A 230,686-nucleotide genomic window follows, 5' to 3' on the forward strand; every position below is an offset into this window, starting at 1 on the left:
TGCAGCAAGGCTGCTTCCACCATTGAACCCGAACCAGCCAAACCAAAGTAAAAACGCACCAAGTAACGTAAGTGGAATATTGTTTGGTTCCATCTGAACTTTGCCAAAGTCCTTTCTTTTTCTTAGCACAAGCGATAGTGCCAGAGCTGACACACCTGCAGTGATATGGACAACTGTCCCTCCTGCAAAGTCTAAAGCACCCAAGTTTTTGAGCCATCCACCTTTTGCCCACACCCAGTGCGCAACTGGATTGTAAACAAATATTGACCACAGTAATGTAAAAAGTATATAACTGCTAAACTTTATTCTCTCAACATAAGCACCTACAATAAGTGCAGGAGTAATTACTGCAAACATCATCTGAAATGCCATAAACAAAAGGTGTGGGATTGTGGCTGCATAGTCCGGATTGGGTTTATATCCAACATTTTTTAACCCTGCCCACTCAAAGCTACCAATCAATCCAAACCTGTCAGGTCCAAAAGCCATGCTATAACCGATCAAAACCCATTCAATGCTGATAAGTCCCAGAGTCAGTGCTGACATAGTAATTGTGGAAAGAAGGTTTTTTCTTCTGACCATGCCACCATAAAAAAGACCTACTGCTGGTGTCATCAGCATAACTAAAGCAGTTGAAATTAAAACCCATACAATGTCTGCATAGTTCATCCAAAACACCCCCAAATTTTATTTTGAAAGTCTATATCCACCTAAAATGCAAAATGGGGACATACCTTTTTTGGTATGCCCCCATTGGCAATTACAATTTTATTATATTCTTTTGAGTATAAATTGTCAATAGGTGAAAGAGAAAAACTCCTAAATTGCAAAAATAAAAGCTCCTTGAAAAAAGGAGCTGCAAAAATTCTTTTATCTTTTCGAGAACTGGGGTGCTCTTCTTGCTTTCTTGAGACCGTATTTCTTTCTCTCCACCATACGCGGGTCTCTTGTAAGAAATCCAGCTTTTTTCAACGCCGGTCTTAAAGTTGGATCAGCAAGTACAAGTGCTCTTGCAATACCATGTCTTACCGCACCTGCTTGCCCAGAAAGACCGCCTCCTTGAACCTTTGCTATCACATCATACTTACCAAGAGTTTCGGTAAGTGTCAATGGCTGCTTTACAATAATTCTCAATGTCTCAAGAGGAAAATACTCTTCCATGTTCTTGTCATTCACAATAATCTTTCCACTCCCAGGTGAGAGCCAAACCTTAGCAACAGAAGTTTTTCTTCTACCAGTTGCATAGTATTTTACCTGTGCCACTTTCATATCCTCCCTTAACTAAAACTATATTTCCAGCACTTCAGGCTTCTGTGCTGCATGTGGATGATTTGGTCCTCTGTAAACTTTGAGCTTTCTCATGAACCTATCTCTCAGCCTATTTTTAGGAAGCATTCCGCGCACCGCAATCTCAATTGCCTTCTCCGGATGCTTTTCAAGAAGTCTTCGATATGGTATGAACTTGAGTCCACCTGGATACTTTGTATGATATCTGTATCCGTCCTTGTCAAGCTTTTTCCCCGTTAAAACAACCTTTTCAGCGTTTATAACAATCACATAGTCACCTGTGTCAACATTAGGTGTAAACTGGGGTTTGTGTTTTCCTCTCAAAATCACAGCAATTTTAGCTGCAAGTCTTCCAAGCGGCTTTCCTGTTGCATCTATCACATACCATTTCTTTGGAACTTCATTTGGCTTTGCAAGGTATGTCTTCATCGCTTTCTTCTTCACTCCTTTTGAAATTTTTGTGGTCACCATATTAAATCTATACAATCAACAAATACTCGGGGCCTCATTTTAAAACATTAAATATTCTAATACATTATATTGTCAATGTCAATTGCTTGGGCAAGGATTTTTACGCTAAAAACACAAAGCATCTGATAAAAATTTTGGTAAAATATAAATGTAAACTCTGCATTGATAAGAAAGGAGGAAATCTTATTTGAAATATTTAGTTGCACCGGATAAATATAAAGGATCGTTTGACGCTTTAGTCGCATCTGAGATAATAAAAGAAGCTATTGTTGAGGTTGACAAAGGTGCAGAAGTTTTTCAGCTACCGCTTGCTGACGGTGGAGAAGGAACCTTAACAGCTCTATCTAAAATTTTTGGTGCCAAAATAGAAGAGCTTGAGGTAAATGACCCTCTTTTTAGGAAGAACAAAAGCAGAATAGGATTTTTTGAAGGTAAAGCAATCATTGAAATGGCAGAATGTTCAGGTCTTCTCCTTTTAAAAGAGGAAGAAAGAAATCCTCTTTACACAACAACATATGGTGTTGGCGAGCTCATCAAATATGCAATTTCAAAGGGAGTTAAAGAAATCATCATTGGTATTGGCGGCTCTGCAACAAATGATGCAGGTACAGGAATGCTTTCTGCACTTGGAATGAAATTTTTGGACGAGAATGGAAATGAACTGAAACCAATCGGAGAAAACCTGATGAAAATAAAAAAGATAAATGATTCAGAATTTTTGAATGATGTTCGCAAAGTTAAATTCACAGTTTTGTGTGATGTTACAAATCCATTATACGGAGAAAACGGTGCAGCATATGTGTTTGCACCACAAAAAGGTGCAGATGAAAATGCTGTAAAGCTTCTTGATATGGGACTTAGAAATTTTGCAAATGTCGCTCAAGAGTATCTTGGAAAAGATTTATCACTATCAAGCGGAGCAGGTGCCGCAGGAGGTTTGGGATTTGCACTTTTGGCTTTTTTGAACGCTCAGTATGTATCAGGAATAGACTATATATTAAGCGCTTCGAGGGCTGAAGAACACGTCAAATGGGCAGATATTATAATCACTGGAGAAGGAAGATTTGACAGGCAAAGCTTGTCTGGAAAATCTACAATTGGAATTGCAAGACTCGGGGCAAAGTTTGGCAAAATGGTAATTGTTGTTTCAGGGTCAATTGATTGTCCTTTTGAAGAGTACACAAAAGAAGGTATAACCTCAATTTTCTCCATAGTAGATATGGCTTCATCACTTGACAGATGCCTAAAGGAAGCTCCACGGCTTTTGAAAGAAACTACAAAGAGCATTGTAAATTTGATTTTAAGAACAAAAAAGCTTTAAAAAGTAGATAAAATCATCAGGGCTATTCCTTCTTCCTTTCGGAATAGCCCTGAAAAAAGTTTTACTCTATGCAAAAACAATGTGGGTATCCTGTGCTATAGCACTTTTCTGGCAATTTGATAACCAAAGCATTTTCCAACTGTTCAAATTCAAGCTCATTTTCAAATCCTAAAAGTTTTATCTTTTTTACAAAAATACCACTTGATAGTCCCAAACTTTTGATGATTGCCTTGTGATCCCCTGGATACTTCATCTGGAAAGCGTAAATTTTGCCATCTTTTTGGGTAAACCTAAAATCTTCTTCTGTCCATTCCAATTTCTTTTCCTGAAAAGCTCCACCTTGCCCTTTTGTCGGACCTTCTCCATATTTTATCCATGGACGTGTAGCATAAATACCTTCACCATTTACTTTTATCCATTTTGCAATCTCATCAAGAATATAGAGACACTCATCATCCAGCGTGCCATCTGGTTTTTGTGGAATATTCAAAAGAAGATTTCCACCTTTGCTGACAATATCAACAAGCATTTCAATTACCTGCTGCGGGGTTTTATATACAGCCCTTACATCATAAAACCAGCCACCTAAACATGTATCGGTCTGCCATGGATGAGGTAGAATATCTTCGGCTGCTCCGCGTTCAATGTCCAAAACACCAATTTTATAGACTTCTGGATTTGTATCTTTTTGAGTGTATACTGATTGATTTATACCACCGTGATTTTTGGCACTGGTATTGTAAAGATGCGCAACTATACTCAGCCCAATTTCACCAAAAGGAACACCGCCGTCTGAATATAAAAAGTCTGGTTCATACTGGTCAATCAAATCTTTGATTCTTAAAAACCATTTCATATGCCACTGTGGATTTGGTGAGTACCAATTGACAATCTTCCCTTGCTGTTTTTCCAACTCGTACTCGTCCCTATTTGGATGATAAAAATCCTCATAGGCCGGATCATTTCCATCATATGGGATACCTTTATATGGTCCTTTTGTGTCATGTCCTTTACTTGGTGCAAACCATGAAAAGCTTGCTGCTAAATGTTCTGATACACCAAACGGAAGTCCTCTTTCTCTTGCAGCTTTGCACCACATTCCAACAATATCTTTCTTTGGGCCCATATTTACTGCATTCCACCTATGGTATCGAGAATTCCAGTTATCAAAGTTATCATGGTGAACAGCCTGAGCGACAAAATATTTTGCCCCTGCTTTGATATACAGGTCAATTAATTCCTCTGGGTTAAACTTTTCGGCCTTCCACATCTGAACAATGTCTTTGTAACCTACTTTTGAAGGGTGACCATACTTCCGCCAATGGTAGTAATACTGTGGCTCTCCTTCTCTATAAATATTGCGTGCATACCAGTCACCATACATAGGAACCGATTGAGGCCCCCAGTGCGCCCAAATACCAAACTTAGCATCTAAAAACCATTGAGGGCATTTGAATTGTCGTAAAGATTCCCATGTTGGTGAGAATGGACCTTGTTGGATGGTTTTTAAATACTCCTCCATGTATAAAAGACCTCCTTGTGTACAAATTATTTCTTATAAAGTGGCCCAAAATTCTTACAAGCCCTAAAATCAGCACCTTCTAAGTCTTCTGTTCCGAAGGCACTCCAAGCGCTTGGCCTGAAGATCCTCTCTTCTTCTACATTGTGCATGCACACTGGAATCCTTAACATAGATGCCAATGTGATAAACAAATCACCTACATGTCCATACATTATCTCACAGTGATTTGCTCCCCAGTTTTCCATCACAGAGTATACGCTCTTAAACAGTCCCTTGCCAGTTAGTTTTGGTACAAACCATGTGGTTGGCCATGTCGGTTCTGTCCTTCTGTCAAGTATTTCATGAACATTTGGAGGAAGTTCTACTGTCCAGCCTTCTGCAATCTGAAGAACAGGTCCCAACCCTTTAACAATATTTAATCTTGAGATTGTAACAGGCATACCACCTCTTGTCACAAACTTTGTGGAAAATCCTCCACCTCTAAAATAGTCCAGATTAGCATAGCAGAACCTTGTTGCTTCTAAACACTTTCTAACTTCCTCTTGAGTGATTTCCCAGAATGGCTTTATAGCAGGCTTGCCGTCAATCTCTTGCTGTCCTGTTCCATCAAGAGCTGCTGAACCTGAATTTATAAGATGAATAACCCCATTTTGAGCAAATCCTTCTGGTTTCCATCCAGTTACTCTATAAATAGCACCTTCGCTCCAATATGTTCGAACATCTGCAAAAATCTGAGCTGTATTTGTAAGCAGATGCCTAAATAACATACATACACCGTTTAAACTGTCATTTCAGTAGCAATTATGTAGGGCTGTCTTAATCCATTCCAGTCAAAAGAGGAGTTGAGAATCGTCTCCATGAAATCTCCATTTGGAAAATGATCTGTCCAATGCCGCTGTCCTTGAAATCCTGCTAAAATTGCATTATGTCCAAGTGCTTCTTCGGGATAACCTAATGCTTCAAGCTTTTTGTTACCAATCATTAAATCTCTTGTTATCATGGCCATCTTGAAAACAAATTCCCATACCTCATCCTTCTTTTTTCTGTCAACTCTTTTCTCTGGTGGATTGGGGTCTTCTCCTTCCTTACAATTATTCCTCACCCACTGTATTGCCTTTTCAAATTCTTCTTGGTCGTATATCTTTTCTTCTATCCGCCTTATTATCTCTGACATGTCAACATACTCAACTCTCATCCCAAGATAATCCTCAAAAAAGTCAGGGTCAACAATAGAACCTGCAATTCCCATCGATACGCTTCCAATTGAAAGATAGCACTTATTTTTCATTATAGAAACTGCTAAAGCACTTTTTACAAACTTTAAAATCTTTTCTTGAACATCTTGAGGAATCGAAAAATCATCTTTGTCTTGAACATCCTTGCCATAGATTTTAAAGACAGGAAGTCCTTTTTGGTTGTGAGCAGCCGACACTGCAGCAAGATATACAGCACCCAGTCTTTCTGTGCCATTAAATCCCCATACAGCTTTAGGAATATCCAGTGTCATATCCATTGTTTCAGAACCATAACACCAGCAAGGCGTGACTGTTATAGAAAGGCCAACTCCCTCTTTTTTGAAAAGTTCATCTGCCATTCTTGCCTCAACAACACCACCAATACACCGAGGAGGGAGTACACACTTTACCCTCTCGCCATTCGGCAAATAAACATTCTTTTCAATAAATTCTGCTACCGATTTTGCTAATCTCCATGTCTGCTCTTCTAAAGACTCTCTTACTCCACCATATCTTCCATCTATAGTTGGTCTTATACCCACCTTGGGGGTAATCTTCAACAAATCTTTTTTCACCTACAAAAACATTTAATCTTCCATTCGCCATTTTTAATTTTACTCCTTTTCTGCAATTCTGAAGATAAAAAAACTACTATATATAAGTGAGAAATAATATTATGAAACGTTTAGCTTTTATTTTACAAAAAAAATATATATCAACACTATTTTTGAACTTAGTATATACTATTTTTCACAATTTGTCAATATAGTGAATCGAATTTCTATCCTTGTAACAATATATATTTTAGTACTTGTTTAATAGCAATATTTTTTAGTAGTCTCAAAAATCTCATTTTCTTGACAAACGTGAACACCTTTTGATGATTATTTTACTAATTATACAGCGGACTCAATTTTTAACCTCTTGTGTAGGATACTGGAATACAAGCTAAAGAAAAAGAATAAAAGAAATAAATAGTGACAAGGATAAAGGAGGCAATAAACTTGATAATTTTTTGAAATAGATAAAAAATCAAAAATATTTGGCAAAGTAAAAACTTAAGTGAGGAACTGGAAAAATATCAAATGTTATGAAAATAAAAATATCAAAAACTTTCTACATATGAAGAAAAGATTAGAGTTTATTGGTATTAACAAATGATGTAGTGACAAAAATACACCCATCTATTGTCAGTTCCAGTCCTCACAAAATTCTTAATTTAAATTGACAAAGTCAAGGAAATTATATGACAATCACCGCTTTTATACATTTATCTTTATTTTCTCTTACAAATTCAAAAGCTTGTGCAGCCTCATCCAATTTAAACCTATGAGTTACTAGTTTTTTAACTTTTTCTAAATTGCATGACAAAACTTCAATAGCTTTGTTATAAGTATTTGCATATCTAAAAACACCATAAACGTTATACTCGTTATCTACAACAGAATTTATATTTACTGGAACCTCACTTTCTGCCAATAAACCAATAAGGACTATTCTACCGCCGCGTTTTGTTATTTCAAAGGCTGTTTTATTTGTCTCTTTAGAACCTGCAGTTTCAAAAGTTATATCTGGACCAGTATTTCCAGTTGCTTCAAGTATTAATTGCTTATAATTGTTCTCTTTTGCATTTATGACATGAGTTGCTCCTAATTCCTTTGCTGCCTCCAACCTCAAAGGTTGAACATCTACTGCTATTACTTGACTTGCTCCAAATGCTTTTACTGCTAAAATGGTCAACAAACCTACAGGACCTAATCCTAAAATCAATACTTTGTCCCCAACTTTTACGTTTCCCCGCATAGCACCATGAATACCTACTGACAGTGGTTCAACCAAAGTTGCTATGTCATAATCAACATCATTGGGAACCTTAAACAAATAATCCTCTCTTACAGCTACATATTCACACAGTGCTCCATCAACAGGCGGTGTAGCCAAAAACTTAACATCAGGACATAGATTATATCGCCCACTCTTACAATATTCACATTTCCCACAAGTTACCCCAGGTTCGATGACTATTTTATCTCCAACATTAAATTTTTTTACATTTTTCCCTACGCTGACAACTTCTCCGCTTGCCTCATGACCTAAAATCAATGGTTTTTCTACAACATATCTACCTATTTTCCCATGTTCATAATAATGAACATCAGAACCACAAATCCCTACACATTTGACAGCAACTAATACTTCGTCATCCGCAATCACAGGTCTATCCCTTATTTCCATTTTTAAAACTTTTGGTTTTTCTAATACAATAGCCTTCATCGTTCCCATAAAAGACACCTCCCTTCTATTATTTTTACTCTCGAGATCTTTTAAAAATTATTTACAAACAACCATAAGCAACAGACCTTACTCTTAAATGATAGTATTCCTCCATATTCGGTATCATTTGATGCATGTATACCAAGGAAAAACCTTCACTCGGGTCAATTGAAACATAAGTTCCCAAAGCACCAGTCCATCCAAATTCTCCAATTGAACTGTTGAAATTGCTCTCGTTAATACTCATCAGCGTCCTCACACCTAATCCATATCCGTATCCAGACAAGTAAATGTTATTCTTGTTAAAATCTAATAACTGAGTACTATTTAATTGATTGGTCCTCATTAAATCTATAGTTTTTCTCCCAATTATCCTCTTACCTTTATAAACTCCTCCATTAGCTAACATTTGCGAAAATTTGATATAATCTCTGACAGTTGAAAAGAGTCCCCCTCCTCCTGATTCATACACTGCATCTCGTTCATGATATTCATCTAATAACCCTTTTGTCCTTTCAAATGTTCCATCCTCTTTTTTTCTGTAACATGCAACCATTCTTTCTTCTATATCACCAAAATAGCGGTACGCAGTATCATTCATACCTAACGGTTCAAAAATCTCTTCTTTTAGAAATTCGCTCACCTTTTTCCCAGATATAACTTGGATAAGAGCTGCAACTATATCATGTCCATATCCATATAACCATCTAGTACCCGGTTCAAACTCCTGAGGTACTGACGCCATAGCTTTTGCCTCAGTAACTATGTCATATTTGCCATACTTCTTGGTCAACTCTTCTCTCACTTTTCTCATTTCAATAGCTGTAGGAGATTCTCTGAAAGGATACGGTAAACCTACTGTCATAGTAAAAGCATGTTTTACAAGTACTGGATTTTTGGCTTTTTCTATCTTTAAATCTCCATTATTATCCTTAACATACACATATGTTTCTTTGTATTCAGGAATATACTCATAAACTGGGTCACTTAACAAAAACTTACCCCTTTCGTAAAGTATTAAAGCAGCTGTACAAACTATGACTTTGGTCATTGATGCCAATCTAAAAACACTGCCTTCGTTCATAGGTATTTTTCTTTCCATATCTGCATAACCAAAATATCCTTCCCATAATATCTCTCCATCTTTTGCTACAGCACATGCACAACCCGGTAATCCACTTTCAACAAAACTGTTTAACAATCTTGACAAATCATCAAATTTCGCCATATTACTAACACCCCTTTGCATTTATATAAAATTTTTATGGTTTACAAATTACTCTATATTCAATTTTTTAAAAAGATGATTTACCATAAACTTCATTAGTTTAGTTGGTCTATTAGGATCTTTACAAGGTTTGTCACCAAATAACATTATAAATGGTTCCTCTTTAGTATAAGGTCGCCATTCTGGCATGGGAGTACCATCTGCATCTAATCCATTGGGATCTCCTTTTTTAGCAAAATTGGTCCAATAATTACACATCTGCCTTGCTAAATCATAATGTTTCCCAACAAATGGTCTCCAACACTTTGCCAATGTCTCAAAAACAAACCATAGTTCAGATGAATGAAACGCTCCTGCGTCATCACCTGGAATCTCTGGCTCAAAACAGTAACAATAAATTGTTGCATCCTTAGTTTTTGCATTATGTTCACACCACATTAAATTCCCAATCTCAAACATATTTATTTTTCCTTTTTCCTTTATCTGAGCAATATCATTCGTTCCTTCAGTACACAGTTTAATATATTCTTCGGCATCTTCACCAAATTTTTTATATGCATACTCTTTGAATTCTTCTATTGTGTCAACATTTGGTTTCTCTATAAACTCATTTGCAGTATGGCCCATTATCAAAGGTATCTTATGCCAATTCCCTTTCATTATGAGCTTTACAGGATCATCAACTATATACACTCCATCTTTTACAAATCCCCATCTATAACCAAATTCTTCAGATTTCTCAAAAATTACTCTTGCATCTAAATTTCTTGCTTCATCTAAGTTCTTAACCCCTAAAAACTTGAAAAATTCTTCTCCCATCTTCTCAGCTTCACTTAATGAAGGATATCCTTGGTTAAAACGCGGTGCAAAACCACCTCCACTTTGTATAATAGCTTTTTGGAATAACCCTTTGCTAATAGGTGATGTAACATGGGCAGTTACACAGCCTCCTCCCGCAGATTGCCCAAATATAGTAATATTGTTTGGATCACCTCCAAAAGCTGCAATATTTCGTCTTACCCATTCAATTCCTGCCAGTTGATCTAATAATCCAAAATTGGCTTTGGGGCCATCCTTGTTCTCTTCTGAAATCTCAGGATGCGCAAAAAAGCCAAACACATTTAATCGATAATTTACACTTACAAACACAATTCCTCTTCTAGCTATACGTTCACCATCAAATTCCATCTCTGAAGTATAACCAACTTGCAATCCTCCACCGAAAAACCAAATCATCACTGGTAATTTTTCCTCAGGATGTCTTGCTGGAGTCCATACATTTAAATATAAACAATCTTCACTCATGGGCACATTAGGATCAACATGCCATTCTTTCGTGTAAATATTATCAGGGTCTAATCCTGGGGTAGTTTGAATTGAAATGGGTGCAAAAGTATAAGCTTTGTAAACACCTTCCCAATTCTTGCATGGCTGAGGTGGCTTCCATCTCAAGTTGCCAACAGGAGGTGCTGCAAAAGGAATTCCTTTGAACACCGTTATCCTTGGGTCAGAAGCTGGAAGCCCTTCTACTATTCCATTTTCTGTAATTACCCGTCTTAACATATGAATACCTCCTATTAATGGTTATTATTTGTTTATCAGTTTATAAATGAATCTGAATCCTAATTTTTTAATAATGTCATCTATATTAAAAAGGTACTTATAGAAAATTTTTACATCAATTATAAACAAACATTTTTCTTGATTACTATTGTAACGTTACAGCAATAAAGCGTCAATTTTTATTTAAATTTTTGACTACTTACCTTAAGCCTTTGATAAAATTTATACGTCATAAAATAAAATATTTGACACGTTTGAAAATTATTATTATAATTTAGCTGTATCGATTTAGTTTAAATAATATCGCACACATTTTTTTATGATACTTCATATTTCGAAATTATATTTATAGTATTATAACAGTCAGTCGATGGAGGACACATCTTATGAGCAGCAAGAAAAAAGGTACAATAAAACTAATAGCCGAAAGAACAAATGTTTCACCAATAACAGTATCAATTGTCTTAAATGGTCGGGGAGATGAAATGCGAATTTCTAAAGAGACACAAGAAAAAATATTAGAAGAAGCAAAAAAATTAGGCTACCAACCTAATGTCTTTGCAAGAAGACTAAAAAAATCTAACCAAAGCTCATCTCCTCTGCTAATAGGAATTTTATGGCCAGCTACTTATTTATCTGATTTATTAGTGCGTTTTTTCAATGGTCTTCAGAACTGTATATTAAATAAAAAAATGAATATAGAAACAGTGTTCAAACCTTATTATCCATCAAATTTGGCACAATTAAAAGAACTTTTTGTTGAAAACCTATTCAATGGAGTAATAGTAGTCGGAACTACTGACAGTGACATTGAATTTTTGGAAAATCTAAATACCGTTATGCCAATTGTAATGTTTAACAGACAGAGCTCTAAATATAGCTGTATTTACGTTGACGAATATAGTTTGGGTGAAAAAGTGGCTAAACTGTTTGCTGCAAGAGGTCATAAAAGTGTTGGATTAATTGGACCTTCTTATCTTAACAGGAATTTTAGTATGAGAAGAGTAGGTTTCCTTGATACATGCACAAAACTCAATTTATCAATCTCAGACAACCACATAATAACTGATGATGAAGTCGACACAGAAGCAGGAAGAAATTGTATGAAAAAAATGCTAAGTAATGGCGATTTGCCAACAGCAATTTTCATTCTTTCCTCTACTATGGCATATGGAGTTTATTCTGTTTTGAAAGAAAATGGATATTCTATCCCAGACGATGTTGAAATTGTAGGATGCAGTGATCTTTTAACATGTGAACTATTAAATCCTAAATTAACAGTAATTGATTATTCAATTGAAAGAATGGTATACAAATCTTTAAATTTAATTACCGAAATGATAACAGGAATCTCCAGTGAACCTATCAGTCTTATTGAAGATTCATATTTTATCTTTCGAGAAAGTTGTGGGAATTTTCCAAAATTAGATTAATAGGTTTCATAAAAATATTTTACTCATTTGAAAATTAATAAAGTAATTAGCGAGGAGGTAAATAGTGATGGTTAAAAAATTTTTTAGGTCAATCCTTATCTTAACTGTATTCAGCTTATTAATATCTCACAATTTTATTTTAGCCACTGCAAATACAAAAACATCTCCAAAAGTTTTACTAGCTCAAAATAATATTTTAACCGCATATGTTATCTACTCATTTAACACTAATAAATGCCTTCAGCCTACAAGTTCAAAAGAAGGTGCACCTGTAATTCAAAGTGATTATATAGGTAATATTAATCAGAAATGGAGGTTTATTTCTGTTGAAAAAGGATGTTATAAAATACAAAACATTCTAAATGAAATGGTACTTGATGTCTATAAAAAGTCTAAAAACGATGATATAGAAATTTGCATCAGAAAATTTAACGGTTCAGATACGCAAAAGTGGGCAATTGAAGAAGTTAAAGAAAATTATTTCATTATAAAGAACAAGTACAGTGGATTAGTTTTAGAAATAAGTTCTTCAGATAATAAAAACACAAGTTTATGTATTCAAAAGAAACAGAGTAGCAGCAAAAATCAACTCTTTAAACTTCAACCAGTAGTAGACTATAATGCTAAGGTTAATTGGAATCCTCCTAATGAGTTTGATTCATATAAAACTTCCATCAAACATGGAACAATAAAAGAATTTACTTATTATTCAGGATACACAAAGACAACAAGGAAAGCCCTTGTATGGTTACCACCAAACTACACAAGTAATATGAAATTTAATACAATGTATGTGTTGCATGGAATAGGCGGTGACGAGAGAGAATGGTTAGAATCATCAAATCCAGAAAATATTCTTGACAACTTATATGCTTCAGGACAACTTATGAATATGATAGTAATATTTCCAAATTGCCGTGCCAGAGCTGATGACTCAAGACCAAAAACTTACGAAAGCGTATTTAGTGAAGATAATATAAATGCATTTTACAATTTTCATCACGATTTGATTAACTATTTGATCCCAGCCATTGAAAAAAACTTTTCGGTATATAAAGAAAGAGAGCATAGAGCAATTATTGGATTTTCAATGGGCGGTGGTCAAGCTCTTACTATTGGTTTAGACTACTTCAGCAACTACTTCGCATATGTAGGTGCAATAGCTCCTGCATATTCACCAAAATTGGTTAAAGATGTTAGCTATTATAATTCAAAGTTAAAGCTTTTATACATTACATGTGGAACAAACGACTTTTTGTACAGCCGAGTTGAAGCATTGCATCAAGAACTTTTATCAAAAGGTATAAATCATTTCTGGGTTTCAGTGGAAGGAGCAGCACATGACTCTTCAATCACTAAGTTTGGATTGTATAATTTTTCGCGTCTTGTGTTTAAATATTGAACTATATCCCATTAGGGTAAAAAATTAATTTATTAAGATACATGGGGGGCTGTCCAAAAGATAGTTGGATGGTTCTTTTGTTTACAACTTTTAACCTTTTTTAGTGCTATCTGCTTATTGTAGAAGAATCCTCGATTTATTTTCAGACAGCCCCAATATTCTTTTTTAAGTTTACCAAAGTTCTACCTGATTTTTTATAAAAACTGGTATCGTATTCAATGGAGCTTGGCAAATAATTTCTTTTCCACCTTCATATACTTTTCCTGTTTCCCATTCATACCATTTAGCTCCTTCAGGCAGATAAACAGTCCTTTCTCTCACACCTTCATATAATACAGGAGCTACTAATATATCAGGTCCGAACATAAATTCATCTTCTATTTCCCATGATCTTGTATCAAAGGGGAAATCATAAAATAATGGTCGCATAATCGGTGTCCCTTTTTCATGTGCAAGTAACATCTGCCTTTTTATATATGGCTTGAGCTTTTCACGAATATAAAGATACTTTTTAAAAATCTCATAAGCTTCTTCACCATAGCTCCATACTTCATTTGGTCCACCAGTACCCATTTTCCCCCACCTTTATTACTTGTTGGTGGAGTATAAGGTTTTCTGTCACCATGCAGTCTAAATACAGGACAAAATGCTCCAAATTGAAACCATCTGATTATCAATTCTCTAAAAGAAGGATCCTCTGGATTACCGCCATAGAAACCTCCTATGTCACTTGTCCACCAGGGTATTCCCGCCATTGCCATATTTAAGCCACATGCAACTTGATTTCTCAATGATTCAAAAGTAGATGCAATATCCCCCGACCACACAACTACTCCATAGCGCTGTGCTCCAGCCCAAGCACAACGAATTAAGTTAATTATGTTTTCTATACCTTCCTTTTTCAATCCATCATAAAAAGTTTTTGCATACAGTAGAGGATAAATATTTCCTATTTCTAAACATGTTCCCAAGTAATATCGATAATTATCAAATTCATATTTATGGAACTCTGGCTCGGCTTCATCAAGCCAGTACATTTTAATGCCTTTTGAAAAATAATTTTCTTTGACTTTTCCCCACATAAATTCACGTGCTTCGGGATTAGTCATATCAACAAAAAGAGTGTCATTTATAAACTGCATTGTCACACGTGGTCCCCGGTCGGTACTCATAAGTAATCCCTTCGAAAACATCTCTTCGTAATTTTCACTTTCTTTCTCAACAGTCGGCCATATAGATACCATTACTTCAATACCCATTTTTCTTAGCTCTTCTACCATTTTCTCTGGATTAGGCCAGTAATCTTCATCAAATTTCCAGTCTCCCTGATGTGGCCAATGGAAAAAATCAATCACAATTACATCAAGAGGAAGATTACGTCTTTTATATTCATACGCTACATCCATTAATTCTTGAGTATTTCTATACCTCAATTTACTTTGCCAAAATCCCATTGCATAGTCAGGCATCATTGGAGGTGTGCCTGTAACTTGCATATATTGTTCTAAAATTTCAGCTGGATTATTACCTGCTGTTATCCAATAATCCATAGTTTTAGTTACAAATGCTTCCCATTCAGTTATATTTTTACCAAATACAACCCTTCCAATTGCCGGATTGTTCCACAAAAAACCATATCCAATGTTTGAAACCAAAAAAGGAACGCTTGATTGGGTGTTTCTATGTGCAAGTTCTAAAGCACATCCCTTTAAATTCAAGTATGGCTGTTGATATTGCCCCATTCCATAAAGCTTTTCGTTAGGTTCTGATTCAAAGCGAACAGTTAATCTATAGCTACCTCCTGGAATTGGCTGAAACTCACGACCTCTTTTACGCAAGCCTGCTGCAAATCTTGATGTATATTCTTTTAATATAATCCTATTTTCATTGTTATAAAACGTAATATCACCAGTTTGTTCTATTACTGCATATATGTTACCATTTCTTATTGCTGCTCTATTTCCGTCAATCTCTATTCCCACGTTACTATTGTTATTCTTAGCTTTGGGTAATAAAGCCCAGTCATTTTCTGGCATATTCCCTTCTAAAGTCGCACGAACTCGCAAGCCATTTTTACCCCATGCCTCAATCCACAGAATTTCTCTGTCATATTTACTTATTAACTTATCTTCACCAACAGTAAAAAGTCTTGCCATTATTTTCACCTCACTAAACTATTTGATAACTTAGTTGTGTTTCAAATTTATATGGTTGTTTATACCCATATACTTTTAAAATTTTATCAAAATATCATATAATAAGAAAATTATCATAAAATATTATTTTTTCTTCTCCTTCACAGCCTCTGATTTCAATACAACTTTTTTTATACTTTAAAATAACACTTTCTTTAAATCCCAGAATAACTTTTGCTTTTTTAAAAATACCATTCTCCCAATAAATATCAACCGTGTGCCCACCACGTGCTTTTAAACCTTTTATATATCCGCTTTTCCAATCACTTGGAAGTGCAGGCAAAAGTTCAATGGTATCGTCATATGACTGCATAAGCATCTCTGCTATACCAGCAGTTGCACCAAAGTTTCCATCAATTTGAAATGGCGGATGGTTGTCAAGTAAATTAGGCAAAGTTGATCTTTTTAAAAGTTCTAAGATATTTTTATAGGCTTTATCCCCTTCTTTAAGTCTTGCCAAAATACATATAACCCAAGCCCTGCTCCAACCAGTATGTCCAGAACCATGTTCAAGTCTTCTTTGCAACGTTTTCTTTGCAGCTTCGAAAAGCTGCGGTGTTTTTTCAAAAGTTATCTGGTTTTCAGGATAAAGCCCAAATAAATGAGAAATATGCCTGTGCCCTGGTTCTGCTTCTTCATAATCTTCTATCCACTCCTGAATCTGCCCATATTTCCCAATCTTAATCGGTGGAAGTTTTTCAAGCGCATAATCTATTTTTTCAATAATCTCATCATTTAATTTTAAAATATCATTAGCTTTTTTAACTTTCTCAAAGAGTACACTAATTATTTGAATGTCTATTGTTGGCATATATGTTAGACTATAAACATTACCATTCAGTTTATAGCTATTCTCCGGTGAACAGGATGGACATGTTACAAGGTAGCCGTTTTTATCTTCAATGAGATAATCTAACAAAAATAGCGCTGCTTCCCTCATTAAATAGTAGTATTTTTTTAGAAAATCTAAATCTCCTGTATATTCATAATGTTCCCATATATGAAGACAAAGCCATGCAGCTCCCATTGGCCAATATGTTGCGGGAATGTATATATCCTGCGGTGCAGTATCTCCCCAAATATCTGTGTTATGATGTGCACAGAATCCTCGGCAATTGTACATCTTCTGAGCAGTAATTTTCCCATTTTCATACATTCTCTCAAGCAGTGTAAACAAGGGCAAATGGCATTCAGATAAATTACATATTTCAGCTGGCCAGTAATTCATCTGTAGATTAATATTTATGGTATATTTACTGCCCCAAGGTGGCTTCATTTCTTTGTTCCAAATTCCCTGCAAATTTGGTGGCAAACACCCCGGACGACTACTTGATATTAGCAAATATCTCCCAAATTGAAAAAGTAGTACTATTAATTCTTCATCTCTATATCCTTTTTTTAATAAGTTAATTCTCTCTGGAGTTGTCAATCCAATACGGTCGTTAGTATTTGCTGTATCGATATAAAACTCAACTCTGTCAAACAATGATTTATAATCTTCTGTATGTCTCTTATAAAGTTCTTCAAAATCATGTTTAGATACTTGTTCTAATGTTTTCAAACACCAGTTAAAATAATCTTTTTCTTTGTAGCTGGTTGTTGAGGTAATTAAAAGCATAACCTCAGTTGCATTTTTTATAAACAAATTGTCACCAATTGTATAGACATCCCCATCTTTTGATACAGCCTTTAGCATAGCAGAAAAAGAAACCCCTCTTCCACTTCCAGCTGTACACTCAAAAAATATTTTATCATTACCTATTTTACCACATCTGTCTATGTCTTCCTGAAATTCACGCCTAAACTTTGCTCTTAAAGTGACTCCACATTTTTCGCTGCAACTTATCTTAATTACAATTACTTTATCCGGAAATGATGAAAAGTAAAGCTTATCATACCTTGCTTTACCTACACTGAATTCAACCTTACAAATGGCATTAGAAATATCTAGATACCTGCAATAATTCTCAATTTTATCTTTCTCAATCCCTTCAAAGTATATATCAAGGTAACCTAGCGGTTCATAGTTTCCTTCGCTATGGGGTGTTCCAGAAAGAGCAAAAACAGAAAGTTCTTCAGCTCTTTTTATATTACCTTCTAAAATGCTCTTTCGTATCTCCTGTAAGTACCTCAGTGCATCAGGATTTTCTCTCCTCCGAGGACCACATGACCAAATACTTTCTTCATTTAACTGGATTGTTTCATATTCAACACCACCATAAATCATCGCTCCCAAACTTCCATTACCTATTGGAAGTGCTTCTTCCCAACAGTTTGCTGGGTGATTAAAAAGTATTTTTAGATTTTGTGAATACATACAAATACCTCCGTTGGATTTTTTGTACTTTGGTTTTAATCAATTAGAAAATATACAGTATATTTTTCATCATCTATATAACAAAGCGGTAAAAATAGTATATCTTCAATTTGAGCATAAGTTGTATATTGGATTGGTCCAAAACCTCTCTCATTAATTGGTACAATTACCTCTTCTATTTTCCTACCATTAATATAAATCTTTCTTCTTCTTTCACACAACCCTGCTAACACAACAGGACCTACCATGAAAGCTACTTGCTGGGGATCGTCTGGCATTGGACAGGTTTCAACCGTTTTGTAGAAGGTAATCTTAATTTTATCGCTATTCCATCTTCGCGTTAATTTAATATATGAAGAATCATCAACTCCATAATTTAAGTCTTCATTTACTGCTACTTCAATCTTCTTAGCCCACCACGGTTTTCTTATTGCAAGCTCAAATTCTATAGGATCCTTGCACTGAACCTCTATACATATTTCATCCTTTTCGGCTGTATAAGCAAAACTTTCCTGTCTTCTTCCATAGTATTGCTTTATTGTAATGCCATTTCCTTTGTCATCTTTCCAAGTTACAAAAGAAGGTATAAACTGACTTATTACTACCCCATTTGGGGTTTTGTAATAAATTATGTCATTGTAAATAGTATGTGCTTGCACTAACGTTCCATGACAACACCAGAAATCATTTGTCGGTGTTCCCCATCTCTTTTGGCTGCCTGGCATCAGCGGTAGAAAATATGTTACCATCCCATCTTTAAGTCTCTGCTGTGCAAATAATCCATTATAAATATTTCTCTCAATATAGTCGCTGTATTTCTTATCCCCTGTCCATCTAAATAAAAACTCAGCCAAGCGTATCATATTATAAACCACACAATGTTCTTGATTCGTCGGACCAAGGTAATTTCTTATTCTGTGTTTTGGTGTCCATACTTCCCCTAACGTCTGACCACCTGTACAAAAATATCCACGCTCTTCTACAGCTTCTCTCCAATAAGATTCAACTATCTTTCTAAACTTCTCTTCCCCTGTAACTTCCCATACTCTCGCTGCTCCATGTATTTCTGGGATTGTAGTATTTGCATGCCTACCTGTCAATACATCTTCACCATTTAACAGTCTGTCGAATAAGCGACCTCTATAGTACCTCTCCATTAATTCTTTATATTTACTATCTTTTGTTATGTTATATAACTCTGCCCATATCTCAAGCATACCACCAGTTTCATAATCTAAAATGTCATCCATCTTCTCCCGAGAAAATTGTCCACTCCATCTGTAAAACCAATTAGCCCACCTATCTGCTATCTCCAGCGCTTTTTGATTTGAGGTATATTTATACATATCTACAAGTCCCATGAAAGTCTTATGAACTGTATAGTGTGGTGCCCATACCCATTTTCCTCTTGCCATCCATTCAAAGTATTTCTCAGGAATAGAACCTACCCATTCTCCCCCATTTTCTTTTTGACACCTTTCAAGCTCGTCAACAATATAATCTGCTTTTCCTTTTATCTCTTCATCTCCAAAACTTGCGTATATTCTTGCCGCCGCTGATAACCAATGCCCTAAGAAATGTCCCCTTAATTGACATGTGGGTGACTCCCATCCACCATGAATATCCTGTGGTAGAAAACTCCAACTCATTATTCCAGACTCTAAATAGAAATTCTGAAGCAAGTTTTCGGTTTTCAAAGATGCAATATAGTTTCTGTCTAATTTAAACCTATTGTAGTATTCACTATCACTGTGAAGAGAAGCTCTTAAAGGTATTAAAGATTGTTTTTGTTCTTTCATTTATTTTCCCCCGTTCCATGTTTTATTTTTTGTTACTTTCCTTTAAATTGCCTTCTATAATTTTATTATCCTTCCAAGAATTGATTTAGAAAAACCTTTATATGTGTGATCAAAGGTAATTATCTCTGTTTTATTAAAATCTATTTCACCTGTATGTTGTACTACGTATGGGTATACTTCCAGCTTAGAGCCGGCAACACAATATACAAGCATTCTTTCCAGTGGATAATAAACATCTTTCAGCATAACTGGACCTTCAATAAGTTCTCCTGACCAAAAATCTACCCAATTTCCTTTGGGCAAATAAATGTTTCTTCTTCCTGCAGAATTTATAATTGGAGCCACCAAGAAAACATCTCCACAATAAAATTCATCGTCAATATACCAGCAATATTCATCATCAGGATGATGAATAAGTAACGCTCTTATGAAAGGATATCCTGTCTTTGTAACTTTTTTACCTTGCTTAACAAAATATGGAATCAACGCATATCGTAATTTCCACCATTCTCTTATAATATCGGATACATTAGGATAATTATAAGGTTCTCGTGGGGAAGCCCCATGGTATCTCATGTGCGAAGTGAATACACCTACCTGTGTCCAGCGAACATAAATATCGTCATCAGGCCAATTATTCATAAAATCTGGAAGACCATGAAATCCAGAAACATCATGGCTCCAGAAACCAAACCCTGATACACCAAGATGTAACCCCCCTCGAATTGTAGCTGCCAAGCCATCCCATGTACTGCTACTATCACCACCCCAGTGAACTGGATATCGCTGACATCCTATCTAACCTGCTCTTGCCCATATAACAGCTTGTTCTTCTCCTTTAGCTCTTGTTTTATTAAAAAATATTGCAGTTTATAAGGTTATTAATTTCAATATATTACAGCTGCTTTTTTAACTTTTTTATAAAGAGAGAATAAAAAATATCTAAACGTTTTACTTTAAATAAATAAAAATAAAACTTTTAAATTTATCAACATAAAAAATATAACATGTAAATTTATCTGCCAATCCTAATCTTTTAATTTTTAAAATCAGTATACTCTAAAGAAACTGCTTATGTTATCTTTTTGACTGAATTCTTTATCAAAACTTGTGCATTCAACTTTTTCTGAAGAGGAAAATCAGTTTTATCTCCTTTTAATCTCTTTAACAATAAAGATGCTACGACTTCTCCTATTTCTTCCATCGGTTGGACAACAAGCGATAACGAGGGTTTTACTATCTTTGCCATCTCTAAATTGTCAAAACCTATTACTGACAGATCATCTGGAACTTTTATATCTTTTTCATTTACAGCAATAATTGCCCCAAGAGCCATCTCATAATTTGTAATAAAAACAGCTGTAGGAGGATTAGCCATTTCAAGTAACTCAATCATCTTTTTGTAGCCTGATTCCATATTATGAAATTCTCCAAATTTTATATATTCTTCATTTACAGATATTTTATAATCAATATGCGCTTTCATGTAGCCATTTAATCTCTCTTGAGCTGTATAAATATTCTGTGGACCACATATTATTCCAATTTTTCTGTGCCCCATTAAAATCAACTTCTCAACTGCCTGATACGAAACTTCAAAGTTATTCACAAGTATCGTATCACACTCAAAGTTTTCAATTGGCCTGTCAACCGCCACAATTGGAATGTCTCTTTTTATAATCTTTTTAACATCGCTTCCTTTCAAATATGTGGGTACAATCACTAATGCATCAACTCTTTTTTTATAAAGAAAATCTAACCTTTCCTTTTCTAACTTTTCATCATCTCTGTAATCACATACGACAACACTATAACCGGTTTCAAGCAAAACATTTTCTAACGAAGATACAATTGTATTAAAGAAAACCTCAAAAACAGGAATTAAAACTCCAATTGTCATTGTCTTGTTAGTTCTAAGTCCTCTTGCAATCTCATTCACTTCAAAATCCAACGCCTTTATTGCCTCTTCAATAAGAATCCTATTTTTTTCTAGCACATTACCACCATTGAGATACTTTGATATAGTCGCTATTGAAAGTCCTGTATACCTTGCTATATCTTTTATTGTAGCTGGAATCTTAACCACTCCTCTCAGTTTGAACTTTTCTAAAGCTCCTTTATTGTTTATTTTATCACTTTGTATTTATTCACTTCAATAATTAAGATAATTTGGGCTTCTTAAATATTATAGCATAATGTTTTTGTTTTGTTTAATTCTATGTTGATTGTATTTAACTTGTGGAGTATAATTAAGAATATAATTAATCAAAAAACAAAATAAATAAAATTTAATGCAAATTTCTCTACTTGGGAGTGAAAGAAATGAATATTAACTTCAAAATAAAACCATTCTGGTTTTGGAACGGAAAAATAAATAATGATGAAATAGCAGAGCAAATAGCTCAGATGCATGAAAAAGGAATTGGCGGGTTCTTCATCCATCCACGTCAAGGTCTTGAAATACCCTACCTTTCTCATGAGTGGTTTGAAAAGGTTTCTGTTGCAATTGAATGTGCAAAAAAATATAACATGGAAGTGTGGCTTTATGATGAATATCCTTATCCGAGTGGAATTTCAGCTGGTGAAGTAATTGCTCAGCATCCTGAATATCAAGCTTTTATATTAGATTATAAGATTGTCGATGCAAAAGGTAATGAAGAGATTTGCATTGAAATTCCCATGAGCGAAGTTTTACTGGCAAGAGCTTATAAAGTAAGAAATAATGCTATAATATGGAATGAATACATAGACTTGATTGATAATATCGGTATAATCTACAAAGAACACATTTACCAAGAAAGTGGACTTACATTTTACAATAGAAAAAGATACTTTGTTGGAGATAATGCAAAAGTTCTCAAATGGAAAGCACCAAAAGGAGAGTGGAAAATATTTTTGTTTTACCAATATCCATTGAAAAACTTCAAATACTTTGGAACATTTATTGATCCTTTAAATAAAGATGCGGTAAAATTGTTTATTCAAACAACTCATGAAAAGTACAAAAAACATTTAGGACATGAATTTGGAAAAACAATCAAAGGAATTTTTACAGATGAAACAGCTCCAGTTTCCGTAAAACTTCCCTGGTCAAAACTGCTTCCTAAGCTTTTTGAGCAAACATATGGAGAAAATCTTATTGAGAAACTACCCCAAATTATTTGTTTAGATATATTTGATACAGCCGGTTCAAAAATTAAGTATCAGTTTTGGAAGCTTGTTGTGGATACATTTATTGAAAGCTACGACAAACAAATCCTTGAATGGTGCCACCAGAACAATCTTTTGTATGTGGGTGAAAAGCCAATTTTGAGAAGCTCACAATTAGCCTTTATGGATATTCCTGGAATAGACGCAGGACATCAAAAGGCTGGTGACATTCCCCAGGTTGTATCTGAAAACTACAGAGCAAATCCAAAGATAGCATCATCTGCCGCTCACTTTTATAAAAAGGAAAGGGTTTTGTGTGAATGCTTTCACAGTATTGGCTGGAGCATGACAATGCAAGATATGAAATGGATCTTTGACTGGCTAATACTGCAGGGAATAGATATGTTTGTCCCCCATGCCTTTTATTATAGTGCAGATGGACTTAAAAAGCATGATGCTCCACCTTCAGCCTTTTTCCAGATGCCATGGTGGAAACATCAAAAAGCAATGTCTGAGTATGTGGAAAACATTATAAAAATGATTAAAAATTGCAAAAGAAAAGTTGATGTACTTGTAGTAGACCCAATTACAAGCCAGTGGACTTGTTTTAACGACAGAAAAGTAAAAGAAAAGATTTCAAAGGATTTCTGTAGAATTCAACAAATTCTCTTAGAAGAAAATGTAGACTACTATGTGATTGACCAGTCATTAGTGGGGAGTTTGGAATGCAGGAATCAGAAAATCTATTATGACAATGAAAAATTTGAATTATTGATCATTCCACCTGTGACCAATTTAGAAAAAGAGGCTTACATGAAGATAAAAGATCTAATATTGAAAGGATGCAAAGTTGTATTTATTGGCTGTTTGCCATTCCAAAACATCGAAGATTTTGATGTTGCCAAAGATATTAGCAATTTTCTTGGAGTAAATCCTATGGACATCGCAAAGGCATATACAACAGATTCTAAATTGAACAATACAGTATTTCTTAACAGTTGTATCTTCATTGGTAATATAGAAGATTTAGCAACAAAAATTGACAAGATTTGTAAAAAGCCTGTAAGTGTATCATATGAATCTTCTAATGACCGTGGTATTCTCTGTGTTTACTTTGAGAACACAGAACATGACTTTTTATTTATTATAAACCCAACTAATGAAAAGAAGATCTGCAAGGTACACTTGAATTTCAATGCTGATGAGATAAATAAAATTTATTCGGTGCCTTTGACATCGCAAGATTCCGAAGAGGAAATAAATTTTGAAAATTCTTCAGAAAAAAAACAAATGGTTTTTTCCATGGATTTTGAGCCTTTTCAATCGTATTTAATTAAATTAGAAAAAAGCTGTGTTAAGAAAAATAACCACAAAAATAATATTGAAAAGAGAGCTTTTCAATACAAAATATCTCTTGAAGATCCCTGGAAATTTTCAATTGAGAGTTTAAATCCCTTAAGGCTTGGCAGATGGAATTTAAAATTGAATTTCAACAACGAAAATGAACAGTACTCAGTCACTTCAAAAATTCCAGTTGCCCCAAAACCGATAATTGACCAATTGGAAGAAGCAAAAATTGCAGTACCAATAAAAACAAAAAGTTTCTTTGGATGTCCAAAAGAAATAACGTTGCCAAGCTTTGAGGCAATATACACGACTCCATTTTTTGTAGATGCTAGAGACCAAAAATTCTGGCTTGTGATTGAAGATGAAAGTATAAAAGGTGAATGGTTTATACTTTTGAATGGTTACACTATTTTACCAAAAGATTTTGTACCTAAAAGATTTTATTCTCATACTAATTTGGCATATGACATTAGCAACTTAATTAAATTGGGGGAAAATCAGCTTTCTGTATGTGTAAAGATTAGCAAATCATTTGATGGACTTCTTACACCCATTTATATTTTCAGCATGGCAGGTGTATTTAAACTAAATGACAGCTGGCATATAGGCAAACTTCCAACTCAAGGCTGCTTTGGTAAAGATATTGAAAATGGCATTCCTTTTTATGCTGGTTTTATAAAGTACGAAAAAGATCTTCAAATGCCGTCTTTGGAAAGTGGTTTTGTAGAATTCTTTATCGAAGATAACATAGATCGGTGCGTAAGTCTTTATATAAATGATGAATTTATAGGTACAAGGTGCTGGCAGCCTTATAGGTGGAAGGTAGCTTCTGATTTACTTTCTTCAAAGAAGATAAAATTTACACTTGAAGTGTCAACTTCAATGCTACAGCTTTTTGAAGGTGAAGTGATTGAACCAAAAATGCATAAAATTAAAACAATATGAAACTTGTCAATATAAAGACTGGAGGCAGATTCGGGAATGATGCGTATTGTAGAAAAAATCAGACAAAAAAATGATAATTATCACTTCAGTCCAATACCTACAATTGTCTTTTTAGGAGACAGTGTAACCCACGGTTGTTTTGAGGTTATTGAAGGAACAAAAAGAACATTAGAAGTTGTGTGTGATTTTGAAGCTGTTTATCACAATCAATTTAAAAAAATCTTATCAATGGTATTTCCGTTTGCTCAGATTAATATAGTTAACGCAGGCATAAGCGGTGATACAGCACAAGGTGGCTCGCAAAGACTTGAAAGAGACGTTTTAAGGTTTAACCCCGACCTTGTGGTAGTTTGTTATGGATTAAATGATAGCAATAAAGGAAAAGAGTATTTGAATGAATATTTAGAAGGTTTAGCAAAAATATTTTTAGAACTTAAGAAGAATGATATCGAAGTAATCTTTTTAACTCCCAATATGAAAAACACTTATATTTCACCAGCTATAAAGAGTTTGCCTTTGATTGAGATGGCAAAATTAAATATGGAAAGTCAGATCAATGGAACGTTAGACCTTTACATAGATTCAGCTAAAGAGTTTTGCCAAAAGGAAAAGATTGTAGTTTGTGATTGTTATCAAAAATGGAAGAAACTTTACTACAGTGGGGTTGATACAACAAATCTCCTTTCAAATTTTATAAATCACCCCAGTCGCCCGATGCACAAGCTCTTTGCATGGTCATTATTTGAGACAATTATGTTTTAAAAAATTTAAATGAAAGGTGTGAGATTTTAAATGAAAATTTGCATAGTAGGCAGTAGTGGACACTATGTATATGCTTTAAGAGGAATAAAAGAAGACCCTGATGCCAAAATTGTGGGAATTTCCCCTGGATGTGAAGGAGAGAATATAGAAAAATTATTTTCTCAAGTAAATGAGATGGGATTTGCTCCTGAGGTCTATAGCAATCCTATAAGGATGTTTGAAGAACTCAAACCTGACATTGCTGTGATTAATACATTTTTTTATAAAAATTCTAAGCTTGCAATTGAAGCTATGAAAAGAGGAATTCACGTATATGTTGAAAAACCTGTTGCACTATCAATCGAAGAACTTGAAGAACTAAAGAGTGTGTGGAAGCAAACAAAAGTAAAACTTTCGTCAATGCTGGGATTGCGGTATACACCCCATTTTTGGACAGCTTATAAACTTATAAAAGAAAATAAGATAGGCGAAATCAGACTTTTACATGCTCAAAAATCTTATAAGCTTGGAAATAGACCCGACTTTTACAAGCAGAGAAGAACATATGGCGGAACAATTCCCTGGGTTGGTATTCATGCCATCGATTGGATTTATTGGCTGAGTGGCAAGAAATTTAAATTGGTCTTTGCAAGACATTCAAGACTTTACAATAATGATCATGGTGAGCTTGAAACTACTGCTTTTTGTAGTTTTTTGATGGAAGATGAAATTTTAGCAACGGTGAACATTGATTATTTACGTCCTGCTACTGCTCCTACTCATGATGATGACAGAGTTAGAATTGTGGGGACAAAAGGAATTCTTGAAGTTTTAAACGGAAAAGTTTACCTGCTAAATGATACAACTAAAGAAGTCACAGAAGTCTCCCTAGAAAAACCACCTATTGTGTTTTTAGATTTCTTAAATGAAGTAAGAGGTACAGAGAAGTGCTTAGTAAGTAGCGAAGATAGCTTTTACGTGACCCTGGCTTCGCTTTTAGCAAGGCAGTCTGCTGACGAGGGAAAGGTGATTGAATTTTAAAATTGACATAAAAAGACCTCCCTATAAACAATTCCAAGGAGGTCTCTTTTTCTTTTGAGTTCTTTAATCACTTCTCTCTAAACATATTGAATTTCTTATAATTTGTTAAATCAAAAGGTTCTGTCTCCTTGCCCCACGGCACTCCTATTTCTGAAAAAAGCTTTTTACTTTCAGCCGCCTCATCTATAATTTCTTTGATATTTTTGATATAGGTACATATCTTCCCATTTTCACTGTTAATCTCTAAATACTCATCTGGAATATCGAAAATTCTTTTAGACGACTCAAAAGCCCCGTTTGATGCCAATACAAAATTGCGGGTTATTTCCAGCGGACAATAAAGCTGTTTACCTTCAAATAAATGTTCTACCATATTTACATACATATTGACAAACAAATCTTCTTTGCCACCATCAAATTCTTCAACAGAACCATCACAATACTCAATCTTAAATCTATTAGAAAACCACCAATTCGCTTTAGCCTTTTCAGCTTCAATAATTATAAATGGAGATTCTTCATCTCTATTGCAAAGGGTCGAGTAAAAATATACTTCTGTGCCTCCATGAGTAATTATTCTCACACATGCTGTGTCTTCACCTTCAATTTTATGACCATGATAAAGCTCTGCTTGAACATGTGCAGGAACTCCTCCACCTGGTTGAGCTGTTTCAGCAATAATTAGTTCATTGTTTAAAAGATGTGCAAGAGGATTGTTTATTGTTCCATCCAAGACATAGTTGCCATCAACAACGAGTTTACCAGCCCATGCATTTCTTTGATAATAGCTTTCATCCCTTTTCCAACGTCCAACACCAACAATTGATTTTATTCTACCAAGTCGGCCTTCTTTTATATACTCAAGAAGTTTTCTAAATGCTTTACCTGAAGTGTTTTGAAAGTTCACACTACAAACCCTATTTGTTTTTCTCTTTGTCTCAATTATAGCGTCAATATCTTGAATTGTCACAGCAGGCGGCTTTTCAAGCAGGACATTAAAACCTCTTTTCATTGCATCAATTGCCATTGGAGCATGTAGGTGTATGGGTGTTGAGATGGCAACAAAATCTAAGTCTTTGTGGTTTTCAAGCATTAATCTATAATCCTGATAATACTCAACACCTCGAGAAGTCAATCTATCTATCACTTCTTTATTTTTTTCGTAGCTTGTTGCAACAATTGCCTTCAAGTCAACCATCTTTCCCTGGAGCTGTTCTATTGACCGTAAGTGTATACTCCCAAATCCACTAATTCCAATGAGACCAACCTTTGCAATCTTCAAGACTGTATGCCCCCTTTTAAATTATCTTCATGGCTTCAGAACAGATTTTATTGTATTTCTGTTTCCCATATCCTCAAGTGCTTTTGTCGCATCAGTCAATTTATAAATATTCGTAACCATTTTTTTAAAAAGTTTTTTATTTTGTAACACCACATTAACTGCCATATTTAAATGTTTTGTATCACTGACCCATACTCCTTGATATCTTAAATTTTTCCTTACAATGTCATAATAACAGTCAAGTGTAACGCTGCCGTTTGGATCACCAAAACCAAGTGATAAGTAACTTCCACCATTTCGCACAAGTTTTATTCCCTCACTTACTGCTGATGGATGTCCCACAGCTTCAATTGCCAAATCGACTCCACGCCCATTTGTGATATCCATTATTATTTCCTGTCTTTGCTGAACTGTAGTTGAATTTCTATCAAGCACATGCGTTGCCCCAAATTCCTCACACATTTTAAGTCTTTCTTTTGTGCCGCCAATCACAATTATACTTCTTGCTCCTTTGAGTTTTGCAAAAATAATCGCATAAATCCCTATAGGACCTGGTCCTTGAATTAGAACACTGTCACCAAAATCAGGTGAAACAATGTCAAAAGCGTGAGCACATGTTGCGCCAGAACATGAGGCAGAAACTAAAACTTCTGGCTCAACATTTTCTTTTATTTTAAGAACCTTTGTATTTTTGTGAAGATAAATATATTCTGAATAACATCCTCTCAAATATGGGGGCTCTGCGCAGCTAACACTTATACCATATGTCCATCTGTGCGGACACAGATAGCTTTCTTTTTTGACAGCACAAAAGTAGCACTTGCCACACACAACACCCCTGTCCCAAATTATCAAATCCCCCTCCTGAATCTTCTCGCCATTTATATCACGCCACTGACCTGAAATAGCATACACACGCCCAACACCTTCGTGGCCTAAAATCATAGGAAGTTTTGTGCGCGGGTCATTTCCTTTGAACATATGCACATCAGAGCCACAAACACCTGCTGCTTCTATCTTTACTAAAAGTTCTCCATCAGTTGGAGACATTAATTCAAACTCTTTCATCTTCAATGGCTTGTTAAACTCTTCTAAAACCATTGCATAAGCTTTCATTCTTGTTTTCCCCCTACGCTTTTGGTTTTACCGGTTGCATTGGAAAGACTTCAATTTGATTGGTATCTTTATTTAGTCTGCATACATGATATACATTGTATCTTTCATCTCTTGGCTTTGGCCACAAACCGCTGTAATTTTCGAACATCAAGTGCGGTCCTCTGCTTTCATCTCTTAAAATACAGCTCTTTACCACTGCTTCTGCACACAAAAGCATGCTTTTTAGCTCTAAAAGATATTCATACTCAACAGGCTTGACTTTTCTTGTTTTCAACTCCTCAATTTTTATAAGCGCTTTTTGAAGTCCATCTTGATATCGTACAACACTTGCATACAAGTCCATAACACTATTTAGTTCTGAGATGGCTTTTTCTAAATCAATGCCATCTGCAGCTACATAGCTTTTATAGCTTTCAAACAAGCGGTTTGCTACCAAAATTGCAGATTCCTCATCAATTGAAGTGTTTAAAGCAAATTCAAAGCTACTTTCTCCTGCTATTTTGCCAAAAACTTGAGTATCCAAAAGTGCATTGCCACCTGGTCTGTTTGCCCCATGCTGCCCTCCTGCACACTCGCCACAGGCATACAAGCCCTCAACAGTTGTATTTGCTTTTTCTCTAATTTTTACACCACCCTGAAAATGCTGAATTGATGGCCCAATTTCTAGCATTTGGTTTCTAAGGTCAATTCCCCTCTTCAAGAACCACTCAACAGTCTGAGGATTTATTTCACACAGTCTTTCATATGGAGTAGATCTTTTATTTGTAAGATTTTTAATTTCTGAGTAATATCTTTGTTTTAAGTCTTCTCTTAGGTGTTCAAATTCAAAACCTTCTGGATTTTGAGTAAAGTCTAAAAACACTTTACCCCCACGGGCAATCTCTCTGAACACTGCAATGTCTATCAAACATGTCTTATGCTCGTAGCTTATTGGCCATGTTGCTCCTTTTTCAAATACATCATTGTATGTAATAGGATAATTTATCAAAAATTCTTCTCCTTTTTCATTTACAAACCTGGGGACACATCTCATTATACTTCCCGAACATGCAAGTTTTGTTTTGGGGGATGAAAGACCTATCTGGATAAACTCCATGTTTACAAGCTGGGCTCCTGCACGAAGTGCCATTGCGTAACCATCACCAGTCATTCGTGGCGGAAACACATTATTCTTATAAATACTTCCTGCCCCGCCTGTTGCAAGCACAACTGCTTTTGCAAGAATTATTACATTTTGAGCACCCCTAAAACCAACTGCCCCACAAACTTTGTTGTCAATTACAATCAAATCGCTTATCATTACATCCTCTAAAACTTCAATCTCTTTTATGTTACTAAGCCTTCTAATCAGAGCCTTTTCTATTTGAACAGCAGTATCAGGACCTGTAAAACATGCACGCGCATATATAGAACCATCTGTAACAAATTGGACAGGTATCCCATTTTCTTTTACAAAGGGAACACCGAGATTATCTAAGTAAAAGTAAGCATCAGCTGAGTTTTTTGCTAAAATCTCAGCCAAGTCATAATCAGAAACAAGTCCGCCAATCTCATATATATCTTTTGCATGATATTTCCAGTTATCTTCACCTTTAGGCTCAGTTGTAGGAAGTGTGACATGGAATGCCATTCTATCAGAGTATGCAAGAGCAGTTGTTCCACAACTTCCCAGTTTGCCTTTTACTGTTAATAAAACTTTAACTTTATTTCCTGTTTCATAAGCCTTTTCACATGCAGCAATTGCTGCCCTCAAACCTGCACCGCCACCACCTATTACCAGTATATCTGTTTTATATATCACTTTCAAACTTCACCTCTTTTTACCATTGAAATTGCCTTGACTGGACAAAGTTCCGCACAAAGACCACAGCCATCGCAGTTCTGATTTACCTTAAACTTTCCGTCATCCTTTTCAATTGCATCATATATGCATACTGTGAAGCACTTGCCACATGATGTGCATTTCTCTTTGTTAATCTTAGCAACTGCCCAATGTGTTCTGTCAACAGAGTCCATGTCAAGAATTCTGCTGCACACCTTTCCTTTAAAATCATCAATCGTGTTGTAACCTTTTCTCTCCATATACTCTTCTAAATATTTGTTTATCTTATTTATAACTCCATAGCCATTCAAAATTACAGTTGTACAAACTTGAACAGCAGATGCTCCTGCCAGTATGTATTTGACTACATCCTCACCGTTCATAGCACCGCCACTTGCACTGATACTACATTTTACCTTTGGGGCTACAGCGCTTATCCACCTCAAACCATACATAATCGCCCACGGACCTCCATGCCCTGCATAACCACCGTGCAAAATGGGAGCTTCTTTTTCTATATCAATGTCAAGCCCTGTGAATCTATTAAACATTACAAGCCCGTCTGCTCCTGCTTGATCAAGTCTTAAGGCATCAGAGCCTGGATTTGTAGATTGAGGAGTCATTTTTGGTATCACAGGTATTTTTACATTGCTTTTGACAAGTTTTGTTGTATGGACCATCTCTTCAATTACATCCATACCAGACATTATATGAACACCGTGCGGGCAAGATAAATTTAACTCTATTGCATCAGCTCCTGCTTGTTCCATAAGCTTACTATACTCAAGCCATGCATCATCTGTGTAGCAGTTTATACTTGCAATAACTGGAATGCTTAGTTTTTGTTTTGCTTTGAATATAAATTCAGCATATTCTTGTGGATTTAATTCGCTTGCCTGTTCATATGAGTAAAGCGTAAATGTGTTTTCATGCTTGACTATTTTAAATCGTGGAGTGGGGGCAATTCTGCACACTTCTTTTTGAAAAAGACTTTTTGTCACAACAGCACCAGCACCGTTTTCTTCGCATCTTTGAAGCCTCTCCACAGTTCCAGTAATCCCAGCAGATGCAACAATTACAGGTGTTCTTAAAGTCAGCTTTGCATACGTCGTTGATAGGTTTGGCATTTTTTAAAACCTCCTCTAATTAAATTGATTTTAATAAAAGTAAGGAGTGGAAAAGCCACTCCTTTCTAAGGTTTTAACCAAAACATCTACATTTTTCTCCTTTCCTATTATTAATTTTACAAACATCTCATCATAGAAAGTATTAACATTCTGCTTCCACTGAACTCACTTGCTCTGTTCCAGAACTTCAATATCTGCCCCTCTTTAATACGGGATTTTCACAAACCAATATCGAAAATTTTTGTTTACCCTGATAGCTCATAGTATAAGTCTGCAGTGAACTTACCGCTGAATTCCAAGCAATCACTTTATCATTCAAAATATCTGGTTCTATCTGATTGGTATTTGTATTTTGTATAAATATGGTATTTTTCTAACCAATCCTTCCTAATGGCAGGGCCACGTGTTGAAAATTGCTTCTCTATAATGTCTGGAAAACAATATATCTTTCCATCATCCGTCAACATTTGTTTCTGCCAATCAGGATGCTCTTTCAAGAGCTTTTTAAGATTTGGACAATACTTGTCAACATAATTATTTAAAGGAATTATTACTTTATCTGCTATAGCCTTCATTGGCCCACCATTATAGTTATTGGTTCAGTTCATCTCAATTACATCTGTTAACTTTTGTGAAGCTATCAGTAAATTTAATTGGTCATTGAAAGCACTTGATGGTGGATGAATAAATTTGAAATCTACTATGATTATTTGTTTTTAGGATGATTATATCATTTATCTTTGGAAAAGTCAATGTACTTTCTTGTTTTTGTTTTGCTTGTTGTGGTTTTAATGAAATTTATAGTTCAATAATTAATATTCAATTGCTTTATCTGGTTTAACATTTAGACCTTCCCAAACCTTTTTGTTTGTCCAATCTTCGCAAGGATCTTTCCAAAAAGGATCTGATTGTGGAACCCCCAATGGCAAGAATACGGTTGTACATAGATATAGACTTCCTGTTGAAATATAATCTTCACTTAAAAGTGGTTGAGCGCCAGCTACACCTATTCGTAACCATCCCTTTTCATCAAATACCCCTTTTTTTTCAAATACTTTTTTCAACACAGCAGTAAGCCCACACCTTACCTGTGCTGGTGAAAGCTGAGATGGCAATTTACGATATAAAGAAAGAAGAGCTAATAAATGAAAAACTGCAGTCCTGTAAGTAATGGACCGACCAATTATTGGAAATGTCCCTTCAGGGGATATAAGTCTTTCAAGCACAACTGCATATCTTTGTGCTCTTTCAATAACTTTTGTTTCTAATTCTTTCCATTTGTCATCTTGAGAAGATAGAACTTTAAGAATGTCTATAAGCATAGGGTAAATAACAAAACTATTGTAATAATCCCACCTAAAAAGTGGTCCATCTCCATATACTCCATCGCCTTTGTACCAACCATCCACTGCCTTTAAAATTAAATCAACTTTTGTCTTGTCCCATTCTTCACCTGCAAAAAACATAAATGCTTCTATCATTGCTGAAAACAAAAGCCAGTTACTATAATAAGGTTTTATCTTTCTTGTTTTTTTCATCTCCTCTATTAATCTCTTCCTCACAGATGGATCAATCTGTTCCCAGAGGGATTTAGGTGCTCTTATTATTGCTTGTGCTAAAAATGCTGCATCTACAAGTGGTTGCGCTCCCTCTTCAAAATTCATGTAGTCTCTACAGTCAGGACAAGTTGCTATATCTAATGACTTTCTTGCTAATCTCAAAAGATGTAGTGCTATTTCCCTTTCCCTTATATCTGTACCAGGCATATTAGCATTTAATTCTAAAAAGGGAGAAATCCCACACAGAATTCTTGCAAGCAACTCCAAATGAGTATACTTCTTTCTCTCTTCATTCTTTGCTTCCACAGGCATAGAATTTTTCAATTCATCTTTTGCAAGAAGTTCAAGTGGCATTTCGCATATTTTTTGAAGCGTTATTATCCAATAAAAACGTGTATCATTCATGAAACAATCATCCTTTTTTGAAATATTTTCTACCAATACACGTTCCAATCTTTTACAAGCCTTATTAAGCTTTCAAAAAAGAAATAATCACCCCATATTGTGTGTTCATCCACACCTTCATTTTTTGGCTTATTATAAACGCCATGCAAAAGCAAACCGTCTGAATCCAGATGTTGAGAAGCTAAGTAGTTTGTTGACAACGAAAATACCATATTTTTTACTGCATTTTCATAGTACTCTCTGTGCTCATCACAAAGGGGTATAAACTTTAACATCTTTAATATGCCGCAGATACAAATTGCTGCTGCAGAACTATCTCTCGGCTGCTCGCCTTCTGTGAAAACCAAGTCCCAATAAGGCACGTAGTCCTCTGGCAATCTGTTAAGAAAATAATTTAAAAGTTTCTTTGCAATATCCATGAAAATCCAATCCCGTGTGTACTTGTAACTCAACACAAATCCATATATCCCCCAAGCTTACCCTCTTGCCCAGCATGAACTATCTGAGTACCCTTGATGAGTTGAGCCATACAAAGGCTTACCTGTTTCAACATCAAAATAAAATGTATGGAAGGTTGACGCATCTTCTCTTACTATGTTCTCAGCAGTCCTTTTCGCATGCTTGTGGGCTATCTCAAAAAACTTTTTATCACCTGTTTGGATGCTTGCCCAATACAAAAGCGGAAGGTTCATCAGACAGTCTATTATTATCCTGCCTTTTTGGGCAGGGTCGTCCATAGTACCCCATGCCTGAATTATACCAGGTTTTTCCCAGTACCTCGTACAAAGCTGTTTTGCCGCTTCTATAGCAATGTTTTTAGCTCCTTCATCGCCTGTAACTTTGTAGCATGCAACACACGAAAGAGTATATAAAAATCCAAGGTCGTGGGTATCTATGTGTATCCTACTTTTGAGTCTTTTTTCAAAGCTATCTAAATGCGTTTTTGCCAAATCTTTATATTTGTTCTCACCTGTGAGTTCATATGCAAGCCAAAGCATACCAGTGTAAAATGATGAAGTCCAGTAAATATTATCTACAACGTCATACTTGAGACTTTTACTTGCAGGTGATGGAAACTTCTCACCAAACTTCTCTATCATCTTATCAAGTTTTGAAAGCACCAGTTTAAAAACTTCTTCCACAAAGGCTTTGTTAACTAAAGGTGAATTGCTAAACTTAAGCCTATCTTTTATACATTCATCTTTGATTTTAAGCATTTTTACTCCTCCAACTTCTTGTGCTCCGAATTTTGCCATCTTTCTTTTAGCAAGAAAGCTGCCATTTTGGGCTGTCTTTGCCTTGTAAAAATTCCTTTCCTGTTGCCCATAATCCTTCGAACCTCTTGTTTTGTTGCAAAGTCTGCAAAGTTCCATATGTGCTCGCCTATCACAAAATCCAGCCTGTCAAACACCCTATGATACCTCTTCAGCATCTCACACTGATATTCCTCAGAAAACATCATTGGAGGACTTGAATGAAATCCTGCAATTGTGTCTGCCCCATACTCTGTTATTATCACTGGTTTTTGATAAAGCTCAAACCACCTTTTCAGCTCCTTTTCAAGCTGGAACTCTATTAAATCCAGTCTGCCAGGATCAGAATACCATGAATAGTACCTGTTTACACATATAACATCAACAAGACTTCCCACTTTGGTCTCATCTGGAAAAGAGGATTCAACCAGCGTCACCGGTCTTGTCGGGTCAAGCTTTCTCACCTCATCTATTACTGTTTTGAAATACTCATATGCCCCATCTTCATATGTTGCAGCCTCATTTGCCACACTCCACATAATCACACTTGGATGGTTTTTATCCCTTGCAATAAGTTGTCTTATAACTTCCAAATGATGTTCTAATGTCTTTTGGTTTATTCTTTCAAGAGTAAACACTTTTTCGTTTTTGTTAAAGAAATTCATGCCAACAGCTGGTGCCTCGTCAATTACCAAAAAACCATACTCGTCTGCCAAGTTTAAAATCTCTTCTGCGTAAGGATAATGTGATGTTCTGAATGAGTTTGCTCCTATCCATTTCAGAAGGTTGAAATCTTTCATAGCTATCACAGGGTCGTATCCCTTGCCCCTTATATCACTGTCTTCATGCTTCGCCAAACCTTTAAGATACACTGGCTTACCGTTTAGGTAAAGCCTTTTGTCTTTGACCTCGACAATCCTTATTCCCACAGGAAGATAATATTCATCTGCTATCTTTCCATCGTGTATTAAAGTTACATTTAGTTTGTAAAGATATGGATTTGAAGGATCCCAAAATATGGCATCTTCAACCTCTATCATACCTTCTGACCCTTCGACCTTTGCTATTTGTCTTCCATTTTTGTCATACAAAGCTACTGCTATCTGGCTTTCATCCTTTTTTTCGCCACTTACATTCACCTTGAAGCACACTATACCCTTTTTGCCATCAATCTTGGTCTCAACCTTAATATCCTCAATATATGTTTTGGAAGTTGTGTAGAGCAAAACTGGTCTGTGAATGCCTGAATAGTTGAAAAAGTCAAAAAGATATTCCTGAGTTTTATACCCTTCTGGATGCATTGGGTCATTGTATTCCCTTATAAACCCTGGTGGAAGACAGCTCCAGTCCAAGATGTTGTTTACAACAATTGTAAGTCTGTTCTCACAGCCAATCTGGGCAAATTTATTAATCTCAACTTCAAAAGGTAAAAATCCACCTTTGTTCTGGGCTATCTCCTCTCCATTTAAAAATACTCTTGCGTGATGAGTAGCACTTCCAACTCTCAAAACTATTCTTTTGTCCTTCCAACCTTCAGGTATGTAAAATGTCCTTTCATACCACACATCACCTATGTGGTCTCTTATGCTCTCATCCTGGGTTATGTCGTTATAGCTTGCCGGCACAGGCATTAAAATAGCATCTTCAAGAGGTTTTTCAAACCACCTCTGTTCATATCCTTTGCTCTCCCTGTCAACTTTAAACCTCCATATGCCGCTAAGGTCTTTTACCTCTCTTGTTCTTGTCTCACGTGGATAAAGCATAGCTTGCAAAACCTCCTTCTGTTTTAGAATCAGGATTTTATCTTTCCATAAACCATCTGACCAGATGCTGTCTTCATTAAACTGAAGTATCTCTATCTTTATATTTCATCTCCAATAAATTCAAGTGCGAGCAATGCATTTATTGACCACTGAGAAGCTATATTAGTTGAAATAAAAGGAACTTCAACAACCGGCGCAGGTATAGTGGCTAATTGTAAATTGATACCTCCATCACAAATAAATTTCAGCCATGGATTTTTGTCATAGTCTAAAAACATCTGCCAGATTTCTCTTTTCAATTCAGGAATATTTTTCTTCATTGCTGCAAAGGCAGCCATCCCAATATTAAGCATATTCAACTTAAATCCAAAGTTTGGAACACCCCAGCTTTTTAAAATCTCATTTTTGTTTTCCTTAAATTCGGTATAAAAAAGCCCCTGCTGAGCACACAACTCTTCAAATTCTTTATCTTCAAAATTTTTGGCTATCTCAAGCCAAACCAGTGTGTTCCCAAAACAAAATACAAAATTTGAACCCCCTGTGTATTCAATTGGTTTTACCTGGTTATTTTCAGGGTCATAGTCATATACACCACCCGAAATAAATGCTGCTGGATTTTTTTTTAAAAAGTCCAGTATCTTTATTATCTTTTGTTTATAAATCTCTTCCTGGTACCTTTCCCATCTTACAAACCAATTGGCACAAAAGGTCATAACATCCGGTCCAACCCTTATGTGTACTCTATTTTCAGGATCATTCGTAAAATACGCACGCATAGGATCCATGTGCATAATTTGTTTCTCAATATCTTTTACATCATCCATAAGCTGCCCTATTCTTTCATCGGCAATAAGATAATAGTAATACCTGTGAAGGTATGCCATGCTAATTCTCACTTCTTTGCAACCACATCCCCAATGAATAACATTATGCCTTGAGCCCAGGCCTTTATATTCCCCGAGATGATACACGTCTACTTCTGATGTATGTCTTGTCATTGCCTCAGCCATTTTAAATATATCAAAACGTCCTGTTCTTAAAAACATAAGCCAAAGCCAAATGTTTGGCACAAGCTCCGTGTTCTGCCAAGCATATCCACCAATATCATATTTCCACATGTGTCTTACCATATCATAGCTATGCATAAAATCACCATAGTCCCAAAAACCGTACCATTTTCTCCTCTCAACTTCTTTTAGATAAAAATCGACAATAGCTGTCAGTATTCTTTCAATCTTTTCTTTCTTGGAGTTGCTATTATCCGGTAAATTTAATCCTCCAAATATCTCTGTCTCTTTATACCTTTCAGGGCTACATACAAGAAGAGGAGAAAATCCTTGCATTTTTGCATATTCCAAAAGCTGCCCACTTGTTGGAGCATAATCAAAACAGTACAGCCACAGCTCATTTGTATTAGCTATACCATAGGGAGTACTTCTATACTCATCAAACCCTTCGTATGATGAAGATGCGTATGTACCAAAATCATAATGTCTCAAATCCATAACTTCACCATAAGGTGGCCAAAGCCAAACTGTTAAACTTGCTTCAGAAGAAGTTAAAGCTTTTACCTCAAATCCTGAAGGATATTTTTGCCAAAAATCCTTTAAGGCTACTCCAAGCCCACCATTCTCATCACCAACATATGCAAACCCCATAGCTCTTTTCCCTTCTGTTGCTTTTACAAAACTGCACTGGCAAGATGTACGTTTTTTAATAACATAGTGTTCAGAAGAATCTTGAAAAAGAATAAATTCATCCCACTCTGGAGTATTGTTAATCTCCCTAATATAATGGTGGTCCTCGTCAATATCAAAATCTACCGGTTGTCCATTGACCTGATTTTGAAACATTGTTTTGTATCTCTCTTTTCTGTACACATCTATCAAATTTTTTGGTGACTCACAAAAAAGTCCACTATCCCCTCCAAATCTTACAAATCTATTGTACAGAGGAGAGTGCAAAGGAAGATCAAATTTTAAGCCCAATCCTTTTATAAAATCTTGATGGGGATTTCCGTTGTAAATAAATGTATGAACAATCTTAATTTTATCTGAATTTGCATAGAAATATAATCTCAACTCAAAGGGTAGCCAACCTTGTTTGAGCAAAGAACCATCAAATGTCATCTTGGTATTCCGCAAATGTCTTCCCCACACTTTTATAACACATCTCAAAGGTCCGTGAGACTCTACTTTTGCACCTAATATTTGAGGAATGTATTCTTCTTCAACTTTAGTCTTATATCCTGTAAAATTAGAAATTCTTTCTGTAGCAAAAATTTGCGTGAGATTAGAGCAAATAATCTTTTGTCCTACTTTTAAATATTCAATAATTTTATCTCCAGTTTTGCTAATTTTGCACTCAAGCTTGCCTGTTGTAACGCTAATATGATCTTTGTTTTCATAAACTTCAATCATTGTTTCAAATTTTATTACAGTATCTTCTTCAATACAAGCAAAGACCTCATCAGGTAAATTGGTGTCAAAGAAAGCAGCGTGACTACTCACCTTTACCGACCCATCACCCCAGTATGAAAGTGCCCAGTTTTGAGTAGGAATAATACTTCCATCTTTGCCTCTTATAACAACATTTTTTGTATCTCGTAGCTCCCCTTTTTTCCATGGAATACAAAACGTTGCACCAATATTATTTACCTGTGGTTTTATAAGCCATTTTAGTTTTATTTTTTGCATCTTTCCAAACCTCCAAATTTAATAAGTGTTTTAAAAAAAATCTCGTGCGAAATATTAAAGTATTTCGCACGAGATTACACTTTTCAATAAAATCCAAAGTCATAGTTTTTAAGGATTTAGTATCTTATACAAATCTTCTTTGTAAGGAATGTTCTTTCTATATTGACGATACAATGCATTTACTTCTTTTATAATCTGGTCTCCACCCTGCTTTCTCCAGTTGTCAAGAACTTTCTTGAATCCCTGATCATTGAGCTGACCGGCAATATATTTAACACGTGCATCTTCAATCATATTATCAAGGGTAACACCTCTTTTAATATATGTCTGTGACATAGCTTGCAATGGCAATGCCGGATTTGGCACAAGAATATTGAGTTTTTCATTCAAAGCTTGCATATCTGCTTGTAATTGCAAAAGTGGAGTCATGTATCTTGGTGTACCACCGTTTGTAGGATAAAAATGCAATACCTGGTTAACACCACTTATTTCTCTTGACAGCTCTGCTGGTAAATTTTGAATAGGGTCTATTTTGCCATCAACTAACTTATAATGTCTATTGGGCAATCCATAACCAAACAAATCCTGCATTGTTTTGTCACCAAACTTATCCAAGATTGACATTACTTTTTTGAATGTATTCATGTCTTTTACACTCGTTTTTGAAACCATAAGATATCCTGCATAACCAGCTGTTGGCATATTTCTCAATCCATATTTCGTCTTTACAGCCAATTTAATGTCCATGATATCTGTATCCTTTGCATCTTTTGGAATCAAACCATTCTTAAGAAGACCATTGTAAATTCTGTTTGCAGAATCTATAACATCAATCTTAACACCAGCTTTCCCTTGCGAATAATAATCTTCCCATCTTGCACCAGGAACACTCGGAAAATCATGGTTGAATATCTTTTCTTGATATAATTTACGCCAGAATTTTAAAGCCTCCATATATGCATTGGTCAAGAAAGAAGGAACAAGCTGGCCATTTTTATTCAAACCCCAACCATTTGGTCCACCAAACCATACAACTGCTATATAGAATGGTCCATTATAAGAACATTCATACATTCCGTAAGTATCATTCTTACCATTCTTGTCTGGATCATTGTAAGTAAACTTCTTCAACATATTATACAAATCATCAATAGTTTCAAGCTTAGTGATGCCAACATTTTTAGCCCAATCTTTTCGGTACACAATTCCATTTCTTCCAAGGGTTCTTGAACGAGGAATACCATAAATCTTACCATCAATAGAAGAATTCCACAGAACTATATCAGGAATCGTTCTCAAGTTCTTATATTGCTTTATATAGGGGCCTAATTCCCAAAATGCACCTGCTTTACAAGCAGCAACAAATGAAGCTGAATTATCTGGAACGTATACAACCATTGGTAGTTTTCCACTTGCCAGCATAATATTTAACTTGTCTTTATAACTATCTGCAGGTACCCATGTAAACTCAAGATTAGTTTTTAAATACTCTTCAGCCTTTAAAATAACTGGACTATTTGCTGGTGCTGGTTCTGTACCAAAATATTGTGCCATAATAGTAAGTGTAAACGAATATTTAGATTTCTGTGCTCCAATCCTACCATTGAACTAAATAGTAATCCTAAGATACAGACTCCAACTAAAACTAATTTTAGAAGCTTCTTTATTTTTACCATTATTCAACACCCTCCCGTTTTTTTGAAATTTTAAATTTTTAGTTATTATTTCCTCTACATCCTTACATCACTCCTTCAGTGAGCCAATAAACATACCTTTTATGAAATATTTTTGTAGCCATGGATACAAGAGCATTATTGGCAATGTGGCTACAACAATTACTGCCATTTTAAGAGATTCTTGAGGAGGCTGAAAATTAGGATCAAACTTGGTTAAATCAGAAGTTATTGTGGTAGAAAGCATCACTATCTGTCGTAAAATTAATTGAACAGGCCATTTTTCCTGGTTATTAATATACAAAAGAGCCCCAAACCATGAATTCCAATGCCCAACCCCGTAAAATAAAGCGAAGGTTGCAATAATTGGCTTTGAAAGAGGAAGCACTACCTTCCATAAAATCTGAGCTTCAGTACAGCCGTCAATTCTTGCTGCATCCTCTAAATCCTGCGGCATTTCCTGGAAAAAGTTTTTGACAACAAAGAAATTAAATGGACTTATTGCTCCTGGAAGCCAAAGTGCCCAATAAGAATCTAATAACCCTAAACTTTTAACCAGTAGATATGTAGGAATCATTCCTCCTCCAAACAGCATAGAGAAAATTACTGCATTCAATATAATACTTCTTCCTATAAAGTTCTTTTTTGAAAGTGCATATGCCATTGTAAAAGTAAAGAAAAGATTTACTAAAGTTCCGCCGACTGTAATAATAACACTGTTTATCATACTTCTTAAAAAGTAATTAGATTCAAATATATATTTATAAGCTGCAGTTGTAAAATTATGAGGTATCAAAAAGAAATTTCGTGTTTTTATTTCTGAATCAGGAGCAAACGACGCAGCTAATACATATAAGAAAGGCATTATTGCTATTAGAGCATATATTCCCAGAAAAACATGATTAAATACATCAAAAATAACACTACCTATTGTTTTATTCTGCCTCATTTATTTGCCACCTCTTTTACTTTCTTCTTGTAATACTTAAAATAACGAAGTCTCAGTAAATTTTTTTGCTAAATAATTAGAAATTTGTATTAAAATCAAACCTACTACTGATTTAAAAAGTCCAACTGCTGTACTATAACTATATGAACCCTGTGTAACGCCTACTTGATAAACATATGTATCAAATACTTCAGCTACTGATCTGTTAAGAGAATTTTTCATTAAAAATATCTGTTCAAAGCCAGTATCAAGAAGATGTCCTAATCGCAAAATGAAAAGTATAATTACCGTACTCATAATTGAAGGAATAGTGATGTACCAAGTCTGCTGCCCCCTTGTTGCCCCATCCACAATAGCAGCTTCATATAAAGTCGGGTCAACATTTGAAAGAGCTGCCAAGAAGATTATTGTTCCCCATCCTGCTTCTTTCCATATACTTTGAATTATTATAAGAGGTCTGAACCATCTCGGATCTGTTAAAAAATCTATTTTTTGACCTGTTAAACTGTATAAAATATTGTTTATTACTCCTGTTTCACTTGAAAGAAAAACAAATGTAATACTTGCTATGACCACCATTGAAACAAAGTGAGGAACATAAACACATGTCTGGACAATTCTCTTATAAACTTGATTTCGCACCTCGTTGATAAGTAAAGCTAAAATAATTGGCACAGGGAAATAGAAAAGTATATTGTAAAATGAAATTAACAGTGTATTTCTAAACAGCATCGGAAAATCAGGGTCGGTGAAAAGTGTTTTAAAATGCTCAAAACCTACCCACGGACTTTTCCAGAACCCTAAAAACGGATTAAAATCTTGAAAGGCAACAACTATACCAAACATCGGAATGTACCTGAAAATGACGAAGTACAGAATACCAGGTAGAGCCAAGATATAAAGCCATTTGTCTTTTTTGAGTCTTTTCCATACAGAAGTGTTAGCTGTCATTAAAACATTCTCTCCCTTCTTTTTTTGGTCCCTTGATAATATTGTTTTTCATCAGATTTCCATTATTTTTATCGGTATTAATATTGAGATTTGAATTTTGTTTTTGGTTTAATTTTATTTTAATACTTTGTTTTTGTTGTGTCAATACCTATTTTTTTATTTTATTTTTGAATAGCTATAAGGACTTTTTAATTTTAAAGTGAGTTAAATATTGCTCAAAGAAAAGATTTAAAAAACAAAATTAGCTTTTACTTTGCCTTTAGAAGAAATGGTTCGCACAGAAATAGCTTTTTAAACTATTCGAAATAAATAATAGCAACCGGAGGTAACAATCCTGATTGAACCATTTCTAGGTCAAATTTTAGAGAAATAGAAAGATAAAAGTTCTTCTCTGCCTCTTTTTTAAATTTTTCCAATTTTTCTTGTGTCCCAAGAAGAGCTGCTGCAGGTGTATTTTGAACTTCTATCACAAGTTCATTCTTACCAATTTTTAATGCCTTTGTTATATCCCATATAAATGGCGAAAAAGCTCTTGCACCAAGATATTTACCATTTAACCATACCTTTGCAGAATACTTTACATTGGGACAGTAGAGGAAAAGATGTTTATTTTTAATAAAGTCATCATGAGAAAATGAAAAGGTTTTTCTATAAACCACATTGCCAGAATAATCACTAAACCCTAAGCTTTGCCAATCTTTTAAATCTGAATACACAATAAAATCTTTATTAAAATGAATTTCCCAGTTATTGTTTAATTCTAAAACTGTTATTGGCAAACTTCCAGGGAGCTTTGTATTTTGAATTCTATCTATATACTCATCACTTGCTATTAAAATCAAAGTTTGATACGGATACATGTAAAGATTAAATTGTGTTTCTTTCCCTTTATTTTGGACATTTGATATTATCAAAAATTTATTCTTTGTTTGATCCCATAAATATAAATTTTTCCTGGTAAATTTTAATATTATATTACCCAAAAATGAAACTGGTGAATCATTGAAAAGGAAAATCAGATAATTTTCTTCAATCTTTTTACAAAGAACTCTAATATTATCACTATTCATAACAACAATATTTTTTTCAATGATTTTTGACATCTCCTCAATACTGTTAAAAATTATACCCATTTCTCCATCCACAAAGTAAAAGAAAGAAGTAAAGGTTTTGTTATAAACAAACATAGGATAGTTTTCAAAGAAAAGAACCTTGCCTCCTTTGCTTGAGAAAAGCTTTAAAAGTCTATACAACTCTTGTGGTAAATATTTTATGGGAGGAATGATAATAACATCATAACTTCTTCTACCTCTTGTGTATATTTTTTGATTTTTTATCTCTAAATATTCTAAAAGAGAATGGTCAAAAAAGTCAAAATCAATTTGATTTTTTAAAAGAGCGTTGCCAACTTCTATTGCCTTTTGAGCAGATATGTTTTCACCTGCCCAAAGATCAGGTGTAGGAAAATAAACTAGAGCTCTGGCACAACTGGTACTTTTATACAAAAGATATGAAACGGTGTTAATATATTTTATCAATTCTGGAAAGAAATAATTTTGTGGATGATTATAAAGATGTTTAAAAATTGAACTCAAAAAAAGATTTATATCCATTGAAAACTGGTAATCAACTACCCATTTGATTTGTTCAACTGAGATACCCTGTCCATAAACAGCAAAACTCTCAGAAAAAGTTTGATTTATATCTTTTATGTGAGAAACTGAAGAAGCATATTTGGGAAATATCTCCTCTTTGTCGTACCATATCTGTCTCCAGATCACATCTATTGCCGGAATATGAACATATTTCATATGTGAAAAGAACTGTCCTTCAGAGTTGATTAATTGCTCTATCATATCTTCATGGTTAAGGTGCACTACAAATTTAAGTCCATTTTCTTCACACCATTTATATATTTGTTTAAAGAAAGTATTCGTAAAAATATTACTCCATACATCCCAGTAATCTGCCTTTATTCTTTTTATTTCTTCGTCTAATTGCTCTTTAAAGAAATATGGTATATACTTTTTAACATCATATCCTTTTTCTTTATAAAATATATCAAATATGTTATCTGTAAAAGGAATCCCAGAAATTGAGTAATCAGGTTCGTCAGCAAAAAATCCAATTATTGTCTTCCCAAATTCTTCTCCCATATAAACTTTGTATTTTTCATATACCTCACTTATGAATAGGTTGACAGCTTCATAGTCAAGATAATCACAAAGCGAATATGTAGTATCTTTAGCACCTGTTGGATGGTGAACATACCTTGTTGGAGATGTCCTGAATGCTGAAGATATTATCTTAATCTGCCAGGTTGTATAATATGGGAGGTATAAAAATCCAGCACTAAATTCAGCCTTTTCAAAAGAAAAGTATTTATTTTGACTCATATCTTTTGCTAAAATTCCAATTGTTCCAGAGTGAGGCTTAACTTCACATAAATTGCTATCAACAATAAATTCTTTCTCCACGACAATAGCTTTCATCCTTTTATGAGGATACTTTTTACTAAAAGTTTCACCCGCAAATCCACTTGGATATGTCCCTTCATCAGCAATCCATACCTTAATTCCTTTTTCTTTACAACAGAGAACTGCATATTTTACTATTTCAAACCAAGCATCTGATAGATATCTTGGTGAAACATTGTGCCCGGCCGCAATCAATACTTGTTTAATACCAAGATTAGAAATGTATTCAAGTTCTTTTATTATTCTATCATTTGTTATTTCGCCTGAAAATATCCACCAGTGAATAATACTACTTTCAGCTGGAGTATCTTCGTTAATAATTTTATCAAAAATAATGCTTAACCTTTTGTCTTTATTCAATTTTTATTTCTCCTTTCATTTTTATGTGATTTTTATTATTTCTATTTAATAAAGATTCTACACAAAATCATTATAAATATCAACAAATATTAAACAACAAAATAATACACAAAAATAAAACCCCCTTCTACAGTAAAAAGTAGAAGGGGGTTTTTACCAATTAAGATCTCTTATTCAACTATAAACGGCAAAAGCGCTAAAATCCTTGCTCTTTTGATTGCTCTTGTGAGCTGTCTTTGATGTCTTGCACAGTTGCCAGTTGTTCTTCTTGGCATAATTTTGCCTCTTTCTGTGAGGAATTTCTTGAGTCTGTTCACATCTTTGTAATCTATCTCATATATTCTCTCCACACAGAATGAACATACTCTCTTTTTCTTTTTCTGCCTTGAACTAACTCTTTCAAATGTTTGAGTAGCTTGAGCTTGCTGCTGATTTTGATTGTTGTTCAAACCTTTCCCCTCCTTTTTCTTAAATTTCCACTTTATCTAAAATGGCAGGTCGTCTTCTATACCCTCATCAACATCATTATTTTTTGATGGAATTTTTACATCCTCTTCAAAAAAGTTCTCAAGTTCACCTTCAATTGTCTCTTCATCTAAGTCAGGCAAAATAATGTCTTCTTTTACCTCTGCTTCGCTGTCCACCGGTACATCCTTAGGTTTTGGTTCTGCAAAGTAAATCTCTTCCGCCACAACCTCGGTGATGTAGTGACGCCTATTTGCCTCATCATCCCACGTGCGAAGCTGCAGCCTTCCTATTACCACAACTTGCCTTCCTTTTTTTAGATAGTTTTTTGAAAACTCGGCAAGCCTGCTCCACGCAACAATGGGAATAAAATCGGCATCCTGGTCATTTTCGCGTTTAAAACGTCTGTTGACAGCAAGCGTGAAGTTTGCAACGGGGGTATTGTTGGCAGTAAGCCTAAACTCTGGGTCGCGCGTAAGGCGACCCATCAAAATAACCTTGTTCAAAAAAGCCGCCCCCTCTTATTTTTCAAGCTTTACAATCAAGAACCTAATAACCCCGTCTGTAATTCTGTAAACCCTCTCAAGCTCGCGTGGGAACTCAGGCTTGCTTATAAATTGCATCAGCACATAATACCCTTCTGCGTGCTTATCAATCTTGTACGCAAGCCTTCTTTTCCCCCACTCCTCAACTGTAAGAAGCTGACCATTGCTTGAGATAAGGTTTTTGAACTTTTCGACAAGAGCTGCCCTTGCCTCATCGTCAAGTGCGGGGCTTATAATAAATACTGTTTCATACTTTCTCTCAACCACAGTTTTCACCTCCCTTGTAGACTTAAAGGCCCCCAACATCTATTTTGGGAGCAAGGGAAGAAAGAATTTTTATCTTCCCACAACATGCAGTATTTTATCATAAAATTAGCTTCAAAGTAAATAATCAATTTTTATTTTGAAAAATAAGCTGCAACCTCTTTTAAAAGATTCCTAATTGGAAGATTTTGTGGACATTTTGCCTCACATACCCCACATTCTATACAATTTTCAGCTCTCTCTTTTTCCTTCTTTAAATAGTCATTTCTCATCTCTTCGAACATGTTATACATGCTTGCATGATTGTAAATGCTAAAATTCCATGGAATATCAATGCCCTGTGGACATGGCATACAATACTTGCATTCAGTACAGTTGACTTTCCTCAGTTCATTGTACTTTTGGGCAACCTTTTCTACAAGCTCAAGTTCTTCAGCTGTAAGATGCCCTATATCATATTTGCTTGCATATTCGATATTTTGCTTTACCTGTTCCAATGTACTCATACCACTTAACACTACCGAAACTTCTTTTTGGTTCCAAAGCCACGCCAAAGCCCACTCAACAGGTGTTCTTTTGGCAGTTGCCTCATCCCAAAGTTTTTTAATCTCCTGAGGTGGCTCTTTTGCCAGTCTTCCACCCAAAAGCGGCTCCATGATGACAACTGCTAAACCTTTTGAGGCAGCATACTTTAAACCCTCTTCTCCTGCTTGATAGTTCCTGTTTAGAATATTATACTGTATCTGGCAAAATGTCCAGTTATAGCTATCCACTATTTCTTTGAATGTGTTCAAATCATCATGGAACGAAAATCCTATATATTTTATTTTGCCTTCATTGAGAACTTTTTCAACCCATTTAAAAATGTTTATCTCTTTTAGCTTTTTCCAGTGGTCTTTATTGAGCGCATGTAAAAGATAAAAGTCAATATAGTTTGTATCAAGTCTTTTTAGTTGCTCGTCTAAAATCCTCTCAGCATCGTCAAAATTATTTACCTGCCAGACAGGAAGTTTTGTTGCAATCTTAACCTTTTCTCTATATCCCCCTTTCAAAGCTTTACCAACTAAAACCTCGCTGTTACCGCCATGGTACACATACGCTGTGTCAATGTAATTGATTCCATTGTCAATTGCAAAATGAAGCATTTCAATTGCCTTTTCTTCGTCAATCTTCGAATAGTCACCATCCAAGATTGGTAACCTCATTGCACCAAATCCAAGAGCAGATACCATAAAGTCTGTTTTCCCAAAGGGTCTGTATTTCATTTCAAAAACCCCTCCAGTGTATGGTTTATTTAAAAATGTGTTATGTTTATATTTTACCTTACTTTAAAAAGATTATAAACACAAAAAAGCTGCAGAAAATTCTCTGCAGCTTTTAGATATTTTCACAAATAATTTTTCCCATCTGCTTTGTTCCAACAAGTTTGCAATTTTCTGTATAGATATCTCTTGTTCTATATCCCTCTTTGAGAGCAATCTTGACAGCATTTTCTATAGCCTTTGCAGCATCTTCCATATCAAAGCTGTAGCGAAGCATCATTGCAGCAGACAAAATTGTTGCAACAGGATTTGCCAAATCCTGTCCTGCAATGTCAGGTGCTGTGCCGTGAATTGGCTCGTAAAGTCCTATACTTCCTTCACCAAGTGAAGCTGAGGCAAGCATACCAATCGACCCTACTATCATTGATGCCTCATCAGACAAAATGTCACCGAACATGTTGGAAGTAAGTATAACATCAAACTGTGATGGGTCTTTTACAAGCTGCATTGACGCATTGTCAACATACATGTGGTTTAGCTCAACATCTGGATAATCTTTTGCAATCCTGCTTACAACCTCACGCCACAGCCTTGAAGATTCTAAGATATTTGCTTTGTCAACCGAAGTTACCTTTTTTCTCCTCTTTTTTGCAGCCTCAAATGCAACTTTTGCTATCCTTTCTATTTCACTTACTGAATAAATCTCTGTATCATACGCAACCTCTTCACCATTTCTTATTTCTCTTCCCTTTGGACCAAAATACATACCACCAATAAGTTCTCTTACAACCAAGATATCAATGCCTTTAGATACAATTTCTCTTCTAAGAGGAGATGAATCTTTTAATTCATCGTATAGCACAGCAGGTCGAAGGTTTGCATAAACTTTTAGTCCACCTCTTAACTTCAAAAGAGCCTGTTCGGGTCTTAAATTACCTGGGAGATTATCCCATTTTGGTCCTCCCACAGCACCCAAAAGTGTTGCTTCACATTTTTTAACCAGTTCCAAATCTTCATCTCTAATTGGTACACCATATTTGTCAATTGCGCATCCGCCAGCGTCAATGAAGATATAATCAAATTTTATTCCAAATTTTGAAGATACTTTATCAAGAACAAGAAGTGCTTGCTCAATCACCTCAGGACCTATTCCATCACCAGGAATTACAGCTATCCTATGCATTTTTTTTCAACTCTCCTTTTACAAACTCTATTAGTCCGCCTGCCTTCATTATATTTTGCATAAACTCTGGAAACGGTTTTGCCTTGAACTCTTTATTTTTTGTAATATTTTTTATAACTCCATTTACAAGGTCAATTTCAACCTCATCGCCAGCTTCTATTCCATTCACAGCTTCTTCGCATTCAACAATAGGAAGACCAATGTTTATAGCATTTCTGTAAAATATTCTCGCAAACGACTTAGCAATCACACACGAAACTCCGCATGCCTTTATAGCAATTGGTGCATGCTCTCTTGACGAACCGCAACCAAAGTTCTTCCCTGCAACCAAAATGTCACCTTTTTGAACCTTGTTCACAAACTCTTTGTCTAAATCCTCCAAACAATGTTTTGCAAGTTCAGCCGGGTCAGATGTATTAAGATATCTTGCAGGGATTATAACATCTGTATCAATATTATCATAATACTTGTGAGCTTTTCCTTTGAAAATCATCACTCTTCATCTCCCTTCATACCAAGCTCTTCTGGTGACCCGATATAGCCTAAAACTGCTGATGCTGCAGCAATTGCAGGTGATGACAGATAAACTTCACTATTTGGATGACCCATTCTGCCAACAAAGTTTCTATTTGTTGTAGCAAGAGCTTTCTCACCATCTGCCAAAATTCCCATATGTCCTCCAAGACATGGACCGCATGTTGGTGTCGATACAACACATCCAGCGTCGATGAATATTTCAATGAGCCCCTCTTTTAATGCTTGCTTGTATATATTCTGTGTTGCAGGGAATATAATACATCTGAGACCTTTTTTAACCTTTCTACCTTTTAGTATCTTTGCTGCAATCCTCAAATCTTCAATTCTACCATTTGTGCAAGAGCCAATTACCACCTGGTCAATATAAATCCTTTCTGTTATCTCATCAATTGTCTTTGTGTTTTCTGGAAGGTGCGGGAAGGCTACTGTAGGTCTTACTTTTGAAATATCTATCTCAAATACCTGTGAATACTCTGCATCCTCGTCTGCCTTAAAGATTTTATAAGGCTTTGTTGAATGTTGTTTTACATATTCAATTGTCTTCTCATCAACCTCAAATATACCATTCTTTGCGCCTGCTTCAATTGCCATATTAGCAATGGTAAACCTGTCATCCATCGAAAGTGATTTCAATCCCTCTCCTGTGTATTCCATAGATTTGTAAAGTGCTCCATCAACACCTATCATACCAATAATGTGAAGTATGATATCCTTTCCAGATGTCCAGCCAGTTTTCTTGCCGTAGAGAACAAATTTTATAGCTTCTGGTACTTTAAACCAGCACTTACCTGTTGCCATTGCACATGCCATGTCAGTTGAACCTATTCCTGTTGAGAAGCTGCCAAGAGCACCATATGTGCAAGTATGAGAGTCTGCACCAATTACCAAATCACCCGGCACAACAAGACCTTTTTCAGGTAAAAGCGCATGTTCAATGCCCATCTCACCAACTTCAAAGTAGTTTGTAATATCATACTTTTTAGCAAACTCGCGAACCATCTTGCATTGTTGAGCAGACTTTATGTCTTTGTTTGGAGTAAAATGGTCGGGCACAATTGCAATCTTATCTTTATCAAAAACCTTATCAACTCCTATTTTTTCAAACTCTTTTATTGCAACAGGTGTTGTAACGTCATTCCCCAAAACAAGGTCAACATTTGCAAAAATCAAATCTCCTGGCTCAACATATTCTTTTCCTGCATGGTAAGCTAAAATCTTTTGTGACATTGTCATAGGTTTTGCCATTTTACTTTTCACCTCATCAATATTTTTGAAAATAATTTTAGTATACCTGTATACACTTTTCAATTAACTCTTTTTCTAACTGAAAAAATTTTTATAATGTTTTTTGCAAAAGAAAAAGGGCTAAAATTAACATTTAAAGCCCTTAAAAAATTGAAGCTATTGATTATTCTCTGCAAGCATGTCAGATATTTCATTTTCTTCTTCTACTGTGAGCACGTTTTTAAGGTCAAGAATAATAATCATATCATCGCCCACCCGAGCAACTGAATCAATAAACTTTCTCTTGATTCCTCTGATATTCTCATTTGCCTTTTCAATCTTGTCATTTTCAATCTTGAGTATCTCAGATACATCATCCACCAAAAAACCAACAGGAAATTTAGAAAGCTCAACAATCATGATTTTTTGAGTTTCCGACTTTGACTCAATCTCAAGCCGTTTTGCAAGGTTGTAAACAGGGACAGACGTTCCTCTTACATCAATTATTCCTTCAACATACTGGGGCATAGCTGGTACTTTTACAATCTTGCTTGGCTTTATAATCTCAACAATCTCAAGTATGTCAACCCCAAAGCTGAATTCGCCCACATTGAAAATGACATACTGTTTCATGCAACTTCCTCCTCATTTCTAAACTTTTTCAAATACGCATTTATGAAGACATCTATCTCACCGTCCATTACTGCCTCAACATTTCCTACTTCTGCTTCTGTCCTGTGGTCTTTTACCAGTGTATACGGGCAAAATACATAAGACCGTATCTGGTTCCCCCATCCAATATCTGTCTGCTCACCCTTGAGTTTTTGAATCTTCTCTCTTCTTTCCTTTTCTTTGAGCTCTAACAGTTTTGCTTTTAAGATCTTAAGTGCAATTTCTCTGTTCTTGTGCTGGGACCTTTCATTCTGGCATGTAACAACAATACCAGTTGGAATATGCTTTATTCTAACAGCCGACTCTGTCTTGTTAACATGCTGGCCACCTGCCCCAGATGCTCTGAAGGTGTCTATCTCAAGGTCCTCTTCCTTTATCTCAATGTCTGTGTCATCTTCAACCTCGGGCAGAACTTCAACCGCTGCAAATGAAGTATGTCTTCTTCCTGCTGCATCAAATGGAGAAATCCTCACAAGTCTGTGAACACCTTTTTCTGCTTTCAGATACCCATAAGCATTTTCACCAACTATACGAATTGTAACATTCTTTATACCTGCCTCTTCGCCGGGCAAAATGTCCAGAGTTTCAACCTTGTACCCCTTTTTTGCTGCCCAGCGCGTATACATTCTTAAAAGCATCTCTGCCCAGTCCTGAGCTTCTGTTCCACCTGCACCAGCATGAATTGAAAGTATTGCATTGTTTTTGTCATAAGGACCGTTCAAAAGGACCTCTATCTTGAAATCCTCTATTTTCTTCTCAAGGTCCAAAAGCTCTTTTTCAAGCTCTTCTGCCATTTCATGATTTCCTTCTTCTATGCTCAGCTCTGTCAGAACTTTCAAATCTTCCCACTGTGAACATAACTTTTGGAATCTTTCTATCTTGTCCTTTAGCCTCTTTATTTTCTGCAAAACTTTTTGAGAGTTCTCTAAATCCTGCCAGAAATCAGGATTTGAAGTCTCACTCTCCAACCATTTTAGTTCACTTTGCAGCCTGTCGATGTCAAAGAGAAACCCTCATTTCCTTGAGGTCTTCTTCTGCTTTTTCAAGTCTTTGCAAAATCTCTTCAAGCATCAGCATCTTCTAAAACCACCCTTTCCAAAAAATGATAAGGTTAAAAAATCAAACTGCACCGCAACATTTTTTGTATTTTTTGCCGCTGCCACAAGGACACGGGTCGTTTCTTCCAACTTTTTGTGTTTTTACAACAGGTTTTCTCACAGGTGTATCTGATGGAGCATTTTCATACATCTCTTTTGCTACTCTTTCTCTCTGTGGCATGTTCTCAACATTTGCATGAAGTATAATCTTTATTGTATCTTCTTGTATTCTCTTTATCATTTCATCAAACATCTCAAACGCTTCGAACCTGAACTCAACTACTGGGTCTTTTTGACCAATCGCGCGAAGAGATATGCCTTCTCTCAGCTGTTCTACTGCATCTATGTGTTCCATCCAGTGCATGTCAACAACTCGCAAAAGCACAACCCTTTCAAGCTCGCGCATAAGCTCGCCAACTTCTTGTTCTTTCTTCTCATATTTTTCTTTTGCAATTGAGATGAGCTTTTCTTTTAGCTCCTGTTTTGTCATATTTTTTGCATCCTGCTCAGAAAGTTCACTATCCAAGAATATAAACTTCAAATCCTGCAAAAGACCTTTTATATCCCAGTCTTCAGGATGAGGACTTTCACCTGTGTACACCTTTATCTTGTAGTCAACAAGCTCATCTATCATGCCAAGGATAGAATCTCTCAAGTTTTCGCCTTCTAAAACCTTGCGCCTTTGTGAGTAAATTATTTCTCTTTGCTTGTTCAAAACATCGTCAAACTGCAAAAGGTGTTTGCGTATTTCAAAGTTTCGCGCTTCAACCCTCTTTTGTGCCTTTTCAATGGCATCAGACAAGAGCTTGTGTTCAATTGGCTGGTCATCAGGAAGTCCCAGCGACTCAACAAGATTTTTGATCCTCTCAGACCCAAAAAGCCTCATTAAATCGTCCTCAAGCGACACATAAAATCTTGATTCACCCGGGTCACCCTGACGACCGGCTCTTCCTCGAAGCTGGTTGTCTATTCGCCTGCTCTCATGCCTCTCTGTACCAATTACTTTCAGTCCGCCAAGCTCAGCAACACCCTCGCCTAAAACAATGTCTGTTCCACGGCCAGCCATGTTAGTTGCTATTGTAACAGCACCTTTTTGACCAGCCTTTGCAATTATCATAGCCTCTTTTTCGTGGTGTTTTGCGTTTAAAACCTCATGTTTTATGCCATGTTTTTTGAGCATCTCGCTCAGCATCTCAGACTTCTCAATTGACACTGTGCCAACCAAAACAGGCTGCCCTTTTTTGTGAGTTTCAACAATTTCCTGAACAATTGCATCAAACTTGGCTTTTTCTGTCTTGTAAACCTTATCCGGGTGATCAATTCTAATCATTGGCTTGTGTGTAGGAATTTCTATGACATCAAGCTTGTAGATCTCTCTGAACTCCTGCTCTTCAGTTTTTGCAGTACCTGTCATACCAGCAAGTTTTTTGTACAATCTGAAATAGTTCTGAAAAGTTATTGTTGCCAGAGTTTTGCTTTCTCTCTCAATTCTTACGCCCTCTTTTGCCTCTATTGCCTGATGAAGTCCTTCTGAAAACCTTCGCCCGTACATAAGTCTCCCAGTAAACTCATCAACAATTATTACCTGCCCATCTTTTACAACATAGTCTCTATCTCTTTTCATAAGAGCGTGAGCTTTAAGTGCCTGAATAATGTGATGATGAAGTGTTGCGTTTTCCGGGTCTGCTAAGTTACCTACACCAAAATATTTCTCAGCTTTCTTGATACCCTCTTCTGTGAGCGAAACTGTGTGTCTTTTCTCGTTTACTATATAGTCATAGCCAGTTGTATCTGGCATCTGCTTGTCATCATCACTGTTATAATAAAGAGGTTTTAGTCTTCTTACAAAATTGTCTGCTCTTTTGTAAAGGTCTGTTGATTTCTCAGCAGGACCTGAGATAATAAGAGGCGTTCTTGCCTCATCAATCAAGATTGAGTCAACCTCATCTATTATTGCATAGTTCAGCTCTCTTTGTACAAGCTCTTCTTTGTAAATTGCCATGTTATCGCGCAAGTAGTCAAAACCAAACTCATTGTTTGTCCCATAGGTAATATCACAGTGATAAGCCTTTTTCCTCTCTTCATGTGTCAATCCATGTACTATAACACCAACAGAAAGTCCCAGAAAATTGTAAATAGGTCCCATCCACTCAGCATCTCTTCTGGCAAGATAATCGTTGACCGTTACTATATGAACACCCTTGCCCTCCAAAGCGTTCAAGTACGCAGGCAGAGTTGCCACAAGGGTCTTACCTTCACCAGTTTTCATCTCTGCAATCCTACCTTGATGCAAAACCACACCACCAATTAACTGAACTCTGAAATGACGCATTTTCAAAGTTCTCCATGCAGCTTCTCGAACAGCAGCAAATGCTTCTGGCAGGATATCGTCTAATGTTTCTCCATTTTGTAACCTCTGTTTAAATATATCTGTCTTTTGTCTCAGTTCTGCATCTGTTAATTTTTCATATTCAGGTGCAAGTGATTCTATCTTGTCAATTATCGGCAAGATCTTCTTAATTTCTCTTTCACTGTAACTACCTATAAGTTTTTCGATTATCTTTAACATTGTTCCACCCTCGATTTTTTTGATAATTTTTTAGACATTTCAAATAAATATTTTATCATTTCTCAAGACTATATTCAAACAAAAATCCGCTCAAGGCATTTTTATAAACCTTGAGCGGGGGCAGTGATTCTCTTGTTCTTCTTTTGTGAAAAACTTTTTAATATTCAGGTTCAATTATACCATACGCACCGTCTTTTCTTTTATAAACCACATTCACCTTATCTGTGTCTTGATTCAAAAATACAAAGAAGTTATGACCAAGTAAATTCATTTGCAATATAGCCTCTTCAACACTCATGGGTTTTATTGGAAACTTCTTTGTCTTGGCAATAACAAACTCTCCATTTTCTTCTGACTCTTCCTTTTCAGGCTCTTCAGGAGCATATGTCATGTATCGCAAAGACTCTACATCTTTTTCCTTTTTTGCTATCTTTGTTTTGAACTTTCTAATTTGCCTTTCCAAGGTGTCAACAACCAAATCTATTGCGCTGTACATATCGTTGCTTCTCTCTTCAGCTCTCAATATCATTCCATGAAATGGTATTGTCACTTCAATGATATGCGAAATTTTTTCCACACTCAAAGTTACATGAACATCTGTATCAAGTTTTATATACCTCTCAAGCTTTGAAAGTTTTTTTTCTATCCTATCTTTTAGTGCATCTGTTACTTCAATGTTTTTACCACTGATGATAAAGTTCATCATATCAATCATCCTTTCTATGTAGAAGGTTTTGTTTTGATATTATATATATACCACCAAATTCGACTTATTTACACAAAAATTTTTTCCACAGAATTATTCACAATTCACAACAGACAAATATTCATTCTGTTAAAAATTGAGCTGTGGATAATGTGGATAACTTTGTGGATATCTCATTTGTCAAGCCACTGTGGTTGTTGAAAATTTAATCACTATCCCATCAAACTTTATAAAAAAAGGCACACACATCTTCTATAAATGTATGTGCCCTGAGGAATAAATATTTTCCTATAAATTCTGTTTTAAAAACTCAACAATTTCATTAGACTTTGGAGGACAGCCATATTTGCATACTTTAAAATCTTTTGTGCAGCTCCCAATTCCAATTCCATCCATAGATTTGCCTTTATAACCCTGACCTATATAAAGTTTTTTGTTAAGTCTTTTTAAAAATCCCTGTTCATCTAACCTCATAAGCGCGCTTATAAGATTTGCATAGCAAACCGAACAAGCATCTTTTTCTTCAATATATTTTGCATATCTTGAAACAATAGATGACCTTTTTGAAAATTCTTTTGGTTTGCTTTCGGGATTTATTTCTATAAGATTATATTCTCCTGCTTTCCCAATACCTAATTTTTCTGCTAAGCGTATGTATTCAATATCATATGGATTATATCCTAAATGCTCGGCAGCAAAACTGTCAATGAGAACCGGGTCAAAACCAAGGGCTATAAAATCCTTTTCAACAGGATTCCCTCCCTCTTCAAAATCAGGGTCCGGCATAATACTGTCTACAACAACAAGATGTGTTTTTATTGCTTTGTTCAAGTAAGCAATTGGTTTGTGAAGACCAAGGGTATGAAATCTCCTTTTTTCACTATCTGGAATCAAGCCCTTTAAATTTTTGAGTGCACATGTAAGTTGTGTCTGGCAGTGCCCTTTCAAAAGCGGAACGTTTATTAAAAAGTCATATTCATAAACCTTGCTACAAATGTTTATATCATACCCACCTACTTTTACCTTAACTGGTTTATCATCCTTTGTATCAACCAGCTTTATACCATACCTTCTTGCAATATCATTATAACCACAAACTTCAAACGCCCTTTTTGTGGAATCACCAAGCCATGAACCTTCTAAAATTCCAATTTGATCATATCCGTTTTCTTTTAAATATTCTATAATTCCTTCAACAATGTGCGGATTTGTGGTTGCTCCCGATGTATAAGGCTTTGCAACAACTAAGTTGGGTTTTATAGCAATTTTACTCCCCGCTGGAATATACCTCTTTACATCTGCATATTCAAGAAGTTGTTTTGTCATAGATTTAGCATTTTTACCGTAGATAACGTAAATATTGTTGTTCATATTTATTACATTTCTCCTTTCACTCTTTTACAGTAATCTCTGTATCAGGAAACATATCCTTGAGCTTGTTTATTATCTCTTTTTCTGACACAGCATTTTCTTGTACAGGTTTTTGGTTTTCAACTTCAATAAATATCTCACCATCATATTCTATAATTCTCTTTAAAACCGATTTAAAATAATCTAAATTTCTGCTTAAAACCTCTGCAAACACACTATCTTCCTGCTTGAAACATACCTTCACACCATTTTCAAACTTCAGGCTGGCACTTTGAAGAACATGTGAAAGTCCCGGCTTTTCCTCCTTGACAGCCTCTTTTATTTCCTCCCATCTGCTCAAAATCTCAGACCATGAAAAAGATGCATTGGTATCTACACCTTCTGCGCTTTTGTCAGCTATATGCGGGGTCTTTTGCTCTTGTTTTGTGGATTGAGCCTTGTCAAGTTTCATGGCATCAAAAGCTTTGGGATTTTCGGCAAGCTGTGATAGCTTTGTCTCAAGTTTTCGCACTCTCTCAAGGAGTGTTTCAAATGAGGTGTCAAACTGGCTATCGCAAAGCTTTATTGTGTTTATTTCAAGCAAGACCTTTGGAAACCTTGTCCAGCGTATCTGGTTGGCAGTGTCAATAAGCATCTTTATGCTCGACACAAGCCTGTTTGAGTCAACAAGGTTTGAGATGTTTATGACAAAAGCTTTATCATCCTCAAGCATGTCAATTAGAACTTCTTTTGCACCAAGTCGTAAAATCAGTGCACTTCTCAAAAGTTTCACAGCCTCTTCTAAAAAGGTATTTACATCCATCCCTTCATCCCAGAGCCTGTTTACAACTTTAAGTCCTTTGTTTGAATCGTTTTCTACAACAGCAGCAATAAAATCTTTTACTATCTCAGTTGAAGTAACACCTAAAAGGTTTGCAACAAACTTGTAGGTTATATGTTCATCAGATGTATTTATGCATCTTTCTAATATGGTCAAAGCATCCCTCAGAGCTCCTTCTGCCTTTTGCGAAATCAAATAGAGGGCATTATCGTCAATTGAAATATTTTCCATCTGAACAATCTTTTTGAGTCTTTCATATATGTCCTTTACAGAAATCCTTTTAAAATCAAACCTCTGACACCTGGATAAAATGGTTGCAGGCACTTTCTGGATATCTGTGGTTGCAAGAATAAAAAGTGCATGGGAGGGGGGCTCTTCAATGGTTTTTAAAAGCGCGTTGAAAGCCCCTGTTGAGAGCATGTGAACCTCGTCTATTATATACACTTTCTTTTTGCACATAGAAGGCGGGTACCTAACTTCGTCCCTGATTTGCCTCACGTCATTGACACTGGTGTTTGATGCAGCGTCAATCTCCAAAACGTCAAGTGTCTTTTCGTCTAAGATGCTCCTGCAAACCTCACATTCGTTGCATGGATTTCCATCCTTGGGATTCAAACAGTTCACAGCTCTTGACATTATCTTTGCGGTTGTTGTCTTGCCAGTTCCTCTCGGACCGCAAAAGATGTATGCGTGTGCTACTTTGTCCTGTTTTATCTGGTTTTTTAACGTTTTGGTTATATGATCCTGAGCAACAACATCTTCAAACACTTTGGGCCTGTATTTCCTATAAAGTGCTATGTGCATGCGCATCACCCTTTTTCTACATTTTGAGTTTTTCCACAACAGCAAACTCTATTTGTCTTAGCGGCACATTAGCGTCAATGAGCATTACTTTTACCCTGTCACCTATCTTATACACCTTTTTTGACTTTTCGCCTATAAGCTGATAAGTCTTTTCATTGAAGACATAATAATCATCCTCTAATGAGCTGACTCTTACTAAGCCTTCAATTGTATTCTCAAGCTCAACAAAAAATCCAAAAGGTGTAACGTTTGAAATAATACCTTCGAATACCTGACCAATTTTATCCTGCATAAACTCTACTTTCTTAAGATCAACCGTCTCACGTTCTGCCTCTTCTGCAACTCTTTCTCTCTGTGATGTCCATTTTGCAATCTCTGGCATTTTAAGTTTCAGTCTCTGAGCTTTCTTCTCTGTCATTTTGCCTTTCAAAACATCTTTCATAATCCTGTGGATTACAAGGTCAGGATACCTTCTTATTGGAGAGGTAAAATGACAATAGTATTCTGTCGAAAGACCAAAGTGACCAAGGTTTTCTTCACAGTACCTTGCTTTCTTAAGAGACCTCAAACACAGCGTATGAATAACCCTTTCTTCTGGCGTGCCACGGCTTTGCTCTAAAACCGCCTGCAAAGCTTTGGGATGTACCTTGTTCGAAATACCTTTTAGAACATACCCCATGTTGTATATAAATTCTGCAAACTGGTAAATCTTTTCAATATCAGGCTCTTCATGAACCCTGTACAAAAACGGAACATTTAGCCAGTAGAAATGATTTGCAACTGTCTCGTTGCAAATTAGCATAAACTCTTCAATTATTTTATTAGAGATTGTAAGCTCATATCGGATAACGTCTATGGGTTTGCCGTTTTTGTCAAGTATGACTTTTGTCTCGTCAAAATCAAAGTCCAAAGCTCCTCTTTTCATTCTCTTTTCTCGCAAAATTAAAGCAAGCTCGCGCATTAGCTCTAAGTCTTCTCTTATATGTTCATACCTTTTCAAAAGCTCTTTGTCCTCTTCTTTGAGAATCTTTGTCACATTTGTATACGTCATTCTCTCTTTGCTTCTGATCACACTTTCAAAGATGTCATGCTTCACAACATTTCCCTGCTTGTCAATCTCCATAAGAACAGAAAATGTCAACCTGTCAACGTTTGGGTTGAGTGAACAGATGCCATTTGAAAGCTTAAACGGAAGCATTGGGATGACTCTGTCAACAAGATACACAGACGTTCCGCGCCTGTAAGCTTCCTTGTCAAGATGGGTGTTTGGCTTTACATAGTGGCTAACATCTGCAATATGAACACCTAAAAGATAGTTCCCGTTTGGAAGTTTTTTGATAGACACTGCATCGTCAAAGTCTTTTGCATCCTCACCATCGATTGTAAAGATTGTCCAGTTGCGCAGGTCAACTCTTCCTTCTAAATCCTCTTGTGTAACCTCGTCTGGAATATTCTCAATTTCTTTTAAAACTTCTTTTGGAAACTCTTCATCAAGCTCATATTTTTTGATTATTGAAAGAATATCAACGCCTTTAGCATTCTCATATCCTAAAATTTCAACAATTTTTCCCTCTGGATTTCTTCTTTTTTCAGGATATCTTGTAATTTCAACAACAACCTTTTGTCCTGTCTTTGCTTTGTTTTTTCCACTTTTAGGAATATATATATCATAAATTATCCTCTGGTCGTCCGGAATTACAAATCCAAAATTTCTGCTATCCTCATATCTTCCAACAACTTTTGTAATACCTCGTTGCAATATTCTTTCAACATATCCCTCAATTTTCTTACCTTCAACAGGAACAGCAGAAAGCGCTTTGACAAGTACCCTGTCGCCATGCATAGCACCATTCATATTCTCAGCCGAAACATATATATCAGGAATATTGGGATTATCCGGTATCAAAAAACCATAGCCCCGCGGATTTACCTCAAGAGTGCCTGCAAAGAGATTCATCTCTTCAGCAAGACCAAATCTACCTCGTTTTGTCTTTACAATTTTGCCCTCCTGTTCAAGTTCATCTAATATTCTTTTGAGAGTTTTTTCACCCTTTTCGTCCCAATTTAATACTTCCACTATCTCTGAAAACGTCATGGGATGATAACTTTCTTCTTGAAACAGAGCTAAAACCTCTTGTTTTTTCTCTTCAATCCTTGCCTTTTTCACAGAAGTATCACATCCTTTTACTCTTTTAATCTCATAAACCAAGTTCATTAGATATTTTTTGCATTGCTTTTAGTGCTATTCCTAAAAATTCTTCAAGTTCAAGTCCAAGTTCAGAACATGCCTTCATTTGTTCCCTGTTTGCCCCCTTTGCAAAACCTTTTTCATTGAACCTGTTTAACAAAAACGGTACTGTAACGTCCGAAAGTTTTTTAGATGGTAGAATCAAAGCACCAGCTACAATAAAGCCTGATGTTGGGTCAACACAGTAAAGAGCTTTATCCATAAGAGAAAGTCTTGGAAGTCCATGTGCATCATTATGAACCTTTACGGCATATACAATATCTTTATCAAAACCTAAATCCTCTAATATTTTTGAACCTACCAGGCTGTGTTCATCAGGTTTATCTTTTGTCTCTTCATAATCTATGTCATGAACAAGTCCACAAATCCCCCACTTATCCATATCTTGTTCAAAATAACATGCAAGCTCACGCATGATAGCCTCACAAGCCAGACAATGTTTTAAAAGATTCTGGGTTTTTATTCGCTTTTTAACTTCGTCCAGTGCAACTTCACGAGCAACAGACATGTTTTGTGTCCCTCCTTTTGTATTTTTGTTTGATGTAAAATATATTGAACGAAAATGGCAGTTAAAATAAAAACCCAAGGTTGACATTCAACCTCAGGTTTTACTTTATTACAAAGAATAAAACTATTGATACAACAAAGAAAGCTGCTGCTATAATCCACGTATATCTTCCAAGCATAGCATCAAGAGTTCTTCCTTTATACTTTCCAAAAAATGTCTCAGCACCACCTGCAATTGAACCTGAAAGTCCTGCACTTTTTCCAGATTGCAAAAGCACAACAATTATAAGTGCAATTGCTAAAAGAAGCTCTAAAACGGTTAGAATTATCTTTGCCATTGTGATTAAAAACCTCCTAAAAAATTTGTATTAATTTGTAACAAATTTTAATTCAAATCATAAATCTACTTCCCTGCACTTTGTTTCAACAAGCTTGATATTTCCTTCTTTGTCTTCACCTAAAAGTATATCACACATCTCTTTTGCTTTAGCGTTTGTGAGAAAAACATCTTCTGCCTTTTTTCCATCTTTATACTCAATATTAACGTAGAAAATTTTCAATTAACTCACCTTCCCTGCAAAAAGCCATAAAACCATATTACAATTATATCACATGCTGAAAAAAATTCAATCAAAATGATTAATTCAGATATTTTATTCTTCCTCAAGCAAAACCAACCGTACATATTGTGTGTTGATTTTTAAAAACATACAACACTTAAAAACTGCAAACTGCTACCTTCTATTGATTCAAAAAAAATAAAAATTGGAATATTCCCTCCTTAAAGTAAATAGAGGTTGAATATCATCAATTTTCTGACTGGAAACTCCCCTACCTCAATGTTTACAAAAGAAACCTTTAAATTTGGTTGAAAACTAAATTACAACATATTGCTTTTTTTATAGATTTCCTTCGTTAGTTTATAAATTTCTTGAACGGCATTTTCAAGTCTAAAGTAGTATATTGTATAGAAAAAGGTCATAACTATCAATATTGCAATTAGTATATACCCACACAGAGATTGTACATTGCTGTATACAAATATAAACGCTAATATTGTAATTAGTCCAAAGAAGAGTGTAACCAATAAGTGTACTAATCTTTCATGTTGAAAATTTTTTATCATTTGGTCATTATAAATGAAAAATTTTTCGTTTAACTGAATTTCATTATTTAATGCTTCTTCTAACAACTTTTTGTGTTCCAATATCAAGTTCAACATTTTTCAACCCCTATTTTTTACACATTTTAATTGTATTTTTGTAATTAACTGGACAATAAAAACTTTGCATAATTCTTCTTTTAGCTAATTTTTATTATATCTCAATGTTGCTAAATTCAAAATATCTTCTAATATCAAATAATCAAAGTTTCTATAAACATGTTTTTAAAACTTAAAGTCAAAGCTAATTGATGATAAAACAAAAGAAGAGTATAATATTGGTGATTTGGACACTGTCTCTGCACAGTTTGCTATAGCTTTGCCTATTGCATTAGGATAAGGAGGTCAACTAATTGAGGAAAATTTCTTTATTTGATAGTTTAAGAGAATATTTATCGAATTATAATACCAGAGAATTTTCAAACTTTTGTCTTTACAAAAATAATAAAATTTTTTGTTGGACTTATAAACATCCATTTAAATTATATCAGATGGGAGTATTTTATATTGATACTAAAAAATATAAATCTAAATACTTTAAACTTTTCAATGATGTTAAAATTTTATATAATGATATGTGCGAAGATATATTTACAATTCATGGCTCTTTTACTTCTTGTCTCAAACTCCATATAAAAAAACTGAACTCTGAGTTAGAAGAAGAGGATATAATAGTCATTCCCCTCCCTTTAGAACTGGAAGACTTTGATAACAGCCTTTTTTGTAAAACTAAATATTCAATACATGCAAAATTATTAGATAAAAGATATATCTTTGTGAAATTAATGCTATACTTTGATAAAAATAACAAATTAGAGATGTTTGAGCCATTGTTTATTTTTATTGATATTATAGCAAGAAAATATTATCTATTGTCTTCTCGACTATCAAAAAAAATAAAACATATCGACGTGGTCCAAGTACATCTGTTTGATTCTAAATACTTATTTTTTGAAATTAGCAACCTTGGAAGTTCCGAAAAACATGATCTCCTTGTCAATAATAAAGAAGGAAGTGATATTGTTTCAACCGATCATTTTACTCAAAAGCACATAATTTATCCTATTGAACAATTAAAAGTTGATATTTTAAAAGATACAGTAGATTTCGAAAAATACACTTTTACATGTACTCAATTCGATGCTGTTTTACCCTTTTATTTCATTGAGAATGATAACTATTATTATCTTAAAACATATGTTAATGAAAATAAATCTGAATTTTACAAAATTAATCTTCTTGAGAAGAATAATTCTTCACATCTTATTTGTACTATCAGGGAAAAAATATTAGAAAATTCTAGTTATACCAATTACAAAATTATTAAAGTAAATAAGATTGATAAAAAAGATGTTCTTTACATTGCAAGAGAAATAGTTGAAAATCAAGAAATAAGTATTATAGAAGCTCTCTATTTAGGAAAAAAAATAGTTACTAAGAATTACAACACATTTAAGTTTAACAAAAAAGAAAGATGTATAGATATTTGTGAAAGTGATGGCTACCTTGTAACAATGGAATATTTGGAGCCTAATAACACCATTTTTAAGTTTTTTTCACTTTATGATAAAAGATTACTACTACAAACCGAACCTTGTTCAAATATTTTGTATTTTAATAATCCTCTAGATAATGAGGAAATCTTGGTTGTACCATATTGATAAAGTTTCTAATCATTGATATTCTTTGAATTACAGTCGTTTTCCAGTTGTCAAAAGTAGTTTGGACAACAATTAGAATAATGTATGCAAAATAAGCTTGTGACGCCAAAAAGTCAAAAATAGAAATATCAATTGAGGTGTAAATAAGTGGGTAATGTAACTTTTGTAGGACATTTGTTTATTCCACAAAAAAGCATATTGTCTGAAAATCTATTAAAAATTTGTTCTAAGACGAGACTTTTGTACCACGAAGATACTTTATTTATTGCAACAAGAGAGGAAAATTCTTCTAATCTAAAAATTACAAATTTGCTAATATACACTCTTGAAGCAGATAAACGTCTTCACCTTTTGACTGAATACAGTTTAAAAATACCAATAGATAATATTATTGGTATTGATAAGACAAAAATGATTGTCTATGGTTTGTCTATAGAGCAAAACTCTTCGGCTTTTTGCATATTAAAAATAGATATATTAAACCATGCCGAAGTAAACTTATATGAAATAAAACTGCTACAGTTTAGGAAAACTGAATCTAAAATTTCCTTAAATCAGATAGAATGTTTCTGTCAAACTAAGATTCTTGATGGTAAATATTCTATTTTTACAATAGATTGTTTGATAGAAACAATGAATAAAAAGAAAAAAGATAAATCTTATCTTTTCTTCTTTGACTCAACAGTTGAGAAAATTTATGATCTTTCATACATTTCTGAAAAGTTTATAAAAGAAATTGAAATAGTTCAGACAACCTTGTTGGGAGGAAAATATATTCTTTTTCAAACTGGTAGAATTGGTGATTCTGAAAAATTTGATATTATCTTTGAGGCAATACAAGAAAAAAAGAAAATTTTGAGCTTTCTAATTTCCGTGTTAATCAAAAGATGATAATTTATCCTCTCAGGAAATTTTTTGAAGACATTTCTATTCGTAATGTTGATCTCGAAAGATATTGTTTTGAGAGAATGGATTTTAACGTTGTTGTTCCAACTTGTTGCAGATGGTTCGAAAATGATGAGTTTTTCTATATAAAGACTTTTATAACTCAAAACAAGTCAGAACTAATAAGAGTCAAAGTTTCTAGGTGTAAAAACAAAAGAAACCGTCTGCAGCCTTGATGAGAGAATTTTAAGTGATTCAATGTTCGTAAAAGAACGTATATTGGACAGCAATAAAATTCCAAAAAAAGAATTTATTTTATATTGTGAAAGCCAATAAAATAAATTCGTATTGTTTTAAAGTTACTATTTTGTTTTTTGGAAAAAGGATAATTAAGAGGGACTTTTATTTTGAATTTGAGGAAAATGAAAATATCATTAAATTAAATTTAAAAAAAGATTACATAATTACATCTAAAATGCATTTTAATGAAGAAGATATATTGCAAAATCCCGACCATCTTTATTTAACTTACAAGTCTTATAGTTGCTCTAATAAACAGTTTATTGATTCTCAAGATCAAGTTCACATGCTATATAAAGATATGGTTTTAGATAATCCTTATAATCAAATGGAGACACTGATATATTTTTACTGATTTATTCTTGATAGCTAATGAAATTTATAAAGTGCTTTTGAAATTATCTAAAGACATGGGAAAAGAAGGAAAAGACAATATCTTTGGTTATGGTTTAGTAAAATTTTGTAATACAAAAATTACAAAGAGGTAGCTAAACAAACTTTTCAAAGCTACTTCTTGTCTTTTAACAAAGCAGTCAATACTTTTATTTAGGAGGATAAAAATAATGAACATTGATGTTGTTTATATCCAAGATTTATCATCCGAAATGCATAATGTTTTAAAAAATAATCAATTGGGTAGTTTACCAATAGAGTGCAAAAATTTCTTATTAAGAAGTGTATTAAACCGAAGCACATATAAATCTGTTGGTATATGTTTTATTGATATCTCAAATCTTCAACTTAAAACTTACCTGTTTAAAAAAGAATTAGATAAAATCATTTATTTTGATGAAATAAATAATACACTATATGGGTATTACTGGAATATTGCAGATGACTATGTTAAAATTACTGTCAGGAGTATTAACCTGCTAAATAGAGACGAAAAAGACATTCTTGAAATTCCTATTGTTGAATTAAAGCTATGGGAAAATCACTTAAAACAGGAAGGTATAAGTAATTTCATTGTGCCTCCCCTCCTTTTTTTTGAAATGGTAAATTTTCGCTATATAATAACTATACACGACAAGTTTTATGCTTCCAACTCTAATAATAAATGGCAAATTTATGTAATAGACCTTTTTGAAAATAAATTCTATAGTTACATTTACGATAATGATCCTAAAAAGCCGTTTCCTATATCCTATATAAGGTATTTTCCTATTAGCAACGCTGACGGTTTTATATTTATTAAATTTGGACAAATTGACGCTGAGGAAAAGGAAATGTATCGGCCACCAGAAAATTCAAAAATGACTCGACACTTTTGGGAGGCTTTTGCATTTTATCCACTGAATAAATTTATTGAAGACATTAAAAATCAAAAATTATTTTTAGACGCTTATATTGTTGAACGTGTCTCAGAAAATTTTTCTTTTCGCTTTTTAGATGATATTGAATCGATAAAAGATTTGTGCTTCTACTATATTAAGAAATCTATAAAAACTAATTTATCCAGACTTATAAAATTAGAACTTAAAAATTATACAAAAGAGATAATGCAAACTTCAATCAATCTTGATAATAAATTCCTGCGCTATAATAATGGTTTACTAACGACTATTTCTTTATCAATTGAAGAAATAAATGATAAACAAAATCTGTTAAGAATAAGTAAAGAATTTTTAAATGGTAACAATACAAAAAGTGTAAATATTCTCCTGAGCAAAGAAGAGCAATTTATGCCAGATATCATGTACAAGTACATCTTAAAACATGGTCTTTTTTTAACTTTCTCCCCTCGTTTTGACTATAGAGATATTCCAAAGCATTATAAAATAAAGGTATATTCATTAGATTCTTCTTCAGCTTTTCTTGAATTTACCACAAAATATCCCCTTTCAAGTCCTTTTACAATTACACTTGTTGAAAAAAGTAGAACTAAAGATAAATTTTTATTAATTATATAATACCAAATTTTAATTGTTAAATAAAAAAGCTCTCATTCTTGGCATCTATTTTTATTTATAAGCTTTATAACCAAGATAAGAGAGCTTTTTTCTGTAATTTCTAAAAATAATCTTTAATCCAAATACTCTCCAACAAAAACCTCCTCGGCAGGTCCTGTCATGAATACTGTGCCATCATCTTGCCACTCTATTTCAAGCATGCCAAAATAAAGGTGGACGTTTACCTTCTTTTCTGTAAAACCGTTCAAGTTTGATGCTATCACAGAGGCACAAGAGCCTGTTCCACATGCAAATGTAGCTCCGGCTCCTCTTTCCCACGTTCTCACCTTAATATTATTCTTGTCAATCACCTGAACAAAATTGACATTTGTTTTCCTTGGAAATACCTCATGCTTTTCTATTTTAGGACCTAAAGTATAAATGTCAACCTTTTCTACATCGTCAACAAACAACACTGTGTGAGGAACCCCCATCAACAGGGATGTAATCTTATACTCTTTGCCTTCAACCTCTATTGAGGTATTTATAGCATCGCTCTCGGGGTCACCCTGCATAGGAATGTCTTTTCTTTTAAAACTTGGCTTTCCCATGTTAACCCTTACTTTCTCAACAAGCCCATAATCGTTTAAGATAAGCTGTGGTTCTATTATTCCTGCCAATGTTTCAACTTTGAATTTGTCTTTTTTCACTATTCCTCTTTCAAATACATACTTAGAAAAACATCGAATGCCATTACCACACATTTCTGCTTCAGACCCGTCTGAGTTTATAATTCTCATCCTGATATCAGCAAGCTTCGAATCTAAAACAAGCAATATCCCATCTGCTCCAACACCAATATGGCGATGACACATCTTTTTTGCAAGCAAGTTATAATCTATATCTTCTTTACCCCTTGCATCTATCACAATAAAGTCATTGCCAAGTCCATGCATCTTAGAAAAAAGCATAAATTTACTACCTCCTCTAAAAAACTTTTTTAATTTCTCAGCGATATTATAGGTGGTGGAACTCTTCCCCCACGTTTTATAAGCTTTTCAGGTGAGTTTCTGTTTATTCTTATTACCTTTGAACCTCCCAAAAGCCCACCAAAGTTAACCTCATCGCCTTCTTTTTTACCATACGCAGGAATGACTCTCACAGCAGTTGTTTTGTTATTATATACACCAATTGCTATCTCATCTGCTATCATCCCTGAAATTAATTCAGGTTCAACATCTCCCGGCACAACAATCATATCAAGCCCAACAGAACACACACTTGTCATAGCTTCTAGTTTTTCCAATGAAAGTGTTCCACTTTCAACCCCTTTTACCATTCCAGAATCTTCTGAGACAGGAATAAACGCACCAGATAAACCCCCTGTAAACGTTGCAGCCATCGCTCCGCCCTTTTTTACAGCATCATTCAAAAGCGCTAAAGCAAATGTTGTGCCATATCCACCAACCTTTTCAACTCCTATCTCTTCAAGTATCTCTGCAATGCTATCACCAACTTTCGGTGTTGGTGCTAAAGATAGGTCTACAATCCCGGCTGGAATTTGGAGCTTTTTGCTTGCATACTGCAAAACAAGCTGACCAGCCCTTGTTATTTTAAATGCCATCTTTTTTATTGTCTCATAAATCTCATCAATTGAAGCATCTTTCTTCTCTTCCAATGCTCTTTTCACAACACCAGGACCTGAGATTCCCACATTTATACAGCAATCTCCCTCGCCTGTCCCATGAAACGCACCTGCCATAAATGGATTATCATCTGGTGCGTTTGCAAACACAACAAACCTTGCGCAGCCGAAACTGTCTTTGTCCTTTGTTTTTTGTGCAATATCTTTTATTATAAACCCAAGATGGGCAATCACATCAAGGTTAATACCCGACCTTGTTGTGCCAACGTCAACCGAAGAACATAGTCTATCTGTTGAGGCCAATGCATCTGGGATAGAAGATATGAATTTTTTAGTATTTTCATCATAGTTTTTGTGAACAGCCGCAGAGTAACCACCTATCAGATCAACCTCAAGCTCTTTGGCAATCTCATCAATGGCAATCGCAACTTCTATGAGATCTTCATATGAATAAGAAAAGGTCAAAAGAGAAATAGGTGTAAGAGCTACCCTTCTGTTGACAATTGGAAGTCCAAACATATCCTCAATTTCATCTGCTACACTTTTAAGATTGCCGGCATATTTTGTAATCTTTTTCTTCATGTTATCAATAAATCTTTGTGGAACATCTGAACAGCAATCAAAAAGACTAATACCTATTGTAATTGTTCTGATATCTAAATTGCTCTGCTTTACCATATTAATAGTTTCAATTATCTCCTGTGATGTGAACATTCTGCTTTCATCTCCTCAAAAAGAAAAATTATTATATTCTGTTTATGCTATTGAAAAGGTCTTCGTGCTGCATATTTACATCAACGCCTATTTCCTCTCCTTTTTTTATGAGAAGATCTTTCAGTTCAGAAAACTTCAATTTGCAATCTTTAAGGTCAACAAGCATTATCATCGTAAAAAATCCTTGCATGATCGTCTGGCTTATATCAAGTATATTTACATTGTTCTGGGCAAGTAAGCTCGAGATTGCCGCAATTATACCAACCTTATCTTTACCAACAACCGTTATTATTGCTCTCATCATTCTTTCCCCCAAAAGTTTTTATAATAAAGTTTTTTGGACTTCAAAGCCTTTCTAAAACCCAACTGTACTCAGGAATTGCGGGAATAGCACCTTTTTTGGTCGCACACAGAGCCCCTGCTATGTTTGCCTTTCTTACAATTTTAACAATTTCATCTTCTGATAAATTTTCAATTGGCAAAGATTTTGAAATTTCATACAAAACCATACCAACAAAACAGTCTCCACAACCAGTTGTGTCAACCACATCAACTTTTATTGTATCAACAAAATATGACTTTCCCTTAAAGAAAACCATGCTACCCTTTTCGCCAAATGTTACAAGAAAAATCTTTACCTTGTCTTTTATTCTATTATAAAAGTTATTTACCTCCTTTTCATATAGCAAAACCTCTTCCTCAGACATCTTCAGAATATCAACAAACCCATTTTCAACAGGCTCAATCATGGTATCTAAAGCCTTTTTTTGACTTTCCCACAGGCTACTTCGGTAATTTGGGTCATATGAGATTGTGCTGCCACTTTGTCTTGCAATCTTTAAAAGCTCAAAGGTGGTTCTTTTGTTTTGTTCATATGTCATTGAAAGCGAGCCAAAGTGAAATATATCAGCTGATTTTATAACATTAACATCAATATCCTCTACCTTTAAGTAAACATCTGCACCATGTTTTCTTGAGAAGGAAAAAGATCTCTCACCACGGCTGTCAAGCTTTACAAACGCAAGAGTTGTAAAATACTCATCTGTCATTTTAATATTTGAAATATCAACACCACAGGTAGAAAGGCTATCTATAATCATTTTTCCAAATATGTCATTTCCAACCTGTGAGATTAAACAGGATTCCCCACCAAACTTCGCAACCACTGCCGCAACATTTGCAGGAGCACCGCCCGGGTTTGCTTCAAACAGGTTATCTTTTACATTCAAAAAATCTATCAAAACCTCGCCGTAGCAGACAACTTTCAAAAACCAATAGCCCCCTTTTCTTTGAGTATAACATTATTATAGAACATTTAATATTCAGAAGTGAAGAAGATATAGAGGGATAAATAAACCTTGTGAGAAACCTTTTAATATACTCTTAAGCATACTTTTTAAAAGTTCTTTACAGAAGAAGTGTCAAAATTTTTTATAGCATATTAAAAAATAAGGGGCTCTTCTGCCCCTCTCAAAAGTCCTCAATATCATTAAACACTAATATCATGCACACTCTTAATACTTATATTCTTTACCTTCTCCTTCTCAAACACATCCTTTACCCTCTTTGTAACTATTAAAGATATACCATCAAGCAGGTTAAAATCACTGCCGTCCCAGTCCTCAGGCTCAAAATACCATCCAAACTTCCTTATCTTCTTAGTCCCATCCAGCCTCTCCTCTACTATCTCGCGATATAAATCCCACCTGTTTCTCAATATATTACTCACAACACTTATTCCCCAGTAACCTTCGCTTATTACACCCTTCCTCTCATCCTTTATCACTACCTTAAATTTCCTCCAACCCATAAGTCCATACCTCTCCAAAATCTCTATCACCCTGCTCGACACTATCAGTATGTCACTTCCTGTGGTAAGAACATCTGATAACCTTTTATTCCTTATCCTCCAAAACTCTATCGCCCCTTCTTTTTCCACTATCTCATGCCCTCGTCTTAATATCTCTAAATATTTACCACTTAAATAGTCTTCCTGTCGCAATTCTACTTGCATTGAGCGCCAATCAGATCTAAGATGATAAAAATTATCATAAAAGCTAAAATCTAACCCTTGTGAACCCATATCTATCCGCTATCTCCCTTCCTTTTTCTATCACTTCAATTATATCAATATCCTCTATCCGATCTCCATGTTTTCACAGCAACTTCCTCATTTCCTCTAATCATTCTCTATTATAATCATACTTTTTCTTCAAATGGTCCTTTGCATCCCACAGCCCCAAAAACCTCACATCGTGGACATTCAACCCCGCTCTTTTAAATATCGATTCATAAAGACCACCTTCCCCAAATAAACTCTGTGGAAATATGTGGTGAACTTGATATGCCTTGTTTGCCAAATCCTTTATGTTATCTATACCCAGATATTTATACAAACAATCTCGATAGTTGGATTCTTTGAAAGCACTCACACCCAGCGACTTTGCCAGCTCATCGCTGCTATTTATAAAATATACTAAATCTTCTTTATTTTTTATCTCTCTTGTATTTTTAAAAATCACAACCAGTCTTCTTTCGGCATTCTCCAACCCCTCGTGAATGCTCAAATAAACTGCCTCTCTGCCATACTCTTCTGATAATTCCATCAGTTTTTTGTAATGTGAGTCTATATAGATATTTAATCCTTGGGTAAAAAATTCGCCTATCTTATTATACAGTCTTCCTGCCGCTGATATTTCAGAATTCGACAATTTCCTGCAAATTTTTTCGGCAAACTCAGGTGAATATTTCGCAACAGAGTCCCTGAATTCTTTACTTGAATTTTTCTCTATTTCATCCAAATATTTAAGCCACTTTTCAATATCATCTGCTCTTCTTATATCATTAGCATTTAAAGTTAAAAACAGTAACCTTTCAACTTTCTCGATACCTGGAATCTCTTCGCCAGTTATGATGTCTTCGCCTGCTAATATTTCTATGATATCTTTAATACCACAAGGATCTAATAATCCTAAAATAGCTGAAAATAGAGTTTCGCTTGTTGATGCTCCCTCAAATTTTACGATAGGCTCTATGGTTTCTAAAAACCGTGTATGTCTATCTACAATAACCTTAGGATTTACTTGGCGCAAAATTGAGCAATATTTGTGCCCTTCAAATACACAATCATTTATAAATACTATTGTTTTGTGATAATAAGCATGTATTCCAATGCTATTGTTTCTAAATGCACAGGATAAAAATAGAATGTTTTTTGAGCCTCTTTGCAGTGTTCTAAATGCCGGTTCATCTTTGCTGTTATTGCAGTTTTCGAATATACATTCATCAAACCTCAAATTTGCATCCTTGCTGTCAACTATAACAGGGGCACTATAAAATATGCTCTTATTTATCCTGACAGGTTTGATATTTGCGCAAAGCCACAGCCCGGCTGTTGAGCAGCTATGGAATGTGGTATTTGAAATCAAAAGCTGGGAACCCTGCGGAGAACAAACCGGGCTTACATATACACCCGTCTTCACATTCTTAAGTGTGCAACCATCTATCTTAACATATCCCTTGTGTCCTATGCTTAAAAAACCCGCAAATGAAGAAAGCTCTATATTCGTAATTTCGCATCTGGGTTGGTTACCACACTCCATTGGGGCTACTACCGCAAAAATGGTCATTCTTGAAGTATATTCTCTAATTGCTTTGAGTGTATTGGACTTTGATGAATTATTTGGATTTCCTATTTTCACATAAGTTTTTTTGTTAGGTCCACCTATTTTTAAAGAGCCGTAAACTTTAAACAATTCAGGGTATTTGCTGTTAACATAAATAGTTGAGCCCTCACAAATTATTAACTCTTCATCCGGTTCAATCAGAAGTTTTTCATCATTTCTTGAGCAAAAAACTATGTTTTTATTCAACATTGTAACTTTGCTTCTTTTTCTGGAATTATTTAAAGTTTTCTGCTTTTTGTAAAGAGAGTATGTTGTTGTTAAGATTACATCCTCAACTGTGTTTCTTTTCACATAAAGCGGAAGCTCTTCTCTTAAATAGAGGAGTGCTTCTTCATAGTCACATCCCCACAAAGTTGTTTCAGTGTTAGGATCAAAAGCTTCATCACCAGGAAATAGATAAAACTCAATACTATCACTCAAACCATCTTCATCGCTATCAACAACAACCGGATTTGTCCCTGCTTCTATTTCCTCAAGATCGCTCAAAAGGTCGCAGTCGGTATCATAATCGATAGGAGATGTTTTGTATTTAAGTACCTCATCGTAATCTGAAAGTCCATCCTCATCACTATCAACTTTGGTAGGATAGCTTACAAAATCCCAAATTTCTAAATTTTCCAGCAATCCACCCCATGGAAGTTCCAGTGTTATTTTCTGGGAGTTCTTTGGCTCCTCAGAGTCAGCAAGTCCATCTCCATCAGTGTCGGTAACACTGTCGTTTAAATCTGGAGCTTTTTTAAGTTTGATTATATCCAGATTGGACAAAACAATCCAGCTGCCATCATTGACATATTGGTTTGCTAAATCAATTAACTTTTCAAGTGTTGAAGAAAAGTCAGAATAGATGTCTGCAAAAATACCTTTTGTTTGGCTGGAAAAAGCAAAATACAATTCTTCAAACGACGTAGGACTTACAACTGAAACAATAATATTATCACTTTTGAGTCTTTCTATTATCTCATCTGCTGACTTTATTCCAAACCTGTTCTCAAGCTTATAGTTGGCATCTGTTAAAACAACTATGAATTTTGTGCTGTTTTCTCTAAAGCCAAGCAACCTTGCAGTTTCAAGAGTATCAATCAGTGTCTCAGGTGTATCGCCACCACCATCAACTTTTATACTGCCGAGTGCATTTTTGAAGTCATCTGCTGATGAGAAAAATCCATGACCTACTGTTGAATTTGGACCATCACATGTTATATCTTTGTATGTTACAAGCCCCAAATTTACACTAATATCTTTTGTTTTTAGCTTATCTACAAAATTGTTAATGTTTTGCTTGACAGCATCTATTTCGTCTGACATTGAACCTGTTGTGTCTATAACAAACACAATATCAGCCTGCCCGGAAGGTGAAACAGTCCCACTTTTTAAACCAGTGATGTCTAAATATTTCTTAAGATTTATAAGATAGTATACACTGAAATGATTTGTTTCAACAGTAATAGTTTTTGAACTCTCATTATATGTTGCCTTTGGTAAGCTAAACTTGCCGCCTTTGGTATCATAGCACACAACCGCAAAATGGCTCAGCTGATCTCCCTCTAAAACAGTGTCATTTAACCTAAATTGAAGCTGGGCTACTTCAAACGGTTCAAAACATTCAATTTTAACAGGTTCTCCTACTATAAAGCCATTTGCAAAAAATGTGGATGAATTATAAACTTTTTGGACAACAACACTGTTGACTATTTCACCCTTTGCTTTTATCTTGAGTCCAAAGACAACCTGTTCATTTTGATTAACACTTCTTAGCCTTTCGCCTGACACAACTTGGTAGATACTTTCTTCTCCATCAATCACGCCATTGCCGTCACTGTCTTTGCTAAGTGGATTTAAACCACTATCTACTTCTGTTTTATCAAACAAACCATCTTCGTCAGTATCTACTTTTATTGGATTTGTTTTTGAGATAAATATTTCATCATAATCACTAATTCCATCAAAATCTGTGTCTGCAAAAATTGGAGATGTAAAAGTTTTTTCTTCAGACAAATTATCAAGCTTATCATTGTCAAAATCTTCTTTGGAATCAATAATGCCATCACTGTCAGAATCAGAAATGAGTGGGTCTGTTTTCAAAATTTCAAGTTCAAAATAATCACTCAGTCCGTCATTATCAGAATCCTTAGAAAGTGGATTTGTGCCAAGCTCTGCTTCATAACTATCTTCAAGCCCATCTCGGTCACTATCCTGCACTTTGGAGTTCAAACCCTGCATGCTCTCTTTCTTGTCATTTATGCCATCAAAATCGCTGTCGAGGTTGCGAACATCTACTATTTCTTCGTTTGAATGACTCTCTCCAAAGCTGTTGTAAGCATACACCACGTAATAATATCTGCCATCTTCATAACATGTTGTATCTACAAAACTTGTATTTTTTGTCTTTGCTATTTCTTTGTAATTCTCTTCAGTTTCTGCTTTTCTCTTTACAACATAATATTCAGCATTGCAAACTTCATCCCATTCAAGATAAACATCTCCATAGACACTGTCTGCCATAAGAACAAATGGATAAGGATACTTGTCGTGGACAGCAATCCTGCAAACATCAAAACTTCCTGTCTCAGGCAGATTTGCCTTAACCCTTGTCTCTCCTACTGAAACTCCTTTTACATTGCCCTGTGAGTCCACCTCAGCAATATCAGGATTTAAGCTAATCCACTCAATCTTGCCTTTATACCCTACAGGTTCAATTATATATTCTATCTTTCTGCTTTTGCCAATCTCTACATCCAAACGAGTCTTTGCAAAAGAAATCTGATATGGCACACCAGACTCTACAACAGTGACTTTACATACAGCCTTATATCCTCCATCCTTAGTTTGTGCAATTATATTTGTGGTTCCGGCTGCAACTCCTGTTACCATACCTTTTTGGTCTACTTCGGCAATTGAAGGGTTTTCGCTGCTAAAAATTACTTCTTGATTATCCGCCCACTCTGGAATAACTTTAGCAAATAAATATAAACTCTCACCTATTTCAATTTCCATTTCCTTCGGCTCTAAGCTGATGCTACAAACTTTTTTTGAGAATATCTGTATGTAATTTAAAACTGTTTTTGAATTACCGTGAAAAGATGTGCTGAGTGTAAGGTATTCATCATTTAAAATTACTTTCTTTTTTATCTGCTGAAATTCACCTCTTTTGAGTTTCAAATTTAAACAGAATTCCTGCCCTTCCACAATAACTGTGTTACATGTGTCCTTATTTGCACTCCCCACACTTATTACAACATCATAATCTCCATTGGGAAGTTTTATCTGCCATTTATTGTTATATTCTAATATCACGCCGGTACAAACAAGAGGGTCTTTGCAAGCATTATCCCTGAAGGTTTTCGCCTTCTTTTCAAATCCAAAATCAAGCCCGAATTGATTTGAAAAAACTTCACCACTGTCTGGTATAAAACCTTTTGTTAAAATATTATTTTGTCCTTTTATATACGGCTGAAAATTAATAGATATAAGAGAAGAGTTAAAATCTAAATTTGCAGCCTCTTTGTAAGCTATAGCCCTTTTTTCTTTTCCCGAAATGTTTTTTATCTCCCAAATCACCCTGTCACCAGTAAATAATGTTGAAAAAGCAGTTGCATGTTTCCTCGGTTCAAATCTGTAAATACAGGCACCTCTTTTGATATCGCCAAATAGTTTAGAGTGCCCTTTCGGAAGCATTATTGTACTCTTATTCGGATTTTCATATCCCCATGTTGCTTTATACTGGTTATTGTCAAGCCTCTCAACTTTTGTCACAAATATTGAAATGTCTTTTAGAACTTTATCTGAATACGAAAAAGCTTGATAGGAAAGAAAAATTGAAATTAAAAAAGACAAAAGCATAACAAAAGATATTACTCTTTTTGGCATCCTCTATAGCCCACTATTTTTTTAATTTTATAACATCATATCCAGTTTATTTTTGTAAATATAGCTTGAAACAAATTAAAACTTAAGGTATGATAAAAATATGTAAATATTCGAAAGAGGTGAAAATAAATAATACATGCTTTTTGATGTTTTCTTCCAAAAATATGTTGAGGTTTTATCTGGGAAAAAATATAATAACGGTTTGTTCTATGTTGAGTTTCTTGAAAAAGAAATAGAAAATACTCAGCTGGAAATTTACCAAAAAGTATATTACGGTTCTGTAAATAAAGTTTTAGGATATTACATTCCTGACAAGCAGATAGGTTTTTTAAGAATTAAAATTGAAGCAGTTTTGCAGTTAATGCTTGAAATTTTAAAACTTGTTTACCAAAATGGTTTCACAATAAGTTCAGAAAAAGAACTTGCCCAAGTTGTTTATATTATTTTAAAAACCATTTATTCTCGCTTCGAATTTTACCACTTCTGCGATGTCTTTGCCAGAATAGATAACTGTAGTCGAATATGGCAGAAAGAAGAAGCTTTTGCTATTGCTTATTCTTATAATTTGATTATGGAAGAGAAAAAGAGTATTAAATTTCTGAAAAGAATGAACAAAAATCTTTTTGAATTTTTAATTGACAAGCTGTTCAATTACAGACCTGTAGAAAGCAATTACGACTGGTATGGATATACTAACAAAAATACTTTTGACAGTGCTTTCAGAAATTATATATATAGTAACAATCCGCATGCAAAAACAGTTGCAGTTAATTTATTTTTCCCTGATTCCTTTTATGGTTTATGTGCCGGTATGAGAAGAAAACGAATAGAAATATGGAGCCCTAATGAAGTCTTTTTACTTGCTTGTAAAGAAATTAACAAAGCTTTGAAAGAATCCCCAGTGACCTTTGAAATTTCTTATTTGAATATGTTACTTAAAGAGTTTGCTCGTTCTTATCTGGGTGAAAACATGTTTAAATGGCAAGATGAAGGATTTATTATTGATAAAAAGAACGGTTATTTAATTATCGACCCTGCTTCGACTGCTCTTTATTTTCAACTTCCAATTGAGATATTTAACAAGGTTAAATATGATAGTTTCTGTTATGCGAGAGCAAGAGTAGACTTAAATAGTGAAGAAGTGAAAGACAGTAAATATCTTTATTTTGTATTTATGTTAATACTAAAAGCTTCCACTCTGCACCATATCAAAGTATTGTCACACAGTCTTTATGAAGCTGAAAAAAAGGAAACATAAAAATAGAGAATAAGAAAATTATTTACTTTTTGAAGTATTAATATTTGAATTTGATTTTATTGGTACAATTTAATATTGTTAAATGTCATTTTGTTCTGCAATTAGAGGAAATTGACAGGTGTTAATAGTTAAACGAAATTAAAAACTTTGGACAATACCTCTGTTTCTTGAAAAGTAGTTTGCTGTTGATGTCATGTTTTTTTCATTTTCGACACTTTAAGTTTTCAGAATTCAAAGTTTAGTAAATCCAAAAAAATGGTGCACAGAAAATCTTCTCTGTGCACCAAAATATTTTTATTTAAGTAAAGGGGGTCTTTCTGTTAAATATTGTTCCCTTTTTGTATTCTTTCATACATCAAAAACCTCAAAATGTAACACAATTTAAACAAGGTGTATCCTCCTTATAGAATTCCAAGTTCCACATCCCTTCAAAACTTTAACAATACATTACCTTCTATACCATCAACAAAAAGGAGGTATTATTACAGGTTTGCTACCTTGACAGGTTGTTCGAACAAACCTCTTTTTACCTCTGTAGTTGTCATGTGGCTTGCTTTGAGCATCTCTGTGATGTAGTTGCAAGCTTGCCATGGATCAACTCTCTCGCCACATGTAAATACATCAACTGCTGCATAGCCAAGCTCTGGCCATGTGTGAATTGTCAGGTGTGACTCAGAAATTACAACAACACCACTTACACCCTGTGGTGAAAACTTATGAAACGCAACCTCTCTTACCTCTGCACCTGCTTTGAGCGCTGACTCTACCATTATCTTCTCAATCAGTTCGCGATTGTTGAGCACTTCTTTGTCACACCCGTAAAGTTCTGCTATTATGTGCCTGCCCAATGCGTGCATCTTCTCTACCTCCTTCTTGGAATTTACTCTTTTCAAGTAACAGAATTTATTTTAGCAGATTTGTCTCAAAAGTCAATATATTTTTTAAAAAATATCATTTTCCTTTAAATTTTTAAATTAGCCCTCGTTTTCTTATTAATTTATCAGTTTTTCTTCTTCTTATGCTATTATATGATTGAAACTTTAAAACTGGACATTGAATACTTTTTCAACTGCTTCAGCAAACCCGCTTTCATCACAGCTTGCTACTTCAAAATCAGCAGCATTTTTTAAACTTTCTGTGGCATTTTCAACAGCAACACCAACACCTGCATATTCAATCATTGAAATATCATTGTCACCATCACCTATTGCCATAACCTCTTCTCTTTTTAAACCATAGTACTCTGCCAAAAACTTCAAAGCATTTCCTTTTGAGACGTTAATATTTGTAAATTCCAAGAAAAAAGGCTTTGAAAACATTATGTTGAACTTCTCTGAAAACTCCTTGGGAAGCCTTTCTTTCAAAACTTTCAGCCTCTCATGATCATCAAAAAACAAAACCTTTGTAACAGGCTTGTCTATAAATTCAAGAAAGTTTTCAACCTTGTGGGGTTCAAGCTTTGTAAGGTTTTTGTAATACTCTGTCTTTTCGTTCATCACCTCAACATACCATATATTATCAATGTAAATGTGAACATGAATACCCTCATCTTTTGCCAGCATCACAAGTTGTTTTGCGTCTTCGGGTTGGATTTCACAACCGTAAAGCTTTTGGTCATTTTTAGGGTCATACACAAGTGCGCCCTGGTATGTTATCATAGGATAAAAATTCTGAAGCTTAAATGCCACCTTTTTCACAGATGGATAGGGTCTTCCTGATGCTAATATCAAAATTATGCCATTTTGCCTTAAAAATTCTATAGCTTTAAGATTTTTCTTGGTCACTGTCAAATCCTTTGACAAAAGTGTATCGTCAAGGTCTGTGGCAACAAGCTTTATCATCCCTCATAATTTCTCCCTTCTTTATTCATACATAAAATACAAAAAACGGTTTGGATATTGAAACCCAAACTAATATGCTCAGGCACCAATATCCAAACCCTTAGTATTTTCAAAAGTTATTGCTTACTTTTGATGAACAAATATTACATTACCTGTCATGAGTTTTGGATAAAAGTAGGTAGACTTTTGAGGCATTTTTTCACCGCTCAAAGACACTTCTTTTAACTCTTCAACAAGTGTTGGGTTGAGAATAAATCCGTATTTAGCTCCTTTATTTACAATTTCAATCAATTCTTTGTCCGACTTTGTGTATTTTAGATTTCTTTGATATAGTATATCCTCGTCTGTAATTTCCAATATTCTATTTAAAATCAGCTTCTGCAGAACAACAACATCAAGGTTTTTGTATGCTCGGCTTCCTTCCACATCCTTTAGGGCATTTTCGGGGTCTTTTAGTGTTATCAAATAAAAGTTTTTGTTGTATGTGTAAACTAAAAATGCATATTTCTTTTTCTCTTCCAGCTTTCTCTTTAAAACATCGTATTCACCAGTTTCAATATCAAAATCCATTTTCAGCTTTTCAACAAAAATATCCTCTTCAATGCTTGAAGAAAGCACAATCCTGTGCGTCGGCAAAATCACAATTCCCTCATCTTCTAAGGCAGTGAGTGTTATCATTATGTAGTTGTAATCTGCATCCTGTCTTATGCCTTCCTTTTGCTGCATCTCTTTTTTGAACTCAAGGGCAGTTTCATACCTGTGATGACCATCTGCGATAAATATCTTCTTGTCACTAAATAGTTTTTTCAACTCTTCTATAATCTTACCATCAGAGACAACCCACATTTTTTCGTATGTGCCAATACCATTGTAAGCAACATCTTCTTTTCTCGATTTAATTAGGTCCAGAATGCTCTTTACATCTTTTGTTTTGTCCTCATAAAGCCCAAATATACTGCTTATATTTGCTCTTGTATGTCTCAAAAGCTCAAGCCTTTCCTGTTTAGGCTTTGAAAGTGTAAACTCATGAGGAATTACAATTCCCTTTTCAAACTCAACAAGCTCAAGAAGTACTATCAAGCCTGTTCTTTTATATTTTTTGCCTTCAACTTCAAACTCCTGTTCAATAACATATACACTCTCTTGAGGATCAAATTTCAAAACACCATTTTGAATCCATGTATTTAAATACTCTTTGGCCCTTGTAAACTTGTTATTATTTTCATCATCATCTTCAAACTCTTTACCAAACTCCACTCTTATGATGTTATATTCGCTCTTTTTATAAAGCTCTTCTCTCTCATCCTCAGAAATTATATCATAAGGTGGACAGATACACCTGTCAAGTTCAATCTCAGGTGAATACCGCAAACCTCTAAAACCTTTAATGTTAGCCATCTTATACCATAACCCTCTCCATTTTGTAATTTTGTAGCTTTTTTAAAATGCAACTCTTACAGTTTTGCCATTGTAACTCTCAAAATGCCATCTGTATTCTTAAGTTTTTCCACAGCCTCATCAGGCAAAGCACCATCAACCTCGCATACCATAACAGCTTTTTCACCTTTTTTGTTGCGCGAAACCTGCATTGTAGCAATGTTAATTCCATACTCCCCAACAATGGTACCAATCTTACCAATCATGCCAGGTTTGTCTATGTTCTGGATAAGGAGCATGTATTTTTCTGGTTTGAAATCAACCTTGTAGCCAAAGAAATCTATGATTCTACCCTCGTTGTTATAAACCGTTCCAGAAAGTTCTAAAACCTTTTCGCTTGTAGTAAACCTTGCAGTTATCATGTTTTTGAACTTTCCGCTCTCTTCTTTTTTACTTTCAATTACTTCAATTCCCTGTTCTTTTGCCAAAAGCTGTGAATTTACATAGTTGACAGTATCCTGTACTGAAAATTCAAGATATCCTTTTAAAAGCGCTCGTGTGAGCCAAGTTGTTGTTTTTTCATCTATCTGGCCACTGTAGACAATTTCTATTTTGTTAGCAAAAGTTCTCTCTGCCTGGATAAAAATCTTGCCCATTGCCTCAGCAAGCTCCAAATATGGCATAATCTCTTCAAGTCTTTCCTTTTCAAACGCAGGTAGATTGACAGCATTCTTAGCAATACCGCCCTTGAGCACCGCCGCAACCTCTCTTGCAACAGACACAGCCACATTTACCTGCGCTTCCTGTGTAGACGCACCAAGATGAGGTGTGATTACTACATTGTCAAGCTCTAAAAGCGGGTTGTAGTAGTCCTGTTTTTCAAGCTCAAAATTCGGTTCTTTTTCAAGAACGTCAAGTGCTGCTGCTGCAACTATACCCTCTTTTATTGCATTGTAAAGGTCATTTTCGTTTATGACACCGCCGCGCGCACAGTTTACAATTCTGACACCTTTTTTCATCTTTTTAAACTCTTTCTCCGAAATGAGGTTATATGTCTCTTTTGTCTTTGGTGTGTGAATAGTAATAAGGTCAGACTCCTTCAATAGTGTGTCAAAGTCAACCTTTTCAACACCGTATTTTTTGAACTTTTCGTCAGAAACGTATGGATCATATGCAATGACTCTCATTCCACAAGCTTTGAGCCTTTCAGCAACAAGCGCTCCAATCTTGCCAAATCCGATAATTCCGGCTGTCTTTTCGTAAAGTTCAACACCCTTGAACTTATTTCTTCTAAAATCGCCCTGTTTGCAAGACATGTACGCCTGTGGGATGTACCTAAATATGCTAAATATAAGACCAATTGTGAGCTCGGCAGCTGCCATTATGTTACCATCCGGAGCATTAACAACAATAATACCATGTTTTGTCGCGCTTTCTACATCCACATTGTCAATACCAACACCAGCTCTTGCAATGACTTTCAAGTTCTTACCACATTTTATCATCTCTTCATTTACTTTTGTTGAACTTCTGACAATTAGAGCGTCATATTCTCCTATTATATTGCAAATCTCCTCGTGAGTCAGTCCTATTTTTTCGTCAACTTCTATACCCTCGTTTTTTAAAATTTCTATACCTTCCTTTGCAATCCTCTCAGTAACTAACACCTTCATTTATCTACCTTACCTCCTTAGCAATTTCCTGAAGAACTGCTTTTGTAGCCTCTCCAACTTCAAAGTTTCTATAGCCTACTTCTAAAAGGGCAAGTTCAAAACACTCTATGGTCTTTAAAAGATCAAACTCATCCACATACCCCATATGACCAATTCTTATTATCTTTCCTTTGAGTGTTGCCTGTCCTCCTGTTACCATTATATCATATTTCTGATTCATTATCTTTCTTACCTTTTCTATATCCACACCCTCTGGTGACTTTATTGCAGTTATAACTGCAGATGAGTATTCTTTCTTTGACAGAAGTTCTAAATTGAGTTTTTCAGCCGCAAGCTGGGTAAGATGCGCAAGACGTGTGTGACGTTTAAAATTGTTTTCAAGACCATAATCTAAAATAAGTTTCAGACCTACATCAACAGCCCTAATTAATGTAACAGCCGGTGTGAACGGAGTGTCCTGGCTTTCTTTTAAAAGGTTATCCTGATACTTTTTAAAGTCCCAGTAAAACTTTTTAAGTTTTGATGTTTTATAAAACTCCCATGCTTTTTCTGACACAGAAACAAAAGCAAGTCCTGGCGGGGACATTAAGGCTTTCTGAGAGCCAGTTACAACAACGTCAACGCCCCACTCATCAGTCTTCAAATCAATTGCACCAAGTGAGCTTACCGCATCGACAATTAAAATCTTGTCTGTATTTTTGAGATACCTTGCAAGCTTTTCAATAGGATTTGTAACACCTGTAGATGTCTCGTTATGAGTTATAAATACACCTTTTATGTCCTTATTAGACTCAATTATCTCAATTACCTCATCAATATTCGCAACATCACCATAAGAATACTTCTTTTCTATTACATTAAGACCAAACGTCTTGCATATGTTTATAAACCTATCACCAAAGACGCCCACTGACACACATAGAACTGTATCGCCTTCTGAAAAGAAATTTACAGCGCTTGCCTCCATTGCACCTGTACCAGACGCTGCAAATGTAAGAACATTGTTCTTTGTCTGGAACACCTTTTTTAAGTTTTCATTTACTCTTGAAAAGATCTCACCAAACTCTTTTGTACGATGGTGAATAATCTGCTGTGACATGGCAGAGATAACCTCAGGTGGAAGCGGAGTTGGACCAGGTGTCATCAAAAGTTTTGGCTTTCTCATACTTAAACTCTACCCCTTTCAAGCAAACTCAATTTATTTTAAGTTGATTATATCTAATGTATCAGAGAATGTCAATAATTTGACAATCTTATTATTATACATTTTAAACATATAAAAATAGAATGTCTTTGTCTATTTAAAACAACTCCTTGCAACAAAAATTGGTAATATAAACAAAAAGCCGGCAAGGAGCACCGGCCAAAACCTTCTTTGGCAGAATCTTTATTTATCTTTTTTGTTATCATCGCCCTCTTCATCATCATATTCATAATCGTCTTCTTCGTCATCAAACTCGCTTTCAAGCTCATCAAGATATATTACCTCATTGCAGTTTGGACATTCAATTTCGTCTTCGTTTAAGTATTCATCTTCCTCTAAATAAAATGTCACTTTACAGTTTGGGCAGGTTACTTCTATCAAGTCCTCGTCATCTTCCTCATCATAATAGTCATCATAATCCTCGTCATAGCTCTCATATACTTCGTCTTCTAACTTTTCCAAATCCTCATCAATTGAATCAACAACATCTTCAAGCTCTGCCTGCTTGACATCAAGCTCGTTTATTGCATCTGCAAATTCGTCAAGCACATCAATGATGCTCAGAAGAAGCCTGCCTTCTTTTGAATTCTCATTTACTCCCAAACCCTCTGCAAGTCCTCTTAAGTACGCAACCTTTTCATACAAATTTTCCATAAAAGTATCCTCCTACAATACAGAATAACCTTGTCTATACATAATATTTACCCATAAAAATCACTTTATACACACAGCATATAAATGAAAAATGTCAAATCACTTACACTCGTGACAGATACTCTTCTGTTGATGTGTCAATCTTAATTTTATCGCCAACATTGATGAAAAGCGGAACCTGAATTACAGCACCTGTTTCAACCTTTGCAGGCTTGGTTGCACCTGTCTGAGTATCACCTTTAAACCCTGGTTCTGTGTCAATTACCTCAAGTTCAACAAATCTTGGCGGTTCAACACCAAATACAACTCCATTGTGAGAGAGTACTGTAACCGTCATATTTTCTTTTACAAACTTGAGTGCATCGCCAACCATTTCTTGATTTAATGCAATTTGCTCATATGTCTGAGTGTCCATGAAATAATAAAGTTCTCCATCGTTGTAAAGATACTGCATTTCTCTTCTTTCAATGTGAGCAAGAGGCATTCTCTCATCTGGTCTGAATGTCTTTTCAATCACAGCTCCTGTCTTTATGTTTTTGAGTTTTGTTCTTACAAAAGCCGCACCTTTGCCAGGTTTTACATGCAAAAATTCAACAACCTGAAATATCTGCCCATCATATTCTATCGTTAATCCTCTTCGAAAATCGCCTGCCTCAACCATCAGCTTCCCTCCGATTTAAAATTTTGCTCTTCTATTTTATCAAAAAAACATATTTTTTTCAACCAAATTAAAACTCTTTTACATCCTCTTTATCAACCTCATATATATCCAAAATTTTTCCTTTTGAAAGTGTTCCGTACACTTTTTCCACCTTTGCATAGATATATTTGCCAATAAGGTCAGAAGCATTATCGAACTCTATTTTATTCTGATTTACATATCCGATTGCATTTTTCGGATTGAACCTATCTTCCTCCTCAACAAACGCTAAAACCTCATCCCCTTCGCAAAGCCATCCACACAGTGCCATGTAATGATCCTCATCCTTGATAGGACATATGGTAAACTTATTTATATGAATATTTGAAGAAGCTTTAACATAGATTTTCTTTTTGTACTTCTGCTCAAGCTCCTTTATCCTGTCAATTTCACCCTTTCTCAAAATCTCACATACTTTTGTGTTCACCTCAACAAAAAACTTATCTTCCACCTTGTTTTTGCAATACCACTCAATCTCTTTCAGCACTTTAAACGCAACACTTTCCGGAGATAAAATCTTGCCTGTACCCTCACAGTAAGGACAGCTTGACTGCATCACACAAGAAAGTCTTTGTCTTACCTTTTTCCTTGTCATCTCAACAAGCCCAAGAGGCGTTATGTCAACAACCACTGTTTTTGTCTTGTCTCTCTTAAGAGCTTCTTTCAAAGCGTCTAAAACTATCTTCTGGTGCTCTGGATTTTTCATGTCGATAAAGTCGATTATAATTATTCCACCAATGTCTCTAAGCCTCAGCTGCCTTGCAATCTCCTGTGCAGCTTCAAGGTTTGTCTTTAAAATTGTCTCTGCAACATCAGTTTTGCCAACATACTTTCCTGTGTTGACGTCAATGACTGTCAACGCCTCTGTCTCATCTATTACTATATACCCACCACTTTTTAGCCACACTCTTTTAGAGAGAGCTTTTGCAAGCTTTTGCTCTATCTGAAAATATTCAAAAATATTTGTTGCAAGATTAAAATACTCAACTTTGCTCTTCAAACTCGGTGCATAAGAAGACAAAAATTCTATTATTTTGTTATACTTTTTCCTATCGTTTATAACAAACCTGTCAACCTGGTTGGTAAATAAATCTCTGACAGCTTTGAACACAAGGTCGTAGTCTTTATAAAGAAGCACAGGTGCGCTCTGGCAGCTTTTTAGTCTTATTTTCTTCCACACATTCATTAGAAACTCAAGTTCACTTTTCAATATCTCCTCACTTTTACCTTCCGCTGCTGTCCTGATTATCAGACCCATTCCCTCTGGTTTTAATCTGCATGCTATCTCTTTGAGTCTTTGTCTTTCATCCTCAACCTCAATCCTTTTTGATACACCGACATATTCTGTATTCGGCAACAAAACCAAGTATCTTCCGGGTAACGTTATATTTGTAGTTACCCTCGGACCTTTCTGGTCATAGCCCTCCTTTATTACTTGCACAACTATCTCCTGACCACATCTCAATGCAAGCGGATTTGTTTTTATCTCATAATACTCATCAGTATCCCCAAACTCAAGCCTGTTAACATCACCAAGATACAAAAAAGCGTTTTTCTCCTGACCTATATTGACAAAAGCTGCATCCATACCCGGAAGTATGTTTTCAACAACCCCTTTGTAAATATTTCCTACTATACTTTGGCTGTCTTCTCTTTCGATGTAAATCTCAACAAGTTCTTTGTCTTCCAACACAGCAACTCTGGTCTGATTAAAACTAACATCTACTATAATTTCACTTTGCATTATATCACCCTTTTATAGTTAACTTTTTCTCTTTCAACCCTCACAATCTTACATTCAATATTATACTCCTGTGAAAATTCTCTTAATATATCTTCTGGTTTTACATAGCTCCCATTTACAACATTTATATGAAAATCTATTCTTGTATTCTCATCCATTTTTTCACATTTATAGCTCAAAAGAAAATCGAAAATCCTCTTTATTGTTACTTTACCTTCCTTCACTTTTTTTATAACAGGACTTTTTTTCATGAACTCATCAAAGTACTTGCAAAATTCTTCCTCTGCTTCAACAAAACATTGATAATACATATCGCTTACTTGTATTTTATCAGTAGCCAGCTCAACTTTCAACATTTTTAATCCTTCTGGCAAGATTCTGTTGAAATTTTTAATAATATCCTCGCCAAGTTCCTGCTCGCATTCAACTTCAAACATCTCTTCTTTAGAACAAAGCCCAACTGGCATTGGAAGAATAAAAACTATTTTGGGGTGTGGGTTGAATCCCTGTGTAAATTTAAGTTTTATATCCAACCTCCTGAATAACCTTTCAAATAACCTTGTCATATCAAGATGAGATATAAATGCTGCAGGTAAATCACGCGAAAAATAAAATCTATATCTATTTGTCAACACAAATTCCCCCTCGAAAAGAAGCTACACCGCAACCTGTACATCTATCAAAACATGAACTTGTAGTTTTTCGTTCATATGCTAAAAGACATTCCTTCTTTAAAAACTCTTTTGTAACTCCTGTGTCTATAATATCCCAAGGTAATATCTCTTCAAAATCTCTTTTTCGGTCAGAATAAAATCTCCAGTCGATATCTTCCAGCCAAAATACCTTTTCCCATCTTGAAAAGTCAAAAAATTCACCCCAGTCGTCAAATTGACAACCAAGATCAACCGCTCTTTTAATTACTCTTGAAAGTCTTCTATCACCTCTCGAAAGTACCGCTTCAAGCTTGCTAAGATAAAAGTCATGCCAACTGTACTCAACATCCTTTACTCTTTTTAAATTCTCCTTTAAAAGCTTCATCTTTCTTTGCATACTTTCAATACTATCCTGCGCCTCCCACTGAAATGGCGTGTGAGGTTTTGGTACAAAAAAGGATATTGACACTGTTATTCTAACCTTCTTTTTAAGCCCAATATCTTTGTAAATCTCCCTTATATTCTTTGCTATTGTATATATCCCAAGAACATCTTCGTCTTCTTCAAGAGGAAGACCAAGCATAAAATAGAGTTTTATGTTCTGAAATCCTCTTTCGAACGCAAGCTTGACTGTGGAGTATATATCCTCTTCTTTTATGTTTTTATTTATAACATCTCTGAGCCTCTGCGTTCCAGCTTCTGGTGCAAATGTTAGTGTAGGTTTTCTCACCTTTTCAACCTCTTTTAAAAGATCTAAAGAGGTCGAATCAAGTCTTAAAGAGGGAAGAGATATATTCACTTTTTTATCTTCAGCAAACTTCAAAATCTCTCTTGCAAGATCATCTATATTGGGATAATCACTTGTACTCAAAGACACAAGTGATATCTCATTACACCCACAATTTTCAACAAGCTCTTTTGCATACTGTACAACTTTCTCAGCACTTCTGAACCTGACCGGTCTGTATATTATACCTGCCTGGCAAAACCTGCACCCTCTTGCACATCCCCTGAAAATTTCTAATGTTATTCTGTCATGGACAATTTCTATAAGAGGGGTTATCATCTTTGTTGGAAAATAACTTGTGTCCAAATCTTTTACAATTCTTTTTCTTACTTTACTAGGTACATTTTCTGATATAGGAGTTACAGATTTTATAGTGCCATCGGGATTATACTCTACATCATAAAGCGAAGGAACATAACATCCTTCAATACCTGCACATTCGTGTAAAAACTCTTCTTTTGTCATGTTAGAAAATTTATATTTTTTATAAAGGTCAATAATCTCCAAAATGACCTCTTCACCTTCACCAATCACAAATACATCTATAAACTCCCAAAGAGGTTCTGGATTATATGTGCATGGACCTCCTGCAATCACAATTGGCATTCCCTTTTCTCTTTTTTTACTCTCAAGAGGAAGACCACAAAGATGAAGCATTTTCAAAACATTTGTATAACTCATTTCATATGAAAGAGAAAAACCTATTATATCAAACTCATCAAGTTCAGTAAAAGTCTCAAGTGAAAATAATTTCATCCCCTCTTTCTGCATTTTCTTTTGCATATCAATCCACGGCATAAAAGCCCTCTCACAGTAAACATCTTCTCTTTCATTCAAAAGATGATATAAAATTTTAAGCCCCAAATTAGACATACCAATTTCATACACATCAGGGAAGCAAATTACAAACCTGACATCAACCTTCTCAGGATCTTTCTTTACTATGTTTATTTCGTTGCCAATATATCTTCCCGGTTTTTCAACATCATATAGCAGCTTAAATACCTTGTCTTTTACAACCACCTCTGTATTTCACCTCTTCTTTTATATAAAATACAATAAGCTACAGGCTACCCTGTAGCTGAAAAATATTATATTTAAAATTTATTATTCCTCAAAAAATATAAAAGCAACTGTACCAGGTCCAACATATGTTCCAATAACACTTCCAATTTGAGTTATAATCAGCTCACCTATTTCAAGTTCTCTTTGAATAATCTTGGCTTGTTCCTTTGCTTCTTCAATTGTTCCAGCATACGACAGTCCACAGAGCTGTTTAGACAAATCAAGTCCTTTTTTCTTGACCTCTTCAATTATTCGTGGCAGAGCTCTTTTCATTCCTCTTACCTTATCAAAAGGTTCAACAACACCATCAACCAGATGAAGTATAGGTTTTATATTCAAGATATTTCCCAGAGTAGCTTTTGCAGGAGAAATTCTTCCGCCTTTTTTAAGATATTCTAAAGTTTCAACAGCAAAAAGGTGTCTAATTGTAGTTGTCTTTTTTGTTATTGTTTCAACTATCTCTTTTGCGCTCTTACCTTCATCTGCTAATCTTTTTGCCAAAACTGCTAAAATTCCAGTTCCTATTGACGCTGTTTTACCATCAACAACAAAGATCTTGCTGCTGTCAAGCATATCCCTTGCCAAACAGGCAGAGTTGTATGTGCCTGACAGCTTTGACGAAAGATGAATTGATACAACTTCGTTACCATTTTCAATCTCTTCTTTGAACACATTAACAAAATCTTCAGGGCTTGGTTGAGAAGTTCGTGGAAGCTCAGTCGATTGAGTAAGCTTTTGATAAAAAGTTACAGGGTCAAGCTCAACCCAGTCCTTGTACACCTCTTCTCCAAAATACACGTTCAGCGGCACCATTTTGATGTCAAACTTCTTTAGCATCTGAGGACTCAAATCGCAGGTTGAGTCTGTAACTACCGTGACACCCATTCAAAAATCCTCCTTTTATTCCCCAATACTACACCAAGTTTGGGAAACCAAGCTGTCTTAGTACCTCGTAAAGAACAATAGCAACCGAATTTGAAAGATTCAGACTTCTCACATCACTTATCATAGGTATTCTATAAGTCCTGTGTATATTTTGTTCAATAAGCCACTTAGGAAGCCCTGCTGTCTCTTTTCCGAACATAAGGTAGCAATTGTCCTCATATGGCGCCTGAGTATAGTATTGCTTACCCTTGGTAGAAAAATAAAAAATGTTTGCTCCTCTGTTCTTTTCAAAAAAATCATTCAAATCTCTATATATCTTTACATCCAAATACTGCCAGTAATCAAGACCTGCTCTTTTCAAATATTTATCTTCTAAAGAAAAACCAAGTGGTTCTATAAGATGAAGCTTACTTCCTGTGCACGCACATGTTCTTGCTATATTTCCTGTGTTGTATGGAATTTCAGGTTCATGCAACACTATATTTATTGGCATTTTCAGAAAAACAATGCTTCCCCCCTTCTACTATTTAGTTTTCCATAAATGCAACATCCATATCAATTTTATCACCGTTGTCAAGTAAAAGTGGCACACATATATTTATCATTTTTGTCGTGCTGAGAATCATGTTTTCACCTATTAAAATTGAAGGGGGTGTTATTTCAACCTTAAGACCTTTTTGAGAAAACAGCGTTGATGTGTTCCCCATGATCATATTTGCCATCTCACCGATTGCACTTTTTGCAAGTTCATCAAAATCTGATACAGGGTAACCCCCCATCATCATTGACGCAATATTTTTTGCAGTATCAATCGACATGCAAAAATTAACCTGCCCTTTTATATTACCTGTCATTCCAATAATAACAACAACCTGATCAACTTTGTATGTAGGTTCTTTAATATACACCTTCCCAAGCTTAAAGTCAATGTTTGCAACCTGTTTCAATACCTGCTGACTTGCCTGGATAAAGGGATTGATGTACTCAACATTTACATTTGTCATTTTCCTTGCCTTGTCATTCTGCCGCTTTATTTAGCAGAATACAAGACCTTCCTCCTTTCATCATTTTAGTATCTTTTCAAATAAAAATGACCTTTTAATCTTTATAGCTTTAGCTGGACAAAGTTCATGACAGCAATAACACTTTATACATTTTTTCAAATCAACATACGCTTTTCTGCTTCTCATCTCAATAGCCTGAGCAGGACAAGCATTAAAACACTCCGCACAGCCTATACAGATATTTCTATCAAAAACCGGTTTTGGTGAAAGAAAACCATCTAAAAAACTTGCCAAAAAATGTGGTAGTCTGCCTTTCACAAAAGATATCTCGGGTCTTAGCACAAGTTCAAAACTTGATGGAGCTACATCCTCAACCCTCCCACCAACAACCTCAATCTCCTCAGGTTTTAAAATACCTTTTTCCTTTGCCACCTCCAATAGAGGAACATTTTTTATTTCAAGACCAATAATCTTGCAGGCAACATAATCCAAAGCAATGGCATCTTCAGAGATCAACAAAACCCCAAGCTTTTTAGGTTTTCCTGCTGATGGTCCTTCTCCTTCCATTGCCACAATCCCATCCATAATGTTTAGCATTGGCTTTGCCACCGTCAAGATTTCAAGTAGCATCTCCATAAATCTTCTAACATCCTGGAACCTAAAATGCATCTCTGCTTTCTGTCCACCAGGAACAAGGCCAAACAGGTTCTTGACAGCACCTGTATATACTGCCATCTGATGAGTTTTTAGTTTTGGAAGATTTATGATACCCTGGCTTTCAAAGTATGGGGATATTAATGAAAGTTTCTTAAAAGCTGTATTTTCAACATCAAGGTCTTTGTAAGATGTATCATAGTTTAAATAAACATTTTCAAGCTTTTCAAGCTCTTTTATCCCTGCAGCCTGGTATATACTTTCAAGCCTCTTTTTAGTATATGGACCACCAGGACTGTCGGCTATGATGATTCTGTTTGCTTTTTCTTTTATAACCTCCACTGTCGCCTGAACAACAGCAGGGTGGGTGGTAACAGCATCTTCCGGTCTTTTCTTCATAAGAAGATTCGGTTTTACAAGCACACAGTCTTTGCGATCAAGCTCAAATCCTATTAGATTTATACCCTTTAAAATTGCGTTTTTCACATCCTGCACTTCATATGTATCACACTTCACAATCGCCACTTTACACATTAATCGCTTCCCCCAAAACAAACTTCTCTATCGCTTTAGCTACCCCGTCATCTTCATATGACTGTGTCACAAAATCTGCTATTTTTTTGAGCTCTTCAATGGCATTCTCCATTGCAACGCCAAGCCCGGCAAACTCTATCATCTGCAGGTCGTTCTCATTATCACCTATCGCCATTATTTCTTTTGGGTCTATCCCCAAGTAAGAACAAACAAACTCAAGCGCCCTTTTCTTATTGACCCCCTCTTTCATAACCTCCAAAATGTTGGTGTCTGACTTTGTAGTCTCAACACCTGAGAGCCTTTTTTCTATTATCTCTCTTACGCGGTCTACTTTTTCTACGTCTTTGTCAATAATAACAAACTTAGTAATCAGATCACCACAACTTTTAAGGGTCTGTTCAGAATCATCAATTATTATATCAATCCTCTCTTCTTTTGGCAGTTCCTTGTTCTTTTCATAGTAAAATTTAGATGAATAGTCAAGCCTTCTTGCTATCATTGTGTCCTGGAAATAGTAATGATAATAGATGTCATTTTCTTTGCAAATTCTGGCAATTTCCAGGCTCTTTTCATTTTCAAGCCCGACATAGTAGATATCTTTGTTTTTCTTGAGGTCTCTTACAATTGCTCCGTTGCACGCAACAATGACCTGGTCGTGCAAACCCAAAACCTTTGCAAAATACATCACGCCTTTGAGAATCCTTCCTGAGCACAGAACAATCTTTACACCCTTTTGTTTCGCAAGCTCAATAGCTTTTTTGTTCCTGTAAGAGATATTTTTGTTTCTGTCTAAAAGTGTCATGTCAAGGTCAATTGCAATAAGTTTGTACATCTTTAGTTTACACCTTTTTTAACAGATTTCAAAAATAATTTGTTACAATTTATTATATCAAAAAAAATAAAGGCTGCCAATAATGGCAGCCTTTATTTTTAAAATTAATACATATCAGGTGCTGGAGCTGGTGGGTTCTTCTCCTTTTCTGGTTTTTCAGCAACAACTGCTTCTGTTGTCAGAAGCATTGCAGCAGCTGATGCAGCATTCTGGATAGCTGTTCTTGTAACTTTTGTTGGGTCAACAATACCTGCCTCGAACATGTCAACAAATCTCTCGTTGAGCGCGTCAAATCCCACACCAGCTGGGCTCTCTTTTACCTTATTGACTATAACAGAACCGTCCAAACCTGCGTTTTCAGCAATTTGTCTGAGCGGCTCTTCAAGCGCCTTTCTTACTATTAGTGCACCTGTCTTTTCATCACCAGTCAAGCTTTCAATAAGCTTATCAAGTGCTGGAATTGCATTAATCAGCGCTGTACCACCGCCAGGAACAATTCCTTCTTCTACTGCAGCCTTTGTTGCAGCCAGAGCATCTTCAATTCTGAGTTTCTTTTCTTTGAGCTCTGTTTCTGTCGCAGCACCAACATGGATTACTGCAACGCCACCAGCAAGTTTTGCAAGTCTTTCTTGAAGTTTTTCTCTGTCAAAGTCAGATGTAGTCTCTTCAATCTGCTTCTTGATAGACTGAATTCTTGCTTTGATTTCGCTTGGGTCGCCTGCACCGTCAACAATGATTGTATTCTCTTTTTGAACCTTTACCTGTCTTGCACGACCAAGCTGGCTAAGTTTTACCTCTCTCAAGTCAAGACCAAGCTCTTCAGAGATTACCTGACCACCAGTTAAAATTGCAATGTCCTGGAGCATTGCTTTTCTTCTGTCACCAAAACCAGGTGCTTTTACCGCAACGCACTGGAGTGTTCCTCTGAGCTTGTTTACAACAAGTGTTGCCAGTGCTTCGCCTTCAACATCCTCCGCAATTATCAAAAGTTTTCTTCCCTGCTGAACTATCTGTTCAAGAAGTGGTAATATATCCTGGATTGTTGAGATCTTCTTGTCTGTAATCAAGATGTATGGGTCGTCAAGCACTGCTTCCATTCTCTCTGTGTCTGTTACCATGTATGCAGAGATGTAACCTCTGTCAAACTGCATACCTTCAACTATCTCAAGAGTTGTCTCTGTTGTCTTTGACTCTTCAACAGTGATGACACCATCGTTTGTTACCTTTTCCATTGCATCTGCAACAAGTTTACCAATCTCTTCGTCTCCTGCGGAGATTGAAGCAACATATGTGATGTCTTCTTTTCCTCTTACCTTCTTGCTCATTTTTCTGATTTCTTCTACAACAACATCAACTGCTTTCTGGATACCTTTTCTGAGAATCATTGGGTTTGCGCCAGCTGCAATGTTTTTAAGACCTTCCCTTATCATTGCCTGTGCCAGAACTGTTGCAGTTGTTGTACCGTCACCTGCAATGTCGTTTGTCTTGGATGCAACCTCTCTTACAATCTGTGCACCCATGTTCTCAAATGGGTCTTCCAGCTCAATCTCCTTTGCAATTGTAACACCGTCATTCACAATCTGGGGTGAACCAAATTTCTTCTCAAGAACAACATTTCTTCCTTTTGGTCCCAGTGTAACTTTAACTGTATCTGCAAGCTTATTAACACCACGCTCTAAAGCCCTTCTTGCCTCTTCGTCAAACAATATCATCTTTGCTGCCATTTTAAATCTACCTCCTTTTCTACCTCAATAATTAGTCTTCAATAATTGCTAAGACATCATCTTGTCTGATTATTGTGTATTCTTCTCCATCAATCTTGATTTCTGTACCAGCATATTTGCTTACAATTACCTTATCGCCTTTCTTGACAACCATTTCAACCTTTTCACCATCAACAATTCCACCCGGACCAACTTCAATTACCTCAGCAATCTGTGGTTTTTCCTTTACAGTGTCCGGAAGAACTATACCGCTTTTTGTTACCTCTTCTCTTTCCTTGAACTTGATGAGTATTCTATCACCAATTGGTCTGATCTTCATTGAACTTCGACCTCCTTTATCAAGTTTGTTAGCACTCACTTTTGATGAGTGCTAATCACATTAAATACTATAGTATATTCTTCCTTTTCTAATCAAGTCTGATTTTTCCCAAAAAAAGCGCACATTATTCAATTTTTATTGAATTTGATGGGAAAAGAAGCAAATATCTTCTTCTAACTTTCATTTTCTTTACATTGCTCACTTTTTTACGTTTTGGGACTCACTCAAGACCCTGCAAAATCAACTTACGATACTGGGTAGGACTCAGACCTGTGTACTTTTTAAAAATGTCGTTAAACCGCTGAAGTGATGAAAACCCACACATCATAGCAATATTGCTAATCTTTAGATTTGACATGGAAAGATATTCTTTGGCCTTTTCAATCCTCTTTGAAAGCAGATATTCTTTGGGCAGAACCCCAAAATGATTCTTGAATATCCTTGAGAGAGTACTTTCAGACATGAAAAGCCTTTTTGCTATATCACCCATTTTTATATCTTCCATGTAATTATTATCAATATACTCTTTTATATGTCTTGCAAGCAAGGAATAATCATAATTTTTTGTCATCTCTAAACTATTGATTTCCCGAGTTATATATATAAAAAGCTCCAAGCATTTTATATAAAGAAGAATATCATTTTTATTTTCCTTTGCTTCATGAAGTATTGATTCTAAACAAAAGAAAATATTACTCCTTTTGCGCACATGAAAAAAGTAAAATCTGCTTGATATGCTTTCTAAAACGTTTAAAAAACCATAAATCTCTTTCAATTCGTCCACTTTGGCTCTGCTTTCTGGTTTAAGATAAAAACCCATTACAACAAACTCAGCCTTGCTGCAACTTATAACCTCAAACTTGTGCCTGGTGTACGGTTTTATTATCAAAAGATCACCGGCTTTTAGTTCTATTCTTTCCTCTTCAACCCAAAAATCAATGTTCCCCTTCTTTACAAATATAAGTTCATAACTGTCATGAACATTGTAATCCATTTTCCAGCTATTATCATGAACCCTCTCAAGCGTCTTGACAATTACAGGCAGAATATTGTTGATTGCTTCTATCATCTTCCAACCCCGCTTGTTTTACTTATAGCTTCCATAAACCGTATCAAAAATCTCTTCATATGACATTGCTCTTGAAAATGTCACTTTTTTACCAACTAAAAAGTCAGAGGTTAAATTTTTACTTTTGAGAAACCTTTCAAACGACTCTTTATCCTGGACAACACCGTTTTGGTAAAGAACATCTGCAAGGTTATCAATACTGTCAATATAAATATCCACCGTATTATTGAGATTGGGCAAAACACCTTTACCACTTGAAACCATGACAAAATACATTGCAGATACACCAAGTATCCATCCAATTCCTATTCCCAGCAGTAAGAACTTGTACCACTTCAGATGTTCTCCCTCCCAACTATCTTTATAGCAAGCTTTGCCTCACCCTTGCCAATATTCAAGCTTGATGCAATCTGTTCTACTGTAAACCCCTGTTTGTAAAGCTCAACTGCTTTTCTGTAGAGCTCTTCTTTTGAGCGTTTTTTGTTCTCATTTTTCTGCATATCTTTGCTAGATTCAATATAAGCCGTCTTTTCTGTATAAGCTTCGAAATCTGTTGCTTTCCCAATTTTTTTCTCACTCTCTGTATGTTCAGTATTTTCTTTAACTTGCGATATCCTCGTATCTAAAATCTCACTTTTTGCCCATTTTACCTTGTTTTCGATTCTTTCAATTATATATTCTCCAAAGGCATCAAGTTCTTCAATTGTCTCAACAGCTTCATTCAAAAGCTTTGGAAGATTTTTTAAGACCTTTTCTGACTCATGTAAAATCTTCTCGCCTTTTTCTATATCTTTTTTTATTGATCTGAACACCCACAACACTAAAACAAACCCGAAGAATACAAATAAAATTACATAAGCATCCATCTTTGTGCTATCTTCTCCTTACTTAGATTTATATTCTAATATCAAACCCTTTTTGCTCTTTTTTAGGCTTTTTAGACCCTTGTTTTTCTCTCTCAGGTTTTTGAGAAAGTCTAATCTCAGATGCACTGTCTTTTTCTCTGACTCTTTTCAAATCTTCATCTACTTTTGCCTGGTTTTTCTGACTATTTATGTGCCTGAGCATATTTTCTTTTTGCTGCTCGCCCAGTACAACCTGCGACACTTCTGTCGATTTGGGATACAAAATCTTTACATCAATTGGTCTTATATTCACTTTTTCACCATCTCCCTTTTATCTTAAAAAAGCATTAAAAATACATTGAGCTTTTAAGAATATGGTGCTATCTTAATATCAGCTTCCTCCCTGTAAATTTTGCAGTATTTTACTGGCTCTTTTATGAGCTTGCACACATTCCCTATGGTTATCTTAACCCCAGGGTATACAGTATCCTGTACCTTAATAATTCCTTCATTCCTCTCCTCAAGTCTTTTTTCAATCTCTTCATATTCACTTTGTAATTCTTTTAATCTTTCTGATGCCATAACCTTTGACCTTGTAAACTTTTGAAGCATCTCTCTTTTATCATCAGTCAAATGACCCGCTGCTTCAATCTTCCTCAAAACCTCAATCCCCTGATCACATTTTTTTATATTTTCTTTAAGCTGTAATATCTCTTTCTTTATCTCTCTGTATTTTTCCACCATAAGAGGGTCAACCCCAACTTCTATCTCAGTAGTGGTAGAAAGATATGAACCTATTACCTTTGCTTCAATCTCCCTGCCAACCTTACAAGACCCACCAACAATAGAGGCTTTTCTCCCAACAAGAATAAGTTTATTCCCGCACTTTATATCGCTGTGAACAATTGCCTCTGCTTGAATATCTTCTCCAGCCACAACAGTAGCATTCTCAATAAACTTTGCAAAAACACTTTTACCAGCAACAACTTTCCCCTTGCCCATACCTGTAATTCCTTTATGCAGCACAACATTCCCTTTTGCTTCAATTTCAGCTGCTTCGACAATACCATCAACCTCTATATTCCCTTCAGCAACAACTTTAAACCCAGAAAGCACACTTCCCTTTATGTGAACGTTACCAACAAAGTTTATATTGCCTGTTGAGTTGTCAATATCAGAGTCAATTTCCAATGTGTTTAAAACTGTAACCTTACCTTCGATTATACATACTTGTCCATCGCACGCAGCTTTTAAGGTATGACCGTCAGCATCTATGTATGTATTTTTTCCTCTCGGAAGATTTATTTTTCTTCCTTTCTGTCCTCTTATCACCCCTCCAAAAACATCCATACCATCTTCTCCATCAACAGGGTCTATCATTGTAACAAGAATATCATCTTTTCGCACGTTCTGAACAATTCCTAAGTCTTTGTAATCAACTCTTCCATCAGGAAGTTCTTTTGGTCTTATCTCACGCTTGATGTCAAAATGATATATGAGCTTGCCATCAACAGGTTTGCCAGGCGGTTTTCCCTGTGCAACTACAACAGGTGTTCCAAAAACAGGATTTTCAATAAGTCTTTTGATAGCCTCCTCATCTATCCCAAAAGCAATTTTATTTTCTCTCAGTTTGTTCATCACATTTTCAAAAGTCAAATCCACACCATTTTGATTTTGCACAAGCACCACGCTTGCCTTTAATCTATCTGACGTCACCATAACCTTTATATCAACCTTTTGTTCACTTGACATCCTAATGTACCCCTTCCCCGCAAAAAATAAATATTATTTTTCCAAATACTTTTGTAAAGCACTCCTGAGTTTTAAAAGTGCTCGCGTGTGAAGCTGACTTACACGTGATTCAGATACGCCTAAAATTTTTGCTATCTCTTTTATGCTAAGTTCCTCATAATAATAGAGCACAATCACCATCCTTTCGTTCTCCAAAAGATTGTCTATCTGCTGTCTTAATACCTCTTTGAGCTCCTCATTCTCTATAAAATGCTCCGGCTGAGATACAAAATCTTCAAGTCCTCCAATTTTGCTTTCATAGTTCTGCTCCAAAAAACTATCCAATGAAACAATCATACCACTTGATATCTTTTCTTGAAGCTTTTGTAGTTCACTTATTGAAAGTCCAACTCTTTTTGCCACTTCATCATCTGTCGGAGTCCTGCCTTCTCTTTCTATCTCAATGTATGCCTTCTCTATCTCCTTTGCCTTTTGTCGGATACTTCGTGGCAAAAAATCCTGGCTTCTAACACAGTCAATTATTGCTCCTTTTATTCTTGTATATGCATATGTCTCAAACTTGACTCCTTTTTGACTGTCAAATTTTTCAATTGCATCAAGAAGACCAATTGAACCATAACTTACCAAGTCATCATACTCAACGTTTCCGCCAAAATATATGGCCATTCTGCCAGCCACAAGCTTCACAAGCGGCATGTACTTTATTATGAGCTGTTCTTTTATTTTCGGGTCTTTGGTCTTTATAAACTTTTCCCACAAAAGTGCTTCATCCATACTTATTCATACCTCTCAACTATTGAGGATTTTTGTCCTGGCTGTTACTTTAATATATTTTTAATTGCATTTCCGCATACAAAACTTACAACCGAGACCACAGCAGTTACAAAAAAGGTGTACTCTCCAGATTTCCTTGTAACAAGACATGCAATAAGGACAATACTTCCTCCCACAAGTGCTAAAATCTCAGGTAATAGTTGCTCCCCTTTCAATCTTAAGTCCTTCTCCTTTAAATTGTTTTTGTTCCCTTGCCAATTGTTTTTATTTCAAGTCTACCATCTTCTGAATAAAATATAATTGTTCTACCATAATTTCCTCCGGTGTCTTCTGCTACAATAGATATACCCAAATCTTGTAAAACCTTTTTAGCAGCCTCTACATTTCGCTTACCAATATTCATAAATTCGCTCCTTGTGACTTCAAACATTTGCGCACCGCCTGCAAGCTTGGCAACCATGTTCTTCCTTGCAGCTCCAAATTCTTCCATCTTCTCTATGAGTAGTGGAATACCTGTATCTGCAAACTTTGCAGGGTTTGCGTTATTTTTCACACTCCAGCTGTAAGGAAGCATGATATGTATCATACCTATTGTTTTTGTCTTTGTATCGTATATACACACTCCCACACATGAACCAAGTCCAAGGGTTGTAAGGGCGTTTGGATACGTTGTTACATTCAAATCTGCCATACCTACTTTTATAATCTCCATCATCTTCTACGCTACTCCCAGTGCTTTTAACATTTTTTGATATGACTCTATTGTTGGTATAAGGAAAAAATCAGCAACAATCCTGCTACTTTCTTCAAAAATCTCGGTTTCGATATAAAGTGCAGTGTCACCAGTCTCACCAAACTGAATGGCAGGAAAACTCAAAATTGCGCCTGCCATATCCTCAGCAAGCTGTGGAACAGACTGGATCATTTTAAAACCTGTAAGACTCGAAAGTGCTGTCAAATACGCTCCTGCCAAGATATTCCCTATCTCCATCAGTGCAGACTTTTCTATGTCTGTAAACTCACTGTAACCATTTAAGGTTGTTCCCACCAACATGTTTACAAGAAGATGTGCAGAAGCCTGAGACATGACAAACATGATAAATCCTTCAATGTCACCTTCAACATTTAGCAAAATCCCCACAACAGGAATCTCTGCCCCGCCAAGTATTTCTGGAACTTCTTGGAGCTTTACCATCTTTACAACAGGAACTTTCATGTTTATTTTTCTGCCAATCATCATGGCAAGAGCTGACACTGCATTGCCTGTTCCTATATTCCCAAGCTCTTTTAACACATCTAAATACATTTCGTTTATTTCGTTATTTGATAAACTCATAAAAATTTAAACCTCCTCGGTTTTTTCAAAAAGCACATCTTCAAGGTTTATTATATTTATAAGCAAGCCGTTATACTTTGCAATTGAAAACTTAAACTCGTTCCTGTCCCTTGTTGCCTGGTCAAAGTCTTCTTTAGAAAGATATACCACATCCAAAACCTCATCAATTATTAATCCTACCTTGAACTCACCTTTCCAGTTGACAATCAAAATCCTTGTCTCTTCCCCAAAATCTTCTTTTTCAACTCCTATCTTTTCACGAAGGTCAATAACTGGTACAATCTCGCCTCGAAGATTTATAACTCCTTTTACATAATCTTTTGTATGAGGTACACGTGTTATTGGCATAAGTTTTTCTATATTCTCTATATGATTCACAGTCAGACCATAATACTCATCCGCAAGCCTGAAAACTAAATACTGTTCCATCTTCTATTTCCACCTCTATACTTCTTTATTTTACTTACACTGTAAGCATGTTCGGGTCAAGTATCATTGCAACAGACCCATCACCAAGGATTGTTGCACCTGAGATTAGTCTAATTCCCTCCAAATACTTTCCAAGTGATTTTATAACAATATCCTGCTGCCCTAAAAGCCTATCAACAATGATTCCTGTCAGCTTTTCACCACGTCTGACTATCACAACTGTAAATTTCTTTTTGTCAAGCACTGGCTCTAAACCCACAATTGAATGTAAATGCTTTATTGGAATTACCTGATTTCTTAGCATGATTATCTCTTTTCCTTTTTGCACAACCTTTATATCCTCTTTTGCAACATCCACAATCTCTCTGATTGACGCAACAGGTATAGCGTATATTTCATCCTTCACAGTGACCAAAAGAGCCTGAATGATAGCAAGAGTGAGCGGCAGTCTTATAACAAATTTTGTGCCTTTACCCTTTTGTGTCTTTACCTCAACCATTCCACCAAGCTGTTCAATCTTGGTCTTTACAACATCAAGCCCAACACCACGCCCAGAAAGGTTTGTAACCTTGTCCTTGGTTGAAAAGCTTGGCATAAACAGAAAATCTATTATTTCCTGTTCTGACAAATCAACCTGTTCTTCTTTCAAAAGTCCTTTTTCTATTGCTTTTTGCTTGACCTTTTCCAAATCAATGCCTTTGCCATCATCTTCAACCTCAATGACCACATTGTTTCCATCATGATAAGCAGAAAGTTTAATAAGCCCGTTTCTCGGCTTGGCATTTTTTATCCTCTCTTCAGGGTCTTCTATGCCGTGGTCGGCAGCATTTCTTAAAAGATGAATGAGCGGGTCGCCAAGCTCATCCACAATTGTTCTATCAACCTCTGTATCTTCACCTGACATTACAAGTTCAAATTCCTTCCCAAGTTCTCTTGCTAAATCTCTCATCATCCTCGGGAAACGTGAAAATACTCTCTCTACCGGTACCATTCGTACTTTCATAACAGCATCGTGTAAACTTGTTGTTATCCTCTCCAAATACTCTATAGACTCTTCGTATTGTCTATCATTATACTTTTTGGCAAGCCCTTCTATTCGGCTCTTGATTATAATAAGCTCGCTTACCAAGTTCATGAGAACATCCAATCTTTCAATGTCGACTCTGACTGTCTTGCTTGTCTTTTGGAGAGCTTCCTGTTTCTGTTCTCTTACAACCTTCACAGTTTCCTGTAGTTGAACTTCCTGCTGCACCTTTTCTGCTTCTTCTTTTTCTTCTGAGCCGCCAACTTCTCCAGACTTTATCTCAAGTGCTTTTACTTCTCTTATCTCTGAAATTGAAAGAATTCTCTCTCTTATTTTTTCAATCGGCTGCTTGCTTATCACAGTTATTGAAAACTCAAAGTCAAATTTTTCATCTTCAATGTCCTGAACAGAAGGTTTTGAATGAATAATCTCGCCAAATTCCTCAACTGCCCTGAAAACAAGGTATGCACGAGCAGATTTTAAAAGACAGTTTTGGTCAAGTTCAACATCAAATTTGTAAACGTTAAAGCCTTGGGTCCTCGCACGCTCTATTGCTCTTACAACAAATTCGTCATACTCATATTTCTTACCGGCTTTTGAAACAGGAGGTACTGTCATATCCCCGGTAGGTCTGCCCAATATGGTATTTAATGCATCTACAAGCTGAACATTTGTTTCAGTCCCTTCTGTACCTGTTGCAACAATTACATCAAGGTATGCCTCAAGCGCATCAACTGCCTTGAAAAGAACATCCATGATATTAGGATTTACTTTTAACTTTCCATCGCGTGCAGCGGCAAGAACATTTTCCATCGCATGAGTGAGTTTTTGCATGTTGACAAATCCCATAGTGCCAGCCATGCCTTTTAAAGTATGAGCTGACCTGAAAATCTCATTTACAAGTTGCAAGTCTTCCGGGTTTTCTTCAAGTTTTAACATATTGTCGTTAAGATTTTGAATGTGGTCTCTCGCCTCTTCTATAAACATTCCAAGGTACTGAGACATGTCCATTTTTTATCACTCTCCTTCTTTTGCACAAAAGACTTTTTTATGTTATTCTCTATAGCAAACCTTTTTGTCTCATCTTTTTCTGCTGAGCAAAAATAAACTTGACTATTTTGTCTATCTCGTTCTGTGTTACTCCCACAAACTTGCAACCGTACATAAACCTGTACGCCGGGTGTTCTATCCTCTCTTTTCGAAGTATCTGTGCTTTTAATATGAGCTCTTCCTGCTCAACCGGTATTTTGGTTAAAACCAAATCTCCTGTTTCAAACTCTTCTTGAGCTATGAAACAAACACCTCCGCCGCTAATGTCCTTTGTGAGTGCTTTTACAATCTTCCCCTCTGAAAATTCATCTATTACTTCTTTCTCAGGGGTATTTGCTTTTTGCATTTGGTCAGAGTTTAAAAGTTTTACGAATATATCTAAGTTTATTGGGAGTCTGAAAAACATTCTTCTTTGAATTTTTCGAACGTCAGATATCTGCTTAACTTTTATCATGTATTCTGGTTCTCTTAACCTTTCCTCAATAACACCGTCAAACACCCATACACCGTCGTTTGAAACCTTGTATACTCTTACTATCTCATCAATGTAAAATGTTACATAAACTCCTTCTTTTATTGGTGTGAAGATATAAAAATACTCATCTTTTATATCGGCAATTTTGGAAATATACTGCATATCCTTCTCTTCCCAAGTTCGCCTGTCTATTCTGACAATTTCAATCTTATCACCTACTTTGAAAATTTTGCGCATAAAAAGCCCCCTTCTTTATTGTTCACGAAGCTTTTTGATAATTGAGTCAATTAACCGTGAAAAACCACCCCTATTTTTTTCTCCAACAATTTCAGAAGACATTACAAGTTTCTTTGCAACATTTTCAACCTGTCGTGAAATGCTGCTCTTTTCATATGATATCATAAATGGTACCTGTTTGATAACCGATTTTGAAACAATACTATTTTCTTCTATATACCCTATATATTCTACTTCTCTTTGCAAAAACCTTTTAATAACACCATTTAGCCTGAAAAAAATCTCCTCTGCTTCTTTGGTCCCATTTACTTTGTTTATCAAAAGGTTTATCTTGTGGTCAAAATTTCTCGTAATAATTGCCTTTATTATAGCATAAGCATCGGTAATAGAGGTAGGCTCTGGAGTTGTAATTACAATCACCTCATCCGAGATCATGACAAACTCCATAACATTTCTTGAAATTCCCGCTCCTGTGTCTATAAGAACAATATCAAAAGAACTATTTATCAGCTGGGCACATTCAATTAATCTCATAAGTTTTTCCTCATCCAGATTTGCAAGGTCTACTATCCCAGACCCACCTGATATAAAGTTTACTCCCATCGGTCCTTCTTCAACAATTGAAAATATGTCTTTTTTACCTTCTAAAACATCCTTCACATTATATTTTGGCGATGTCCCAAGCAGAACCTCAACATTTGAAAGTCCTAAATCAGCATCAATTATAAGCACCCTTTTACCTATCTTCTTTAATGCAATTGCCAAATTTACAGTAAGATTTGTCTTACCAACACCGCCTTTACCGCTTGTAATTGTCACTACTTTCGATAGCGGACCCTGATACACAAAATTGTTTTCCCCTACATTTGCTTTTTTTACGAGATTCCTTAACCCCTGTGCCTGGTCTTTCATAAAACCTTACTCCCTATGATGAGTTTTGCAAATTGTTCAGGGTTAAACTGTTCAATATCATCAGGTACATTCTGTCCAGTTGTTATATACGCAATTGGCTTTTGTGTAAAATAGCGTATATTTAATATATTCCCATAAGCTGATACTTCATCAACCTTGGTAACAATAACTTTGTAATTGTCCAAAAAAGAATAGGTATTCACCACCTCTTTAAACACTGATGGCTGGGTTGTGGCACTAAGAAGCAAAAATACCTCATCAGGATTTGCCTTGGCTACATATGCTTTGAGCTCGTCCATGTGTTCCTGGTTCTTGTGACTCCTTCCCGCAGTGTCAACAAGAACCACATCTGAATCAGCCAAACTTTCAATTATTCCATCGTATTCATCAACCTCATACCACACCTTTGTCTTGATATTCATAATCTCGGCATAAGTCTTCAGCTGCTCAACTGCAGCAATTCTATATGTATCTGCTGTGATAAAACCCACCCTTTTCCCATCTTCAAACATGAGCTTAGCAGCAATTTTGGCAATTGTGGTTGTCTTGCCGACACCCGTGGGACCAACAAAAAAAACAATCTTGGGAAACTTTGAATCAAAAGAAAGTGGTGCTGCGCTGCCCAGCATATTTTTTATTTCTCTGTACATGCTATTTACAATGGTGTTAATTGAACCATCCCCGCTGACATTTGAAAGTAATATATCGACAATTTCATTCTCCACACCGTTTTTTATGAGGTTTTCTCTCATCACATCAAGAAAATTCTTTCTTGATGCTTCTTTTGTATGTTGACTCTCTTCCTGCTCTTTTTTTATAACTTCCTTTAAAGCTTTTTCAAGAGAATCAATCTTTTTCTCAAGCTCTTTTATCTGGGTCATCTGCAAACTTAAAGCTAAACTTTCCTGTCTTATAGACTCTTCATCTTTCTTGACTATCTTATCATCTTCACATGCCGCTGTAACTTCTATAAGCGGTTTTTTGAAAAAACCAAGCAAACCTTTTTGCCTTACCTTTTTTGTCGAAAGTATTACCGCATCCTTGCCCAAATCTGCTTTTATTCTTATTAACGCTTCCTGCATATCATGTGCTAAATACCTCTTGATCCTCATCTTTAAACTTCCACCATCCCAACTGTTTTAATCTGCACACTTGGCAGTATCTCATTGTACGAAAGTACCACAACATCAGGGAAGATGTTTTCAATGAGCCTTCTGAAATATATCCTAACTACCGGCGAACAAATGACTATTGGCTGAGCTGACACACTCACCAGTTTTTCTAAAATATTGCTAAGGTTGTTTATAAGCTTTTGCACATAATCAGGCGGAAGATTTAAAAAACTTCCCTGTTCAGTCTTTTGAATAGAATTCATTATCATCTCTTCAACCTCAGGCGAAAGAGTAATCGCTTCAAGCACATCGCCAGAGACATACTTTTTGGTGATATACCTTGCCATTGCCTGGCGTACATATTCTGTTAAGATATCGGTATCTTTTGTTGTCGGTGCCCAGTCAGCAAGTGTCTCTAATATGGTAACCATATCTCTTATTGAAATTCGTTCTTTTAAAAGGTTTGCTAAAACCTTTTGAACCTCGCCAACTGTCATAAACTTTGGAATAAGCTCATCCACAAGCACAGGATTTGTTTCCTTTACATTGTCAATTAGTTTTTGGACATCTTGTCGTGTCAAAAGTTCATGAGCATGACGTCTTATCACTTCTGTTAAATGAGTTGCTATAACAGATGGAAGGTCAACCACAGTGTATCCTGCCATCTCAGCTCTTTCTTTCATTGAAGATGGTATCCAAAGCGCATCAAGCCCAAATGCAGGTTCTTTTGTAGGTATTCCTTCTATTTGTTCTGTAACAAAACCAGGATTTATTGCAAGAAGACTATCACTCATAAGCTCTGCCTTTGCAACCTCAACTCCTTTTATGTTTATCCTGTATTCGTAAGGTTTGAGTGCCATGTTATCCCTGAGCCTGATCGTTGGAACAATAATTCCAAGTTCAAGCGCAAGTTGCCTTCTTATCATTACAACCCTTTCTAAAAGGTCTCCACCCTGGTCTTTATCAGCAAGAGGAATTATTCCGTATCCAAATTCAACCTCAATAGGGTCAACATATAAAAGATTTATAACATTTTCTGGCTTTTTTAGTTCTTCAACTTCTTTTTGTTCAACCTGTTTTTCTTCAATACTCTCTATCTTTTTGAGACTGCTGTTCATTCTAAATCCCATGGCAAACATAGTCCCGGATAAGAAAAACAATGAAAGCTTTGGCATTGTTGGAATTAGAGCAAGTGCTGCCAAAATACCACCCACAGTGTAGAGTACTTTGGGATGAAACTCAAACAGCTGTTTTATAAGACTTTCTGAGAGCTTACTTTCATCTGCCGCTTTTGTCACAACAATTCCCGTGGCAGTTGAAATAAGAAGCGCAGGTATCTGAGCTGCAATACCATCACCAACAGATAAAAGAAGATATTTTTGTATTGCCTCAGTTACATCTTCCCCTCTCATAGCAACACCAATTATAAGTCCACCAAGTGCATTGATAAACGTGATCAAGATTGCTGCAATGGCATCACCTTTTACAAACTTGCTCGCACCATCCATTGCACCATAAAAATCTGCCTCTTTTTGAATCTTCTTTCTTCTCTCGCGCGCTTCCTCTTCTGTTATTATTCCAGCATTTAGGTCAGCATCCACAGCCATCTGTTTGCCCGGCATTGCATCAAGTGTAAATCTGGCAGCAACCTCTGATACCCTCTCTGCTCCTCTGGTTATTACTATAAATTGGATGATGATTATAATAAAGAATATTATCACACCAACAACAATGTTGCTACCTATAACAAAATTTCCAAAAGTATAAACTATTCTTACATTTTCACCTTGACCTGTAAGTATCTGTCTTGTTGTAGAGATATTTAAAGCAAGCCTGAGCAATGTTGTAAAGAGAAGAAGTGATGGAAATACTGAAAAATCTAAAGATTCTTTTATATTTATGCTGTTTAAAAATATAACAAGTGCAAGTGAAAGGTTGATGGCAATCAAAATATCAAGCAAGCTCGGTGGCACAGGAAGTATCATTGATAACACTATTACTATTGCAAATACAGAAAAAGTTGCACCTTTCAAGTTCATCTTATATTCACCTTCTGGTAATTTTTAAGACTGTACACATATGCTAAAACCTCTGCAACCGCTTGATAAAGCTCTGGAGGGATAAAATCTCCTATCTCGCACATATTGTAAAGAGCTTTTGCAAGCTCTTTATTTTCAACAATTTCAATCCTATGCTTAACTGCCTCCTGTTTTATCTTTAGCGCAATATAATCTTTACCTTTTGCAATCACCCTTGGCGCATCAAACTTTTCTGGTTCATACAAAAGAGCAACTGCATAGTGTGTTGGATTGGTTATAACAACGTCTGCCTTGGGAAGTTGCTGGAACATCCTTTGAAGAGAAATTTTTCGTTGTCTTTCTCTTATCTTGGACTTTATCTGTGGATTTCCTTCTGTCTGTTTGAACTCTTCCTTTACCTCTTCCTTTGTCATCATGAGCTTTTTTTCATACTGCCATCGCTGAAATATAAAATCTATCATGGCTATTCCAAAAAACATCACTGACATCCATAAAATCAGATTAATAGCAGAGTCAAAAGAAAACTTTATTATTGTAAGTAGATTCATCTCGTACATTTCTAAAAGCTTTTTGGCAAAACTCTGTGTGTAGCTATATCCCGTGTATCCGATTATTAAAACTTTTAGTATAGACTTTATAAGTTCAATTACTGAGTTAATTGAAAATATTCTTTTAAACCCTTCAATGGGATTAATTTTTTGAAAACTCATTTTAAGCGACTGTGCTGTAATAAGAAAACTACTCTGTGCCCATTTTCTACAATTGCTACCACAAACATAATAGCAACGCAGAAAGGAAGAACAATCTTTAATGAAGTTGTAATTATAAAGTTAAAAAGCCTGGTTGCATCATGTACATTTTCTATATTATAATTCAAGTTGCTAAAAAGATACTTGCTTTTTTGCTGCAGAGGATTAACAATAACCGAATAACCAAACTTAAGAAAAAGTACACTTATCAATAAAGCAAAAGCAGAGGTAACCTCTCTGCTTTTTGCTACCATACCACGTTTTCTTGCTTCCTGACGTTTTCTGGGGGTTGCCTTTTCTGTTTTAGTACTTGCTTCTGAAAAAAGCTGAATATCAAATATTAACCTCACTTGATACCCCCTCTTAAAAATTCAAAAGTATACACTGATATTCTGTCAATCAGTACAAATATCATCTTACTCATGAAAGGAAAAATTATAACAAGCACCAAAAAACCAATTGTAATCTTTATAGGTATCCCTACCATGAACACATTCATCTGTGGTACAGCACGCGACAGCACTGCTAAAATTATATCCACAATAAGCATACTCATCAAAATTGGCAGGCTTATCTCCACCCCTATCAGAAAAAGTTCTGAAAAAAATCTCAAAAAGTTCCACGTAAATTCGGTTTTAAAACCTCCATATCCAATTGGAACAAGTTTGTAGCTATAAAATATAGCTCTTATAAGAAGATGATGAGCATCTGTGCCAAAAAACATCACAAGCATGTAAAGGTACAAAAAGTTGCCTAAAAGAGGTACTTGAATCTCGCTCATAGGATCAATGACATTTGCCATACCAAAACCTATTGCATTGTCAATGATTTGACCTCCTAAAAGTATAGCTGAAAATATCATGTATGATATATACCCTATCAAAAGCCCAACAATGAACTCTTTAATCACTACAAAGATATACTCCTCCACATTGGTAGGTACACTGTAAGAAAAATTGTAAGTTGTGACAACAATCATACTTAAGAAAAACGCAAAACCAATTTTAAAGTACGCAGGAATATTTCTTCTGCCGAATATTGGTGAGGCTATAAAAAGACCACTCATTCTTGCTAAAACAAGAAAAAATATGTATGAACTATTTAAAAAGGTATTGATAATATCTGTCATAAGTGTTCTTCCTTAAAAGTTTATTTTACAAACTGGTTTATATTAATCCACAAATATTTTGTAAACTCTACCACCTTTGTGAGCATCCACTGACCGAAAACCAAAAGTGAAAGTGCAATTGCAATTAATTTTGGTACAAAAGTGAGTGTCTGTTCGTTTATCTGAGTAGTTGCCTGCAAAATAGATACAACTATACCTACTACCATTGATACAAGCAAAATAGGTCCCGCAACATAAAATGCTGTTAAAATTGCCTGTCTTGCAATCTCAAGCACTACCGATGTATCCATCTCTCATCTTCTCACTTTTCTTTTACTTAAAACTTCTCACAAGCGACTCTACAACTAAATTCCACCCATCAACTAAAATAAACAGCAAAATTTTGAAAGGTAATGATATCATAACCGGCGGAATCATAAGCATTCCCATCGACATTAAAATGCTTGCCACAACCATATCAATGATTAAAAATGGCACATATATCAAAAACCCCATCTCAAATGCACTTTTTAGCTCACTTATTATAAAAGCAGGAACAACAACCCTTATGGGAAGGTCTTTTACATTTGTATTTGGATTTATATTACCAAGTTTCACAAAAAGATCAAGGTCTTTTTTGCGCGTATTTTTTAGCATAAACTCTTTCAGAGGCTGCTCGGCTCTCTTGAGCGCTTCCTGGGATGTTATCTGCCCTTTTATGTACGGCTGATAAGCCTGCGTATAAATCTTGTCAGTCACAGGTGCCATCACAAAAAAGGTCAAAAAGAGTGCAAGTCCGATCAAAATCTGGTTTGGCGGCATCTGCTGGGTCCCTAACGCGTTTCGAACAAATCCAAGAACAATAAGTATCCTTGTAAATGATGTCATCATTATCAGGATAGATGGTGCTAACGTTAGGATGGTGAGAAATATTATAAGTTGCAGGGCAGACGATACATCCTTGGGGTTTTGCGGGTTGTCCAGATTTATACTAAAGCTTGCTGATGCAAAGGCTATTTGTTTTTCTGCACATGTAGTTATTAAAATTAAAAGTAATGTCGATATAATATAAAGAAACTTATTTTTTTTCATCATCCTTTTTACCTTCACTGTCTTTAATTAGGTTGTAAAGATTTAATACTTTATCTTTCAGATCAAAAGAAGAATTCATTTGGCTATCAATTATCTTTTTGAAGCTATGTTCCTGCTCTTCAAAATTGAGCAGCTGGTCTTTAGTAAACTCTTTCAAAAATGTTATGCTTTTTTGCGTCTTTCCAAGCAAAATAACCTTGTCACCCACCTCAATAAGCACAAGCATACTATCTGCAGAAAGGGGAAGCATGTCAATTACCTTCAAAAATTCCCCTTTTCTGCCAAACATTTTTTTGTTCACAATTTTCAGCACGTAATAGATAAGGTAGATAAGCAGGCATACAACTGTCAATGCTAAAATTACTTTAAGACCAAATTCCATTTTTAAATCTTTTTCACCTCAAACATATTTTTTATCCCAGCACTTTTTTGATTGCCTCAACAATTCTCTCTGCCTGGAACGGTTTTACTATAAAGTCGCGCGCACCTGCCTGAATAGATTCTATAACCATTGCCTGCTGACCCATGGCAGAACACATGATTATCTTTGCCTGTGGGTCTATCTTTTTTATTTCTCTTACAGCTTGAATCCCGTCCATCTCAGGCATTGTAATGTCCATCATTACAAGATCAGGTTTTAGTTCTTTGTACATCTCAACAGCTTTAGCCCCGTTTTCTGCCTCACCCGCAACTTCGTAACCATTTTTTGTGATAATGTCTTTTAACATCATTCTCATAAAAGCTGCATCATCAACTATCAGAATCCTTTTTGCCATCAATCTCTCTCCTTTTCAAAGTAGTTCTTTTTTAAAGTTGTAGTTTTAAATTATTCTGTCTGGCAAACAAATAACTTATTTATATTTTATAACCTATTTGATGGATTGACAATATCAGTTATCCTGACACCAAAATTTTCATCAATTACCACAACCTCACCTTTTGCTATAACCTTGCCGTTTACCAGAATATCAACAGGCTCACCTGCAAGCTTTTCAAGTTCAATGATCGACCCTGTTGAAAATTCCAAAATCTCTCTTACAAGTTTCTGTGTCCTTCCAAGTTCAACAGTAATCTCAAGCGGCACATCCAAAATGAGCTCAATGTTCTCGGGATACCTTCTTTCCTCTTCTTCATCAAAACTTTCAAACTGCACAGGTGAAACATTGTAAACCTGTTGCGGCTGTTCTTTCTTTGGTGGCGGTGTATAAGACTGCGGCGATGTTTTTTGTTTATTTGTAGGCTGAGAAGCAGGCTGTTTGAGTGTTTCTTCTTTTACAGTTTCACTATGTGACTTTGCCGATGTTTCTGCCTGTGCGGAGGCATTGAATGTATTTTTGAACATAGCATCTACAAGCTGTTTTGCAAAGTCAACAGGTATCAACTGCATAATCTGGCTATCTATTAAATCTCCTATGGTCATACGGAAAGCTATCTTAACAATCTCGTCAGCTCTTTTTAATTCAGGTATCATCTCCTCAGCATTCTGGGCAAAATCAATTACAAAGGCTTCGGGTGGATTTATGTCAATTTTTAGATTTAACATAGAAGAAAGCGACGTAGAGGCAGAGCCTACCATTTGATTCATCGCTTCCTGTATTGCTGAAAGCTGAAGTTCTGTTAGCTGCTCAGTAAACTCAACTTGACCTGTACCACCCATCATAAGGTCTGCAATAATCTCAACGTCTTCTTTCTTTAAAATTAAAAGATTTATACCATCAAGTCCTTCCTTATAAACAACCTTTATTGCAACATATGGAACAGGAAATTCTTTTGGTAGTTCATCCCATTTCAAAACGCTTACAACTGGTGTTGTAATGTTTACCTTTTGGTTCAAAAGAATGCTCAAGGTGGTGGCAGCTGTACCCATTGATATGTTACCAATTTCGCCTAAAACATCCTTATCTTGATCAGATATTGTAGGTGATGACGATGTTTCGCTCATTCCCCGCAAAAGAGCATCTATTTCGTCCTGAGAGAGCAAATCGCTCATCTAAAATCCTCCCCCTCTTCTACCCGTGTAATCTTTACTGCGATCCTGCCTTCTTTTCGTCCTGGAACACCATAAAATTTTAATTTATTCCCCACAAAAACTTCTATCTCCTGGTTTTTCCTTCTATCAAGCCTTAGAACATCACCTACCTGAAGTTCCAAAAATTCCCGAACCGTAATCTGTGTTCTTCCGAGCACTGCTTTCACTGTAACCCTTGTTCTCTCAATCTTTTTCTGCAAATACTCTTTTGTTTCCTCTGACGTTTCTTTTGCAGATGTTGAAAACCAAAACTTTGTTGAAAGTCTCGGCATTATCGGCTCAATTACCATATGTGGCAAACAAATGTTTGCCATGCCTTCTACTTCGCCAACTTTCATAGCAATAGTTACAAGTGCAATTGTCTCATTAGGCGATACAATCTGAGTAAACTGAGGATTTGTTTCTATCTTTTCAAGTCGTGGTCGAAGTTCAACAATGTTTTCCCATGCTTCCTGAAAATAATTTACAAGCTGCTGAAGTAGCCTTTCTATAAGTGCAAGCTCAATTTCAGTAAAGGTCCTTACCTTGTCTATTCCCTTGCCAAACCCACCAAGCACCCTATCAATCATGGCAAACGCAATTTCTGGCGCCATTTCATATACAATGCTTCCTTTCAATGGTGTAAAATTCACAATACCCATAACAACAGGATTCGAAAGAGAATTGCTAAACTCATAATATGTTAGCTGCTCAACAGATAAAACATCCATCTGAACAATGGTTCGTAAATACCCAGACAAAAAGGTGGTGACAATTCGGGCATAGTTTTCAAATATCATCTGAAGTGTTCTCAAATGGTCTTTTGCAAATTTACTTGGCCTTTTAAAGTCATATACGCGGACATTCTTTTCTTGTTTTGGCTTTTGAATCTCATCAAGTGAAAGTTCACCAGATGTAAGCGAACGCAAAAGTTCATCTATTTCGCTCTGCGAAAGTATATCGCCCATTCAATTTTTCACCACCTTTTTTACTGGATTATAAACTCACCAAAATTGACATTGTACACTTTATTCTCAAATACCTCATTTAACCTGTCTTTAATCTCTTTTCTAACCTTTTCTTTCCCTTCAGGCTTTAAAAGTTCGTCTGCTGTCTTGCTTCTTAAAACACTATCTATAATATCGGCAATCACAATGTTTTTCTCTTTTAAAGTTTCAGATAGCTTCTTATCTGTAACTTCAAGCTGAACTGTCAGTCTTATGATTCTTCCTGCATTTGTTTGAGTATCCTGTAAGTTACTCATAAGAGCCTTACCGTCATTTACATCGTATGTATAAAGTTTTTCCGGTTTTTTCTCAACTGGAGTAGTTTTTGCAGTCGGTGATGCAGGTGATAAATTTTTTATAACTGTCAAAAATCCTATTCCCATTCCTAACATCATTAGAAGAAGCAAAACAAGTAAAATGAGAATTATTGAGTTCATCTTTTCGCCTTTCATCTTTCATGCTCCTTTTGCAAAGGTTGTACATTAAATATAATACCCTCAAAAATCTTTTTTTTGTATTCAATGACCTTTTCAATAACCTCATCCACAGACTCTTTCACAACAAGTTTTACCCCATTTGTGAGGGTTATAACAGTATCAGGTGTGGATTCCACAAACTCTATAAAATCTGCATTTACCACAAACTCTTTGTTATTTATTCTTCTCAATTTTATCATATACAATCAACCTCTTGAAGATATTAAAATGAAAAAGATGTATCAGCTCTTTTCAAAGGGAAGGAGAAAAAGTTATATAAACTCACCTTTTTCTCCCTCCCCCTACTTTTTATCTACCACTCTTATCTCTTAATATTCACTAAATCCTGTAAAAGCTCATCCGATGCTGTTATCACCCTTGCGTTTGCCTGATATCCTCTTTGGGTTACTATCATGTCTGTAAACTCTTTTGCTAAATCCACATTTGACATCTCAAGAGTCCCCTGAGATATTGTACCTCTTGAACCAGAACCAGGTGTACCAATTTCTGGATCGCCTGAGTTTACTGTGTTTATATAAAGGTTATCTCCTATTCTTTGAAGTCCTGCAGGGTTTGCAAATGTGGCAACTGCAATCTGTCCGATTAGCTGATTCAAACCATTTGAATATACACCTGTAATCTTGCCTGACGCGTCAACGTTAAACCCTTGCAAGTTACCTGCAGCATATCCTGTCATCTGTGCAACCCTTATTGAGCTTTCCATATTACCAAACTGTGTTATATTTTTGAGGAAAAATGCAATATTTGTATTGTCATTAACATCAAACTCAGCACTGTTAACTTTAAATGTAATAGGATTTACAACATCATTCTTGAATTTTATTGTAAAAGTTCCATCAGTTGTGTTTATTATTCTACCTCCAGTTACAGATAATCCTTCAACCTTATCACTTGTGTTTTCATCATCAAGTACCTTACCCGCCTGACCAAACGTTATTGTTCCGGTTGCAATAAATTTATCATAGTCATTATTAGCATCCAACATCTCATCAACATATACATATTTCTCGTCCGGATTTTGAGCAGTTCCAACATTCTTCTTTATTCTTGGCGCATCTACATACCAGTTCCATGTATTGTCACCTGTTTTGACAAATGTAAGCTGAAAAGTATGTTCTTTACCCTGTGAATCATAAATCTTAAAACTCGTCGAATATTTGCTATCAGCCGGAACGTTTAACAAATCTTCATATTTGTCTATCTGACCAGAATAGGCTTTGAGGTCAGCACTTAAATTACCATCAAAACTAATCTTATCTGTTGCCTTTGGCGGCAAAGTAGGAAATGCGAGTATATTTATCTTTGAAGGCGATTTTGTGGTATCAATTTGATTGTTAACAGGGTCATACATCCATCCAAGAACATTCAAACCTGTTGCTGTTACTAAATTCCCCATTTTATCTAAACTAAAATTCCCTGCTCTTGTAAAACGTGGAGCTTTACCATCTCCCCCCACAACAAAAAAGCCATCGCCTTCAATTGCAAGGTCTGTAGGATTATCTGTCCTCTGAAGACTTCCTCTTGTCATATTCATATCAACAGACGCAACCGACACACCAAGACCAATTTGCATGGGGTTTGACCCACCTCTTCCAGAGGCGGTATCTGGTGCTGACGCCGATTTTAACACAGAGGCAAAAACAGATGCAAATGTTACCCTGCTTGATTTAAATCCTACTGTATTTACATTGGCTATGTTATCACCAATCACATCCATCCTGGTCTGGTGAGCACGAAGCGCAGAGATGGATGAAAACATTGATCTCATCATCTTTGATAAAATCCCCCTTTTTTCTATTGACATAGAATCTGTATTCTTCCGAACCTTTCCTCTGTCGGTCAGAAAGGTCCTTTTTTGGGGGACCTCCCATTCTGGGGTCCATCCCCCGTCGAAAAAACTTATATCATCAACACACCATCAATGTTTGTAAACAGGTTATCCTTCAAACTTGACATATCCTTTACCGTCACAACAACTCTGTTTTTGATATTCACTATATATGCTCTATCACCCTCTAAGATTAGTACATCGTTTTTTAGCCCTTTTTGCTCAGCCTTTTTCACAGCTTCTTCAAGTTTTCTTAAAATAGTTTCATCCAAATTAATATTCTGAAATTTCAATCTCTCACTTGCATGTTTTGAAATTTTGATAGATGAAGAAAGAATACTTGCAAAACTTCCTGTAGCTTGCCTTTGAGTAGTTGAAACAAGACCTTCATGTTTTACGCCATTAATGTTTCTTATATTATTTACCATCATCTATCCCTTTCTCCTTATTCAAGGAGGTAAGTAGTTCAAGTAGATCTTCCTTAGTTGGTACTTTATTAAGAATATTTGACAAAACTTCCTCAGAATAGGTATGATAAACTTCTTTTATATTATCAGAAAGTACTTCTGTGCCGTTTACTTTTAAGAATACTTTGCTCCCATCCACTCTAATACTGTCCACTCTTCCTTCAATCTGCTTTAAGCCATCCTGCGTACTTGTTGCAACAATATATCTTCCTATCATACTCTGGGCTTTTAAAAGTTCAAATGATTGGTTTAAGTTTTGCATTTGCTCAAGAGCAGAGAACTGAGCAAGCTGTGCAACAAACTCTTTGTCCTCCATAGGTTTTAACGGGTCCTGGTATCTCAGCTGTGTAACCAAAAGATTCAAAAATTCCTGTTTACCCAAGATGTTTTTTTCCGACGATACTGCTAAACCTTGCTTGGAGTTTGAGCTATTTGTGCTACTATTTACCTTTAATTCTGCCATCATCTTCACCTCAAGCTCTTAAATTAAGAATACTTTCATTCAGCTCATATATCAAACTCTCTATACTTCTACTACTATCTTCACTATCCTGAAAAACTAAATTTCTTCTCTGTGAAAACCTCTGGTGGTCCTGATACTGTTGCCCGTTAAAATTTCCTCCCAAGCTTACATTCAGCTGCGATATATTTATCCCCTGGTCTTTCAGTATGGTAAGAAGCCCATTTAATGAGCCTTCTAAGATTTCTTTTACGTGGGGAGATGATACAATGAGATTACCAAAAATCTTACCGCTGTTATCTTTGCTAAGTTCAATCACAACATTTCCAAGCCATTCGGGTTTTATACTCACCTGCAATGTTGTAAGGTTTTGTTTGTTTACTATAGAAATCTTTTCTGCCAGCTGATTAATTAAAGACATCCTAATTTCTCTTATGTTTTTATCATCCTGAAAAGAAGAAATACTTTCCATTTTGTTTTCAAGCGCAAAAGTATGTTGTCTCAAATCCAATACATCTGGCTTTGTCTGTATCTTTTCTTCATTTGTATTTGTTTCTTTTTCTTGTAAAAGCTGCTTCAAAAAAGTTTCTTTTTTAAGACCATTGTCACTCGACACTTTTTCAATAAAATCAAGAGTTTTATTTACCGTATCTATATTTTGCGTATTTAAAACATTAATCAGTTTTTGGTCATCTGATCTTTCCATTACATTTTGGATCTCTTTCAAAACCTTACCTAAAATTCCTTCCTTATTCTCTGTGTTAAAACCTTTTAATTCATTTTTATCTTCTGCAAACAGCTTTCTTAAAACTTCTAATATTGAATCATCATTTGATTTAATATCAAAAAACCGATTTTGATCATGCTTGTCAAAAATAATTTCTCCTAATAATTTGTAAAACTTTTCTGTATTTGAACTATCGCCCTTAACAAACACAAAGTCAAACATCTGCTGGTCCTCAGTACTTTGCACCATTTTCTGAGCAAAATTTTGCAAAAGCTGCGAAATTGTCATCTTACTAATATTAGAACTCAAATATTGATTTGAATCCATTGTCGTCTGTAGAGACTGAAACTGTAAATTTGAAAAGTCAATCCCCTGAATGTTATTGGATTGAAAAAGCTGATTTAAATTTAATTTATCCATGTTTTCTCCACTTTTAAGTAAATTAAAAATAAGGTTTAAAAACTCCATTATCTGAGTTTGCAGTATTTGAGGTTGGACATTGACTTCTGTGCTCAAATTCTGTGGCTCTTCTTTTGGAACAATTTCATCCTTCTGAAGATTAGCTTCATTCTTTTCTGTTTGTTTCTCAGAAGATACTATAGTGTCTTTTCGAACTACTGTTATTCTTTTTGGCAATACATTATCTTTCCTGTCTACCTCTTTTGAATTATCGATTTTCTTTTCCAAAATATCTTGAAATGATAAGCTCTTGTTCTTCATATCTTTTGTATTACTTGTATTAGATGTTGCAGCAGATGTTTTAAATAACAGCATATTAGCATCAATAACCACTTGCGAATTCAACTTCTTTTCTCCCCCCTTTCATTTCGAAAGTTTAAATTATAATATTATCTTAATGCTGAAAGGCTTGATGTGACCTTTGCAGCATTTTCAGCGCTCATGTTACTTATTATCTGCGAAGAAGTTTTTGTATCAAGTGACTTTAATATTCTAACTACTAATGTATACTTTGTATTATCGCTCATCATATTTTCAAATATTGATGCTGCAATTTTTGGGTCAATGTTTTTATATATATTAGTCAAAACAGAGATATCTTCAGAAATTGTCTTCTGGTTTGAATTTGAAATCCCTAATAATTTTATCGTCTTCTCAGGCGCAATATTTGATAGTATCTCTGATGCAGCTTCGGAGGGTATTGCTGAAAGCACATCATTTGCTACTTGACTATCTGTGTCTAATAAGTTCTCAACTATCTTTGCAGCTTTTTTTGAATCCATATTCTGAAGCAAACTTGCAAAATATTTTATTTTGTTTTGAGCATCTACCTGTTTTGAAGTAAGGTCGGATATTTTAACAGTCAAATCCTCTATCTGCTTTTGCAAATTAGAATTTTGCTTTTCCAGTAAAGAAAGTTTTGACTGAAGAGTCTCTTTCTGTTTCTGAAGGTCTGCAATCTGTTTTTCATAAATCTCTTGCATATCTACAGTTTGGACTTTATTTTTATTCTTTACAAATGGGGTTTTCTTTAAAAACGTATCTAAAGCATTTTTTGCTCCAAAAAGATTGAAGTACACAGTAGCAAACGATGCTCCAGCAAGAATCAGAAAAATTATTAAAAATATTAATAAGCCCTTTCTCTTTTTCTTTTCTTTCTCTTTTGGCTTGTTTTCAGTTGTTAAATTCTCTACAAGTTTAGCTTCTGCCACTTCTATCACCTATACCTTTGTAGATTTTGTATGATACCACTCTGTCAAGTTCTTTATTTTCAAGCTGTTTTATCTCATTTACTAGATTTATCAAATACCTTTCCTTTAACTTTTCAAACTTTTTCTTTTCAATCATGCTTTCTATTACCTCTTTTTTCTTCTCCTCAACTCTAATTTGCTGATAGTAAATTAACTGGTTTTGAACATCCACCCTCTTTTTTAGCATGCTGAGAAACTGGGAATAGACTTTCATCTGCTGTGGCAAAAAACCATTCAAGCAAAGACTTTTTAAATCTTCTTTCACCTTTTTTACATCCTCTTCCAGTTCAAGTTTTCGTGCAATGTACTCATTCAAAACTTGATTTTGCTTAGCAAGCTCAGATTTTTTTATTTCCTCAAACTGCATTTTTATCTTTAATAGCTGTTCAAACCTGAACCTTTTCATCTTCTTTTCAACCCTTCAAAAAGCGTTTTACGAGATTATGTTTCTTAGCATCTCAATTTCCTCTTCAAACTCGAACCTCTCGTCAACATCCTGCCTCAAAAACTGGTTTATCCGTGGCACAAGTTCAATCGCCCTGTCAATCTCCGGGTTTGACCCTTTTGTATACGCACCAATGTTTATCAAATCCTCTGCTTCCCTATACACAGCTAAAATTCGTTTAGTCTCGTTCGCAAGCTCCCTGTGAGAAGACTCAACAATATCGTTCATCACCCTGCTGATACTGGCAAGTACATCAACAGCAGGATAGTGATTTTTGTTCGCAATTGCCCTTGAAAGAACAATGTGACCATCCAAAATACCCCGTGCTGTGTCAGTAATAGGTTCGTTAAAATCATCACCGTCAACAAGGACAGTAAAAAGGGCTGTGATAGACCCTTTCTGGTTCTTCCCTGCACGCTCCAAAAGCTTTGGCATAATGGAAAACACAGAAGGTGTGTACCCACGCGACACTGGTGGCTCACCAATTGCAAGCCCTATCTCCCTTTGAGCCATCGCAAACCTTGTAAGCGAGTCCATCAAGAAAAGAACATCAAGTCCCTGGTCACGAAAATACTCTGCAATTGCCATTGCAACATATGCTGCCTTTACTCTTTTCAGGGCTGATTCATCAGAAGTTGCAACTACTACAACAGACCTTTTAAGCCCTTCTTCCTTCAAATCTTTCTCCAGAAACTCTTTTAGCTCTCTTCCCCTTTCACCAATTAAAGCAAGAACATTAACATCTGCTTTAGCATTTCGTGCAATCATGCCAAGAAGTGTACTCTTGCCAACGCCGCTTCCTGCAAATATTCCAACTCTCTGCCCTCTGCCAATTGTTAAAAGAGCATCAATCGCTTTTATTCCAAGCGGCATTATAGTATCTATTCTCGGCCTTTCAAGTGGGTTTGGTGCCCTGTTTTCAACAGGGTATTTTATCTTTGATTTTATCTCGCCTTTGCCATCAATTGGCTGTCCTAAACCGTCAAGAATTCGACCAAGAAGCTCATTACCTACTTTAATTTCAAAAATACTGTCTTGAGCTATAACTTTACAGCCCGGAAACACACCAACAAGGTCAGAATAAGGCATTAAAAGTACTTTATTATCTTTAAACCCTACAACCTCTGCCAAAGTCTCTGTCTTCACAGCCTTTATACGACAAAGTGTACCTATGCTAACAGCAGGTCCCTGTGACTCTATCGTAAGGCCTATAACCTGATTTACAAATCCAGTAAACTGGTAAAAATTTGTATTTTCAACTTTTGATTTGAGTTTTTCAAGCATGTCAATCACCAATCAATGACTCAATTATTTCTTGAATTTTCTCCAGACGCATCCTTACACCTGTTTCAACAAAACCGTACGGAGTTTCAATTACCACATCCCCACCTCTCAAAGCCTTGTCAACCTTTATGTCTACTTTGTCAACCCCGTCTATCCCTCGCAAAATTTCTTCAAGTTTTTCATTTACATACTCAAAATCTTCCTCACTCACCCTTAAAGTCAAACTGTTTCGGATTGAAAGCTGTAAAATAGCATTCTTAATATACTGCTGCAAAAAACTTTTATCTCTTATCTCCCTTTCTAAAACCTTTTCTAAAATCTGAGGTACAAGGAGCAAAACCTCGTTCTCAAGGTCTTTGAGAATATTTTCTCTTTCTTTGAGTATCATTGCTTTTTGAATTTCTATATTTTCAAGCATCTTTTTATATTCTTTTTGAGCATCAAGCAAACCCTTTTCAAAACCTTCTTTATAGCCATTTTCCTGCGCCTGTTTTAAAATCAGTTGAGCGCGGGTATTCGCTTCGTCTATTATCCTCTGAGCCTCTTGTTTTGCTTTACTCAAGAGCTCTTCAGCTTCTTTTTGAAAAGCCTCAGCTCTGTTTTTTTGTTTTTCAAATTCCTCTTCCTGTTCTTTTAACTTTCTTTCATAGTTTTCAATCTCAGCTCTTGCTTTTATAAGTTTTTCAAGTAGCACTTTATAGTTCGTTTCAACTGGATTTTGAATTAGCACCTGGTTATTTCTGATAACATTAGACAATTATCTCATCTCCCCCGCCACGAGAAATGACAATCTCTCCCGCATCTTCAAGCTTTCTAATAATGTTAACAATCTTTTGCTGAGCTTCTTCTACATCACGAATTCTTACAGGTCCCATGTATTCCATATCTTCTTGAATCATCTCTGCCATTCGTTTTGACATATTGCTAAAGATAACCTTTCGAACCTCCTCAGTTGTACCTTTGAGAGCAATTGCCAGTGTATTGTTTTCAACCTCACGCAAAATTCTCTGAATAGACCTGTTGTCAAGCTTGACAATGTCTTCAAATACAAACATGCGTTTTCTGATCTCTTCAACAAGTTCAACATCTTCAAGTTCCAGTGCTTCCAAAATCCTCTTTTCTGTACCCCTGTCAACGGCATTCAATATGTCAACAATAGCCTGAATACCGCCAACAACTGTGTAATCCTGCATAACAACAGATGAAAGTTTTTTCTCAAGCACCTTCTCAACTTCACGTATGACATCCGGTGAAGTTCTGTCCATAAGCGCAATCCTTCGCGCAACATCAGCCTGTTTTTCTTGAGGCAATGATGCCAAAACCTGTGCTGCTTGCTGTGGTTTTAAGTATGAAATAACAAGCGCTATTGTCTGTGGATGTTCGTTTTGAATAAAGTTGAGTATCTGCGATGCATCAGCTTTCCTGATAAAGTCAAAAGGTCTTACCTGAAGAGATACTGTAAGCTTTTCTATAACCTCTTTGGCCTTTTCAGGTCCAAGCGCCTTTTCCAAGACCTCTTTTGCATAGTCAATACCACCTTCTGCAATGTACTCCTGTGCAAGGCAAAGATTGTAAAACTCTTCCAAGATGGCCTGCTTTTGTTCAGGCGATACTGTTCTTATATTGGCTATCTCTAAAGTCAGCTCTTCAATCTCCTCTTCTTTCAAGTGCTTAAAAATCTTTGCTGACCTCTCAGGCCCAAGTGCAATTAAAAGCATAGCCGCTTTTTGTTTACCAGAAAACCCTGTTTTGGGCATTTATTATCATCACTCCCAATCTTCGTTAAGCCAGTTTCTCAGAAGTTGTGCTACTATTTCAGGTTTTTCTCTTAAGAGTTTATCAATCTGTTTTTCGTACTGGTTAACACCAAATTCTTCAACATTTATCTCTTCAACTTCTGCTTCTTTTCTCTTTTCGGCCTCTTGCAAAATTCCCTCAGCTACAGGTTTTTCCTCTGAAATCTCTACAGGTCCAACACCAGCAAGTTCTACAGTACGTGATTTGCCCCTCGACGCCTTTATCAAAAGACTTATAGCAAATACCATCAAAAGTAAAAATGCAAGTGCAACATAAATGTAATCAACAGGGATTTGTCTTTGTGGTCTGTCAACAAAGGTTGGAACTTCATACCCCTCTACAGTAACATTTTGTATACCTGTTGCGCTTTTTATTAAATTTACAATTGTTTCTATCTCTTTTTGGTCTGTCAAAAACGGCCTTTTGTTGTTCTGGTTTTGGAGCTTGAACTGTGCCCATGTCATATTTTTTGCTTGATCAGACTTCTCAAAATCTTCCTGGGTATATGTAATATATCTGTACAACACAACTGCTATTGAAGACTTATCATAGTTGATTGTACCAGGTGCTTTTATAGTCTCAATCTTTTTTTCATTGTTCTGATAATTCACAGTTTCATCACTCTTTGTATATGTAGACTGCCCACCTTGAGAGGTTATAGGATATTGTGTTGTATTCTGGGTTGGATTTGTATCAGTCCCAGGAACACCGCTGGATGAAGAATTTGTGCTCTGGGCTTCCTCCTTTGTCGTCTTTTTTGATACAACTATCCCACTGTCTTCTAAAACAGGAGAGTACTTTGTTTCACTTATCTTTTGCATATCAAAGTTCATATCTAAATTCACTGAAACCTTCACATCTTCAGGGGAGTTTACATAGTTTCCTAAAAGCTCTTTTACTTTTTTTTCTATCTCATTTTTTGTTGCAACTTTGATTTGAAGCTGTTTGCTCGAAAGCCCTTCGGTTGTATCGGATGAGTTATCTGAAAGATAATTCCCTTTATTGTCTATTATCACTACATTTTCTGGCAAAAGTCCTTCAACAGAGGCTGCAACAAACCTCTGAATACCTTCTATCTGGTCTGAGCCTAAACTCTTTTTCAAAGTGAGCTTTACACTTGCAGTGGGTTTTGTTGCCTCATCCTTGAGTGCAAAAGTATAATCCTCAGGAATGCTCAAATTTACAACCGCATCCTCTATGTAATCTGACATCTGCTTTAGAGCCTCTTGAATTTCACTTTCTTTAAGTTTTATAAACGTCCTTCTTTTATCTGACTCTGTTGCCGTCATAGAGCTTGAAAGTTTGAGTGCATCTTCAAATGTAATACTGCTGTTTTTAGGATATCCTGCTTGAGCTGCCGCCATCTTTGCCCTGTCAACATCAGTATCCCTTACTAATATAGTTGTACCACCGTTTGCAGCTTTTGAATCAATCTTTTGCTCACTTAAAATGTTTTGAATCTCTGCTGCCTCTTTAGGATCAAGCCCAGAAAAGATTGTAACATAGTGAGGTCTTGTTGTAATATAAATGGCTGCAATGACCGATAATAATATTATAGAAGAAGATATTATAAACATTATTTTTTGCGATTTAGAAAAATTAGCCCATTTTTCCCTTATATTTTTCAAAAAATCATTCAAAAACTGAGGCAATTACAATACCTCCCCGCAAAGAATAAAAAAACTATACCTGCATGCGCATAATTTCATTGTATGCATCCAAAATTTTATTTCTAATCTGCAATGTAAGCTGCAATGCAATGGAAGCTTTTTCAGATGCTACTATAGCATCCTGTGGGTTTGCAGAAAGCCCTAACAAAAACAGGTTATTCTGATACTCTGCTTCTTTTTGCAGGCTATCTACACCTTCTAATGCTTTGTAAAGAAAATCAACAAACGAAATCTGAGAAGTTTGATTGCTTGCACTGTTTGTATTTATGCTTGAAAATTGCTTCTCAAAAACCTTTGAAATACTATCAAAGTTTATATTTAAAGACATTGTTCGCAAATCCCCCTCAATTATTTACCTATCTCAAATGTTCTTGTTATCATTGACTTTGTTATATTAAGAGCAGTGACATTTGCCTCATAAGAACGTGACGCTTCAATCATGTTAACCATTTCTGTAACAATATCTACATTCGGATAATTTACATACCCATTTTGGTCAGCATCAGGATGAGTAGGGTCATATACTTTTTTAAACGGACTTGGGTCCTCTAAAATTGCTTTAACTCTCACACCGCCATAATATGAATTTGCAGCCTCACCAATCTTTTGAGTTAAGATATCAGCAAAGCTCTGTTTTCTTTCTTCAAAAACCACAATTTTTCTTCTGTAAGGCTGACCACTTTCTGTTCTTGTAGTATTTGCATTTGCAATATTCTGGGCAATTACATCCATTCTTACCCGCTGTGCAGTCAAGGCTGACGATGAAATGTTTATCGCATCAAACATTCCCACCTCTATCACCTTCCTTCCTTTATCACCATCTTCCACTTGTTTATCTCTCTCGAAAGCTGAAGTGAAACACCGTCAAAATACAGAGAGTTTTGCAGGAGTTTTCCCATCTCCTGTTCTATGTCCACAGTGTTCTGATCAAGTCTCATTTGGAAACTGCTGTCAAGCACTTCTATGGAATTATCTGGACTGCTACTGCTTTCTTTTATATGTCTTTCATTGGTTGTCACAAGTTCTAAACTTTCTTCTTGGTTAAAACTCCTTTGCAAGAATGCTTCAAAATTCAAGTCTTTTGCCTTATAGCCAGGCGTATCCGCATTTGCTATGTTGTTTGAGATTATCTCGTTTCTCTTCCACGCCCAGTCAAGAGCCTTTTTGTAAAGGTCAATTTTATCAAACATATTTATCATTTTTTATCCCTCTATTTTTCGACAATCTTTTATTCTATTTTACAAAATTTTTGATAAAAATACCATACAAAATTTTTTAGACTGAAAATGATATAAGAAAGAGGATAGCAAGAGACACACATTCACAATTCCCCCTGCTATCCTCATCTTTCCACTCACTTTAATTTTAGCTTTTCCTTTTGTTTTTCTATCTCATTTCTCACCATTTCATTTAACACCTTTATATATGTGCCTTTGAGACCAAGCGACCTTGTCTCTATAAGTCCTGCACTTTCAAACTTTCTGAGCGCATTTACAATGACAGAACGTGTTATTCCCACCTTGTCTGCAATTCTGCTTGCAACCAAAAGTCCTTCATTCCCTTTTAGCTCATCAAAAATATGCACAAGCGCTTCAAGCTCAGACACAGAAAGTGTCTCAATCGCCGATTTTATCATCTCTCTTTTTTTCTTTTCCTCTTCATCTTCTTCCTTTAAAAGATTTAAAAGCTCAAGCCCAATCACAGTTGAGGCATATTCAAGTACAATTATATCTTCTTCTGTAAAAGCGGAAAAACTTTTGAATGCCAAAACTGTGCCGAATCTTCTTCCTCCGCCAATTACAGGGACAGATGTGCACAGCAGGTCGTTTTCTCCACCAGCTTTGCTCTCAATTTCAGCAATCCTAGTGATGTCTGAAAACTTCATATTTGCTCTGGTGTCCACAAACCACCAAAAAAACTTTTGAAGCTTATCGCCTATCTTTTTCTCTTCAGAAAGCTTTATATCCACATTCACAAAAGGCATGATGTATTTGCAAATGACCTTCCCATCTTTGTCAATAAAAAATACACTCGAATCTGTCACATCACCAACAACAGAGCACAGCCTTTCAAAATCCAAAACCCCTTTGTCCTTGCTTTGGATAACTCTGTTTAGTTTTCTGACCTTTTCAAGAAGACTCTGCTGCATTCGCTTTTTTATCTCCCTTCGCCAATTCCTTTGGAAGGTATGAACAAAATTATATTATAAATCTGCTCAAATCTTTGTCCTTTATAATATCCGAAACCTTTGAATATACATAATCCTTGTCAATCACAAGGTCTACTGGTTTTTCAACATTTGCATATTCAAATGAAATATCTTCCATTATCTTTTCAACAACAGTGTGAAGTCTTCGCGCACCGATATTCTCGCTCTGCTCATTTATTTTCACAGCAACTTTTGCAATAGCTTCTATTGCATTATCTGTAAAGGTAATGTTCACACCCTCTGTCTTCATAAGTTCAACATACTGTTTTATAATTGCATTTTTCGGTTGTGTAAGTATCTTTTTGAAATCCTCTTCTGTCAAAGGATTAAGCTCCACAACAACCGGGAACCTTCCCTGAAGTTCTGGTATCAGGTCAGAAACCTTTGCAACATGGAAAGCTCCAGCTGCAATAAACAAAATATGGTCTGTCTTTACAGGACCGTATTTTGTCATAACAGTGCTTCCCTCAACAATGGGAAGAATGTCTCTTTGCACACCTTCTCTTGATACATCAGGACCAACACTTGAACCTTTTCCTGCAATCTTGTCTATCTCATCAATAAAAATGATCCCTTGTTGCTCAGCCCTTTGAATAGCTTCTTTTATAACCTCATCCATGTCAATAAGCTTGTTGTACTCTTCCTGCTCTAAAACTTCACGCGCTTCTCTTATTGTCATTTTCTTCTTTTTTTTCTTCTTTGGAAATAGCGAACCAAAAACATCTTGAAAAGAAATTCCCATCTCGTCAGAAATTGTACCCATGATCATCTCAAACGGAGGTTTTACAGTATCCTCAACCTCAACTTCAATTACTTTATCTTCAAGCTCTCCAGAGCGCAGTTTTTCGCGCAAAATCTCTCTTTGGGTCTTAATATAGTCGTCTGTTGTCTGATAACTTTGGTCCATCTCTTGCGAGGTGGCACCAAAAAGTGCTTCAAACGGATTTTTAAACCCTGCTTTTCTTGACTGAGGTTCAGGAATTAATATCTCCAAAATTCTGTCCTCAACAAGAGCTTTTGCTCTTTCTTTCATTCTTTCCATATATTCGCTCTTAACTAAGGAGATTGCATTTTCAACAAGGTCTCGTACCATTGAATCTACATCTCTTCCAACATATCCAACTTCAGTAAACTTTGTTGCCTCAACTTTTACAAACGGAGCATTCACAAGTTTTGCAAGTCTTCTTGCAATCTCGGTTTTACCAACTCCTGTTGGCCCCACCATCAAGATGTTCTTTGGCGTTATCTCATCCTGAAGCTCCTTTGGGAGCTTTGCGCGCCTGTACCTATTTCGAAGGGCAATGGCAACACACTTTTTTGCCCTTTCCTGCCCAACTATATACTTGTCAAGCTCTTTTACAATCTCTTGAGGAGTTAATTCCATCATATCTTATCACCTACAATTCCAAAACTGTAATGTTGTTGTTTGTGTACACACAAATAGACGCCGCAATCTCCAAAGCTTTTTTGGCAATCTCAGCGGCAGAAAGGTCTGTGTTTTGAAAAAGCGCTCTTGCAGCTGCCAGAGCATACGGTCCGCCAGACCCAATCGCAGCAATGTTGTCATCCGGCTCGACAACCTCGCCACTTCCTGATACCACAAAAAGGTGATCTTTGTCTGCCACAACCATGAGCGCTTCTAAGCGTCTTAGGACTTTGTCCTGTCTCCACTCCTTTGCAAGCTCAACAACGCTCTTTTGTAAATTACCACTATTTTGTTCAAGCTTTTCTTCAAACTTTTCACATAGAGTTATTGCGTCTGCAACAGAACCTGCAAAACCAACCAAAACCCTGCCATTGTAAAGTTTTCTAACCTTTTTGGCTGTCGATTTCATTATCATATTCTGGGAAAATGTGACCTGACCATCACCAGCTATGGCAACACTTTCGCCTTTTTTCACAGCCACTATTGTTGTTGCATGAAACATAGCAAACCTCCATAAACTTTAAATTATTCAAAAATTTTGTTGGCCACTTCTTTGCAAATGTCCAATGATTTTTGTGCAATCAAAAGTTTTCTCTTTTCCTTGTCTTTAATCTTTGCAATTTCATCATCAATTGATATTATACCATAGTTAGCGTTCATGGGCTGAAAATCTTTTTTGGGTGTTGTAATATACTCTATCAGAGCTCCAATGCAAGTGCTCGGAGGCAAACTCACAGGCTCCTTCCCCAAAACCTGCATTGCTGCATTAATCCCCGCAATGATACCTGTTGCCGCAGACTCCAAATACCCTTCAACACCTGTAATTTGCCCAGCGAAGAATATGTTTGGATATTTTTTAAGAAAAAGGTACTTGGTCAGCACTTCGGGTGAGTTAATATAAGAATTTTTGTGCATCACACCATATCTTACAAACTCAGCATTCTCAAGACCGGGAATGAGCCTGAAAACCCTTTTTTGTTCACCCCATTTGAGTCTTGTCTGAAACCCTACCATATTATAAAGCTTTCCATCCTGGGTGTCTTTTCTGAGCTGTACAACAGCGTACGGCATTTTGCCAGTCCTTGGGTCAATAATTCCCACCGGCTTTAGCGGACCAAATCTCATTGTATCAATACCGCGTCTTGCCATCTCTTCAATCGGCATACAGCCTTCAAACAGCAGGTCTTTCTCAAAGTCTTTTACTTCAATAACTTCAGCATTTACAAGCTCCCAGTAAAATCTTTCATATTCTTCTTTGGTCATTGGACAGTTTATATAGTCATTTGAACCTTTGTTGTAGCGCGAGGCAAAAAATGCTTTTGAAAAGTCTATAGAGTCTCTGAGCACAATTGGTGCTGCTGCGTCAAAAAAATAAAGGTTTTTGTTTTCACAAAGCTTGGAAATATCAGAAAGAAGACTTTCTGTTGTAAGCGGACCTGTGCTGACCACTACAACCTTGTCTCTTGGAACTTCTGTCACCTCTTCATGAATGACTTCAATAAGTTCATTTTGCTTTATCTTCTGGGTTATATACTCTGAAAACTTATACCTGTCAACTGCCAAAGCCTGTCCTGCCTCAACTGATGTTGCCTGGGCAGCTTCCATCACAAGCGAACCGAACACCTTCATCTCCTCTTTTAAAAGCCCAGATGCATTTGTCAAAAGCTTAGACTTTAAAGAATTGCTGCACACAAGCTCTGCAAAGGTATCTATTTTGTGTGCAGGCGAAAACTTTTTGGGTTTCATCTCAAAAAGCTTTACCTTTATTCCAAACTTTGTGATTGCATTTGCTGCCTCAACACCTGCAAGCCCTGCTCCAATCACTACAATTTCCATTATGCCTACTCACCTTTTTCTCCCATTTTTTCTTCATACAGGCAGTTTTCATTTGAACATACAAGCTTTTTATTCCCTTTCCTGCCCTTTTCAAACATGAGACTGCCGCACTTTGGACAGTTTTTGGCTGGCTTTTCCCACAAAATGAGGTCACAGTCAGGATATCCTTCGCACGTGTAATATCTTTTGCCTTTTTTGGACTTCTTTTCTATTACCTTTTTGCCACACTTTGGACACAACACATCAAGGTAATCGTAATAGGGTTTTGTGTTTTTGCATTCAGGATATCCTGGACATGCCAAGAATTTTCCATATCTGCCTTTTTTTATCACCATTTTTCTTCCACAGTTTTCGCATACAATGTCTGTCTCCTCATCCTCAACCTTAACCTTTAGCAAAGTAGCTCGTGCTATCTCAAGTTCCTTTTCAAGCGGCTGGTAGTATTTTCTTACAACTTCAGTCCACTCAATCTTTCCTTCCTCAATCTTGTCAAGGTTGCTCTCCAGCTCTGCAGTAAATTCAATGTCTATTATGTCTTTGAAATATTCTTTAAGTATATTTGTTACAAGTTTGCCAAGCTCTGTTGGTTTTAAAAACCTATCTTCTTTGACAACATATCCTCTCTCCAGAATTGTCTGGATTGTTGGAGCGTACGTGCTCGGTCTTCCTATGCCCTTTTCTTCTAAAGCCTTTATTAAGGTTGCTTCAGTATAGCGAGAAGGCGGTTGAGTAAAATGCTGTTTGCTCTCAAGTTTTATGGGCTTTAAAACCTCTCCTTCACTAATTTCTGGAAGCTGATTTTCCTCTTCTTCATCCTCTGTGTCTTTACCCTCGACGTACACTTCCATGAACCCTGCAAACTTGAGCTTTGACCCTGTGAGCCTGAAAACATAGCCTTCCACTTCAAGCTCGGCTGAAAGAACATCATATATACTGCTTTCCATCTGCGACGCTAAAAACCTGTCATAAATGAGTTTGTACAGCTTGTACTGCTCAGGTGTCAAAGAATCTTTTATACTCTCAGGGTTCATCTCTAAGTAGGTGGGTCTTATAGCCTCGTGAGCATCCTGCGCATCTTTTTTTGTTTTGTAAACCCTCGGCTTTTCGGGAAGATATTCTCTACCGAACTTCTGTGCTATGAGTTTTCGTGCTGCCTGCTGTGCCTCCTCAGAAATTCTTGTAGAATCTGTTCTCATATATGTTATAAGACCGACGCTTCCCTCTCCTTTTATCTCAACACCTTCATATAGCATCTGAGCAACTGCCATTGTCTTTGCAGGAGTAAACCTTAACTTTCTTGACGCTTCCTGTTGAAGGGTGCTCGTGATAAATGGTGGTGGCGGATTTTTCTTCTTTTCTGAAACCTTTAGCTTTACAACCTTGAACTCCTTATTTTTTATCTTTTCTTCAATCTCTTGGATCTGACCCTGGTTTTTAAGCTCAATCTTCCCCTTCTTATCCCCATAAAACTTTGCTTTAAATTCTTGGGCATCTTTTTTAAATACCGCTTCTAACGTCCAGTACTCTTCAGGCTTAAAATTTTCTATCTCCTCTTCTTTTTCAACCACAAGCTTTGTCGCAACAGACTGCACTCTTCCTGCTGAAAGTCCACCTTTGACTTTTTCCCACAAAAACGGACTGAGCTTATATCCAACAAGCCTGTCTAAAACTCTTCGTGCCTGCTGGGCATTGACAAGGTTCTGGTCAATTGGCCTTGCATTTTTCAAAGATTCCTGAACAGCTTTTTTGGTTATCTCATTGAATGTAATCCTCACATTGTCATTTACATCAAGTCCCAAAATAGTAGCCAAATGCCATGAAATTGCCTCACCTTCCCTGTCGGGGTCTGTCGCAAGGTAGACCTTTTCTGCAGCCTCAGCAGATTTTTTGAGCCTGTTTATTACATCCGCCTTACCTCTGATGTTGATATACTTAGGCACAAAACCATTCTCTATGTCAACCCCCAAATCGCTCTTTGGAAGGTCTCTGACATGTCCCATTGAAGCCTCTACCTTGAATTCCTTGCCAAGATACTTTGCAATTGTTTTAGCTTTTGCAGGTGACTCAACAATGACAAGCTTTTTCAATGAGATTTTACCTCCTGTAAGTAGATTTTTTTCAAAGTTTAGAAATTATGTTTCCTCGGTCTCTTACAACCTTTGACTTTATCTCAAGTGAAGTAATTAAACTTGCAATCTTACCAGGATCCCATCCTGTTAGCGCAATCAAATTTTCTACGTGCATCTTACCATTTTCATCTAAAAGCTTTATCAACCTTTTCTCATCATCTGTCAGTTCTTCTTCATCTTCTTTGTCGGCAAAGCTCAGCTGGGCAGGTTTTAAAGAATAAATCTCCTTTATGTCCTCAAGAAAATCCTCATACGAACATATAATCCTTGCACCTTCTTTTATGAGCCTGTTTGTGCCGCTACTCTTTTGCGAAAAGATGTTACCAGGCACCGCAAATACCTCTTTTCCCTGCTCCAAAGCAAAGTCAACTGTTGAAAAAGTACCGCTCTTGGTTGAAGCTTCAATCACAACCAAACACGGTGAAAACATTGCAACAATCCTGTTTCTCTGTGGAAAATTCATTTTCTCAGGCAAAGTGCCTGGCAAAAACTCAGACACAACGCACCCACTTTCTATAATCTGACGGTAGAGTTTTAAGTTCTCTTTTGGATACACAATATCAACTCCACAGCCCAAAACAGCTATTGTCTTCCCGGTTTCAAGTGCACCTGCATGACAAAAACTGTCAATCCCCCTTGCCATTCCGCTAACAACCACAATTCCCAAGGAAGCCAGCAGACTTGCCAGCTCTTTTGCAACTCTTTTGCCATAGTAAGTAGGTTCTCGTGTACCAACCATTGATATTTTACGCGGAAATTTAAGAAGTTTTGCATCTCCTTTTACAAACAGCATAACTGGTGCATGGTCAAAAACTTTGAACTCATCAGGATACAACCTATCGTCTTCAAGTATTATATTTATACTATTTCTCTCACAAAATTCAAGAATTTTTTCAGCCTTTGCAGTATCAGAGTTTTTTATCTCATCTTTAAGGTGACCAAAAATACCTTCTGCTTCCAGTTCTTTTCTATTAAGATAAGCATCTTTTAGACTTTTGTACCTATTCTTTATCTGCCTAAACTTCTTAGGTCCTATCCCTTTTATGCTGTAAAGCCACAAAGAATAAATTAGGTCTTCCCTGTTCATTTTCTCCCTCATCTCAAACCAAATTTGTAATATTAATCCTTCCCCTTAATAACCCCAAGCGGCTCCATTTTAGCAACAGGAGTAGCAAGCCGTGATGTAATAACCGAATTTATTACAACTTCGATATCTTTATAACTCTGTGGACTTTCGTCCAAAAAGTCTTTGAGGTTTTTGGTGTTTATAAGAATCTCTCCATCCTGACCCTGTTTTAATGCTTTTGAAAATTCTTCGATGGAAATTGTCTTTTTTGCCTTTGTGCGCGATAAAACCCTACCTGCACCATGGTTTACCGTGTGATAGCTTATTATATTGTCCTGTATCCCCCTCATCAGATATGAACTTGAACCCATGCTGCCCGGCAAGATTACAGGATGTCCTGTATCAGCAAATTTAGGATTTGGAATCAAATAGTGGTTTGGTGGTAGTGCTCTTGTTGCCCCTTTTCTTATAACAAGCTTTTCTCTGTTTGCAAATCTCTCCATGTACGCAATGTTATGAGCAACGTCATACAAAACCCAAGCGTCAATTGAGTGTTTTTCTAAGACTGATATTATGAAATTGCTCATATAATGTCTGTTTATCTTTGCATATATAGCTGCTGACTGCATAGCTTTAATATAATCTTTTGCAACCTTGTTGTCAATTGGCAAAAAGGTAAGCTGCGGATCGGGTGTTGTGATACCCTTGGATTTCATGACGTCCTTGAATTTCTTCTGATAATAATCGCCAATGACCGCTCCAAACCTTCGCGAACCAGAATGTATCATCACAACAAACTGCCCATCGAAAAGGCCCCATTTCTGCGCTACTTCTTTGTCCAGCACATGAAGTTTTTGAAACTCTATAAAGTGATTTCCTCCACCAAGGGTTGCAAACTGTTCTTTACCAACCAATCTCATAAGCCTCATCCGGTATTGTATCAAGGTCAAAATCATAAATAGGAACCATCCTGTCCGAAATGTCTTTATCAATCTCTGTATTTTGAAGATACTCCTCATACTTTGCCTTGGAAAGTGCTATTTTTTTGTTTTTCTTTCCAACACCAGTCGGAATCAAATCTTCTACTTCATCCATTATCTTCTTCAAAAGAGCTTTATCTATATCATCTGCAAACTTGTCTGTCAGTATTAATCTCATACCACAGCCTATGTCAACACCAACAATCGTTGGTGAAATCCATGCCTTTGACATGTCCCAAACAATTATTGTGCCAATTGAGGTCCCTTTGCCTATATGTGCATCTGGTGTGTAGCCTAAAAACTCTACATTTGGAATCTGGGATGCGTTTTTGGCCTGCTGGAGCACCCCTTCGTCAAGGTCTTTTAAAATCTCTTCTGTCATGAAGAATATCGCATAGTCATTTGTATAAACACCATCTCTTATCTTTTTCATAAAAAACCTTCACCACCGGTTTTGTTTTTTAATCTTCATAAATAGCTCATAATGCATTAAAATATTATTAAATACCATATTAGTGAAACCAATTTTTGGAAAACGAAAGAAAGAAGGAAGCATCCTTTTTTGTATATTATCACAAAGAAGTTCTTCAATAAAGATATTACCCATTTTTATGACAAAAACCCAGGTGCCACAAATGCATTCAGAATATCAAGCAATAAAAAAAAAGCAAGCTATCCCTTTTTCGGGAAATAGCTTGCTTTAAGTTACAACTCTTTCACCAGTTTTAACCCTTGACCTCTTGAATCACAGACAAGTCAACCTTGTTCTGAGGAACACCCTGTTTTCTCTGCTCCCAGAGCTTATCTGCAACCCTGCCCCAAGCCTCTGAATATTCGATAAGTTTGTTTGCAAGTTCTTCAGCTGTCTCTGTCTCACCGCCAATCTGAGTTGGACGCGCACCAGATTCTTCAACAATCTTTTTGAGCTTGAGTGGATTGTCTATCATAGGACATGGTCGCAGATGGTTCTCATTAAATGGAATATTCCTCCTGTATGCCATAAACAGTGGAGATTTTAAAGCATCCAAAAGCGAACATTCTTTTATATTGACATTTGAAAAATGTATAAATGCGCAAGGTTCAACATCACCGTTTGCGTTGATATGAAGATATCTTCTTCCGCCTGCAATGCACCCACCAGCAGGTTCTCCATCGTTCCAGAAATCAAGCACAAATATCGGTTTTGACCATCTTATCTCTTCTATTCTCTTGTACATGTAAGCTCTTTGCTCTGGTGTTGCCATGTAAGAGATGTCTGCATCTTTTCCAACAGGAACATAAGTAAAGTACCATCCAAACTTTGCTCCTTTTTCTATCAAGAAGTCTACATATTCATCAGAAGATACCTCTTCAACGTTGTATCTGTGATATGTGGTTGAAAATCCAAACACGACACCTGCTTCTTTGAGCTTTTCCATTGCAGTTACAACCTTCTTGAAAACACCTTGGCCACGTCTTTCATCTGTTGACTTTTCAAATCCATCTATGCTAATTGCAAATGCCAAGTTGCCCACTTTTGCAACCTTGTCGATGAAATCATCGTCAATCAAAGTAGCATTTGTAAATGACAGGAATACTGTATCCTCATATTTTTCACAGAGTTTTAAAATATCGTCTTTCCTTAAAAGTGGCTCTCCACCTGAGAAGATTATAAAGTAAATTCCAAGCTCCTGAGCTTCTTTTACAACCCTGTCAAGTACTTCATAGTCAAGTTTTGCAGCCTTGTGGTATTCTCCTGCCCAACATCCTTTGCAGTGCAGGTTACAAGCAGCTGTCGGGTCAATCAAAATTGCATATGGAATATTTATGTCATATTTCTTGATAAGTTCAAGTTGTTTTGGAACACCAATAAAACCAGCATTCAGGAAGAAATTAATGAGAATTCTTTCTCTCACTCTTGGATTTGTCTCCTTAATAATCCTCATTGCATAGTGATGCCATGAACTGTTAGGGTCGAGCAGATACTTTTTGGCATTTTGGATATACCATTTGTCTCTATCACGTCTTACTATCTTTTCTGTCAGGTCTAAAATCTTACCTATGTTCTCCTCCGGATTGTTTGCAAGATATCTTATTACCTGCTTTAGAACTGTTTCACCTATTATCTTCTTTGGAAGTTCCATAACTTTTTCACCCCTTCTTTCTTGCTTGACTTTAATTATAACTCTTTATTTTTCAATATGTCAATAGTTATATATGCATATGTGTATAAAAGTATGTTTATTTTTTTTCAAAAACGTGATATAATGATACTTGTCATAACTACTTCTTGAGCGAAGGGGAGCAAAAAATGACAAGGCTAAATGAAATACTATATGCACTTTCTGACATAACAAGGCTCAGAATTTTAAATATATTAGCACACCGCGAACAAAATGTAAGTAGTCTTGTTCAGTTGATTCAGGAAAGCCAGCCAAAAGTGTCTCGCCACCTTGCTTATCTTAAAAATGTTGGGCTTATAGAAGCCAGAAACCATGCGCAAAAAAGAATTTATTCAATAAAAGAGGATGTGTTTGAAAAATATCCATTTTTGATGGCTCTTATTCAAGACCTTGCGAAGGTAGATATATTTGCGAATGATTTGAGACTTTTGTCCTCTCTTAGTTAAAGCTTGTGTTTTAATTAAAAACAAAGAGACCTCCTTGCCTAAACAAATAAGCCAAGGTGGTCTTTTTTATTTTTTGCAGGTCTTGACTTTTTTATTAACAGGAATTATAATGGGGGATACATGTTGTTGCAAATTATTTGCAAGTAGGTGGAAAGGATGAAGTGTCAAGATATAAAGTTAATTCTAAACTCACACAATATAAAAGCTACCCGGCAAAGGGTTGAAATATATAAGGTTTTGCAAAAGACACAGCAGTGTTTATCTGCTGATGAGATACTGCAAGCTCTTGAAGCACAAAACCTGAAAATTGACCTTGCAACGGTTTACAGAAACCTTGAACTTTTTGTTCAAAATGGTATAGCAATAAAATCTACTATCAATAGAAAGCATTTTTTCGAGATAAAGAAAAGTAGCCATTATCACTATTTTGTATGCATAAAGTGCAATGAAAAAGCCGAAATTGTAGACTGTAAGATAAATCTAATTGAAGAGGAACTAAACAAAATGAACTTTAAAATTCTGGATCACAATTTGGAAGTGTATGGAATATGCGATAAATGTTGTGGGAGGGAGGAACAATGAAGAGGATAAAGTTACTATTTATAGTTCTACTTGTTAGTATTATAGTTTTCTTGAGTGGATGCAAAAATGAAGCTGTAACTACCACCAAAGGCACAGTCTACACTACTATCTATCCTTTGTATTCTATTACAAAACTTATAGCAGGACAAAAACTGACAGTTGAAAAGCTTGTAAAGGACGGTGCGGAGATTCACTCATTTGAACCATCTTCACGTGACATTGCCAAGCTTACATCAGCAAAAGCGGTGATATATCTCGGGCTTGTTGATGAATGGGTTAAAAAACCTCTTGAGGGAACAAGCGTCAAAATTTTTAGAGCATCTGAAGGTATAGAGTTTATAGATAGTGACCCTCATATATGGACATCACCAAGGCTTTTAAAGAAAATGGCAAGAAACATTGAGTATGCCCTGACAAGCTTAGATCCAAAAAACAAAAGTTATTACCAAGAAAATGTTTCAAAGCTAATTGCAAGTCTTGATAGACTTGATAAGGAATTTTCTTCTGTTGTGAAAAACTCAAAAAGAAAAGAATTTCTAATTGCCCATCCCTCTTTTGGATACTTAGCAAGAGACTACAGCCTCAAGCAGTATTCAATTACAGGTGTGAATGAAGAAGAAGAGCCCTCCGCTCAAAAAATGAAAGAGATTGTTCAGCTTATAAAGGAAAAGAACATAAAGTACATTCTTGTTGACCCAAATGAAAATTTGCCTGCTGTAAAGACCATCGCAAGAGACACTGGTATCAAAATTGTAAACATCTACGGAATGGGAATTGTAAATTCTTCTCAAGCAAAAAATGAGACAATACTCAGCCTTATGGAAAAGAACTTAAAAGCATTTGAGATGGTCCTAAAATAAATGTTGCGGGAGAGAAAACCAGAATGATTGAACTTATAGATGTAAACTTTTATATTGACCAGAAAAGAATTCTAAAAGACATAAACCTCAAAGTTCAAAAAGGTGAGTTTGCTGCCATAGTCGGACCAAACGGTTCTGGTAAGACCACACTCTTGAATATAATCTCAGGGATTTACACCCCTACAAGTGGAAAAAGACTAATATTTGGCAAACAGCATCTTACCCCGCAGGATAGGCAGAAAATATCTTTTGTTCCTCAAAAGGTCACAAATTTTAACCAGAGCTTCCCTTTGAGCGTTTTTGAAACTGTACTTTTAGGACTGGTGCCAAAAAAGGGATTGTTTCAGAGATTTTCAAAACAGGACTTAGAAAAAGCCGAAAGCATTTTAGAAAAGCTTCAAATAAAGCAGCTCAAAAACAGTCTCATAGGCCAGCTTTCTGGCGGACAGCAGCAAAGAGTGTTTTTAGCACGCGCGCTCATATCCGACCCACAAATACTTCTTTTAGATGAGCCAACTGTTGGAATAGACAGTCTCTCTGAGCAGCTTCTTTTTGAAATTCTTGGAGAGAAAAAGAAAGAAGGAACCACAATATTGATGGTAACACACGATGTGTATGCTGTAACTCAGCATGCTGATACCATAATCTGTATGGGGGATGGTATGATTTACACTGCTTGCAGCGCAAAAGACTTTTCCCCTTCAAAGTTTGAAAGTGTGTACAAATACAAGATCAAGAAAATTGAGCACAGACACTCTTATACTAAAAAAGAACAAAATAACAGGATGTGATATTATGCTTCAATATGAATTTATGCAAAGGGCTCTTTTAGCAGGTGTGCTGGTTAGCATTATGACCTCGCTTGCAGGAAACTTTCTTGTACTCAAGAGGTTTTCACAGATGGGAGACTCTCTTTCACACACAGCAATTGTTGGCGTTGCAGCGGCACTGCTATTTAATTTCAGTCCAACCATCGGCGCAATTATCTCAACAGTTGGATTTGCTATAGTTCTTGAGTATTTCAAATCAAGATTTAAAAGGTTTGAAGAAGTATCTCTTGCCCTTGTGTCAATCACTGCTCTGGGCCTTGCATCAGTTTTGTTTGGAATTTTAAAAAGCAGTAGCAACTTAATGAGCTTCCTTTTCGGAAGCATAGTCACAATTGGAAATGAAGATGTGTGGATCATCCTTGCAGTATGCCTTGTAACAGTTACTTTTATAGCCATGTTCAGAAAAAAACTTATTTTTGCTACATTTGATGAAGTTAGCGCAAAGGTCTCGGGAATAAATACAAAACTACTTGATTTTTCTTTAAACATAATTTCAGCAACAATAATAGCAGTCTCTCTAAAAATTGTAGGTGGGCTTCTTATTTCAAGCTTGCTTGTCTTTCCTACAGCAATAGCAATGAGATTTGCAAAAAATTTTAAATATCTTCAAATAGGGTCACTTCTGATATCTTTATTTGCAATATTAGCAGGACTTTCTGCCTCATATTATATTGATATACCTCCAGGTGGAGCAACAGTTTTGACGTTTGTAATTATCTTTTTCATAATTGAACTTATCAATATCACAAGAAAAAGAACTGTCGCTAAAACTTTTAAATAAGCCTTCTTTCCAAAAGCCTGTAAGAGATTGCCTCTTGCAGGTGTTCTGCTTTTATCTCGCTACTGCCTTCCAAATCAGCAATTGTTCTTGCAACCTTCAAAATTTTGGTATATCCTCTAAGCGACAGTCCCAAGGTATTAAATGCCTTTTCAAGAAGCTGCTTTTCTTTCTTTGAAAGTCTGCAAAATTTGTTTACAAGAGATCCTTTCATTTGAGAATTATAAAATATGCCAAGCCCTTTGAACCTTTCAAGCTGAATTTGTCTTGCTCTTTCTACCTCTCTTCTCATAGCTGCTGAATCTTTGCAAATTGAGGAATCAAAGTTTTCAAGCTTTACAGACTTTACCTCAACCTGAACATCAATTCTGTCCAAAATTGGACCAGAAATCCTTCCAAGATACTGCTTTATTTGAGCAGGGGTGCACGTACATTCCCTTTCATCAGACAAAAAATAACCACATTTACAAGGATTCATGCTACATACAAGCATAAACCTTGCAGGATATTCAACAGATGCGTTGACCCTTGAAATTGTCACATATCCATCTTCAAGGGGCTGGCGAAGAACCTCTATTGTCTTTTTATCAAATTCGGGAAACTCATCCAAAAACAAAATTCCATTGTGTGCAAGTGAAACCTCTCCTGGTTTTGGAACCTTACCCCCACCAATTATAGCAATTGAAGAAGATGTGTGGTGAGGACTTCTAAAAGGTCTTGTAGTGACAAGCGCCTGACCGTCTTTTAAAAGCCCTGCACAGCTGTAAATTTTTGTTACTTCCAAGCTCTCTTCAAAGGTCATTTGGGGCAAAATTGTTGGTATGCGCTGAGCGATCATGGTTTTGCCGCTTCCTGGTGGACCTATCAAAAGAAGGTTGTGCATTCCCGCCACTGCTATCTCAACTGCTCTTTTGACATATTCTTGACCTTTGACCTCTGAAAAATCAACGTCATATGTAAAAGTATCAAGAAGATTCATTTCATCTATTTCAACCTTATGAGGAATAGCACTCTGAGGATCATCCAAAATCTCAACAGCTTCTTTTAAAGTTTTCACAGGAAAAACATCAATTCCTCTCACAACGCTACATTCTGCCCTGTTCTCATAGGGAACAATAATCTTTTTGATACCATTTTCCAAAGCTGCGATTGTCATAAGCAAAGCTCCATTTACTTTCTTGACACTTCCATCAAGAGAAAGCTCTCCAATTATTGCAATCTCATGCGGGTTGATTTTAGGATTTATCTGCTCAGACGACTTTAGCACAGAAATAGCTACAGGCAGGTCAAAAGATGAGCCTTCCTTCCTGGTGCTTGCAGGTGCAAGATTTACAATTATTTTTCTGGTTGGAAAATCAAAGCCGCTGTTCTTTATTGCCACCCTGATTCTTTCTTTTGCTTCTTTAATAGTCACATCAGGAAGGCCAACTATATCAAAACTCGGAAGGCCATTTGACATGTCTGTTTCAACTGTAACAATATAGCCTTTTATGCCAAGGTAAGAAGATGTCAAAACTTTTGCAAGCATTTTTTATATAGCTTTTCCTTTCCTTTTTTATTAAAACTTTATCATAGCAAACTTCATTTTTCAATATAAACAAAAAAGCCCTTTTTTCAAGGGCTTATGTTCTTGAAGATGGTGAGCCATCCGCGACTCGAACGCGGGACACCCAGCTTAAAAGGCTGGTGCTCTGCCTACTGAGCTAATGGCCCATATATAAGATGCATTGTTATTATAGCTGATGTTTGCTGACTCTACAATACCAAACATTTGTTTGTAATAATTAGATAGACACTACAATTTTCCAACATATGAAAGTATCAATTGAAATAATATTGGTATCTAAATCCATCTTTTACCTTAATAACATTAATCATGACAATTAATTGTAAAAATATCAATTATTTTGGATATACTTTTTTATGCAACAAATATATTCCTCAAAATCTTTTGTATTTTCTTTCAAAAACTTATAAACCAAGTTATCATCAATTTCCCAATAAAGATGTACCAGTTTATTTCTGAATCTTGCCATCTGAAAAAGCCTTCTGCTAAATTCATCATTAATAATGCCTAATTGAGCTAATGTTAAAAATATATCTGCATACGTTTCAGGTGTTCTTATATTTTTGCTTTTTGTTTGTTCTATTGAAATTATTCTATTACCAATGTTAATACATGTTTCAATTGCAACTTGCAAATACCTCTGCGCTGCACCTTTTAAGATTTCATTTGTTATATATTCTTCAAAATCAACTTTTGATATGTCTTTTAACAACTCTGTACATTTTTTCAAGAGGTTTAAATGAAATAATATTTTTTCGTCCATATCTTAAAAACAAACTCCTTTCGATAAATCTTTACAAAGATTTTAAAAATTCCCTATAAAATTCTTCCCTGTAAGGCTTTATATCAAGATACTTTGAAATGACCTCTGTTTGAAAGTCAACTATTTTTTCTATATTACTACAGTAAACTATCTTCCCAGTTTTTAATACTCCATATCTAACAGACAAAGGTGCATTATTGAGAATAACAAGATCAATTTCATCAGTTTTAAATATTTTCATAAGCCCATCAAGAATTTCATTCTCAAGTTCTTCCACTGTTCCTTTAGAAAGTTCCATATCAAATAAAATTGCTATGTCTATATCAGAAAGCGGAGTATACGTGCCCATTGCAAATGAACCAAAAAGATAAGCAACAACAACCTTGTTACCAAACCTGCTGAAAAATGCACCTAAATCTTTAATAACCTCTTTAGCATGATTAATATCAATTTTATTTCTTCTTATCATTCTCAAAGCACCTTCTATTATCTTTTTATTCTAATTAACTTTTTTCACCTTCGTCTTATCCCCAAGTTTAGTTTAGAAAAATTGTAATACAAAAACTTACCAACTAATCTTCGAAAGAAAATATACTTTTGCAGATATAATGTGCAACCAACAAAGATAACAAAAATTTTATTTGCAGGACTATTAGAATACTGAAATACAAACACAACTATAAACATAAAAGAAAAAATTATCAACTCTCTTATATAGTGATTCAAAGCATTTCTAGAATTATTTTATCAAAAATTCCTGAGTTGCGCAATAAAAGAGGATGCCCTTTGTTTAAGAACATCCTCTTTTTGCTATATTTACTCCTGTTAATACCAAATCAATTGTTAACTTTTAAAGTTGATTACACAACTGCTTAAACTTATTTTTCTTAGCTAATAATATACTAAGAACAAGAACCCCTGTTCCAATGAGTAAAAATATAGCTATTAAAACATTTTTTCTTCTTTCTTCCTCATTTTTAATAACCTCGTACAAAGGCGGATATGGAGGTCCTCCATATTCAATTTTTTCAGGCGCTTCCTTCAATAGTTTGCCATAATTTTCAACCTCATCTAATATCTCTTTTGGTCTTTTATTTAATGCGTCTTTTATCACATTAAAATCACGTATCTTATCCTCAAATCCTTTTACCCCTGCCGCCCACCAATTACCGTCATCTGATACCACATATAAAGACTCTCCTCGCCAAAAACCTGGATAAAAAATTTTTACCCTGGGGTTTAAACCTTTATCAGTTAGAAATTTTTTCATATTTTCAACCGCTTCGCCCAATTCAGGAGATACAGGACTAAACTCAAAAATTTTATAATCCCCTGTATCTTCATAAAATTTAATCAACATATAACCAACAGGTTTGCTATCATAAAAAATTATTCGTGCCCAACCTTTTTCAACAAACTCAGTATTCAGCGTATCGTTCCAGGAGTTAAATTTCAAATTTTTTACTTTTTCTTTTAATTCGTTGCTAATATAAATATAATCTGCCTTATTTTTTCTATTTTTATTTATAACAGGAAAGTTAAATGGTTCAATATATAGATACTCCTCACTTACCTTAAATTTTTCAATATCACAAGGACCTTGAAAACCAATTACAGAAGCAATATCTTTTTTATAGCTTTCATCTTTTTCCATCGGACCTGTTAAAAAGGCTCTGAGCATTCCTTCAGCCGCAAACTGTCTTCTGAGTTTATTTACTTCATCATTATGATCAATAACAAAACTCGCACTAACAGCTGTCGGTATAAGCCATATTGTGAATATCAAAGGTGTTATAATTCCAATAATTAATTTCCAATATCTCATGAATCATTCCTTCTCATTTTATTACAATATTTCGCCAGGTGCAAGTATTCTCAATACCTCTTGGACATTTTTGTTTATATTCTGATTCTTACCAAGAAGGAGGTCATTGTACCTTACCACAAAAATATTTAAAGTCTTGACAAAGACCATAATTTTAAAATACAAATGGTTCACTGTATAGATACTTCTTTTCTGTGTTTAGAAAATAAATTCACACCTGCAACAAAAATTGCTGTTATAGATAGCAACAATGTCGCAACTAAAACATTTTTTATCTTTTCCTTTTTTTCACTTGCAGTTTCATACAAAGGTTTATATGGACTTCCGCCAATTTTTATATTGTCTGGATCTTTTTGCATCTCATCAAGAAAATTCAATATCTCTTTTGGTCTGTTATTTAAACCGTCTATTATTTCATCAAAACTCCATATTTTCTTTCTATACATTTGCGGATTTGAAGAATCTGTAGCATCAGCACACCACCAGTTGCCATCTTCAGAAACAACATATAATGACCTTTCAAGAGCGTCAACAATTTTAACATTCGGATGTTGTCCTTTGCTTCTTAAAAATTCCTTCATAAATATAATTGCTTCTCCTAACCCACTGTATCCCATTGTTGATTCTGAAATAATATAATCATTATAATTTTTATCCCAATCAATTAACATGTATCCAACAGGTTTTCCGTCGTAAAAAATTATTCTTGCCCACCTCTTTTCAACAAATTCTGTATTGAGTGCATCTTTAAATGTTCTGAATTTTAAATTTTTTATTTCATTTTTGAAACCTTCTTTTACATATAAAATTCTGGTGTGCCCGTTAGATGCTAATTTCGACTCTAAAGGAAATACAAACAATCTGTAAACTTCATACTCCTCACTCAATTTAAACTTTTTGAGATCATAAGAACCTTTATTGCCAGTAAGATTATCCAATTGCACTTTAAAAGAACTATCTCTATTTAAAAGTTCAAACAGAGCATTCAAATGAGATTCAGCCAGAAACTGTCTTTTAAGTTTCATAATTTCATCGTCATGGTTTATAGTAGAATCTGAATTAGCAAATACTAATATTGGCATGCCAAGTAAACACGCTATTATTAACACTAATATCATTAAAAAGAGGTTACATCTTCTCATAGTCTCTTCTCTCCTTTCCATCTTTTTATCAAGGCTTATAAACTTTTATGGCATCTATTAATTCCCAATCAAAATCATTATCTCTCAATTCTGAATCAGGTATAGTTCTTATATAACCAACTGCTGAATCCATTACCAATACAAAATTTTTTAAACTACCATTATCAAAATATTGCCATACACCGCTCAATACTGCAAAATGCCCAGGAACATTTATTCCTATCGGGCTTCTTAAATTGATTATCTGCTCACATATTTGACCGTTGGTTATTGTATTACCGTATACAGAGTACATGCGCGAAGAACCAACACCATAATAGCTGAGCACTCTTTGTATATCAGAAAGCGCTCTTTGTATATCAGAAAGCGTTGCGCCTTGATTTACGTAACTTCCATAGATATATTTCACTATATCCCACTGTGTTGCCTCTCTCCCAAAACCTAAATAGTTTTTGCAATAGTAAAGTATTGACTCACACCCTGCTGCCCAGCACCAATTTGAATATGCCTGCCTTACCTTTTTAACTGGAAGTTCAACATACGTAACTGTATTTTCTGCAAATGCATCACTAAGGTTCAGTAAGAGTAATGTAAAAAACACAATAGCACTAATCACAATTCTTTTGTGCCTTCCCTTTTTTAGTTTTTTGACCATATCTTCTCATCCCCTTGACATTATACTGTTTGTCTCTCTCAATATACCTCGTTTTTTAATTTTATTTTCAGTTTAGAACTTCCAGTTATAGTTTATAATTATGGTTTTTAATTTCAATAAACTATATTGTTTTCTTTTTGCAATATTTTGTACCCAAATTTGTATTATTTTGTCTTGTCAAAGGAAAATTTTTACCTTCGATTGTTTACTGTTGTTAAATAAAATATATATTTTATTTCTTGCATTCTAATTACACACTGATAAAACAAATATAAATCCAAATGGGAAAAATTATCTGAAATGATTCTGATGAACTGATCCAAAGAAAATTTTCAGAACAATCTGACTTTTATGATTTAAACTCTGCGATTGGTGGTGTTGATTTCTTCAAGAGAATGTATCTATTATTCTTCTTAAAATCCTGCATCCTATTTTGCCTTTAAAATTGGCTGCAGGACTTGTTACTTTTTAATTTTTATTGCCAACTTTTGCTAATCATCTAATCCTTGATATTGCTACAAAAATAAAAATGGCTGGGGTGGGTGGATTCGAACCACCGGAATGCAGGAGTCAAAGTCCTGTGCCTTACCGCTTGGCGACACCCCAACATAATTTAAAATGGGGTGGATAATGGGACTCGAACCCATGACCTCCAGGGCCACAACCTGGCGCTCTAACCAACTGAGCTATATCCACCACTTCTTCAACAAGCATATCATATTATAAAGGCTAAGCCTTTGTTAGTCAATAGCGATTATGTGTTTGTAATCGTTAAACTTTTTATAAGCATCGTAGCAAAAGAACCGGCAGGAAGATAGAATTTTATCCTAAGCTTATAATACCCATTATAAAAATCATCTTCTTCAAAATCAGAAATTTCAAGATTTTCTGGAAAGACTATAGCAGGTCTTAAAAATGATTTAAAATACCAACTTTTAATTTTCTTTGTATCAAAGTCAGAAGGCTTTACTCCTCTTTCATTTAAAATCTCTAAAATAGCGTTATTTACAATATCATTTACATATGGTATTTTTGATGAAACAGTTGGAATCTGAAGGTTTTTTAAGCTATTTAAAGACTTTGTTGAAAGTGTAGTGTAAATCAAGTAGTCTATAATTTTTCCTTTTACAGGTTTTAACAAATCAGCATAATAGGGCAAAACTGCAATCAATGTCCTGTTCCAAATATAGCTCTGGTAAGCAGAAAGAAAAATAGACATCTCTTCTTTGGGAATAAGATTGAGTGCTTCGATTAAATAGTGTTTGCTCTTGCCTTTTAGAAGAGTCTTTATAATATCTCTTTCTACCTTTGTTTTACAAAGAGGTAGTATCTTTTCAAAATCTCCCCAGAGTTCAGCTATTTTCTTTTTTCTCTCTTTTTCTTCTTTTTTATCTTCAGGATGAATGGTAGTAAAGTAAAGTTTGAGAGCACCGTTGTAATGTTTTTTAATAATCTTTTCTCCTATGAACTCATCTTCACTTTGGGTGCTTCCAAACCGCTGGTCGTCAAAGTAGTTGGGAAAACCAAACTGCTGTACTTCATTCAGTCTTCGTAAAATTTTTTCATCCTTATTTTTTAATTTTCTTATTGTTATTTCAAAAAAATTCCCTTCGAGAATCAAAGGGGATACAAAATCATCTGAATACCCTATGAACTGAACCTTTACATTTTCTCTGTCAAAATTTATGGTATATTCTCTTGGTACAGAAATATACTGAAAAGTAAATGCGTGTCTGTCTTTTCTGCCTGCACATCCAATCTTTTCTATAGGAATCCTGTTCTCCTTTGAAATGAATCTGAGAGCATCAACAGTGTTCCAGTGTCTTTTTGTTAAAAGATAAATTTTGTATCTGCCCGACGGTTTTATCTCAAGATTGATTTTTTCTCTCACAACAAAATCCTCTGGTACAACCTTAATCTTCAAGCTATTATCACCCTTTTAAATCCACAATTTTTCAAAAGTCTTATTGACACCTTATTTTATTATGATATCATTATATATTGTTGTCAACAAACTATTTTGCTGGAAGAAAAATTGGGTAACAATAAATCTTATGAGGAGGTGGTAGGAGTGGATGTATTAAAGGGTGCTGTTGATTTTGTACAGGACAAGACAAAGGTTGAAGTAAACCAAAGAGATATAGAAAAGATACTGTCAGCGCTGAACTCCACAAACCATTTTTGGGAAGTTATTTTCCTTTCACAAAAACCATTTGCTGTGGTAAGAGAAACAATCAACTATCTAATTTCAATAGATTTTGTTAAGACAGACGAATCGGGAAATTTGATATTAACAGAAAAAGGAAAAGAATTCATAAGCGCTAACAACATTCCTGTTGTAAAAAATTACACCTGTTCCTGTTGTGAAGGAAGAGGAATAGTTTTCTCTGAAATCAAAGATGCTTATGAAAAGTATAAAGAAATTGTTAAGACAAGACCTGATGCAATAGTTGAGTATGACCAGGGGTATGTCACAGAAGAAACAGCATACTCACGAATTGCGCTGATGATTAAAAAAGGAGACCTGGTTGGAAAAAGGCTAATAGTTTTTGGAGACGATGACCTTGTGTCAATAGCAGCAGCACTGACAAAACTTCCAAAAGAGGTCATAGTTTTAGAGATTGACAAACGTCTTGTTGACTTCATAAATCAGGCTGCAAAAGAACACAATTTAAACCTCAAAGCTATTGAATATGACTTTAGAAACAAACTTCCTGATGATTTTGTAAAAAGCTTTGACACATTTACAATAGATCCACCAGAGACAATTGAGGCTTTAGACCTTTGCTTTACAAGAACAATTTCAAGCTTAAAAGGTGCAGGCTGTGCAGGCTACTTTGGTCTTACAAATATCGAAGCTTCACTTACAAAATGGTATGAATTTCAAAAACTTCTTTTGAACAAGTTCAGCGCAGTTATAACAGACATTATTGAGAACTTCAACCATTATGTAAACTGGAACTATCTGTTGCCGTCGCTGGAAAGTAGCCTTGCTTTTGTAAATGTTCAGCCAAAGCTCAACTGGTACACATCAAGCATGTACAGGATTGAGCTTGTAAAGGACATAGATATCAAAAATGAGTATATCAACTGTGAGCTTTATATAGACAAAGAAGCAATCCTTTATAAAGAAAATTAATCCTTGCTCTTTTTCTCTTTTTTATGTTAAAATATTGTGTGGCTTTTTTAAGCTTCTGTTGAGAAAAGGGAGGGAAATCATAGATGGCAATGTGCGAAGTTTGCGGTAAAAAAGTTGCTTTTGGAAATAAGGTCAGCCACTCAAACAAGAAATCAAGAAGAACATGGAAGCCAAATGTAAAGAAAATAAAAGTTCTCCTGCAGAATGGTCAGAGAAAGAGAATATATGTCTGCACAAGCTGTATAAAGGCTGGCAAGGTTGTCCGTGCTTAAAAATAGAAAAGTTCAAGATAAGCAATCAAAGTTTATCTTGAACTTTTTTCTTTATTTATCATCACTTATTTTAAACAGCTTTTTTATTAACTTGCTCAAAAACCTTGGCATTTTAAACACCATGATTCTCATTTTACTTCCATCTCCCATCTTTCAAAAATAGATATATTCCTGCACCTATTAATAAGACTGCGATTATAAACGCCAAAAGCCATGGAGGCATCAGTAGCGATATCAGAATCCCTATACCAATGAGAAGTAGTGCAAGACCCAACCATTTTTTGTTTTTGTGCGAAAAATGCTTGCTCATACCATAAATATATTCTTTCAACAGCTGGTTTTATTCTATTATATTCATTTGAAAGTAGATGGGTGACAAAAAAAAGGGTGGAAACTTTTTTTTGTGTCCACCCTTTTGTATTTTTTCTCAATCCTTCAAAAACTCAACCGTTTTATCAAGTACTAGTCTTTCCCATTCATACTTGTTAAATGTATGGTCAGCACCTTCAATTTCAATAAACTCAGCCCTATCCCCTAAAATCTGTTTATATTTTCTTCCAACCTCGATGAGTACAGCTTGATCATTTGTACCGTGCAAAATCAAAACCTTACCAGGATATCTCTTTATTTCTTCAAAGAAATCATACTTTTGCAAATCGTGATAAAAATCCTGAGAAAGTAAAAGTCCTCCCAAGTCTATATATCCCTTTTCTTTGATGGTTGGATTTGTCTCAACAACATTTTTTGCAATCTCTTTCATATTACCTGCAGGCGCCCACAGAACCACCTTGTAAAGTTTTTCTTTATACTCACCAGCAAGATAAGAAGATATTGCACCGCCAAGCGAAAGTCCAACTATTGAAATCTTCTGCTTGTCAACAAAATCAAGAGAAAATAGATACTCTAAAATACAGCGTGCATCGTCAATCTCACGCGTAACAGTCATATCATAAAACTCTCCGTCTGACTCACCAGAACCCGCAAAGTCAAACCTCACGCTTGCAATCCCATGTTGTTCTAAAAGCCGCGAGAGTTTTACAAAGATAAAATGTGGTTCCATTTTGTTCCCTGTAAATCCGTGAAATATAGCAACAGCAGGAATTTTCCCCTCGTATTCATCAGGCATGTGCAAGTAACCTCTTAACACCTGACCTATTTTGTTTTTAATCTCAACATGTTTTTGCATTCAAAATCCCCCTTGTCTTTATATTGCTCTGCAGGTTTCTCCCTCAATAATTGAGTGCTGAACAATCAATCTTTTGTATGTCTTGTACGGCTCTTCAAGCTCTTTTATTAGCATTTCAGCAGCATAATATCCTAAATAAAATACATTGGTATTGACAGTGGTCAGCCTTGGTGAGGATAACTTCGAAAAAATGGATTCATTGAAGCCTATGACAGACACATCATACCCTACTTTTAAATCAAGTTCCCTGCATGCTCTAATTAGTGCATATGCAACAACCTCATCAATACAAACAATAGCTGTTGGCCTGTTAGGAAGCATCAACATCTGCTTTGCCTTTTCATACGAGCTTTGCTCATCAAACTCAGTAAACATAATATATTGGTTCTCAACTGGAATTTTGTATTTGGCAAGAGCACTTTTGTAACCCGAAAGCCTATCTTGAGTCAAAACAAGATTTTCCATTCCACCCAGAAAACCTATTCGAGTATGTCCAAGCCGAATTAGATACTCTGTTGCATCAAACGCAGCCTTTTTATTGTCGTTGTCAACCCAGTTTACATAGTCTTTGTCCTTGTCAGGCGACCCTATCAGCACAAAAGGAAATTTTAGATTTCGCAAGTATTTTATTGCATAGTCGTTTATACGTGACGTCAAAAGTATAAACCCATCAACTTTCTTGCTTTTTATCAGCCTCTCTAAACTCTCCTTTTCCTTTTCTGGAGGTACAATCGAAAGTACTATTTCATATTCAGTGTTGTTTATATAACTGCAGATACCAGAAACAACCTGGTCAAAAAATGTAGATGTTAACGCTTGCTCAAGCTTTCTTGGCATAAAAATGCCCACCGAATAAGCCTTCTTCATAACAAGACTTTTCGCACTTGCATTCGGAATATATCCAAGTTTTTCTATAGCTTCCATCACCCTCTTGGTGGTCTCAGGAGAAATCTTTGCTTTACCAGACAACACTCTTGATACCGTGGAAGGTGAAACACCTGCTTCTCTCGCTATGTCTTTAATTGTTACCATCTTACTCTCATCCCAACTTTTTTTGCATTTCTTTTCTTAAAGATTAATTTTAATAATACCAGATATTTGGAAAAATTGCAAATTATCCTGAAAAGTTTGATTAGTTTCAACTATCAGAAGATTTTATCTTAGGCAAAGTCATCTCAAGCACAAAATGATTATCCCCGGTTGAATATGTCAGCAGATATGTACCCTCAGGATAATATAGCACAAATTTATTTTTGAGAATATTCATCACTTCTTCAATCTTCTCATAGTTCTTTATGACATCATTGTAATATATTCTTATATTCAGCATCCCTGATAATTCAAATATCGAAATCTGTATCACACTTTTAATTGGAAGCTGCCGCTGTGAACAACCAGTAAAGAGTTTTGCAATAAAACCCAGTGTCCCGTGAAGTACAAATATTTCCTTCAAACTATCGTCGTGAAAATTTACAACTATTTCAAAATTATTATTCAGTGAATAAACACAGCCAGAAAGAATTGTTTGAAACAACGTCACCTCATACCAAAGCGGAACAAATATACGATTTGAATACCCGCTTGCCTCTAAGGTATCTAAAAGTGATTTTGCAAGTCCCTCAATCTCCTTTTGCTCTTTTTCAGTTGCTATTGAATATATTAGCTGGATGTTTCTTATAAGTATCTCCTTATAGTCAGAAATAAATTGATTTTCAATTTTCTCTTGGTTTTTTAACAAATAAATTTTATTCTGTATTGAATGTATAGCATTCTCAAATTTTGTATTATTTTCGACGCTAATTTCAAAGTTATCTTCTAATACTCTTAAAATATCTTCTATTTTTTTAACCCGGGCACTAAATTCATTTATAATAGGTGAAATTCCAAAAATATATCCTGAAACTATAATCAAACTCAAACTTGTACAGATTAAAATCCATGAAATTGTATTATATGTATGAGTTTGAAACTGAATATACAAAGCCAGACCAAAAAATAGCAACAGTTCAGTAAATGTGACTATCCAATATACCTTGCTAAACTTTTCTCTCATAACCTTTTCACCAACTGCCAATTCCTTTCTTGTATTCTTTAAAATATATATCCATATTTTTGATGTATATGCGCAAAAAGTTAACTTTCTTAACAAAACTACCTGTATGTTAATTCAATTTTAATATTATTAAAGCCATATTAGCAACTACTTTTTAATTGTAAAATTTCACAAAAATTTAAACACAACTTTTATACTCTTTTCACTCCCCTTTGATGAGGCAACTTCAATGGCTTTTTGATAATCTTCAAGTTTAAAATAATGAGTAATTAATTTTTCATATGGAATTTTGTGCTGTTGAATAAGGCTCAGTGCAAGCTGATACGTAGACATCCTGTATTCATTTATATTTTCTGTACTGTAACAGTAAGCACCCTTGACATTCAGTTCTTTGAACCAAATTGGGGTCAGATCAACCTTTTCTATAACCGATGCAAGCCCTACAAGAATATAGCTTCCTCGCTGTTTTGTAAGCCACATACCATCTCTAATTGTCTTTTTTGACCCTACACAATCAAATACTTTGTCAAACCCACCAAGCAACACCTTATCACCAATCATTGGTCGAAAAACTTTGGCTTGGACTACCTTAGCAAGGTCATCTAAATACCCTTCCCTTGGCTTTACAACTCTGTTTGCACCAAACTCTAATGCCAGATCTGCTTGAAAATCATATTTTGCAATCACAGTAATATCTGCGTTGCTTCCAAGTTTTCTCAGGCTCCAGACAACCAAAAGACCAATTATACCAGCTCCATAAACCAAAATCTTTTCGCTATTCTTCGGAAAATTTCTTACAACAGGATGAAGTGCTGATGCTAATGGGTCGACAAGTATTGCCTCTTGGTCCTTAACAGTATCAGGGACCTTTATAACCTGCGACCTGTGCGCAACAAAATATTCTCCCCACGACCCTCCTGTTGTACTGCACGCTCCCATAATTGTACCAGGTGAAAGCTTTCCTTCTGTTATGTTAAGGCAGGTAGAAAACTCCTCTTCCTGACAGGACGGACATCTTGGAAGTTCGCGCGCATCACAATCAAGCACAGGGTCAACAATGACTCTGTCACCTATTTCAAACTCGGAAACAGCTTTGCCTTTTTCAACTATCACTCCAATATTCTCGTGCCCTATGACAAAAGGAAATGAAGCAAAAGGTGAGGTAGAAGGTGAATCATGTAAAAATATAAGATTCAAATCAGAACCGCAAATTCCTGCATATGTAGTTTTTATCTTTACATAGTTTTCTGAAGGAAGTTCAGGTTCAGGAATGTCCTTCAATTGAATACATGAAAATCTATTGTAAAAAAACTTCTTGGAGATTTTACCAAGCAAAAGAGTTCTTATGTACTTTGCAACATTTGCATCAAACACAACTGCTTTCATTCTTCAAATCTCCTTTCATTTTATTAAGAATTTATTAAGAATTTGTCTAAAAACTTTAAGAGGCTGCACTCTTTTTGTAGCAGCCCCTTCTTTAGATGAATCTACTAATGAATCTACTAATATTTAAATTATACCGTATTTTTTGCCCAAGTGTTCAAGAACATCTAATGTTCTGTCAAGATGCTCTTTTGTATGCCCAGCTGTAAGTGAAATTCTAATCCTTGAAAGCCTTCGCGGTACTGCAGGATAAAATACTGGATTTACATATATTCCTGCTTCATGAAGCTCTCTGCACATCTCTTTTACCTTATAATCATCTCCTATAATTATTGGGAAGATAGCTGTTTGCTGATTGCCAAGGTTAAAGCCGAGCTTTAAAAGGTTTTCCCTAAAATACCTGATGTTGTCCCAAAGTCTTTGACGAAGCTCTGGTTCTTCCTCAATAACATTTAACGCTTCAATTAAAGAAGCTGTTGCCTGGGGTGTTGGTGCTGTTGAGAACATATATGCTCTTGAATAAAAGTGCAGGTAGTTTACAAGCTCTTTATTGGTGGCGATAAATCCACCGACAGCGCCAAGTGCCTTGGATAAAGTCCCTGCAACTATATCAACCTTGCCTTCCACGTTGCAATGTTCAGGTGTTCCTCTTCCATTTTTGCCAATCACACCTGTAGCATGAGCCTCATCAACCATGACAAACGCGCCATAGGCATGTGCAATTTCAACAATCTGGTCAAGCGGAGCAATGTCACCATCCATTGAATACACACCATCAACTATTACAAGTTTTGTGTTGTACTTGTCTTTAACCTTCTTCAGAACTTTTTCAAGAGAATCCATGTTATTGTGTCTGAAAAACTCTATATTGGTGTTTCTACACCCATCAATTATGCTTGCGTGCACATACATGTCAAGTATAGCAACGTCCTTTTCATGCAAAATTGCTGAAATTGTCCCCAAATTTGAACCATAACCACTTGTGTAAATGAGAGCATCTTCGCACCCTTTAAACTTTGCAAGCTTTTTTTCAAGTTCCACATGAATGTCAAGTGTTCCACCAAGAAGTGGCACAGACCCTGCACCAGTTCCGTACTTTTTGACAGCTTCAATCCCTGCTTTAATTGTTCTTGGATGTTTTGTAAGGTTGAGATAATCGTTTGATGCAAGGTTTATCATCTCTTTAACCTGTCCTGTATAGTGGTCAATAATCTTCATAGTCGGACCTGACCCTGTGAGTGAAACTCTTCTGTATTGATAATGTCTTCTTCTGACATAGTCTTCTTTATATTCCCAGAACTCCTTTGCAAGCTCCATGATATTTTTATCTTCACTCTTCATAAAATCTGCAAGCGAAAATTTTGTTGTATCAATCATACTTTTCAACCTCCCTTTGAACACATTTTTGTGCACATGTATAGTCTAAAAAAAGAACTTACTTAAAAATGGGATTTCCGCTACTGTCAATGTCAAGATGAAGAGCAGCAAAGTCTTTACCAAGTCCTGGCATTGCTATAATATCACCACACATTACAACTATAAAACCAGCTCCATTTTTTATCTCTATATCTGTAACATTTAGAACAAAATCCTTTGGTCTTCCAAGCGCTTTCGGATCATCAGAAAGCGAATACTGAGTTTTTGACATACAAATTGGAAAATGTTCAATCTTGAGATTCTTTATAAGCTCAAGTTTTGACAAAGCTACTTTTGAGAACTGTACATCTTTTGCACCATATATGATTGTTGCAACTTTTTTAATTTTCTCTTCAATAGAATCACTATCCTGGTAAACAAAGTTTACCTTTTTCCTTTTATTACTCACCTCTATAACCTTTTCAGCAAGATCAAGCACACCTTCTGAACCGTCAGCATACGCAGTAGATACTGAAAATTCCACACCTTTTTGCTCGCAAAAAGACTTTATAGCTTCAATCTCTTCTTCTGTATCATCCGGAAATTTATTTAAAGTTACCACTGTCTCAAGCCCCATGATTTTAAGATTTTCAATGTGCTTTTCTAAATTCTCAAGCCCTTTTTGAATAAAGCTTGCACAGCTTTGCAAATTGTTATTTTCTTCAATCTTTGCATGATGTTTCAGCGCTTTTACTGTCACCACCAACACAGCAGCTTGCGGGTATATCCCAGATTTTCTTGCAACAATATTAATAAATTTTTCTGCTCCCAAATCAGAACCAAAACCTGCCTCAACAACAACATAATCAGAAAGTTTTTGAGCAATTCTTGTTGCAACAATGCTGTTTGTTCCATGCGCAATATTTGCAAAAGGACCACCATGAACTATCGCTGCAGTATTTTCAGACGTTTGAACAAGATTTGGCTTTAATGCATCTTTCAGCAAAAGTGCCATACTACCTTGGACATTTAAATCCTTTGCATATACAGGCTTTTTATCATAGGTAAAACCTACCAAGATATTCCCAAGTTTCTCTTTTAACTCTTCATAATTCATTGAAAGGCACAGAATTGCCATCACTTCAGAAGCAACAGAGATCACAAAACCATCTTCTCTTATAGCACCCTTCTGGTCATTCGAAAGCCCAACTATGATGTGCCGAAGACTTCTATCATTCATATCTATTGCTCTTTTTATGGTTATAGATTTTGGATTTATTCCAAGACTATTTCCATGATAAATGTGGTTGTCAATAGCAGCGCAAAGAAGATTGTTTGCAGAGGTCACAGCATGAATATCTCCTGTAAAGTGAAGATTTATATCAATTGAGGGCAAAATCTCACAAGCACCGCCACCTGTTGCCCCACCTTTCAAACCTAAAAACGGTCCTAAGGAAGGTTCTCTTAAAGTAACAATAGACTTAAACCCCAGCCTGTTTATTGCCATAGAAAGACCAATCGCAGTTGTTGTCTTCCCCTCCCCAAAAGGTGTTGGGTTAATAGATGTCACCAGAATAACTTTTCCATCTTCTTTGTCTGCTCTTTTGTTGAGCACATCTAAACTGATTTTTGCCTTGTACTTTCCATAAAGCTCAATGTCATCATCGTCAAGTCCTATTTTCTCTGCAATTTTGGATATAGGCTCAAGGGTGGTCTGCTGCACTCTTGATATGCTTTTCATAGGTATTTCACCTTACCTTTTGATAGGTTTTGTTTAAAAATCTTTCACGGTCCACAATAAACCTTTCGTGAATACCTTCTCCAATCTTTTCAAAGCTGTCATATGCTTCAACCTTAAATGTCAGTTTTCTGTCTTCAATGGAAATCAACTGAGCAACTGCTTTTACTTTCATTCCCTTTGGGGTTGGTGCTAAGTGCAAAACATCTACTTTGCTTCCAACCGTGGTATAACCTTCTTCCAAGTAGCTCTCTACACAGAGAAGTGCCGCCTTTTCCATCAGCGCTATCATTGACGGAGTTGCAAAGACATCCAAAAGTCCGCTTTGAAAATGAGAAGCAAGCATGCTATCACTTACCACTTCCTCAATCTCAAATCTGAGTCCAACTTGAAGTTCAGGTTTTTTCAAATTGATTGCACCTCCTGTGCTTTTGTGATGCCATTTAAAACATGCTGCTTTGGTGCACAATTTTGTTCACAATATACGCTTTAATAAATATATTACTTCTATTTTGTGGAATTGTCAATTATAATATGAAAAAGTTTGACTTGAAAATGCTGATAAGATGAATTATAATTGATTGTGCAAAATAAAAAGGTGGAGAGATGGCCGAGTGGTCGAAGGCACACGACTCGAAATCGTGCGCACCCCCAAAAAGGGTGCCGTGGGTTCGAATCCCACTCTCTCCGCCATTTTTATTTTTAAGGAGCTGAACATAATGATTGTCCAAATTTTGGCTGTGTCGATTATTGCAGGTTTTATTGGTTCTCTTCTGGGAATTGGTGGTGGGCTTATTATAATCCCATTTTTATCAATTGTTTTTAAGTTTAATATGCATCAGGCTGCAGCAGCTGGGCTTGTATCAGTCATTGCAACATCGTCTGGAGCTGCGTCGGCATTTGTCAAAGATAGACTTACTCATCTTAGAATAGGAATGTTCTTGCAGCTTGCAACAGTTATCGGCGGTGTACTTGGGGCAATCTTGAGTGGTATTTTGCCTACGAAAATTTTATCGCTCATATTTGGAATTCTTCTTCTATACAATTCATTTTTAATGATAAAAAATAGAAAATCAGATGAAAAGATACAACCTGCCACCTTGCAAATATCCAAATGGTCAAGGAAATTAAAACTTTATGGAAGTTATTTGGACAAGATTCAAAATAAACAGATAGAATATAGCGCACAAAATATTACAGGCGGCTTTCTGATGATGACATTGGCAGGGATTTTATCAGGTCTTTTGGGTATTGGCAGTGGTATATTTAAAGTTCTGGCACTTGACACAATAATGAAGCTTCCTTTTAAAGTTTCAACAGCAACAAGTAATTTTATGATGGGTGTGACTGCACTTGCAAGCATAAGCATATATATTGCAAGAGGAGATATTGTGTTTAACTTATGTGGCGCCGTTGCAGTAGGTGTTCTTATTGGCTCTACAATTGGTGCACGTGTTATGCCTTACATAAAATCAAGATATCTTAAAATTGCATTTGCTTTGATTTTAATTTATACAGCTGTTGAAATGATTAGAAAGGGGCTGTTTTAAATTGGATAATAAGAAAACAATGATTTTAGAAGATATTATAAGTTTAGTTTTAAGAGCTGGAGTATTTCTGAGCATATTTGTTATATGCATAGGGCTTTTTTTGCATATCTTTTTTAATCTTGCTGTAGGGAGTTTGATTATAAAGATAGGACTGTATATACTTTTTTTAACTCCTTTTGCACGACTTGTTGTTTCTTTATTTATGTTTTTAATTGAGAAAGACTTGATATACTTTTTTATAACGCTTGCTATAATTGTAATTATAATTATAAGCAACTTTATTGCACAGACAAAAATTTGAACTATTTATTAAAACTATAAAACCACGGGACTTTTTATTTTTCCCGTGGTTTTACTTATTTTGGAATAAAATAAATTCAGTAGTTGCAAACAAGAAGTATAGCTATTTTATCTTATTAAAAGTTTTTTGTTAAACACATTTTTAAGTGTCATAAATAAATTATATATCCACACAATACATAAAACCCAGACAATAGACTTTGCAAGAAAGTTTAAAAACCAAAAATTATAAGTTAAGTTTACTTTAAAAGTTGCAAGTGCAAATATCCCAACAGGAAATACATATGCCCAGTATGCAAGACTAAATGGAGTTTTCAAATTTTTCAACAGTAAGATAAAAAGTGTTATTAATATCCAAAATCCAAATCCCCAGAACGCTGTTACCACCATGTTTATTAAACCAAGTAAAACTGAATCATTCATTATCCCTGTGAGTTTGAGGCTCTGAACAAAACCTTTCAAAACGACAATCGTAGCACCTACAGGTGCAAGAAAGATAAACATGGTTGGAAAATGTCCTTTTTCAACAGGTTCATGCAAAATAAATCTGCCTTTGATTATTGGCAGATAACTCAAAAACAACATAAATCCTATTCCAAACATAGCTAAGTTAATAAAAGCTATTACACTTTTCTGATTTCCATCTATCAAATTTCTGCTTATAATCTCATTTCCAAGTATTGGTGCAATCAAATTTCCAACAGGCGGCATAAAATATGCAAAGTTTAAAACTGAGTTTGGTATTTCTTTTTTAGAAAGATGCACTAAAAATGTTATTACAGAAAATATTATCATTAGAAAACTTCCTAAGTAATAAGAAAACTTTACGAAAGAAGCCGAAAAATTGTTTCCAAAATACTGTTGATTAATCAAAATGTTCAGCCCTACAATCAAAAGAGAAATAGGCATTGTAGCAAAATAATTTGACAAAAGAGGATTGGTTAAATCTTTTTTTACATCTTCAAAACTTACAAACCATCTTACAAACCAGATCAAAAATATCATTACAAAAAATATAATGTTAATCAAGGTAAAGACATAAGACAGAAAGTTCTGCCCTTCAGCTTTAAAAAGATTTACCATTATTCCAGTACCCATACAAACAACAAACCATGATGGATAAAAACTTTTGATGATATTTTTCATTGTTTTTCCACCTTTCATAATTGTATAAGAATATAATTATATTATAATACATGAGTCAATAAATTTCAAATTAAAATTTTCAAACAGTAAAAAGAGTATTATAATTTTTTTGGGACAATAAACAAACCTCCCGTTTAAAACATCTTTTATATGAAGGGATGATCAATAATGATACCTCTTTGGGAAAAACAAAATGATATTCCTTTTTTTGACTCTGAAAACCCTTTTGAACCCCATCTTGTGCCTTACATACTTGAAAGTGGCAAAAAGCTACCTTGTATAATTGTATTTCCCGGTGGCGGGTACACACACAGAGCACAGCATGAAGCAGAACCCGTTTGTCTTTGGCTAAACTCAATCGGAATTTCAGCATTTGCATTAAACTACAGAGTACATCCTTACAAACACCCTGCTCCTCTTTTAGATGCCAAAAGAGCAATTAGACTTGTAAGATACTTTTCTAAAAAATGGAATATTGATCCAAATAGAATTGGTGTTTTGGGTTTTTCTGCGGGTGGACACTTAGCGTCTTTGGTTGGTACACATTTTGACGGCGGTGACAAGAAAAACAATGACCCTGTTGAAAGAATTTCCTGTAGACCCGACTGTATGGTATTATGCTACCCTGTGATAAGCCTTGCTGAATTTGCCCATGAAGGCAGCAAAAAAGCTCTGCTTGGTGAAAACCCCGACCCAGCGTTGGTGTGGGCACTTTCATCACACAACATGGTTTCAAGCAAAACACCACCAACATTCTTGTGGCATACAAGCGATGATAGTAGCGTCCCTGTCGAAAACTCTCTCTTGTTTTCAATGGCTCTAAAAAAACATGGGGTACCATTTGAACTTCACATCTTTCCTCATGGAAGACACGGGCTTGGTCTTGCCACTGATACCCTATATGTCAAAGAGTGGACAAAGCTTTGCGAAAAATGGTTTGAAAGTATAGGGTTTATAAGATATAATGTTTGATAGTAAAATGCATTTTCAACTTTAAAAGAAAGGGATTGCAAATGCTTCTTAGAAAAGAAGGAAGAAAAAGAGAACAGAAGAAGATAATAAAAGAAAACAAACTTTTAGAGGCTGCATACAATCTTTTTATTGAAAAGGGAATAACAGCTACTGCAATAGATGAAATAGTAAAGAAAGCTGGCGTTGCAAAAGGAACTTTTTATCTTTATTTCAAGGACAAAGAGGATATCTTGGAAAAGTTAATTCTCAAAAAAAGCAGCGAGATTGTCAAAAAAGCATTGCAGGAAGTCTCAAGCAAAGAATTTCCTTCGCCTGTTGACAAATTCTTGTTTTTTCTTGAGTATATTATAGATTATCTTAGCAAAAACAGAATGTTATTTAGATTCTTAAAAAAGGATTTTTCATGGGTGTTTTATAAAAAGATTACCGAAAATGACCAGCTTGTTGAAATCAAAAAAGCAAAAGAGATGTTTTTGAAAAACCTCAATACAAACTATTCTCAAGAAGAACTTGAAATGGTAATATTCATGATACTTGAGCTTGTAAGCTCACTCACTTACTCGAGCATTGTCAACAGTGAACCTGCTCCAATCGAAAAGGTAAAACCCCTTCTTCTGTTCACAATTCGAAAAATTCTTGAAAATTGAATTTCACAATTTTTTAATTTCATTTCACAATCTTTTCACAATTTGTTCACACACCATCTCTTTTTTTGCCTTATAATAGATATTACAAAAACTGCACAGAAGGAGCTTGATTGACAGTAATGGACACAGCCTTGATTTCAAATGAGATAAAGACTATAAAATCAATGTTTGCACTTGGCACAGACATTCATTTTGTTTTTTATCAGCCAAACTTTGAATGTGCATTTGACAGAGCTCATAATTTTATTTTAGATATGGAAAATAAGTTGTCAGTTTTCAGACCAAAAAGCTTGGTATCAAAATTAAATAGATATGGAAGTTATATCCCCATAAAGGTTTGTCCTGAGGTTTATAATCTCATAAAAAAATCGCTTGAATACAGCAAATTTTCAGAAGGCTATTTTGACATAACAATAAAAAGACTTATGGACCTGTGGAAAGAAGCAAAACAAAAAAACCAAATGCCGTCAAAAGAAGAAGTAGAACTTGCTCTTACTTTTTCAGGCTCAGAAAATGTACAGCTTTTACAAAACTACAAAGTAAAGCTCAAAAACAAAGTCAAGCTTGACTTTGGAGCTATTGCCAAAGGCTTTCTTGCAGACAAAATACGTGAGATTTTTGAACAGGAAGGTATAAATTCAGCAATTGTCGACCTTGGCGGGCACATACTGACAGTTGGGAAAAAACACGATGAGAGCCTTTGGAAGGTGGGAATTCGGCATCCTTTTAAAACAAGAGAAGATGTGCTGGGTTTTTTAGAGCTTGGTAGTACTTCAGTTGTAACCTCAGCAAGTTATGAAAGGTATTTTACAATTGATGGCAAAAAACTTTCACATATAATCAATCCAAAAACAGGATTTCCTGCAAAAGATGACATCGCAAGTATAACCGTTGTTGACACAAACTCGACATTTGCAGATGCGATGTCAACTGCCCTTTTTGCTATGGGATTTAAAAAGGCCATAAGCTTCATACAGGACAGCAAAACTATTGAAGCAGTGGTTGCTACTTCTTTTCGAGAAATATATATAACACCAGGGCTTGCACAAAAGTTTACCCTGTGCGACAGCTCATTTAGAGTTATCAAGACAAATGAGGTGATTGTTCTGTGACAAAAAAAGTAATGCCAACACAAATACTAAGGTTTTTCATCCAGCTTATTTCACTTATTTTCTTTCCTCTTTCTTTTGCAATGCTTATATCTCAAATAAAAAGCCTTTATTTAGCCTTTTTGGGCAAGGAAAACTTTCAATTTAATCAGAACTTTATAATGCTTATTGTAACCCTGATTATCACAATCTTTTTGGGAAGGTTTTTTTGCGGCTGGGTATGTGCATTCGGGAGCATTTTGGAATGGATACATTTTTTGGCCAAGAAAATCTTTAAAAAGACATTTGAAATGCCTAAAAAATTAGATAGCTTTCTTAAAATGATAAAATACCTTGTGCTTGTGTATCTCATTGTGATTGTGTGGACGTTTGGAAAAACTTTTTATGCTGACCCCTGGGATGCCTTTGACAACCTGCTATCTTTGAATTTTGATATAAAGACATACTTGCCAAGCTTTGTATTTTTTGTGTTTGTATTAATCTTGAGCCTTTTTGTAAACAGAGCCCATTGCAGATACTTCTGCCCACTTGGTGCAATCTTCAATATAATCTCCAGAGCAAAACTTTTATTTGTCAAAAAGGCAGACAAAAACTGTGGAAAGTGCAGCATATGTAGTAGCACGTGCCCAATGGGAATAGATATGAATAATGTTGAAAATTACAAAGGTGAGTGCATAGCGTGTGTAAAATGCGTTGAAAGCTGTCCAAGGTTAAATATTGAGCTGAACATCGCAAAGACCAAAATAGACCCACGGTATACCTCTGCCGCAGCCATTGCAGGCATGTTTTCAGTTGCAAGCTTTTTTGCTACTGCTTTTTCTATTGAACCATTGAACCAAAAATTTTCATCTTCAAAACCTTCAACAACTTTTTCACAAAGTATCCAATCTGAAAATAACTCGGGCTTGCAAGAAAATCAAACTGAATCAGAAAATACAAGCCTTGTTACACAAAATTCTCAGGAAACTACCACACAAAAATCTGCCTCTAAAATTTACAAAGATGGAACATATACAGGCGAAGGTTTTGGATACAGACCAGGGCTTGTTGTTCAGGTTACAATCAAAAACGATAAAATTACAGATATTCAAATAATCTCTCATCACGAAACACCAAGCTTTGCACAGCTGCCATTTGAGATTATTCCTAAAGAGATAATAGAGTCTCAGTCAACAAATGTTGATATTATCTCTGGTGCAACAAGGACCTCTTATGGTATTATCATGGCAGTAGAAGATGCGCTCAGTAAGGCAAAGATTGAAAATACTGAATCGGCACAAAATTAAAAAGCACACGGGCTGCTCAAAATTAAGAGGGTTTAGCAGCCCATTTTTTGTTGTTTTTTATCTTTTAACACACCCACGGCCGTTCAAATTTTTCCATGCTCAGTAAATACTCTGCAAAACTTCGCTGTTTAAACTCAATGTTATCAATCCGCAAAACAGGGAAAATGCCTGCTATACTGCTTGTAATAAAACATTCATCCATATTCTTAATATCTTCTATTTTCAAATAAGCCTTTTTTACCATGTACCCTAACTCCTCTGATACCCGTATCACATGTTTTCTGACAATGCCAGGAAGCAGACCGCACAAAATGTGAGGGGTATAAATCACTTTATCTTTTCTAAAAAAAATGTTAGCAAACGCTGCCTCGCATATAAAACCATCTTGATTGAGAAAAAGACAGCTGTCAAATCCTTTTCTCTTGGCACTTTTTTCTTCAATTAAATTGACACCTATATTGGTAGTTTTTATATAGTTGAGTATATTAGCTTTATCCTTTCTTGTCCGTGCGATTTTTAGCTCAAAACCTTTTTGGAAAAGAGCTTTGCTATACCTTACTTCCTTTAGTTCTAAAATCAAATTGCCATCAAGACATAAAATTCTTACCCCACCATAATCTTTCCCATAGCAGGCTATATACCTCTCTAAGGTTTCCTTGAACTTTTCAAATCCTAAATCAAATCCAAGCCCAAGTATCCAAAAAGCCCTTTTAAATCTCATGAAATGGTCATACAAAAAATGTGCACCCTTTTTATCAAAATAGATTGTCTCAAAAGGAAACAAACCAAAGCCATATGAATGGAAAAACTTTTCCAAATTTTGAACCTCCTTTTCAAGCACCTGCAAAATGGTTTATCCCCAAAATTTCAAAAAACGGTCTCCCTTTGTAGATTGTCTCCCACCACTCATCCTCTTCTTGAGAGTCCCATACAATACCGCCGCCAACACTAAAGTATGCCGTGTCACCTTCTACAACAAGCGTTCTGATTGCAATGTTAAAATCCATGTTGAAATTGTTTGAGATATAACCAATAGAGCCGCAGTATATTCCTCGCGGACACTTCTCAAGCTCCTCTATAATCTTTATAGCATTTAGCTTTGGTGCACCTGTTATTGAACCGCCAGGAAAGGTTGCTTCAATTATCCTTTTCAAATCTACACCGTTTAAAAGATTTCCCTTTATTGTTGAGACAAGATGAAAAACTGTTGAATATTCCTCAACATCAAAGAGTTTTTCAACTTCAATTGACTCTGGAATACATATCTTGGCAAAATCATTTCTCTCAAGGTCAACAATCATCAAAAGCTCTGACCTGCACTTTATATTGTTATATAATTCATCTTTCAAAGCTCTGTCTTCTTCTGGTGTTTTCCCGCGCTTAGATGTACCTTTTATGGGTTTGGTTATTATAGTATCCCCTCTTTTTCTCAAAAAAAGTTCAGGCGACGTTGATATTATTGATGCTTGTGGAAACTTTATATACGCATGGTAACAGCCATAGTTTCTTTTTCTGAGGTCAAAATACAAAAAGTCAGGATCAAATACGCCTTTTACAAAAAAGCGCTGTGAAAGGTTTACCTGGTAAACATCACCTTCGTAAATATAGTCCTTTATTCTTTTCACTGCCTGCATGTATTCTGACTTTTCAAAGTTGCACCAAGCTCTTTCAACCTCAGACTTTTTAAAGCTTGGCAGAGCAAGGTTTTCACTTTTTAGTATTATTTCAAATTCCCTTGCCAAGGCTTTGGATGTAAAAGAAGCATATGTCCTTTTTTCAAAGTGGTCAATGACTATAAAATCTTCAAAATATCCAAAATATGCTTTGGGTACATAAGAGGTATCTTTTTTCCTTTCAACTTCAAAAAGGTCAACACCAAAGTTATAAGAAAAGTATCCTGCAAAGCCACCATTGAAGACAAAGCCAGAAGGGTTAAATTTTTCTGTTACTTTATTTGAAAGTTGGTTTAAATATTCAAAAACATTATCGTCTTCACTCAATATATAAACTTCCTTGGGCTTTAAAAACAAAAAAGAATATCTCCCATACTTTCTACTCAGCATACTGCTCTCAAGCAAAACTGAAAAATCGGTTTTCAAATGACAAAAAATCAAAAATGGGTCAGGTACTATGTTATAAACTAAAATCTGCACTCTTAATTCTCACCCTTTTAAAAAATTTTTAAGCATCAAAAGTCCATGCTGAGTTGCAATTGATTCAGGATGAAACTGAACACCCTCTATTTTAAACCTTTTGTGTCTTATACCCATAACCTCTCCCTCTTGCGATGTTGCTGTGACGGTAAGTTGTAGAGTGTCAATATCATCTATTACAAGAGAGTGGTATCGCACAACGCGCAGAGGATTTTTGAGGTTTTCAAATATTCCTTTTTGGTCATGAAATATTGTATCTACAATCCCGTGCATAGGTCTTTTTGCTTTTTTTAGTTTTGCTCCAAAGAACATGCCAATTGCTTGATGTCCAAGACATACACCAAGAATATTTTTTGACTCTTTAAACCTATCTATGATTTCAAACAAAATCCTATCATCAAAAGGTCTTCCCGGTCCAGGAGAAAGAACAATGTGACTCGGGTTTAACTTGTAAATATCTTCTATAGTAAGCTTGTCACGGTTTATCACAGTAGTATCCGTCTTCAGTCTCAAAAAATAGTTGTAGAGATTATACGTAAACGAATCAAAATTGTCAACAATCAAGACCTTCATTGTAAAAAACACCTTCCTTAGTTTGCTAGAGACTATTTTTGATAGTATCTCTTGTGATACTTTATATCAAAAAAGTGCATTCTTGTATTCTTGAGCTTTTCATTATTATACTATAACTTGCAAAGACACATATCAACATTTTACAACATTCTGTTAAAATTGAGCTATTCACAAATATCAAAAAAGGATTATAATTTTACTTACCTGAAAATTTTGAAAGGAGTTGAAAAGGTAAAATGGCAAAATCAAAGGTGTATTTTACAGATTTTAAAACTAAACCCGGGTATAATATGCTTGATAAGCTCGAAAACCTTGTAAAAAAAGCAGGGATTGAAACAATCGATTTTAAAAACAAGTTTGTTGCTATCAAAGTCCATTTTGGTGAACCTGGAAATCTTGCTTATATAAGACCAAACTATGTTGCAAGGATTGTAAAACTCATTAAAAATCTTGGTGGTAAACCTTTTGTCACAGATGCTAACACTCTCTACACTGGAAGAAGAAGCAACGCTTTGGACCACTTAGAAGCAGCTTACGAAAATGGGTTTAACCCGCTTGTGCTTGGCTGCCATGTAATCATTGCAGATGGTCTGAAAGGGACAGAGTACAGAGAGATTGAGGTAAACCTCAAACACACACAAAAAGCAAAGATTGGTTCTGCCATTGCGGATGCTGACATTATAATCTCAATGAACCACTTCAAAGGTCATGAAATGACTGGTTTTGGCGGTGCTATAAAAAACATTGGTATGGGTTCTGGTTCGCGCGGTGGAAAACTTTTTATGCACTCATCTTCAAAGCCGGTTATAAAGGTTTCAAAATGTGTCGGGTGTGGAATGTGTGTAAAAAGCTGCGCACAGCTTGCTATTACGCTCAATGAGAAAAAGAAGGCTGCTATTGATTATGAAAAGTGTGTTGGGTGTGGTCAGTGCGTTGCTGTGTGCCAGTTTGGCGCAGCGACTGTCAAGTGGGATGAGGCAGCATCAATTGCAAGTGAGAAGATTGCTGAGTATACTTATGCAGTGCTCAAAGACAAGCCTAATTTTCATATAAATTTTATAATGAACATCTCTCCTGACTGCGACTGCTGGTCACACAACGATATTCCTGTTGCACCTGACATTGGCATTGCAGCATCGTTTGACCCTGTTGCGCTTGACAAGGCATGTGTTGACCTTGTAAATAGCTCTGCATTCACACCAGCTGGGTCTGTGTTTGAAAAGGCAAAGCACATTGAGGTTGATGGCAAGATTGACAGGTTCAAAAGTGTACATCCTGACACAGACTGGAGAGTAGCATTAAAACATGCTCAAGAGATTGGACTTGGAAGTTTGGAATATGAACTGATCAAAGTTTAAATTGCACAATAAATTTAGGGGCTGTCCAAAAAATAGGTGGAGAGCCCCTTTCATATAATATTTTCTATTATCTCAAATTTGCTATACATTTATTTTTCAGTAATAGAGAATATATATCAATACTATTCAATGGACTATCCTTACCTGTTTCAAAACAAACAAGATGAATATAATATTCTTTACCAGCTTGCCAAATACTTACGGCTACGTTTTCAGGAATTTGACCTGGCAAAAACTCTATACGCTTTATGGCATTATTGCCATAATAAATTTTGTGATATTCAGCTTCAAAAAGAGGATCCTCATCAGCCTTAAATCGTCTCACAGCACTCTATCTCATCCATCCAATAACTGCTAATTTATTAGAAGAAGATGGTGTAAAATATCCAACCTTCCAAAATCCAAATTTGTTTTTAACTAAATAAACAAGCACAATATCATTCTTTTTCGAATTTGTTTTTATGATTTTAATTTCATTACCATTATCATCAAAACTCCTCGCTAATGTTTGTATGTTAGCAAAATTGAACCCTGCTCTCCAAAGCGTAATTGAAAAACTTCCCTTTACGATAGCAATAAACACAAACACCAAAATCAATATCGCTAATATAGCTATATAAAATTTTTTCATTTCATTTTTTCCCACCTTTTTAATGAACAAGTATTTTGTTATTTTTGTACCTTTATATTGTAATAGTAACATTTAAAATAAAAGAAATCAAGAGTTGTTTCTCTTCTTTCTGAATATTAATTCTAAATCTCTTGTTTATTATCTTTTTCTTTGGTATCATAATGGTATCATAATACTTATAACAAAGCTGAATTCCTGTGGTAATATCCACAGGATAGGGGGGACCCACTTTTTTGGGGTGAATCAAGGCATCTTGCCTTGTAGGGCAAATATCCCTTTCTGCCCGAACCCGTCAGCTAACCCCCGAAGCTTTGAAAGGGAGGTTATTGTTTTATGAATGTTAAGTTCAATCAAAAAACTCACATTCTCGAGATTGAGTATCAGTTCAGAGATGTTGAAGAACCAAATCTTTTCAGGAACATCTACCCTTACAATGAGGTACCAAGGCTTGTTTTCAACCACAGAATTGTGCCAATGAATGTTCCTGAGCGGCTTTACATCACAGACACAACCTTCAGAGACGGTCAGCAGTCGCGCTCGCCTTACACTATTGAACAAATCTGTAGAATTTATGACTACTTGCATGAGCTTGACAATGGAAGCGGTGTTATTCTTCACACAGAGTTTTTTGTCTACTCAAAGCAGGACAAGGAAGCAGTTTTAAAGTGTTTAGAAAAAGGATATGATTTTCCAAAGGTGACTGCCTGGATTCGCGCAAAAAAGGAGGACTTTGAAATTGTAAAAAGCCTTGGTATCAAGGAAACAGGAATACTTGTCTCATGTTCTGACTATCACATTTTCAAGAAACTAAGGATGACACGCAGTCAGGCATTGAAACAGTACTTAGAAATTGTATCGGCAGCTTTAGAGGCAGGAATAATTCCAAGATGCCATTTTGAAGACATTACAAGAGCTGATTTTTACGGTTTTGTCCTTCCATTTATAAATGAGCTCATGAAACTTTCAAAAGAGGCAAATATGCCTGTTAAAATCAGAGCTTGCGACACCTTAGGGCTTGGCTCACCCATCCCCGGTGTTGCTCTGCCAAGAAGTGTTCCGCAGATAATCTATGGAATCGTAAACTATGGTGAAGTGCCTTCTGAGTGGCTTGAGTGGCATGGTCACAACGATTTTTATAAGGCTGTGATAAACTCTACAATGGCATGGCTTTATGGTGCTTCAATGGTAAACACATCGCTTTTAGGAATAGGTGAGCGGACAGGCAACACTCCATTAGAAGCAATGGTAATGGAATACATTCAGATAAGAGGGTCAGCAGATGGCATGAATGTTGCTGTCATCTCTGAGATTGCAGATTATTTCAAAAAAGAGATTGGATATGAGATCCCACCAATGACACCGTTTGTTGGTGACAACTTTAACGCAACACGAGCTGGAATTCATGCAGATGGACTTATGAAGGATGAGGAAATATATAACATCTTTGATACAGGAAAAATCTTAGGTAGACCTCCAAAGGTCATAATTGATGCCTACTCAGGCATTGCTGGAATTGTTATTTGGATAAACAGGTACTTCAAAGATAGCGGCATTGACGTACAGGTTGATAAAAAAGACCCAAGAGTTCAGAAGGTCAAAGAGTGGGTAGACAATCAATATGAAAATGGAAGAAATACATCTATAAGTGATGATGAGTTAAAAGAGGTTGTAAAAGAGGTATTTGGAATATAATTTTATAACAAAAAAGGGCTGAAGGGAAAAGCTCAAAAAAGTTTTTTATCCTTTCAGCCCTTTTAATTTTGTCTTGTGCTGGGGGTAAGCATTGCTTACTTTTGTCCATACTTTGTCATATACCTTTCGTGCGCTCTTTTTACCTCTTCAGGTGGAATTTCTATAGGCTCTCCCATCATCTTTGCAATAAATACAGTTTTTGCTACATCTTCAACCATCACAGCAGCCTTGACTGCCTCATCAACATTCCTTCCTATTGTAAATACTCCATGGTTTTGAAGAAGAATTGCAGGGCTTGAACCTATATACTCAACTATCACCTTGCCAATGTCTTCACCACCAATTTGAGCGTATGGTCCGCAAGGAATCTCACAGCCAAACTCATCAGCAATTGCTGTCAAATACACTTTTATTGGCTGGCCAAGCGCTGCAAATGCTGTTGCATAGTTAGAATGTGTATGGACAACAGCATTTATGTGTGGCATGTGTTTGTATACATAAAGATGTGTGAGAGTGTCTGTTGATGGCTTTAAACTTCCTTCAACAACGTTCCCGTCCATGTCAACCACAACCATCTTATCAGGTGTCAGTTCGTCGTACATAACACCGGATGGTTTTATGACCACAAGGTTTGTCTCAGGGTCACGCGCCGAGACATTCCCAGATGTCCATGTAACAAGGCCAAATTTTGGAAGATAAAGATTGTATTTGCAAACAAGCTCTTTTAAACTCTCAAGCATTTTCAAAATCCTCCTTTTGTTGAATTTCTGAAGATTATCTCACATTCGATCTCTGCTTTGACACCACTTCTGCTCTTCTTTATCATGGCAACTGCTGTCTTTGCGGCCATCTCACCAAGTTTTTCTTTTGGGTGCTCAACTGTTGTAAGCTTTATATCTGTCAGTGTAGAAAGAAGTGAGTTGTCATATCCAGTAACTGATATATCCTGAGGAATTCTAAATCCCATTTCCTTTAGCTTTACACAAAGAGGAAGAGCAATTTTGTCGTTATAGCAAACGGCCGCATCAAATTTCTCTCTTGATATGACTTCAGCTGCTCTGTTATGTACAAAATTATACTCCTCACTTGTAAAAAAGATTGCATCAAACTCTGCCTGTGCCTCCCTGGATGCTTTCTCAAAACCATTGTATCTTTTTATCCCCTGCAAATCGTCGCCTTTGAAAATGCCAAGAAGCTTTTTGCAACCGCTTTTTATGAGGCTGCATGTAAGCCTGTAAACAGCTTCCTGGTCTTTGGTTATTATATAGTTTTGAGCAATGCCTTCTAAAATAGTGTTGATGAAAATTATAGGAATGTCTTTTTGTATGAGTTTTTTGTAAAGCTCTTGATTTTTGGAAGGCAAGGCGCTTTTTGTAGGTTCTATTATGACAGCGTCTATGTTTGGGTTGTTTATTATGCTCTCCAAGTGATACCTCTCAAATTCATAGCTGTTGTCTGTCGAAAACAGCAAAAGTCCGTACCCTTCATGTGCTATCACCTTTTCAATTCCTCTTATAATCAGGGGAAAGATGTAGTCTGATATAAATGTTGTCAGAACAGCAATACATTTAGAGCTGTCTGCAGTTTTCTTTGCAACAAACGTGCCTTTACCTTTTTGTGATACCAAAAGCCCTTCAAATTCAAGCTCCATTATAGCTCTTCTTACTGTGTGTCGCGAAACTTTGAACTTTCGTGACAGCATATTCTCAGAGTAAATCTTTTCGCCTTCTTTGAACTTACCAGAACTAATTCCTTCAATAATGAAATCTTTTATAATCTCATATTTGCTTTTGCTCATTTTATCATCATCTTGTCCATACAAGTTTATTTTTATCATACCACTTAAAAATTTTTAAATCAATACCATTATTTAACTCGCAGGCCACCCTTCAAAAGCTCTGAACGCTTTTTAAAAGGGCAGCCTATTTTTGAAGGGTTAAAAGGCTTAAAGCTCTATATCCTTGAAACTTCTTCTTTTATCTCTTTTAACCTCTTCATCACATCATTTGCCCCTCTGCCAAAATAGTCATGCAGAATTTTATATTCTTTATAAAGCTTTTTGTAAACCTCATGGTTTTGCGGATTTGGTTTGTAAGAATAGTCTTTTAGTTTTGCCATCTTCTTTGCAGCCTCGAAAATGCTGTCATATCCTCCTCTTTCTTTTCCTGCAGCAACAGCACCAAACATTGCAGAGCCTAAAGCAGGTGTTTGAGGTGAAGCTGACACTTTTATCTCAAGCCCTGTCACATCAGCATAAATCTGCATCAAAAGCTCGTCTTTTTCAGCAATTCCGCCGCACGCATAAAGCTCTCTTACCTCAACGCCATGTTCATTGAAGTTGTCAATTATTATCTTTGTACCGTACGCTGTTGCCTCAATCAGTGCCCTGTACATCTCCTCTGGCTTTGTTGTAAGCGTCATACCAAGCATCATTCCTGTCAGGTCTGCATCAACTAAGATAGACCTGTTGCCATTCCACCAGTCAAGCGCCAAAAGGCCACTCTGCCCAGGCTTTAAAGCCTTTGCTTTTTCTTTTAGTAGCTGATAGATATTTAACCCTTTTTGTTTTGCCTCATCATAGTATGTTGGTGGCACGCAGTTTTCAACAAACCACTCAAAATGATCTCCAACACAGCTCTGCCCTGCCTCATACCCATAAAAACCAGGCAAAATTCCATCTTCAACATATCCGCAAATACCAGGTACCATCTTTTCCTCGTTCCACAAAAGCATGTGACATGTAGATGTTCCAATTATCATCAACATTTTGCCAATATCAGTAATTCCAACAGCAGGAACTGATACATGAGCATCTACATTTGCAATTGCAACAGCAGTGCCTGGATTTAAACCCATAAGTTTTGCCATCTCTTCTGTGAGCTCTCCAGCTTTTTGACCTATGGGATATATATCACGTGAGAGTTTTTCATCAACAACATTTTCAAGTCTTGGATGAAGTGCTTTGAAAAACTCTTTTGAAGGATATCCTTCCCTCTTGCTCCAGATAGCTTTATATCCTGCTGTGCATGAGTTTCTCTTCTCAACTCCTGTCATCTTAAACACAACCCAGTCAGCAGCCTCTATAAACTTATCTGCCTCTTCATAAATTTCAGGTGCTTCTTCTAAAATTTGCATAATTTTAGGAAAAAGCCATTCAGATGAAATCTTTCCACCGTATCTCTGTAAAAACTTCTCTCCTCTCTCCTGTGCTATTTGATTTAACCTGTTTGCATACTTCTGAGCAGCGTGATGTTTCCAGAGTTTTACATAGGCATGTGGATGTGATTTGAACTTGTCAAGCATACAAAGAGGAGTACCATCTTTTTTAATTGGAAGCATAGTGCAGGCTGTAAAGTCAATTCCAATACCAATTACATCGTCTTTTGAAATTCCTGCTTTTTTTAAAACATCTGGAACAGTTGTTGCAAGAACTTCTATATAATCCTGTGGATGTTGAAGCGCCCAGTCATGAGGAAGTTTTGTGCCGTCTGGAAGGCTCTCATCCATAACTCCGTGAGTGTATTCTTTCACACTTGTTGCAACCTCTTCACCTGTCTCGACATTAACAAGTACTGCCCTTCCTGACTGTGTTCCAAAGTCAATTCCTATACTGAATTTTGCCATAAAAATCCCCCTTTTCCCCTTTGCTTGTGCATACATGTTTCTTTAAAAATATAGTAGCATATATGCAAAAAGAACAAAAGAGAAGGAGTGAAAAAAGTTGTACGTGAACAATTTCACATCCTTCTCTTTCAAAGCCTGAAATATTCAGGATTCAACACAAGTATAACATTTCCTTCATAGTCTATAGTTGTTCCAAGAAGAAGTTTATTGTTTTCCAGCACTTTTGGAAGGGGTTTTAAAACAAATTCTTCATTTTGCATTAGTTTTTCAACACATAAAGCAATCTTTACACCTCTTATATTTAAAATTACAACTGACAACTCATCATCTTTTGAAAACTTTCTAACAATCTCTTCGTTGCACAAATCTTCCTGATAAAGCACATACGAAATAGGATAAAGAGGAATTGGCTCATCTCTGACAACTACAAGAAGTTTGTCAACATATCCATAAACATTCTTCATATTTATTTTTACTGTCTCTTCAACAAACTCAAATGGAATTATGAATTTCTGGGAATTGTATACAACTATAATACCCTGAGAAAGAGCAGCAGTTGTCGGAATCTCAAGAATGAACTTGCTTCCTTTACCTGCTTCTGTTTTTATTTCAACCTTCCCTTTTAAAGACTCTACAACGTTTTTAACAACATCCATTCCAACACCTCTGCCAGATATCTCATCTGCCACATCTTTGGTAGAAAATCCGGGTTCAAATATAAGCTTTACAGCTTCATCATCAGATAAATTCTTAGCTTGATGCTCTGATAAAATACCTTTTTCAATTGCCTTTCTGATAACTCTTTCAACATCAATTCCATTTCCATCATCAGAAATCTCTATAACAATATTCTGCCCTTTGTAGTAAGAAACAAGTTCTACTTTTCCATGCTCTGGTTTACCCAACCTTTTTCTTTCAGAAGCATCTTCGATACCATGGTCTATACAATTTCTTATAATGTGCATGAGAGGTTCACTAAGTTTTTCCGCTATGCCTTTGTCTATCACAACATCTCCACAAACGTATGAAAATTTTACTTTTTTCCTTGTTTTTTTAGCAGTCTCTCTTACAAGTCTGTTAAACCTCTTTACCACCATCTCAAAAGGTATCATTCTTATTTTCATTATGTTATCCTGCAGAATTTCAGAGGTTCTCTGTATAGAACGGAAAAGTTCCCGAAATCTTTTAGAAAGGTCCATATCATACTTTTCAAGTTCTTTTACAAGATAATAGAATGTGCTTTTAGTAGTTATAATCTCCCCAACAAGTCCAAGCATCTCATCAATTTTATCATAGCTTATCTTAACCTCATTCAGTTCAGAAGACAAAGCTGATGTTGTTGATACAATAACCTGTTCAATAGTATCTTTTTTATCAACAGCAGCAGATATATCATTTTGATTTTGTTCTTCTACCTCTAAACTTTCTTCTTCAAAATTTGACTCTACAAATTCTTCTTTCTCATCCTGAGCCTTTAAAACCTCTTTTTCTACAAGCTCATTTTTCTCTTTTTCGAAAAGCTCTAAATCAAACTCTTCTTCTACCTCAAGAACACCTTTTTCAGTCTTTCGTTTTTCGCCAAGTTTAAGAACAATTCTTTTTATTACATCACTGCCTTTTAATAAAAAATCTACAATGTCACTGCTGACCTTTATTGTTTTGTTTCTTATTTTTGCCAGAACATCTTCAATAATCTGACAAAGCAATGTAAACTCACTCATTCCTTCAAAAAATCCTGATAATCCTTTCATCGAATGGTACTTTCTGAAAAGACTGTTTACAAGTTCTTCATCTTCTTTTCTCTCTTCTAATGCTAAAATTTCTGATTCAATATTGTTCAAATACTCATTTGACTCTGATAAAAAATCCTCCAATATCTCAAGCTCATCTTCCTTTACTAAAACCTTCATAAAATCACCGTCCACAATCACATTCTTTGTAGTAGAAAAAGTAATCATTTATTCTTCTGACACAAAATTTATCAGAAAGCCTGCCAACAGACTCTGAATGCCCTAAAAAAAGATATCCTCCACAGTTTAAAATCTCGTACATCTTATCAATAACTTTTCTTCTCTGTTCATCTCCAAAATAGATAAGAACATTCCGGCAAAATACAAAATCAGATTTTGAAAAAATAAAATATTTCGAAAAATCTACTAAATTGTGATATATGAATTTGACATTCTTTTTTATCTCATCTTTTATTTTGAACTTTCCATCCTTTGTAATATCAAAATAAACATTTAAGTAATGATGATGAACAAACCTTACATTTCTCAATTCATAAATACCTGATTCTGCTATTTTCAACGCTTCTGTATCTATATCAGATGCGAAAATCTCAAACTTAATATCATCTTCCAAAAACTCATTTAGGATTATTGAGATGGTATATGCTTCATCACCTGTGGCACATCCTGCAACCCAGATTTTTATTCTATTTTCGCCTCTTTTTTTCTTAAATTCTACAACCTCAGGTAGTATCACCTCTGCAAAAGCCTTTAGCTGTTCAAATTCTCTGAAAAAATATGTTTCATTAACTGTTAAAAAATTAATAAATTCTTGAAAGATTTTTTCATTAGTTGTGAGATTATAATAAAAATGATTTAAATCCTTTATGACTCCTTCATTTATCTGTTTGTTTAACTTCTGCAAAATCATGCTGACCTTTTGGTCATTGAGCAATATTCCAGTCTTATCTAATACAAACTTCTTTATCCTTTCAATCAAAGCAGCATCAATATCTTGTTTCATACACTAATCTTTCCTCCATAAACTAATGTTGATGCCAATTGAACCTTTTTCCGTTGCAAACTTTATATCCACAGACTCATACCGTGTCATCATGATATACACACCACTGCCCATAACAAGCGTAGGCGGAGTTATCGCTACCTTTTCACCACCAAGTTCAGCAGACATATTGTTTGCAATATATGCTGACAGCATATTACCAAGTTCCAGAATGGTGCTTCTTGCCATAGGATCATCCAGTGTATTCAAAAAACCTCCTGTCATGACGCTAACAAGTTCCTCTGCTACAACTTCATTTAATCCAACTATCACATATCCATTTACCTTCCCCAGAAATCCTATAGTAACATTCACAGGATAATCACTTTCGTTATTTTCCCTCTGTTGATAAAAAGAAAGCCTTATATCACTTATACCAAATTGTTGAAGAATTGAAATTGTTGCACTTTTTACAGCTTCAATTATATTCTCATTCACTTTTTACATTCCCCTTTCAAAACCAACCTCTATAAATATCTTTCCACAATCAAGCACATATTCTATTTTCTTTCTCTGAATTCTGGGTGATACAACAAGCATATTTTCACCAAGAAAAATTGAAGGCGGAGTTGGACGCAATGCAGTACCGAATGTATTTTTATACTCTACCAACGTATTTCCCACAATCATGTTGAATATCTCATACGATACATCAAGCATATCATTATTTGTTGCAACATCCTGATCATAAATTGTTTTAACAAGGCGTCCACAAACATCAAAATCTACCCCAATTATTACTCTTCCTTTTAAATCTCCAATTGTGCCCAGAACACCAACAACACCTGAATACAAGAACTCATCCATCTCAGGAACACTCTCTTGAGTACTTTTCACTTCAAACCCAAAATTTTCACACAATATACTTCTTGCAACGCTATCAGCAATCTTCAATATCTCATCTATCACTTTTACTGACCTGGTCAACCAAACTGTGCACACTAGCACGAGTTTGGCGGCTGGGGTATTTATAGTCCGCCTTTCAGGCTTTCCCAGCCCCAGCAGGCGGTATTTGGGAAAGCCATAGCCCCTGTCCCAAGAAACAGGAACTTACGCCTTTATAGGTCTTCCCCACTTGCCCTGAAACTAAAAGTGATTTCAGGACAGACATGTCACGCAGGACTCTGTCAGGGGAGAGTGGAGTCACCACCGCTACCCTGAGAACTCGCCAGAGATTGTGGTTTTTGCCACGACTACCTGTACTTGTTCCATCCAGTGGTACAGATAGCCTCTCTGCCTCACTCTCAAGGCTTTGTAAAAACTTTATCACTCTACCTATCTCTCTGAGTTGCTTTTTCCTAGCGTATGTGTTCTTAACTACCTTCTTTACGTATTCCTTTAGTTCTTCCAGTTCGTTTACATCAAGTCTACTGAGAAACATCATATAGTTGTGCGGTATCCTTTCTCTCAAACCAAGCCCTCTTCGGGCTATCACATATGCAGCTGCCACGTCCTTGCTCACCATAAACTGCGGTGCATACTTCAGCATCCCTATCACAGAAGTATATGCAGGGTTTACTTCTATAACCTCTATCCCTTCTCGCTTTGCTAAAAGTTTTACCTTCTCCAAAAGTGACCTGTATCCAAAATAGTGCCTTATCCGTCTTGATTTTCTACCTGAAAAGTCTCCTCTTCTTCCCCTGTCTTTTATGCTAAGACTCTCAATCACTATGACTTTTTGCTTCTCTTTCGCCATCTGTACTATCATGTGGGCATACTGCCACCTGTAATACTCCCTCTTGCTTGAGTTTCCACTTTCAAGCTCTGGCATTGGTATTCTGCCATATTCCAGAAGCTGTCCACTGCTGTCTGTTTCTGCCCATGCTATATGCTTTGGATATGCGTTCGTATCTATCCCTATAACGCCGTTTGATTTTGTTATCTCAGACTTTGGAAAAATCTCTTCAACGGTAAAGTAGGCATATACTACACTGTTTTTGAGTTTCAGCTCAACAGAATAGGGTTCTCCCAAAGTGCTTATCGCCTGCAGCAGTTGATTTCTGTCTGTGTACGTTCCACCCTTTACTTTCCATCCAGGCTGTATCGTCGCATATACATACTCCCTTTCTCCCACGTTGATTCTGAGTTTTGTTAAGGAACCATCTATCTCAATCCTTGTGTTGAGATTCCCCTTCTTGCTCCTGTCTCCCCTTGAGTACAGATTCCCTTTCTTCTTCTCCTGCCACTTAAGTTGAAGTTCCCTGTACGCTTTACCATTTATATGCCTCTTTTGGAGTTTTTCAAAAAGTTCTCTACCACCAAAAATAACCTTTTTAGGACTTTCTCCTCTTTCTTTGCATGAGTTTAAAACACTGTTTGCTTTCATTATCGCATCATCAACGTATCGAGAATTCAGATTGAAAATCCCCTGCAGTTTCCTTTTGAGTTCATTCCTTTTATGCCCTTCCAGTAGCCTCTTGTATGCATACCTCATACAAGAGGACCATCTTCTCATAAGGTCTAATACTCTTTGCTTATCTTCACTGCCCTCAAAGATTAGCTTAGCCTGAACTGTTACCATGTCATTAGCACCTCTTTGAGCATAAATCCTTGCTGCAAAAGATGTATACTGCCGCTATTAAATCCTCTGCCAGTTCTTCTTTTATATCTTCTTCATTTTCTCTGCCATTTAACACTCTACAAGTTCTACCCCAAAATTCTCCATGAAAAACTTAAGATATTCAAATCCAAACCTTGCAAGTCTGTCAGGATACTCTATTACAACTTTTACAACTTCTCCTCTTTTGATTTTGTTCAAAAGTTTTAATAGTCCTCTCCTGTTTTTATTCTACTGTGCTGGCTATTTCAGATATAACCTCAATACTGCCAGCCTTAAGACTCTGCGTATTCCTCAAGTCTTCTGAGCTGGTTTTTAAGGTACTCTTCTTGCTTTTTAGTGGAGAGTTTTGCATACAAAACAACGGTTGGTTTTGGTTTTTCTTCTATCATGCCAAGTAGTTTTTTACGTCTTCTTTTTTGTACCTTCTCCTTCCCTTAGGTAGCTTGAGAGGTATTATTAACCCTTCCTTTTCCCAGTTTAGGAAATAGCCTTCGGCTAATGCTATATATCTCTTTAAGTTTTTGCATACTCAGCAACATTCAATACCACCTAATCAAAATTATACCTTTTTGTCTTGTTATTTTCAACTGTTGTGCCCTCCAAATGCCATATTTATAGCATTTTGTATGTCTTCGCCTTTGAAAGGTTTTTTAATAATTGTCACAACATTTGATGTATCATTTACATTCAAAAGCTCTTTATCCCCTATCGCAGTCAAAAATACAACTTTGCATGACTTATCTTTTTCACAAATCTTGTTATATGCTGCATCACCTTCTAATACTGGCATTGTAACATCCATGAAAATAAGGTCTGGTTTTAGCTCAAAATACTTTTCTACAGCTTCCTGACCATTTGTTGCACAGTAACAAACCTCATGCCCCAGCTTTTCTATTTCTTTTTTTAAAAGTTTATGAATCATTGGAGAATCGTCTACTATCATGATTTTTTTCATAAATCTATCAGCCTCCTTACTTTATTCTTGCTCCTCAACAAGCTCAACCAGTTTTTCTGGAATTTTATAAGATGGAAGAACATAATCAGCTCCTCCACGCAAAATTGCTTCCTTCGGCATTCCAAAAACTATCGCAGTCTCTTCTGATTCTGCAATTGTAATACCGCCTCTCTGTCTGATTTTTACCATTGCATCGGCTCCGTCATCACCCATACCTGTCATCAGAACTCCAATGGTGTTTTCACCAAACTTTTCTAACACAGACATCATACACACATCAACAGAGGGCATAAACCTGTGCTCAGGTTTTTGTGTAAGTCTCACTCTCAAATCCTCAATACTATTCCCGTACAGGACAAGATGATAACCACCTTTTCCAACATAACATTTTGATTTTTCTATTTTCATTCCTGCCGAAGCCTCAACAACTTCAATCTGGCAGTTCTCGTTTAGTCTTTTTGCATACTGAGCGGTAAAAGTAGGTGGCATATGTTGAATTAAAAACACACAAGCGTTCAAATCTGCAGGAAGATAAGGCAAAACATCCATGATTGTTTTCGGTCCACCTGTAGATATACCTATAACAATGGCTTTAAAAGGTTTCTGTCCGTTTTGTTTAGCTAAATCCGGCTGCTTTTTGCTTATACCATGAGCAAGGTTTTGAGAAGTATCTTTTTTTATAACAAATTTACGTGAAGATGTTGCTGCAACTTTGACTTTTTCTATAATATCCTCTTTTACCCTGTCTATATTAAGAGAGATAGTTCCACCCGGTTTTGGAACAAAATCGAATGCTCCCATCTCAAGAGCTTTTAAGGTAATCTCTGCACCTTCTTGGGTGAGAGAGGACACCATCACAACAGGTGCAATCTTTTTCTGCATTAAAATTTTCAGAGCAGTAAGCCCATCCATCCTCGGCATGTTAACATCAAGAGTGATTACATCAGGCATATACTCTTCGGCTTTCCTGATGGCATCCTCTCCATCTCTTGCAGTTGCAACAACTTTAATATTCGGGTCACTTTCCAAAATCTCTGTGAGTTTTTTGCGCATAAATGCTGAATCATCAACAACAAGTACCTTTATCATGAAAACTCTTTCTCCTCACTCTGTCAAAATATTTATTCTTCTAAAATTATATCAGGGTCAATTTGAATAATTAAATCATCGTTTTGTTTTATTACAGCCTTTATATACTTTATGTCAAGGTTACTTAGTTTTTCCTGTACCTGCTCATCTTCAAGAGTCTGCTGAACCTCAACAACATTCTCAGCAGATATTTTTGACACGCTCAAAACCTTTTTAGCCAAAATTCCAAACCTTTCTCTTCTCTGCTCAACAATTATAACTCTTGAAGAGTCATTGAGCTGTGTCTCTTCACCATACAAAAGTGAACAAAGGTCAACTATAGCTATAACATCTCCGCGTAGATTTGCAATTCCTCTCAAATACCTTTTCTCATTTGGCACTTTGATAATATTGGGAATTCGATTTATCTCTTTCACTTTTTGAATATCTATTGCAAACTTTTGATTGTTTAACTCAAACAACACAACCTGCTTTTCATCACCAGTCTTAACCATTTCCAAAGCCTCTTCTCCCTGATTTTTCATTTCTTCATAAATAGCATTGCTGACCTTTTCAAAAAGCTTTTCGATATTCAATATAATATACATTTTATCATCTGACTTTATTGTACCAGAAAAAATATTTTCAAAGTTTGCAACAGTTGGCAGTGGTTTTATTTCTTCTTCATTTGCAGAAATTACAGATAAAATCCTGTCTACAACAAATCCAAATTTAACTCCTGAGTTGTTGGCAATTACAATTTTCGTTTCATCATCAATTTTTTTGTTATCTGCTTTTAAAAGCTTTTGAATATTTATAATAGGAATAATTTCATTTCTCAAATTTATAATACCCAGTATATCATCGTTCTCAGAAGGAACTGTCGAATAATCAGAAAATCTTATAATCTCTTGAATATTAGCAATATTGAGGGCATAGTTCTGATCATCTATTTGAACTAAGATATATCTTTCTTGCTTAGATAATTTTTGTTCGCTCTCATCCACCTTTGAAGTGGTTGATTCTATATTAATCTTTTGAAAAACAGAAAGTGCAAGGCTCTCTTCAACAATTTTGTCACTGTCTATAAATGTAATTAGCTTATCCCCTTCTTTCTGCTTTATAACAGCTTTTACTTCTTCAAGGGTTGTAATTTTGCACTCATTCATCTGTGCCTGCTCTATACTGCTAATATTTAAAACCTTGTCAACCAGAACACCAAGCTTAAACCCATTTTTTTCTATAATAATTATCCTTGCATCTTCACTTTTGAGGTAACTTTCTATTTTATACTTCTCCCTTAAATTTAAAACAGGAATAACCTCACCTCTTAAATTTATAAGCCCTGCTACATGACTTTTGGCAAGTGGAACCGGAGTGATAGATGGAACTTTTATGATTTCTTTTACATTGTCAAGGCTAAATGCAAAATTCTGCTTACCTATTTGAAAGATTATAACATTCAAATCAAGCGTTCCTATCTTGCTCATCTTTTATCATCCTTTCACTACATGGCTAAGATTTCTTCAGCCAAGCTTGCAACATCTTGTATAGCCGAAAGTAGCTCATCTGCTCCAAGTCTTTGTTCATTCACAGCTCTTGTTGCTTCTTCAAGCGATGCAAGGTTCTCTTGAGCTGCAGCTGATATATTTTCTATTCCCTTTGTAAGCTGCTCTAAAGCAGATTGAATCTGTAATATCTCCATGTTTATAGCGTTTGTTGCCTGTTTCATGTCTCTTATCATATCCTTTGTTTGGTTTAAAACCTCTATGTCTCGCTTTGACCTGTCTACCATGTTTGAGGTCGAAAGGGTCAAATTCTCTATATCGCCTGTAAATCTCAAAACTTTTCTCTGCGTGCTCTTTACGATATCTTTCATCTTCTGAGCATTTTCAGAAGATTCATATGCTAAGTTTCTAACATCGTTGGCAACAACAGAAAATCCTCTTCCATACTCACCAGCTCTTGCCGCTTCAATTGAACCGTTTACTGAAAGCATATTGGTCTGAACAGTCACAAGAGATATCTGTTCTATGAGTTTTTCTAAATCAGCAATATAACCATCCAAACTCTCAACAAACTGCAATACCTTACTATTTGACTCTAAGACCTTAGCTAAGTCAGATATGAGACTAACAGTTTTTTCAATTACATCACTCATCTGGTCATTAAATGTATTGATAATGTCATTTAGCTCATTTGAAAGATCCTTATTTTTCCTTGATTCTGCTACTATTTCGTTTATGCTGTTCCTGGCAAGATTAGAATTTTCAACCTGAATTTTTGAACCTGTCTCAACCTGAGAAAATGCCTCTGCTATCTGGGTTAAAGACTGAGAAATCTCCTCAACTGCAGATGAAAGTTCATCAGAAGATGCTGAAATTTTTGTTGCATCTTTTTCTACAGCAGTTGAAACTCTCATCTCTTCTGCCAGCTGGTTCAAATCTTCTGTCTTCTCACTTGCAATCTTGTAGGCTTTAACCTGTTCGTTTACTGTCTGGCTAATTTCTTCTATTGCCGCTCCTATTTGCTCTGATGCAGACGCAATGTTTGTCATAAGTTTTAAAAACTCGTCCATAGAATTCGAAGTCCTCTGTGAAGATTTTTGTATTTCATTTGCACTTGCTAAAACTTTTTCAAAAATCTTTGTTGTCTGCGAAAGTTTAGAAAGAATTCCCTCACCAACTGCCGCTTTTGCATTTTCATACTCTACAGACTCTTTTATCTCTTTGTCAATGTTCTGAATCTCCTCATTTATCTTGGCAACATTTTTTCTAACACCGTCTGTCAGCTTTTCAACCACTTCAGCCAGGTTTCTTATCTCATCGGCAACAACTGCAAAGCCTCGTCCATACTCACCAGCTCTTGCAGCTTCGATCGCAGCATTTAAAGCCAAAAGATTTATCTGGTCAGCAATCTTGCCAACTGAAATTACAATATTATTTATATCTCTCGCAGATTCATTTAGCTGTTTCATGAACTCACTTGCCTGAAGTTTTTTGTAGGCAGAAAGTTTTACCTCTTCAATTATCTCTTGAATTTTTCTTGTTGTATCCATAACAGAGATATTTAGTGTCTTTGCTTTGTCAACAAGGTCAATTGCGTTTTGAAATACTGTATTTGCTGATTTTTTAATCTCATCTGTTGCAGTTTTTGCCTCTTCAACAGAAGCTGCTGTCTCCTCTGCCGCTGCAGCAAGTTGTTCAACATTTTTATTGAGCTCTTCAACCGCTGCAGTTGACTGTTCAATCCCCGCCATAAGCTCAGATGCTGCCGCTGCAAGTCTTTCTGAAAGCTGCTGCTGACGAAGAAGTACCTTTGTTTTTGCCTTTTCCTCAGCTTGCTTTTTGCTTTCAACTTTCTTTGTTGCAGTAAGATCATTCTTTAAAAGCTTCTTTTCCATATACAATCCTCCCCACCTACAAAAATTTTTGTTGACATTTTATTTAAAATTATTTCTCATCTTTATATATACCCTTTTTCTGAGCTTCTGTAAACTTTTTTTTTTTGTATAAATGTAATAATATGGTTTTGATTATTCCAGTTCTACATATCTATTCAATCTCAAATCACTTGCAACATGTGGAGTTACATCTTCAAATGTACCAGCTATTTTAAAAGGTTCATCTTTTTCATATAGGATAGTACAACAAATAAAAATCTATCTGTCATCTTTGAGTTTTACCCTTAATGAAAAACCATTTTGCCTGCTCTGTATACTTGAAGTCATATAGCAAAATTTTTGTAGGTGTCCATTTAACAGGGCTTTTTAACCCTCTGTGGCTGTTATACTAACCTTGAACTATTAGATTGTTTTGAAATGGGGGTTTGATATATGCATGAAATTAATGAAAAAGAAATAATACTTGTGGAAAAGTTCAAAAAACTTTTGCAAGAGGCACCAGGAATGCTTGAGTGCCAGAAAGATTTGGATAAGTTTGCTGAAGAGGTGAGCAAAACTCTCTACAACCTTCTTATTGAAATTCTTGTATATTCAATTGAAAAGCTTGACGACAAAATTAAGGAATCTGAAGAAGTAAAAGAAAACTGGAGAAATATCAAAAGAGACTATAGAACAATTCTAATGCCACATGCTGTTGTTGTTTACAAAAGGCGTTATTATCAACACAAACAAACAGGAGAGTATTCATACCTTGTGGATAAATTTTTAGGAATTGATAGTTATCAGCGTCTCAGTCAGCACTACGAAGAAAAGATTAGAAGCCTTTTTAAAGTTCATAAATCTTTTGCAGGTGTTTTAAAAGAACTTGCCAGGGCATCAAATCCACTGAAATAAGTGCCCAGACAGTTAGAAATAAAATTTCAAAGAAAAAAAAAAGATGAGAAAAAACAAAACTGATAGTCATTTTTTTTGAAGAGTGATATAATATATATAGGATTTCATCCATTCAAAATCCCTGGAGGTGCAAAAAATGAAAAGTTTGGTGAGGGTAATTTCGGCTATTGTTACAATTTGTTTTATAACTTTTTTGCTATCATCTTCAATTTTTGCTGTATCAAGCCAGCAAACCCAAGCATCTTTGTTAGAAAAAACTTTCAAAGCAGAACTTTCAAAAATTCTAAATCCTGACTCTCCTCTTTCGTGTGACATAATCACCACTTCAACCGGACAAAAGTCAGTCGGATATGGTTTAAATCTTATTGTTAATCGGACAAATATCTATAAAGTTGCTTTTGACAGGAAAAACAAAAAGTTTTTTGTTCAGACTAAAAAAGACAATGCAAATCAAACAGTCTTTTTAAATGGGCAAAATACTTATACTTTAGATCCAAAGGATAATAAATACATTCTTGGCACTATACCAGCTTCTCTCTGGATGAGTATTAATATGCTTGACATCACAATTTCCCAACCTATGAGCAAATTTTACCAAACCATATTGAACTACCTAAATTCTCAATCATCCTCGATTGTAAAAAGCGCATACAGAACAACAACATCTGTCGGTTCTAATAAGATAAACTGCTGGCAACTTAGTGCAAACCTTCCAGGTAAGGTTTTGGAACCTGCATTAAAAGAATTTTTATCTTCTGCTTCAAAATCTGTAATTTCTCAGCTTAAGGGTATGCTTGATATCTATTTAAAATCGTTAACAGACGATGAAAAGAAGGCTTTGAGTTCTTTAAACATCGATGTAAATAATCTATCATCAAGTGAAATTTCAAAACAGATTGAAAGCAATCTTTCCAAGTTTATTAGCTCAATAAAATTGGATGATTATAAAATAAGCTTTTATGTTGACGAAAAGACAGGAAAAGTTATAAAGATAATAATTAAAAATTCATCTGCAGCAGGTAGCGGAATTTCATCAAGAATTGAAATAACAAACATTTTGACAGGAAATGAGGTCAAGTTCCCACAAATATCTCAAAATATGATAAAACAACAGTCCAGTCAGGTAGACATAGTCGGTCTTTTAAAGTTAATTGAAAACTTTGTTGTTAAAATGCAGCAGATTAAATAAATGGAATATACAAATAAAGAAGCAAGACTGCCACATGATTGATATCATAGAAAGATGTGGCAGTTTTTTCTTTTTTGTCCAATTTACAAAACATATTGTCTTACCTAACTTTTGTAATATTCTTTTGAACAAATCTGCAAGCTTTTTTACAATCTCCAAAAGGCTTGTTTTGCCAGTTGCCAAAAAATGTGCAACACCGGCTTCTATCATGTGTCCCGCAGTGTAAAGCTCATGACACTCTTCCAAATTGGTCCACCTTTTACCCTTTTCTTTGATGGTAAAATATGTATTGAGGTATCCATCTTCCCACTGAGCCTTGCCAATCAGCTCTATAACCTTGTCAACCTTCTTTTCCAAATCAGGGTTTGGATACTTTTCAAGGACGTATGAAGCTGCTTCAAGCCATTTTGCAACATCGCTATCTTGAAAAACAAATCCTTCAAATTCCCCATTTTCAAGACCCGCTGCTATTTTGAAATTCTTCATTGCATGGCTCTTGATAGGAATATCAACTAAGTCGTTTAAAATTTCCCACTGATATGGCACAACTACATAGCGAACGAGATCTACATACCTTCCCCAGAACGGGTCTTTGATAGTGACATCTTTTATTTCTGGGGATTTCAAAGAAGTTGTGAAAGGATTTTCAGTCATATTTTCCCACCACCTATGTATTTAATTTTATTCTTTATCTTTATTTTCTGACATTACTCTTACTTTTTCAAGTTGAAAAAAAACAATAATCTTGGTGGAAAAAATCTGATTTAACCTTTCACCTGATTCGTAATTATGATTATGTATAGGTCTTTTACTTCCAATATCATTCTTTTGCGAAAAGTCATCCATTCACTCAATATTTTGTACATAACACTTTTGCTCTTTTTCAAGGAATTCTCCCCTCCTTTGAAATATGATTTATTTCTCAATTTTATCAAATAAGAATATCCTTGTTAAGTTTTTGAAAAATTTATTTTTGCACTTCAATATGTATATTTTCTATAATTTATTGTTCTTAATTTTGTACATATTTTTATTACCTTTTTTTGGGCTTAAATTATAAAAGTCTCAGAAAAATAAAGCTTCTTAAGCTATTTTCTTGACAACCTAATTTTTAGTGCATAATCTCTACAACTTGTATATTTTAGCACCTATAAAACATCAAAATAGCATATTGAATTAAAACTTTTAGGGGAATATAATTTTGTAATCATGTGAAAATAACTTAAATCAACTAATCAGAGGGGGAGTTTTGACTTGTTTGAAAAGCTAAAAAGAATCCTTATTGGAAAACCTTTGCCAAATGAAGCAGAGAAAACAGAAAAATATGGTGTTTTATGGGGATTGCCAATTTTGTCAAGTGATGCTATATCATCTGTTGCATACGCAGGGCAAGAGATACTTTTTGTTCTGCTTCCCGCAATTGGCTTTCTTGCTTTTAAAGAAATACAGATTGTAACATCAGCCATAATCATCCTGCTTTTTATTTTAATGCTCTCTTACAGGCAAACTATTGACAATTATCCAAATGGCGGCGGTGCTTTCATTGTTGCAAAGGACAATCTTGGCGTTTTAGCAGGTATTGTGGCAGGCGCAGCTTTGTCTGTTGATTACATCTTGACTGTAGCAGTTTCTATATCTTCGGGTGTTGATCAGATTGTAACTGCACTTGAATTTTTAAAGCCCTATAAGATAGCACTGTGTTTATTTTTAGTTTTATTTCTAATGATTGGAAATTTAAGGGGAATAAGAGAGTCATCCAGAATATTTGGAATACCTGCTTATGCTTTTATGTTTTCAATTTTAGCACTAATCATAGCCGGGTATGTAAAGCTAAAGATGGGGTATGTTCCGCCAGAGCCAAAGATAAATTATCCAACACATCCTGTAACACTGATTTTACTTTTAAAGGCTTTTGGGAGTGGATGTACTGCTCTCACCGGTGTTGAAGCTGTGTCAAATGCTGTGCCTAACTTTAAAGAGCCAGCAACAAAACATGCAAAGACTGTTTTGTTACTACTATCTCTTATAATATTCGTGCTTTTTGGCGGGACTACGCTTTTAGCAACACATTACCATGTTGTCCCCACAGAAGGTGCAATGCTTGTTTTAATGGCTGGGCAAGTGTTTGGAAAAACCTTTATGTATTATGTTGTTGCTGCTACAACATTTATAATCCTCGTGTTTGCAGCAAATACAGCTTTTTCTGGCTTTCCAATGTTGGTTGCAGTTATGGCAAAAGAGGAGTTTGTGCCAAGGCAGTTGAGCATGAAAGGGGATAAGTTATCATACTCGAATGGAATAATCATCCTTGCTGCAGTTTCAGCAATTTTAATTTTGGTTTTCAACGGTAATGTAACAGCCCTGATTGGTCTCTATGCCATTGGTGTTTTTATATCATTTACACTATCTCAATTAGGAATGTTCGTAAGATGGCTTAAGAACAAAGGTAGTTATTGGCATATAAAAGCTTTTATAAACGGTTTTGGAGCCCTCACAACTTTTGTTGTTGTCATAATAATTGCAATAACCAAGTTCAGAGAAGGTGCGTGGATTGTTGTTCTTTTAATTCCTCTACTTGTCTTTGCAATGATAAAGGTAAAGCTTCATTATATTGCCGTTGCCGACCAGTTAAGAGTAACGCCTGAAGACAAAGAGCTTTTGGATGTTGAACACAATATATATAGAAACAGGGTTATTGTTCCTATCGAAAGTTTAAACAAGGCAAGCATTCGTGCTTTGAGGTTTGCAAAAACAATTTCAGACAATGTCATAGCTTTTAATGTATCAATAAATGAAGAACAGGCTAAAAAACTTCGGGAAAGATATAAAATGCTCAACTGCTCCATCCCTCTTGTAATAAGATATTCTCCTTATAGAAAAATATTAGAACCGCTTTTAGAGTATATAAAGTCAGAAGAGTACAACTATCAAAAGGGCGACATGATAACAGTCATCATACCCAAATTTACTGTACAGCGCTGGTGGCAAAAGATTTTGCACAACCATACATGGCTGTTTATAGAAAAAGAGCTATTAAAACACAAACACATAGTTGTCTCTGTCATGCCCCTGCAGTTAAAAGATGATTATGTGGTTTTGAAGAAAAAGAATAAGCCTTTGTGGAAGGTGTTGGAGGAGGATTAAAAAGAAATCAAAATGGGCTATTCTTAGGTCTTTTTAAAGTTACCTAAAAATAGCCCATTTTTATTTTGTTTTCTAGCGTTTACTTATATGCATTTTTCATTATCTGTACAGTTTCCTCAAAGCTCAGCTTATATGGGTCAACCTCGAAAAGCCCACCCATTGTTTTTATAGCGTTGTCAGCAAACTTTTCAATCTCATCCTCTTTAATTCCATAGTCAGACATCTTTAAATTCCCAACACCACACTCTCCCTGAAGCTTTTTCATTGCTTTGACAAATGCAAATGGTCTTTCATCCTCTGGCAAAGAATCTACATCAACACCCATTGCTTTTGCAAGCTGGACATACTTTTGAGGCACTTTTGATGCAAAGAATGTATGGTATGCTTCAGATAGCATTATAAGCCCTGCACCGTGTGGTAAATCAGGGTAAAATGCAGAGAGTGCATGTTCCATTGAATGCTCTGAGGTACAGCTGGAAGTGGATTCTACAAATCCTGCTAAAGTGTTTGCAAGAGCTACATATGTCCTTGCTTCAAGATTGTTTCCATCTTTTACACAGACCGGCAAATACTTTGCAATAAGCTCAACACTCTTTAGTGCAAACATATCACTTATTGGCGTTGCAATCTTTGCAATGAAACCTTCAACTGCATGGAAGAAAGTATCAAACCCTTGGTATGCTGTCAGGTGCGGTGGCACACTCAACATAAGTTCCGGGTCAACAACTGAAAGTGTTGGAAATGTATACTGATTTCCATAACCAATCTTTTCATTTGTCTCTTCATTTGTGATAACAGTCCATGGGTCAGCTTCTGTTCCAGTTCCAGCTGTTGTTGTTATTGCAACAATTGGAAGTGCTCCACCTGATGGGAATTTCCCTTTACCGCTTCCACCGACAATATAATCCCAGTAATCACCATCATTTTTGGCCATAAGAGCTATGCTTTTTGCAGAGTCGATACTGCTTCCACCACCAAGTCCAATTACAAAATCGCAACCTTCTTGCCTTGCTAACCCTGCACCTTCCATAACATGCTTCTTTATTGGATTTGGCAAAATCTTGTCAAAGACAACATAATCAATCCCTTTTTCTTTTAATATCGCTGTGAGTCTGTCCAAATATCCATACTTTTTCATAGAAGCTCCGGCAGAGATTACAATTAAAGCTTTCTTACCTGGCAAGTTTTCATCTTTGAGTCTATCCAAACTTCCTGGACCAAACAAAATTTTAGTGGGCATAAAGTAATTGAATACTAAATTTTCCATGTTTTTTACCTCCAGAATACAATTTAAAACTTTATAAAGTAAAATTTCTTTAAGTTTAGTATAATATTTTTGTCATCGGTTACAAGAGTGCACTTTTTGGATATAAAGTATCATAGATGATACTAAAGGAAGGTGTTTTGCGTTATGGCTCAAAGACAAAAGGTCAAAGAAGCAACATGCGAAATAGAAGTAGCATTCGAGGTAATAGGTGGAAAATGGAAACCTCTTATCCTTTGGTATTTGGGCGAATATGGTACTCTCAGATTTGCTCAGCTGCAACACTTAATTCCAGATATCACTCACAGAATTTTAACAAAACAGCTTCGCGAACTCGAAGAGCATGGTCTTGTCCAGCGAAAAGTATATCCTGAAGTTCCTGTGAAAGTAGAGTACAGCCTAACTGAAAAAGGAAAAGAAGTCTTGCCAATTTTGGATATGATGTGCGACTGGGCTGATAAGCATGATTATTTTGGATATAAACTAAAATATTGCCTTTGCAATGATGAAGTTTGTGATATCAGTGAAGATGGACAACCAAAGTAAAAGAAAAAATTTACTTTTTAAATGTGCTGTGAGGTGACAAATTATGTATCTTTTTGTTTATGGCAGCCTTCTTTCTCATAACAGTCACAATCATCTTTTAAATGGCTGCAAACTTGTTGGAAAAGCAGTTTTAGAAGGCTATGGACTTTACAAAGTTAGCTGGTATCCGGCAATTGTACCAAAAAAAGATGCAAAAGTGGCAGGAGAAGTATATGAGGTTGATGAAAAAACAATAAAGGAAATAGACAACTTTGAAGATGAAGGTAAGCTTTACAAGCGGCAAGTGGTTGAAGTCATTTTAAATGGAGTTGAAGTTCTCAGAGCGTGGACATATGTATATTTACTTAACGTTGATGAAAAAAACTATATTCCTTTTGAAAAACAGCCATGGAGAGAATAGGTAAAATATCTTATTCTCTCCTTTTTATTCTCACTGGTATTTTCTTTTTAACATACTCACTTTCAGCTCTTTCAGAGATAATGCTGATATTGCCATCCATCTCAAAAACAGCAAGCTCAACATCGTCAAGTGAAGCAACACCGTGCTCTCTCACTGTCTCAAGCAGCTCATCTTTTGTAATCTTTGCTTTAGCTAAATTTTTTTCATTGATTTTTCCTTTATACACCAATAATAGAGGCTCTCCCTCAATCAAACGTTCTATCTTTGGAAACCTGTACACAATGAGCTTTATAATATAGTTTACAACAAACAATGAGGTTGCAGCAACAAGCCCGCCTGCCAGACTCGAATCTGCTCCCACCATGGCATTTTGCACAGAATTGCTAAGAAGCAGGACAAAAACTAAATCGCTAATTGAGAGTTGCGAAACATCTTTTTTGCCAAACAGCCTGATGGCAAAGATGATAAACAGGTATATTGAAATTGAACTAAAAGCTATATAGAGATATCTTAACATTTTCATTTGACTCCTCTTACCTAAGTTTTAAATGGTGATCTTCGAATCTTGTCTGACTTTGAAATATTCTTTTTCTTCTAATTTTATCAAACTGCCCTTCAAGCTACAATACTTTCAAAAAGTTTCTACAAAAAGCTTTACACATTTCAAAAAATCATTTATAATATAACTGTATTAATACTGATAGTACAGTTAATACAGAAAAGTGGTGAAGTAAATGTTTGAAATTGACTGGAAGAGCAGAGTACCCATCTACAAACAGCTTGTGGAAAGGATAAAAGAACTAATCTTAAAGGAGGTTTTGAAAGAAAATGAACAACTTCCATCGGTGAGGTCTCTTTCGAAAGAACTCACAATCAATCCAAATACAATCCAAAAAGCATATCAAGAGCTCGAAAGAGAAGGTTATATTTACTCAATTCCTGGCAAAGGAAACTTTGTCGCACCTGTAAAATCAAAGATAAAAGCTGAAAAAGAAGAAAAGATAAAATCTCAGTTCAAAAAAATTGTTTTTGAGGCACTTTTTATTGGTATCTCAAAGAACGAACTTATCAAAATTATTGAAGAAATTGAAAAGAAGCTATCAGGAGGCGATAAATCTTGATAAAGGTAGAAAATGTTTGTAAAAGGTTTGACGAGACTGAGGCATTAAAGGGAGTAACTATAAAAATTCAAAGAGGTTCTATTTTTGGTATTGTTGGAAGAAATGGTGCTGGTAAAACTACCTTGTTAAAAATTCTGACAGGGGTATACAAAGCAGATAGCGGTTCTGTTTTTTGTAATGGTGAACCTGTTTTTGAAAATCCGCAAGTAAAGTCAAAAATATTTTTTGTACCAGACAATCCCTACTTTTTTAGAAACTTTTCAATTTACAATATGGCAAATTTCTATAAAGGAATTTATAATACCTGGGACAGCCGCCACTTTGAAAATCTTCTGAAGATTTTTAATCTTCCACTGAAAAAAAGAATCTCAAAATTCTCAAAAGGTATGCAAAAACAATGTGCAATCCTTTTTGCTCTCTCTTCACGTCCAGAATTGCTTGTACTGGATGAACCTTTTGATGGTCTTGATCCTGTTATAAGGCAGAGTGTAAAAAAGCTTTTAATAGAAGATGTTGCAGATAGAAGTGCATCAGTAATTATATCATCTCACAATTTAAGAGAACTTGAAGATTTCTGCGATACTATTGCAATTCTTCATGAAGGGAAAATTTTGCTTTGCAGCAATATAGAAGAGTTAAAATTAGATACTTGCAAAATTCAAGCTGTGTTCAAAAAGAATTTTCTACCTGAAAGTTTGAATAGATTCAAGGTAATCTCTTACTCTAAAAAAAGTAATATTGAGGTAATCATTGTGAAAGGCAACAGAGAAGAAATTTTAGATACATTAAAAGATTTTGAGCCGGTGTTACTTGATATTTTACCCCTTTCGCTCGAGGAAATATTTATTTACGAAATGGGAGGGTTGAAAGATGAGCTTACCCAAATCATGGATTAATAAAAAATTACTTTTTGTTACTCTTAAAAGATTTTGGTTTGTAGGAGTTATATACTTTTTAGCTTTATCAGTAATTCCATTTTCTATTATTCTATTCGATTTGCCTTTAATTTCAAAATACCCCGACAGTTATATAGTTTCTAAGTACACTGTAACAAGAAATCAGGGATACTGTATTTTTGTGAGTTTACTTATTTGTTTTGCTCTTAGTGCATTTGTATTTAATTATCTTCATTCAAAAGATGCCGCAGATCAGCTTCATAGTCTTCCTCCAAAGCGAATAACACTTTACATCTCCAACATCTTAGCTTCTTTTTTATTACTTTTGCTACCTATTATACTTAATACAGTAATTTTATTAATATTAAAGTTAAATCTGTTAGACAAATTTGAAATACAGTTAAAAGAGATATTCTTCTGGGGCTTAAATACAACTGCCGTCGCAAGTTTGTTTTTTTCAATTGCAACTTGCTGTGCAATTATCACAGGCACACCCTTTGTCCAAATTTTCTTGAGCTTTGTTGTACTTATGCTGCCATCATTTTTATATTATACCTCCATTTTAAATCTCAAAAACTGGTTATTTGGCTATTATCCCTCACCAAATAGCGCTGTCGTTGAAAAAATAAATCCTCTTTTAATAATGTTTACACCTGTATCACCTTCTTCTCCACTAAAGCCTGTTGAATATACCGGCTTCTTTAGTATTGCCATTTTTTTGATTGTCCTCGGTAGCATATTATACAATTTTCGTAAAATTGAAAATGCCGGGCAATCCATAGTATTTGAGTTTTTCAAACACATCTTCAGATATGGAGCTGCTCTGTGCGGCGCACTTTTAGTAGGACTTTATTTGCCTTACATTGGACAAGGAAAATCTTTCTGGTTGGCAATATCAGGATATTTGATCATTTCTTTTGTATGCTTTTTAATTGCTGAAATGATTCTGAACAAAAAAGTCAATGTTTTCAATAAATCTCTTTTGAGATATAGCTATTTTGTAATATTTTTGTTCTTAGCAATAGGGATGATAAAACTGGACCTGTTCGGATTTGAAAAGTACGTTCCGCAGGAAAAGGAAATAAAAAGTGTGGTTTTTAAAGAATACTTTTTTATAGGAAATCACTCTGAAGATATAAGTACTTTTGAAGACCCCAAAATAGTAAAAATGGTTATAAACATTCATAAGCAGATTATTAAACAAAAACAGGAAATTGTAAAGGAAAAAGATTCAAATTCTCCATACAAAACTACTCTTTATATAAGCTATAACTTGAAAAACGGGAAAAAGATACAAAGAGAATATTCTGTTGATATTCAAAAATTTTCTCATTATTTAAAACCTCTTTATGAAAATCATACTTTTAAATATAACCTTTACGAAATTTTTAAGGTATCGCCTATAAATGTTCAATCAGTATTATTGAGTAAATACAGTAACTATTCTTCAATACAAGATAATTCTTTAAAAACTCTTGTTAAATCCTCTGATATACCTGAACTATTAGAGGTTTTAAAAGAAGAGATATACAATAAGAAATTTGAGGATATGATAAACAATACAAAAGACCAGTGGGGTGACATCGAAATTGACTTGAAAACACCCATTTACCATGGCAAAATTCCATTTTCAAAAATTGTGATACCATTTGAAAAAAGCTTTACAAAGTTAGAAAAATGGCTGGCTAAAAAAGGATATATTAGATTTGCTCGTATTATGCCAGATGAGATAAGTTATGCTCTCATAGGAAAGTCAAACAATCCAGATAAACTGAGAAATACCTTGGTGGGTAACCCAAATTTAGCGAAAATAAAAACTGGAAAAAAGATAACAGATAAAGTCTTGATAGACAAATATTTGCGTATGTGTGAAAGTCCATGTAATTTTTTTAGTTACATCACTTCAAAAAAGGAGATATATTATATTATCTTTTTTGGAAAATCATCTAAAATAATATACACAGGAATTTTGAAAGATTTATAAAAAAACCGGGCTTTTGCCCGGTTTTATTTTATTCTCTCAATCTTTGTCCCCTGAGGGGTGTCAAGAACAATATATCCCAAGCTCTTGAGCTCATCTCTTATTCTGTCGGCTTCGGCAAAGTTCTTTAACTTTCGTGCCTGATTTCTTTTCTCAACCATATCTAAAATCTCCTGTGGCACATACTCTTCTTTTGAGCTATATTGCTCTAAAATTCCCAGTATACTGCAAAGTTCTTTTAATACATCTTTAGCAAAAGTCAAAGTTTCTTTTGAACAAAAGTTAGCATGTGTATTGATTTCCCTTACCATTTCGAACAAATACCCTGTTGCCTCGGCAGTATTCAAATCATCTTCCATTGCCTCTATAAATTTTGCTTTAAGCTGTTCAATCACAGTTTTTAGCTTATCATTATTTTCAGATGAAGAAGTTTCATTTTGAATCAAAAACTCAAGATTTTCGTAGCAGGTATAAATTCTTTTGAGTGCCACCTCTGCCTGTTCAATCAAATCAAGAGAAAAGTTCAGAGGCTTTCTATAGTGCGCCTGAAGCATGAAAAGCCTCAGAGCTTCTGGATGGTACTTTTCAATGATTTCTCTCACAGTAAAGAAGTTTCCCAACGACTTTGACATTTTTTCATTGTTTATATTAACATACCCATTGTGAATCCAAAAACGTGCAAAAGGTTTTCCTGTCGCTGCTTCACTTTGTGCAATCTCATTTTCATGGTGAGGAAAGATTAAATCCTGTCCACCTGCATGAATGTCAATGGTCTCGCCAAGGTATTTCATTGCCATAACAGAACACTCTATATGCCAGCCAGGTCTTCCCTCACCCCATGGTGAGAACCACGCCGGCTCACCTTCTTTTTTAGCCTTCCACAAAGCAAAATCAAGCGGATCTTCTTTCTTTTCGCTCAGATCAACCCGCGCACCAGCCACCAGTTCTTCAATATTCTTGTGAGAAAGTTTACCATATTCGGCAAACTTTCTTGTTCTAAAATACACGTCACCATCAACCACATATGCATAGCCTTTGTCAATCAACTTTTGTATCAAGACTATCATATCAGGGATTTCTTCTGTTGCTCTTGGATTTTTGGTTGCTCTTTTTACATTGAGCCTGTCTGCGTCTTTGTAGTATTCTTTTATAAACCTTTCAGCAAGTTCAAATACGGTTATCCCCTCTTTGTTTGCTCTGTTTATCATCTTGTCTTCAATATCAGTGAAGTTTTGGATGTATATTACCTCATATCCTTTGTATTCAAAATATCGTCTCAAAGTATCAAATACAATCAAAGGTCTTGCATTGCCGATATGAATAAAATCATATACAGTCGGACCGCACACATACATCTTTACTTTGTTTTTCTCAAGAGGTTCAAACTCTTCCTTGGTCTGGCTGAGAGTGTTGTAAAGTTTCATACTCTTTTAATCTCCTTTCATACTCGGCAAGTTTTTTCTCCAAAGCTTCTATCTTGGCTTCAAGGCTGCAAATCTGCATTGCAAGCGGGTCGGGAAATCTTATCTGGTCAAGCTGTTCTTCAACAGTTGGCTTTTCCTTTTTCTCTTTTCTGACAACTCTTCCTGGCACACCAACCACAGTTGAGTTCTCTTCAACCTCGCGAAGAACAACTGCATTTGCACCAATTTTGGTATTATCTCCTACTTTGAATGGTCCTAAAACCTTTGCACCAGCACCAATTAAGACGTTGTTTCCAATTGTTGGATGGCGCTTGCCTTTTTCTTTTCCTGTGCCGCCCAATGTCACGCCCTGATAAATCAGAACATCGTCGCCAATCTCAGCTGTTTCACCAATCACAACACCCATGCCATGGTCTATAAATACCCTTCGACCAATCTTGGCACCGGGATGTATCTCAATACCAGTTTTGTGCCTTGCACGCTGGGAAATCCACCTTGCAATGAAGTACATCCTGCGGTTGTAAAACCAGTGAGCTATTCTGTGGTATATAATAGCCCACAGGCTTGGATACAAAAGAGTTTCCAGCCTGCTCTTGCAAGCCGGGTCCTTTTCCATGATAACATCCATCTCTTCTTTGATCATTCTGAAAAATCTAAACATACTCTCAAAAACTCCTTTGCAAATCCATAAGAATTCTTAATTTAATTATACCACGTTTTGAAGAATTCCAATCGTTTTAGTATGTTTTCTTTCCCTACAATCTCTATTATCTCCACAAGCTCAGGTCCGTGAGTTTTGCCGGTCAACACAACTCTTATCGGCATAAATAAGTTTTTGCCCTTGTAACCTGTCTCTTTTTGAATCTCTTTGAAAAGCATTTTTATACTATCTGAATTGAGATTTTCCACATTTTTTATCTTATCTTCGAATACACTTATCAAATGCTTTACATGCTCCCATTTTAATACCTCTTTGGCTTCATCTTCTTCTATTTTGACTTCATTATTAAAGAAGATATCTACCTTATCTTTAATCTGAGATAGATAATCCAGTCCCTCATACACAGATTTTACTATTTTCTTTAGCCATTCAAACTTTTCTTCTGCATCTTTTTGAGTAACATACCCTGCTTCAATAAGATATGGAATGCACATTTGAGTAAGTTCATCCAGTGATTTTAGCTTAATGTGCTGGGAGTTTATATAGTTTAGCTTATCAATGTCAAATATTGCAGGGTTTTTGGAAACCCTGTCCAGTGAAAAATTCTTAATCAGATAATCCATATCAAATATTTCTTTATCCTCTGGTGGTGACCAGCCAAGCAATGCCAAAAAGTTTATAAGCCCTTCTTTTAAATACCCTTGTTCTTTGTACTGTTCAACCCAAGTAGAACCATGGCGCTTTGACATCTTTGTTCTGTCTTTCCCTAAAATCAAAGACACATGAGCAAACTGCGGAAGATTGAAGTCAAGAGCATTGTAAATTAGAATCTGGCGCGGAGTGTTTGAAAGATGCTCCTCACCTCTTATAACATGCGAAATCTTCATCAAATGGTCGTCTATTACAACTGCAAAGTTGTATGTTGGAATTCCATCAGACTTGACAATTACAAAGTCGCCTATATCATCTGACATAAACTCTACATCTCCACGCACAAGGTCATGAACAATTATCTTAACACCTTCTGGCACTTTAAACCTGACGGTTGGTTTTCTCCCCTCCTGCTCAAATCTTCTTTTTTGCTCTTCTGTTAAATTCCTGCACTTGCCAAGATATCTTGGCATCTGTCCCTGACTCAGAAGCTGCTGACGCTGAGCCTCAAGTTCTTCTTCACTGCAGTAGCAATGATATGCATATCCTTTTTCAAATAAGACGTCAACATATTTTTTGTAAATGTCCACTCTTTCTGTTGATCTATAAGGTCCATGAGGTCCTCCTACCTCAACTCCTTCGTCCCACTCAATCCCAAGCCATCTCAAGCTTTCGATGATAACCTTTTCAGACTCAATAGATGATCTTTCTAGATCTGTATCTTCTATCCTTAATATAAACTTTCCACCATATCTTTTGGCAAAAAGGTAGTTGAAAAGTGCTGTTCTTGCACCTCCTATGTGAAGATGCCCTGTTGGACTTGGTGCAAATCTTGTTCTGACTTCCACTTCTTTCAGTCCTTTCTTCTGGAATTTTATAAATTATTCTCTATCTTAACAAGTGACTTATTCTTAAAGATAAAAACATATTCTCTTTTTAAAAGTATAAACTTTGAAAAATTTGTAGTCAATCTAAAAATAAAAGAGATGAATATTAGAAGAGGGATGTTCTGAGTTTATCAATTACAGCTTTAAACATATCATCAACAACAGTATTGTACTCAACAACAAATGATTTTGTTTCACCATTTACAACCCCGCCTATTTTTATCCATGAATATAATAATATAGAACCATTTTCAATATAACTTATATTTTGAATAGGATACAAAACAGCTTCCACTTTATTTTTTACCCTCTCAAAAAATATAACCTTGTCAGCGTATAACAATATTAACTTCTCATTTGTTCTTTTGCTACCCCATCTATCAGCAGGGGCACATATGCCTATTAAAAAAGAATCTAAATATGTTCAATTAAAGCATTCAGGACACACATATCTCATCTTTCTTCATTCCTTAAAACCCAAAAGTTTTTTTAGGAATCTATTTTCTGCTTCACAGCCATTTAAACTCATTTCAAGTAACTTATTTTCTTTTTCTAATTGAAAATTTTTAAATTTAATAACTGAATACTGTGAAGAAAGCATAAGAAGTTGCCTTCTTAAATCATCTTCTTCAGAATTACTTTGTTGTAATTGATATGCCTTTATCCCCATTTCAAAAATAGCACGATAAGCATCCTCTTCGGTGTACGAATCTTTTTCAAAATCTTTTATCAACTCTTTAATCTCTTCTAAGCTTTCTTCACTAATCTCAAAAGAAATTCTAACCATAATAAACACCTCAATTTAGTTAATGTTTTATATTGTTAAATCGAAAATAATTTGAGAGATTTTTTCCTTTAATTTTGTAATTTTCTCCAACACCTTTTGATTGGATTGCATCTTCTTTTCCAGCTCACTTTGGCTCTTATTAAAATCTTCTTTAGAATTTCTCAAAAGCTCGGTTATAATGCCACAAACCTGGGATATTTTTTCCTCCATATCAATCTTAAAAGCATCAAAACTTTCTTCCATTCTTCTTAGAAAATCATACCTGATTCTACCGATATTCCTATCAACATCAATTTCAACCCTGTCAAGCACTCTCTTTAAAATAATCCTTTGAGCAAGTTTTTTGGGCAAAAGATAAGTAAAGTATACAGGATCAATCTCCAATGCCCCAACTTCGTAGCCTATTTTGTAAGTAAATTTACTTTGTGCCACAAGCCTTTGCAAACCTTCATAGTATTCTATATCAATAGAAAAGAGCTGTCTTGCCCTTTCCTTGATACTATTTATTACCTCATTTATTTTCTCACAATACCTCGACAAAAGGGCTGAATACTTATTTTCGATTTGTTTTTCAAGATCACTTTTCAACAGCTCAAACTCTTCTACAATAGCCTTCTCAAGATATTTCTCAAGCTGCTCTTTTTGCTCAATTTTTTTAAGTCTTGCAATTGATGGATAATAATCATCTATCTTTTTAGTTATCTTAACTACAAGTTCCTTCTTTATTTTCTCCATCTCGTCATCAAAACTTTGTAAAATATCATTCATCTCAATTTTAAATAGCTTATAAATTTCAATCTTGTTTTGATTTACCTTATCCAAAAACTCACTAAATTTTTCTATATTTTCTTCAAGTTGTTTTATTGGCATAAGCTTGAGTTTCAAATCATTTTCTAAAAACGCTTTGCAAACTCCCAAAAAAACATCTAAACTTTTTAGGTTGCTCAAGATTTTTACTTTTTCCTTCTCTTCCTTTAAAAATTGTTTTAATTCTTCCTCAAAACTCTTTATGTAACTTTTTCTAATTATTTCTTCATTTTTAGATATCTTGCCTTCAAGTGCCATCTTTGCTGAAAGAGGAAAGATATTTATATTTTCTTTCTTTGTAATATCCTTGATTACATTAGTTGTAAAATTCACTATCTCTTCTATTTCATTTTTGCTCGTCAAATCAGATTTGTTAATTACAAAGAATATTTTGTGTACATTTTCAGCAATCTTAAGTAGAAACTGTTTTTCAATTTCAGTAATTGGTGGGTCAACAGATAGTACAAACACAACTGCATCTGACCTGTCAATAAATTTGTATGTCACATCTGTATTGTGCTGATACACAGAACCAATTCCCGGTGTATCAACAATCACAACATCTTTATTCAAAAAATCAAACGGATATCCTATCTCAATTGTATCCACACCTTTTTGATTCTTAGGATTCCCTTTTTCTGTGCAATATAGATCAAGCTCATCGACTGGAATTTCTTTTTTTACACCACTTTCAAAAATTACATTCACTTTAACCTCAGGACTGTAATAAATCTTTGTTATTACTGAGGTCAAGGGAAGAACCCCGGTCGGTAGTAAATTTGCACCAAGCATGTAATTTATAAGCGTCGATTTTCCCCTTTTAAACTGACCCAATACAACCAGATAAAGTGCATCCTTTTCAATCTTTTCCTTAATATTTCCTGCTAACTTCTTAATAGATTCTGAATCAATTTCATTTGAAATCTCTTGGACTTGCTCAGTAAAGTTTCTAATCATATCTTGCACAACATTATATTCTATAGTCCTCATCCTAAATCACCTCATTTTATCACCATCACAGAACAATGTGCGTGTCTTACAATGTTTTCAGCAACATTTCCAACAATATACCTTGCAACACCGCTTCTCCCTCTCTGCCCAACAATGATAAGGTCTGCCTTGATACTCTCTGCAAAGCTTACAACACCATTTGCAGGATGTCCTGGAACAATTGTACAGTTTATTTCAATTCCTTCACTTTTTGCCCTCTCTATTGCCTGCTGCTGTATTTTTTCATAATACTGACGTGCATCATTTAGTATACCGTTCAGTTCATCTTTTGTCTCCACAAAATCAGGTATATGCGCAACAGAAACAATGTGTATACTTGATTCGAACATCTTTGCAAGCTCAAGCGCTACCTCAAAGCCTTTTTTAGAATGTTCAGACCCATCATACGCAACAACAATCTTTTTATACATTGTTCTAAACCCCCTTATCATTTACTTCTTCATTATTCTGAGGATTGAAAAACTTTTGAGCTATCATTGTTGGCACAACCGCACTCAATATTACAGCAGACACTAAAATAGAATACTGACTTTGAGTTATTATCCCCTTGTTCAAACCAAATAGCGCTGAAATTGTACCAAAAGTTAAACCTGTTGACATCAAAAGGGTTGTATAAATCCCTTCTTTCTTTCTGTACTTGAACATTACTGTAAATGGCCTTACACCTATATATTTTGCAATCATCTTGACAATCAGAAAAGCCAAAACTATCCAGATATAATTGATAACACCAAATGTTACCTTGCTACCAGCTTTTAGAAAGTAAAAAGGAGTAAAAAGTCCAAATACCATGGCTCTGAGCCTGTAGAGAAGATCTTTTTGTTTTGCGAAAAATGGTGACATTGCAAGTCCCAAGATGTAAGCAGGCAGTACTGCTTCCATATTAGAAAGATTTGCTATTCCTCCGCAAAGCAGTATTAGTAAAAATAGATATTTTAATTCAAGTTGATATGTTCTATTTCCAAACTTGTTAAAGAAAGGTTCTGTGTACTTGTTTGCTACAATTGTGGCTATTATCATAACAATTATAAACACCAGTATCCACCAGTTGTAATTAGCAAATAAAAATCCAAGCATTAAAACTGTTCCGAGGTCATTTATAAAACATGCTGCCAGAATAACCTTGCCAAGCTCTGTTGTGTTGAGACCTGTCTCTATCATCACAGCATACACAACTGCAACAGATGTGGTTGAAAGTGCAATTCCTGCAATCTGAGCTGCTCTCATATCCCAGTGGAAAATCCAAAATGCCGCTCCCCATGCAAACAAAAAAGGCATCAAAAATGCAAAGATTCCTATCAACATGCTCTCTTTGAACTTGTTTTTTAAAACATCATAATCAATCTCTGCTCCTGATAAAAATGTCAATATGATGCTTCCCATACCAGCTAAAAAATCAATCCACTGATTTGTGTTAAGGTGCAGCAGATTCCCTGCAAGAAACCCAACAACTATCTCTACAAGTGATATGGAAATACCAGAAAAGTAAGCTAAAAATCCTGCAAACAGAGCTATTGCCATCCACTTCGAAAACTCCAGCCACATCAAAATCCCCCCTGTAGTTATTTGAAAAGTGGTTGAAATTGACTAATCTTCAGAACCTGCAACAAACCTGACTGCCATGTGCCATGACTTTACTTCTTCAGAAGTGTAGTTTTCATGAATGTTTCGGTAATCATTCTTTTCCTTTATTTTCTCAAGATGAGTTATTATCTCATCAATTTTTCTTTTAACAATAGATAGAAGTTCATTTTTTGTTGAAGACGAAGTCATTTTTTCTAAAACCTGATCAAGATGTCTTTGACATATAAATCCTTTTTCTGCAAATGCTACTTTAAACTTAGGTTGAGTTTTAAAGTAGTGAGAAAATGCTCTTGTATAAGTGTCTTCAAAATTCTGTTCTTTTTCGCAAAATACGCAAATATTTTGTTCTTGATTTTTCTTTTTACGAGGTAAAATATCTACTCTATGATTGTTTTTGAAACTATTTAGCAAATCTGAATATATAATAGCATGAGCAAGCACATCTCCAAACGACTCTAATTTTCTTGCATGAGATGAGCATATTCCTCCTTTTCTGATTCTGTCACGCAGACTATAGTCGTTTACAGACTCATAAAGAAAATCATCAAAGAATTTGTTCATTGCCTTATTTTTTAGATGGCAAATTATACACCTGTCCTCTTTCATATTTTCTATCATCTCAAAATACACAATATCCAAAGTACATCCCCCCTATCTTTGAAAAAGTTCAAACTCTTTTAAAAAAGCAAAAAACTCCTGCCCGCACTTTATACGGACAGGAGTTATCAGCCAACAAGGGTATTCCCCGTGGCATTTTAAGGCGAACTCCATCGCCTCTATATTAACTTTTAAGTTCTGTGCATAATTTCGTAGACCCTTCGGAACAAAACGTATAAGTATATTTTAACAAAAATTTTTATACATTTCAATAGACTTGCTAAAACTTCTAACTATATCAGGTTTCCCTGCTAAAAAATAACTTTTGTCTTCTTTATATTACAAAACAACCAGAGCCTCCTTGCACAAAACAGCAAAGAGGCTCTTTAAAAAACATTTGACTCACTTGCCCCAAGGTCTATTCCCCCCAGCAGTGCAAATGATACATTTTGAACCTTGTCGGAGCTGATGTTTTCAATCCTGAAAATTTCTTTGCCAATTCTGACTGCCTTTGGTGGATACATCTCTTTGATTTCCCTTCCCACCATCAGGCTTACAACCTGGTCAGGATTTGTCTTTTCTGTATTTAGTGTTGAGATGTATCTGCCATCACGAAGATTTTTCAGAAAGTCTTCCTATGTATATATTCTCAGCAACAGTAAGATGAGGGCAGAGCGCAAGCTCCTGGTGAACTATGCTAATTCCAAGATTTTGAGCATCTCTCGGAGACCTTATTTTGACCTTTTTACCCTCAAGGTATATCTCGCCTTTGTCTGGAAGAAGGCTTCCTGAAATAATGTTTATCAAAGTTGACTTACCAGCTCCGTTTTCACCAACTATTGCATGTATCTCTGCCTTGTTTACTGAAAATGAAACATCAGAAAGTGCCACAGTGCATGGAAAAATTTTTGTAATTCCATTTAACCTTAAAAGTTCGCTATCAGTGGAGCTTTTCATGCAAATCTCAATCCAATACTTTCAAAATCTCTTGGAATATTTACTGTACATCAGGAGCTTTTATATTTCCCTCACCTTTCTGTTGCTGAAAACATCTTTATTGACAATAAACCGAAAAATAAACTTGGTTTTGTAAGCTATAAAACTATGATAAAACAGGCATCAGAAATCTTAAGTAAAATGGGAGTTTATATAAACCCTGAAACACTCTGTAAAAACCTTGGGCTTTCTCAGCTTCAGATAATTGAAATTTGTAGAGCACTTGTTCAAAATGCAAAGGTTTTGATATTTGATGAGCCAACGGCAGGGCTCACAACATATGAGATAGAAAATCTTTTTAAAATAATAAAAGAGCTAAAAGAAAAAGGAATTGTAATAATATTTGTGACAAACATGGTTGAAGAAGCTCTATCTATCGCAGACAGGGTAACAATCCTGCGCGACGGTGAGGTTTATAACATCATAAATGAGCTTGCAAGAATTGGCTGTGCTATTATTTTCATCTCTTCTGACTTTTCAGAGCTGATTGGTATGTGCGACAGGATTTTGGTACTTCACAAAGGCAAAACAGCCGGGGAGTTTTCTAAAAGGGAGATGGATTATGATAAAATTTTAAAGACAGCAATGGGAATATAAAAAAAGATGGCATCTGCCATCTGAATACTGAAAATTTTATTGTTTCTAGTCTGAACAGTCATTTGAAGAAACAATATTTGATTTTCCTCTAAACTTTTCACTTTTCTTATCTGTGTCAAAATCCTTAATTAATTCAAGTTTTTTGACAAGTATTTGTTGTTTCTGGATAAGTCTTTCGAGTATTTCAGCAACTGATTTTTGTAAAGCAATAATTTTCTCGAAATCATCAGGTTTGGAAAGTTGATGTGAATCAACAATTTTTTTAATCTTCTCAGCTTCTGCATCTATAAGGTTTGCAATTGCTATCTCTTCTTTTGCAACAGAGGTCAGTACTTCATTTACCGCATTCTCTCTTGGATTATCACCATGCACTGACATACTACATTACCTCTCAAACTATGGTTATATATAAATCATAATATGAAACACAGGCTTTAAATGTTAATAGTCTTCTCACTTTTCTGCTCTTAATTTTCAATTTCAAAAACCTCACCTTCCCAGTTTCTCAAAACTACTTTGTCTTTCCCAACATAAAGCAAATAATTGGGCAAAATTGGTGTTTTCCCTTTGCCTTTTGGGGCATTTACTATATACGTGGGAACTGCCATCCCTGATGTTCTTCCGCGCAAACTTTCGATTATTTCTATACCTTCTTCAATTGCCACCCAGAAATGCGATGTTCCTTTTACTCTTTTTGGATGAAAGATATAATATGGTTTTACCCTAATTTTCAAAAGTTCTTGGTTAAGTTTTCGAACAATGTACTTGTCGTTGTTGACTCCATTTAACAAAACCATTTGATTGCCAAGCGGCACTCCAGCGTCTGAGAGCATCTCACAGGCTTTTTTCGATTCTTTTGTTATCTCACGCGGATGGTTAAAGTGGGTGTTTATATAAATAGGATGATACTTCTTTAGCATATCAACAAGCTCTTTTGTAATCCTCTGTGGCAACGTTACAGGTGCCCTTGTTCCAATTCTGATTATTTCAACATGAGGTATTTGCCTGAGTGATCTTAAAATCCACTCCAAAATCTCATCAGAAAGCAACAAGGCATCGCCACCTGTAATTAGAACATCTCGAATGTGAGGGTTTTTTGCCACATACTCTATTGCATCTGTAATATCGTCTAAGGATGCATGTGTGTCAGTCTCGCCAATGAGCCTTCTTCGCTGGCAAAATCTACAAAACATCCCACATATATTTGTCACCTTTATTATAAGCCTGTCTGGGTATCGCTGAGTAACTATCTTTGTTGGAGAGGTGTGCTCTTCGTCCATTGGGTCAAGCTCTCCTTTTTCTATTAGCTCTAAACTGCTTGGGACTGATTGCTTTTTTATTGGACAGCTTGGGTCATCTGGGTCAATTAGCGATAAATAATAAGGTGAGATTGCAAAACGGTAAACCTTGGCTACCTCTTCAATTTGCTGCGCTTCTTTTTCATCAAGATTTAAAAGTTCTTTTAGTATTTTGGCTGAGGTAATCATATTTTTCAGCTGCCACTTATAATTTCCCCAATCTTTTTCACTTGCTCTAAAGTAGGAAAGAATCTTTCTCTTTTGATATTCAATCCTTTCCTCATCCTCGATGCCAGTTTTGATTGTGTCTCTGACTTCTAAGTAGTCTTTAATAGCTTCTTTTAACTTTTCAAACCTTTCGTTGGTGTTGATAACATTTAACTTTTCCATATCTATAAAACCTCCTTTCGAAATATTTGCCAAAAATAAAAGCAGCCAAACTCCATAACCCCGGAATTTGGCTGCTTTGAAATCAAAGGCAAAGGAATATCTTCCCTTTTGAAAAAGGGCATAAAAAAACTCCTTTTGCCTCCCCTTTCAAAGCTTCCGAGGTTAGCTGACGGGTTCGGGCAGAAAGGGTTAGCCCTACAGAAGCATTTGCTTCTGATTCACCCCAAAAAGGTTGGGTCCCCCGTATCCCAGTTTTTTGTCCTGGGAATTCAGCTTTTTAAAAGGAGTGCAATAGCATTTAATTTTTTTTAGTTCATATCAACTCATTTAAAATAATAACTTCGATTTCTTTAACATTTTTTAATTTTATATCGTTTGTAATAAAAACATCTGCTCTTTCCAATATTGCGGTAGCAATAAATATTGCATCTGGTGTTCTGATCTTATATCTTGCTCGTATTTCTGCACTTTTTTCTAATACCATATAATCGATTTCTCTTAAGGTTAAGTTGGGGAAAATACTAACTAATGCTTTATATTTTTTAGCAAGCGTAAAATCACCCATTTCAAAAGGTTTTACCAACAATTCTGCAATCACTAATGAAGAGGTTACTGCATGGATATCTCCATGTTCAATTTTTTCAAATATATATTTTGCCAACTCAGCATAGTTAGGATTCTTCTCTACTAAATAGATAAACAAATTAGTGTCAATGGCAATGCAATTACATTTATCTAAAAGTTGCTGAAGTTTTCCCATGAGTTTCTCTCCTGATTTATATACTCTTCAGCATTAATATCTCCCCAAATTTTTGAACCAATCTCAATTAATGCCTCAGTAAATGACTCTGGTTTTTTGAAAATGATGGTTTCTTTTTTTCCTCATCATATGTTAATATAACATCATCACCTAATAACTTTTTTATTTCTTCAAATATCTCTCTTTGCATTCTAAGTAAAACATACTGGGATTCTGAATCATAGTTAATATCTATTTTTCCCATAATTTTCACCTCATAGCAGAAAGCTTTCTACTATTAACATTTTTTCTTAATCTTTGTTTGCTTATATTATACCACATTTTTAACTTAAAAAACAACTAGATAAACCAATATGGTAGTTTCAATGGTTTGTAGAAGATTTTTTATTATTTAAAATCAGTCTACCAATATCTTGCAACGCATAATTTTTTCATGATATCATTAAATAAAATTCTTAATGTGGAGTGGAAGAGACCATGCTAAATGTAGATAATAAACTTCCAGAACTTATTAGTTTTTTCAAAGTGCGAGATGATATAGTAGCCGTTTGGATAGTGGGTTCATATGGTACAAAATATCAAACAGAAAATAGCGATATCGACCTTGCGATTTTATTTTCTAAAGAAATTAGCTTTTTTGATGAACTCGATTTAGAAGTACAAATCTGTGATATTCTTCAAACAGACAAGGTGGACATTATAAATCTCAATAAAGCTCCGTTGACTTTACAGTTTAAAGCCATCAGCGAAGGAAGAGAGATAATTAAAAAAGACCCTATTAAAGTAGCAGATTTTGAAGAAGTAGTTCTAGATTTGTATCAAGATCATGAGTACTTTTACAGGATATTTTATAAAGAATTAAAGGAGAGAAACCACCATGATTCTCAACATAGATTATGATAAAGTATTTCAAAAAATAGAATTTGTTGATGGAACACTATTAAAAATTGTTTAAAGGAGGACCTATTTATTGTGGTTGACATATTGCTGATAATAATCTTGTTGTTTGTCTTCATATTACCGTTTATTTTTCGCAAGATTGAGCACAATTTAGAGGTATTTTTGCTTGTAATGGGTTTATTGGCAACTGTGGTTTCTAAAACTTTATCATTTCATCTTCTGGGACATGTATTTAGCAATTATCTTCTTTATCTGGTTACAGCAGTTGTTCTTGTAATGGGGTTTGTGTTTAACCTCACAGTTAACAAATTTAAAACTGCAATAAACTCCATTTTGAACAAGATAAAGATAGAACTCTTTGTAACCTTTGTGGTTTTATTCCTTGGGCTTATCTCAAGCATCATCACAGCAATTGTTGCAACATTGATACTTGTGGAAATCATTCACCTTCTGCCACTGAAACACAAAACAAAGGTTAAGGTAGCAATAATAGGCTGCTTTTCCATAGGTTTTGGTGCAGCATTAACTCCCGTTGGAGAGCCACTTTCAACAATTGTGGTAAGTTCTTTGAACGCTGAATTTTTATATATACTTAAAAATCTTGGAATTTATATAGTGCCCACAATAATCATCTTATCACTTTTAAGCTACTTTATTTTGCTACATGAAAGAAAAAGAGGGTATATTCTGCCAACTTATGATGAACTTTTGACAGAAGAAGAGGCTATTGTGAAAGCTGAAGAAAAAGCTATTTTAGACCTTGAGGCAAGGAAAGATGTGATACTACGTGCTGGCAAAATTTTTATGTTCATAGTCGCATTGGAACTGCTGGGCAATGGTTTTAAGCCTTTCATTGATAAATATGTTGTAAAACTGGGGGATAAACTTCTGTTCTGGATAAACATCATCTCAGCAGCTCTCGACAATGCAACAGTTGCAGCGGCTGAGATAACACCAAGCCTTTCAACTGGTCAAGTGAAAGCAATATTACTGAGCCTTCTTGCAAGTGGTGGTATTTTAATTCAGGGCAACATTCCAAACATAATTGCAGCAAACAAACTACAAATAAAGAGCAAGGAATGGATACAACTGGGGCTGCCACTGGGACTAATATTGCTTCTTGTATTTTACTTGATACTTTTTGTAATTTAAATGTAAAAAGAATAGTTTAAAAAATATAGAGGCTGGCAATATCCAGCCTCTATTCTATCTTTGTAACCTCATACCCTGCATCATCAATTGCTCGAACAAACTCGTCGTCCTTTACATCTTTACTTAGCTCAACAGTTGCAACTTTGCCCTGCAGATCAACCTTCACAGAGCTTACACCTTCTATGGCTTTTAGGCTGTTTTCCACTCTTCTTACGCAGTGGTCACAAGTCATGCCTTTAATATAAATTTTTTTGGTCATTTAATGTCATCCCTCTCTCCTTAGAAATTTTTATATTTAATTATTTTACAGGTTTGAATCTTTTCAGTCTCAGAGCATTTGAAACAACAGAAACTGAAGAAAGTGCCATTGCAAAGGCTGCTATCATCGGATTCAAAAGTGGTCCACCAAATACGTGTAAAAATCCCGCCGCAATCGGAATACCCAATATGTTGTAGAAAAATGCCCAGAATAGATTCTGTTTGATGTTCTGTATTGTCTTTTTACTAAGAAGGATTGCATTTACAACGTCCAATATGTCATCTTTCATAAGAACCACATCAGCAGCTTCTGCTGCTACATCCGTTCCAGACGCAATTGATATGCCCACATCAGCTTGAGCCAAAGCTGGTGCATCGTTAATACCATCACCTACCATAGCAACTTTTTTACCTTTTCTTTGCAGCTTTTTTATTTCATTTGCTTTGTCCTGTGGTAATACATCTGCCAAGATATTGTCTATTCCAACCTGTTTTGCAATTGCTTTTGCTGTTTTTTCATTATCTCCTGTAATCATTGCAACCTCGATACCCATACTATACAAAAGTTCAATTGCCCGTTTAGCATTTGGCTTTATCACATCCGATACTGCTATGATCCCAGCAAACTCCCCGTTTTGTGCTACAAATATAGGTGTCTTTGCCTGCTGTGAAAGCTTTTCTATATCAAGTAAGGAATCTATTTCAATACCTTTATCTTTCATAAGTTTTTTGTTTCCAACAAGAACTTTTTGTCCATTTATCACTGCTTCTATTCCATACCCTGAAATTGCTTCAAACTGACTTGCTTCAAAAAGCTGTAGATTGTTTTCCTTTGCTGCAAAAACTATCGCTTCACCTAAAGGATGTTCAGAGAGCCTTTCTGCCGATGCTGCTATTTGCAGCAGCCTTTCTCTTTTCCAGCCATTTGCAGGAATTATGTCAGTTACTCTTGGTTTACCTTCCGTGATTGTCCCCGTCTTGTCGAAAACAACCATTGTGATTTTGTGCAAAGTTTCTAATGCACCACCACTCTTTATTAAAATTCCATGTTCTGCACCTTTCCCTGTTGAGACCATAATAGCAGTGGGTGTTGCAAGCCCCAAAGCACACGGGCATGCGATAACTAAAACAGTGATAAATATTCTCAAAGCAAAAATAAATGAACTACCAGTAAAGTACCATACAAGAGCCGAAATTACAGCAATTAGAATAACAACTGGCACAAAATACCCTGAGATTACATCTGCCAACCTTGCGATTGGTGCTTTTGAACTTTGAGCATCTTCAACCAGCTTGATAATCTGTGCAATTACCGTGTCCTTACCAACATTTGTAGCTTTTACTTTTAGCATACCATTTTTGTTTATTGTAGCACCTATAACCTTGCTTCCAGGCGTCTTTTCAACAGGGATACTTTCACCAGTTATCATTGATTCATCCACAAAACTTCTGCCTTCAATTACTTCTCCATCAACCGGGATCTTCTCACCGGGTTTTACTAAAATTATATCACCTGTTTCAACTTCTTCTATCGGTATGACTACTTCATTATCACCTTGAATAACCACTGCAGTTTTTGGTGCAAGTCCCATTAATTTTTTTATAGCTTCTGAGGCTTTACCCTTGGAAAAAGCTTCTAAGTATTTACCCAGCAAGACAAGGGTTATGATTACACCTGCAGTCTCAAAATACATCTCTTTTACATACTGGTAGTTACCCATTGCAATCTGGTATATAGCAAAAATACTATATAAAATTGCAGCAGATGTACCTGTTGCAATTAATGAGTCCATGTTGGGTTGCAGCTTTAAAAGCCTACTAAAACCTACAGTATAGAACTTATACCCTACAATGACAATTGGAATTACCAATATTGCCTGTACAAGCGCAAAATTCAAAGGATGTTTTTCAGGTGAAATTATCTCTGGCAACGGGAGTCCTACCACATGTGCCATAGCAATCAATAAAAGTGGAACTGCAAATACACTTGCAATGACAAACCTTCTAAAAAGACTATTTATCTCCTTTTGTTTTCGCTCTTGATGCGAATCTTCATAGGATGTCTTTTCAATCTCAAGTGGCGTATATCCGGCTTTTATTATCGCATTTTTTATTTCAGACAGTCTTACCTGAGATGAATCATACACAACTCTTGCTTTTTCACTTGCAAGGTTAACGCTTACCTCTTTTATTCCATTTAGCTTTGAAATTGATTTTTCGATTGCTCTTGCGCATGAAGCACACGTCATACCTGAAATAGGAACAGTTACTTCTCTAATAGTTTCTTCTCTATCGTCCAAAACACCATAGCCGGCTCTTTTCACTGCTTCTCTGATCTTTTCAATGCTGGCTTTGCTTTCATCAAACTCAACAATAAGCTTTTCAGTGGCAAAGTTAACCGACACATTAGCTACACCTTCTACTTTACTAACACTTTTTTCAATCGCTTTTGCACATGAAGTACATGTCATACCTGTTACACTTAAAACTTTTTTCTTCATTCTCAAACTTTCTTCCTTCTTGGTATTTGTTAATCTACCTTTGATTATAATCTACTATTTCTATAAGTCAAGTATGAATTTTTGCAAAAACTTCTTTCTTTTTTAATACCCTATTTAAGTATACTAAACAACATTTCAAGACTCTAATTTCCCGTGTCTGTGACGGAAACAGTGTCCTTTCCCCATACCTTTTGCACACCCAACATTTTTTGAATGGCAAACAGGACACTCTGAAAGGTCTGCATCAAACATATATCCACATTCTCTACAGACTACCTTGCAACTGCCAACAACGTAGTTTCCACCTTCAATTCTGATAGCTTTGCCGTTTATAAGGGCATCTGCAATCTTTTTTCTCGCCTCTTCTAGTATGAGCTGAAATGTCTGACGGGAAACTTGCATCTTTTGTGCACATTCTTCCTGCATGAGACCTTCTAAGTCTTTAAGTCTTATTGCCTCAAGTTCTTCAACTTTTAAAATCACTTCATCATTACAACCTTCTTTAGGGAAAAAATAATTAAACCTTGGCAAAAACTCTACTCTTCTGCATCTTACTGGTCGTGGCAAATCAAATGCCTCCTTTACCCAAAAATTATTATGAACAAAAAGGCAGGATTTTAACCCTGCCCCTCTTAATTGTTATGGTTTTCCTTCTAGTCTTTTTTAATAAAATCCGCAATATTTTATATTTTTAACCACTATATAACCTCTTATCATTATCATGTTCTGGGCTATTTTCTAAAGCCTTTTTTAAAATTTTGCTCCCTTCTTTTGGACACATTTTAATTATACCATAAACTAAGAAGCCTATATCATCAATTTTCCTTTGTCCAAAAATAATCTATAATGTCAATTTTTATACCGGTTACAAATTATGATGGTGCTTGTGAGAATGCTGATGTAAATGATGATGCAACCCCTCTTCGTGTTCATGAATCTTGTTTGCAAGTGTTTCATCTGACCTTAGTTCGCCTTTTAATAGTTTTTCAACTGCTTCATCTGGATTGCCTAAGACACCAATAAAATATTTTATACCAAGAGTATCAAATATATATCTTGCTCTCTCACCCATTGAACCTGCAATTACAACATCTGCACCTTTTTCTTTTATAAACTTTGCAAAAAGCCCAGCTCTGTGCTCTGGCATTTCAAAATACTCTTTTGTTATAATTGCACCGTTTTCAATTGTATATATGCAAACTTTTTCACTGCCACCAAAGTGAGGACTTATCTTGTCACCCATTAGCATAACTGCTATCTTCATTGTTTATTTCCTCCTTTTTTAAATTCATTGAATTTGATTTTAATTCAAACAAACAATTTCTACAAACACCGTGAAATTCGTACAATATAAATTTTGAATCAAAATGATAAAATTTCTTTATCTTTCTACTAATCTTTTCAAGCGCACTATCGCTCAACTTTAGCCAAAATTTTTTCTTACAAACGTCACATACAAAGAAGGTTAAATTTAAACTCTTATTCGATTCATCACTAACATAGGCTATATATTTATCATTGGCTACATCACACGATATTATCAATCCTTTTTGTTCTAATCTATTTATACCTCTATAAATAGTGCTCAAACTTGCCCAGCTTATTAGACTCTGAACAAGACCTTGTTTACTTACAATATTGTTATTTCTTTTTAAATAATCTATTATCATTTCACATATCTGATTATTCTTTAAGTTTCTTTTTTTATAATTTGACATACACTCTCACCATAATTAACCTTACTCTTCTTCAATACAAATATTTTTCTTTAAAATATTCGCAATTGTTGCACTTGCTAATATAATAACTACAAAACTTAAAACTATCAAAGAAACACCAAAAATATATTTGAAAACACTCAAGTGTGTCTTAGTTAGCATCACAAAAGTTGCTATAGAAAAGGCTGCAAGTGGAAAAGAATATGCCCACCAAGAAAGATAGAACTTTGAGCTAAGAAATTTCTTAATTTGGGCTATCAAAAGAAGTATCAAAAACATTGCAAAGAAATAAGTAACCTCCTTTCAAAACTTTTAAAATTATTCGGGGGGCATGAAAATTTGCCTTTTGAAAGCCCCCCTTCAAAGTAATTTCAGATTTTACTCTTGTTTTTGTTCGTCTGAAAGAAGCTTGTCAATCAGTTTTAACCTTTGTTCTAAAACCTGCTTTTCATACTCTAAAGCTTCTTTTGCAAAAGGTAAATCTTTTGAGCCTGCCAAATACATCCACTTGCAAATTCCAGAGCCTCTGCCAAAACTACCGCTAAAACCTCTTCCAAATCCTTGACCAAAGCCCTTTGCACCTCTGCCAAAACCGCAGCCATATCCCAACGGCATAACCTTCACCCCCAGAAATATTTTATTGGCATATGCTAATTATAATTATACTCGGTTTTTGGCATATGTCAATATATTTTTTAAAAAAATTCCCCTTGCTTTTTTACAAGAATCTTTGCAGAAAGCCTCGGCCTTTTAGGGCGGGGATGAATGCAAAGATTGAAACTGAAAACCAAATACGGTATAATTGAATTAAATCTTTAAAAATAGCAGAGTAGATTATAATGAATACCTACAGGTCAACCAGACATGCCAAATTCTTAATCAACTACCACTTTGTATGGATACCAAAATATCGCAAGGACTTTTTAAAAGACCTTGAGGTGAAAAAGACGGTCGAAGAAACGGTACAAGAACTGTCCAAGGCATACAAGTTTGATATTTTAGCACTTGAAATAATGCCTGACCATATTCATTTGTTTATTTCAGCACTTCCAAGATATTCTCCAAGTGAACTAATTAATGTAATAAAAGGTGCTACTGGGAGGAAGATAGGACAAAAATTTCCTCAGTATAAACAGAAGGGTTCAGTGTGGACAAGAGCATATTTTGTGGCAACTGCGGGCAATGTTTCTTCTGAAACAATCAAAAAATATATAGAAAATCAGTGGAAGAAGGCAGAAAAAAATGGATAAGACATATATTCTACCTGTTCCAGAAAAGTATCAGAGTTTGGCAATAGAACTTTCAATTGAGTCAGGCAAAATCTACTCTAAAGCAGTAAGTTTTCTAAAGAAAATGAACAAAAAGGGGATAAAAATATCACGGAAAACATTCGACAGGTATATGGAATGGTGGATACACCAGAAGGATTTTGTACTTCACAGTCAGAGCAAACAGGCAGCATACCAACAGGCATGGACAGCGTATCAGGCAACATTGCAAAAAATTAAAAAGGCAAAGAAAAAAGGAAAAGATACGTCTGGGATAAGATTGCCATACAGAAACAAGAAATACAATAAAGTAGTGTTCAAAGAAAGTGCAATTCATTTGAAAGGTAATGCTTTGATGTTTTCCAACAAGAAGGGAGAACAAGCAATTGTTTTAAGAGACATTGTAATAAAGGCTACTCTTAAATACGCAGAGTTAATCTATCATACCAGCAAGAAAAGATACTATCTTCATGTAGTTGTCGAAGTTAAAGAAAGAGAAATTGAAAAAGGCAAAGGTGTTTTAGCAGTAGACGTTGGGGTAATACATCCGATGGTATGTTTTGATGGAAAGAATGTTTTAATCTACAATGGTGGGATTTTAAATGCAAAGTTGAGATATCGTAATAAAAAATTTGCAGAGTTTCAGCAAAAACTTTCTATGTGTAAGAAAGGTTCAAAAAGATTTAGAAAGCTTGAAAATGCGAAGAGAGAAGTTTTGAGGAAGCTAAACAACCAGATAAGAGATGTGTTGGAAAAATACACATCTCATTTGATAGGGTATTGTGTTAAAAATGGGATAGGCACAATTGTGCTTGGTGATTTGAAAGGGATAAGAAATGGAGCAAAGCATGGGAAAGTATCGAATCAGAAAGTTCATCAGTGGATGTTTAGGAAAGTGGCAAGAAGGATAGAAGAGAAAGCAAGATTTGTGAGGATAGATGTTGTGTATATAAAAGAGAATAGCACATCACAGGTATGTCCTGTATGTGGAAGTAGAAATAAGCCAGAAAACAGGAACTATGAATGCAGAAATTGCAGTTTTAGATATCACAGGGATGGAGTGGGTGCAATAAATATCTACAGAAAGTATACAGGGGGAAGACTCCTGGTAGTAGGGCAATTGGCTTGCCCCACAGGTGTGAGGTTTGAAGCCCACCTGTGTTGCCCAACAAGATGGAATGTTCATCCTGTTGGGAAGACAGCCTGAAATAATGAGCTGTCAGGAATCCTCGGCCCTTTCAGGGCGGGGAGAAGTCAATATTCGTTGAGATTACTTTTTAAAATGTTCAAACATGAGTCAAGATACAAATTTTGTGCTTTTTCAATTTCACCGCTGTCGCAAAGAGCGGTAAGTTTAGAATCTATGGGCACACGTCCTAAAATTCTTAAGCTGAGCCTTTCTGCCTCTTCTTCGAGTTTACTTTTGCCAAAAATGTCAATTTCTCTCCCGCAATGCGGACAAATAGCATAACTCATATTCTCAACTATTCCTATGATTGGTATATCCATCTGTTTTGCCATGTTATATGCCTTTTTGACTATTAAAGATACAAGGTCCTGCGGTGAGGTCACAATTATAATTCCGTCTATCGGCAGTGACTGGAAAACTGTAAGTGCAACATCCCCCGTCCCTGGAGGCATATCAATTAAAAGATAGTCCAATATACCCCAACCAACATCTGTCCAGAACTGTTCTATTGTCTTTGCAATGAGCGGACCTCTCCAAATCACCGGTGCATCTTCTTTATTCAAAAGCAAGTTCATTGACATAATTTTTATATCATTGTGAGTTCTCACAGGATAGATTGCTTTTGAGTCTGATTCAATCTTTGCACCACTTACACCAAACATCTTTGGTATGGATGGACCAGTTATATCAGCATCAAGAATTCCAACTTCATAACCTTCTCTTCTCAAACCCACAGCAATCAATGAAGTAATCAGACTCTTTCCAACTCCACCTTTGCCACTCACAACAGCATACATCTTTTTTACGTCAGTAAATTCATTTTTAGGAATTGGATGCATTACATTCTGTCTCAATTTTCTCTCTCCTTGCTTTGTTTTTTCTTTTAATTTTACTCTTGTTTCTGGCATATGTCAATTTTGTTTTTGTCTTTTAAATAATTTACAAATTTTTCGTGTATCGAAGCAAATTTTGGGTATATAATAAAATTGTAGAGTGTCTATCTTAAATTAATAATTAATTCTGGGGGAATAGAAAAATGCTTTCAAACATAATTAACAAGGATTTTATAAAACTTTTACCAACAGATACAGTCAAGTTCGCGCTTGAACAAATGCAGAAAAGAAAAAAGAGCGTGGCAGTTATCGTAGATGAAAATGACTTTTTAAAAGGAATTATCGTAAAAGCAGATATTTATAGGTTCCTCAGCCAGCCCGGTCATTATGAAACATACCCTGTTGAGCTTGCTATGACAAAAGCGGTAATCACAGCTGATAAAAATGACGATATTAAAGATGTTGCAAAACTTTTGCGTGAAAATGACATTTCAGCTGTTCCTGTTCTTGATGATGGCAAGGTAATTGGTCTTATTGGTCTTGAAGATATAGTTGATTATTTTATTAACATGTAGTATTTAATATATTCAGATATACAATAAGTTCAAGAAATAATTTGTTGTTATCCAGTAACTGAAGGGGGCACAAAATGGAGCATATGTTTGAGTCAAAGAGAGTAATCATTGGTCCAGAAGGATTTAAAAAGGTTATTGATATATCTGTACCAAAAAGAGTCAACCTTCCAACAGGCTATATTGAAACAGAGAAAATTGCTCATATTCCACCGGGTGGAAGCTTTTTTGCAAATGATGTTGAATATTTTGTCTTCCCGTGTGACACGTTTGACTACGTTATGCATTTTTTAAAAAGACACACACAGATAGTCTACCCAAAAGACGGAGCCTACATTCTTATGAAACTTGACATACACCCAGGTAAAAGAGTTGGAGAAGCGGGCACAGGTTCTGGTGCGTTTACCCTTTATCTTTCAATGGCTGTTGGACCTGAAGGCAGGGTGTATACATATGAGCAAAGAGAAGAGTTTTATAAAAAAGCTGAGAAGAATATAAAAAACTTTTCTAAATTTGATAACGTAGTTATGCACAATAAGTCAATTGTAGATGGAATTGAAGAGAAGGATTTAGACGCATTCTTTTTAGATGTCAGAGAACCTGAAGAAGCAATCTTATCTGTTAGGGAAGCTCTAAAACCGGCAGGACATTTAGGGATTTTAGTGCCAACAACAAATCAAGTGTCAGAGACACTAACAGCTTTGCAAAATAATAGGTTTTATGTCTCTGAGGTTGTTGAAATAATGATGCGTCAGTACAAGCCTGTACCAGAGCGTCTGCGACCCGATGATAGAATGATAGGGCATACCGCTTATATGATTTTTGCAAGGAAGATTCTGTGATGTAGAGTCAACAAAAATAAAGCTTTTTGACATAGCAATCCAACAATTTATAGCGATGAGAGTTTACGTAATATGACTTAAACAGTCCTAATAAAGATTTTGACATAGAAGGTCTTTTTGAGAACCTGACAAATTGCCTATTTTCTAATGTGGCAAAGAGCGAAAAGTTTGTGGTATAATTATTAAAAAGAGAAGTCTTGTGTTTTGAGCAAAGGTGGGTATAAGTTGGAAGTAAGTTTCCCCAATAAATATGAGTATTACACCTACGAAGAATTTTTGACCCTTCAAAAAGAGGAAAACCGATTTAAAATTGAATATGACAATGGCTTTATCTTTTCTATGGCCCCTGCTCATCCAAACCATGATAGAGTAAAGAACAAAATTGCAACAGCGTTTATTAATCATCTTGGATTTGGTGGCATGTGTGAAGTTTTCACAAGTGATATTGCTGTTGTCTTTGAAAATCAAAATGAAATTTACGAATTTCAGCCAGATATAATGGTATGCTGTAACCCTAAGCTTTTTAATGGTCCAAAGTACAAAGGACCCCCGCGCCTTGTTGTTGAAATACTATCATATTCGACTGAACACCGTGACAGAACAATTAAACTGTCTGTGTATGAAAAATTTCAAGTACCTGAGTACTGGATAGTTGACATTTCAAATGAGTGCATTGAGGTTTACAGCAACAATATCAATGGGAAATATTGCTCAATAAATAAATACAAAAAAGGTATGACAATAAAGGTATTTGATACCCTTGTTTTGGATGTTAATGAAATATTTAGTGTGATAAAATAAGATGTAAAAAATAGAAGGGGACTTTCCTAATTTAAGGTGCTATTCTATCTGGAAAGTCCCTTTTGTTGCATTAATTTGCCTGTTGTTTTACTAGTTTCAAAATGTATGAGGTCAATTATTTCTTAATGAATCCAATCTTGCTTTTCTGCTGTTGTAAGCAATATTAAATATTTCGGTTATCAAAATAAGAGTCATTAATGTTTTATCTAATAATTCTATTTCTCTCCTTATTTCATTTTTTTCAAAAAATACTATACTATTGATAAACAAAAAGTATGTGAAATAAATTGTCTTAAAATCCATAGTAACAGTTTCAATAGAAAACCAATAAAAAATTTTTGATATGAACCAATGAGTATTACATTTTTTAAATCTAGCATTTATGAATTCATCAGCCAGATAACAAATACTAAAATATGAGCTATATGCCAAAAGCATAAACATGAATATTTCCCCTTCTTGTGTTAAAAGAGGTATTACAGAATTCGTTATGTATTTTTTAAATTCGCTATAATAACTATAACCAATTATAGTTTTAAAAAAACTTTAAATAAATATATCCAAAGAATAAATGTATACAATCTCAAAATAGCCGAACATAAAGTTGATAAAAATTTACTAATTGGTATTATAAAAAATATCAAACACAGAATAAAGCTAACTAAAAATTTAAAAAAGGAACTACTAAAAATTTCAATGAACGAAATTACTAAGACAGTTATTAATAAAATTTTTCCAATTAAATCATCCTTATAATATCAGTAAATTAAAATAGTTCTTTAAAAATTTTACCCCAAAGATATCTATTAAAAGCACTTCCTTGCTTATCCTACCTTTTTTTAGTAGCCATAATAATATAAAAATACTAACAATGCAAAATCCCCAAAAGTATATTTCCCGAAGCTTATTTCTATATTGCTTCATTATAGAAACTCTCCTTTTAGTTTTAAACTAATATTTTACAATACCCACTGTTATTCCTGTATTTAACAAAATATCAAACCATGGTTCAACATATTTGTTACAACCCCAACAAAACCTTTATCTTCTCCTCAAATTCTTTCAACTTCCCATCGGACAATTTTCCAATCTTCTTTACAAGTCTTTCTTTTGAAATTGACCGTATATCTTCTGGTTTTGCAAATGACTCTCTGTCAAGTCTGCTTTCTTTTGGCTGGATCTTTACATGCAGAGGTATATTCTTGTTTTTGCTCGTGATTGGCACAACAACCACTAAGTCAGCAGGACATGAATTGAACTCATCAACTGAAACTATTACTGCTGGTCGAACACCACTTTGTTCATGTCCCCGCGTTGGGTTTAAATCTACAAGCCATATTTCGCCTCTTTTTGCACTCATTATTCAATCCCATCCTGCAATGTATTTTCCCACAGCTGTCTTTCTTCAATTTCTTCCTGCCACAGCTTACTGTTTTCTTTAAGAGCTGCATAAGCTTCAGCAGTTGCTGAAAGTAAAATTTTTCTTTTGTACTCTGCAAGGGCTTCCTGAATTACCTTTTGCATTGGTTGATTGAGCTGTTGAGAAAGTTTCTTTAAACTTTCATATGTTTCAATATCCACTCTTACTGTTGTTGTCTTGTTCATTATAAATATCACCCTGTAGATTAATTTATCTACTCTATAGTATACCGCATTGAAAAGATTTTTACAAACAAATGATTTGGTAACAAGATAATCGAAAACAACAAAGAAAGAGGGACTGTGCATCCAAATGATGACAGTCCCTTTGGCAAAAGTCAATATAAGATATTTTTATGGATTTACCATTGCAACAACTTTGCCATCGTAGCCTAAAAGGAGGTAAACTCTCTGGCCTGTTTTGAACGTATCTGACAAAATCCATGAGCTGTCACAGTTTTCGCTTATTTCGTATGTCTTTTCAACAAGTTTCCCTGTTGTTGGATCAAATACATTTGCAACAATAGCTTTAGGTGTAAACCTTGTAGGTTGATAACTTTTTAGATAACAGTCAACTTTGTTGTCCACTATCAAAATATAACTATTTCTGCCCCATATATCCTTTACTTCATAAACCACATTATATTTTTGGATATAGCTATAATCTACAACATCTCCATCTTTTATAAACTTCCTGCTGCCGCTTATATCCAAATCTCCTGCTTTCAAAGTCAGATATGTCTGGTCACCTGCAATGTATGGCTTGCTGTATACAGGGTCAAATATCACACAGTAGTCATATCCTTTTTTCTTAGTAGACAGTCCAAATACAAGCGAAGTTGACATCTGAAGCTTGCTAAGTGCTGTTGAAAAATCAATCTTTGAACCATTATAGTAATATGTTATATTCTGAGGCAATATCATATCAAGTTGACTACCACCCTTGTCAACTGTCACTTTGTTTGAAATGGCTGAAAGCACTGTCACACCTTCGGTTGAATTTAGCTTCTTGTACACAAGGGTTATTTGATTATCTTGGTCGATGTAAAGCCCATATTTTGCACCAAGTTCTAAATTCACATTTTGGTTTTCTGGCAATGTCAAAATTCCCTGGTCTGTCAACACTTCATTTACATCAAGCCCTTTTGCAGTTGAATATGTTCCTAAAATCACTGTTTCTACATACTTGCCGTAGCTGTCATAGTACGGGTCTTGAATTATTGCATACTCATATGAATTTCCTGCTGCGTTGTATCCAAAATAAATCTTCTGACCCGATTTTATTATGTTTTTCAAGCTATTGTAGTCAACCTTACTTCCATTGTAATAATAAACAGGTTTTTGTGGCAGGAAAGTAGAGCTGCTTGTGCTGCCTTTTTTGAGGACAACATTTGTATAGCTTATAACCTCTGTAACCTCTGCTGTATCGACGCTGTTGAGCTTCTTTACAACCTTTGTGATTGTATCATCTTTGATATATACCCCATATTTTGCACCAACTGTAAGCTTGCCTGCTGTGGATTTTACCGCGTATATCCCTTTGTCTGTTAAAACCTCGTTCGTAGATAACTTATCAGATACAACCGCATCTGCCAGAACGATAACCTCAGTATATGCACCATACTCAGATGAATATGGGTCCTGAAGAACAATATACTCGCAAGTTTTCTCATCCTTTGAGTATCCAAAATAGATTTTTTGACCTGATTTTAACGCGTTTTTCAAATCACTGTAGCTAATTTTATTGCCATTATAGTAGTAAATAGGTTTTTGTGGCAGGATTATGTTTTCCTGGCCGTTTGATGATTTTAACTTTACATTTGTATCACTAACAACATCTGTAATCTCATACAAATCCACAGTATTTAATTTTTTTACAACTAATGTTATCTTGTCATCCTTAACATAAACACCATACTTTGTACCAATCTCCAGTTTTGTGTTTATATCAGGTAAATAAAATATACCTTTGTCTGTTAAAACCTGATTGTTTTCTAAAGCAGGGTCCAAAAGTGCATCCTGCAAAACTATTGCCTCAATATAATTGCCGTACTGTGTGCCGTATGGGTCTTGAATAACATACGCCATAACCTTGCCTGTGTCAGGGTCTTTTGATACATAGAGTATCTGGTCTTCTTTTAAAATGTTTGGTAGATTTTCATAGCTCTGTTTTGTCCCCTGATAGTAATACAAAGGCTTGCTTGATAGCTGAATCTTTTGTGTCTTGCTGTTTTGCTGAACATCAAGTGTGTAATCATCTATATTTTTGATGGTAAACTTATCGGATACCCACACTTTTTGTAAAGCTGCAGTGATTGTATCATCTTTTATATACACTCCATACTTTGCTCCAATTTCAAGGTTTTCAGGTTTTATTGAAGATGCAACAAAGTATATTCCCTTGTTTGTCTGAACCTGGTTTGCTTCCAAAGACGATGATGTTTTAGGAGTTGCCAAAATCAGCACCTCATCGTAGTTTCCATAAATCTCTTGTGCATATATGTCTTTAATTACAATATAGTCCACTTTGCTCCTATCTTCAGAATAGATAAAGCTTATTTTCTGATTCGGCTTTAGTACATTTTCTATTGCGTCATAGCTCTGCTTTGATCCGTTATAATAGTATGTTGCTGAAGATGGCAAAGTAATTGATTTTGTCTTTCCACTTTCCTTGTAATATACAGTCTTGCTGCTTACCTTTGTGCTGACAATCTGGAAAGAGTCAGCTTCAGTACCAAACACTTTCGCGATTTTATTGTCGTCAACCTGAAGCATGTACTTTTTCCCAACTTCAAGTTGCGTCTTTGTTGCATTCACAAGCACTCCGCTGTCTGTCAAAACCTCATTTGAAAGAAGCTTTGAAGAAGTTTTGCCCGTATCAAGCACGACATATGATTTGTAAAGCCCAACATACTCAGAAAATTTTGTACCGTTGCTTTGGGATGAAGCTGATACTCCACTTAAAGCTGACTGGGTAGATTGAGCTTGAGTTCCTCCGCTTTTGACATAAGTATCAAGAAGTCTTGATAGCATCAAAGCGAGAGCCCAGCGCGGAACCTTTTGCGATGCAGAAAGGTTTATTCCTTTTATAAGCCCAAGCTCTGATGCCTTGTCGATATAATTCTGCGGCCAGATGCCAGAAAGGTCTGAGTCGGAATACCCAAGCATCCTCACAATGGCAGTTGTTGCCTGGGCAAAGGTCAGCGGGTCGTTTGGATGGAACTTATTGTCTGCCATTGGTGTCATGTATTTTTTCTTTACTGCCCAGTTGACATATCCGCAAAGTGTGGTGTTAGGCTTTATATCAGGATACTGCGAATACCCTTTCTGAAGATTTGCCTCATCCTCAGCGTTTGAAATCTTTACAATCGCAGCTGCAAACTCGCCGCGCAGAATAGCAGTGTTCGGCTTGAAATAGTCCTTGTAAACAAAAATTCCAAGCTTATTTAACTTTTCTACAGCCTGCTTGTAGGTTGCATTTGATGGAATGTCCTTGTATGCAGCAAAAGCAGAAAACAGACTAAAGTTTACAACCACAAAGCAAAGTAACAAAATAACCGTCAAAAGCTTTTTTCTCATCTTTCAAATCCCCTCCAAGCTTATTCGTATCTTAGCGCTTCTATCGGGTTGAGGCGCGATGCTTTTGATGCCGGGAATAGTCCAAAGACTATCCCTATAGCAAGTGAAATCGTAAACGCAAGAATAGCCCATGGTATTGAGAATATAGCTGTTGCAATATTAAGTTTTGACATTGCTCTTATTGTCACAAATCCCAGTATTATACCTACCACTCCACCAAACCCTGTCACAACAGATGCTTCTATCAAAAACTGGACAAGAATGTTTCTTCTCTTTGCGCCAATTGCTTTTCTGATTCCAATCTCTCTTGTCCTCTCTGTGACAGATACAAGCATGATGTTCATGATGCCAATTCCACCAACAATCAGCGAAATCGCAGCAATTCCGGCAAGCATGAGCGTGAGTGTCTGGGTTACACTGTTTAAGGTGTCAAGTAGCTGGGCTGTATTGAAAACTCTAAAGGCGGTAGAGTCGTTGTAAATCTTCATGAGAAAATCATTGAGATAGTTCATTACAGCTTCACTTCTGTTACCATCCGTGATTTTTATCGCAAAGTTTCGGATTATTGCGTTTCGTGTAAGCCTTTGTGCAACTGTTACAGGGACTATCACCTGGTCATCGTCTGACTGCTGCTGCGAATTTGCACGCTCTTCTAAAACACCAACAACTGTGAATATCTGCCCGTTTATCTTTATCTTTTTCCCTATCGGGTTTTGCCCGTTAAATAAATCTTTTACGATGTACGTCCCAACAAGCGCAACCTTTTGACGGTAGTCCACATCAATTGGCAAAATAAATCTTCCGCTACTGACGTTGACGTCCCTGACAGTGCTATAGTCTGCTGTTGTTCCAATGAGGGTCGTATCGTGGGTGTTTGTCCCATACTTGAGCGTGACAGAGCTCGATACAGTTGGTGCGATTGCCTCAATATCCTCTGCGTGCTGCTCGGCAAACTGCTGAAGCTCTTCATATGTGACGTTTCGGTTACTGTTTCTTCCTGTGATGTTTATTTGAATGAGATTTGTTCCAAGCCTTTGCAGCCTGTCTGTTATGCTTTTTGTGCTTCCCTGGGCAAGCCCAACAACCGCAATCACCGCCCAGATACCAATGATGACACCAAGCATAGTCAAAAAAGACCTCAATTTATTTGAAAGGATGCTCTTTATTGCCATTTTAAAAGCCAAAGCAAACTGAGCCACCTGTCAGCTCACCTCCTTGTCCTCTATTATTTGACCGTCCTGAATCCTCACAATCCTTCTTGCCTGCATGGCGATGTTGTTGTCGTGCGTGATTAGGACAATGGTGTTTCCTTGAGCATGTAGATCTTTAAAAATCTGCATAATCTCAGCACCTGATTTTGAGTCCAAATTTCCCGTCGGCTCGTCAGCCAGGATTATTGGCGGGCTTGTGACAAGCGCCCTTGCAATTGCAACTCTCTGCTGCTGACCGCCAGATAGCTCTCTTGGCCTGTAATGCATTCTATGTTCCAAACCAACCCTTGCCAAAGCCTCTTTTGCAAGCTTGTGACGCACAGAGGCTGGAACACCTTTGTAGATTAAAGGAAGCTCAACGTTTTCAAGAGCTGTGAGCTGTGGTATTAAGTTAAAGTTTTGAAACACAAAGCCTATCTTGCTGTTTCGAATCTCTGCAAGCTGATTGTCATTGAGCCTGCTGACTTCATGACCATCCAGTATGTATGTGCCAGATGTCGGTGTGTCAAGACATCCTATGATGTTCATAAGGGTTGATTTTCCTGAACCAGATGGTCCTACTATTGCAACAAACTCGTGAGGGTTGATTTTTAGGTTAATACCGTTTAAAGCATACACCTCGTTCTCGCCCATCTTGTAGATTTTGTAGATATCATTAAGTTCAATCATAGCAAGCTTTCACCTTCTTTTTTTATTACCTGTTTGTGTTACTTCCCTGTGAGCCAGACGACTGATTTCTTGTGCCAGTGCTGCTTTGG

Annotated in this window: 220 protein-coding genes, 4 tRNA genes, 5 pseudogenes and 3 riboswitches (2 of these 232 cut by a window edge); of the genes and pseudogenes, 43 read left to right on the plus strand and 186 right to left on the minus strand. The window is 35.5% G+C overall.

What is annotated here, in order from left to right; all coding sequences use genetic code 11:
- The 3 genes from COB47_RS09235 to rplM all read right to left on the minus strand — a co-directional run.
- Positions 1-669, minus strand: partial view of an ammonium transporter gene (locus COB47_RS09235; RefSeq protein ID WP_013291112.1) — the 5' portion only. It extends 552 nt beyond the left edge of the window; the window shows 669 of its 1,221 coding nt (coding positions 1-669); it begins with the start codon at positions 667-669; the stop codon falls past the left edge of the window.
- A gap of 201 nt (positions 670-870) precedes the next feature.
- Positions 871-1,263 (minus strand): 30S ribosomal protein S9, encoded by a 393-nt coding sequence (gene rpsI / locus COB47_RS09240; RefSeq protein ID WP_013291113.1) that lies wholly within the window; start codon positions 1,261-1,263, stop codon positions 871-873.
- A gap of 24 nt (positions 1,264-1,287) precedes the next feature.
- Positions 1,288-1,716 carry a 50S ribosomal protein L13 gene (rplM, locus tag COB47_RS09245; RefSeq protein WP_013291114.1) on the minus strand — a complete coding sequence of 143 codons (429 nt, stop codon included), beginning with the start codon at positions 1,714-1,716 and terminating at the stop codon, positions 1,288-1,290.
- A gap of 229 nt (positions 1,717-1,945) precedes the next feature.
- Between rplM and COB47_RS09250 the strand changes: the two genes are divergently transcribed.
- Entirely contained in the window at positions 1,946-3,079 is a 1,134-nt protein-coding gene (locus COB47_RS09250; RefSeq protein ID WP_013291115.1) for a glycerate kinase, read from the plus strand.
- Positions 3,080-3,140: 61 nt separating this feature from the next.
- On the opposite strand, the gene COB47_RS09255 is transcribed toward COB47_RS09250, so the two are convergent.
- From COB47_RS09255 to COB47_RS09275, 5 genes and pseudogenes are all read right to left on the minus strand, one after another.
- Entirely contained in the window at positions 3,141-4,601 is a 1,461-nt protein-coding gene (locus COB47_RS09255; RefSeq protein ID WP_013291116.1) for an alpha-L-fucosidase, read from the minus strand.
- A 26-nt stretch (positions 4,602-4,627) separates the two neighbouring features.
- Positions 4,628-6,442 (minus strand): annotated as a pseudogene (locus COB47_RS12995) (L-fucose isomerase).
- A 636-nt stretch (positions 6,443-7,078) separates the two neighbouring features.
- Positions 7,079-8,119 (minus strand): NAD(P)-dependent alcohol dehydrogenase, encoded by a 1,041-nt coding sequence (locus COB47_RS09265; protein ID WP_013291117.1) that lies wholly within the window; start codon positions 8,117-8,119, stop codon positions 7,079-7,081.
- Between the two features lie 52 nt (positions 8,120-8,171).
- Positions 8,172-9,338 carry a serine hydrolase domain-containing protein gene (locus COB47_RS09270; RefSeq protein ID WP_013291118.1) on the minus strand — a complete coding sequence of 389 codons (1,167 nt, stop codon included), beginning with the start codon at positions 9,336-9,338 and terminating at the stop codon, positions 8,172-8,174.
- A 48-nt stretch (positions 9,339-9,386) separates the two neighbouring features.
- Positions 9,387-10,901 carry a carboxylesterase/lipase family protein gene (locus COB47_RS09275; RefSeq protein ID WP_013291119.1) on the minus strand — a complete coding sequence of 505 codons (1,515 nt, stop codon included), beginning with the start codon at positions 10,899-10,901 and terminating at the stop codon, positions 9,387-9,389.
- Between the two features lie 386 nt (positions 10,902-11,287).
- Between COB47_RS09275 and COB47_RS09280 the strand changes: the two genes are divergently transcribed.
- Positions 11,288-12,334, plus strand: a complete 1,047-nt coding sequence (locus tag COB47_RS09280) for a substrate-binding domain-containing protein (RefSeq protein WP_013291120.1) — start codon at positions 11,288-11,290, stop codon at positions 12,332-12,334.
- Between the two features lie 67 nt (positions 12,335-12,401).
- Positions 12,402-13,736, plus strand: coding sequence for an RICIN domain-containing protein (locus COB47_RS09285; RefSeq protein ID WP_013291121.1), 1,335 nt, complete (start codon positions 12,402-12,404; stop codon positions 13,734-13,736).
- A 171-nt stretch (positions 13,737-13,907) separates the two neighbouring features.
- Here COB47_RS09285 and COB47_RS12805 read toward each other — a convergent pair.
- The 5 genes and pseudogenes from COB47_RS12805 to COB47_RS09310 form a co-directional block, all read right to left on the minus strand.
- A pseudogene (locus COB47_RS12805) lies at positions 13,908-15,892 on the minus strand (glycoside hydrolase family 31 protein).
- Between the two features lie 94 nt (positions 15,893-15,986).
- Positions 15,987-18,248 (minus strand): glycoside hydrolase family 95 protein, encoded by a 2,262-nt coding sequence (locus COB47_RS09295; RefSeq protein WP_013291122.1) that lies wholly within the window; start codon positions 18,246-18,248, stop codon positions 15,987-15,989.
- Positions 18,249-18,283: 35 nt separating this feature from the next.
- Positions 18,284-20,047, minus strand: coding sequence for a beta-L-arabinofuranosidase domain-containing protein (locus COB47_RS09300; protein WP_013291123.1), 1,764 nt, complete (start codon positions 20,045-20,047; stop codon positions 18,284-18,286).
- 54 nt (positions 20,048-20,101) lie between these two features.
- Positions 20,102-20,845, minus strand: coding sequence for a TIM-barrel domain-containing protein (locus COB47_RS09305; protein ID WP_083771540.1), 744 nt, complete (start codon positions 20,843-20,845; stop codon positions 20,102-20,104).
- Between the two features lie 274 nt (positions 20,846-21,119).
- Positions 21,120-22,133, minus strand: coding sequence for a LacI family DNA-binding transcriptional regulator (locus COB47_RS09310; protein WP_013291124.1), 1,014 nt, complete (start codon positions 22,131-22,133; stop codon positions 21,120-21,122).
- Between the two features lie 236 nt (positions 22,134-22,369).
- Between COB47_RS09310 and COB47_RS09315 the strand changes: the two genes are divergently transcribed.
- The 3 genes from COB47_RS09315 to COB47_RS09325 are packed head-to-tail and all read left to right on the plus strand — an operon-like array spanning position 22,370 to position 27,271.
- A complete protein-coding gene (locus COB47_RS09315) occupies positions 22,370-25,489 on the plus strand; it encodes a glycosyl hydrolase (protein ID WP_013291125.1) in 3,120 nt (1,039 codons plus the stop codon).
- A 36-nt stretch (positions 25,490-25,525) separates the two neighbouring features.
- Positions 25,526-26,251 carry an SGNH/GDSL hydrolase family protein gene (locus COB47_RS09320; protein WP_013291126.1) on the plus strand — a complete coding sequence of 242 codons (726 nt, stop codon included), beginning with the start codon at positions 25,526-25,528 and terminating at the stop codon, positions 26,249-26,251.
- Positions 26,252-26,281: 30 nt separating this feature from the next.
- Positions 26,282-27,271, plus strand: coding sequence for a Gfo/Idh/MocA family protein (locus COB47_RS09325; protein ID WP_013291127.1), 990 nt, complete (start codon positions 26,282-26,284; stop codon positions 27,269-27,271).
- Between the two features lie 67 nt (positions 27,272-27,338).
- On the opposite strand, the gene COB47_RS09330 is transcribed toward COB47_RS09325, so the two are convergent.
- The 31 genes from COB47_RS09330 to COB47_RS12140 all read right to left on the minus strand — a co-directional run bounded on the left by COB47_RS09330 (position 27,339) and on the right by COB47_RS12140 (position 63,538).
- On the minus strand, positions 27,339-28,553 hold the full coding sequence (locus tag COB47_RS09330) for a Gfo/Idh/MocA family protein (protein ID WP_013291128.1): 1,215 nt from the start codon (positions 28,551-28,553) through the stop codon (positions 27,339-27,341).
- Between the two features lie 27 nt (positions 28,554-28,580).
- The gene (locus tag COB47_RS09335; RefSeq protein ID WP_013291129.1) at positions 28,581-29,669 is read right to left on the minus strand and encodes a zinc-binding dehydrogenase; all 1,089 of its coding nucleotides are present in this window, start codon (positions 29,667-29,669) and stop codon (positions 28,581-28,583) included.
- Between the two features lie 13 nt (positions 29,670-29,682).
- Positions 29,683-31,470 (minus strand): FAD-binding protein, encoded by a 1,788-nt coding sequence (locus COB47_RS09340; protein WP_148217797.1) that lies wholly within the window; start codon positions 31,468-31,470, stop codon positions 29,683-29,685.
- A gap of 2 nt (positions 31,471-31,472) precedes the next feature.
- Positions 31,473-32,618 (minus strand): 4Fe-4S binding protein, encoded by a 1,146-nt coding sequence (locus COB47_RS09345; protein ID WP_013291131.1) that lies wholly within the window; start codon positions 32,616-32,618, stop codon positions 31,473-31,475.
- 311 nt (positions 32,619-32,929) lie between these two features.
- Positions 32,930-33,193, minus strand: a complete 264-nt coding sequence (locus tag COB47_RS09350; RefSeq protein ID WP_041742521.1) for a hypothetical protein — start codon at positions 33,191-33,193, stop codon at positions 32,930-32,932.
- Positions 33,194-33,430: 237 nt separating this feature from the next.
- On the minus strand, positions 33,431-34,582 hold the full coding sequence (locus COB47_RS09355; RefSeq protein ID WP_013291132.1) for a DUF2264 domain-containing protein: 1,152 nt from the start codon (positions 34,580-34,582) through the stop codon (positions 33,431-33,433).
- A 29-nt stretch (positions 34,583-34,611) separates the two neighbouring features.
- Positions 34,612-35,037 carry a glycoside hydrolase family 88 protein gene (locus tag COB47_RS12375; protein ID WP_202795068.1) on the minus strand — a complete coding sequence of 142 codons (426 nt, stop codon included), beginning with the start codon at positions 35,035-35,037 and terminating at the stop codon, positions 34,612-34,614.
- 21 nt (positions 35,038-35,058) lie between these two features.
- A complete protein-coding gene (locus COB47_RS12380; protein ID WP_202795069.1) occupies positions 35,059-35,799 on the minus strand; it encodes a glycoside hydrolase family 88 protein in 741 nt (246 codons plus the stop codon).
- Between the two features lie 2 nt (positions 35,800-35,801).
- Positions 35,802-37,598 carry a beta-glucuronidase gene (gene uidA, locus COB47_RS09365; protein WP_013291133.1) on the minus strand — a complete coding sequence of 599 codons (1,797 nt, stop codon included), beginning with the start codon at positions 37,596-37,598 and terminating at the stop codon, positions 35,802-35,804.
- 98 nt (positions 37,599-37,696) lie between these two features.
- Positions 37,697-40,294: an exo-rhamnogalacturonan lyase family protein gene (locus COB47_RS09370; RefSeq protein WP_013291134.1), complete on the minus strand. Its 2,598-nt coding sequence runs from the start codon at positions 40,292-40,294 to the stop codon at positions 37,697-37,699.
- 108 nt (positions 40,295-40,402) lie between these two features.
- Positions 40,403-41,848, minus strand: coding sequence for an extracellular solute-binding protein (locus tag COB47_RS09375; protein ID WP_237698894.1), 1,446 nt, complete (start codon positions 41,846-41,848; stop codon positions 40,403-40,405).
- A gap of 189 nt (positions 41,849-42,037) precedes the next feature.
- The gene (locus tag COB47_RS09380; RefSeq protein ID WP_013291135.1) at positions 42,038-42,916 is read right to left on the minus strand and encodes a carbohydrate ABC transporter permease; all 879 of its coding nucleotides are present in this window, start codon (positions 42,914-42,916) and stop codon (positions 42,038-42,040) included.
- Positions 42,917-42,952: 36 nt separating this feature from the next.
- Entirely contained in the window at positions 42,953-43,867 is a 915-nt protein-coding gene (locus COB47_RS09385; protein WP_013291136.1) for an ABC transporter permease, read from the minus strand.
- Between the two features lie 296 nt (positions 43,868-44,163).
- Positions 44,164-46,704 (minus strand): glycosyl hydrolase, encoded by a 2,541-nt coding sequence (locus tag COB47_RS09390; RefSeq protein WP_013291137.1) that lies wholly within the window; start codon positions 46,702-46,704, stop codon positions 44,164-44,166.
- 170 nt (positions 46,705-46,874) lie between these two features.
- On the minus strand, positions 46,875-47,153 hold the full coding sequence (gene rpsR / locus COB47_RS09395; RefSeq protein ID WP_013291138.1) for a 30S ribosomal protein S18: 279 nt from the start codon (positions 47,151-47,153) through the stop codon (positions 46,875-46,877).
- A 36-nt stretch (positions 47,154-47,189) separates the two neighbouring features.
- Positions 47,190-47,675, minus strand: coding sequence for a single-stranded DNA-binding protein (locus COB47_RS09400; RefSeq protein ID WP_013291139.1), 486 nt, complete (start codon positions 47,673-47,675; stop codon positions 47,190-47,192).
- Positions 47,676-47,690: 15 nt separating this feature from the next.
- Positions 47,691-47,981, minus strand: a complete 291-nt coding sequence (gene rpsF, locus COB47_RS09405) for a 30S ribosomal protein S6 (RefSeq protein ID WP_013291140.1) — start codon at positions 47,979-47,981, stop codon at positions 47,691-47,693.
- Between the two features lie 131 nt (positions 47,982-48,112).
- Positions 48,113-49,243, minus strand: a complete 1,131-nt coding sequence (locus COB47_RS09410) for an aldo/keto reductase (protein ID WP_013291141.1) — start codon at positions 49,241-49,243, stop codon at positions 48,113-48,115.
- Between the two features lie 112 nt (positions 49,244-49,355).
- A complete protein-coding gene (leuB, locus tag COB47_RS09415) occupies positions 49,356-50,423 on the minus strand; it encodes a 3-isopropylmalate dehydrogenase (RefSeq protein ID WP_013291142.1) in 1,068 nt (355 codons plus the stop codon).
- On the minus strand, positions 50,416-50,916 hold the full coding sequence (leuD, locus tag COB47_RS09420; RefSeq protein ID WP_013291143.1) for a 3-isopropylmalate dehydratase small subunit: 501 nt from the start codon (positions 50,914-50,916) through the stop codon (positions 50,416-50,418). The genes leuB and leuD overlap by 8 nt, the downstream gene beginning before the upstream one ends.
- Positions 50,916-52,205, minus strand: coding sequence for a 3-isopropylmalate dehydratase large subunit (gene leuC / locus COB47_RS09425; protein ID WP_013291144.1), 1,290 nt, complete (start codon positions 52,203-52,205; stop codon positions 50,916-50,918). The genes leuD and leuC overlap by 1 nt, the downstream gene beginning before the upstream one ends.
- Before the next feature lie 156 nt (positions 52,206-52,361).
- Complete coding sequence (locus COB47_RS09430) at positions 52,362-52,817, minus strand: chemotaxis protein CheW (RefSeq protein ID WP_013291145.1); 456 nt, start codon at positions 52,815-52,817, stop codon at positions 52,362-52,364.
- Positions 52,814-53,933, minus strand: a protein-coding gene (gene prfB / locus COB47_RS09435; protein WP_013291146.1) for a peptide chain release factor 2 whose coding sequence is annotated in 2 segments (ribosomal slippage) — positions 52,814-53,857 and positions 53,859-53,933 — 1,119 coding nt in all. Because the reading frame shifts where the segments join, the coding sequence is not laid out codon by codon here. Before prfB ends, COB47_RS09430 begins: the two co-directional genes overlap by 4 nt.
- A 42-nt stretch (positions 53,934-53,975) precedes the next feature.
- On the minus strand, positions 53,976-56,522 hold the full coding sequence (gene secA, locus COB47_RS09440; protein ID WP_013291147.1) for a preprotein translocase subunit SecA: 2,547 nt from the start codon (positions 56,520-56,522) through the stop codon (positions 53,976-53,978).
- A gap of 157 nt (positions 56,523-56,679) precedes the next feature.
- Positions 56,680-57,225: a ribosome hibernation-promoting factor, HPF/YfiA family gene (hpf, locus tag COB47_RS09445; protein WP_013291148.1), complete on the minus strand. Its 546-nt coding sequence runs from the start codon at positions 57,223-57,225 to the stop codon at positions 56,680-56,682.
- A gap of 291 nt (positions 57,226-57,516) precedes the next feature.
- The gene (locus COB47_RS09450; RefSeq protein ID WP_013291149.1) at positions 57,517-58,599 is read right to left on the minus strand and encodes a DUF362 domain-containing protein; all 1,083 of its coding nucleotides are present in this window, start codon (positions 58,597-58,599) and stop codon (positions 57,517-57,519) included.
- A 19-nt stretch (positions 58,600-58,618) separates the two neighbouring features.
- On the minus strand, positions 58,619-60,223 hold the full coding sequence (gene dnaX, locus COB47_RS09455; protein ID WP_013291150.1) for a DNA polymerase III subunit gamma/tau: 1,605 nt from the start codon (positions 60,221-60,223) through the stop codon (positions 58,619-58,621).
- A gap of 16 nt (positions 60,224-60,239) precedes the next feature.
- Complete coding sequence (rnr, locus tag COB47_RS09460) at positions 60,240-62,390, minus strand: ribonuclease R (RefSeq protein WP_041742527.1); 2,151 nt, start codon at positions 62,388-62,390, stop codon at positions 60,240-60,242.
- A gap of 31 nt (positions 62,391-62,421) precedes the next feature.
- Positions 62,422-62,979 (minus strand): HDIG domain-containing metalloprotein, encoded by a 558-nt coding sequence (locus COB47_RS09465; protein ID WP_013291152.1) that lies wholly within the window; start codon positions 62,977-62,979, stop codon positions 62,422-62,424.
- A 100-nt stretch (positions 62,980-63,079) separates the two neighbouring features.
- The gene (gene secG, locus COB47_RS09470) at positions 63,080-63,316 is read right to left on the minus strand and encodes a preprotein translocase subunit SecG (RefSeq protein WP_013291153.1); all 237 of its coding nucleotides are present in this window, start codon (positions 63,314-63,316) and stop codon (positions 63,080-63,082) included.
- A 57-nt stretch (positions 63,317-63,373) separates the two neighbouring features.
- Positions 63,374-63,538: a hypothetical protein gene (locus COB47_RS12140; protein WP_013291154.1), complete on the minus strand. Its 165-nt coding sequence runs from the start codon at positions 63,536-63,538 to the stop codon at positions 63,374-63,376.
- 955 nt (positions 63,539-64,493) lie between these two features.
- Between COB47_RS12140 and COB47_RS09480 the strand changes: the two genes are divergently transcribed.
- From COB47_RS09480 to COB47_RS09490, 3 genes are all read left to right on the plus strand, one after another.
- Entirely contained in the window at positions 64,494-65,801 is a 1,308-nt protein-coding gene (locus COB47_RS09480; RefSeq protein ID WP_013291156.1) for a hypothetical protein, read from the plus strand.
- Between the two features lie 147 nt (positions 65,802-65,948).
- Complete coding sequence (locus tag COB47_RS12645; RefSeq protein WP_013291157.1) at positions 65,949-66,692, plus strand: hypothetical protein; 744 nt, start codon at positions 65,949-65,951, stop codon at positions 66,690-66,692.
- A gap of 857 nt (positions 66,693-67,549) precedes the next feature.
- Positions 67,550-68,896, plus strand: coding sequence for a hypothetical protein (locus COB47_RS09490; protein WP_013291160.1), 1,347 nt, complete (start codon positions 67,550-67,552; stop codon positions 68,894-68,896).
- A gap of 113 nt (positions 68,897-69,009) precedes the next feature.
- Here COB47_RS09490 and dapF read toward each other — a convergent pair whose 3' ends face one another.
- From dapF to COB47_RS09520, 6 genes are all read right to left on the minus strand, one after another.
- Positions 69,010-69,846 carry a diaminopimelate epimerase gene (gene dapF, locus COB47_RS09495; RefSeq protein WP_013291161.1) on the minus strand — a complete coding sequence of 279 codons (837 nt, stop codon included), beginning with the start codon at positions 69,844-69,846 and terminating at the stop codon, positions 69,010-69,012.
- A 29-nt stretch (positions 69,847-69,875) separates the two neighbouring features.
- Entirely contained in the window at positions 69,876-71,234 is a 1,359-nt protein-coding gene (locus COB47_RS09500) for a PFL family protein (protein WP_013291162.1), read from the minus strand.
- A gap of 31 nt (positions 71,235-71,265) precedes the next feature.
- The gene (locus COB47_RS09505) at positions 71,266-71,535 is read right to left on the minus strand and encodes an ACT domain-containing protein (protein WP_013412665.1); all 270 of its coding nucleotides are present in this window, start codon (positions 71,533-71,535) and stop codon (positions 71,266-71,268) included.
- 43 nt (positions 71,536-71,578) lie between these two features.
- Positions 71,579-72,502, minus strand: a complete 924-nt coding sequence (locus COB47_RS09510) for a carbohydrate kinase family protein (protein ID WP_013291164.1) — start codon at positions 72,500-72,502, stop codon at positions 71,579-71,581.
- Positions 72,503-72,723: 221 nt separating this feature from the next.
- A complete protein-coding gene (locus COB47_RS09515; protein ID WP_013291165.1) occupies positions 72,724-73,317 on the minus strand; it encodes a hypothetical protein in 594 nt (197 codons plus the stop codon).
- 100 nt (positions 73,318-73,417) lie between these two features.
- Positions 73,418-78,787, minus strand: a complete 5,370-nt coding sequence (locus COB47_RS09520) for an Ig-like domain-containing protein (protein ID WP_013291166.1) — start codon at positions 78,785-78,787, stop codon at positions 73,418-73,420.
- 136 nt (positions 78,788-78,923) lie between these two features.
- Here COB47_RS09520 and COB47_RS09525 point away from each other — a divergent pair, with 136 nt between their 5' ends.
- Complete coding sequence (locus COB47_RS09525) at positions 78,924-80,045, plus strand: hypothetical protein (protein ID WP_013291167.1); 1,122 nt, start codon at positions 78,924-78,926, stop codon at positions 80,043-80,045.
- A 482-nt stretch (positions 80,046-80,527) separates the two neighbouring features.
- Here COB47_RS09525 and speD read toward each other — a convergent pair whose 3' ends face one another.
- From speD to COB47_RS12810, 63 genes and pseudogenes are all read right to left on the minus strand, one after another.
- Positions 80,528-80,902 carry an adenosylmethionine decarboxylase gene (gene speD, locus COB47_RS09530; protein ID WP_011916845.1) on the minus strand — a complete coding sequence of 125 codons (375 nt, stop codon included), beginning with the start codon at positions 80,900-80,902 and terminating at the stop codon, positions 80,528-80,530.
- A gap of 183 nt (positions 80,903-81,085) precedes the next feature.
- On the minus strand, positions 81,086-81,886 hold the full coding sequence (locus tag COB47_RS09535) for a Cof-type HAD-IIB family hydrolase (RefSeq protein ID WP_013291168.1): 801 nt from the start codon (positions 81,884-81,886) through the stop codon (positions 81,086-81,088).
- 123 nt (positions 81,887-82,009) lie between these two features.
- Positions 82,010-83,284, minus strand: coding sequence for a DUF1015 domain-containing protein (locus COB47_RS09540; RefSeq protein ID WP_013291169.1), 1,275 nt, complete (start codon positions 83,282-83,284; stop codon positions 82,010-82,012).
- Between the two features lie 56 nt (positions 83,285-83,340).
- Positions 83,341-84,936 carry a phosphoglycerate dehydrogenase gene (gene serA / locus COB47_RS09545; protein ID WP_013291170.1) on the minus strand — a complete coding sequence of 532 codons (1,596 nt, stop codon included), beginning with the start codon at positions 84,934-84,936 and terminating at the stop codon, positions 83,341-83,343.
- A gap of 4 nt (positions 84,937-84,940) precedes the next feature.
- The gene (locus COB47_RS09550) at positions 84,941-86,101 is read right to left on the minus strand and encodes a pyridoxal-phosphate-dependent aminotransferase family protein (protein WP_013291171.1); all 1,161 of its coding nucleotides are present in this window, start codon (positions 86,099-86,101) and stop codon (positions 84,941-84,943) included.
- 222 nt (positions 86,102-86,323) lie between these two features.
- A complete protein-coding gene (locus COB47_RS09555; RefSeq protein ID WP_013291172.1) occupies positions 86,324-86,794 on the minus strand; it encodes a CD1247 N-terminal domain-containing protein in 471 nt (156 codons plus the stop codon).
- Between the two features lie 103 nt (positions 86,795-86,897).
- Positions 86,898-87,455: an elongation factor P gene (gene efp / locus COB47_RS09560; RefSeq protein ID WP_013291173.1), complete on the minus strand. Its 558-nt coding sequence runs from the start codon at positions 87,453-87,455 to the stop codon at positions 86,898-86,900.
- Between the two features lie 67 nt (positions 87,456-87,522).
- The gene (locus COB47_RS09565; RefSeq protein WP_013291174.1) at positions 87,523-89,238 is read right to left on the minus strand and encodes an Rne/Rng family ribonuclease; all 1,716 of its coding nucleotides are present in this window, start codon (positions 89,236-89,238) and stop codon (positions 87,523-87,525) included.
- Positions 89,238-89,873 carry a TIGR03936 family radical SAM-associated protein gene (locus COB47_RS09570; RefSeq protein WP_013291175.1) on the minus strand — a complete coding sequence of 212 codons (636 nt, stop codon included), beginning with the start codon at positions 89,871-89,873 and terminating at the stop codon, positions 89,238-89,240. Before COB47_RS09570 ends, COB47_RS09565 begins: the two co-directional genes overlap by 1 nt.
- Positions 89,860-91,701: a TIGR03960 family B12-binding radical SAM protein gene (locus COB47_RS09575; RefSeq protein WP_013291176.1), complete on the minus strand. Its 1,842-nt coding sequence runs from the start codon at positions 91,699-91,701 to the stop codon at positions 89,860-89,862. The genes COB47_RS09570 and COB47_RS09575 overlap by 14 nt, the downstream gene beginning before the upstream one ends.
- Positions 91,702-91,785: 84 nt before the next feature.
- Positions 91,786-92,628 carry a DegV family protein gene (locus COB47_RS09580; protein WP_013291177.1) on the minus strand — a complete coding sequence of 281 codons (843 nt, stop codon included), beginning with the start codon at positions 92,626-92,628 and terminating at the stop codon, positions 91,786-91,788.
- A 28-nt stretch (positions 92,629-92,656) separates the two neighbouring features.
- On the minus strand, positions 92,657-93,121 hold the full coding sequence (gene trmL / locus COB47_RS09585) for a tRNA (uridine(34)/cytosine(34)/5-carboxymethylaminomethyluridine(34)-2'-O)-methyltransferase TrmL (protein ID WP_013291178.1): 465 nt from the start codon (positions 93,119-93,121) through the stop codon (positions 92,657-92,659).
- A gap of 34 nt (positions 93,122-93,155) precedes the next feature.
- Positions 93,156-93,632, minus strand: coding sequence for a chemotaxis protein CheX (locus COB47_RS09590; protein ID WP_013291179.1), 477 nt, complete (start codon positions 93,630-93,632; stop codon positions 93,156-93,158).
- Positions 93,633-93,692: 60 nt separating this feature from the next.
- Positions 93,693-94,820 carry a DUF362 domain-containing protein gene (locus COB47_RS09595; RefSeq protein ID WP_013291180.1) on the minus strand — a complete coding sequence of 376 codons (1,128 nt, stop codon included), beginning with the start codon at positions 94,818-94,820 and terminating at the stop codon, positions 93,693-93,695.
- Positions 94,813-95,652, minus strand: a complete 840-nt coding sequence (locus tag COB47_RS09600) for a Cof-type HAD-IIB family hydrolase (RefSeq protein ID WP_013291181.1) — start codon at positions 95,650-95,652, stop codon at positions 94,813-94,815. Before COB47_RS09600 ends, COB47_RS09595 begins: the two co-directional genes overlap by 8 nt.
- A gap of 104 nt (positions 95,653-95,756) precedes the next feature.
- On the minus strand, positions 95,757-97,376 hold the full coding sequence (gene groL / locus COB47_RS09605; protein ID WP_013291182.1) for a chaperonin GroEL: 1,620 nt from the start codon (positions 97,374-97,376) through the stop codon (positions 95,757-95,759).
- A 31-nt stretch (positions 97,377-97,407) separates the two neighbouring features.
- Positions 97,408-97,695, minus strand: coding sequence for a co-chaperone GroES (locus COB47_RS09610; protein ID WP_011916829.1), 288 nt, complete (start codon positions 97,693-97,695; stop codon positions 97,408-97,410).
- A 220-nt stretch (positions 97,696-97,915) separates the two neighbouring features.
- Positions 97,916-98,764 (minus strand): AraC family transcriptional regulator, encoded by an 849-nt coding sequence (locus tag COB47_RS09615; protein WP_013291183.1) that lies wholly within the window; start codon positions 98,762-98,764, stop codon positions 97,916-97,918.
- A gap of 18 nt (positions 98,765-98,782) precedes the next feature.
- Positions 98,783-99,040: a hypothetical protein gene (locus COB47_RS09620; protein WP_013291184.1), complete on the minus strand. Its 258-nt coding sequence runs from the start codon at positions 99,038-99,040 to the stop codon at positions 98,783-98,785.
- Positions 99,041-99,099: 59 nt separating this feature from the next.
- A complete protein-coding gene (locus COB47_RS09625) occupies positions 99,100-99,630 on the minus strand; it encodes a DUF6115 domain-containing protein (RefSeq protein ID WP_013291185.1) in 531 nt (176 codons plus the stop codon).
- A gap of 28 nt (positions 99,631-99,658) precedes the next feature.
- Complete coding sequence (locus tag COB47_RS09630; RefSeq protein ID WP_013291186.1) at positions 99,659-99,922, minus strand: hypothetical protein; 264 nt, start codon at positions 99,920-99,922, stop codon at positions 99,659-99,661.
- Between the two features lie 53 nt (positions 99,923-99,975).
- Positions 99,976-101,361, minus strand: coding sequence for a DUF342 domain-containing protein (locus tag COB47_RS09635; protein ID WP_013291187.1), 1,386 nt, complete (start codon positions 101,359-101,361; stop codon positions 99,976-99,978).
- A gap of 33 nt (positions 101,362-101,394) precedes the next feature.
- Positions 101,395-102,135, minus strand: coding sequence for a FliA/WhiG family RNA polymerase sigma factor (locus COB47_RS09640; RefSeq protein WP_013291188.1), 741 nt, complete (start codon positions 102,133-102,135; stop codon positions 101,395-101,397).
- A 44-nt stretch (positions 102,136-102,179) separates the two neighbouring features.
- Complete coding sequence (locus COB47_RS09645; RefSeq protein ID WP_013291189.1) at positions 102,180-102,350, minus strand: hypothetical protein; 171 nt, start codon at positions 102,348-102,350, stop codon at positions 102,180-102,182.
- 17 nt (positions 102,351-102,367) lie between these two features.
- On the minus strand, positions 102,368-102,850 hold the full coding sequence (locus tag COB47_RS09650; RefSeq protein WP_013291190.1) for a chemotaxis protein CheD: 483 nt from the start codon (positions 102,848-102,850) through the stop codon (positions 102,368-102,370).
- Positions 102,851-102,853: 3 nt separating this feature from the next.
- Positions 102,854-103,471: a chemotaxis protein CheC gene (locus COB47_RS09655; protein ID WP_013291191.1), complete on the minus strand. Its 618-nt coding sequence runs from the start codon at positions 103,469-103,471 to the stop codon at positions 102,854-102,856.
- A 6-nt stretch (positions 103,472-103,477) separates the two neighbouring features.
- Positions 103,478-103,900: a chemotaxis protein CheW gene (locus COB47_RS09660; protein ID WP_013291192.1), complete on the minus strand. Its 423-nt coding sequence runs from the start codon at positions 103,898-103,900 to the stop codon at positions 103,478-103,480.
- A gap of 34 nt (positions 103,901-103,934) precedes the next feature.
- The gene (locus tag COB47_RS09665) at positions 103,935-105,935 is read right to left on the minus strand and encodes a chemotaxis protein CheA (RefSeq protein ID WP_013291193.1); all 2,001 of its coding nucleotides are present in this window, start codon (positions 105,933-105,935) and stop codon (positions 103,935-103,937) included.
- Positions 105,936-105,984: 49 nt separating this feature from the next.
- Entirely contained in the window at positions 105,985-106,686 is a 702-nt protein-coding gene (locus COB47_RS09670; protein ID WP_013291194.1) for a flagellar brake protein, read from the minus strand.
- A 15-nt stretch (positions 106,687-106,701) separates the two neighbouring features.
- Complete coding sequence (locus tag COB47_RS09675) at positions 106,702-107,598, minus strand: MinD/ParA family protein (protein ID WP_013291195.1); 897 nt, start codon at positions 107,596-107,598, stop codon at positions 106,702-106,704.
- Positions 107,595-108,710, minus strand: a complete 1,116-nt coding sequence (flhF, locus tag COB47_RS09680; RefSeq protein ID WP_013291196.1) for a flagellar biosynthesis protein FlhF — start codon at positions 108,708-108,710, stop codon at positions 107,595-107,597. Before flhF ends, COB47_RS09675 begins: the two co-directional genes overlap by 4 nt.
- 2 nt (positions 108,711-108,712) lie before the next feature.
- On the minus strand, positions 108,713-110,749 hold the full coding sequence (gene flhA, locus COB47_RS09685) for a flagellar biosynthesis protein FlhA (protein ID WP_013291197.1): 2,037 nt from the start codon (positions 110,747-110,749) through the stop codon (positions 108,713-108,715).
- Positions 110,746-111,752, minus strand: a pseudogene (gene flhB, locus COB47_RS12650) (flagellar biosynthesis protein FlhB). The gene flhA and the pseudogene flhB overlap by 4 nt, the downstream one beginning before the upstream one ends.
- A gap of 92 nt (positions 111,753-111,844) precedes the next feature.
- Positions 111,845-112,627 carry a flagellar biosynthetic protein FliR gene (gene fliR, locus COB47_RS09695; RefSeq protein WP_013291198.1) on the minus strand — a complete coding sequence of 261 codons (783 nt, stop codon included), beginning with the start codon at positions 112,625-112,627 and terminating at the stop codon, positions 111,845-111,847.
- A 20-nt stretch (positions 112,628-112,647) separates the two neighbouring features.
- Positions 112,648-112,917, minus strand: coding sequence for a flagellar biosynthesis protein FliQ (gene fliQ, locus COB47_RS09700; protein WP_013291199.1), 270 nt, complete (start codon positions 112,915-112,917; stop codon positions 112,648-112,650).
- 22 nt (positions 112,918-112,939) lie between these two features.
- Positions 112,940-113,701, minus strand: a complete 762-nt coding sequence (fliP, locus tag COB47_RS09705; protein ID WP_013291200.1) for a flagellar type III secretion system pore protein FliP — start codon at positions 113,699-113,701, stop codon at positions 112,940-112,942.
- Positions 113,685-114,080, minus strand: coding sequence for a FliO/MopB family protein (locus COB47_RS09710; RefSeq protein WP_013291201.1), 396 nt, complete (start codon positions 114,078-114,080; stop codon positions 113,685-113,687). Before COB47_RS09710 ends, fliP begins: the two co-directional genes overlap by 17 nt.
- Before the next feature lie 31 nt (positions 114,081-114,111).
- Positions 114,112-114,474, minus strand: a complete 363-nt coding sequence (locus COB47_RS09715) for a response regulator (protein WP_013291202.1) — start codon at positions 114,472-114,474, stop codon at positions 114,112-114,114.
- A gap of 86 nt (positions 114,475-114,560) precedes the next feature.
- The gene (gene fliY, locus COB47_RS09720; protein WP_013291203.1) at positions 114,561-115,688 is read right to left on the minus strand and encodes a flagellar motor switch phosphatase FliY; all 1,128 of its coding nucleotides are present in this window, start codon (positions 115,686-115,688) and stop codon (positions 114,561-114,563) included.
- Positions 115,685-116,674, minus strand: a complete 990-nt coding sequence (gene fliM / locus COB47_RS09725) for a flagellar motor switch protein FliM (RefSeq protein ID WP_013291204.1) — start codon at positions 116,672-116,674, stop codon at positions 115,685-115,687. The genes fliY and fliM overlap by 4 nt, the downstream gene beginning before the upstream one ends.
- Positions 116,675-116,694: 20 nt before the next feature.
- A complete protein-coding gene (locus tag COB47_RS09730; protein WP_013291205.1) occupies positions 116,695-117,165 on the minus strand; it encodes a flagellar basal body-associated FliL family protein in 471 nt (156 codons plus the stop codon).
- Positions 117,162-117,389 (minus strand): flagellar FlbD family protein, encoded by a 228-nt coding sequence (locus COB47_RS09735; protein ID WP_013291206.1) that lies wholly within the window; start codon positions 117,387-117,389, stop codon positions 117,162-117,164. The genes COB47_RS09730 and COB47_RS09735 overlap by 4 nt, the downstream gene beginning before the upstream one ends.
- 122 nt (positions 117,390-117,511) lie before the next feature.
- A complete protein-coding gene (locus COB47_RS09740) occupies positions 117,512-118,981 on the minus strand; it encodes a flagellar hook protein FlgE (protein WP_013291207.1) in 1,470 nt (489 codons plus the stop codon).
- A 128-nt stretch (positions 118,982-119,109) separates the two neighbouring features.
- A complete protein-coding gene (locus tag COB47_RS09745; protein WP_013291208.1) occupies positions 119,110-119,469 on the minus strand; it encodes a TIGR02530 family flagellar biosynthesis protein in 360 nt (119 codons plus the stop codon).
- Positions 119,456-119,968, minus strand: a complete 513-nt coding sequence (locus COB47_RS09750) for a flagellar hook capping FlgD N-terminal domain-containing protein (RefSeq protein WP_041742535.1) — start codon at positions 119,966-119,968, stop codon at positions 119,456-119,458. The genes COB47_RS09745 and COB47_RS09750 overlap by 14 nt, the downstream gene beginning before the upstream one ends.
- Before the next feature lie 10 nt (positions 119,969-119,978).
- A complete protein-coding gene (locus COB47_RS09755; RefSeq protein WP_013291210.1) occupies positions 119,979-121,496 on the minus strand; it encodes a flagellar hook-length control protein FliK in 1,518 nt (505 codons plus the stop codon).
- A gap of 44 nt (positions 121,497-121,540) precedes the next feature.
- On the minus strand, positions 121,541-122,362 hold the full coding sequence (locus COB47_RS09760) for a MotE family protein (RefSeq protein ID WP_013291211.1): 822 nt from the start codon (positions 122,360-122,362) through the stop codon (positions 121,541-121,543).
- The gene (gene fliJ, locus COB47_RS09765) at positions 122,349-122,807 is read right to left on the minus strand and encodes a flagellar export protein FliJ (protein ID WP_013291212.1); all 459 of its coding nucleotides are present in this window, start codon (positions 122,805-122,807) and stop codon (positions 122,349-122,351) included. The genes COB47_RS09760 and fliJ overlap by 14 nt, the downstream gene beginning before the upstream one ends.
- A gap of 27 nt (positions 122,808-122,834) precedes the next feature.
- A complete protein-coding gene (gene fliI, locus COB47_RS09770) occupies positions 122,835-124,130 on the minus strand; it encodes a flagellar protein export ATPase FliI (RefSeq protein ID WP_041742800.1) in 1,296 nt (431 codons plus the stop codon).
- 1 nt (position 124,131) lies between these two features.
- Entirely contained in the window at positions 124,132-124,887 is a 756-nt protein-coding gene (locus COB47_RS09775; RefSeq protein WP_013291214.1) for a FliH/SctL family protein, read from the minus strand.
- Positions 124,880-125,887 (minus strand): flagellar motor switch protein FliG, encoded by a 1,008-nt coding sequence (gene fliG, locus COB47_RS09780; protein WP_013291215.1) that lies wholly within the window; start codon positions 125,885-125,887, stop codon positions 124,880-124,882. Before fliG ends, COB47_RS09775 begins: the two co-directional genes overlap by 8 nt.
- Before the next feature lie 9 nt (positions 125,888-125,896).
- Positions 125,897-127,579, minus strand: coding sequence for a flagellar basal-body MS-ring/collar protein FliF (gene fliF, locus COB47_RS09785; RefSeq protein WP_013291216.1), 1,683 nt, complete (start codon positions 127,577-127,579; stop codon positions 125,897-125,899).
- A 31-nt stretch (positions 127,580-127,610) separates the two neighbouring features.
- Positions 127,611-127,925, minus strand: coding sequence for a flagellar hook-basal body complex protein FliE (gene fliE / locus COB47_RS09790; protein ID WP_013291217.1), 315 nt, complete (start codon positions 127,923-127,925; stop codon positions 127,611-127,613).
- A 20-nt stretch (positions 127,926-127,945) separates the two neighbouring features.
- Entirely contained in the window at positions 127,946-128,383 is a 438-nt protein-coding gene (gene flgC / locus COB47_RS09795) for a flagellar basal body rod protein FlgC (RefSeq protein WP_013291218.1), read from the minus strand.
- An 11-nt stretch (positions 128,384-128,394) separates the two neighbouring features.
- Positions 128,395-128,796 carry a flagellar basal body rod protein FlgB gene (gene flgB / locus COB47_RS09800; protein ID WP_013291219.1) on the minus strand — a complete coding sequence of 134 codons (402 nt, stop codon included), beginning with the start codon at positions 128,794-128,796 and terminating at the stop codon, positions 128,395-128,397.
- A 155-nt stretch (positions 128,797-128,951) separates the two neighbouring features.
- Positions 128,952-129,746, minus strand: a complete 795-nt coding sequence (codY, locus tag COB47_RS09805; protein ID WP_013291220.1) for a GTP-sensing pleiotropic transcriptional regulator CodY — start codon at positions 129,744-129,746, stop codon at positions 128,952-128,954.
- A 49-nt stretch (positions 129,747-129,795) separates the two neighbouring features.
- Positions 129,796-131,193 (minus strand): ATP-dependent protease ATPase subunit HslU, encoded by a 1,398-nt coding sequence (gene hslU / locus COB47_RS09810; RefSeq protein WP_041742537.1) that lies wholly within the window; start codon positions 131,191-131,193, stop codon positions 129,796-129,798.
- A 10-nt stretch (positions 131,194-131,203) separates the two neighbouring features.
- Positions 131,204-131,734, minus strand: a complete 531-nt coding sequence (gene hslV, locus COB47_RS09815) for an ATP-dependent protease subunit HslV (protein ID WP_013291222.1) — start codon at positions 131,732-131,734, stop codon at positions 131,204-131,206.
- A gap of 23 nt (positions 131,735-131,757) precedes the next feature.
- Positions 131,758-133,068, minus strand: a complete 1,311-nt coding sequence (trmFO, locus tag COB47_RS09820; protein WP_013291223.1) for a methylenetetrahydrofolate--tRNA-(uracil(54)-C(5))-methyltransferase (FADH(2)-oxidizing) TrmFO — start codon at positions 133,066-133,068, stop codon at positions 131,758-131,760.
- A 5-nt stretch (positions 133,069-133,073) separates the two neighbouring features.
- Positions 133,074-135,155, minus strand: coding sequence for a type I DNA topoisomerase (gene topA, locus COB47_RS09825; protein ID WP_013291224.1), 2,082 nt, complete (start codon positions 135,153-135,155; stop codon positions 133,074-133,076).
- A 31-nt stretch (positions 135,156-135,186) separates the two neighbouring features.
- On the minus strand, positions 135,187-136,284 hold the full coding sequence (gene dprA / locus COB47_RS09830) for a DNA-processing protein DprA (protein WP_013291225.1): 1,098 nt from the start codon (positions 136,282-136,284) through the stop codon (positions 135,187-135,189).
- Positions 136,285-136,316: 32 nt separating this feature from the next.
- Positions 136,317-137,183: an RtcB family protein gene (locus tag COB47_RS09835; RefSeq protein ID WP_272941023.1), complete on the minus strand. Its 867-nt coding sequence runs from the start codon at positions 137,181-137,183 to the stop codon at positions 136,317-136,319.
- On the minus strand, positions 137,167-137,676 hold the full coding sequence (locus COB47_RS12810; protein WP_272941024.1) for an RtcB family protein: 510 nt from the start codon (positions 137,674-137,676) through the stop codon (positions 137,167-137,169). The genes COB47_RS09835 and COB47_RS12810 overlap by 17 nt, the downstream gene beginning before the upstream one ends.
- A 129-nt stretch (positions 137,677-137,805) precedes the next feature.
- On the opposite strand from COB47_RS12810, the gene COB47_RS12660 reads away from it, so the two are divergent.
- Positions 137,806-137,937 (plus strand): glycerol-3-phosphate acyltransferase, encoded by a 132-nt coding sequence (locus tag COB47_RS12660; protein ID WP_237698897.1) that lies wholly within the window; start codon positions 137,806-137,808, stop codon positions 137,935-137,937.
- 31 nt (positions 137,938-137,968) lie between these two features.
- On the opposite strand, the gene COB47_RS09840 is transcribed toward COB47_RS12660, so the two are convergent.
- Positions 137,969-139,366 (minus strand): radical SAM protein, encoded by a 1,398-nt coding sequence (locus tag COB47_RS09840; protein ID WP_013291226.1) that lies wholly within the window; start codon positions 139,364-139,366, stop codon positions 137,969-137,971.
- Positions 139,367-139,533: 167 nt separating this feature from the next.
- Here COB47_RS09840 and COB47_RS09845 point away from each other — a divergent pair, with 167 nt between their 5' ends.
- The 5 genes from COB47_RS09845 (at position 139,534) to COB47_RS09865 (ending at position 142,904) form a co-directional block, all read left to right on the plus strand.
- Positions 139,534-139,851, plus strand: coding sequence for an ArsR/SmtB family transcription factor (locus COB47_RS09845; protein WP_013291227.1), 318 nt, complete (start codon positions 139,534-139,536; stop codon positions 139,849-139,851).
- Positions 139,852-140,007: 156 nt separating this feature from the next.
- Entirely contained in the window at positions 140,008-140,433 is a 426-nt protein-coding gene (locus tag COB47_RS09850) for a Fur family transcriptional regulator (protein WP_013291228.1), read from the plus strand.
- Positions 140,430-141,293 (plus strand): metal ABC transporter substrate-binding protein, encoded by an 864-nt coding sequence (locus tag COB47_RS09855; protein WP_013291229.1) that lies wholly within the window; start codon positions 140,430-140,432, stop codon positions 141,291-141,293. The genes COB47_RS09850 and COB47_RS09855 overlap by 4 nt, the downstream gene beginning before the upstream one ends.
- A 23-nt stretch (positions 141,294-141,316) precedes the next feature.
- On the plus strand, positions 141,317-142,084 hold the full coding sequence (locus tag COB47_RS09860) for a metal ABC transporter ATP-binding protein (protein WP_013291230.1): 768 nt from the start codon (positions 141,317-141,319) through the stop codon (positions 142,082-142,084).
- A 4-nt stretch (positions 142,085-142,088) separates the two neighbouring features.
- Positions 142,089-142,904, plus strand: a complete 816-nt coding sequence (locus COB47_RS09865; RefSeq protein WP_013291231.1) for a metal ABC transporter permease — start codon at positions 142,089-142,091, stop codon at positions 142,902-142,904.
- Here COB47_RS09865 and COB47_RS09870 read toward each other — a convergent pair.
- The 11 genes from COB47_RS09870 to truD form a co-directional block, all read right to left on the minus strand.
- Complete coding sequence (locus tag COB47_RS09870; protein WP_013291232.1) at positions 142,897-144,429, minus strand: YifB family Mg chelatase-like AAA ATPase; 1,533 nt, start codon at positions 144,427-144,429, stop codon at positions 142,897-142,899. The genes COB47_RS09865 and COB47_RS09870 overlap by 8 nt on opposite strands.
- A 109-nt stretch (positions 144,430-144,538) precedes the next feature.
- Positions 144,539-144,614 (minus strand) — tRNA-Lys (locus tag COB47_RS09875).
- Positions 144,615-144,799: 185 nt separating this feature from the next.
- A complete protein-coding gene (gene hepT, locus COB47_RS09880) occupies positions 144,800-145,231 on the minus strand; it encodes a type VII toxin-antitoxin system HepT family RNase toxin (protein WP_013291233.1) in 432 nt (143 codons plus the stop codon).
- A gap of 31 nt (positions 145,232-145,262) precedes the next feature.
- Entirely contained in the window at positions 145,263-145,706 is a 444-nt protein-coding gene (gene mntA, locus COB47_RS09885) for a type VII toxin-antitoxin system MntA family adenylyltransferase antitoxin (protein ID WP_408605198.1), read from the minus strand.
- A 375-nt stretch (positions 145,707-146,081) separates the two neighbouring features.
- Positions 146,082-146,885, minus strand: a complete 804-nt coding sequence (locus tag COB47_RS09890) for a hypothetical protein (protein WP_148217798.1) — start codon at positions 146,883-146,885, stop codon at positions 146,082-146,084.
- 192 nt (positions 146,886-147,077) lie between these two features.
- Positions 147,078-147,230 carry a hypothetical protein gene (locus COB47_RS12240; protein ID WP_161596035.1) on the minus strand — a complete coding sequence of 51 codons (153 nt, stop codon included), beginning with the start codon at positions 147,228-147,230 and terminating at the stop codon, positions 147,078-147,080.
- Positions 147,227-148,198, minus strand: coding sequence for a hypothetical protein (locus COB47_RS09895; protein WP_013291236.1), 972 nt, complete (start codon positions 148,196-148,198; stop codon positions 147,227-147,229). The genes COB47_RS12240 and COB47_RS09895 overlap by 4 nt, the downstream gene beginning before the upstream one ends.
- A 28-nt stretch (positions 148,199-148,226) precedes the next feature.
- The gene (locus tag COB47_RS09900) at positions 148,227-148,853 is read right to left on the minus strand and encodes a hypothetical protein (protein ID WP_013291237.1); all 627 of its coding nucleotides are present in this window, start codon (positions 148,851-148,853) and stop codon (positions 148,227-148,229) included.
- 530 nt (positions 148,854-149,383) lie between these two features.
- Positions 149,384-149,459, minus strand: a tRNA-Gln gene (locus COB47_RS09905).
- A 13-nt stretch (positions 149,460-149,472) separates the two neighbouring features.
- Positions 149,473-149,549, minus strand: a tRNA-His gene (locus COB47_RS09910).
- Positions 149,550-149,607: 58 nt separating this feature from the next.
- Entirely contained in the window at positions 149,608-150,777 is a 1,170-nt protein-coding gene (gene truD / locus COB47_RS09915) for a tRNA pseudouridine(13) synthase TruD (protein WP_013291238.1), read from the minus strand.
- Between the two features lie 147 nt (positions 150,778-150,924).
- Between truD and COB47_RS09920 the strand changes: the two genes are divergently transcribed.
- Both COB47_RS09920 and rpmB read left to right on the plus strand, forming a co-directional pair.
- Entirely contained in the window at positions 150,925-151,992 is a 1,068-nt protein-coding gene (locus COB47_RS09920) for a bis-aminopropyl spermidine synthase family protein (RefSeq protein ID WP_013291239.1), read from the plus strand.
- 83 nt (positions 151,993-152,075) lie between these two features.
- Entirely contained in the window at positions 152,076-152,264 is a 189-nt protein-coding gene (gene rpmB / locus COB47_RS09925) for a 50S ribosomal protein L28 (protein ID WP_013291240.1), read from the plus strand.
- Positions 152,265-152,397: 133 nt separating this feature from the next.
- Here the strand turns inward: rpmB and COB47_RS09930 are convergent, their stop codons facing one another.
- The 8 genes from COB47_RS09930 to COB47_RS09965 form a co-directional block, all read right to left on the minus strand.
- Positions 152,398-152,595, minus strand: a complete 198-nt coding sequence (locus COB47_RS09930) for a hypothetical protein (protein ID WP_148217799.1) — start codon at positions 152,593-152,595, stop codon at positions 152,398-152,400.
- A gap of 96 nt (positions 152,596-152,691) precedes the next feature.
- Positions 152,692-153,450 carry an alpha/beta hydrolase gene (locus COB47_RS09935; protein ID WP_013291241.1) on the minus strand — a complete coding sequence of 253 codons (759 nt, stop codon included), beginning with the start codon at positions 153,448-153,450 and terminating at the stop codon, positions 152,692-152,694.
- Between the two features lie 18 nt (positions 153,451-153,468).
- Positions 153,469-154,482 (minus strand): LacI family DNA-binding transcriptional regulator, encoded by a 1,014-nt coding sequence (locus COB47_RS09940; RefSeq protein WP_013291242.1) that lies wholly within the window; start codon positions 154,480-154,482, stop codon positions 153,469-153,471.
- Between the two features lie 106 nt (positions 154,483-154,588).
- The gene (locus COB47_RS09945; RefSeq protein WP_041742804.1) at positions 154,589-155,503 is read right to left on the minus strand and encodes a hypothetical protein; all 915 of its coding nucleotides are present in this window, start codon (positions 155,501-155,503) and stop codon (positions 154,589-154,591) included.
- 168 nt (positions 155,504-155,671) lie between these two features.
- Positions 155,672-156,889 carry a zinc-dependent alcohol dehydrogenase gene (locus COB47_RS09950; protein WP_013291244.1) on the minus strand — a complete coding sequence of 406 codons (1,218 nt, stop codon included), beginning with the start codon at positions 156,887-156,889 and terminating at the stop codon, positions 155,672-155,674.
- Between the two features lie 123 nt (positions 156,890-157,012).
- Complete coding sequence (locus tag COB47_RS09955; RefSeq protein WP_013291245.1) at positions 157,013-158,263, minus strand: aminotransferase class I/II-fold pyridoxal phosphate-dependent enzyme; 1,251 nt, start codon at positions 158,261-158,263, stop codon at positions 157,013-157,015.
- A gap of 58 nt (positions 158,264-158,321) precedes the next feature.
- Positions 158,322-159,983: a formate--tetrahydrofolate ligase gene (locus COB47_RS09960; protein WP_013291246.1), complete on the minus strand. Its 1,662-nt coding sequence runs from the start codon at positions 159,981-159,983 to the stop codon at positions 158,322-158,324.
- A gap of 7 nt (positions 159,984-159,990) precedes the next feature.
- Positions 159,991-160,389 carry a thioesterase family protein gene (locus tag COB47_RS09965; RefSeq protein WP_013291247.1) on the minus strand — a complete coding sequence of 133 codons (399 nt, stop codon included), beginning with the start codon at positions 160,387-160,389 and terminating at the stop codon, positions 159,991-159,993.
- A gap of 191 nt (positions 160,390-160,580) precedes the next feature.
- On the opposite strand from COB47_RS09965, the gene COB47_RS09970 reads away from it, so the two are divergent.
- The 3 genes from COB47_RS09970 to COB47_RS09980 all read left to right on the plus strand — a co-directional run bounded on the left by COB47_RS09970 (position 160,581) and on the right by COB47_RS09980 (position 161,831).
- Positions 160,581-160,673, plus strand: a tRNA-Ser gene (locus COB47_RS09970).
- A gap of 26 nt (positions 160,674-160,699) precedes the next feature.
- On the plus strand, positions 160,700-161,530 hold the full coding sequence (locus tag COB47_RS09975; RefSeq protein WP_013291248.1) for a sulfite exporter TauE/SafE family protein: 831 nt from the start codon (positions 160,700-160,702) through the stop codon (positions 161,528-161,530).
- 1 nt (position 161,531) lies between these two features.
- Positions 161,532-161,831 (plus strand): DUF1634 domain-containing protein, encoded by a 300-nt coding sequence (locus tag COB47_RS09980; RefSeq protein WP_013291249.1) that lies wholly within the window; start codon positions 161,532-161,534, stop codon positions 161,829-161,831.
- Between the two features lie 107 nt (positions 161,832-161,938).
- Here COB47_RS09980 and COB47_RS09985 read toward each other — a convergent pair whose 3' ends face one another.
- Positions 161,939-162,976 (minus strand): TDT family transporter, encoded by a 1,038-nt coding sequence (locus tag COB47_RS09985; protein WP_013291250.1) that lies wholly within the window; start codon positions 162,974-162,976, stop codon positions 161,939-161,941.
- Positions 162,977-163,144: 168 nt separating this feature from the next.
- Here COB47_RS09985 and COB47_RS09990 point away from each other — a divergent pair, with 168 nt between their 5' ends.
- The 4 genes from COB47_RS09990 to COB47_RS10005 all read left to right on the plus strand — a co-directional run bounded on the left by COB47_RS09990 (position 163,145) and on the right by COB47_RS10005 (position 166,990).
- Positions 163,145-163,948 carry an alpha/beta hydrolase gene (locus COB47_RS09990; RefSeq protein WP_013291251.1) on the plus strand — a complete coding sequence of 268 codons (804 nt, stop codon included), beginning with the start codon at positions 163,145-163,147 and terminating at the stop codon, positions 163,946-163,948.
- A gap of 41 nt (positions 163,949-163,989) precedes the next feature.
- Positions 163,990-164,595, plus strand: a complete 606-nt coding sequence (locus tag COB47_RS09995; RefSeq protein ID WP_013291252.1) for a TetR/AcrR family transcriptional regulator — start codon at positions 163,990-163,992, stop codon at positions 164,593-164,595.
- Positions 164,596-164,714: 119 nt separating this feature from the next.
- Complete coding sequence (locus COB47_RS10000; protein WP_013291253.1) at positions 164,715-165,707, plus strand: FAD:protein FMN transferase; 993 nt, start codon at positions 164,715-164,717, stop codon at positions 165,705-165,707.
- Positions 165,704-166,990: a 4Fe-4S binding protein gene (locus COB47_RS10005; protein ID WP_013291254.1), complete on the plus strand. Its 1,287-nt coding sequence runs from the start codon at positions 165,704-165,706 to the stop codon at positions 166,988-166,990. Before COB47_RS10000 ends, COB47_RS10005 begins: the two co-directional genes overlap by 4 nt.
- 64 nt (positions 166,991-167,054) lie before the next feature.
- On the opposite strand, the gene COB47_RS10010 is transcribed toward COB47_RS10005, so the two are convergent.
- From COB47_RS10010 to COB47_RS10020, 3 genes are read right to left on the minus strand one after another with little or no spacing between them, the layout of a single operon-like run.
- Positions 167,055-167,807 (minus strand): aminotransferase class IV, encoded by a 753-nt coding sequence (locus COB47_RS10010; RefSeq protein WP_013291255.1) that lies wholly within the window; start codon positions 167,805-167,807, stop codon positions 167,055-167,057.
- 16 nt (positions 167,808-167,823) lie between these two features.
- Positions 167,824-169,143: an aminodeoxychorismate synthase component I gene (gene pabB, locus COB47_RS10015; protein ID WP_013291256.1), complete on the minus strand. Its 1,320-nt coding sequence runs from the start codon at positions 169,141-169,143 to the stop codon at positions 167,824-167,826.
- Between the two features lie 9 nt (positions 169,144-169,152).
- Complete coding sequence (locus COB47_RS10020; protein ID WP_013291257.1) at positions 169,153-169,716, minus strand: anthranilate synthase component II; 564 nt, start codon at positions 169,714-169,716, stop codon at positions 169,153-169,155.
- 236 nt (positions 169,717-169,952) lie between these two features.
- On the opposite strand from COB47_RS10020, the gene COB47_RS10025 reads away from it, so the two are divergent.
- Complete coding sequence (locus COB47_RS10025) at positions 169,953-171,074, plus strand: DUF362 domain-containing protein (RefSeq protein WP_013291258.1); 1,122 nt, start codon at positions 169,953-169,955, stop codon at positions 171,072-171,074.
- 67 nt (positions 171,075-171,141) lie between these two features.
- On the opposite strand, the gene COB47_RS12665 is transcribed toward COB47_RS10025, so the two are convergent.
- The 3 genes from COB47_RS12665 to COB47_RS12245 all read right to left on the minus strand — a co-directional run bounded on the left by COB47_RS12665 (position 171,142) and on the right by COB47_RS12245 (position 171,916).
- Positions 171,142-171,399: a hypothetical protein gene (locus COB47_RS12665; RefSeq protein WP_237698898.1), complete on the minus strand. Its 258-nt coding sequence runs from the start codon at positions 171,397-171,399 to the stop codon at positions 171,142-171,144.
- 6 nt (positions 171,400-171,405) lie between these two features.
- Positions 171,406-171,705: a hypothetical protein gene (locus COB47_RS12670; RefSeq protein WP_237698899.1), complete on the minus strand. Its 300-nt coding sequence runs from the start codon at positions 171,703-171,705 to the stop codon at positions 171,406-171,408.
- Between the two features lie 52 nt (positions 171,706-171,757).
- Positions 171,758-171,916 (minus strand): hypothetical protein, encoded by a 159-nt coding sequence (locus tag COB47_RS12245; RefSeq protein ID WP_161596036.1) that lies wholly within the window; start codon positions 171,914-171,916, stop codon positions 171,758-171,760.
- Positions 171,881-172,032, plus strand: a riboswitch (cyclic di-AMP (ydaO/yuaA leader). It overlaps the preceding gene by 36 nt.
- A 6-nt stretch (positions 172,033-172,038) precedes the next feature.
- Between COB47_RS12245 and COB47_RS10040 the strand changes: the two genes are divergently transcribed.
- Positions 172,039-173,397 (plus strand): beta/alpha barrel domain-containing protein, encoded by a 1,359-nt coding sequence (locus tag COB47_RS10040; RefSeq protein ID WP_013291259.1) that lies wholly within the window; start codon positions 172,039-172,041, stop codon positions 173,395-173,397.
- Between the two features lie 95 nt (positions 173,398-173,492).
- Here COB47_RS10040 and COB47_RS10045 read toward each other — a convergent pair whose 3' ends face one another.
- The 13 genes and pseudogenes from COB47_RS10045 to COB47_RS10105 all read right to left on the minus strand — a co-directional run bounded on the left by COB47_RS10045 (position 173,493) and on the right by COB47_RS10105 (position 187,800).
- Entirely contained in the window at positions 173,493-174,137 is a 645-nt protein-coding gene (locus COB47_RS10045; protein WP_013291260.1) for an L-ribulose-5-phosphate 4-epimerase, read from the minus strand.
- A gap of 2 nt (positions 174,138-174,139) precedes the next feature.
- Positions 174,140-175,234, minus strand: a complete 1,095-nt coding sequence (locus COB47_RS10050) for a GntR family transcriptional regulator (RefSeq protein ID WP_013291261.1) — start codon at positions 175,232-175,234, stop codon at positions 174,140-174,142.
- A gap of 116 nt (positions 175,235-175,350) precedes the next feature.
- Positions 175,351-177,021 (minus strand): ribulokinase, encoded by a 1,671-nt coding sequence (locus COB47_RS10055; protein ID WP_013291262.1) that lies wholly within the window; start codon positions 177,019-177,021, stop codon positions 175,351-175,353.
- Positions 177,022-177,149: 128 nt separating this feature from the next.
- Entirely contained in the window at positions 177,150-178,931 is a 1,782-nt protein-coding gene (locus tag COB47_RS10060; protein WP_041742808.1) for a chemotaxis protein CheA, read from the minus strand.
- A gap of 4 nt (positions 178,932-178,935) precedes the next feature.
- A complete protein-coding gene (locus COB47_RS10065) occupies positions 178,936-179,775 on the minus strand; it encodes a CheR family methyltransferase (RefSeq protein ID WP_013291264.1) in 840 nt (279 codons plus the stop codon).
- Between the two features lie 3 nt (positions 179,776-179,778).
- Positions 179,779-180,252 (minus strand): chemotaxis protein CheX, encoded by a 474-nt coding sequence (locus COB47_RS10070; RefSeq protein ID WP_013291265.1) that lies wholly within the window; start codon positions 180,250-180,252, stop codon positions 179,779-179,781.
- Positions 180,253-180,255: 3 nt separating this feature from the next.
- On the minus strand, positions 180,256-180,741 hold the full coding sequence (locus COB47_RS10075; RefSeq protein WP_237698900.1) for a chemotaxis protein CheX: 486 nt from the start codon (positions 180,739-180,741) through the stop codon (positions 180,256-180,258).
- Positions 180,742-180,796: 55 nt separating this feature from the next.
- The gene (locus tag COB47_RS10080; protein WP_013291267.1) at positions 180,797-182,335 is read right to left on the minus strand and encodes an IS200/IS605 family accessory protein TnpB-related protein; all 1,539 of its coding nucleotides are present in this window, start codon (positions 182,333-182,335) and stop codon (positions 180,797-180,799) included.
- Positions 182,316-182,913 (minus strand): annotated as a pseudogene (locus COB47_RS12020) (IS607 family transposase). The gene COB47_RS10080 and the pseudogene COB47_RS12020 overlap by 20 nt, the downstream one beginning before the upstream one ends.
- A 44-nt stretch (positions 182,914-182,957) precedes the next feature.
- Positions 182,958-183,329: a response regulator gene (locus COB47_RS10090; RefSeq protein ID WP_013291268.1), complete on the minus strand. Its 372-nt coding sequence runs from the start codon at positions 183,327-183,329 to the stop codon at positions 182,958-182,960.
- Positions 183,330-183,350: 21 nt separating this feature from the next.
- The gene (locus COB47_RS10095) at positions 183,351-184,418 is read right to left on the minus strand and encodes a protein-glutamate methylesterase/protein-glutamine glutaminase (protein WP_013291269.1); all 1,068 of its coding nucleotides are present in this window, start codon (positions 184,416-184,418) and stop codon (positions 183,351-183,353) included.
- Positions 184,419-184,450: 32 nt separating this feature from the next.
- Positions 184,451-185,887 carry a chemotaxis protein CheW gene (locus tag COB47_RS10100; protein WP_013291270.1) on the minus strand — a complete coding sequence of 479 codons (1,437 nt, stop codon included), beginning with the start codon at positions 185,885-185,887 and terminating at the stop codon, positions 184,451-184,453.
- Positions 185,888-185,904: 17 nt separating this feature from the next.
- Positions 185,905-187,800, minus strand: coding sequence for a methyl-accepting chemotaxis protein (locus COB47_RS10105; RefSeq protein ID WP_013291271.1), 1,896 nt, complete (start codon positions 187,798-187,800; stop codon positions 185,905-185,907).
- Between the two features lie 432 nt (positions 187,801-188,232).
- On the opposite strand from COB47_RS10105, the gene COB47_RS10110 reads away from it, so the two are divergent.
- Together COB47_RS10110 and COB47_RS10115 are read left to right on the plus strand one after the other, a co-directional pair.
- A complete protein-coding gene (locus COB47_RS10110; RefSeq protein WP_013291272.1) occupies positions 188,233-188,694 on the plus strand; it encodes a UPF0236 family transposase-like protein in 462 nt (153 codons plus the stop codon).
- A gap of 136 nt (positions 188,695-188,830) precedes the next feature.
- Positions 188,831-189,883: a hypothetical protein gene (locus COB47_RS10115; protein WP_013291273.1), complete on the plus strand. Its 1,053-nt coding sequence runs from the start codon at positions 188,831-188,833 to the stop codon at positions 189,881-189,883.
- A gap of 108 nt (positions 189,884-189,991) precedes the next feature.
- Here the strand turns inward: COB47_RS10115 and COB47_RS10120 are convergent.
- A pseudogene (locus COB47_RS10120) lies at positions 189,992-190,537 on the minus strand (beta-L-arabinofuranosidase domain-containing protein); the annotation flags it as partial.
- 600 nt (positions 190,538-191,137) lie between these two features.
- Here COB47_RS10120 and COB47_RS10125 point away from each other — a divergent pair.
- The gene (locus tag COB47_RS10125) at positions 191,138-193,027 is read left to right on the plus strand and encodes an APC family permease (protein WP_013291275.1); all 1,890 of its coding nucleotides are present in this window, start codon (positions 191,138-191,140) and stop codon (positions 193,025-193,027) included.
- Between the two features lie 79 nt (positions 193,028-193,106).
- Here the strand turns inward: COB47_RS10125 and COB47_RS10130 are convergent, their stop codons facing one another.
- Positions 193,107-194,294 (minus strand): iron-containing alcohol dehydrogenase, encoded by a 1,188-nt coding sequence (locus COB47_RS10130; RefSeq protein WP_013291276.1) that lies wholly within the window; start codon positions 194,292-194,294, stop codon positions 193,107-193,109.
- Between the two features lie 144 nt (positions 194,295-194,438).
- Between COB47_RS10130 and COB47_RS10135 the strand changes: the two genes are divergently transcribed.
- A complete protein-coding gene (locus COB47_RS10135; protein WP_013291277.1) occupies positions 194,439-194,837 on the plus strand; it encodes a winged helix-turn-helix transcriptional regulator in 399 nt (132 codons plus the stop codon).
- Positions 194,838-194,880: 43 nt separating this feature from the next.
- A complete protein-coding gene (locus tag COB47_RS10140) occupies positions 194,881-195,237 on the plus strand; it encodes a gamma-glutamylcyclotransferase family protein (RefSeq protein ID WP_013291278.1) in 357 nt (118 codons plus the stop codon).
- A gap of 10 nt (positions 195,238-195,247) precedes the next feature.
- Here COB47_RS10140 and COB47_RS10145 read toward each other — a convergent pair whose 3' ends face one another.
- Positions 195,248-195,754, minus strand: coding sequence for a DUF421 domain-containing protein (locus tag COB47_RS10145; RefSeq protein WP_013291279.1), 507 nt, complete (start codon positions 195,752-195,754; stop codon positions 195,248-195,250).
- A gap of 217 nt (positions 195,755-195,971) precedes the next feature.
- On the opposite strand from COB47_RS10145, the gene COB47_RS10150 reads away from it, so the two are divergent.
- The 3 genes from COB47_RS10150 to COB47_RS10160 are packed head-to-tail and all read left to right on the plus strand — an operon-like array spanning position 195,972 to position 199,238.
- Positions 195,972-196,358 carry a GntR family transcriptional regulator gene (locus tag COB47_RS10150; protein WP_013291280.1) on the plus strand — a complete coding sequence of 129 codons (387 nt, stop codon included), beginning with the start codon at positions 195,972-195,974 and terminating at the stop codon, positions 196,356-196,358.
- Positions 196,355-197,254 (plus strand): ABC transporter ATP-binding protein, encoded by a 900-nt coding sequence (locus COB47_RS10155; RefSeq protein WP_013291281.1) that lies wholly within the window; start codon positions 196,355-196,357, stop codon positions 197,252-197,254. The genes COB47_RS10150 and COB47_RS10155 overlap by 4 nt, the downstream gene beginning before the upstream one ends.
- Positions 197,229-199,238, plus strand: a complete 2,010-nt coding sequence (locus tag COB47_RS10160; RefSeq protein ID WP_013291282.1) for a DUF6449 domain-containing protein — start codon at positions 197,229-197,231, stop codon at positions 199,236-199,238. Before COB47_RS10155 ends, COB47_RS10160 begins: the two co-directional genes overlap by 26 nt.
- 23 nt (positions 199,239-199,261) lie before the next feature.
- Here the strand turns inward: COB47_RS10160 and cysS are convergent, their stop codons facing one another.
- The 11 genes from cysS to COB47_RS12025 all read right to left on the minus strand — a co-directional run bounded on the left by cysS (position 199,262) and on the right by COB47_RS12025 (position 208,601).
- On the minus strand, positions 199,262-200,659 hold the full coding sequence (gene cysS / locus COB47_RS10165; RefSeq protein WP_013291283.1) for a cysteine--tRNA ligase: 1,398 nt from the start codon (positions 200,657-200,659) through the stop codon (positions 199,262-199,264).
- Positions 200,616-201,320: a serine O-acetyltransferase EpsC gene (gene epsC / locus COB47_RS10170; RefSeq protein ID WP_013291284.1), complete on the minus strand. Its 705-nt coding sequence runs from the start codon at positions 201,318-201,320 to the stop codon at positions 200,616-200,618. Before epsC ends, cysS begins: the two co-directional genes overlap by 44 nt.
- 41 nt (positions 201,321-201,361) lie before the next feature.
- Positions 201,362-202,819: a glutamate--tRNA ligase gene (gene gltX / locus COB47_RS10175; RefSeq protein WP_013291285.1), complete on the minus strand. Its 1,458-nt coding sequence runs from the start codon at positions 202,817-202,819 to the stop codon at positions 201,362-201,364.
- A gap of 145 nt (positions 202,820-202,964) precedes the next feature.
- Positions 202,965-203,153 carry a hypothetical protein gene (locus COB47_RS10180; protein WP_148217800.1) on the minus strand — a complete coding sequence of 63 codons (189 nt, stop codon included), beginning with the start codon at positions 203,151-203,153 and terminating at the stop codon, positions 202,965-202,967.
- Between the two features lie 168 nt (positions 203,154-203,321).
- Positions 203,322-203,645, minus strand: a complete 324-nt coding sequence (locus tag COB47_RS10185; RefSeq protein WP_013291287.1) for a hypothetical protein — start codon at positions 203,643-203,645, stop codon at positions 203,322-203,324.
- Between the two features lie 27 nt (positions 203,646-203,672).
- Positions 203,673-205,442, minus strand: coding sequence for a dynamin family protein (locus COB47_RS10190; protein ID WP_013291288.1), 1,770 nt, complete (start codon positions 205,440-205,442; stop codon positions 203,673-203,675).
- An 11-nt stretch (positions 205,443-205,453) separates the two neighbouring features.
- Positions 205,454-205,873 (minus strand): universal stress protein, encoded by a 420-nt coding sequence (locus COB47_RS10195; RefSeq protein WP_013291289.1) that lies wholly within the window; start codon positions 205,871-205,873, stop codon positions 205,454-205,456.
- A gap of 4 nt (positions 205,874-205,877) precedes the next feature.
- Entirely contained in the window at positions 205,878-207,008 is a 1,131-nt protein-coding gene (locus COB47_RS10200) for a cation:proton antiporter (RefSeq protein ID WP_013291290.1), read from the minus strand.
- 42 nt (positions 207,009-207,050) lie between these two features.
- Positions 207,051-207,677, minus strand: coding sequence for a DUF6062 family protein (locus COB47_RS10205; RefSeq protein ID WP_237699034.1), 627 nt, complete (start codon positions 207,675-207,677; stop codon positions 207,051-207,053).
- A 79-nt stretch (positions 207,678-207,756) separates the two neighbouring features.
- Positions 207,757-207,831, minus strand: a riboswitch (Fluoride riboswitch).
- Positions 207,832-208,030: 199 nt separating this feature from the next.
- The gene (locus COB47_RS12675) at positions 208,031-208,192 is read right to left on the minus strand and encodes a hypothetical protein (protein ID WP_013291292.1); all 162 of its coding nucleotides are present in this window, start codon (positions 208,190-208,192) and stop codon (positions 208,031-208,033) included.
- A 61-nt stretch (positions 208,193-208,253) separates the two neighbouring features.
- On the minus strand, positions 208,254-208,601 hold the full coding sequence (locus COB47_RS12025) for an ATP-binding cassette domain-containing protein (protein WP_049770054.1): 348 nt from the start codon (positions 208,599-208,601) through the stop codon (positions 208,254-208,256).
- Positions 208,602-208,637: 36 nt separating this feature from the next.
- Between COB47_RS12025 and COB47_RS10215 the strand changes: the two genes are divergently transcribed.
- Positions 208,638-209,237, plus strand: coding sequence for an ATP-binding cassette domain-containing protein (locus COB47_RS10215; protein WP_272941052.1), 600 nt, complete (start codon positions 208,638-208,640; stop codon positions 209,235-209,237).
- Between the two features lie 45 nt (positions 209,238-209,282).
- Here the strand turns inward: COB47_RS10215 and COB47_RS10220 are convergent, their stop codons facing one another.
- The 4 genes from COB47_RS10220 to COB47_RS10240 all read right to left on the minus strand — a co-directional run bounded on the left by COB47_RS10220 (position 209,283) and on the right by COB47_RS10240 (position 211,929).
- Positions 209,283-209,615 carry a hypothetical protein gene (locus COB47_RS10220; RefSeq protein ID WP_013291293.1) on the minus strand — a complete coding sequence of 111 codons (333 nt, stop codon included), beginning with the start codon at positions 209,613-209,615 and terminating at the stop codon, positions 209,283-209,285.
- Positions 209,616-209,704: 89 nt separating this feature from the next.
- Positions 209,705-210,925, minus strand: a complete 1,221-nt coding sequence (gene eam / locus COB47_RS10225) for a glutamate 2,3-aminomutase (protein ID WP_013291294.1) — start codon at positions 210,923-210,925, stop codon at positions 209,705-209,707.
- 136 nt (positions 210,926-211,061) lie between these two features.
- Positions 211,062-211,210: riboswitch (cyclic di-AMP (ydaO/yuaA leader) on the minus strand.
- 28 nt (positions 211,211-211,238) lie between these two features.
- Complete coding sequence (locus tag COB47_RS10235) at positions 211,239-211,685, minus strand: type II toxin-antitoxin system VapC family toxin (protein WP_013291295.1); 447 nt, start codon at positions 211,683-211,685, stop codon at positions 211,239-211,241.
- Between the two features lie 67 nt (positions 211,686-211,752).
- Entirely contained in the window at positions 211,753-211,929 is a 177-nt protein-coding gene (locus tag COB47_RS10240; protein WP_013291296.1) for a hypothetical protein, read from the minus strand.
- Positions 211,930-212,162: 233 nt separating this feature from the next.
- On the opposite strand from COB47_RS10240, the gene mntA (COB47_RS10245) reads away from it, so the two are divergent.
- Complete coding sequence (gene mntA / locus COB47_RS10245) at positions 212,163-212,585, plus strand: type VII toxin-antitoxin system MntA family adenylyltransferase antitoxin (RefSeq protein WP_013291297.1); 423 nt, start codon at positions 212,163-212,165, stop codon at positions 212,583-212,585.
- Between the two features lie 72 nt (positions 212,586-212,657).
- Positions 212,658-213,737 (plus strand): DUF1646 family protein, encoded by a 1,080-nt coding sequence (locus COB47_RS10250; protein ID WP_013291298.1) that lies wholly within the window; start codon positions 212,658-212,660, stop codon positions 213,735-213,737.
- A 49-nt stretch (positions 213,738-213,786) separates the two neighbouring features.
- On the opposite strand, the gene COB47_RS10255 is transcribed toward COB47_RS10250, so the two are convergent.
- The 7 genes from COB47_RS10255 to COB47_RS10285 all read right to left on the minus strand — a co-directional run bounded on the left by COB47_RS10255 (position 213,787) and on the right by COB47_RS10285 (position 218,829).
- Positions 213,787-213,996 (minus strand): heavy-metal-associated domain-containing protein, encoded by a 210-nt coding sequence (locus tag COB47_RS10255; RefSeq protein ID WP_013291299.1) that lies wholly within the window; start codon positions 213,994-213,996, stop codon positions 213,787-213,789.
- Between the two features lie 40 nt (positions 213,997-214,036).
- Complete coding sequence (locus COB47_RS10260) at positions 214,037-216,496, minus strand: heavy metal translocating P-type ATPase (protein WP_013291300.1); 2,460 nt, start codon at positions 216,494-216,496, stop codon at positions 214,037-214,039.
- Positions 216,497-216,631: 135 nt separating this feature from the next.
- Positions 216,632-217,063: a DUF134 domain-containing protein gene (locus tag COB47_RS10265; RefSeq protein WP_013291301.1), complete on the minus strand. Its 432-nt coding sequence runs from the start codon at positions 217,061-217,063 to the stop codon at positions 216,632-216,634.
- Between the two features lie 298 nt (positions 217,064-217,361).
- Positions 217,362-217,760, minus strand: coding sequence for a NifB/NifX family molybdenum-iron cluster-binding protein (locus COB47_RS10270; protein ID WP_013291302.1), 399 nt, complete (start codon positions 217,758-217,760; stop codon positions 217,362-217,364).
- Positions 217,732-218,214, minus strand: a complete 483-nt coding sequence (locus tag COB47_RS10275; protein WP_013291303.1) for a hypothetical protein — start codon at positions 218,212-218,214, stop codon at positions 217,732-217,734. The genes COB47_RS10270 and COB47_RS10275 overlap by 29 nt, the downstream gene beginning before the upstream one ends.
- A 21-nt stretch (positions 218,215-218,235) precedes the next feature.
- Positions 218,236-218,493, minus strand: coding sequence for an SLAC1 family transporter (locus COB47_RS13000; RefSeq protein WP_041742547.1), 258 nt, complete (start codon positions 218,491-218,493; stop codon positions 218,236-218,238).
- Between the two features lie 99 nt (positions 218,494-218,592).
- Positions 218,593-218,829, minus strand: coding sequence for a DUF5320 family protein (locus tag COB47_RS10285; protein WP_013291304.1), 237 nt, complete (start codon positions 218,827-218,829; stop codon positions 218,593-218,595).
- Between the two features lie 224 nt (positions 218,830-219,053).
- Between COB47_RS10285 and tnpA the strand changes: the two genes are divergently transcribed.
- Together tnpA and COB47_RS10295 are read left to right on the plus strand one after the other, a co-directional pair.
- Positions 219,054-219,464 (plus strand): IS200/IS605 family transposase, encoded by a 411-nt coding sequence (tnpA, locus tag COB47_RS10290; protein ID WP_013291305.1) that lies wholly within the window; start codon positions 219,054-219,056, stop codon positions 219,462-219,464.
- On the plus strand, positions 219,457-220,689 hold the full coding sequence (locus tag COB47_RS10295; RefSeq protein ID WP_013291306.1) for an RNA-guided endonuclease InsQ/TnpB family protein: 1,233 nt from the start codon (positions 219,457-219,459) through the stop codon (positions 220,687-220,689). The genes tnpA and COB47_RS10295 overlap by 8 nt, the downstream gene beginning before the upstream one ends.
- A 47-nt stretch (positions 220,690-220,736) precedes the next feature.
- Here the strand turns inward: COB47_RS10295 and COB47_RS10300 are convergent, their stop codons facing one another.
- A complete protein-coding gene (locus COB47_RS10300; RefSeq protein ID WP_041742815.1) occupies positions 220,737-221,525 on the minus strand; it encodes an Mrp/NBP35 family ATP-binding protein in 789 nt (262 codons plus the stop codon).
- A gap of 182 nt (positions 221,526-221,707) precedes the next feature.
- On the opposite strand from COB47_RS10300, the gene COB47_RS10305 reads away from it, so the two are divergent.
- The 3 genes from COB47_RS10305 to COB47_RS10315 all read left to right on the plus strand — a co-directional run bounded on the left by COB47_RS10305 (position 221,708) and on the right by COB47_RS10315 (position 223,719).
- Positions 221,708-222,079: a CBS domain-containing protein gene (locus tag COB47_RS10305; RefSeq protein WP_013291308.1), complete on the plus strand. Its 372-nt coding sequence runs from the start codon at positions 221,708-221,710 to the stop codon at positions 222,077-222,079.
- Between the two features lie 74 nt (positions 222,080-222,153).
- Positions 222,154-222,918 carry a tRNA (adenine-N1)-methyltransferase gene (locus tag COB47_RS10310; protein ID WP_013291309.1) on the plus strand — a complete coding sequence of 255 codons (765 nt, stop codon included), beginning with the start codon at positions 222,154-222,156 and terminating at the stop codon, positions 222,916-222,918.
- Between the two features lie 225 nt (positions 222,919-223,143).
- Positions 223,144-223,719 (plus strand): Uma2 family endonuclease, encoded by a 576-nt coding sequence (locus COB47_RS10315; RefSeq protein ID WP_013291310.1) that lies wholly within the window; start codon positions 223,144-223,146, stop codon positions 223,717-223,719.
- Positions 223,720-223,830: 111 nt separating this feature from the next.
- Here COB47_RS10315 and COB47_RS10320 read toward each other — a convergent pair whose 3' ends face one another.
- From COB47_RS10320 to COB47_RS10350, 7 genes are all read right to left on the minus strand, one after another.
- Positions 223,831-224,163 (minus strand): hypothetical protein, encoded by a 333-nt coding sequence (locus tag COB47_RS10320; protein WP_013291311.1) that lies wholly within the window; start codon positions 224,161-224,163, stop codon positions 223,831-223,833.
- A 577-nt stretch (positions 224,164-224,740) separates the two neighbouring features.
- Entirely contained in the window at positions 224,741-225,079 is a 339-nt protein-coding gene (locus COB47_RS10325) for a type II toxin-antitoxin system PemK/MazF family toxin (protein WP_013291313.1), read from the minus strand.
- Positions 225,079-225,324 carry a CopG family transcriptional regulator gene (locus COB47_RS10330; protein WP_041742550.1) on the minus strand — a complete coding sequence of 82 codons (246 nt, stop codon included), beginning with the start codon at positions 225,322-225,324 and terminating at the stop codon, positions 225,079-225,081. Before COB47_RS10330 ends, COB47_RS10325 begins: the two co-directional genes overlap by 1 nt.
- A gap of 168 nt (positions 225,325-225,492) precedes the next feature.
- Positions 225,493-228,717 (minus strand): S-layer homology domain-containing protein, encoded by a 3,225-nt coding sequence (locus tag COB47_RS10335; protein WP_013291315.1) that lies wholly within the window; start codon positions 228,715-228,717, stop codon positions 225,493-225,495.
- 20 nt (positions 228,718-228,737) lie between these two features.
- Positions 228,738-229,916 carry an ABC transporter permease gene (locus tag COB47_RS10340; RefSeq protein ID WP_013291316.1) on the minus strand — a complete coding sequence of 393 codons (1,179 nt, stop codon included), beginning with the start codon at positions 229,914-229,916 and terminating at the stop codon, positions 228,738-228,740.
- 3 nt (positions 229,917-229,919) lie between these two features.
- Positions 229,920-230,597, minus strand: coding sequence for an ABC transporter ATP-binding protein (locus tag COB47_RS10345; RefSeq protein WP_013291317.1), 678 nt, complete (start codon positions 230,595-230,597; stop codon positions 229,920-229,922).
- 25 nt (positions 230,598-230,622) lie between these two features.
- On the minus strand, positions 230,623-230,686 hold the final stretch of the coding sequence (locus COB47_RS10350) for an HlyD family efflux transporter periplasmic adaptor subunit (RefSeq protein ID WP_013291318.1). The gene runs 1,931 nt beyond the window's last position; the window shows 64 of its 1,995 coding nt (coding positions 1,932-1,995); its start codon lies beyond the right edge, outside the window; its stop codon occupies positions 230,623-230,625.

This window comes from Caldicellulosiruptor obsidiansis OB47, from assembly GCF_000145215.1.
Classification (GTDB): domain Bacteria; phylum Bacillota; class Thermoanaerobacteria; order Caldicellulosiruptorales; family Caldicellulosiruptoraceae; genus Caldicellulosiruptor; species Caldicellulosiruptor obsidiansis.

Excerpts from the sequence above, each read along its gene's own strand:
- leuC (WP_013291144.1), bottom strand. The coding sequence starts at position 52,205 with ATGGCAAAACCTATGACAATGTCACAAAAGATTTTAGCTTACCATGCA.
- COB47_RS09840 (WP_013291226.1), bottom strand. The coding sequence starts at position 139,366 with ATGGAACTTCCAAAGAAGATAATAGGTGAAACAGTTCTAAAGCAGGTA.
- COB47_RS09855 (WP_013291229.1), top strand. The coding sequence starts at position 140,430 with ATGAAGAGGATAAAGTTACTATTTATAGTTCTACTTGTTAGTATTATA.
- fliI (WP_041742800.1), bottom strand. The coding sequence starts at position 124,130 with ATGCTTGAAAAACTCAAATCAAAAGTTGAAAATACAAATTTTTACCAG.
- COB47_RS10195 (WP_013291289.1), bottom strand. The coding sequence starts at position 205,873 with ATGTATAAAAAGATTGTTGTTGCGTATGATGGGTCTGAACATTCTAAA.
- COB47_RS09430 (WP_013291145.1), bottom strand. The coding sequence starts at position 52,817 with ATGAAACAGTATGTCATTTTCAATGTGGGCGAATTCAGCTTTGGGGTT.
- COB47_RS09715 (WP_013291202.1), bottom strand. The coding sequence starts at position 114,474 with ATGGCAAAAAGGATTCTGATAGTTGATGATGCAGCTTTTATGAGAATG.
- COB47_RS09745 (WP_013291208.1), bottom strand. The coding sequence starts at position 119,469 with ATGATGGTAAATAATATAAGAAACATTAATGGCGTAAAACATGAAGGT.
- COB47_RS09450 (WP_013291149.1), bottom strand. The coding sequence starts at position 58,599 with ATGAACAACAATATTTACGTTATCTACGGTAAAAATGCTAAATCTATG.
- COB47_RS10055 (WP_013291262.1), bottom strand. The coding sequence starts at position 177,021 with ATGGCAAAATTCAGTATAGGAATTGACTTTGGAACACAGTCAGGAAGG.
- COB47_RS09515 (WP_013291165.1), bottom strand. The coding sequence starts at position 73,317 with ATGGGTTCACAAGGGTTAGATTTTAGCTTTTATGATAATTTTTATCAT.
- COB47_RS10310 (WP_013291309.1), top strand. The coding sequence starts at position 222,154 with ATGGAGCATATGTTTGAGTCAAAGAGAGTAATCATTGGTCCAGAAGGA.
- speD (WP_011916845.1), bottom strand. The coding sequence starts at position 80,902 with ATGCACGCATTGGGCAGGCACATAATAGCAGAACTTTACGGGTGTGAC.
- COB47_RS09890 (WP_148217798.1), bottom strand. The coding sequence starts at position 146,885 with ATGGAAAAAGATGAAAGCTATAAAAAAGATATTGCTTCTGTAATTGGT.
- COB47_RS09665 (WP_013291193.1), bottom strand. The coding sequence starts at position 105,935 with ATGGACATGTCTCAGTACCTTGGAATGTTTATAGAAGAGGCGAGAGAC.
- fliQ (WP_013291199.1), bottom strand. The coding sequence starts at position 112,917 with ATGGATACATCGGTAGTGCTTGAGATTGCAAGACAGGCAATTTTAACA.
- COB47_RS09675 (WP_013291195.1), bottom strand. The coding sequence starts at position 107,598 with ATGAAAGACCAGGCACAGGGGTTAAGGAATCTCGTAAAAAAAGCAAAT.
- COB47_RS09500 (WP_013291162.1), bottom strand. The coding sequence starts at position 71,234 with ATGTTCACATCACAGGAGATAATTGAAACTATTAATATGGTAAAGCAG.
- COB47_RS10295 (WP_013291306.1), top strand. The coding sequence starts at position 219,457 with ATGGATAAGACATATATTCTACCTGTTCCAGAAAAGTATCAGAGTTTG.
- COB47_RS10150 (WP_013291280.1), top strand. The coding sequence starts at position 195,972 with ATGTTTGAAATTGACTGGAAGAGCAGAGTACCCATCTACAAACAGCTT.
- COB47_RS10080 (WP_013291267.1), bottom strand. The coding sequence starts at position 182,335 with ATGGTAACAGTTCAGGCTAAGCTAATCTTTGAGGGCAGTGAAGATAAG.
- fliM (WP_013291204.1), bottom strand. The coding sequence starts at position 116,674 with ATGGGCGATATACTTTCGCAGAGCGAAATAGATGAACTTTTGCGTTCG.
- COB47_RS10025 (WP_013291258.1), top strand. The coding sequence starts at position 169,953 with ATGGCAAAATCAAAGGTGTATTTTACAGATTTTAAAACTAAACCCGGG.
- COB47_RS09730 (WP_013291205.1), bottom strand. The coding sequence starts at position 117,165 with ATGAAAGGCGAAAAGATGAACTCAATAATTCTCATTTTACTTGTTTTG.
- COB47_RS10090 (WP_013291268.1), bottom strand. The coding sequence starts at position 183,329 with ATGAAAAAAATCATGATAGTAGACGATTCTCCAATGATTCATAAACTT.
- COB47_RS09985 (WP_013291250.1), bottom strand. The coding sequence starts at position 162,976 with ATGAAAAATATCATCAAAAGTTTTTATCCATCATGGTTTGTTGTTTGT.
- COB47_RS10320 (WP_013291311.1), bottom strand. The coding sequence starts at position 224,163 with ATGTTTATGCTTTTGGCATATAGCTCATATTTTAGTATTTGTTATCTG.
- COB47_RS09655 (WP_013291191.1), bottom strand. The coding sequence starts at position 103,471 with ATGAGTTTATCAAATAACGAAATAAACGAAATGTATTTAGATGTGTTA.
- COB47_RS10220 (WP_013291293.1), bottom strand. The coding sequence starts at position 209,615 with ATGTCAGTGCATGGTGATAATCCAAGAGAGAATGCGGTAAATGAAGTA.
- COB47_RS10050 (WP_013291261.1), bottom strand. The coding sequence starts at position 175,234 with ATGATAAAAATAAACTTGTATGGACAAGATGATGATAAAATGAGCAAA.
- COB47_RS10275 (WP_013291303.1), bottom strand. The coding sequence starts at position 218,214 with ATGTCAAATTATAAAAAAAGAAACTTAAAGAATAATCAGATATGTGAA.
- rpmB (WP_013291240.1), top strand. The coding sequence starts at position 152,076 with ATGGCAATGTGCGAAGTTTGCGGTAAAAAAGTTGCTTTTGGAAATAAG.
- COB47_RS10330 (WP_041742550.1), bottom strand. The coding sequence starts at position 225,324 with ATGAACAAGACAACAACAGTAAGAGTGGATATTGAAACATATGAAAGT.
- COB47_RS09550 (WP_013291171.1), bottom strand. The coding sequence starts at position 86,101 with ATGAGAAAGCCAAAACTTTTGATGACACCTGGTCCAACTCCGCTTCCA.
- COB47_RS09895 (WP_013291236.1), bottom strand. The coding sequence starts at position 148,198 with ATGAGAAGATGTAACCTCTTTTTAATGATATTAGTGTTAATAATAGCG.
- COB47_RS09940 (WP_013291242.1), bottom strand. The coding sequence starts at position 154,482 with ATGGTAACAATTAAAGACATAGCGAGAGAAGCAGGTGTTTCACCTTCC.
- COB47_RS09850 (WP_013291228.1), top strand. The coding sequence starts at position 140,008 with ATGAAGTGTCAAGATATAAAGTTAATTCTAAACTCACACAATATAAAA.
- COB47_RS09385 (WP_013291136.1), bottom strand. The coding sequence starts at position 43,867 with ATGACAGCTAACACTTCTGTATGGAAAAGACTCAAAAAAGACAAATGG.
- COB47_RS09995 (WP_013291252.1), top strand. The coding sequence starts at position 163,990 with ATGCTTCTTAGAAAAGAAGGAAGAAAAAGAGAACAGAAGAAGATAATA.
- COB47_RS10270 (WP_013291302.1), bottom strand. The coding sequence starts at position 217,760 with ATGAAGATAGCAGTTATGCTAATGGGTGACAAGATAAGTCCTCACTTT.
- hepT (WP_013291233.1), bottom strand. The coding sequence starts at position 145,231 with ATGGACGAAAAAATATTATTTCATTTAAACCTCTTGAAAAAATGTACA.
- COB47_RS09635 (WP_013291187.1), bottom strand. The coding sequence starts at position 101,361 with ATGTCAAGTGAACAAAAGGTTGATATAAAGGTTATGGTGACGTCAGAT.
- COB47_RS10145 (WP_013291279.1), bottom strand. The coding sequence starts at position 195,754 with ATGTTAAGATATCTCTATATAGCTTTTAGTTCAATTTCAATATACCTG.
- COB47_RS09615 (WP_013291183.1), bottom strand. The coding sequence starts at position 98,764 with ATGATAGAAGCAATCAACAATATTCTGCCTGTAATTGTCAAGACGCTT.
- cysS (WP_013291283.1), bottom strand. The coding sequence starts at position 200,659 with ATGAAACTTTACAACACTCTCAGCCAGACCAAGGAAGAGTTTGAACCT.
- COB47_RS10100 (WP_013291270.1), bottom strand. The coding sequence starts at position 185,887 with ATGAGCAAGATAGGAACGCTTGATTTGAATGTTATAATCTTTCAAATA.
- COB47_RS10140 (WP_013291278.1), top strand. The coding sequence starts at position 194,881 with ATGTATCTTTTTGTTTATGGCAGCCTTCTTTCTCATAACAGTCACAAT.
- serA (WP_013291170.1), bottom strand. The coding sequence starts at position 84,936 with ATGAAGGTGTTAGTTACTGAGAGGATTGCAAAGGAAGGTATAGAAATT.
- COB47_RS10115 (WP_013291273.1), top strand. The coding sequence starts at position 188,831 with ATGAAAAGTTTGGTGAGGGTAATTTCGGCTATTGTTACAATTTGTTTT.
- efp (WP_013291173.1), bottom strand. The coding sequence starts at position 87,455 with ATGGTTGAGGCAGGCGATTTTCGAAGAGGATTAACGATAGAATATGAT.
- COB47_RS10260 (WP_013291300.1), bottom strand. The coding sequence starts at position 216,496 with ATGAAGAAAAAAGTTTTAAGTGTAACAGGTATGACATGTACTTCATGT.
- COB47_RS09505 (WP_013412665.1), bottom strand. The coding sequence starts at position 71,535 with ATGAGAGCAATAATAACGGTTGTTGGTAAAGATAAGGTTGGTATAATT.
- uidA (WP_013291133.1), bottom strand. The coding sequence starts at position 37,598 with ATGCTTTATCCACGTGAGACAAGAACAAGAGAGGTAAAAGACCTTAGC.
- fliG (WP_013291215.1), bottom strand. The coding sequence starts at position 125,887 with ATGCCCAAAACAGGGTTTTCTGGTAAACAAAAAGCGGCTATGCTTTTA.
- COB47_RS09595 (WP_013291180.1), bottom strand. The coding sequence starts at position 94,820 with ATGTGTAAAGTGGCGATTGTGAAGTGTGATACATATGAAGTGCAGGAT.
- COB47_RS09845 (WP_013291227.1), top strand. The coding sequence starts at position 139,534 with ATGACAAGGCTAAATGAAATACTATATGCACTTTCTGACATAACAAGG.
- COB47_RS10325 (WP_013291313.1), bottom strand. The coding sequence starts at position 225,079 with ATGAGTGCAAAAAGAGGCGAAATATGGCTTGTAGATTTAAACCCAACG.
- tnpA (WP_013291305.1), top strand. The coding sequence starts at position 219,054 with ATGAATACCTACAGGTCAACCAGACATGCCAAATTCTTAATCAACTAC.
- COB47_RS09465 (WP_013291152.1), bottom strand. The coding sequence starts at position 62,979 with ATGTCTGTTGCTCGTGAAGTTGCACTGGACGAAGTTAAAAAGCGAATA.
- COB47_RS13000 (WP_041742547.1), bottom strand. The coding sequence starts at position 218,493 with ATGTTTTTGATACTTCTTTTGATAGCCCAAATTAAGAAATTTCTTAGC.
- COB47_RS12670 (WP_237698899.1), bottom strand. The coding sequence starts at position 171,705 with ATGAAAAAATTTTATATAGCTATATTAGCGATATTGATTTTGGTGTTT.
- COB47_RS09835 (WP_272941023.1), bottom strand. The coding sequence starts at position 137,183 with ATGAGATTGGTTGGTAAAGAACAGTTTGCAACCCTTGGTGGAGGAAAT.
- COB47_RS09955 (WP_013291245.1), bottom strand. The coding sequence starts at position 158,263 with ATGATTGATACAACAAAATTTTCGCTTGCAGATTTTATGAAGAGTGAA.
- fliY (WP_013291203.1), bottom strand. The coding sequence starts at position 115,688 with ATGAGCGATTTGCTCTCTCAGGACGAAATAGATGCTCTTTTGCGGGGA.
- COB47_RS09280 (WP_013291120.1), top strand. The coding sequence starts at position 11,288 with ATGAGCAGCAAGAAAAAAGGTACAATAAAACTAATAGCCGAAAGAACA.
- COB47_RS10190 (WP_013291288.1), bottom strand. The coding sequence starts at position 205,442 with ATGAGGACTATAGAATATAATGTTGTGCAAGATATGATTAGAAACTTT.
- flhF (WP_013291196.1), bottom strand. The coding sequence starts at position 108,710 with ATGAGGATCAAGAGGTATTTAGCACATGATATGCAGGAAGCGTTAATA.
- COB47_RS09990 (WP_013291251.1), top strand. The coding sequence starts at position 163,145 with ATGATACCTCTTTGGGAAAAACAAAATGATATTCCTTTTTTTGACTCT.
- COB47_RS09265 (WP_013291117.1), bottom strand. The coding sequence starts at position 8,119 with ATGGGAACGATGAAGGCTATTGTATTAGAAAAACCAAAAGTTTTAAAA.
- dprA (WP_013291225.1), bottom strand. The coding sequence starts at position 136,284 with ATGAACAGGGAAGACCTAATTTATTCTTTGTGGCTTTACAGCATAAAA.
- COB47_RS10045 (WP_013291260.1), bottom strand. The coding sequence starts at position 174,137 with ATGCTTGAGAGTTTAAAAGAGCTTGTTTGCAAATACAATCTTTATCTT.
- COB47_RS09555 (WP_013291172.1), bottom strand. The coding sequence starts at position 86,794 with ATGGAAAATTTGTATGAAAAGGTTGCGTACTTAAGAGGACTTGCAGAG.
- COB47_RS10160 (WP_013291282.1), top strand. The coding sequence starts at position 197,229 with ATGAGCTTACCCAAATCATGGATTAATAAAAAATTACTTTTTGTTACT.
- COB47_RS09535 (WP_013291168.1), bottom strand. The coding sequence starts at position 81,886 with ATGATAAAGCTTGTTGCCACAGACCTTGACGATACACTTTTGTCAAAG.
- COB47_RS10110 (WP_013291272.1), top strand. The coding sequence starts at position 188,233 with ATGCATGAAATTAATGAAAAAGAAATAATACTTGTGGAAAAGTTCAAA.
- COB47_RS10345 (WP_013291317.1), bottom strand. The coding sequence starts at position 230,597 with ATGATTGAACTTAATGATATCTACAAAATCTACAAGATGGGCGAGAAC.
- COB47_RS12025 (WP_049770054.1), bottom strand. The coding sequence starts at position 208,601 with ATGAAAAGCTCCACTGATAGCGAACTTTTAAGGTTAAATGGAATTACA.
- secA (WP_013291147.1), bottom strand. The coding sequence starts at position 56,522 with ATGTTAAAGATAATCGAAAAACTTATAGGTAGTTACAGTGAAAGAGAA.
- COB47_RS09275 (WP_013291119.1), bottom strand. The coding sequence starts at position 10,901 with ATGTTAAGACGGGTAATTACAGAAAATGGAATAGTAGAAGGGCTTCCA.
- COB47_RS09315 (WP_013291125.1), top strand. The coding sequence starts at position 22,370 with ATGAATATTAACTTCAAAATAAAACCATTCTGGTTTTGGAACGGAAAA.
- dapF (WP_013291161.1), bottom strand. The coding sequence starts at position 69,846 with ATGCTTTTTTCTAAGATGCATGGACTTGGCAATGACTTTATTGTGATA.
- COB47_RS10285 (WP_013291304.1), bottom strand. The coding sequence starts at position 218,829 with ATGCCGTTGGGATATGGCTGCGGTTTTGGCAGAGGTGCAAAGGGCTTT.
- COB47_RS10040 (WP_013291259.1), top strand. The coding sequence starts at position 172,039 with ATGAATGTTAAGTTCAATCAAAAAACTCACATTCTCGAGATTGAGTAT.
- groL (WP_013291182.1), bottom strand. The coding sequence starts at position 97,376 with ATGGCAGCAAAGATGATATTGTTTGACGAAGAGGCAAGAAGGGCTTTA.
- COB47_RS09355 (WP_013291132.1), bottom strand. The coding sequence starts at position 34,582 with ATGAATGATACACGTTTTTATTGGATAATAACGCTTCAAAAAATATGC.
- COB47_RS09490 (WP_013291160.1), top strand. The coding sequence starts at position 67,550 with ATGAACATTGATGTTGTTTATATCCAAGATTTATCATCCGAAATGCAT.
- COB47_RS09750 (WP_041742535.1), bottom strand. The coding sequence starts at position 119,968 with ATGGCAGAATTAAAGGTAAATAGTAGCACAAATAGCTCAAACTCCAAG.
- COB47_RS09975 (WP_013291248.1), top strand. The coding sequence starts at position 160,700 with ATGATTGTCCAAATTTTGGCTGTGTCGATTATTGCAGGTTTTATTGGT.
- hpf (WP_013291148.1), bottom strand. The coding sequence starts at position 57,225 with ATGAACTTTATCATCAGTGGTAAAAACATTGAAGTAACAGATGCACTA.
- COB47_RS10105 (WP_013291271.1), bottom strand. The coding sequence starts at position 187,800 with ATGGAAAAGAAGCTTTTAAAGAATGATCTTACTGCAACAAAGAAAGTT.
- COB47_RS10235 (WP_013291295.1), bottom strand. The coding sequence starts at position 211,685 with ATGGGAAAACTTCAGCAACTTTTAGATAAATGTAATTGCATTGCCATT.
- flhA (WP_013291197.1), bottom strand. The coding sequence starts at position 110,749 with ATGAACTTGAAAGGTGCAACTTTTTCTGTATTTGCAATAGTAATAGTG.
- COB47_RS09540 (WP_013291169.1), bottom strand. The coding sequence starts at position 83,284 with ATGGCTAACATTAAAGGTTTTAGAGGTTTGCGGTATTCACCTGAGATT.
- COB47_RS09335 (WP_013291129.1), bottom strand. The coding sequence starts at position 29,669 with ATGAAAGCTTATGCAATGGTTTTAGAAGAGTTTAACAAGCCATTGAAG.
- COB47_RS10255 (WP_013291299.1), bottom strand. The coding sequence starts at position 213,996 with ATGACCAAAAAAATTTATATTAAAGGCATGACTTGTGACCACTGCGTA.
- COB47_RS09300 (WP_013291123.1), bottom strand. The coding sequence starts at position 20,047 with ATGAAAGAACAAAAACAATCTTTAATACCTTTAAGAGCTTCTCTTCAC.
- COB47_RS09320 (WP_013291126.1), top strand. The coding sequence starts at position 25,526 with ATGATGCGTATTGTAGAAAAAATCAGACAAAAAAATGATAATTATCAC.
- secG (WP_013291153.1), bottom strand. The coding sequence starts at position 63,316 with ATGGCAAAGATAATTCTAACCGTTTTAGAGCTTCTTTTAGCAATTGCA.
- trmFO (WP_013291223.1), bottom strand. The coding sequence starts at position 133,068 with ATGGAAATTGTAGTGATTGGAGCAGGGCTTGCAGGTGTTGAGGCAGCA.
- COB47_RS09935 (WP_013291241.1), bottom strand. The coding sequence starts at position 153,450 with ATGCAAAAACATGTTGAGATTAAAAACAAAATAGGTCAGGTGTTAAGA.
- fliE (WP_013291217.1), bottom strand. The coding sequence starts at position 127,925 with ATGTCTTTAAATATAAACTTTGATAGTATTTCAAAGGTTTTTGAGAAG.
- COB47_RS12810 (WP_272941024.1), bottom strand. The coding sequence starts at position 137,676 with ATGAAAAAGATAAGAGATGGTGTTTATACAAATGACTATGCGATATTC.
- hslU (WP_041742537.1), bottom strand. The coding sequence starts at position 131,193 with ATGATGGAATTAACTCCTCAAGAGATTGTAAAAGAGCTTGACAAGTAT.
- COB47_RS09625 (WP_013291185.1), bottom strand. The coding sequence starts at position 99,630 with ATGGATGCTTATGTAATTTTATTTGTATTCTTCGGGTTTGTTTTAGTG.
- COB47_RS10000 (WP_013291253.1), top strand. The coding sequence starts at position 164,715 with ATGGACACAGCCTTGATTTCAAATGAGATAAAGACTATAAAATCAATG.
- COB47_RS09580 (WP_013291177.1), bottom strand. The coding sequence starts at position 92,628 with ATGGGTGTCACGGTAGTTACAGACTCAACCTGCGATTTGAGTCCTCAG.
- COB47_RS09945 (WP_041742804.1), bottom strand. The coding sequence starts at position 155,503 with ATGAGAGAAAAGTTTAGCAAGGTATATTGGATAGTCACATTTACTGAA.
- COB47_RS09325 (WP_013291127.1), top strand. The coding sequence starts at position 26,282 with ATGAAAATTTGCATAGTAGGCAGTAGTGGACACTATGTATATGCTTTA.
- COB47_RS09270 (WP_013291118.1), bottom strand. The coding sequence starts at position 9,338 with ATGGCGAAATTTGATGATTTGTCAAGATTGTTAAACAGTTTTGTTGAA.
- hslV (WP_013291222.1), bottom strand. The coding sequence starts at position 131,734 with ATGTTTCATGCAACAACAATAGTGGCTGTGAAAAAAGGCGAAAGTGTT.
- COB47_RS09950 (WP_013291244.1), bottom strand. The coding sequence starts at position 156,889 with ATGAAAGCAGTTGTGTTTGATGCAAATGTTGCAAAGTACATAAGAACT.
- COB47_RS09285 (WP_013291121.1), top strand. The coding sequence starts at position 12,402 with ATGGTTAAAAAATTTTTTAGGTCAATCCTTATCTTAACTGTATTCAGC.
- COB47_RS10240 (WP_013291296.1), bottom strand. The coding sequence starts at position 211,929 with ATGGGAAAAATAGATATTAACTATGATTCAGAATCCCAGTATGTTTTA.
- COB47_RS10065 (WP_013291264.1), bottom strand. The coding sequence starts at position 179,775 with ATGAAACAAGATATTGATGCTGCTTTGATTGAAAGGATAAAGAAGTTT.
- codY (WP_013291220.1), bottom strand. The coding sequence starts at position 129,746 with ATGCAGCAGAGTCTTCTTGAAAAGGTCAGAAAACTAAACAGAGTTATC.
- fliP (WP_013291200.1), bottom strand. The coding sequence starts at position 113,701 with ATGATGAAAAAAAATAAGTTTCTTTATATTATATCGACATTACTTTTA.
- COB47_RS09870 (WP_013291232.1), bottom strand. The coding sequence starts at position 144,429 with ATGCTTGCAAAAGTTTTGACATCTTCTTACCTTGGCATAAAAGGCTAT.
- COB47_RS09295 (WP_013291122.1), bottom strand. The coding sequence starts at position 18,248 with ATGTATTCACAAAATCTAAAAATACTTTTTAATCACCCAGCAAACTGT.
- COB47_RS09370 (WP_013291134.1), bottom strand. The coding sequence starts at position 40,294 with ATGCAAAAAATAAAACTAAAATGGCTTATAAAACCACAGGTAAATAAT.
- COB47_RS09670 (WP_013291194.1), bottom strand. The coding sequence starts at position 106,686 with ATGCGCAAAATTTTCAAAGTAGGTGATAAGATTGAAATTGTCAGAATA.
- COB47_RS10130 (WP_013291276.1), bottom strand. The coding sequence starts at position 194,294 with ATGGAAAATTTAGTATTCAATTACTTTATGCCCACTAAAATTTTGTTT.
- COB47_RS09865 (WP_013291231.1), top strand. The coding sequence starts at position 142,089 with ATGCTTCAATATGAATTTATGCAAAGGGCTCTTTTAGCAGGTGTGCTG.
- COB47_RS09610 (WP_011916829.1), bottom strand. The coding sequence starts at position 97,695 with ATGAAGATCAGACCAATTGGTGATAGAATACTCATCAAGTTCAAGGAA.
- COB47_RS09650 (WP_013291190.1), bottom strand. The coding sequence starts at position 102,850 with ATGATGGAGATTATAAAAGTAGGTATGGCAGATTTGAATGTAACAACG.
- COB47_RS09525 (WP_013291167.1), top strand. The coding sequence starts at position 78,924 with ATGCTTTTTGATGTTTTCTTCCAAAAATATGTTGAGGTTTTATCTGGG.
- COB47_RS09860 (WP_013291230.1), top strand. The coding sequence starts at position 141,317 with ATGATTGAACTTATAGATGTAAACTTTTATATTGACCAGAAAAGAATT.
- leuB (WP_013291142.1), bottom strand. The coding sequence starts at position 50,423 with ATGCATAGGATAGCTGTAATTCCTGGTGATGGAATAGGTCCTGAGGTG.
- COB47_RS09375 (WP_237698894.1), bottom strand. The coding sequence starts at position 41,848 with ATGGCACAATATTTTGGTACAGAACCAGCACCAGCAAATAGTCCAGTT.
- COB47_RS09345 (WP_013291131.1), bottom strand. The coding sequence starts at position 32,618 with ATGCCAAACCTATCAACGACGTATGCAAAGCTGACTTTAAGAACACCT.
- dnaX (WP_013291150.1), bottom strand. The coding sequence starts at position 60,223 with ATGCACATAGCACTTTATAGGAAATACAGGCCCAAAGTGTTTGAAGAT.
- COB47_RS09520 (WP_013291166.1), bottom strand. The coding sequence starts at position 78,787 with ATGCCAAAAAGAGTAATATCTTTTGTTATGCTTTTGTCTTTTTTAATT.
- COB47_RS10200 (WP_013291290.1), bottom strand. The coding sequence starts at position 207,008 with ATGTGGCTGGAGTTTTCGAAGTGGATGGCAATAGCTCTGTTTGCAGGA.
- flgC (WP_013291218.1), bottom strand. The coding sequence starts at position 128,383 with ATGTTTGATGCGATAAACATTTCATCGTCAGCCTTGACTGCACAGCGG.
- COB47_RS09960 (WP_013291246.1), bottom strand. The coding sequence starts at position 159,983 with ATGAAAAGCATATCAAGAGTGCAGCAGACCACCCTTGAGCCTATATCC.
- COB47_RS10095 (WP_013291269.1), bottom strand. The coding sequence starts at position 184,418 with ATGATAAAGGTACTTGTTGTTGATGATTCAGCATTTATGCGCAAAAAA.
- COB47_RS12675 (WP_013291292.1), bottom strand. The coding sequence starts at position 208,192 with ATGGTGGGAAGGGAAATCAAAGAGATGTATCCACCAAAGGCAGTCAGA.
- flgB (WP_013291219.1), bottom strand. The coding sequence starts at position 128,796 with ATGATAAATATGTTTGATAAAATTGACCTTTACAAAAAGGCTCTTGAC.
- COB47_RS09710 (WP_013291201.1), bottom strand. The coding sequence starts at position 114,080 with ATGGAATTTGGTCTTAAAGTAATTTTAGCATTGACAGTTGTATGCCTG.
- COB47_RS09900 (WP_013291237.1), bottom strand. The coding sequence starts at position 148,853 with ATGGTCAAAAAACTAAAAAAGGGAAGGCACAAAAGAATTGTGATTAGT.
- COB47_RS09600 (WP_013291181.1), bottom strand. The coding sequence starts at position 95,652 with ATGTACAAACTTATTGCAATTGACCTTGACATGACACTTTTAGACAGA.
- COB47_RS09410 (WP_013291141.1), bottom strand. The coding sequence starts at position 49,243 with ATGAAATACAGACCCTTTGGGAAAACAGACTTTATGGTATCTGCTCTT.
- COB47_RS10020 (WP_013291257.1), bottom strand. The coding sequence starts at position 169,716 with ATGAAGGTCTTGATTGTTGACAATTTTGATTCGTTTACGTATAATCTC.
- COB47_RS09350 (WP_041742521.1), bottom strand. The coding sequence starts at position 33,193 with ATGAAGGCTATAGCAGATAAAGTAATAATTCCTTTAAATAATTATGTT.
- epsC (WP_013291284.1), bottom strand. The coding sequence starts at position 201,320 with ATGTTTAGATTTTTCAGAATGATCAAAGAAGAGATGGATGTTATCATG.
- fliR (WP_013291198.1), bottom strand. The coding sequence starts at position 112,627 with ATGACAGATATTATCAATACCTTTTTAAATAGTTCATACATATTTTTT.
- COB47_RS09660 (WP_013291192.1), bottom strand. The coding sequence starts at position 103,900 with ATGGAACAGTATTTAGTTTTCAGGCTTGCGGATGAGTATTATGGTCTG.
- fliJ (WP_013291212.1), bottom strand. The coding sequence starts at position 122,807 with ATGAAAAGGTTCAGGTTTGAACAGCTATTAAAGATAAAAATGCAGTTT.
- eam (WP_013291294.1), bottom strand. The coding sequence starts at position 210,925 with ATGGAAAAGTTAAATGTTATCAACACCAACGAAAGGTTTGAAAAGTTA.
- COB47_RS09590 (WP_013291179.1), bottom strand. The coding sequence starts at position 93,632 with ATGACAAATGTAAATGTTGAGTACATCAATCCCTTTATCCAGGCAAGT.
- COB47_RS10135 (WP_013291277.1), top strand. The coding sequence starts at position 194,439 with ATGGCTCAAAGACAAAAGGTCAAAGAAGCAACATGCGAAATAGAAGTA.
- COB47_RS10185 (WP_013291287.1), bottom strand. The coding sequence starts at position 203,645 with ATGGTTAGAATTTCTTTTGAGATTAGTGAAGAAAGCTTAGAAGAGATT.
- COB47_RS10305 (WP_013291308.1), top strand. The coding sequence starts at position 221,708 with ATGCTTTCAAACATAATTAACAAGGATTTTATAAAACTTTTACCAACA.
- COB47_RS12380 (WP_202795069.1), bottom strand. The coding sequence starts at position 35,799 with ATGCTTAAAATCAAAGATGAATGTATAAAAGATAGGCTTAAGTTTAGC.
- COB47_RS09565 (WP_013291174.1), bottom strand. The coding sequence starts at position 89,238 with ATGCAAAGTGAAATTATAGTAGATGTTAGTTTTAATCAGACCAGAGTT.
- COB47_RS10335 (WP_013291315.1), bottom strand. The coding sequence starts at position 228,717 with ATGAGAAAAAAGCTTTTGACGGTTATTTTGTTACTTTGCTTTGTGGTT.
- COB47_RS09735 (WP_013291206.1), bottom strand. The coding sequence starts at position 117,389 with ATGATAAAATTGAGAAGAATAAATAACAAAGAGTTTGTGGTAAATGCA.
- COB47_RS10060 (WP_041742808.1), bottom strand. The coding sequence starts at position 178,931 with ATGAAGGTTTTAGTAAAGGAAGATGAGCTTGAGATATTGGAGGATTTT.
- COB47_RS09640 (WP_013291188.1), bottom strand. The coding sequence starts at position 102,135 with ATGGATGAAGCACTTTTGTGGGAAAAGTTTATAAAGACCAAAGACCCG.
- mntA (WP_013291297.1), top strand. The coding sequence starts at position 212,163 with ATGCTAAATGTAGATAATAAACTTCCAGAACTTATTAGTTTTTTCAAA.
- COB47_RS09740 (WP_013291207.1), bottom strand. The coding sequence starts at position 118,981 with ATGATGAGATCAATGTTTTCATCCATCTCTGCGCTTCGTGCTCACCAG.
- rplM (WP_013291114.1), bottom strand. The coding sequence starts at position 1,716 with ATGAAGACATACCTTGCAAAGCCAAATGAAGTTCCAAAGAAATGGTAT.
- trmL (WP_013291178.1), bottom strand. The coding sequence starts at position 93,121 with ATGCCAATAAATATAGTGTTGCATGAACCTGAAATTCCATACAACACA.
- COB47_RS09620 (WP_013291184.1), bottom strand. The coding sequence starts at position 99,040 with ATGTATTTTGTCATGGTTTCAAGTGGTAAAGGTGTTTTGCCCAATCTC.
- COB47_RS09380 (WP_013291135.1), bottom strand. The coding sequence starts at position 42,916 with ATGAGGCAGAATAAAACAATAGGTAGTGTTATTTTTGATGTATTTAAT.
- leuD (WP_013291143.1), bottom strand. The coding sequence starts at position 50,916 with ATGATTTTCAAAGGAAAAGCTCACAAGTATTATGATAATATTGATACA.
- COB47_RS09255 (WP_013291116.1), bottom strand. The coding sequence starts at position 4,601 with ATGGAGGAGTATTTAAAAACCATCCAACAAGGTCCATTCTCACCAACA.